Annotated in this window: 201 protein-coding genes, 7 tRNA genes, 5 pseudogenes and 1 riboswitch (1 of these 214 cut by a window edge); of the genes and pseudogenes, 60 read left to right on the forward strand and 153 right to left on the reverse strand. The window is 72.0% G+C overall.

The features are described 5' to 3' along the window. Positions 1-1164, forward strand: partial view of a TIM-barrel domain-containing protein gene (locus QA802_RS08225; protein ID WP_334519403.1) — the final stretch only. Its footprint begins 1194 nt before the window's first position; 1164 of the gene's 2358 nt are visible here — the last part of the coding sequence; its start codon lies off the left edge, out of view; its stop codon occupies positions 1162-1164. Positions 1165-1182: 18 nt separating this feature from the next. On the opposite strand, the gene QA802_RS08230 is transcribed toward QA802_RS08225, so the two are convergent. Continuing rightward, complete coding sequence (locus QA802_RS08230) at positions 1183-1719, reverse strand: NUDIX domain-containing protein (protein ID WP_334519406.1); 537 nt, start codon at positions 1717-1719, stop codon at positions 1183-1185. 206 nt (positions 1720-1925) lie between these two features. Between QA802_RS08230 and QA802_RS08235 the strand changes: the two genes are divergently transcribed. After that, positions 1926-2351 (forward strand): Zn-ribbon domain-containing OB-fold protein, encoded by a 426-nt coding sequence (locus tag QA802_RS08235; RefSeq protein ID WP_334534398.1) that lies wholly within the window; start codon positions 1926-1928, stop codon positions 2349-2351. After that, positions 2348-3538, forward strand: coding sequence for a lipid-transfer protein (locus QA802_RS08240; protein WP_334519407.1), 1191 nt, complete (start codon positions 2348-2350; stop codon positions 3536-3538). The genes QA802_RS08235 and QA802_RS08240 overlap by 4 nt, the downstream gene beginning before the upstream one ends. A 116-nt stretch (positions 3539-3654) precedes the next feature. Here the strand turns inward: QA802_RS08240 and QA802_RS08245 are convergent, their stop codons facing one another. The 4 genes from QA802_RS08245 to QA802_RS08260 all read right to left on the reverse strand — a co-directional run bounded on the left by QA802_RS08245 (position 3655) and on the right by QA802_RS08260 (position 8079). Next, complete coding sequence (locus QA802_RS08245; RefSeq protein WP_334519409.1) at positions 3655-4260, reverse strand: GTP-binding protein; 606 nt, start codon at positions 4258-4260, stop codon at positions 3655-3657. Positions 4261-4366: 106 nt separating this feature from the next. Then, positions 4367-4762 carry a DUF742 domain-containing protein gene (locus QA802_RS08250; RefSeq protein WP_334519411.1) on the reverse strand — a complete coding sequence of 132 codons (396 nt, stop codon included), beginning with the start codon at positions 4760-4762 and terminating at the stop codon, positions 4367-4369. Between the two features lie 9 nt (positions 4763-4771). Next, positions 4772-5203: a roadblock/LC7 domain-containing protein gene (locus QA802_RS08255; protein ID WP_334519413.1), complete on the reverse strand. Its 432-nt coding sequence runs from the start codon at positions 5201-5203 to the stop codon at positions 4772-4774. Continuing rightward, positions 5200-8079, reverse strand: coding sequence for a nitrate- and nitrite sensing domain-containing protein (locus QA802_RS08260; protein WP_334534400.1), 2880 nt, complete (start codon positions 8077-8079; stop codon positions 5200-5202). The genes QA802_RS08255 and QA802_RS08260 overlap by 4 nt, the downstream gene beginning before the upstream one ends. A gap of 420 nt (positions 8080-8499) precedes the next feature. On the opposite strand from QA802_RS08260, the gene QA802_RS08265 reads away from it, so the two are divergent. Further along, positions 8500-9102, forward strand: a complete 603-nt coding sequence (locus QA802_RS08265; RefSeq protein ID WP_334519416.1) for a hypothetical protein — start codon at positions 8500-8502, stop codon at positions 9100-9102. 94 nt (positions 9103-9196) lie between these two features. Here QA802_RS08265 and QA802_RS08270 read toward each other — a convergent pair whose 3' ends face one another. From QA802_RS08270 to QA802_RS08285, 4 genes and pseudogenes are all read right to left on the reverse strand, one after another. Beyond that, entirely contained in the window at positions 9197-13837 is a 4641-nt protein-coding gene (locus tag QA802_RS08270) for a hypothetical protein (RefSeq protein WP_334519419.1), read from the reverse strand. 86 nt (positions 13838-13923) lie between these two features. Further along, positions 13924-14802: a hypothetical protein gene (locus QA802_RS08275; RefSeq protein WP_334519422.1), complete on the reverse strand. Its 879-nt coding sequence runs from the start codon at positions 14800-14802 to the stop codon at positions 13924-13926. 82 nt (positions 14803-14884) lie between these two features. Further along, positions 14885-16410, reverse strand: a pseudogene (locus QA802_RS08280) (hypothetical protein). A gap of 58 nt (positions 16411-16468) precedes the next feature. Next, complete coding sequence (locus QA802_RS08285) at positions 16469-17197, reverse strand: GntR family transcriptional regulator (protein ID WP_334519425.1); 729 nt, start codon at positions 17195-17197, stop codon at positions 16469-16471. A gap of 170 nt (positions 17198-17367) precedes the next feature. On the opposite strand from QA802_RS08285, the gene QA802_RS08290 reads away from it, so the two are divergent. The 5 genes from QA802_RS08290 to QA802_RS08310 are packed head-to-tail and all read left to right on the forward strand — an operon-like array spanning position 17368 to position 21794. Continuing rightward, on the forward strand, positions 17368-18669 hold the full coding sequence (locus QA802_RS08290; protein ID WP_334534402.1) for an MFS transporter: 1302 nt from the start codon (positions 17368-17370) through the stop codon (positions 18667-18669). Then, positions 18666-19520 (forward strand): putative hydro-lyase, encoded by an 855-nt coding sequence (locus QA802_RS08295; protein ID WP_334519428.1) that lies wholly within the window; start codon positions 18666-18668, stop codon positions 19518-19520. Before QA802_RS08290 ends, QA802_RS08295 begins: the two co-directional genes overlap by 4 nt. 29 nt (positions 19521-19549) lie before the next feature. Further along, the gene (locus QA802_RS08300) at positions 19550-20308 is read left to right on the forward strand and encodes a LamB/YcsF family protein (RefSeq protein WP_334534404.1); all 759 of its coding nucleotides are present in this window, start codon (positions 19550-19552) and stop codon (positions 20306-20308) included. A gap of 2 nt (positions 20309-20310) precedes the next feature. Beyond that, positions 20311-20928 carry a 5-oxoprolinase subunit B family protein gene (locus tag QA802_RS08305; protein ID WP_334534407.1) on the forward strand — a complete coding sequence of 206 codons (618 nt, stop codon included), beginning with the start codon at positions 20311-20313 and terminating at the stop codon, positions 20926-20928. Next, the gene (locus tag QA802_RS08310; RefSeq protein WP_334519431.1) at positions 20925-21794 is read left to right on the forward strand and encodes a 5-oxoprolinase subunit C family protein; all 870 of its coding nucleotides are present in this window, start codon (positions 20925-20927) and stop codon (positions 21792-21794) included. Before QA802_RS08305 ends, QA802_RS08310 begins: the two co-directional genes overlap by 4 nt. Before the next feature lie 394 nt (positions 21795-22188). Here the strand turns inward: QA802_RS08310 and QA802_RS08315 are convergent, their stop codons facing one another. Together QA802_RS08315 and QA802_RS08320 are read right to left on the reverse strand one after the other, a co-directional pair. Beyond that, positions 22189-23610: a HEAT repeat domain-containing protein gene (locus tag QA802_RS08315; protein WP_334519434.1), complete on the reverse strand. Its 1422-nt coding sequence runs from the start codon at positions 23608-23610 to the stop codon at positions 22189-22191. A gap of 323 nt (positions 23611-23933) precedes the next feature. Beyond that, positions 23934-24326, reverse strand: coding sequence for an ankyrin repeat domain-containing protein (locus QA802_RS08320; RefSeq protein WP_319170564.1), 393 nt, complete (start codon positions 24324-24326; stop codon positions 23934-23936). Positions 24327-24601: 275 nt separating this feature from the next. Between QA802_RS08320 and QA802_RS08325 the strand changes: the two genes are divergently transcribed. Then, on the forward strand, positions 24602-24796 hold the full coding sequence (locus tag QA802_RS08325; protein WP_107445054.1) for a hypothetical protein: 195 nt from the start codon (positions 24602-24604) through the stop codon (positions 24794-24796). 40 nt (positions 24797-24836) lie between these two features. Next, positions 24837-26561: a P-loop NTPase family protein gene (locus QA802_RS08330; RefSeq protein WP_334519441.1), complete on the forward strand. Its 1725-nt coding sequence runs from the start codon at positions 24837-24839 to the stop codon at positions 26559-26561. Positions 26562-26746: 185 nt separating this feature from the next. On the opposite strand, the gene QA802_RS08335 is transcribed toward QA802_RS08330, so the two are convergent. Continuing rightward, entirely contained in the window at positions 26747-28246 is a 1500-nt protein-coding gene (locus QA802_RS08335) for an SCO1417 family PLP biosynthesis transcription factor (protein ID WP_334519444.1), read from the reverse strand. A 129-nt stretch (positions 28247-28375) separates the two neighbouring features. On the opposite strand from QA802_RS08335, the gene yczE reads away from it, so the two are divergent. The 4 genes from yczE (at position 28376) to QA802_RS08355 (ending at position 31854) form a co-directional block, all read left to right on the forward strand. After that, on the forward strand, positions 28376-29038 hold the full coding sequence (gene yczE / locus QA802_RS08340; RefSeq protein ID WP_334519447.1) for a membrane protein YczE: 663 nt from the start codon (positions 28376-28378) through the stop codon (positions 29036-29038). Then, positions 29035-29802: a glycerophosphodiester phosphodiesterase family protein gene (locus tag QA802_RS08345; protein ID WP_334519450.1), complete on the forward strand. Its 768-nt coding sequence runs from the start codon at positions 29035-29037 to the stop codon at positions 29800-29802. Before yczE ends, QA802_RS08345 begins: the two co-directional genes overlap by 4 nt. 52 nt (positions 29803-29854) lie before the next feature. After that, positions 29855-31201, forward strand: coding sequence for an MFS transporter (locus QA802_RS08350; RefSeq protein WP_334519452.1), 1347 nt, complete (start codon positions 29855-29857; stop codon positions 31199-31201). Between the two features lie 278 nt (positions 31202-31479). After that, complete coding sequence (locus QA802_RS08355) at positions 31480-31854, forward strand: RNA polymerase-binding protein RbpA (RefSeq protein WP_020128921.1); 375 nt, start codon at positions 31480-31482, stop codon at positions 31852-31854. A gap of 336 nt (positions 31855-32190) precedes the next feature. Here the strand turns inward: QA802_RS08355 and fxsA are convergent, their stop codons facing one another. The 4 genes from fxsA to QA802_RS08375 all read right to left on the reverse strand — a co-directional run bounded on the left by fxsA (position 32191) and on the right by QA802_RS08375 (position 36327). Continuing rightward, positions 32191-32730 carry an FxsA family membrane protein gene (gene fxsA / locus QA802_RS08360; protein WP_334519455.1) on the reverse strand — a complete coding sequence of 180 codons (540 nt, stop codon included), beginning with the start codon at positions 32728-32730 and terminating at the stop codon, positions 32191-32193. Between the two features lie 46 nt (positions 32731-32776). Next, positions 32777-33613 (reverse strand): polyprenol monophosphomannose synthase, encoded by an 837-nt coding sequence (locus QA802_RS08365; RefSeq protein ID WP_334519458.1) that lies wholly within the window; start codon positions 33611-33613, stop codon positions 32777-32779. Between the two features lie 587 nt (positions 33614-34200). Continuing rightward, positions 34201-35817 (reverse strand): amidohydrolase, encoded by a 1617-nt coding sequence (locus QA802_RS08370; RefSeq protein WP_334519461.1) that lies wholly within the window; start codon positions 35815-35817, stop codon positions 34201-34203. A 69-nt stretch (positions 35818-35886) separates the two neighbouring features. Beyond that, complete coding sequence (locus QA802_RS08375; RefSeq protein ID WP_319170572.1) at positions 35887-36327, reverse strand: Lrp/AsnC family transcriptional regulator; 441 nt, start codon at positions 36325-36327, stop codon at positions 35887-35889. Positions 36328-36603: 276 nt separating this feature from the next. Between QA802_RS08375 and QA802_RS08380 the strand changes: the two genes are divergently transcribed. Further along, positions 36604-37080, forward strand: coding sequence for a hypothetical protein (locus tag QA802_RS08380; protein ID WP_334519465.1), 477 nt, complete (start codon positions 36604-36606; stop codon positions 37078-37080). A gap of 804 nt (positions 37081-37884) precedes the next feature. On the opposite strand, the gene QA802_RS08390 is transcribed toward QA802_RS08380, so the two are convergent. The 3 genes from QA802_RS08390 to QA802_RS08400 form a co-directional block, all read right to left on the reverse strand. After that, on the reverse strand, positions 37885-38544 hold the full coding sequence (locus QA802_RS08390; RefSeq protein ID WP_334519468.1) for a TetR/AcrR family transcriptional regulator: 660 nt from the start codon (positions 38542-38544) through the stop codon (positions 37885-37887). 74 nt (positions 38545-38618) lie between these two features. Beyond that, positions 38619-38759 (reverse strand): SCO1431 family membrane protein, encoded by a 141-nt coding sequence (locus tag QA802_RS08395; RefSeq protein ID WP_319170575.1) that lies wholly within the window; start codon positions 38757-38759, stop codon positions 38619-38621. Positions 38760-38849: 90 nt separating this feature from the next. Next, positions 38850-40226, reverse strand: coding sequence for a C39 family peptidase (locus tag QA802_RS08400; protein ID WP_334534411.1), 1377 nt, complete (start codon positions 40224-40226; stop codon positions 38850-38852). 307 nt (positions 40227-40533) lie between these two features. Between QA802_RS08400 and QA802_RS08405 the strand changes: the two genes are divergently transcribed. Then, positions 40534-41154 (forward strand): uridine kinase family protein, encoded by a 621-nt coding sequence (locus QA802_RS08405; RefSeq protein ID WP_334534414.1) that lies wholly within the window; start codon positions 40534-40536, stop codon positions 41152-41154. Positions 41155-41595: 441 nt separating this feature from the next. Continuing rightward, positions 41596-43464: an AAA family ATPase gene (locus tag QA802_RS08410; protein WP_334534417.1), complete on the forward strand. Its 1869-nt coding sequence runs from the start codon at positions 41596-41598 to the stop codon at positions 43462-43464. A 756-nt stretch (positions 43465-44220) separates the two neighbouring features. Here QA802_RS08410 and QA802_RS08415 read toward each other — a convergent pair. The 9 genes from QA802_RS08415 to QA802_RS08455 all read right to left on the reverse strand — a co-directional run bounded on the left by QA802_RS08415 (position 44221) and on the right by QA802_RS08455 (position 51622). Beyond that, complete coding sequence (locus QA802_RS08415) at positions 44221-45306, reverse strand: hemolysin family protein (RefSeq protein ID WP_334519471.1); 1086 nt, start codon at positions 45304-45306, stop codon at positions 44221-44223. Continuing rightward, the gene (locus tag QA802_RS08420; RefSeq protein WP_334519474.1) at positions 45303-46628 is read right to left on the reverse strand and encodes a hemolysin family protein; all 1326 of its coding nucleotides are present in this window, start codon (positions 46626-46628) and stop codon (positions 45303-45305) included. The genes QA802_RS08415 and QA802_RS08420 overlap by 4 nt, the downstream gene beginning before the upstream one ends. A gap of 204 nt (positions 46629-46832) precedes the next feature. Beyond that, on the reverse strand, positions 46833-47300 hold the full coding sequence (locus QA802_RS08425; RefSeq protein ID WP_334519477.1) for a PH domain-containing protein: 468 nt from the start codon (positions 47298-47300) through the stop codon (positions 46833-46835). A 14-nt stretch (positions 47301-47314) separates the two neighbouring features. Continuing rightward, the gene (gene hisG / locus QA802_RS08430) at positions 47315-48163 is read right to left on the reverse strand and encodes an ATP phosphoribosyltransferase (RefSeq protein ID WP_334519481.1); all 849 of its coding nucleotides are present in this window, start codon (positions 48161-48163) and stop codon (positions 47315-47317) included. A 66-nt stretch (positions 48164-48229) separates the two neighbouring features. After that, positions 48230-48502, reverse strand: a complete 273-nt coding sequence (locus QA802_RS08435) for a phosphoribosyl-ATP diphosphatase (protein WP_057583788.1) — start codon at positions 48500-48502, stop codon at positions 48230-48232. 34 nt (positions 48503-48536) lie between these two features. After that, positions 48537-49022, reverse strand: coding sequence for a 6,7-dimethyl-8-ribityllumazine synthase (gene ribH / locus QA802_RS08440; RefSeq protein WP_334519484.1), 486 nt, complete (start codon positions 49020-49022; stop codon positions 48537-48539). Positions 49023-49089: 67 nt separating this feature from the next. Next, the gene (locus QA802_RS08445) at positions 49090-50379 is read right to left on the reverse strand and encodes a bifunctional 3,4-dihydroxy-2-butanone-4-phosphate synthase/GTP cyclohydrolase II (RefSeq protein WP_334519487.1); all 1290 of its coding nucleotides are present in this window, start codon (positions 50377-50379) and stop codon (positions 49090-49092) included. Beyond that, positions 50376-51017, reverse strand: coding sequence for a nicotinamide riboside transporter PnuC (gene pnuC / locus QA802_RS08450; RefSeq protein WP_334519490.1), 642 nt, complete (start codon positions 51015-51017; stop codon positions 50376-50378). Before pnuC ends, QA802_RS08445 begins: the two co-directional genes overlap by 4 nt. Next, on the reverse strand, positions 51014-51622 hold the full coding sequence (locus tag QA802_RS08455) for a riboflavin synthase (protein WP_334519493.1): 609 nt from the start codon (positions 51620-51622) through the stop codon (positions 51014-51016). Before QA802_RS08455 ends, pnuC begins: the two co-directional genes overlap by 4 nt. 145 nt (positions 51623-51767) lie before the next feature. After that, positions 51768-51898, reverse strand: a riboswitch (FMN riboswitch). A 251-nt stretch (positions 51899-52149) separates the two neighbouring features. Between QA802_RS08455 and QA802_RS08460 the strand changes: the two genes are divergently transcribed. Both QA802_RS08460 and QA802_RS08465 read left to right on the forward strand, forming a co-directional pair. Then, on the forward strand, positions 52150-53085 hold the full coding sequence (locus QA802_RS08460; protein ID WP_334519496.1) for an RNA polymerase sigma-70 factor: 936 nt from the start codon (positions 52150-52152) through the stop codon (positions 53083-53085). Positions 53086-53200: 115 nt separating this feature from the next. Continuing rightward, on the forward strand, positions 53201-53944 hold the full coding sequence (locus tag QA802_RS08465; protein ID WP_334519499.1) for an SDR family oxidoreductase: 744 nt from the start codon (positions 53201-53203) through the stop codon (positions 53942-53944). A gap of 156 nt (positions 53945-54100) precedes the next feature. Here the strand turns inward: QA802_RS08465 and QA802_RS08470 are convergent, their stop codons facing one another. Continuing rightward, positions 54101-55522 (reverse strand): ROK family transcriptional regulator, encoded by a 1422-nt coding sequence (locus tag QA802_RS08470; RefSeq protein WP_334519506.1) that lies wholly within the window; start codon positions 55520-55522, stop codon positions 54101-54103. A gap of 142 nt (positions 55523-55664) precedes the next feature. On the opposite strand from QA802_RS08470, the gene QA802_RS08475 reads away from it, so the two are divergent. After that, positions 55665-56876: an MFS transporter gene (locus QA802_RS08475; RefSeq protein ID WP_443042265.1), complete on the forward strand. Its 1212-nt coding sequence runs from the start codon at positions 55665-55667 to the stop codon at positions 56874-56876. A 282-nt stretch (positions 56877-57158) separates the two neighbouring features. Here QA802_RS08475 and QA802_RS41495 read toward each other — a convergent pair. Both QA802_RS41495 and QA802_RS08485 read right to left on the reverse strand, forming a co-directional pair. Continuing rightward, positions 57159-57371 (reverse strand): annotated as a pseudogene (locus QA802_RS41495) (zinc ribbon domain-containing protein); the annotation flags it as partial. 32 nt (positions 57372-57403) lie between these two features. After that, a complete protein-coding gene (locus QA802_RS08485; RefSeq protein ID WP_334534419.1) occupies positions 57404-58534 on the reverse strand; it encodes a glycoside hydrolase family 6 protein in 1131 nt (376 codons plus the stop codon). 143 nt (positions 58535-58677) lie between these two features. On the opposite strand from QA802_RS08485, the gene QA802_RS08490 reads away from it, so the two are divergent. Next, on the forward strand, positions 58678-59391 hold the full coding sequence (locus QA802_RS08490) for a DUF5995 family protein (RefSeq protein WP_334519512.1): 714 nt from the start codon (positions 58678-58680) through the stop codon (positions 59389-59391). Between the two features lie 60 nt (positions 59392-59451). On the opposite strand, the gene QA802_RS08495 is transcribed toward QA802_RS08490, so the two are convergent. The 8 genes from QA802_RS08495 to QA802_RS08530 all read right to left on the reverse strand — a co-directional run bounded on the left by QA802_RS08495 (position 59452) and on the right by QA802_RS08530 (position 69081). Continuing rightward, positions 59452-61152, reverse strand: a complete 1701-nt coding sequence (locus QA802_RS08495; RefSeq protein ID WP_334519515.1) for a flavin monoamine oxidase family protein — start codon at positions 61150-61152, stop codon at positions 59452-59454. Between the two features lie 70 nt (positions 61153-61222). After that, positions 61223-62011 carry a carbon-nitrogen hydrolase family protein gene (locus tag QA802_RS08500; RefSeq protein ID WP_334519518.1) on the reverse strand — a complete coding sequence of 263 codons (789 nt, stop codon included), beginning with the start codon at positions 62009-62011 and terminating at the stop codon, positions 61223-61225. A 227-nt stretch (positions 62012-62238) separates the two neighbouring features. Then, entirely contained in the window at positions 62239-63477 is a 1239-nt protein-coding gene (locus QA802_RS08505; RefSeq protein WP_443042081.1) for an MFS transporter, read from the reverse strand. A 106-nt stretch (positions 63478-63583) separates the two neighbouring features. Next, positions 63584-65125, reverse strand: coding sequence for an HAD-IA family hydrolase (locus QA802_RS08510; RefSeq protein ID WP_334519521.1), 1542 nt, complete (start codon positions 65123-65125; stop codon positions 63584-63586). Positions 65126-65147: 22 nt separating this feature from the next. After that, the gene (locus tag QA802_RS08515; protein WP_334519524.1) at positions 65148-66227 is read right to left on the reverse strand and encodes an ABC transporter ATP-binding protein; all 1080 of its coding nucleotides are present in this window, start codon (positions 66225-66227) and stop codon (positions 65148-65150) included. 3 nt (positions 66228-66230) lie between these two features. Next, the gene (locus QA802_RS08520) at positions 66231-67043 is read right to left on the reverse strand and encodes an ABC transporter permease (RefSeq protein WP_334519527.1); all 813 of its coding nucleotides are present in this window, start codon (positions 67041-67043) and stop codon (positions 66231-66233) included. Beyond that, on the reverse strand, positions 67031-67927 hold the full coding sequence (locus QA802_RS08525) for an ABC transporter permease (RefSeq protein ID WP_334519530.1): 897 nt from the start codon (positions 67925-67927) through the stop codon (positions 67031-67033). Before QA802_RS08525 ends, QA802_RS08520 begins: the two co-directional genes overlap by 13 nt. Further along, entirely contained in the window at positions 67924-69081 is a 1158-nt protein-coding gene (locus QA802_RS08530; protein WP_334519533.1) for an ABC transporter substrate-binding protein, read from the reverse strand. Before QA802_RS08530 ends, QA802_RS08525 begins: the two co-directional genes overlap by 4 nt. A 218-nt stretch (positions 69082-69299) precedes the next feature. Between QA802_RS08530 and QA802_RS08535 the strand changes: the two genes are divergently transcribed. Then, the gene (locus tag QA802_RS08535) at positions 69300-70040 is read left to right on the forward strand and encodes a GntR family transcriptional regulator (protein ID WP_334519536.1); all 741 of its coding nucleotides are present in this window, start codon (positions 69300-69302) and stop codon (positions 70038-70040) included. Between the two features lie 240 nt (positions 70041-70280). On the opposite strand, the gene QA802_RS08540 is transcribed toward QA802_RS08535, so the two are convergent. From QA802_RS08540 to rpe, 5 genes are all read right to left on the reverse strand, one after another. Continuing rightward, positions 70281-70733, reverse strand: coding sequence for an Lrp/AsnC family transcriptional regulator (locus QA802_RS08540; protein WP_020128883.1), 453 nt, complete (start codon positions 70731-70733; stop codon positions 70281-70283). Between the two features lie 190 nt (positions 70734-70923). After that, positions 70924-72363 (reverse strand): GuaB1 family IMP dehydrogenase-related protein, encoded by a 1440-nt coding sequence (locus QA802_RS08545; RefSeq protein WP_334534425.1) that lies wholly within the window; start codon positions 72361-72363, stop codon positions 70924-70926. Between the two features lie 131 nt (positions 72364-72494). Continuing rightward, on the reverse strand, positions 72495-72800 hold the full coding sequence (locus QA802_RS08550) for a barstar family protein (RefSeq protein ID WP_334519539.1): 306 nt from the start codon (positions 72798-72800) through the stop codon (positions 72495-72497). Positions 72801-72946: 146 nt separating this feature from the next. Next, positions 72947-73990, reverse strand: coding sequence for a sugar-binding transcriptional regulator (locus QA802_RS08555; RefSeq protein WP_334519541.1), 1044 nt, complete (start codon positions 73988-73990; stop codon positions 72947-72949). A 90-nt stretch (positions 73991-74080) separates the two neighbouring features. Continuing rightward, the gene (gene rpe / locus QA802_RS08560) at positions 74081-74767 is read right to left on the reverse strand and encodes a ribulose-phosphate 3-epimerase (protein WP_334519543.1); all 687 of its coding nucleotides are present in this window, start codon (positions 74765-74767) and stop codon (positions 74081-74083) included. Positions 74768-74937: 170 nt separating this feature from the next. Here rpe and QA802_RS08565 point away from each other — a divergent pair, with 170 nt between their 5' ends. Continuing rightward, positions 74938-77133: an MMPL family transporter gene (locus QA802_RS08565; protein ID WP_334519546.1), complete on the forward strand. Its 2196-nt coding sequence runs from the start codon at positions 74938-74940 to the stop codon at positions 77131-77133. A gap of 56 nt (positions 77134-77189) precedes the next feature. Then, positions 77190-78644, forward strand: a complete 1455-nt coding sequence (argG, locus tag QA802_RS08570) for an argininosuccinate synthase (RefSeq protein ID WP_334519549.1) — start codon at positions 77190-77192, stop codon at positions 78642-78644. A gap of 92 nt (positions 78645-78736) precedes the next feature. On the opposite strand, the gene QA802_RS08575 is transcribed toward argG, so the two are convergent. Then, positions 78737-80164, reverse strand: a complete 1428-nt coding sequence (locus tag QA802_RS08575; protein WP_334519552.1) for an RsmB/NOP family class I SAM-dependent RNA methyltransferase — start codon at positions 80162-80164, stop codon at positions 78737-78739. 122 nt (positions 80165-80286) lie between these two features. Further along, positions 80287-81219, reverse strand: coding sequence for a methionyl-tRNA formyltransferase (fmt, locus tag QA802_RS08580; RefSeq protein WP_334519555.1), 933 nt, complete (start codon positions 81217-81219; stop codon positions 80287-80289). Between the two features lie 222 nt (positions 81220-81441). Here fmt and QA802_RS08585 point away from each other — a divergent pair, with 222 nt between their 5' ends. Continuing rightward, positions 81442-81990 (forward strand): hypothetical protein, encoded by a 549-nt coding sequence (locus tag QA802_RS08585; RefSeq protein WP_319166022.1) that lies wholly within the window; start codon positions 81442-81444, stop codon positions 81988-81990. A gap of 349 nt (positions 81991-82339) precedes the next feature. On the opposite strand, the gene QA802_RS08590 is transcribed toward QA802_RS08585, so the two are convergent. The 14 genes from QA802_RS08590 to pyrR all read right to left on the reverse strand — a co-directional run bounded on the left by QA802_RS08590 (position 82340) and on the right by pyrR (position 99268). Then, positions 82340-84532: a primosomal protein N' gene (locus QA802_RS08590; RefSeq protein ID WP_334519564.1), complete on the reverse strand. Its 2193-nt coding sequence runs from the start codon at positions 84530-84532 to the stop codon at positions 82340-82342. 281 nt (positions 84533-84813) lie between these two features. Continuing rightward, positions 84814-86022 (reverse strand): methionine adenosyltransferase, encoded by a 1209-nt coding sequence (gene metK / locus QA802_RS08595; RefSeq protein WP_319166024.1) that lies wholly within the window; start codon positions 86020-86022, stop codon positions 84814-84816. 238 nt (positions 86023-86260) lie between these two features. Further along, positions 86261-87463, reverse strand: coding sequence for a bifunctional phosphopantothenoylcysteine decarboxylase/phosphopantothenate--cysteine ligase CoaBC (gene coaBC / locus QA802_RS08600; RefSeq protein WP_334519567.1), 1203 nt, complete (start codon positions 87461-87463; stop codon positions 86261-86263). A gap of 122 nt (positions 87464-87585) precedes the next feature. Next, complete coding sequence (gene rpoZ, locus QA802_RS08605; protein WP_003988945.1) at positions 87586-87858, reverse strand: DNA-directed RNA polymerase subunit omega; 273 nt, start codon at positions 87856-87858, stop codon at positions 87586-87588. Between the two features lie 51 nt (positions 87859-87909). Continuing rightward, positions 87910-88503: a guanylate kinase gene (gene gmk, locus QA802_RS08610; RefSeq protein WP_334519570.1), complete on the reverse strand. Its 594-nt coding sequence runs from the start codon at positions 88501-88503 to the stop codon at positions 87910-87912. Positions 88504-88563: 60 nt separating this feature from the next. Further along, on the reverse strand, positions 88564-88887 hold the full coding sequence (locus QA802_RS08615) for an integration host factor (protein WP_003977346.1): 324 nt from the start codon (positions 88885-88887) through the stop codon (positions 88564-88566). A gap of 323 nt (positions 88888-89210) precedes the next feature. Next, entirely contained in the window at positions 89211-90053 is an 843-nt protein-coding gene (gene pyrF / locus QA802_RS08620; protein ID WP_334519572.1) for an orotidine-5'-phosphate decarboxylase, read from the reverse strand. Further along, positions 90050-91156: a quinone-dependent dihydroorotate dehydrogenase gene (locus QA802_RS08625; protein WP_334519575.1), complete on the reverse strand. Its 1107-nt coding sequence runs from the start codon at positions 91154-91156 to the stop codon at positions 90050-90052. Before QA802_RS08625 ends, pyrF begins: the two co-directional genes overlap by 4 nt. Before the next feature lie 100 nt (positions 91157-91256). After that, the gene (carB, locus tag QA802_RS08630) at positions 91257-94574 is read right to left on the reverse strand and encodes a carbamoyl-phosphate synthase large subunit (RefSeq protein WP_334519578.1); all 3318 of its coding nucleotides are present in this window, start codon (positions 94572-94574) and stop codon (positions 91257-91259) included. Beyond that, complete coding sequence (gene carA / locus QA802_RS08635; RefSeq protein WP_334519581.1) at positions 94567-95709, reverse strand: glutamine-hydrolyzing carbamoyl-phosphate synthase small subunit; 1143 nt, start codon at positions 95707-95709, stop codon at positions 94567-94569. The genes carB and carA overlap by 8 nt, the downstream gene beginning before the upstream one ends. Beyond that, positions 95706-96326, reverse strand: a complete 621-nt coding sequence (locus QA802_RS08640; protein WP_334519584.1) for a PH-like domain-containing protein — start codon at positions 96324-96326, stop codon at positions 95706-95708. Before QA802_RS08640 ends, carA begins: the two co-directional genes overlap by 4 nt. Next, complete coding sequence (locus QA802_RS08645; RefSeq protein ID WP_334519587.1) at positions 96323-97609, reverse strand: dihydroorotase; 1287 nt, start codon at positions 97607-97609, stop codon at positions 96323-96325. Before QA802_RS08645 ends, QA802_RS08640 begins: the two co-directional genes overlap by 4 nt. Positions 97610-97613: 4 nt before the next feature. After that, positions 97614-98594 (reverse strand): aspartate carbamoyltransferase catalytic subunit, encoded by a 981-nt coding sequence (locus tag QA802_RS08650; protein ID WP_107445001.1) that lies wholly within the window; start codon positions 98592-98594, stop codon positions 97614-97616. An 89-nt stretch (positions 98595-98683) separates the two neighbouring features. Then, entirely contained in the window at positions 98684-99268 is a 585-nt protein-coding gene (gene pyrR / locus QA802_RS08655; RefSeq protein ID WP_319166035.1) for a bifunctional pyr operon transcriptional regulator/uracil phosphoribosyltransferase PyrR, read from the reverse strand. 240 nt (positions 99269-99508) lie between these two features. Between pyrR and bldD the strand changes: the two genes are divergently transcribed. Beyond that, positions 99509-100009: a transcriptional regulator BldD gene (gene bldD, locus QA802_RS08660; RefSeq protein ID WP_057580339.1), complete on the forward strand. Its 501-nt coding sequence runs from the start codon at positions 99509-99511 to the stop codon at positions 100007-100009. A gap of 238 nt (positions 100010-100247) precedes the next feature. On the opposite strand, the gene nusB is transcribed toward bldD, so the two are convergent. From nusB to QA802_RS08750, 18 genes are all read right to left on the reverse strand, one after another. Beyond that, positions 100248-100682 carry a transcription antitermination factor NusB gene (gene nusB, locus QA802_RS08665; RefSeq protein ID WP_334519594.1) on the reverse strand — a complete coding sequence of 145 codons (435 nt, stop codon included), beginning with the start codon at positions 100680-100682 and terminating at the stop codon, positions 100248-100250. 2 nt (positions 100683-100684) lie between these two features. Continuing rightward, positions 100685-101251 carry an elongation factor P gene (gene efp / locus QA802_RS08670; RefSeq protein ID WP_020117452.1) on the reverse strand — a complete coding sequence of 189 codons (567 nt, stop codon included), beginning with the start codon at positions 101249-101251 and terminating at the stop codon, positions 100685-100687. Positions 101252-101297: 46 nt separating this feature from the next. After that, positions 101298-102404, reverse strand: a complete 1107-nt coding sequence (locus QA802_RS08675; RefSeq protein WP_334519597.1) for an aminopeptidase P family protein — start codon at positions 102402-102404, stop codon at positions 101298-101300. A 90-nt stretch (positions 102405-102494) separates the two neighbouring features. Continuing rightward, positions 102495-103376 (reverse strand): Pro-rich N-terminal domain-containing protein, encoded by an 882-nt coding sequence (locus QA802_RS08680; protein ID WP_334519600.1) that lies wholly within the window; start codon positions 103374-103376, stop codon positions 102495-102497. A 195-nt stretch (positions 103377-103571) separates the two neighbouring features. After that, positions 103572-104666, reverse strand: a complete 1095-nt coding sequence (aroB, locus tag QA802_RS08685) for a 3-dehydroquinate synthase (RefSeq protein ID WP_334519603.1) — start codon at positions 104664-104666, stop codon at positions 103572-103574. Beyond that, positions 104663-105178, reverse strand: coding sequence for a shikimate kinase (locus QA802_RS08690; protein ID WP_334519606.1), 516 nt, complete (start codon positions 105176-105178; stop codon positions 104663-104665). Before QA802_RS08690 ends, aroB begins: the two co-directional genes overlap by 4 nt. After that, the gene (gene aroC, locus QA802_RS08695; RefSeq protein WP_319166043.1) at positions 105175-106359 is read right to left on the reverse strand and encodes a chorismate synthase; all 1185 of its coding nucleotides are present in this window, start codon (positions 106357-106359) and stop codon (positions 105175-105177) included. The genes QA802_RS08690 and aroC overlap by 4 nt, the downstream gene beginning before the upstream one ends. A gap of 274 nt (positions 106360-106633) precedes the next feature. Then, the gene (locus QA802_RS08700; protein ID WP_334519610.1) at positions 106634-107485 is read right to left on the reverse strand and encodes a shikimate dehydrogenase; all 852 of its coding nucleotides are present in this window, start codon (positions 107483-107485) and stop codon (positions 106634-106636) included. Continuing rightward, positions 107466-109277, reverse strand: a complete 1812-nt coding sequence (mltG, locus tag QA802_RS08705; protein WP_334519613.1) for an endolytic transglycosylase MltG — start codon at positions 109275-109277, stop codon at positions 107466-107468. Before mltG ends, QA802_RS08700 begins: the two co-directional genes overlap by 20 nt. A 123-nt stretch (positions 109278-109400) precedes the next feature. Further along, positions 109401-109865 carry a Holliday junction resolvase RuvX gene (gene ruvX / locus QA802_RS08710; protein ID WP_307049977.1) on the reverse strand — a complete coding sequence of 155 codons (465 nt, stop codon included), beginning with the start codon at positions 109863-109865 and terminating at the stop codon, positions 109401-109403. An 8-nt stretch (positions 109866-109873) separates the two neighbouring features. Beyond that, positions 109874-112546 (reverse strand): alanine--tRNA ligase, encoded by a 2673-nt coding sequence (alaS, locus tag QA802_RS08715; RefSeq protein ID WP_334519618.1) that lies wholly within the window; start codon positions 112544-112546, stop codon positions 109874-109876. Next, entirely contained in the window at positions 112546-112941 is a 396-nt protein-coding gene (locus QA802_RS08720) for a hypothetical protein (protein ID WP_334519620.1), read from the reverse strand. Before QA802_RS08720 ends, alaS begins: the two co-directional genes overlap by 1 nt. A gap of 8 nt (positions 112942-112949) precedes the next feature. After that, positions 112950-113390 carry a DUF948 domain-containing protein gene (locus tag QA802_RS08725; RefSeq protein ID WP_334519621.1) on the reverse strand — a complete coding sequence of 147 codons (441 nt, stop codon included), beginning with the start codon at positions 113388-113390 and terminating at the stop codon, positions 112950-112952. Between the two features lie 186 nt (positions 113391-113576). Then, positions 113577-114191: a 30S ribosomal protein S4 gene (gene rpsD, locus QA802_RS08730; protein ID WP_334519622.1), complete on the reverse strand. Its 615-nt coding sequence runs from the start codon at positions 114189-114191 to the stop codon at positions 113577-113579. Positions 114192-114488: 297 nt separating this feature from the next. Further along, a complete protein-coding gene (locus QA802_RS08735; protein WP_334519624.1) occupies positions 114489-115844 on the reverse strand; it encodes a replication-associated recombination protein A in 1356 nt (451 codons plus the stop codon). 60 nt (positions 115845-115904) lie between these two features. Beyond that, the gene (locus QA802_RS08740; RefSeq protein WP_334519627.1) at positions 115905-116564 is read right to left on the reverse strand and encodes a vitamin K epoxide reductase family protein; all 660 of its coding nucleotides are present in this window, start codon (positions 116562-116564) and stop codon (positions 115905-115907) included. 300 nt (positions 116565-116864) lie between these two features. After that, entirely contained in the window at positions 116865-118127 is a 1263-nt protein-coding gene (gene hisS / locus QA802_RS08745; RefSeq protein WP_334519630.1) for a histidine--tRNA ligase, read from the reverse strand. Between the two features lie 12 nt (positions 118128-118139). Next, positions 118140-118853 carry an MBL fold metallo-hydrolase gene (locus QA802_RS08750; RefSeq protein WP_334519633.1) on the reverse strand — a complete coding sequence of 238 codons (714 nt, stop codon included), beginning with the start codon at positions 118851-118853 and terminating at the stop codon, positions 118140-118142. A gap of 180 nt (positions 118854-119033) precedes the next feature. On the opposite strand from QA802_RS08750, the gene QA802_RS08755 reads away from it, so the two are divergent. Together QA802_RS08755 and QA802_RS08760 are read left to right on the forward strand one after the other, a co-directional pair. Next, positions 119034-119855, forward strand: coding sequence for a peptidylprolyl isomerase (locus QA802_RS08755; RefSeq protein ID WP_334519636.1), 822 nt, complete (start codon positions 119034-119036; stop codon positions 119853-119855). Positions 119856-120010: 155 nt separating this feature from the next. After that, entirely contained in the window at positions 120011-121240 is a 1230-nt protein-coding gene (locus QA802_RS08760) for a DUF349 domain-containing protein (RefSeq protein WP_334519639.1), read from the forward strand. A gap of 87 nt (positions 121241-121327) precedes the next feature. Here QA802_RS08760 and QA802_RS08765 read toward each other — a convergent pair whose 3' ends face one another. The 15 genes from QA802_RS08765 to pgsA form a co-directional block, all read right to left on the reverse strand. Further along, positions 121328-123853, reverse strand: coding sequence for a RelA/SpoT family protein (locus QA802_RS08765; RefSeq protein WP_319166060.1), 2526 nt, complete (start codon positions 123851-123853; stop codon positions 121328-121330). A 193-nt stretch (positions 123854-124046) separates the two neighbouring features. After that, a complete protein-coding gene (locus tag QA802_RS08770; protein ID WP_319166061.1) occupies positions 124047-124586 on the reverse strand; it encodes an adenine phosphoribosyltransferase in 540 nt (179 codons plus the stop codon). Beyond that, on the reverse strand, positions 124583-125698 hold the full coding sequence (secF, locus tag QA802_RS08775; protein WP_334519645.1) for a protein translocase subunit SecF: 1116 nt from the start codon (positions 125696-125698) through the stop codon (positions 124583-124585). The genes QA802_RS08770 and secF overlap by 4 nt, the downstream gene beginning before the upstream one ends. 3 nt (positions 125699-125701) lie before the next feature. Beyond that, a complete protein-coding gene (secD, locus tag QA802_RS08780) occupies positions 125702-127477 on the reverse strand; it encodes a protein translocase subunit SecD (RefSeq protein ID WP_334519648.1) in 1776 nt (591 codons plus the stop codon). A gap of 132 nt (positions 127478-127609) precedes the next feature. After that, on the reverse strand, positions 127610-128134 hold the full coding sequence (gene yajC, locus QA802_RS08785) for a preprotein translocase subunit YajC (RefSeq protein WP_319166064.1): 525 nt from the start codon (positions 128132-128134) through the stop codon (positions 127610-127612). Positions 128135-128311: 177 nt separating this feature from the next. Next, on the reverse strand, positions 128312-129385 hold the full coding sequence (gene ruvB, locus QA802_RS08790) for a Holliday junction branch migration DNA helicase RuvB (RefSeq protein WP_334519651.1): 1074 nt from the start codon (positions 129383-129385) through the stop codon (positions 128312-128314). A gap of 10 nt (positions 129386-129395) precedes the next feature. Next, positions 129396-130001: a Holliday junction branch migration protein RuvA gene (gene ruvA / locus QA802_RS08795; RefSeq protein ID WP_319166066.1), complete on the reverse strand. Its 606-nt coding sequence runs from the start codon at positions 129999-130001 to the stop codon at positions 129396-129398. After that, on the reverse strand, positions 129998-130567 hold the full coding sequence (ruvC, locus tag QA802_RS08800) for a crossover junction endodeoxyribonuclease RuvC (RefSeq protein WP_334519655.1): 570 nt from the start codon (positions 130565-130567) through the stop codon (positions 129998-130000). The genes ruvA and ruvC overlap by 4 nt, the downstream gene beginning before the upstream one ends. A 171-nt stretch (positions 130568-130738) precedes the next feature. Beyond that, positions 130739-131491: a YebC/PmpR family DNA-binding transcriptional regulator gene (locus QA802_RS08805; RefSeq protein ID WP_028806682.1), complete on the reverse strand. Its 753-nt coding sequence runs from the start codon at positions 131489-131491 to the stop codon at positions 130739-130741. Between the two features lie 74 nt (positions 131492-131565). Continuing rightward, the gene (gene pdxT / locus QA802_RS08810; protein WP_334519658.1) at positions 131566-132177 is read right to left on the reverse strand and encodes a pyridoxal 5'-phosphate synthase glutaminase subunit PdxT; all 612 of its coding nucleotides are present in this window, start codon (positions 132175-132177) and stop codon (positions 131566-131568) included. A 6-nt stretch (positions 132178-132183) separates the two neighbouring features. Continuing rightward, the gene (gene pdxS / locus QA802_RS08815; protein ID WP_057580365.1) at positions 132184-133095 is read right to left on the reverse strand and encodes a pyridoxal 5'-phosphate synthase lyase subunit PdxS; all 912 of its coding nucleotides are present in this window, start codon (positions 133093-133095) and stop codon (positions 132184-132186) included. Between the two features lie 170 nt (positions 133096-133265). Further along, positions 133266-133817 carry a LemA family protein gene (locus tag QA802_RS08820; protein ID WP_334519661.1) on the reverse strand — a complete coding sequence of 184 codons (552 nt, stop codon included), beginning with the start codon at positions 133815-133817 and terminating at the stop codon, positions 133266-133268. Between the two features lie 42 nt (positions 133818-133859). Then, complete coding sequence (locus QA802_RS08825; RefSeq protein WP_334519664.1) at positions 133860-135029, reverse strand: glycosyltransferase family 4 protein; 1170 nt, start codon at positions 135027-135029, stop codon at positions 133860-133862. Then, entirely contained in the window at positions 135026-136003 is a 978-nt protein-coding gene (locus QA802_RS08830) for a phosphatidylinositol mannoside acyltransferase (protein WP_334519669.1), read from the reverse strand. The genes QA802_RS08825 and QA802_RS08830 overlap by 4 nt, the downstream gene beginning before the upstream one ends. Further along, complete coding sequence (pgsA, locus tag QA802_RS08835) at positions 136000-136773, reverse strand: phosphatidylinositol phosphate synthase (RefSeq protein ID WP_334534428.1); 774 nt, start codon at positions 136771-136773, stop codon at positions 136000-136002. The genes QA802_RS08830 and pgsA overlap by 4 nt, the downstream gene beginning before the upstream one ends. A 233-nt stretch (positions 136774-137006) precedes the next feature. On the opposite strand from pgsA, the gene QA802_RS08840 reads away from it, so the two are divergent. Beyond that, a complete protein-coding gene (locus QA802_RS08840; protein ID WP_334519672.1) occupies positions 137007-139202 on the forward strand; it encodes an elongation factor G-like protein EF-G2 in 2196 nt (731 codons plus the stop codon). 197 nt (positions 139203-139399) lie between these two features. Then, complete coding sequence (locus QA802_RS08845; RefSeq protein WP_334519675.1) at positions 139400-141061, forward strand: AbeC-like domain-containing protein; 1662 nt, start codon at positions 139400-139402, stop codon at positions 141059-141061. 138 nt (positions 141062-141199) lie between these two features. On the opposite strand, the gene QA802_RS08850 is transcribed toward QA802_RS08845, so the two are convergent. Then, entirely contained in the window at positions 141200-141760 is a 561-nt protein-coding gene (locus QA802_RS08850) for an HIT family protein (protein ID WP_334519678.1), read from the reverse strand. Between the two features lie 67 nt (positions 141761-141827). Between QA802_RS08850 and QA802_RS08855 the strand changes: the two genes are divergently transcribed. After that, positions 141828-142517 carry a potassium channel family protein gene (locus QA802_RS08855; protein ID WP_319166075.1) on the forward strand — a complete coding sequence of 230 codons (690 nt, stop codon included), beginning with the start codon at positions 141828-141830 and terminating at the stop codon, positions 142515-142517. 45 nt (positions 142518-142562) lie between these two features. Here the strand turns inward: QA802_RS08855 and thrS are convergent, their stop codons facing one another. The 3 genes from thrS to QA802_RS08870 form a co-directional block, all read right to left on the reverse strand. Next, complete coding sequence (thrS, locus tag QA802_RS08860) at positions 142563-144539, reverse strand: threonine--tRNA ligase (protein ID WP_334519682.1); 1977 nt, start codon at positions 144537-144539, stop codon at positions 142563-142565. A 116-nt stretch (positions 144540-144655) separates the two neighbouring features. After that, on the reverse strand, positions 144656-145870 hold the full coding sequence (locus tag QA802_RS08865) for a hypothetical protein (protein WP_334519685.1): 1215 nt from the start codon (positions 145868-145870) through the stop codon (positions 144656-144658). Next, entirely contained in the window at positions 145867-146433 is a 567-nt protein-coding gene (locus tag QA802_RS08870; protein WP_319166077.1) for a DUF4365 domain-containing protein, read from the reverse strand. The genes QA802_RS08865 and QA802_RS08870 overlap by 4 nt, the downstream gene beginning before the upstream one ends. A 168-nt stretch (positions 146434-146601) precedes the next feature. On the opposite strand from QA802_RS08870, the gene QA802_RS08875 reads away from it, so the two are divergent. Further along, positions 146602-147327: a 3'-5' exonuclease gene (locus QA802_RS08875; protein WP_319166078.1), complete on the forward strand. Its 726-nt coding sequence runs from the start codon at positions 146602-146604 to the stop codon at positions 147325-147327. Between the two features lie 96 nt (positions 147328-147423). On the opposite strand, the gene QA802_RS08880 is transcribed toward QA802_RS08875, so the two are convergent. Together QA802_RS08880 and QA802_RS08885 are read right to left on the reverse strand one after the other, a co-directional pair. Then, positions 147424-147495, reverse strand: a tRNA-Val gene (locus tag QA802_RS08880). 39 nt (positions 147496-147534) lie between these two features. Further along, complete coding sequence (locus tag QA802_RS08885; protein WP_334519690.1) at positions 147535-147981, reverse strand: SRPBCC family protein; 447 nt, start codon at positions 147979-147981, stop codon at positions 147535-147537. 67 nt (positions 147982-148048) lie between these two features. On the opposite strand from QA802_RS08885, the gene QA802_RS08890 reads away from it, so the two are divergent. Continuing rightward, entirely contained in the window at positions 148049-150466 is a 2418-nt protein-coding gene (locus QA802_RS08890; RefSeq protein WP_443042082.1) for an SCO7613 C-terminal domain-containing membrane protein, read from the forward strand. 71 nt (positions 150467-150537) lie between these two features. On the opposite strand, the gene QA802_RS08895 is transcribed toward QA802_RS08890, so the two are convergent. The 7 genes from QA802_RS08895 to QA802_RS08925 form a co-directional block, all read right to left on the reverse strand. Continuing rightward, positions 150538-153279, reverse strand: a complete 2742-nt coding sequence (locus tag QA802_RS08895; protein ID WP_334519695.1) for an exo-rhamnogalacturonan lyase family protein — start codon at positions 153277-153279, stop codon at positions 150538-150540. A gap of 161 nt (positions 153280-153440) precedes the next feature. Beyond that, positions 153441-154040, reverse strand: a complete 600-nt coding sequence (locus tag QA802_RS08900; RefSeq protein WP_334519697.1) for a hypothetical protein — start codon at positions 154038-154040, stop codon at positions 153441-153443. Between the two features lie 10 nt (positions 154041-154050). Then, positions 154051-154926, reverse strand: a complete 876-nt coding sequence (locus QA802_RS08905; protein ID WP_334519700.1) for a carbohydrate ABC transporter permease — start codon at positions 154924-154926, stop codon at positions 154051-154053. Further along, the gene (locus tag QA802_RS08910; protein WP_334519703.1) at positions 154923-155879 is read right to left on the reverse strand and encodes a carbohydrate ABC transporter permease; all 957 of its coding nucleotides are present in this window, start codon (positions 155877-155879) and stop codon (positions 154923-154925) included. Before QA802_RS08910 ends, QA802_RS08905 begins: the two co-directional genes overlap by 4 nt. A 14-nt stretch (positions 155880-155893) precedes the next feature. After that, positions 155894-157186, reverse strand: a complete 1293-nt coding sequence (locus QA802_RS08915) for an ABC transporter substrate-binding protein (protein WP_319166085.1) — start codon at positions 157184-157186, stop codon at positions 155894-155896. Positions 157187-158121: 935 nt separating this feature from the next. Further along, positions 158122-158193, reverse strand: a tRNA-Val gene (locus QA802_RS08920). A 132-nt stretch (positions 158194-158325) separates the two neighbouring features. Further along, positions 158326-158787 (reverse strand): TIGR02611 family protein, encoded by a 462-nt coding sequence (locus tag QA802_RS08925; RefSeq protein WP_334519706.1) that lies wholly within the window; start codon positions 158785-158787, stop codon positions 158326-158328. Positions 158788-158978: 191 nt separating this feature from the next. Between QA802_RS08925 and QA802_RS08930 the strand changes: the two genes are divergently transcribed. After that, the gene (locus tag QA802_RS08930) at positions 158979-159392 is read left to right on the forward strand and encodes an SsgA family sporulation/cell division regulator (protein ID WP_004002642.1); all 414 of its coding nucleotides are present in this window, start codon (positions 158979-158981) and stop codon (positions 159390-159392) included. 355 nt (positions 159393-159747) lie between these two features. After that, complete coding sequence (locus QA802_RS08935) at positions 159748-160308, forward strand: CGNR zinc finger domain-containing protein (protein WP_334519709.1); 561 nt, start codon at positions 159748-159750, stop codon at positions 160306-160308. 82 nt (positions 160309-160390) lie between these two features. Here QA802_RS08935 and QA802_RS08940 read toward each other — a convergent pair whose 3' ends face one another. Then, entirely contained in the window at positions 160391-160543 is a 153-nt protein-coding gene (locus tag QA802_RS08940; RefSeq protein ID WP_173877776.1) for a hypothetical protein, read from the reverse strand. 378 nt (positions 160544-160921) lie between these two features. On the opposite strand from QA802_RS08940, the gene QA802_RS08945 reads away from it, so the two are divergent. Continuing rightward, positions 160922-162118: an RNA-guided endonuclease InsQ/TnpB family protein gene (locus tag QA802_RS08945; protein WP_334519712.1), complete on the forward strand. Its 1197-nt coding sequence runs from the start codon at positions 160922-160924 to the stop codon at positions 162116-162118. A gap of 28 nt (positions 162119-162146) precedes the next feature. On the opposite strand, the gene QA802_RS08950 is transcribed toward QA802_RS08945, so the two are convergent. Further along, a complete protein-coding gene (locus tag QA802_RS08950; RefSeq protein WP_334519715.1) occupies positions 162147-162593 on the reverse strand; it encodes a hypothetical protein in 447 nt (148 codons plus the stop codon). A 294-nt stretch (positions 162594-162887) separates the two neighbouring features. Here QA802_RS08950 and QA802_RS08955 point away from each other — a divergent pair, with 294 nt between their 5' ends. Then, positions 162888-163457: a DsbA family protein gene (locus QA802_RS08955; protein ID WP_334519718.1), complete on the forward strand. Its 570-nt coding sequence runs from the start codon at positions 162888-162890 to the stop codon at positions 163455-163457. Positions 163458-163688: 231 nt separating this feature from the next. Here QA802_RS08955 and QA802_RS08960 read toward each other — a convergent pair whose 3' ends face one another. From QA802_RS08960 to QA802_RS08970, 3 genes are all read right to left on the reverse strand, one after another. Beyond that, a complete protein-coding gene (locus QA802_RS08960; RefSeq protein ID WP_334519721.1) occupies positions 163689-164513 on the reverse strand; it encodes a GNAT family N-acetyltransferase in 825 nt (274 codons plus the stop codon). A gap of 88 nt (positions 164514-164601) precedes the next feature. Continuing rightward, positions 164602-165423 (reverse strand): aminotransferase class IV, encoded by an 822-nt coding sequence (locus QA802_RS08965; RefSeq protein WP_334519724.1) that lies wholly within the window; start codon positions 165421-165423, stop codon positions 164602-164604. Further along, on the reverse strand, positions 165420-166508 hold the full coding sequence (locus QA802_RS08970) for a chorismate-binding protein (RefSeq protein WP_334519727.1): 1089 nt from the start codon (positions 166506-166508) through the stop codon (positions 165420-165422). The genes QA802_RS08965 and QA802_RS08970 overlap by 4 nt, the downstream gene beginning before the upstream one ends. A gap of 191 nt (positions 166509-166699) precedes the next feature. On the opposite strand from QA802_RS08970, the gene QA802_RS08975 reads away from it, so the two are divergent. From QA802_RS08975 to QA802_RS08995, 5 genes are all read left to right on the forward strand, one after another. After that, positions 166700-166772: transfer RNA gene (locus QA802_RS08975), tRNA-Gly, on the forward strand. Positions 166773-166810: 38 nt separating this feature from the next. Beyond that, positions 166811-166884 (forward strand) — tRNA-Cys (locus QA802_RS08980). 1 nt (position 166885) lies between these two features. Beyond that, positions 166886-166957 (forward strand) — tRNA-Val (locus QA802_RS08985). Between the two features lie 26 nt (positions 166958-166983). Further along, positions 166984-167055 (forward strand) — tRNA-Val (locus QA802_RS08990). A 33-nt stretch (positions 167056-167088) separates the two neighbouring features. Then, positions 167089-167160 (forward strand) — tRNA-Val (locus tag QA802_RS08995). Between the two features lie 54 nt (positions 167161-167214). Here the strand turns inward: QA802_RS08995 and QA802_RS09000 are convergent. The 3 genes from QA802_RS09000 to QA802_RS09010 all read right to left on the reverse strand — a co-directional run bounded on the left by QA802_RS09000 (position 167215) and on the right by QA802_RS09010 (position 169047). Continuing rightward, positions 167215-167508, reverse strand: coding sequence for a TFIIB-type zinc ribbon-containing protein (locus QA802_RS09000; protein WP_319166093.1), 294 nt, complete (start codon positions 167506-167508; stop codon positions 167215-167217). A gap of 80 nt (positions 167509-167588) precedes the next feature. Then, positions 167589-168524 (reverse strand): phosphotransferase family protein, encoded by a 936-nt coding sequence (locus QA802_RS09005; protein ID WP_334519732.1) that lies wholly within the window; start codon positions 168522-168524, stop codon positions 167589-167591. Between the two features lie 328 nt (positions 168525-168852). Beyond that, positions 168853-169047 carry a hypothetical protein gene (locus tag QA802_RS09010; protein WP_057580393.1) on the reverse strand — a complete coding sequence of 65 codons (195 nt, stop codon included), beginning with the start codon at positions 169045-169047 and terminating at the stop codon, positions 168853-168855. A gap of 589 nt (positions 169048-169636) precedes the next feature. Between QA802_RS09010 and QA802_RS09015 the strand changes: the two genes are divergently transcribed. Continuing rightward, positions 169637-171007: a serine/threonine-protein kinase gene (locus QA802_RS09015; protein ID WP_443042266.1), complete on the forward strand. Its 1371-nt coding sequence runs from the start codon at positions 169637-169639 to the stop codon at positions 171005-171007. A gap of 194 nt (positions 171008-171201) precedes the next feature. On the opposite strand, the gene QA802_RS09020 is transcribed toward QA802_RS09015, so the two are convergent. The 8 genes from QA802_RS09020 to QA802_RS09055 all read right to left on the reverse strand — a co-directional run bounded on the left by QA802_RS09020 (position 171202) and on the right by QA802_RS09055 (position 182913). Continuing rightward, the gene (locus QA802_RS09020; protein ID WP_334519736.1) at positions 171202-172020 is read right to left on the reverse strand and encodes a TrmH family RNA methyltransferase; all 819 of its coding nucleotides are present in this window, start codon (positions 172018-172020) and stop codon (positions 171202-171204) included. 64 nt (positions 172021-172084) lie between these two features. Continuing rightward, positions 172085-173317: a uroporphyrinogen-III C-methyltransferase gene (gene cobA, locus QA802_RS09025; protein WP_334519738.1), complete on the reverse strand. Its 1233-nt coding sequence runs from the start codon at positions 173315-173317 to the stop codon at positions 172085-172087. 169 nt (positions 173318-173486) lie between these two features. Beyond that, on the reverse strand, positions 173487-177692 hold the full coding sequence (gene cobT, locus QA802_RS09030) for a nicotinate-nucleotide--dimethylbenzimidazole phosphoribosyltransferase (protein ID WP_334519740.1): 4206 nt from the start codon (positions 177690-177692) through the stop codon (positions 173487-173489). 364 nt (positions 177693-178056) lie between these two features. Further along, positions 178057-179271 carry a precorrin-6y C5,15-methyltransferase (decarboxylating) subunit CbiE gene (gene cbiE / locus QA802_RS09035; RefSeq protein ID WP_334519743.1) on the reverse strand — a complete coding sequence of 405 codons (1215 nt, stop codon included), beginning with the start codon at positions 179269-179271 and terminating at the stop codon, positions 178057-178059. Between the two features lie 95 nt (positions 179272-179366). Then, positions 179367-180005: a GNAT family N-acetyltransferase gene (locus QA802_RS09040; RefSeq protein ID WP_319166099.1), complete on the reverse strand. Its 639-nt coding sequence runs from the start codon at positions 180003-180005 to the stop codon at positions 179367-179369. A gap of 158 nt (positions 180006-180163) precedes the next feature. Then, the gene (locus QA802_RS09045) at positions 180164-180997 is read right to left on the reverse strand and encodes a MetQ/NlpA family ABC transporter substrate-binding protein (protein WP_334519746.1); all 834 of its coding nucleotides are present in this window, start codon (positions 180995-180997) and stop codon (positions 180164-180166) included. Between the two features lie 111 nt (positions 180998-181108). Next, positions 181109-181843 (reverse strand): methionine ABC transporter permease, encoded by a 735-nt coding sequence (locus QA802_RS09050; RefSeq protein WP_334519749.1) that lies wholly within the window; start codon positions 181841-181843, stop codon positions 181109-181111. Continuing rightward, the gene (locus QA802_RS09055) at positions 181840-182913 is read right to left on the reverse strand and encodes a methionine ABC transporter ATP-binding protein (RefSeq protein WP_334519752.1); all 1074 of its coding nucleotides are present in this window, start codon (positions 182911-182913) and stop codon (positions 181840-181842) included. The genes QA802_RS09050 and QA802_RS09055 overlap by 4 nt, the downstream gene beginning before the upstream one ends. Positions 182914-183498: 585 nt before the next feature. Between QA802_RS09055 and QA802_RS09060 the strand changes: the two genes are divergently transcribed. Both QA802_RS09060 and QA802_RS09065 read left to right on the forward strand, forming a co-directional pair. Continuing rightward, positions 183499-183858: a hypothetical protein gene (locus QA802_RS09060; RefSeq protein WP_334519755.1), complete on the forward strand. Its 360-nt coding sequence runs from the start codon at positions 183499-183501 to the stop codon at positions 183856-183858. Between the two features lies 1 nt (position 183859). Beyond that, entirely contained in the window at positions 183860-184294 is a 435-nt protein-coding gene (locus QA802_RS09065; protein ID WP_334519758.1) for a hypothetical protein, read from the forward strand. A gap of 12 nt (positions 184295-184306) precedes the next feature. On the opposite strand, the gene QA802_RS09070 is transcribed toward QA802_RS09065, so the two are convergent. The 3 genes and pseudogenes from QA802_RS09070 to QA802_RS09080 all read right to left on the reverse strand — a co-directional run bounded on the left by QA802_RS09070 (position 184307) and on the right by QA802_RS09080 (position 186613). Then, positions 184307-184804 carry a GNAT family N-acetyltransferase gene (locus QA802_RS09070; RefSeq protein WP_334519760.1) on the reverse strand — a complete coding sequence of 166 codons (498 nt, stop codon included), beginning with the start codon at positions 184802-184804 and terminating at the stop codon, positions 184307-184309. A 45-nt stretch (positions 184805-184849) separates the two neighbouring features. Further along, the gene (locus QA802_RS09075) at positions 184850-185365 is read right to left on the reverse strand and encodes an RNA polymerase sigma factor (RefSeq protein WP_319166106.1); all 516 of its coding nucleotides are present in this window, start codon (positions 185363-185365) and stop codon (positions 184850-184852) included. Positions 185366-185432: 67 nt separating this feature from the next. After that, a pseudogene (locus tag QA802_RS09080) lies at positions 185433-186613 on the reverse strand (glycerophosphodiester phosphodiesterase). Positions 186614-187135: 522 nt separating this feature from the next. Here QA802_RS09080 and QA802_RS09085 point away from each other — a divergent pair. Beyond that, positions 187136-187807 (forward strand): lysophospholipid acyltransferase family protein, encoded by a 672-nt coding sequence (locus tag QA802_RS09085; RefSeq protein ID WP_334534431.1) that lies wholly within the window; start codon positions 187136-187138, stop codon positions 187805-187807. Between the two features lie 120 nt (positions 187808-187927). Here QA802_RS09085 and QA802_RS09090 read toward each other — a convergent pair whose 3' ends face one another. The 4 genes and pseudogenes from QA802_RS09090 to QA802_RS09105 all read right to left on the reverse strand — a co-directional run. After that, positions 187928-189451 (reverse strand): MFS transporter, encoded by a 1524-nt coding sequence (locus QA802_RS09090; RefSeq protein WP_334519763.1) that lies wholly within the window; start codon positions 189449-189451, stop codon positions 187928-187930. A 137-nt stretch (positions 189452-189588) separates the two neighbouring features. Continuing rightward, positions 189589-190131: a TetR/AcrR family transcriptional regulator gene (locus QA802_RS09095; RefSeq protein WP_334519765.1), complete on the reverse strand. Its 543-nt coding sequence runs from the start codon at positions 190129-190131 to the stop codon at positions 189589-189591. Between the two features lie 129 nt (positions 190132-190260). After that, positions 190261-191229 (reverse strand): aldo/keto reductase, encoded by a 969-nt coding sequence (locus QA802_RS09100; protein ID WP_334519768.1) that lies wholly within the window; start codon positions 191227-191229, stop codon positions 190261-190263. 63 nt (positions 191230-191292) lie between these two features. Next, positions 191293-191818 (reverse strand): annotated as a pseudogene (locus QA802_RS09105) (RNA-guided endonuclease InsQ/TnpB family protein); the annotation flags it as partial. On the opposite strand from QA802_RS09105, the pseudogene QA802_RS09110 reads away from it, so the two are divergent. Continuing rightward, positions 191819-191908, forward strand: a pseudogene (locus QA802_RS09110) (transposase); the annotation flags it as partial. 207 nt (positions 191909-192115) lie between these two features. Here QA802_RS09110 and argH read toward each other — a convergent pair. Then, entirely contained in the window at positions 192116-193543 is a 1428-nt protein-coding gene (gene argH / locus QA802_RS09115) for an argininosuccinate lyase (RefSeq protein WP_334519771.1), read from the reverse strand. A gap of 218 nt (positions 193544-193761) precedes the next feature. Here argH and QA802_RS09120 point away from each other — a divergent pair, with 218 nt between their 5' ends. The 6 genes from QA802_RS09120 (at position 193762) to QA802_RS09145 (ending at position 199763) form a co-directional block, all read left to right on the forward strand. Beyond that, positions 193762-194670, forward strand: coding sequence for a hypothetical protein (locus QA802_RS09120; protein ID WP_334519773.1), 909 nt, complete (start codon positions 193762-193764; stop codon positions 194668-194670). Positions 194671-194794: 124 nt separating this feature from the next. After that, a complete protein-coding gene (locus QA802_RS09125) occupies positions 194795-195430 on the forward strand; it encodes a pyridoxamine 5'-phosphate oxidase family protein (RefSeq protein WP_334519776.1) in 636 nt (211 codons plus the stop codon). A gap of 57 nt (positions 195431-195487) precedes the next feature. Next, positions 195488-196246: a L,D-transpeptidase family protein gene (locus tag QA802_RS09130; RefSeq protein WP_334519778.1), complete on the forward strand. Its 759-nt coding sequence runs from the start codon at positions 195488-195490 to the stop codon at positions 196244-196246. A 144-nt stretch (positions 196247-196390) separates the two neighbouring features. Beyond that, positions 196391-197773, forward strand: coding sequence for a ferredoxin reductase family protein (locus tag QA802_RS09135; protein ID WP_334519781.1), 1383 nt, complete (start codon positions 196391-196393; stop codon positions 197771-197773). 57 nt (positions 197774-197830) lie between these two features. Further along, positions 197831-198970: an FMN-binding protein gene (locus QA802_RS09140; RefSeq protein WP_334519784.1), complete on the forward strand. Its 1140-nt coding sequence runs from the start codon at positions 197831-197833 to the stop codon at positions 198968-198970. After that, positions 198963-199763, forward strand: a complete 801-nt coding sequence (locus QA802_RS09145) for an FAD:protein FMN transferase (RefSeq protein WP_334519787.1) — start codon at positions 198963-198965, stop codon at positions 199761-199763. Before QA802_RS09140 ends, QA802_RS09145 begins: the two co-directional genes overlap by 8 nt. Positions 199764-200052: 289 nt before the next feature. Here the strand turns inward: QA802_RS09145 and QA802_RS09150 are convergent, their stop codons facing one another. Continuing rightward, on the reverse strand, positions 200053-200262 hold the full coding sequence (locus tag QA802_RS09150) for a hypothetical protein (RefSeq protein ID WP_334519789.1): 210 nt from the start codon (positions 200260-200262) through the stop codon (positions 200053-200055). A 61-nt stretch (positions 200263-200323) separates the two neighbouring features. Between QA802_RS09150 and QA802_RS09155 the strand changes: the two genes are divergently transcribed. Next, entirely contained in the window at positions 200324-200587 is a 264-nt protein-coding gene (locus QA802_RS09155; RefSeq protein ID WP_334519792.1) for a hypothetical protein, read from the forward strand. Positions 200588-200694: 107 nt separating this feature from the next. Here the strand turns inward: QA802_RS09155 and QA802_RS09160 are convergent, their stop codons facing one another. The 9 genes from QA802_RS09160 to QA802_RS09200 form a co-directional block, all read right to left on the reverse strand. After that, entirely contained in the window at positions 200695-201240 is a 546-nt protein-coding gene (locus QA802_RS09160; RefSeq protein ID WP_306953846.1) for an arginine repressor, read from the reverse strand. A 7-nt stretch (positions 201241-201247) separates the two neighbouring features. Then, complete coding sequence (locus tag QA802_RS09165; protein ID WP_334519800.1) at positions 201248-202447, reverse strand: acetylornithine transaminase; 1200 nt, start codon at positions 202445-202447, stop codon at positions 201248-201250. Further along, positions 202444-203373, reverse strand: coding sequence for an acetylglutamate kinase (argB, locus tag QA802_RS09170; RefSeq protein ID WP_334519802.1), 930 nt, complete (start codon positions 203371-203373; stop codon positions 202444-202446). Before argB ends, QA802_RS09165 begins: the two co-directional genes overlap by 4 nt. A 163-nt stretch (positions 203374-203536) precedes the next feature. Continuing rightward, positions 203537-204688 (reverse strand): bifunctional glutamate N-acetyltransferase/amino-acid acetyltransferase ArgJ, encoded by a 1152-nt coding sequence (argJ, locus tag QA802_RS09175; protein WP_334519804.1) that lies wholly within the window; start codon positions 204686-204688, stop codon positions 203537-203539. 85 nt (positions 204689-204773) lie between these two features. Further along, positions 204774-205802, reverse strand: coding sequence for an N-acetyl-gamma-glutamyl-phosphate reductase (gene argC, locus QA802_RS09180; protein ID WP_334519806.1), 1029 nt, complete (start codon positions 205800-205802; stop codon positions 204774-204776). Between the two features lie 231 nt (positions 205803-206033). Then, a complete protein-coding gene (locus tag QA802_RS09185; protein ID WP_334519808.1) occupies positions 206034-208541 on the reverse strand; it encodes an alpha-L-arabinofuranosidase family protein in 2508 nt (835 codons plus the stop codon). 207 nt (positions 208542-208748) lie between these two features. Then, positions 208749-209342, reverse strand: a complete 594-nt coding sequence (locus tag QA802_RS09190) for a histidine phosphatase family protein (RefSeq protein ID WP_319166124.1) — start codon at positions 209340-209342, stop codon at positions 208749-208751. A gap of 116 nt (positions 209343-209458) precedes the next feature. Continuing rightward, positions 209459-209947: a GNAT family N-acetyltransferase gene (locus QA802_RS09195; RefSeq protein ID WP_334534434.1), complete on the reverse strand. Its 489-nt coding sequence runs from the start codon at positions 209945-209947 to the stop codon at positions 209459-209461. A 42-nt stretch (positions 209948-209989) separates the two neighbouring features. After that, positions 209990-211483 (reverse strand): aminotransferase-like domain-containing protein, encoded by a 1494-nt coding sequence (locus QA802_RS09200; protein ID WP_334519812.1) that lies wholly within the window; start codon positions 211481-211483, stop codon positions 209990-209992. Here QA802_RS09200 and QA802_RS09205 point away from each other — a divergent pair. Further along, positions 211482-212420: a DMT family transporter gene (locus QA802_RS09205; protein ID WP_334519815.1), complete on the forward strand. Its 939-nt coding sequence runs from the start codon at positions 211482-211484 to the stop codon at positions 212418-212420. The two genes, QA802_RS09200 and QA802_RS09205, sit on opposite strands and share 2 nt — an antisense overlap. Positions 212421-212467: 47 nt before the next feature. Then, entirely contained in the window at positions 212468-212671 is a 204-nt protein-coding gene (locus QA802_RS09210; RefSeq protein WP_057580426.1) for a DUF1918 domain-containing protein, read from the forward strand. 28 nt (positions 212672-212699) lie between these two features. On the opposite strand, the gene QA802_RS09215 is transcribed toward QA802_RS09210, so the two are convergent. Further along, complete coding sequence (locus QA802_RS09215) at positions 212700-213923, reverse strand: glycoside hydrolase family 10-like protein (RefSeq protein ID WP_334519818.1); 1224 nt, start codon at positions 213921-213923, stop codon at positions 212700-212702. A 182-nt stretch (positions 213924-214105) separates the two neighbouring features. On the opposite strand from QA802_RS09215, the gene QA802_RS09220 reads away from it, so the two are divergent. Further along, on the forward strand, positions 214106-214963 hold the full coding sequence (locus QA802_RS09220) for a 3-hydroxybutyryl-CoA dehydrogenase (RefSeq protein ID WP_334519821.1): 858 nt from the start codon (positions 214106-214108) through the stop codon (positions 214961-214963). A 134-nt stretch (positions 214964-215097) separates the two neighbouring features. On the opposite strand, the gene QA802_RS09225 is transcribed toward QA802_RS09220, so the two are convergent. The 9 genes from QA802_RS09225 to infC form a co-directional block, all read right to left on the reverse strand. Continuing rightward, on the reverse strand, positions 215098-215628 hold the full coding sequence (locus tag QA802_RS09225; RefSeq protein WP_334519824.1) for an NUDIX hydrolase: 531 nt from the start codon (positions 215626-215628) through the stop codon (positions 215098-215100). A gap of 101 nt (positions 215629-215729) precedes the next feature. After that, complete coding sequence (locus tag QA802_RS09230) at positions 215730-217070, reverse strand: NsdA family TPR-like regulatory protein (protein WP_334519827.1); 1341 nt, start codon at positions 217068-217070, stop codon at positions 215730-215732. Between the two features lie 271 nt (positions 217071-217341). Further along, complete coding sequence (gene pheT / locus QA802_RS09235; protein ID WP_334519829.1) at positions 217342-219864, reverse strand: phenylalanine--tRNA ligase subunit beta; 2523 nt, start codon at positions 219862-219864, stop codon at positions 217342-217344. Beyond that, positions 219864-220985 carry a phenylalanine--tRNA ligase subunit alpha gene (gene pheS, locus QA802_RS09240; protein ID WP_334519832.1) on the reverse strand — a complete coding sequence of 374 codons (1122 nt, stop codon included), beginning with the start codon at positions 220983-220985 and terminating at the stop codon, positions 219864-219866. Before pheS ends, pheT begins: the two co-directional genes overlap by 1 nt. 177 nt (positions 220986-221162) lie before the next feature. Further along, positions 221163-222278: a sensor histidine kinase gene (locus tag QA802_RS09245; protein WP_334519835.1), complete on the reverse strand. Its 1116-nt coding sequence runs from the start codon at positions 222276-222278 to the stop codon at positions 221163-221165. Positions 222279-222325: 47 nt separating this feature from the next. Then, a complete protein-coding gene (locus QA802_RS09250; protein WP_334519838.1) occupies positions 222326-223186 on the reverse strand; it encodes a TrmH family RNA methyltransferase in 861 nt (286 codons plus the stop codon). 189 nt (positions 223187-223375) lie between these two features. Next, on the reverse strand, positions 223376-223759 hold the full coding sequence (gene rplT, locus QA802_RS09255) for a 50S ribosomal protein L20 (protein ID WP_057580434.1): 384 nt from the start codon (positions 223757-223759) through the stop codon (positions 223376-223378). A gap of 96 nt (positions 223760-223855) precedes the next feature. Further along, on the reverse strand, positions 223856-224050 hold the full coding sequence (gene rpmI / locus QA802_RS09260) for a 50S ribosomal protein L35 (protein WP_003977225.1): 195 nt from the start codon (positions 224048-224050) through the stop codon (positions 223856-223858). A gap of 106 nt (positions 224051-224156) precedes the next feature. Further along, positions 224157-224858 carry a translation initiation factor IF-3 gene (gene infC, locus QA802_RS09265; protein ID WP_079041356.1) on the reverse strand — a complete coding sequence of 234 codons (702 nt, stop codon included), beginning with the start codon at positions 224856-224858 and terminating at the stop codon, positions 224157-224159. Between the two features lie 382 nt (positions 224859-225240). Between infC and QA802_RS09270 the strand changes: the two genes are divergently transcribed. Then, the gene (locus QA802_RS09270) at positions 225241-225609 is read left to right on the forward strand and encodes a DUF1844 domain-containing protein (RefSeq protein ID WP_334519841.1); all 369 of its coding nucleotides are present in this window, start codon (positions 225241-225243) and stop codon (positions 225607-225609) included. 57 nt (positions 225610-225666) lie between these two features. On the opposite strand, the gene QA802_RS09275 is transcribed toward QA802_RS09270, so the two are convergent. Next, the gene (locus tag QA802_RS09275; RefSeq protein WP_334534437.1) at positions 225667-226398 is read right to left on the reverse strand and encodes an SseB family protein; all 732 of its coding nucleotides are present in this window, start codon (positions 226396-226398) and stop codon (positions 225667-225669) included. Between the two features lie 150 nt (positions 226399-226548). Between QA802_RS09275 and QA802_RS09280 the strand changes: the two genes are divergently transcribed. Further along, entirely contained in the window at positions 226549-227547 is a 999-nt protein-coding gene (locus QA802_RS09280) for a serine hydrolase (RefSeq protein WP_334519844.1), read from the forward strand. 30 nt (positions 227548-227577) lie between these two features. Here the strand turns inward: QA802_RS09280 and mycP are convergent, their stop codons facing one another. Together mycP and QA802_RS09290 are read right to left on the reverse strand one after the other, a co-directional pair. Further along, positions 227578-228774 (reverse strand): type VII secretion-associated serine protease mycosin, encoded by a 1197-nt coding sequence (gene mycP / locus QA802_RS09285; protein ID WP_334519847.1) that lies wholly within the window; start codon positions 228772-228774, stop codon positions 227578-227580. Next, a complete protein-coding gene (locus QA802_RS09290; RefSeq protein WP_334519850.1) occupies positions 228771-229637 on the reverse strand; it encodes a hypothetical protein in 867 nt (288 codons plus the stop codon). The genes mycP and QA802_RS09290 overlap by 4 nt, the downstream gene beginning before the upstream one ends. Between the last annotated feature and the right edge of the window lie 1049 nt (positions 229638-230686).

Raw genomic sequence — 230686 nt, forward strand, 5'->3', positions numbered from 1 at the left:
GGGCGGCTCGTGACAGGTGTCGTGGGGCCCGGGGAGTCGGTTTTCCCGGATTTCACGCACGCGCGGGTGCGTGCGTGGTGGGGAGGTCTCTACGCCGAGCGCGTGGGGCAGGGCTTCGCCGGTTTCTGTCATGCCATGGACGAGCCGTCGTCGCTCGCCGCCTTCGGGGAGTCGACGCTGCCTCGGTCGGCCCGGCACTCACTGGAGGGGCGCGGTGGCGATCACCGAGAGGCTCACAACGTGTACGCACTGTGCATGGCCCGGGCGGCCTACGAGGGGCTGCTGGAGCTGGTGCCGGACGAGCGGCCGTTCGTCCTGTCACGGTCCGGCTGGGCGGGCCTGCAGCGTTACGGCGGCACCTGGTCCGCAGAGGTCGCCCCGGGCTGGCCGGGTCTGCGGGCCTCTCTCTCCCTGGTGCTGGGGCTCGGACTGTGCGGGGTGCCGTACTCGGGGACGGACGTGGGCGGCGGTGACGGCGGTTCGACGCCCGAGCTGTACCTGCGCCGGCTGCAGCTGGGCGCGTATCTGCCGCTGTTCCGCACGCACGCGCATCCGCGGGTGGGACGGGAGCCGTGGGAGCTCGGTCCAGAGGTGCTGGAGCACGTGCGCGTGGCGCTCGTCGGGCGCCGACGGCTGCTGCCGTACTTCGTGACGTCGGCCCATCAGGCCCGGCGTACCGGTGCTCCCTATGTGCGCCCGGTGTGGTGGGGGTCGCCCGGGAACCGGGCGCTGCGGGACTGCGAGGACGCCTTCCTGCTGGGCGACAGTCTCCTGGTCGCGCCCGTGCTCGCACCGGGGGTCGACCGGCGGCCGGTGCAGCTGCCGAGGGGGCGCTGGTACGACACGGCGACGGGCCGGGCCTACCAGGGGCCGGGGCGGGTGCTGGTGGACGCTCCGCTGTCGCGTATCCCGGTGCTCGCGCGCGCGGGAGCCGTCGTGCCGGTGCGCGGGGACGGCGGTGAACCGGAGCTGGAGGTGTGGGCGCCGGCCCGTGGGCGGACGGGCGGCGGCCTGGTGGTGCAGGATCCGGGCGACGGCCGGCGGGAGCCGGAGCTCGAGCGGTATGTCGCCCGCTGGGAGGGTTCTCGGGTGGTCGTCGAGCGGGAGGGCGAGGACGGCGTGCACGCACCGTCCTGCCCGGTGCGAGTACGCGGGCTCGACTGACGACGGACGTAACGGGCCTCAGATGTAGCGGCCCTCGAAGAACGCCCGTACGGCGAGCGTGTGCAGGGGGAAGGCCACCTCCTCGGCTCGGCGAAGGAGGTGCCAGCCTTCGGTCTCGTCCGTGGCGGCGGAGGCGGGCAGCCGGTCGGCGGGCCGCTCGGGGAGGAGCCCGAACAGCAGCAGATGGCCGTCGGGGGAGCTCATGGCGTCGGCCAGCCGCACGTCACGGGGCGCGGCGTCGATGCCGGTCTCCTCTTTGAGCTCGCGCGCGACGGCCTGCCGCCAGTCCTCACGGTCGTCGATGTAACCGCCGGGCAGTGCGATGCCCCCGCGCGCGGGAGCGATGGTTCGGGTGACGACGACCAGGGCGGTGCCCTTCGCGTCGTACACGGGCTGGAGCGCGACGGCCACCGGCAGCGGGTTGCGGTAGGCCACGGCGGTGCAGGCCCGGCAGGTGCGGGGCCAGCCGGTGACGCCCTCCCCGTAGGGCGCTCCGCAGCTCGAACAGTGGGAGTCGCGCGCGGAGTTCGAAGTGGAGTGCAGATTTTCGGACACGCGGCGGAGCGTATCCGATCTTGCGGAGAGTGGTGCACGGGGCGGTTCGGCGCTTGAGCGCCAAGAGGACCGGGGCGCGGGGAGTCGAGGCCCTCGGAGTCCGCGTGCTGCCTTGTCCCTGCCCAATCACGGGTAGACGTGACACAATCTGACGCTCCGTCAGCACACGTGCCCGGGAGGCATCCTTGTCGCGTACACGCACGCCCGTGGTCGCCGGGTGGTTCACCGGGGAAGGAGAGGGGTTCAGGCTGCTCGGGACGCGCTGTGCGGCGTGCCGGTCGGTCTTCTTCCCCCGCGAGGACACGTACTGCCGTAACCCGGCCTGTCCGGGCGGCCGGCTCGAGGAGGTCCCGCTGTCGCGGCGTGGACGTGTCTGGTCGTACACCGACAGCCGGTACCGGCCTCCGTCACCGTATGTGAGTGATCCCGAACTTCCGTGGGAACCGTACGCGTTGATCGCTGTGGAGCTGGAGTCCGAGCGGATCGTGGTGCTGGGACAGTCGGTTCCCGGGATCACCGTCGCCGATCTGACGGTGGGCATGGAGGTGGAGGTCGTCCCGGGTGTGCTCGACGAGGACACGGACACGACCTGGACGACCTGGTGGTGGCGGCCTACGGGGGTGGCGGGATGACGGCGGACGTGGCGGTGCTGGGCGTGGGGATGCATCCGTGGGGGAAGTGGGGGCGAAGCTTCGTCGAGTACGGCGTGAGGGCGGCGCGCGCGGCCCTCACGGACGCGGAGGTGGACTGGTCCGAGGTCGGCTCGATCGTGGGCGCGGACACGGTGCGTGGCGGGTATCCGGGGTATGTGGCCGGAGCCACGTTCGCCAAGGCGCTGGGGTGGCAGGGGGCCAAGGTCACCAGTGTGTACGCCGCGTGCGCGTCGGGGGCCCAGGCGATCGACACCGCGCGGGCGCAGATCCTCGCGGGTATGGCGGACGTGGTGCTCGTGGTGGGGGCCGACGCCGCGCCCAAGGGGTTCTTCCGGCCTGCGGGAGGCGACCGTCAGGACGACCCGGACTGGCTGCGGTTTCGCGTGCTCGGCGCGACCAACCCGGCGTACTTCGGGCTGTACGCGCGCCGGCGGATGGCGGTACACGGGGACACACTGGAGGACTTCGCGCAGGTCAAGGTGAAGAACGCGGCCATGGGCGCGTTGAATCCGAACGCGCGCTACCGGAAGCGGGTCACGGCACAGGAGGTGGCCGCCTCCGCCGTGGTCTGCGATCCGCTGCGGTTGCTGGACATCTGCGCGACCTCGGACGGTGGCGCCGCGCTGGTGCTGTCCAGCATGGAGTTCGCCCGGCGACGGGGTGTTGCCGATCCGGTGCGGATCAGAGCCGTGTCCACCGTGACGCCCCGGTACCCCCACACGGTGCTGGACCTGCCGGACATCGCGACCGACTCGGCGGCGGGGGTCGAGCCGGCCGGTGAGCCGTTCCGGGCGTCGATCGCCCGAGCCGCCTACGAGGAGGCGGGCATCGGCCCTGAGGACCTGTCGCTCGCCGAGGTCTACGACCTCTCCACGGCACTGGAGTTGCAGTGGTACGAGGATCTGGGGCTGTGCGGCGGCGGTGAGGCGGCCAAGCTGCTGCGGGAGGGCGCGACCGCGGCGGGCGGCCTCATACCGGTGAACATGAGCGGTGGACTGGCCTCCTTCGGGGAGGCGGTGCCTGCGCAGGCGATCGCCCAGGTGTGCGAAGTGACCCGGCAGTTGCGGGGGGAGGCGGGCGATCGCCAGGTCGCGGGCGCCCGTGTCGCCCTCACCGCGAACCAGGGGCTGTTCGGTCACGGTTCGGCGGTGGTCGCGGTGCGGTGACGGGTGGCTGTGCGGTGAGGGCGCCGGTCGTCGTGCCAGGCCTGTCGCCCGGATCCGCCGGCAGCCGAAGGGCCGTCACGCGGTGTCGCAGGCCGGAAACGGGCCTGCGGGCTCTCTCAGGTGGTGACGGTCTGGCGGCGTTCGGCGCCGAAGTCCATGGCGTGCTCGACGACGCCGACCAGGACGTCCCTGACCGACCTGCGGTCGCGGGCGTCGCACTGGACCACCGGCACTCCGTCGTCGAGGTCGAGGGCCCCGCGCACGTCCTGCTCCGGGTAACGGGCGGCGCCCTCGAAGCAGTTGACGGCGACGAGAAAGGGAATGGAGCGCCGTTCGAAGTAGTCCACGGCGGCGAAACAGTCCCCCAGCCGACGGGTGTCGGCGAGCACGACGGCGCCGAGCGCCCCCTCGGAGAGCTCGTCCCACATGAACCAGAAGCGCTCCTGGCCGGGTGTCCCGAACAGGTAGAGCACCAGGTCCTCGCGCAGCGTGATACGCCCGAAGTCCATGGCCACGGTGGTGGTGTGCTTGCCCTCGACTCCGGTGGTGTCGTCGACCGGGCGGCCCGCTTCGGTGAGGTACTCCTCCGTGCGCAGCGGTTTGATCTCGCTGACGGCGCCGACCAGGGTGGTCTTGCCCACGCCGAAACCGCCCGCCACCAGGATCTTGAGCGTGACGGGCTCGACCGGGGGCTTGCCGCGCTCAGAACGCCCGAAGATCATCGGTTGCTTCTCCTGCTCGATGGCTTGACTGGGGGTGTTCCGGGGCGGCCCCGTCCCACGGCCGCCGGCCGGTCACGTCGTCGTCCGTGTTCCGCTTCGGTGCTGCTCACAGCGCTCGGAGGCCATTGATCACGTCGCGCAGAATACTCTCGTCCGGCAGTTCGGCCGGCGGCACCGGCCGGTTCACGTGGACGAACTCGGCGTCCACGAGGTCGCCCACCAGGACCCGCACCACGCCGATGGGCAGATTGAGTTCGGCGGCCAGTTCGGCGACCGACTGCGGCGCCTCCCTGCACAGATCCACGATGTCCACGTGCTCGGGGGACAGCGAGGAGTCCGCGTCCGGGTCGTCGGCATGGGGCTCGACGACGACGAGCGCGATCAGGTCGAGGCGGTGCTGGACCGCACTGGTGGTACGGCCGCGCGTCATGGCGTACGGGCGGACGACCGGTCCGGCCTCGTCGTCGAACCAGTGACTTCTTCCCTGACCGTCTGAGCTCATGCCGTCTCACTACCCGCCGGAGGGCAGATCGGTGCGCGGGGTGGTGGCCAGATGTACGCCGACCCGCTTGACGAGCAACGTCATCTCGTACGCCACGAGGCCCACGTCCGAGTCGGCGTCCGAGAGGACGGCGAGGCAGCTGCCGTCGCCGGCCGCCGTGACGAACAGGAAGGCCTCGTCGAGTTCGACGACGGTCTGGCGGACGTTGCCGGCCTCGAAGTGGCGGCCGACGCCCTTGGCGAGGCTGTGGAATCCGGAGGCCACGGCTGCCAGGTGCTCGCCGTCCTCCCGCGTGAGGTCCTTGGACACCCCTGTCGCCAGGCCGTCGCCGGAGAGGACGACTGCCTTGCGGATGCCGGCGACGCGGTCGACGAGCTCGTCGAGAAGCCAGTTCAGCTCGCCGTTGTGGGTGGTGTGGTCGGTCGCCTTCGGTGCGGTCATCGACCGTCCCCCTTTGTCGTTCCTCGTGGTGCTGGGCCGCTGTGGGCGTCGTCGCCCGCGGCATTCTCTACGCGGCCGCGCTGCCAGCCGCGCTGGAGCGAGGCCATACGGCTGCGGACCTCGTCGGCGTCGCGATCGGCGGGATCGGCCGGTTTCGGCGCCCGCGGAGCCTGGCCCTGCCTCAGCTGCGGCGCCAGATTCGCCTGGCGCACGCGCCGGGGCAGCGTTCCTGTCCCCGAGGCGCCGGTGTCGCTGGTCGGGGCGCCGGTGTCGCTCGTCGGGGCGGTGGCCGGGTGGGTGCTTCCGGCGACGCCGTCGGGGCGGCCCTCCGTAGCCGACGGCTGACGGACTCGGCGCGGAAGCAGGGGCGGCTGGGAAGGCTGCGCCGGATCCTGACCCGGATACTCGGGCGGGGCGGGGCGTTCGGGTGCGCCGCCACGGGGGATCTGGGCGGTCGTGCCGCGGCGGCGGGACGGCAGGGGCGCCGGGCCCTCGTCCGCCGGGCGGCGGGGGCCGGGCCGAACCGGGGGCTCCGCATCGGTGTCGGCGCGCAGCGGCCGCGGTTCCGGCACCGGACGGCCGTGTGAGCTGACCAGCTTGGGAGTGCGGCGACCAGGCAGCAGCGGGACCGGGGCGGCCGGGTCGTCGGCGAGCGTCGCCGGGTCGCCGAGACCGGCGGCCGGCGCACGGAAGTGGTCGACGGCGTGCGCAGCGGGGTCGCCGTCGCGGGTGAGTGAGCGGCGGGGGCGGAACAGTCCGCCGTGGTCGTCGTCCTCGTCGTCCAGCGCGGCCGGGAAGCCGCCGAGGGCGTTCAGGTCGACGGGCGCCTCCAGTTCGACGGGGCCGTCCAGCATGGAGACCGGCATGCCGGGGAGCTGCGCCGCGGCCGGGGACAGAGCGGCCCTGCGGGGTTCGACCGGCTCTGCCTCCTTCGGGGGCCGCGGACGGTCGAGCCGGAAGCCGATGCCGTTGGTGTCGGGGACGTCGTCGGTCAGCAGGGCGTCGGGGATGAAGACGACGGCGGTCGTGCCGCCGTACGGCGAAGGCTGCAGGGAGACGCGGACGTTCTGCCGTTGGGCGAGCCGGCTGACCACGAACAGTCCGAGGCGGTCGGTGTCGGACAGTTCGAACTCCGGCGTCTCGGCGAGCCGAAGGTTGGCCTCCAGGAGGGCTTCGGGCGCCATGCCGAGACCACGGTCGTGGATCTCGAGGGTGAAGCCGTTGGCGACCCGGTCGCCGTACACCTGGACGGCGGTGTGCGGCGGGGAGAACACCGTGGCGTTCTCCAGGAGTTCGGCCACCAGGTGGGTGAGGTCGGCGACGGCCGGTCCGGTCGCGGCGAGGCGGGGCAGGCGGCGGACCTCGATGCGTTCGTAGTCCTCGACCTCGGCCACCGCGGCGCGCACGATGTCCATGAGCTGGACGGGCTTGCGCCACTGCCGGGAGGGGGCCGCGCCGGAGAGGATGACCAGGCCCTCGGCGTGTCGGCGCATGCGGGTGGTGAGGTGGTCGAGGCGGAAGAGGTCGGCGAGCTCTTCCGTGTCCTCGGTGCGGCGCTCCATGGTGTCGAGCAGGGTGAGCTGCTTGTGCAGCAGCACCTGGCTGCGGCGGGCGAGGTTGACGAACACCTCGGAGACCCCGGAGCGCAGTTCGGCCTGTTTGACAGCGGCCTCTACGGCGGCGCGCTGCAGGGTGTTGAGGGCCTGGCCGACCTCGCCCATCTCGTTCTTGTCGTACTCCAGCCGCGGCACCTCGGTCTCGACGTCGACCTGCTCGCCCGCCGACAGTCGGCGCATCACGCTGGGCAGCCGCACACCGGACGCCTCGTGTGCGTCGAGTCTCAGCTGGCGCAGGTCGCGGATGAGGCCGCGGCCGATGCGCACGGACAGGACGAGGGAGACGAGCAGGGCGATCAGCCCGAAGACGCCCGCGACGACCGCCTTGACGATGACCTCGATCGCCACCGGCCGGACGCGGTCCTGGTAGCGGTCGTTGGCCTGTTCGTCGAGGGCGCCGAGTTCGGCGAGGACGTTTCCGGCCGCGGTGTCCCAGTTCCGGGCGCTGACGCCGCGGGGCAGGTCGCCGGACGTGCCGCCGATGACGGCCTGTTCGGCCGTGCGCAGCGTGGCGGTGGTGGCGTTCTTCCAGAAGCTCTCGTAGCGCTGGCGCTCCGCGGTGGGGAGTTGGGCGAGGCTGACCTCGTAGATCACTTCGCGCTGGGCCACGAGGTCGGACACCTCACGGGTCTCCTCGCGGCGGAGCCGGCCCACGACCAGGGCGGATCCGAGCAGCGCGTCCTCCCGGGAGAGCAGCTCACGCGCGCGGGCGACGCTGACGAGGGCACGGTACTGCTTGTCCATCTCCACGCTGTCGACCACGTCCAGCGTGGACAACAGGGTGTAACAGGGGTCGATCAGCTGGGTGTAGAGGTTCAGCGCCTGGGCTCGTGTGACCGTGCGCTCCTCGACGCTGCGGCGCAGCGAGTCGATGCCGTCGAACCCGTCCAGCACCACGGTGAGACCCTCGCCGTCGTCCTGGTCCAGGACGTCGCGTACGTCGGGGTCCTGCGCGTTGCTGCGGATCTCGGCGAGCGCCTCATCGGTGGAGGTCCGGGTGCGGCGCAGCGTGGTCAGCGCGTCGGACGCGCGGGGGTCGGCGAGGTAGACGAGGGTCTGACGGCGTTCCTGCTGGACGACGCGGACGGTGTCCTCGAGGGGGTAGCCGACCTTCTCGACGACGGCCGACACGGTGAACAGCCGACTCGCCTCGCGGCCTGTGAGTACCGTGGCGAAGCCCCAGACGGCGGTCAGGGACACCAGCGGCACGAGAAGCAGCGCCACGATCTTCCGGCGGATCGACTTCCCGCGAAAGCGCATGGCCTCCCCCAGCTCGAACCCCCACCGGTCGGGGGTACGCATGTGCGTCAACAAACGGCGAGAGCCTACTACCGACGCAGAGGTAACTCGAAGACGCGTCCGGAACCTGAACTTCCGTAGCCAGGGTGAGACATGGCGGGTTGTCCGATAATTACGGGAGATGACCGCCCTGAAACATGCGCGCCGGACCACAACGGATCCGGTCGACTCCCCACACGAGTTGGCCAGAATTTTTCGCAACGAGGGAACAATCAGGGCACGTCGATCGTCTTTCTCCATGGGAATTGGGGGCGGAATCGGCCACACGAGCCGTATGCCGCACCTGGGCGGCGTAAATCAGCGCAAGCCGGGCAGCCACTGGGGAGCCGGGTCTTCGGCTCGGAGGCGAGCGGTCTGCTGGCGGTGGGGAGTGACACGGTGATGGGCACGGCGGAGCGGCGTGAGGCGTCCGAGGACGGTGCGGCGGCGGGCGGTACGGCGCTGCGGGAGCCTGTGGCATCGGATGACGGCAGCCCGAACGGGCGCGTGACGACGGAGCGACGGGCGTACGCGGCGGGCGAGGGCGGGTCTGCAGACCGGGGCGTCCCAGCTGCCACCGGCGGCGGCTCCTCCGTGCGACAGAGGCGGGTCGCCTACCGGCCGTTGTGGGTCGAGGAGCCGGCGAAGCGACGTCGCATGCCCGACCCGGTGCGTACGGCGGCTGTGCGCGCGGTGCTTGTCATCGCCGTGACGCTGGTTCAGGCGATGGTCGCCTTCCTGTGCACGCTGGCCGGGTCCTGGCTGGCCTTCCCCATGGTGATCAGCAGTGTGGTCAGCACGGTGCTGGCCACCTGGGGCGCTCTCGACGTCTGGGTGACCCGCCAGGTGTGGAACCAGCGCAACGGCGTGGTGTCGACGCCGAGCAGCACCGCGCGTGCCCTGCGACGCGAGCGGCGCAGGGCACGCCGGGTGGAACGGACGGCCCAGCGGGTGCAGGAGCGGATACGCAGGCAGGGCGGCGCCGGACAGCTGTCCCACCCCTGAGACAACAGAGCCGAGACCTGCGGTCTGAAGGCTGAAGGCCGGGGACGGGCCCTCGGGGGGCGTGGCTGCGGATCTCCTTGAGACCTACGGCTGGTCAACCGGTGTGCGGTGCGGGCCGCTTGTACATCCGCGTCGCTGTGATCTCACTGTGCGCCTGCACCGTGTCGCCGTCCGACGCCGGGGTCTGCTGCGGCAGACCCGGCCGCAGATGCTCCTCGACGCTGATGTACTTCAGGCCGGCCCGCAGGTCGGCGTCGTTACGCAGACGGATGACCAGGGGGAACTCCGCGAGGGCCGTGGTGTCGAACAGGCCGGTGGTGTAGAGGAGCTGCACGCCGAGCGCGTCCGAGACGGCCCTCTGGAGTTCCAGCAGATAGGTCGCGTTGGCCCGCCCGATGGGGTTGTCGAGGAACAGCGTGCCGGCGTGCCGGTGCTTGTCCCTGCCTCGGTCGTTGCTCCTCAAGGCGGCCATCGTGCAGTACAGGGCGATGGCGGCGGTGAGCAGCTGGCCGCCGGAGAACACGTCGCCCATCTGTCCTACGGGGACGCGCTCCGCCCGCAGGACGGCGTCCGGCTTGAGGATCTCGACGGCGACGCCTCGGGGCTGCAGCGCGGCGCCCACCCCGCGCAGCAGCAACGACATGCCGTCGCGCCGCAGGTCGGAATTCTTCTTCACGGCCGCGCGGGTCGCTTCGTCGATGACCTCGCCGAGCCGCTCGACCAGGGTGGCCTGGTCCGGCTCCTCGAAGCGGATGCGCAGGAACTCCTGCCCGGACCACTCGCCGAGCCCCTCGGGCAGCCGGGAGAGCCGCTGGGCCGAGCGCAGCGTGGCGAGCGCGGACTCGACGAGCCCCCGCAGGCGGTCCACGATCGAGTCCCGGTTGCGCTCCAACTGCGCCAGTTCGTCGGTCAGGACACGCAGTCGGGGAGCGAAGGCGTCCGCCCACTTCTGCGCGTGCTCCGGCAGCGCGGAGGCGGGAAGTTCGCGGATCTGCTGGCGCGCGGGGGTGCGCACCTGCTCGTAGCGGGTGGAGTTGGCGTGCCGGACGAGCACATCGCTCGCCTCGCGTACGGACGACTCCGCGGCGGAGAGTTCGGCTGCGCAGCCGCGCAGCGAGCGGCGGGCCTCGGCAGCCGTCCTGCGCGCCTCCTCCAAGGCGCCGGGGTAGGGCTCCGTCTCCTCCTGCTCTTCCTCAGGGGTGTGTTCGCGCAGCAGGTCGCGGAGCATCGCGGCGATCTCGTCGAAGCCGCCGGCCCCGTCCTCGGCGGCGCGGTGGGCGGCCAGGAGTTCGGCGTGGGCCTCGCGTGACTGCTCCAAGGCCTCGGCGCGGGCGGCGAGTTCGGCGCTCGCGGTGCGCAGCAGCGCCTGGGCGTGCTCGGCGTCGCGGGGTCGCAGTTCCTCGGCCAGTTCGGTGTGCGCCTCGCCGTCCTCGGGAGCGAGCCGTTCGTGCTCGCCGCGCAGCCGCCCGAGTTGCTCGCTGGCGGTGGACATACGGCTCTCCAGGAGCTGCACCAGCTCCTCCGCGCGGGCGGCCGCGGCCTGCCGGGAGGGTCCGTCGGAGCCGTCGGGCGACTGGAGCATCTGTTCGGCACGGGTGCGGACCTTGTTGCTGAGCCGGTCCAGCTCGGTGCGGGCGGCGCTCTCGTCGCTCTCCGCCCGGGCCTGTTCGGCGCGCAGGTCGGCGCCGACGCCGACCTTCTCGTACAGCAGGGAGGCGGCCCGGTAGGCCTCGCGCAGGGCAGGCAGGGACGCCGTGGGCGCATCCGTCCCGTCCTGCGGGACGTCGTCGGGGGCGCCGGCGATCTCGGCGCGCTCGGCGCGCAGTGCACGCGCGGTGCGGCGGGCGTCGTCCGCGGCGCGCTGGGCGCCGCGCCGGTCTTCGTCGGCGGCCCGGGCGCGCTCCAGGCAGGACTGGGCGCGGGCCTCCGACTCGGCCGCCTCGTCGGCGAGTTCGCGGACCTTGACCTGCCAGCCGGCGCGTTCACGCAGCCGGAAGGCGAGTCCGGCGAGGGCGTCGGCGGCCCGCCTGGCCCGCTGCGCGGTCTCCTGGTGTTCGTCGCGGGCCCGGGCGGCTTCGGCGGCGCTCTCCTCGGCTTCGGCACGCACGCTGCGCGCCTCGGCCAGTTCGGCCTCGGCCTCCTCGGCGAAGGCACGCGCCTCGGTGGCGGCCCGGGCCAGCTCGGCGAGTCGGCCGGCCGGACAGCCGGTCCGCCAGGACGCGAGGCGGGCGGACAGCTCCCGGTCCTTGGCGAGCCGCCCCGCGAGACGGCGGATGTCCTCGTCGCGTTCGGTCGCCCGCGCGCGCAGCGCCTGCCGCTCCTCGTCGGCGGCGTGCTCGTCGTGCATGGCCGGGTTCGGCGGGACCAGGAAGACCTCGCTGCGGGGACCGCCCTCGGAGTCGGCCGGCGGGGTCGGGGCGAGCAGGGCGGCGGCGGTGCCGACGGCCACGGCGGAACGGGGCAGCAGTGCGGCGTCGCCGAGCGCCTCTCGCGCGCGTGCGTGGGAGCCGGGGTCGGTGATGATCACACCGTCGACCAGTTCGGGCCGGGCGGCGAGCACACGGGCGTGGTCGGCGGGGTCGACGGCCTGGGCGAGGTAGCGCCAGCCGGGCAGGGCGGGGATGCCGTGCTCGCCGAGGAACTCGACGGTGGCCAGGACGTCCGGGCCGGGCGGCAGCAGTCCGCCGTCGCCGAGGGCGCCTAGGATGCGGGAGTCGTCGGCGGCGGCGGTCCGCAGTTCGAAGAGCTGCCGTTCCGCGGAGGAGACGGCGTCGTCGAGGAGTTCTCGCAGTTCGTCGGCGCAGCGGTCCAGGTCCTCGGGGGTCAGCGCGGAGCCGTCGTCCTGCTCGCCGTCGTGCCGGGGCTGGGGGATCCGGGGGCGTGTTCCGCGGCCGGTCAGCCCGAGCAGTTCCGTGAGGCGTTCCTCGCCGGCCAGGGATTCGGCGAGTCGCCGCTCGGCCTCGGAGGAGCGCCCCGCGCCCGTGGCCGCGTCGGCGGCCCGGGCGGCGGTGAGCTCGGCGCGGGACTCGGCCGAGGCTGCCTCGCGCACGTGCTCGGCGGTCCGGGCTGAGGCCTCGCGGGCGGTGTCCCAGGCGGCGACGGCCGTCTTCTCGGCGTCGCTGGCGGCGAGGGCCGCGCGGGCCGGGTCGGCGTCGGGGGCGCTGTCGTCGAGCCAGCCCGCGCGTACGGCTTCGGCGGTCTCCTGTTCGACCTCGGAGAGCCGCTGACGCAGGTGCCCCACCTCGCTGCGGGCGCGCTGGGCGTCGGTCGCGGCGGACGTCGCGTCGCGGTGTGCGGATTCGCCGACCTCCTGGAGTGCGGCCGACCGCTCCTCCTCCTCGTTGGCGAGGGACTCGGCGCCGTCGGCGGCGGCGTGCAGGGCACGGACGAGATCGACGGCGGCCCTGGCCCGGGCGGCGAGCGCGGGGGCGGCGTCGCGTTCGGCTTCCTGGATCGCGGCGGACACGCGCGCGACACGGTCGGCGGCGGCCCGGTGGCGCAGCACGGCCTCGGCGGCCTGCCAGGCGGAGTGCAGGGTGCGGGCGTCGGCGAGTTCGCGCTTCTGCGCGGCGGCGGACTTCTCCGCGGCGGCGAGGGCCAGCGACGCGTGCCGGAAGGCGAGTTCGGCGGCGACCAGCGCACTGCGCTCGCGTGCGCCCTCGGCGTGCGTGACGGCGTACGCGGCGGCTGTGACCCGCTGGGCCAGGTCGCCGGCCCGCGTCTTCTCCCGCACCCCTCGCGCGGACAGCCGACGGGCCAGCGCGCGGGTGCGCCGCTCGGCCACGGCGTGCACCTCACGCGCGCGTGAACGCGACCCTGCGGCCTCGACGATCCGCCCGAGCAGATCCGCCGACCCGGCGGTGAAGTCCCGTTCGGCGATCAGCTCGGCGCGTCGGCCGAGCTTGTTGCCGAAGCCGCTGACCAGGTCGGCGAGCCCGTCGGTGTCGCGTGTGTCGGTGACCGCGCGCAGCAGCAGGTCGGTGAAGTCGGAGTCCTTCTTGACCGCGAAGAGGCCGGCGGCCTCGCCCTCGTCGGCGTTCATCTCCCGCTGGTAGCGGAAGAGTTCCGGGTCCAGGCCCAGTTCGCCGAGGTGCTCGATCCAGCGGTCGTGGATCTCCTCCCAGTGCACCTCCAGGTGCGGGTACGCCTTTCCGGCCTCGGTGATGGCGTCCCGGAAGCCCTTCATGGTTCGTCGGCGGCCCTGGGCCCCGGAGGCGCCCTCGACGGGCGGGCGGACGGCGGTGGCTTCGGCGACGGGCAGGTTGTCCAGGCTCAGGCCCGGCCCGGGCCGGAAGGAGTACCAGGCCTCCGCGAACTTGCGCGGGTCGTTGGACACCTGCCGTCCGCGCCATTCGCTCGCCTTGCCGACGACCACGCACTCGCCGGTGAGCACGTGCTGCCACTCGAGCGTCACATGTCCGCAGTCGTCGGCGAGCAGGAACTTGCGCAGCACTCCGGAGCTGGCGCCGCCGAGGGTGTTGCGATGGCCCGGCAGCATCACGGAGAAGATCAGCTTGAGCAGAACGGACTTGCCGCCGCCGTTCTCCAGGAAGAGGACGCCCGCAGGGGCGGGCCGGCGCGGCGGGCCGACCGGCTCCTCCTCGAAGAACTCCGCCTGCGTGGGGGCGGGGTCGGGCACGACGTCGCCGACGCCCCGCAGGTCAAGCACGGTGTCGGCGTAGCGCGCACCGGCGGGGCCGATGGAGTAGAGGCGGACCCGGGACAGCTCGTACATGGCGGACTCTCGTAAGTCTTCGGCAGAACAGGGGGGTGGGCGGGACCCTCAGGAGAGGCCGGGCGGCCTCGGGTGAGGGCTGGGCCTCAGGAGTGGAACGGCAGTCCGGCGTCGGCCACCAGTTCCAGGTCGTCGCTCTCCTCGGCGGGCAGCAGCGTCGGGGTGCCGTCGGTGACCGGGACGACGCCCAGCTCCAGCAGCTCGGCCATGGCGGCGGCGCCCGCCATGTCGCGTACCTGCAGCTGGTAGCGGGCGGTGGTCCGATAGGTGCCGCCGTTGTCGTCGCCGGTCCGTTGCAGGAAGCCGGAGTCGGTGAGGAAGACGACGGCCTTGCCGACGATGCCGGTGGTGGACCCGGCGAGTCTGCGCGCGTCCTTGGTGGCGCCGGCGGCGCTGCGTCTGGCCCAGATCCGCCAGGCGGCCTCCAGACCGGGCGCGTCGCTCGCGGGGTCGGTGTTCTCGCCCTGTTGCTCCGCCCGTTCCTCCAGCCGTCGGCAGGCCTGACGTACGAAGGCGTCGACGCCGTTGACGCTGACCCGCCCGATGTAGCCGTCGTCGGCCAGGTCCTCGGGGCGCGGATAGGCCATGGCGGCGACGGCGAGGTGCGCGAGGCCGTGCAGAAAGCGGTCGCCGCCGTCGGCGGACGTACGACGCGCGTAGTCGCCCATGCGGACGGCGAAGACCGAGTCCTCGGCGGCGGTGACCGCCATCCCCGCGCGCGGGGACACCTCCAGCACGATCAGCCCCAGCCCGGCGGCGACGGCGTCGGCGAGTCGCGCGAACGCCGGGTCCTCCCGGTGGCGCCGCAGCAGCTCGGCGTACTCCTGGTCGCGCGCGGGCTGCAGTTTGGGCTGCAGCCCGAAGGCGACGAGCCGCGCCGCGTCGGCGGCGTCGGCGGGGGTGACGGCGGTGTGCGCCGCCGGAGCGGGGGCCTCCGTGTCACTCCACTCGACGTGCTCGGTCACGGCTTCGGCTCCTCGGTGTTCGTGTACGTGTACGTGTTCGCATACGTGAGCGTGGGCTCGTGCCTGCGCGGGCCGGTCCGGCTCATGCCGCCTCCGTACGGTCCGCCGCCATCCCCGCGGCGTCGAGCAGAGCGGTGCCGACGATCAGGTCGGCCCCGCCGAACTCGGGGTCGTCCAGCTCGGTCCCGTCGTCGACGGCGAAGAGCAGTCGCTCCTCGCCCTGCCGGTAGGCGGTTCCGACCGCGGGGCTGGCCGCGTGCACGGCCAGCAGGGCCACCAGATAGGGCAGTTCGGGGTCGGATCGACGCGCTTCGGCCAGCAGCCCGGACAACCGGCGCGGGGCGTCCGCGGGCAGGTCGAGCAGGTTCATGGCGGCGGCCAGCTGTTCCTCGCTGAACCGGCTGTCGTCCGGGGTGGCGATGAGATCCGGTTCCGGCATCTCCGCTCCGAGGTGCTCGCGCTCCACCGGCGGCGTCAGCAGCAGGTCGACGAGGTCGCCCATCCGCACGGCTCCCGGCGTGCGCAGACCGGTCCCCCGGGCGAAGAACGCGTCGGTGACCCGGACCGCCTGCTCCAGCGGCAACGGCAGCACGGGGGTGACGAGGTGCCCGTAGAGGTCTATCCCCGACGAGGTCATGGGGGTGGCGAAGGCCTGCCGGTCCTGCTCGGCACGGAACAGCGGGCCGGCCTCCAGCAGCCGGGACTGCAACTGGGTGTGTCGGCGGATGCAGTCCTTGACGATGTCGACGAGCTCGGCGGCCCGCCGCTTGTTCTCGGCGTCCTCGATCTCGTCGCGGGCCTTGCGGATGTTGGTGAGGATCGCGTTCTCGTGGCGGTAGCGGTCGGCCACGTGGTCGAGGGCCTCGGCGATCATGTCGGGCACGGCGTTGAGCCAGTCCACCGCGCGCACGTTGCGCCGGGTCGCCTCCAGGGCGCGGCGCAGCGTCTCGGAGTACTGCACGGTGCGGTAGCGGGCCTGTTCGGCGGCGAGCTGGGCGTCGGCGAGACGGCCGCGGCGGATGAGCACCTCGAGCTTGACCTCGGCGGCGATCTGCGCGCTGGTGACATCGGTGTCGAGGGCCCCGACGAGGACGTTGACCGCCTCGTCGGTCGTCCGAAGGTAGACCGCGCCGCCGTAGCCGGGGACCTCCTCGATCAGCTTGAAGTCGTAGTCGCGGCGCACGTAGGTGCCGTCGGGCGCGAACGTGCCGTAGGCGGCGCGGAAGCCGCGGTCGACGCTGCCCACGTTGATCAGGTTCTCCAGGACCCAGCGGGCCACCCGTTCGTGCTCGGCGACGGGCCGCCGGGGGCCTGGGCGGCGATGCGCGGCAGCAGACGGGCCACTATCTGGTCGTGGTCGGCGCCGGTGTCGAAGTCCATGTTCAGCGTGACGAGGTCGATGGCGGCGAGGGCGATCTCCGCCATGCCGTAGACCGAGTACTCACCCGCGAGGTTGGCCTTGCGTGCGTCGAGGTCGTGGATCGGCGCGGTGCAGGCGAGCGCACGCAGCCGCCGCGCCAGCCCCTCGTCGGCGGCCGGGCCCAGTGCGGGCCGCAGCGCCGCGCTGAGCTGGGGCGGAACACGGTCCGTCGAAGCAGGCGAAGTCACGCTGCACAGACTAGGTCCTCGCTCTGACAACGACCCAAACGACGCAGAGCGACCGGCGTCACGGAGCCGCGAGAGGATCTCGGTCGTCGTGCGGGAGCTCCTCGCTCACCCGCCGCCGGTAGACCTCGACCACCCGTTGGAGCGAGTCGGCGAGGTACACCTCGAGCAGCCTCTCCGCCTCGGCGCGGTCGCCGGCCTCGAGGGCCTGCAGGATCTGGCGGTTGCGCTGGAGGTACGGCTCGTGCAGCCGGCGCGGGTCCTCGACGAGGTGGAAGGCCAGGCGCAGCTCGGCGAAGACGCTGCGCATCAGTTCGTCGGTGCGTGCGCTGTGGGCCAGTGCCACGAGTTCCCGGTGGAAGTGGAAGTTGGCGGTGCCCAGTCCCTTCCAGTCGTTCTCGAGGGTCGCCATCTGTCCTTCGGTGACCGCCGCCCGCAGGGCGTCCAGCGTGTACGGCGGCTCGCCCAGCCCCCGGACGACGGCGCACTCGACGAGGCCGCGGGTGCGGTAGATGTCCTCGACGTCCCGCACCGTCAGGACCCGGACGAACACCCCCCGGTTCAGCTCGTGGACGAGCAGGCGCTCATGGGTGAGCAGTCGGAAAGCCTCGCGCAGCGTGTTGCGGGAGACCCCCAGCGCTCCGCCGATGCTGTCCTCCGAGAGTCGTGTCCCCGGCGGGAAATATCCCTCGGCGATACGGCTCCTGAGGATGTCCGACACCCGCTCGGCCGTGCTCGTACGGCCCAGGAGGGCGCGGTCGTCGGCCAGTCCGGCCAGCTGCTCTGCCATGCCAGGAATTCAATCGCAGACAGAAGAACGAGACAACAGGGGTATTGAAGGATCGTTCAACGATCCTCTACCTTCCTTTCATGGCCTCGCCCGTCCCCACCGCGGCGACCGGCCTCCGCACGGCACTGCTCACCTCACAGCACCGTCCGTCATCCCTCAGCGAGGTGCCCATGAGCACGACTCCTCCCTCACCGGTCCCGACCGCCGACGCCCTCGACACCACCGCCGCGCACACGTCTGACGACGGGGCGTTCGCCTGGCTGCGGGCGCTCGGACCGCGCGGCCGGCGCGCCTTCGCCGGCGCGTTCGGCGGCTACGCCCTCGACTCCTACGACTACTTCACGCTGCCGCTGAGCATGGTGGCGCTGGCGGCGTACTTCGGTCTGGACAGCGCCCAGACCGGCCTGTTCACCACCGTCACGCTGGTCGCCTCCGCCGTCGGCGGCGCCGTCGCGGGCGTCCTGGCCGACCGGATCGGCCGGGTCAGGGCCCTGATGATCACGGTGATCACGTACGCCGTCTTCACCGTCGCCTGCGGCTTCGCGCCCAGCTACGAGACGCTGCTGGTCTTCCGCTCGCTGCAGGGCCTCGGCTTCGGCGGCGAGTGGGCGGTCGGCGCGATCCTGGTCGCCGAGTACGCGAGCGCCGCGCACCGGGGCCGCACGCTCGGCGCGATCCAGAGCTCCTGGGCCGTCGGCTGGGGTCTCGCGGCGCTGGCGTACACGCTCGTCTTCTCATTCGTCGGCGACGACCTGGCCTGGCGCGTCATGTTCTGGACCGGTGCGCTGCCCGCCCTGCTCGTGGTGTGGATGCGGCGCCGGGTCAAGGACGCGCCCCAGGCCGAGGCCGCACGCGCGCGGAGCGCCGTCAGGGGCTCGTTCCCGGCGATCTTCCGGGGGCCGCTGCTGCGGACGACGCTCTTCGCGGGGCTCCTGTCGACCGGCGTGCAGGGCGGCTACTACACCCTGGCGACCTGGGTGCCGACCTACCTGAAGTCGGAGCGCGGCCTGTCGGTGGTCGGCACCGGCGGCTATCTCACGTTCCTGATCTCCGGCGCCTTCCTCGGCTACCTGACCGGCGGATACCTCACCGACCGGCTGGGCCGGCGCCGCAACATCTGGCTGTTCGCCCTGCTGTCGGCGGTGTGCATCCTGGCGTACGCGAACATCCCGAGCGGCGCGGACACCCTGCTGCTCGTGCTCGGCTTCCCGCTCGGGTTCTGCATGTCGGCGATCTTCAGCGGCTTCGGGTCGTATCTGAGCGAGCTGTATCCGACCGCCCTGCGCGGGACGGGGCAGGGCTTCACGTACAACACCGGCCGCGCCGTGGGCGCCGTCTTCCCCACGACGGTCGGGTTCCTGGCCGACGGCTGGGGCGTGGGCGGCGCGCTGGTCTTCGGCGCGATCGGGTACGCCATCGCCGCTTTGGCACTGCTGGGGCTGCCGGAGACGCGTGGGAAGGAACTGCAGTGAAACGGCCGACCCTCACGCGGGAGCAGCGTCCGCCGAGCACCGCGGACCGTCCCGTCGCTCTCACCGAGGAGCACGCGCACGCGTGGCGCCCCGCCGCGGCCCGGGCACGCTTCCGTGCGGGCCTGGCGGGCCCCACGGCCGGGGTCGCGGCCGGGCACACCCAGGCCAACCTGATCTCGGTGCCGGCGGACTGGGCGTACGACATGCTCCTGTTCTGCCAGCGCAACCCGAAGCCCTGTCCGGTCCTCGACGTCACGGACGCCGGCTCCTTCTCGACCGTCCTCGCCGAGGGCGCGGACCTGCGCACCGATCTGCCGCGCTACCGGGTGTGGGAGGACGGGGAGCTCGTCGACGAGCCGACTGACGTGCGCGCGTACTGGCGCGACGACCTGGTGTCGTTCCTGATCGGCTGCAGCTTCACCTTCGAGTGGGCCCTGTCCGGGGCGGGCGTCCCGATCCGGCACGTCGAGCAGGGCCGGAACGTTCCGATGTATGTGACGAGTCGTGAGTGCCGCCCGGCGGGCCGGCTGCACGGGCCCCTGGTGGTGTCCATGCGGCCGGTGCCGCCACGGCACCTGGCGACGGCGATCCGGGAGAGCAGTCTGCTCCCGGCGGTGCACGGCGGCCCCGTGCACTGCGGTGAACCGTCGGGACTGGGCGTCGTCGACCTAGGCCGTCCTGACTTCGGCGACCCGGTGGACGCCGAGCCGGACGACATCCCGGTGTTCTGGGCCTGCGGCGTCACCCCGCAGGCCGCGGTCATGGCGTCGCGCCCGCCCTTCGCGCTCACCCACGCCCCGGGACAGATGTTCCTCACCAACGCCCGCGACGAGCAGTACCGCGTGGCCTGAGAAAGAGGTACGAAGGAAACATGACCGCGATGACCGCGATCGACTTGAACGCCGACCTCGGCGAGGGCTTCGGCCGCTGGCAGCTGACCGACGACGAGCGGCTTCTGTCCGTCGTCACCAGCGCCAACGTGGCCTGCGGCTTCCACGCCGGGGACGCGGTCACCATGCGGCGGGTGTGTTCACTGGCCGTCGAGCGGGGAGTCACGATCGGCGCCCAGGTCTCCTACCGGGACCTGGCCGGGTTCGGGCGGCGCGCGATGGATGTGCCGTCCGCCGAACTGGCCGCCGAGGTGGCGTACCAGATCGGCGCCCTTGAGGTGTTCGCCCGGGCGGCGGGCGCGCGCGTGGGGTACGTGAAACCGCACGGCGCGCTCTACAACCGGGTCGTGCACGACGAGGAACAGGCCGGCGCGGTGGTCGAGGGGGTTCTCCTCGCCGACGCCGCGCTGCCCGTCCTCGGGCTGCCCGGCTCCAGGCTGCTGGAGCTGGCCCGCGCGGCGGGGCTGCCGGCCGTCCCGGAGGCCTTCGCCGACCGCGCGTACACCGAGCAGGGCACTCTCGTGCCGCGCGGGCGTACCGGGGCCGTGATCACCGACCCGGACGCCGTCGTCGCGCGGTCGGTGAGCCTGGCGCGCCGCGGCCAGGTCGCCTCCGGGACGGGGACCGAGATCGACGTCCGCGCGCGTTCGCTGTGCCTGCACGGGGACACGCCCGGTGCGGTGGACCTGGCCCGGCGGGTACGGCGCGAGCTCGAGGAGTCGGGCGTGCGGGTGGAGGCCTTCGCATGAGCATGCGCATCCTGCCCGTCGGCGACGACGCCCTGCTGGTCGAGGTGGCGTCGGGAGCGGACGCCGAGGCCCTGCACGCCGAGCTGGTGCGCCGACGCGCGGCGGGCCTGCTCGGCGCCCGCGAGATCGTCCCGGCGGCCCGCACCGTCCTCCTGGACGGCCTGGCCGACCCCGGGCAGGTGGCGTCCGAGCTCGCCGCCGCGGACGTGCCGCCCGCTCCCCCGCGCGAGCCGGACGTCGTGGAGATCCCGACCCGCTACGACGGCCCGGACCTGGCCGAGGTCGCCGCCCTGTGGGGCGTCCCGGAGCGGGATGTGGCGCGTATCCACGCGGCCGCCGAATTCCGGGTGGCGTTCTGCGGCTTCGCACCCGGCTTCGGGTATCTGACGGGCCTGGCCGCGCGCTACGACGTCCCCCGCAGGGCGACCCCGCGGACCGCCGTGCCGGCCGGTTCCGTGGCGCTGGCGGGGCCGTACACGGGCGTGTACCCCCGGGCGTCACCGGGCGGCTGGCAGCTCATCGGCACCACCGAGGCGGTGCTGTGGGACCACGCGCGCGTGCCGGCCGCACTGCTGTCGCCGGGCACACGGGTGCGCTTCGTACCGGAGGACGCGGCATGAGCGACCGTGCGCTGTCCGTCGTCCGCGCCGGGGCGCTGACCACCGTTCAGGACCGGGGCAGGCCCGGGCACGCGCATCTCGGCGTGCCGCGTTCCGGTGCGCTCGACGCTCCCTCGGCGGCCCTGGTCAACCGGCTGGTCGGCAATCCGCCCGACGCGGCCGTCCTGGAGACCACGCTGACCGGCTGCGCCCTGGTACCGCGGTCCGACGTGACGGTCGCGGTCGGCGGCGCTCCCTGCCGGGTCACCGTGGGGGGTCGTCCGGCCGCCTGGGGCGCCCCCGTGCGGGTGCCCGCCGGTGCGGTGCTGGACGTCGGGGCGGCGATCCGCGGAGTGCGCGGCTATGTGGCGGTGGCCGGCGGCATCGTCGTCGAGGCGGTCCTCGGCAGCCGGTCGACGGACCTGCTCTCGGGCCTCGGCCCCACGCCGCTCACGGACGGCATGGTGCTGCCCCTGGGTCGCGAGCGAGCCCCGCACGCGCGCGTGGACGTCGCCCCACAGCCGGCGCCCCCGGCCGAGCTCGTCCTGCGGGTGACGTTCGGCCCGCGCGACGACTGGTTCACCCCGGCCGCGCTGCGCGCCTTCACGGCCCGCACCTTCCACGTGTCCTCGGCGAGCAACCGCATCGGTCTGCGCACCGAGGGGCCCGTTCTGGAGCGGGCCCGGGGCGGGGAGCTGGCCAGCGAGGGCATGGTCCTCGGCGCCGTTCAGGTCCCGCCGGCCGGTCGGCCGGTGGTCTTCCTGGCCGACCATCCGACGACCGGCGGCTACCCGGTGATCGGGGTCGTCCGGACGGCCGACCTGTCGGCCGCTGCCCAGGCCGTGCCGGGAACGCCCGTCCGCTTCGTGGCCGTGCGGCGACGGTGACGCGGCGGAGCGCCAAGCCGTCGAAGAGGTGACGAAGCCCCGTTCGAGGCAACCCTCCGGCTTCAGGCGACCTTCCGGTTTCAGGCGACCCTCCTGCTCAGGCGGCTGTGCGACGTCGGAACGACGCCTCGGCGCGGCGATGCGGCGACGGCGCGTCGCCGATCGTCCGTGTCGCTCGGCCGCTCATCGCCCCACGACTGCCTGCCTGCCCGGTCTGCCGGCCTGCCTGTGCACATCTGCCGCACTGCCGCGCGCCTCGTGCCCGCCGCAGCGGCGTCCTGGCGGCCGGGAGGCCGAACGACGGGCGGCTGCCTCCTCGGGCCGCGGAGGTGCTCTCGTCCCTTTTCCGGCGACCGCCGCCGGCCGCGCGTCGGGCGGCGGCCTGCCCCGGCGTTCACATGGCGGACGTCGCGTCCGGGCCGATCCGACTGCGTACGGCCGTCTGGACCTCGGCCTCCTCGGCCGGGTCGGCGGCGAGCCGGCGCAGGCGCTCCACGACCCGGGTGTCCCCGGTCTCGGCGTGCCGGGCGGCGATCTCGCGGGTGCCCTCCTCGCAGTCCCACAGGCATTCGACGGCGAAGCCGGTGGCGTAGGAGGGGTCGGTGGCGGCGAGTGCCCGGGCGCAGCGCCCCCGCAGGTGGGACGAGGCCGTCTCGCGGTAGATGTGGCGCAGCACCGGCGCCGCGCAGGCGATGCCGAGCCGTCCGGCGCCGTCGACGAGAGTCCACAGGCTCGGGGCGTCGCAACCCTCGCCGCGGACGGCCTCGCGCAGGGCGCCGAGGACCAGGTCCCGGTCCTGGACGCCGCCCCGGCAGGCGAGCATGCGGCCGGCGGCGGCGCCGAGGGCGTCGGGCCGGTGGACCCAGCCGCGGGCCCGGTCGACGGCGGCGACGCTGCGCATCCGTTCGAAGGCGTCGACGGCAGCCTCCACCACGGTGGCGGGTCCGGTGGCGACGGCCTGTTCGATGAGGACCAGGGCGTCGGGATCATTGCAGTCGGCGAGGTAGCGCAGGGCTGTGCATCGCGCCCCCTCGTCGCCGTCCTTGGCCGCCTGGACGATCTCGGGGCGGTCCTCGGGGCCCGCCACGGCGGAGAGGCAGCGGGCGGCGGGGACATGGAGCGCGGCTCCACGTTCGACGCCCTGCTGGGCCCACTCGAACACAGCGTGGACACTCCAACCAGGACGAGGTCCGCTGGGACTCATCTGCCGCTGCCAGCGGTCGAAACAGCCGGCCTCGTGGGCGGCGCGCACCCGTGTGGAGACGTAGTCCCGGGCGTCCTCGGCCCACAACCGCCAGGGCCGTGGCTCGAAGGCGTCCCGTACGACCGCGGCGAGTTCGGCCTCGCCCTCGGTGTCGGTGGCGAACCGTGCCAGCACGGGCACGGCCAGGGCGCGCAGGCCCGCGTCGTCGTCCCGCAGGGCGAGTTCGTCCAGGGCCCAGGCCCAGTTGGTCCCCGTGGCGGCGTACCGGCGCAGCAGGTCGAGGGCGTCGCGCCGGCCGTACGAGGCGAGGTGGCCGAGGACGGCCAGGGCCAGGCCCGTGCGTGACTCCTCGCCGTCGAAGACGTCCTCGACGTCGAAGAGGTGGGCCTCGATCTCGTCGAGCTCGCCGTGCAGGTCGAGGTGGAGACGGGCGTAGTAGAGGGAGCGGTTCTCCACCTGCCAGTCGTGGCGGGGATCCCGCAGGACACAGTGGTTCAGCGCCGCGAGCGCCTCGGCTCGCGGGGCGGTGAGCGCGTGCAGCGTGCCGTCGCCGCGGCCTCTCTGGAGCAGGCCGAGCAGCGTACCGCTGGGCGCTATGACCGGATCGAACATGGGAAACAGCCTCACATCAAGCGTCGACGCAACCGGGGACGTGCATTACCTGGCCGCGTGACAACACGTCGGGGCGCCCGCCGTTTCCTGCTTGCTGTAGACCATTTTCCTCTGCCTCTCGTCGGTGGCCCATGCGGGCCGCGTCACGGCCCGCGCGGTGCGGCAACACCTGCCCAGCCATCGCGTCCGTGAATCACGACGTCATGATGACCCGGCTGTTCTACCTGCCGCGACCGAAATTTCCGGCGGCCTTGTACCGCCTCCCCCGTGGTCGTCGATTTACCTGGTCGGGAAATTCCCTTGACCTGCTCGGGACCGTCGGCTCACTGCGCGCCGAACAGGTCCAGCAGCTCTGTTCTGCCGAACATGCGGGCCGTGTCGACGGCCGACGGCGTGCCCTGGGAAGGGTCGGCGCCGGCCTCCAACAGGGCCTTGATCACGTCCGTCTCACCCTTGAAGGCAGCCCCCGCGAGCGGGGTCTGGCCTCGGTCGTTGATCCGGTCCGCCTCGGCGCCGCGGGCCAGCAGGGCCCGGACCGCGTCGGCGTGTCCGTGGTACGCGGCGAGCATCACGAGGGAGTCGCCCCGGTCGTTGGTGAGGTTGGCCGGAACGCCCGCGTCGACGTAGGCCACCAGCTCCTCGGTGTGACCCTGGCGGGCCAGATCGAAGATCTTGGTCGCCAGCTCCACGACCTCGGGGTCGGGGGCTTCACTCATCGGCCGGTCCGCCTCTCGCTACAACCGTTCACTACAACCGTTCAGGTGAATCGTCAGCGTACTGGCTCGTCGCAAACATGGCCGGACGCATCGGCTGCGAAGCTCACGAACAGCCCCGTTCGACGCGATTCCCCTGCTCAAGCAGTCCTGCGAATGTGCCGCCAGGCGAGGGAAATCACCCGATTTTCACTCAGTTGCACCTTTTGTCGTATGGATACATCCTGTGAGCCTGGAAGTACTCATGGTGACTGTCCCCGCGAACCAGGAGAACCCAAATGATCCTGTCCATGTCAGGCGTGGTCCTGCTCGGCATCATCGTCTTCCTCTTCTTCCGGAAGGACGGGCTCAAGGCGTCGCACGCCGTGGTCTCGGCCCTCTTCGGCTTCTACATGTCCAGCACGGCCATCGCCCCGAGCATCATGGCCGGCGGCGAGAGCCTGGCAAGCCTCCTCGGCGGCATCAAGTTCTGACGCCGCACGTCCCGTCCGTACGCACCACCAGGAGACAGAAGTGGCCCGGCGCCCCCTCCCCCGCATCCTGAGCACAGGCAGCGCACAGATCGCCCGGAGCAGGGAGCTGGCCCGGACGGCAGCCGACAGCGCCACCGACGTCCTCCATCCGCTGATCACGATCACCCGCGGACTGCGCCGGCTGGCCTCGGCCGGGCGGCGCAGGTGGGCCGAGACGCCCAAGGACAAACGCGGGCCGCTGCTGTTCCTGGCGGCCTCGGTGATCCTGGTCGTCGTACTCGTGCCGTACGGCCCGCTGCTCGCCGTCATCACCCTGGCGGCAGCGGCGGCCTGGCAGGGCAGGGACCGCACCCCTACGGCTCCCGAAGGCCCCGACGAGTCGCAGATCCAGCGGCTCCAAGTGCTGTACGAGGCCCTGGTCCCGTACTTCTCGACGGCCGACGACCCCGCTCCCCTGTACGCCCACGGCGGCGACTGGGAGCAGGCCTTCCCCACACAGGAGTTCGACGACTCGGGCCGCCTCGCCCACCTCGTGATCCGCTACCCGGCGTACTTCACGGACGGCGAGGCCGCCCCCCGCGCGCGGATCGAGCAGCTGCTCGCCGCGAAGTCCGGCCGCGGCCGCGAGTACCTCTTCGTCTGGGACGAGGAGGGCAACGAACTGACGCTCAGCGTGCTCGCCCCCCTTCCCATCGACATCGCCGCCCAGCGCTTCGTCACCGCCCCCGGTGAGACGGTCCTGGGCTTCACCGACCCCGCCGGAGTCCAGCGCACGCTGCCTCTCTCGTTCGGCGAGGACCGGCGCGACGTCCCGCCGGTGGTCTGGCGCACCGGCATCCGGTCGACCGAGCCTCACCTGCTGACGGTCGGCCGGCCCGGCAGCGGCACGTCCACACTGCTGCGCTCCATCGCGCTGCAGGCCCTCCAACACGGTGACGTGCTCATCGTCGAGGGCGGCGGCACCGGCGAATACGCCTGCCTGACGGGCCGGGACGGCGTCCTGGGCGTCGAGGTCGGCCTCTCCGGGGCGCTGGCCGGCCTCGAGTGGGCAGCGGGCGAGACGGAGCGCCGGCTCATCGCCGCCAACATCGCCCGACAGGCCGGGGAACCGGCGCCGGAGGACACCAAACGCCCGCTCTGGATCGTCCTGGACCGGCCCACCGTCTTCACCCACCTGGCCGAGGCGGAGGGTCGCCGGGATCCGCAGTCCCTGCTGCAGGTTCCCCTCCGGCACGGCCGCGCGGCCGCCGTCACGGTCGTCGTGGCGGAGCAGTTCGACGCCCTGGAGGCCCTGAGCGAGGCGGTACGACAGCACACGCGCGCGCGTGTCGTGCTCGGCCCGGCCTCGAGGGAGCAGCTGGAGACGGTCCTCGGCACACCCCCGCACACCACCCCCGTCGACGACGTGCCGTCCGGACGGGGCTACGCCCGGCTGGGCTCGGGGCCGGTGCACCGCCTCCAGGTCCCGGCCACTCCGGACCCGTACGACGACGCGACGAGTGACGCGCACCGGCAGGCCGTGTTCGATCTGCTGCCACCGCGCTCCGCGCCCGCCGACACCGCATCGCTGCCGGCGCCGGTCGAGGCGACGGCCGCGAAGGTCGTGATCACCAAGACCGCGATCGCGCAGACCGCGGACCGGGAGACCGCAGGCCGACAGACCGACGGCCCGGAGGCCGACGGCCGGGACACCGCGTCGTCACAGGACTCGTCTCCGGACGCGGCACCGGCAGCCCCCGTCGCCGAGGCGGCGGTCGCGGAGTAAAGGCCGCACGCCCGAGGGCCATGTGGCGCCGGGGACGGCGGCTGTGGGAGCGGCCGCGGCGCGACCCGACCGCCGCGGCTCACCACCGCACCTTCGGCCGCACCACGCCCGCGCCTCGCCCCCGCCCGGCCGCAGCCAGCCGCAGGCCCTACGCCCCACGCGCGCCACGCCCCACGCCCTACGCCCTACGCCACGAACGTGCGTGGCCCCTCGCCGCCCGCCGTCCCCCCGCTGCGCACGATCCGCGCGGCGGCGGCCAGGCGGGCGGCCGCTTCATCCGCCACCGCGCCCCCCACGGTGAACGGCAGCCGCACATACCCCTCGAAGGCGCCGTCCACCCCGAAGCGAGGCCCCGACGGAACCCTGAGGCCCACCCGTTCCCCCGCCTCGGCGAGCCGCGAGCCGGAGAGGCCCCCGGCCCGCACCCAGAGCGTCAGCCCACCCCTGGGCACGGTGTACTCCCAGTCCGGCAGCTCGCGCCGCAGCGCGGCCACCAGGTCGTCCCGGTTCCCCCGGGCCTGGCCGCGCCGCAGCTCCACCGCCTGCTCCCAGCCTCCGGTGCTGAACAGCCAGTTCACCGCCAGCTGCTCCAGCACCGGCGTGCCCAGGTCGGCGTAGGCGCGGGCCGCGACGAGACTGCGGACGACGTCGGGCGCGGCCCGCACCCAGCCGATGCGCATCCCCGCCCAGAACGCCTTGCTCGCGGACCCGACCGTGATCACGGTCGATCCCGCGGGGTCGAAGCCGCACACCGGCCGCGGCATGTCGACGTCGTCGTCGAGCCACAGCTCGTTCATGGTCTCGTCGGCCACCAGGACCGTACCGGCGGATCGGGCGGCCTCCACGAGCCGGCGCCGCTGGTCCTCGTCGGCCAGCGCACCGGTGGGATTGTGGAAGTCGGCGACGACGTACGCGATGCGCGGCGCGGCGTCCCGCAGGACCTGGCGCCAGCGGTCCATGTCCCACCCGGCCAGGCCGTCGGCCATGGCCACCGGCACCAGACGGGCGCCCGCCTCACGCATCAGCTGAAGGATGTTGGCGTAGGAGGGCGACTCGACGGCGATGCGCTCCCCGCGCCCGCCGAACAGGTGACAGATGGCGTCGATGGCGCCCATCGCACCCGTCGTCACCATGATCTGCTCGGGCATGGTCGGAATCCCGCGCGCGGTGTACCGCTCGGCGATCATCGCGCGAAGCGCGGGCAGGCCCGCCGGATAGTCGCCGTGGGTGTGGGCGTACGGAGGCAGTTCCTCCAGTGCGCCCTGCACGGCGCGGGTGAGCCACGGCTCGGGCGCGGGCAGGGCCGCGCAGCCCAGGTCGATCATCGAGCCCAGGGCCTCGGGAGGCAGCGGTTCCAGGCCGCGGGCCGGGAGCGGGTTGCCCGCCGGCACGGCGGTCCAGCTGCCGGCGCCGCGCCGGGACTCCAGGAACCCCTCCGCGCGGAGCGCCTCGTATGCGGCGGCGACGGTCGTACGGCTCACGGACAGGGCGAGGGCCAGTTCCCGTTCGGCGGGCAGGCGTGCGGCGACGGGCACGCGGCCCTCCAGCACCAGCAGCCGGATGCCGTCCGCGAGCGCCCGGTAGGCGGGTGGCCGCCGCGAACCCGGGCCAGCCGGGCGGTCCTGCTGGGACGTGAGGAGCCGCGCGAGCTGGGCGGCCCCCACAGCCGAGGTCCACTGCGCCATGGATACCAGTCCACCTTCCTAGAATTGGCCATGGTTGGCTTTCACTTCCAAGCCACAGAGTGTCACGAGTCAGGCCACTACCACCACAGGGGGCACTTCTTGGAGACCAAGGGACTTCTCCGGCGTCCGATGCGGGGACGCCCGGCCCGAGGAGCACTGCCGCGACGCCTGTTGCAGCTGTACGCCGGCCTCGCGCTCTACGGCGCCAGTTCGGCGCTGCTCGTCAGGGCGGGCCTCGGGCTGGAGCCCTGGAACGTGCTGCACCAGGGCCTGTCCGAACTGACCGGGATGACGATCGGGGTCGTGACGACCCTCCTCGGCGCGCTGGTGCTGCTGCTGTGGATCCCGTTGCGCCAGCGCCCGGGGCTCGGCACGATCTCCAACGTCCTGGCCATCGGCGTCGCGATGGACGGCACGCTCGCCCTGGTTCCCGAGGCGCGCACACTGGCCGTGCGCGTCCCCCTCATGGCGGCGGCGATCGTGCTCAACGGGGCCGCCACCGGCCTGTACATCGCCGCCGACTTCGGCCCCGGGCCGCGCGACGGGCTGATGACGGGACTGCACCGGCGCACCGGGCGCTCGATCCGTGTGATGCGGACGACGGTCGAGGCCGTGGTCGTGGCGACCGGGTTCGCGCTCGGCGGCACCATCGGCGTGGGCACCGTGCTCTACGCGGTCGTGATCGGCCCGCTCGCCCAGTTCTTCCTGCGGGTGTTCGCCGTCCCCGCCCCTGCAGCCGGCAGCACGGTCGTTGCCGCGGGGACACCCCGGGGAGCGATACTGCGTCCGTGACCAGCGCCGTACGCCACCCGTACCTCGACCACCCGCGGCCCATCCCGATCGCCCACCGCGGCGGGGCCGCGGACGGTCTGGAGAACACCGTGGCGCAGTTCCGGCGGGCGGTCGAGGCGGGTTACCGCTACATGGAGACCGATGTGCACGCCACCTTGGACGGCCGACTGGTCGCCCTCCACGACGCGACGCTGGACCGGGTGACCGACGCCTCGGGCCCCGTCGCCGACCTCCCGTGGTCGGACGTGGCCCACGCGCGCGTGGGCGGCGAGGAGCCGGTGCCGCTCTTCGAGGAACTGCTGGAGACGTTCCCCGGGGTGCGGTGGAACATCGATCTCAAGGCGGAGCCCGCCCTGCGCCCCCTGCTCGACCTGATCGACCGCACGGGCGCGTGGGACCGCGTCTGCGTCGGCTCGTTCTCCGAGGCCCGCGTCGTCCGCGCCCAGCGGCTGGCGGGCCCGCGCCTGGCGACGTCGTACGGCACCCGGGGCGTGCTCGGCCTGCGGCTGCGGTCGTGGGGCGTGCCCGCGCCGCTGCGCCGCTCGGCGGTCGCCGCGCAGGTGCCCGAGGTGCGGTCGGGGGTTCAGGTGGTGGACCGGCGTTTCGTCCGCGCCGCGCACGCGCGCGGGCTGCAGGTGCACGTATGGACGGTCAACGAACCGGATCGGATGCGCCGGCTCCTCGACCTGGGGGTCGATGGCATCATGACCGATCACATCGACACGTTGCGCATGGTCATGCAGGACCGGGGCGTCTGGGTCTGACCTCGGCCCGCCGCCCGCGCGCGGGTTCCGGGAGCGGGAAGCGAGGGCACGGGTGGACATCGACACCGTGCGGACGGCGGCGTCCGACGAGGCCGCCGGGCGGCGGCGCGAGCAGCGCGGCTGGTACTTCTACGACTGGGCGTGCTCCGTCTACTCGACGAGCGTGCTCACCGTGTTCCTGGGCCCGTACCTGACCTCGGTCGCCAAGGAGGCCGCGGACGCCGACGGTTACGTGCATCCGCTCGGCATCCCGGTCAGCGCCGGCTCGTTCTTCGCGTACTCGGTCTCCCTGTCCGTGATCGTAGCCGTCCTCGTGATGCCGCTCGTGGGCGCCGCGGCCGACCGGTCCGGCCGCAAGAAGCCCCTGCTGGGCGCCGCCGCCTATGTGGGCGCGGCGGCCACCGCCTGCATGTTCTTCCTGGGCGGCGACCGCTATCTGCTGGGCGGCGCGCTGCTCGTCGTGGCGAACGCGGCCCAGTCCGTGGCGATGATGCTCTACAACTCCTATCTGCCGCAGATCGCCCCGCCCGAGGAACGCGACGCGGTCTCCTCCCGAGGGTGGGCCTTCGGTTACGCGGCGGGCTCGCTGGTACTGATCGCGAACCTGGTGCTCTACCTCGCCCACGACTCCTTCGGCGTCTCCGAGTCCGCCGCCGTCCGCATCTGTCTCGCCTCGGCCGGTCTGTGGTGGGGCGGCTTCACGGTGATCCCGCTGCTGCGACTGCGCGACCGGCCGGCCGTCGTGCGGGAGGCGACGGCTCCGGGACTGCGCCAGCTCGCGGCGACGGTCCGCGACATGCGCCGCCACCCGCTGACGCTCGCCTTCCTCCTCGCCTACCTGGTCTACAACGACGGCATCCAGACGGTGATCTCTCAGGCCTCGGTCTACGGCTCCGAGGAGCTCGGCCTCAGCCAGGGCACGCTGATCGGGGCGGTCCTGCTGGTGCAGGTGCTCGCCGTGGCGGGGGCGCTCGGCATGGGACGCCTGGCCCGGACGTACGGCGCCAAGCGGACGATCCTCGGATCCCTGGTGGCGTGGACGCTCACGCTGGGCGCCGGGTACTTCCTGCCCGCCGGAGCGCCGGTGGCGTTCTTCCTGCTGGCCGGCGCCATCGGGCTGGTCCTCGGCGGCAGCCAGGCCCTCTCCCGCTCCCTCTTCTCCCATCTCGTCCCGCCGGGGAAGGAGGCCGAGTACTTCTCGGCGTACGAGATGAGCGACCGCGGCATGAGCTGGCTCGGGCCGCTGATCTTCGGCCTCACCTACCAGCTGACCGGCAGTTACCGGGACGCGATCGTCTCCCTGGTGGCCTTCTTCGTCATCGGCTTCCTGCTGCTGGCGAGGGTGCCCGTGCGGCAGGCGATCGGCGACGCGGGGAACCCGGCGCCCGAGAAGATTTAGCACTCAGGACGAAAGGGCGGTAGTGTACGCGTTTGGCCTGCCAGGCGTACCGTTACTGCGCGTCAAAGATGCCGAAACGCTGGGTGACATCTCCTTACAGAGGTGACAAACCGGGCGCCGGTGGGTACTGCACTGGTTGACAAGGCTGCGGCTACGACGGCGACCCACGACCCGGAACGGGACTCGGTACGGGAATCTTTACCGCCGACCGGACGTTGACCGGATGACGACGACAGCGACACCTGTCCTGTGGGCGACAAGCCCGGGAGGCACGATTCATGAGTGAGCGAGCTCTTCGCGGCACGCGCCTCGTGGTGACCAGCTACGAGACGGACCGCGGCATCGACCTGGCCCCGCGCCAGGCCGTGGAGTACGCATGTGAGAAGGGGCACCGGTTTGAAATGCCCTTCTCGGTCGAGGCGGAGATTCCGCCGGAGTGGGAGTGCAAGGTCTGCGGAGCCCCTGCACTCCTCGTGGACGGCGACGGCCCTGAGGAGAAGAAGGCCAAGCCCGCGCGTACACATTGGGACATGCTGATGGAGCGGCGGACCCGCGAGGAACTCGAAGAGGTCCTCGAGGAGCGGCTGGCCGTTCTGCGGTCCGGGGCGATGAACCTTGCGGTGCATCCCCGGGACAGCCGCAAGTCGGCATAGCCCCGCACGGCTGAGGCCGGCTGCACCACACGCACGCAATGACCGCGGGCGCCGTACGTGAATATGCGTACGGCGCCCGCGGTCTTCGTGCTGCCGTTTCTGCGCCGCCGTCCGCATGCCGCCGTCCGCATGCTGCCGGGACGGCCGAGCGCGAGAGGGGGAGCCGGGAAAGGGCGCGCCCTACGGCCCGCGCCAGGTGGCGGAGCCGGAGAAACGCGCCCGGCGGCAATGCCGGAGAGGCTGCGCACGATGTGGGCCTGCCCCGAACGGCCTCGGCCCGTCCCGGGGGCCCGTGGGATCCGCGGGACGGGCCGGAAGTCGCCGTCTGCCGCGGATCTACCGGTCGTCCCGGACGACCTCGCCCTGGACCACCTTGCCGTCGGGGCGGTGGATGCGCGCCTGCTGGAAGGCGTCCCCCAGGGTGCCCGGGGCGGCCGCCGCGACCCGCAGCCGGCGCTCGGCGTAGGCGCCGACCGCCTTCTGGACCGGCGGGAGGAGCAGGAGCAGGCCGACCGCGTCGGAGATCAGTCCCGGGATCATCAGGAGCAGCCCACCGAGCATCATCAGGCCGTTGCCCCCACGGCTCGGGGCGGCGCCCCGCTGAAGAGCCTCGTTGAGGTTGCGGAAGGCGCGGCGGCCCGCTCGCTTGATGACCACCGCACCGAGCACGAATCCGGCGACGAGGAGCAGGAGCACCACGAGGCCGGAGGACGCGCCGGCGACCATCGTCAACAGCCAGATCTCCAGCACCAGCCAGGCGGCGAGGCCCAGCGGCACGAACGTGCGCAGTCGCGAGCGGCGGGGCTGGGTCTGGGGCTGAGGAGGGCCGGGTCGGTCGGGGGTCGGGTATACGGGGGTCGGAGCTCCAGTCGGCATGCTTCCAGTGTGCCCGGACCCGGCTCAGAGCGGCGTAAGGGGACGATCAGCCGTCGCTGTGCGACTTGGCGGGCGTCCGCGGCCGCTCGGGCCGGCCGGCGGTCCGCCCGGTGATCCTGCCGACCCGCTCCCCCACGCCCCACGCCGTTACCCGCCACAGGGCCTCGACGAGGATGTCGCGGCTCATCTTGGAGTCGCCGTGCTCGCGCTCGACGAAGGTGATGGGGACCTCGACCACGTGGAAGCCGCCCTTGACCGCACGGCGGGCCAGGTCGACCTGGAAGCAGTAGCCCTGGGAGGCGACCTCGTCCAGGCCCAGCCCCTCGAGGGTCTCGCGGCGGAAGGCCCGGTAGCCGCCGGTGATGTCCCGCAGGGGCAGGTCGAGGGCGAGGCGGGAGTAGAGGCTGCCGCCGCGCGAGATGACCTCGCGGGACCTGGGCCAGTTCACCACCCGGCCGCCCGGCACCCAGCGAGAGCCGAGAACGAGGTCCGCGCCCTTGAGTGCGGTGAGCAGCCGCGGCAGTTCCTCGGGCTGGTGGGAGCCGTCGGCGTCCATCTCGATCAGCACGCCGTAGTCGTGGTCCAGGCCCCAGCGGAAGCCCGCGAGGTAGGCGGCGCCGAGGCCTTCCTTGCCCTTGCGGTGCAGCACCCGGACCTGGTCGTCCGCGGCGGCCAGCTCGTCGGCGAGCCGTCCGGTGCCGTCGGGGCTGTTGTCGTCGGCGACGAGGACGTGGGCCTCGGGAACAGCCTCCCGCACCCGGCCGACGATGCTCTTGATGTTCTCCGCCTCGTTGTAGGTCGGGATGATCACCAAGGCCGTGCCGAGCGGACCGAACGTCCTCCCCCGGTCCTGTGCCGCGAGGGTCCCGTCGCCGTCGTTCACTGCTGCCCCTTCTTGTCCGTACGCCGGAGACCACCTTAGTGGCCCCAGCCTGCGATGACGTGACAGGACGTTCGAACTGCGGTGTCGAATCCGCGGAAGCGGGGTAGCCATGTGCTTTTGGGCCCGTATGTACGCGTCGGCCCTGCCACGGGCGCGTGCCCTGGCCCGCACACGTGCGGGGCTGCTGCGGATGGGGGCCCGGCGCCCTTCGGGCCGGCCCGGGATCCGCTGGCTGCGGAGCGACCGAAAGCCGTTGTCTACTGAGCACCCGGGCCCCACCCGGGTCACACCTCCCCGACCGGCCGGAACGTTCCCTCGCTGCGGCACGGGCGCTGAGCCTGGCTGCCAGTGGAGGTGCGCCGGTGCGGCACACCGTCCCTGACCCAGCGGCGCCGCGGCGAGTGCGCGGATGTTCCCCGGCGGGGCGTCCGGTGGTGGACTCCGCCGAACCTACCGGCCTTCCGCCGTCAGCTGTCAACAGCGGTTCGACCTGCGGGTCTTCTGTCAACGCGCAGGTCAGCCGGGAGGCTGGCCGGATCGCACGACGACGGGCGGACGGGTGATCTTTTCAGGGTCGCCCCGGGAGATCACCCGCCCGGCCGCAGGAACACCGTCCGGCCGCCCACCACGGTGCGCAGACACACCGGGAGGTCGTTCCCGGGCGTCAGATCGGGCAGTCCCGGGGTCCCGGAACGGGGGTCGGTGGACCAGCGGGCGACGCGGTCGTCGGGGGCCTGCACCACCAGTTCGTCCGTGCGCCAGACCGCGTAGTCGGCGGGCGCGCCCGGCACCAGCACCCCCGCGTCGTCGCGGCCGACCGCCCGCCAGCCGCCGCGCGTGTGCGCGGTGAACGCGGCGCGGGCGGAGACACGGTGGTCCGGGGTGCGGTGGAAGGCGGCGGCGCGCACGGTCCCCCACGGGTCGAGCGGGGTGACCGGGCTGTCGGAGCCGAAGGCGAGCGGTACGCCGGCCCGCAGTAGGGCGGCGAACGGATTCAGCGTCCTCGCCCGGTCCGTGCCCAGCCGCTGCGCGTACATGCCCTGCTCGCCTCCCCACAGGGCGTCGAAGGCGGGCTGGACGGAGGCGGTGAGGCCCAGTTCGGCGAAGGCGGCGACGGTCTCGGGCGTGAGCATCTCCGCGTGCTCCACTCGGTGGCGGGCGGCGCGGATCCGGGCGAGGCCGGTCTTCTCGGCGGCGGCGCGGACGCCCTCGACGACGGCCGTGACGGCGGCGTCGCCGATGGCGTGGAAGCCGGCCTGGAGTCCTGCTTCGGTGCAGGCCGCCACGTGGGCGGCGACCTCGTCGGCGTCCAGGTAAGCGGCCCCGGTGTGGCCGGCGTCGGCGTACGGGGTGTGCAGACAGGCGGTGTGGGAGCCGAGGGCTCCGTCGACGAACAGGTCTCCCGCGGCTCCGAGGGCGCCCAGTTCGCGGGCCTTGTCGACGTCTCGCTCCGCCCAGTAGCCGACGACGCGCGGGCCGGGGGTCTCGGCGGCGAGCCGCAGCAGGTCGGTGAAGTCGTCCTCGGAGGAGATCTCCGGGCCGGCGCACTCGTGGACGGAGCCGATACCGAGGGAGGCGGCGTGGGCGAGGGCGGTCCGCTGGGCCTCGGTGCGCTGGGCGGGCGTCACGGCTGCGAACGCGGCGGCGCGGACGGTGTGGTGGGCGCCGCGGGTGAGCGGCTCGCCGTCGGCGAAGCCGGCCGCGTCCCGGGCCCGGGGGGCGAGTGCCAACAGTGCGGTGGTGACCGCGGCCGAGTGGACGTCGATTCGGCTGAGGTAGAGCGGTCGGCCGCCGGCCGCCTCGTCCAGTTCCTCCCGCCGGGGCGGACGGCCCTCCGGCCAGCGGGAGGCGTCCCAACCATGGCCCAGCAGCACCTTGTCCTGCGGACGGGACGCCGCGAACGCGCGCACCAGGGCGAGAGCGGCCGCCAGGGAGGGGGCCGCGGACAGGTCGAGGCCGGTGAGTGTGAGGCCGGTTGACGTGGTGTGCACATGGGCGTCGGTGAACGCCGGGGTGACGAGGGCGCCGTCCAGGTCGACCACCTCGTCGACGCCGCCTGCGAAGGCGTCGGCGGCGCCCTCGGAGCCGACCCAGGCGACCTGGCCGCGTTCGACGACCATCGCGGTCGCGAACGGATCGGCGGGGCTGTGGACCTCTCCTCGGCGGAGCAGGACGGTCTTCGGCTCGGGGGCGTGCTCACTCATGGGGAACAGTCTCGCGCCTCCCCGGGGGCGCCCGTGCCCCAGGGGGCTCGCCCGCCCCTCAGCGGCCTTTCAGATCCGCGGCGGCCGGGCCTCGTAGGGGGTGGACAGGACGACCGTCGTGCGCGTCGACACTCCGGCGAGCGCCCTGAGCCGCCCCAGCAGCTCCTCCAGTTCGTGCGGGGTGGCCACGCGCACCTTGAGGATGTAGTTCTCGTCACCGGCCACGCTGTGGCAGGCCTCGATCTCGGGCACGTCCCCCAGCCGCTCGGCGATGTCGTCGGGGGCGCTGGGGTCGAACGGCTTCACCGAGATGAAGGCGGTCAGGGGCAGCCCGACGGCCTCCGAGTCGACGACGGCCGCGTACCCGCGGATGACGCCGCGCTGTTCCAGCCTGCGCACCCGCTGGTGCACGGCAGATGTGGACAGGCCCGTGGCCTTGCCCAGATCGGTGTAGCTCATCCGCCCGTCCTTGACGAGCAGCTGCACGATTTGTCGGTCCAGCTCCTCCATGACGCAAGAACTTACAGGCAGCGCGATCTCCGCGTATACCTATGCAGCGCAGGTCATACCCTGTTTGTGATGTGCGGCGAGCGCCCGCCGGGGCCACCGGGCATCGCCCGGTGCGCCGCTCGCGCGCGGGGCACCTGCAAGCGGCATGTGACGAATGCCACAGCACTCGTGAACTCTTGGTGATGCACCGGTGGTTACCGCCGGGACGGGCTGGGAAGTGCTTGCTGTGGTCGAGGCCGCACTGCCGTCACGACCCAGCCCGAGGGGGAGAATCACATGCAGAGTCCCAAGCGCCCTGGTCGCACCACGCCCAAGCGGCTCCAGTCCGTCGGCGAGCCCGAGCCGGAGGGCGTCGAACCCTTCGACGCCGACAGCCTCGACGGTGACGACGCCGAGCACGCCGACGCGTACGACACCTTCGAGATGTACCGGGTGATCTGCCCGGACTGCGCCCAGCCGATCGCGCTGCTGGCGGACGAGGAGAGCCTGCCCGAGCACGCGTTGTGCGCCTCTCCGTGGAACCCGTTCGGGCTCACCGTCTGCGCCGGCACGGGGCGCAGGGCGGCCGAGGCCCGCCCCGCGGACGAGTCCGCGGAACTCCAGGAGCAGGACACCGCACTGCTGCTGACGCTCCCTCAGGGACTGGACTGGCGTACCCAGCCCTTCTCGCACGTCGGCGGGCCGGGTTCGCGCCCGATGCGTGTCCCGGCGATGCGCCGCGCGCAGCCGGCCAGCCGCCGCGCGGCCGCCTGAGCGGCGTTCCCGCGCCCGTCGGCTCGACTCGGCTCGACTCCCGTGACAGGACTGCACCATGGCCGGAAGGCCGGCGTGGTGCAGGATCGGCGCGCCCTGATCGTACGGACGGCGCCCCTTCCGCAGTACGTCCGCACGAACGTCGGAGCAGCCCGGGGCACATCCCGAACGCACGCGCACCCCTGCCCGCCGGTGACTCCGTCGTGCGGGCCCGCGTTGCCCTGGTATGACCCCCACCTACTCGGCTGCTCCCGGGCGTCACCGCCAGCACCTCGCGCCGATGGATCCGGAGCCGGTGCACGCAGAATCGGTTCCGCTGGCTCCGGCGCCCCCTCAGGATCCGCCCATCTACCGTGACCTGCTGCGGACTTGGGCCGACCGGGGCCGCACCCTGCCGGGCCGTCATGACCCGGAGTGGGTGCGGCTGGCCGCGCCGCAGGTGCGGCGGGGGCAGTTCAGTGGGTTCGCGGATCCGGTGGGCGACGGCCGATGACCCACCGGGCGGTGAGCTGCTTCAGGGCGATCAGGCAGCCCACCGGGTGAGGCGGCACGGGCGGCCGGAGCGGAGCCGTCCAGCAGCCGCCATGGACGGTCGGAGCGGAGCGCCATGAACGGCCGGAGCGGAGCGCCGTGGGCGCTCGCGGCGGTGCGGCCGCCTCGACAGGGCCGCTCCGTCGGCGGGTGTCCCGCTGTGCGCTTTAACCGCCGTCGATCCCCGCTTGTCGGATGCGCTGTCCGGATAGCCCGTCGGCGGGGCGCGCTGCGGCCCCGCCGACGGTGCGCCGGCGGCGCTTGCTCTGCCTGTCAGCCCTCTCGGCGGGTCGGCTTGGGCGCGGGAAAGGCGGGGTCGAGGTCTTCTATGGCATGCAGGGCCCCGCCCAAGGTCTTCACCAGCAGCTCGACCATGACCTCCCGGGTGAGATCGGGACGGTCGATCCACTCCAGTGTGGCCCCCTCGACGCTGCACACCCAGGCGAGCAGAGCCATGCGCGGCAGCGGCGGCACCTCGCCGAGGCCGTACGCGCCCTCGGCTATGGTCGCCACGATCGCCGCGCGCACCCCGTCCCGGATGCCGTGGACCTCGGTGTCGAAGCCGACGCCGCCGCTGACGATCGTGCGGTAGGCGGACTGGTTGTGCTCGGCGTAGCGCAGATAACCGTCGATGGTGCGCTGCACCCGGTCCACCTGGGGCAGTTCGAGGCCGCTCGCCGCGAAGGTGACCAGATCGGCGACCGAATCCTGGATGATGGCCAGGTAATAGCCGCGCTTGGACTGGAAGTAGTAGTAGATCAGCCCCTTGGCGACATGCGCCTGCCGGGCGATGTCATCCATCGAGAGCGCGTCGTAGGACGTGTCGGCGAACAACTTCCGGCCGATGGAGATGAGTTCGGCGCGACGCGCCAGTGAGCGCTCGGTGCCGCGCGCCCGGGGGCGTACGACTTCGCGCTGTTCACTGATATTCAATTTCGACCCTGGTCTCGGGCAGTCGGCGGGACACCGCAGTATGTCAGGTCAACCCGTGCGCCAGGTCACACCCGTCAGAGCAGTCCGAGCTGGGTGACCAGCATCGCGAGAACCGCGACGAGGACCCAGCCCAGGGCCTGCTCCAGGATCTTCGGGCCGTCGGTTTCGGGGCCGCCGGTACGGGTGTGGGTGGCAGTGGCTGTCTGAGCGGTCATGGTGTCTCGCTGAAGTCGGACGTACTGGTGGATCCCCCCACCGATCGTCCACCCTGCCACCCGTCAGGCCTTTTGGGGCAGAGATCTTGCTCACATCCGGATTCCCACCGCCGTCAGAGCCTGGCACTGGCGGGCGCTCGGACGCGCCGGGAAGTAGAGGTAGCAGACGCCGCCCGTGCCGGAGACGACGTTTCCCGTCGCGTTGTGCCGTTTCGTCCTGAGCCAGACGTTCTCGAACTCCCGCCGCGGGTACACCCGCCGCACCGCCGCGTCGTCCGCCGAGAACGGGTCGTTGGCGATCACGTCGCCCTCGGCGGTGAAGCCGACCACGGCCATCAGGTGCCCGGATGTCCCGTAGCCCGCTCCGGTGAGCTCCTCCTTGAGGAAGGACTGTGACGTCATGGCCGGGATCCCCGCGCCGATCAACGTCTCGAGGTCGGTGAGGGAGCCGAGCCGGGTGACCACGCCCTGAAGGTCCTGGAAGGTGGCCGCGTAGGCGGCGTTGAACGGCCAGTTGCCGCAGCCGGCGTACTGGTGGTCGTACGTGTGCCGGGCCGCGTGGCACACCTGCGGGTCGGCGTAGGACGGGTCGACCCACGCGAGCTGCTCGTCGGTGAGCCGGCCGCCCCAGTACTCGACGATCATCTGCGAGGAGGTGGGGCTGCACCAGGCCTCGCCGCCGCTGTCGTACTCGGGGTACTGGCCCTGGTGGATCTCCTGCGAGTAGCGGGGGACGCGCAGTTCCCGCTCGAGGCCGGGCACGGAGGCCGGCACGGTGAAGCGGTCCGGCACGTCGGATCCCATCGCCCCGAGCCGCCATACGGTCGGTGTGGCGTCGGTGCCGGGACGGCGGTACAGGGTGAGCCGGAGGCGGTACGCGTCGAGACGCAGGCCGCCCGCGGCATCGTCGATCGTGAGCGTGTCGGTCCACACGGTGCTTCTGCCGTCGGTCTGGCCGTCGACCGAGGATCGCTTGATGTCCTGGTCACCGGAGGCCCAGCGGCCCATCACGTACCAGGGGGTGTCCGTACCGTCCGAGTACGTGCCGATGACCTCGATCTGGAGCCAGCTGCCGGCCGGGGTGCTCGCGTTCCAGGAGGCGATCACCTCCGTGGCGGGGACGGCGAGCCGGTGCAGGGGCGATGTCCAGGTCGCGTACTCCCAGGAGGCGGTCGTCCTGTTGTGCGGGTCGGTGTGGTCGACGACGCCGAGCGGAGCCGCGATGACGACGCCGGGGCGGAGCCCCGCTTGGGCACGGACGCCGTCGGCGACGCCGGAGCGCCAGTCTGCGTACGTGGTCCACCCGCGGTAGTCCACGGTTCGGGCCGGCGTCCCTTCGGCGTCGCCGTCGTCGCTCGCCCCGGTGGCGGACGCGGCCGACGCGGCGGGGGGCGATCCCCCTGCCACCGCGGCGGCGACCGCGGCGGCGAGGACCGTACGGCGGGAAGGCTGTCCGGCTCTGCTCATGGGTGTGCTCATGGGGGAGGCTCCCGAGGGTCTGCGCGGTCCATATGACTCTGTACAGCTGGGTGTCGCTCTTTGCGGCTGTTCGGCCACTATGGGGGGAGGGGAACGCGGCTTCCAGCAGGTGGGCCCGTGCCGCGCCCAGCACCATCGGTCTGGCCCACCGGGGGCCGCGGAGTCCCCGTAGAATCACCCGCCGTACCGAAGCACCGTCGCACCGCGTCTCCGCCGTACCGAAGCACCGCCTTACCGCCCGATCACCGCCGTATCGCCCGCCGCTCCCCGCCCCCGCGCACCCCAGGATCCCGTCATCCGCCAGCTTGCCTCCCGGCTCCGCCGTCTGCCGCCGTCCTGCGGACCGGTGCGTCTGATCGGCGTCGACGGGCATGCCGGCTCGGGGAAGTCCACCTTCGCCGGAGCGCTGGCGGAGGCACTGGACGGCGCCCCGGTGCTGCACCTCGACGACGTCGCGTGCCACGACGAGCTGTTCTCGTGGACCGGCCGACTGCTCTCCCAGGTGATCGAGCCCTTGGGCCGCGGCGAGAGCGCGCACTACACGCCCTACGACTGGCTCGCCCACCGCTTCGGCCCGCCCCGTACCCTGCCCGCCGCCCCCGTCGTCCTGGTCGAGGGAGTCGGCGCTGGCCGCCGCGCCCTGCGGCCGTTCCTGGCGTGGCTGCTGTGGATGGAGATACCGCCCGAGGAGTCCTGGGCGCGCGGCCGGGCACGTGACGGAGAGGAGCAGCGCGCGTTCTGGGACGGGTGGGTTCCGGCCGAAGTCCGCCACTTCGCCGAAGACCCGTCGCGACCGCACGCCGCCCTGCTGGTACGGCAGTTGAAGCAGGGCTACGAGGTGCTGCCGGGGCCCGCGAAGGCCCCTGGCCCGCACCGGGACGTCACCCACCGTGAAGGACCACCCGCGATGTGGTGAAGGTGTGAAGAGCCTTGCGTCCGAACTTGGCCAAGTGCCTCAACTCCGCTTGACCGGCGGCCCGTACAGGACTTACGTTCTCAATGCGCGGCGATCGAAGCCGCCCCTCAGACGCGAAGCCCCCGGTTGTTCCCCCGTGATCGGGGGCTTCGTTCTGCCCGAACCCTGGTCGCGGTCCCTTCTGCGGACCTGACGCGACGCGATCCGCTCACCCAGGGTCACCACACGGTATTGCGCCCCGTCTGCTCCCACCTCGTCGAACGGCCTGTGCGGCGCCCTACGGCGGGCCCCGCTCCCGCGGGTACGATGCCAACGGTGCGACCTGGACGGCTGCTGCGCGCACCTGGCAACTCCGGTCCGCGGCACAGCGGTTCGACCAAGGCAGCCGACGGGCGACAGCCCGGCGGCATACCGACGGGGGCACGGTCTGTGGGGGACGCGATGGACTTCGGCACGCAGGGCCCCGAGGCCCCCGCCGACCTCGCCTGGCTTCGAGGCGTGGACGCCTACACCATGGGCGCCTATCCGCAGGCGGAGGAGGAGTTCCGCACTGCGGTGCGGATCGATCCCGGGATGGCCGACGGCTGGCTCGGACTGCACGCGCTGCGCGTCGACACGACGACCGCGCTGCTGCGCATGTTCCGCCACCGCGAACGGTTCGGGGAACAGCGCTCACGGCACCGCCGCACCCTCAACTCCTGGTACTGGCTCGGCTGGTGGGTGCAGCCGGTGCTGGAGAGCCCCCGCGACCTGCTGCTCGCACACGCCTCGCACTGGCTCGACGGCCGCCATGTGCCCGAACTGGACCGGGCGCTGGCCGGACTCCCGCCCGTCGACGCCGACCACCAGGTCCGCTTCCTGCACGCCTGTCGCGCGTACCTGGTGAAGGACTGGGAACAGCTGGTCCGGTACACCGACTCGCTGCTCGACGACCCGCTGCTGTGCATCGAGGCCGGCCTGTTCGGCGGGATGGCCCGGGTGCGCCTGGAGATGTACGGCCAGGCCGAGCCGCTGCTCTCGGCGGCTCTGATGCGCTGCCGCAGCGAGCAGCCGCAACGCAAGGAGCTGCGGTACTGGCTGGCCCGCGCGCACGAGGGCACCGGCCGTTCAGCGGCCGCCCTCCCGCTGTACCGGGCGGTGCACCGCGTCGACGCCGCCTTCATGGACACCTCGGCGCGGCTCGCCGCGATCGCGGAGGGCGACGGATACGACGACACGGCGGACCTGGCGGCGATCACCCTCACCGGGCTGGGGCAGGACACGGCTGACGGGCCGGACGGCTTCGACCCGCTGTTCGGCACGGAGGGACGCGATCTGCGGCTCGAGCCCTCCGAGCTGCCGCCCGTCGTACCCCTGCCGTCGGTGACCGACCCGGCGGTGCGCGAGAAGAACGTCGTCCGCTCTCCGTCACCGCTGCCGACCGGTCCCACCGATCCCGCTTTACTCGAGGAGGCCCTCGCCGAGCTGGAGCGCATGGTAGGGCTGGAGCCGGTGAAACGCCAGGTCAAGGCGCTCTCGGCGCAGCTCAACATGGCGCGGCTGCGGACCGGGCAGGGCCTTCCGGTCCAGCCGCCGAAGCGGCACTTCGTGTTCTCCGGCCCCTCCGGCACCGGCAAGACGACGGTGGCCCGCATCCTCGGCCGCGTCTTCTACGCCCTCGGTCTGCTGGGCGGCGACCACCTGGTGGAGGCGCAGCGGGCCGACCTGGTCGGCGAGTACCTCGGCCAGACGGCCGTCAAGGCCAACGAGCTGATCGACTCGGCCCTCGGCGGCGTGCTCTTCGTCGACGAGGCGTACTCGCTCTCGAACTCCGGCTACGGCAAGGGCGACGCGTACGGCGACGAGGCGTTGCAGGTGCTGCTGAAACGGGCCGAGGATAACCGGGACCACCTGGTGGTGATCCTGGCCGGCTACCCGGAGGGCATGGACCGTCTCCTGGCGGCCAATCCCGGGCTGTCCTCCCGTTTCACGAGCCGCGTCGACTTCCCCTCCTACCGGCCCCTCGAACTCACCTCCATCGGGGAGGTGCTGGCCGCGGAGAACGGCGACGCGTGGGACGCGGAGGCGTTGGACGAGCTGCGCTCGATCGCCGGGCATGTGGTCGACCAGGGCTGGATCGACGAGCTCGGCAACGGACGCTTTCTGCGCACCCTGTACGAGAAGAGCTGCGCCTACCGGGACCTGCGGCTGTCGGTCTGTCCGGGAGAGCTGACCCGGGACGACCTGGCGACGCTGCGGCTGCCCGACCTGATGCAGGCCTACGGCGAGGTGCTGTCGGGGCGGGGCCCGCAGGACCCTTCGGCGATCTGACGCATCCCGCCCGCGCACCCGCTCCGGCCTCCGGGCCCGCACCGGTACGGAGATCGCCGCGCCGAGGCCGACCGCCGGGGACACGCGCACTCTCCCGGCCCGGTACAGCTCGCCGGGCCGAGGCCGGTCGCCGAGAGGGCGTTCCCTCCCCGTTCGGCAGGATCGCCGGCCGCGCGGGCCCACCGGGCGGGGCGAGGGCTGCACGGCGCGTGGCCCACGCCGGTCCATCACGAAGTGGGCCCGCCCGGCCGGACGGCCACCGGCTGCCCGGACGACTGCCGGCACGGCTCGCTGCCGCCCGCCGGGCCGCTCCGGTCGTCGCCCAGGAGAATCACCGGGCCGGAACGACCCGCCGGCCGGGACTGCCACCCATCGGCTCGCTCCGCCCGCGCCGACCGGCAGAAGCGACACCGCAGATCAGCGGTTCGATGACGCCCAGCAGCCCGGCGGGTAACGCCGACCCGACCTGTCGCCAGGCCACACGCGTAGACCGCCGCCGTGGCGGTCGTCCGCGGCACCACGTCTTCGCGCAGCCGGACGATGGCCGCCGATGTGCGGCCGACGATCGCGTCGAGCGCCACGCGGTCCGGCCCTGGTCGTCGGCCCGGACGATCCGCCGGGCCGGGACGGTTCGCCGGGCCGGGACGGTTCGCCGGGCCGGGAGGACCCGCCGGTCGGGTCGGCTCGCCGGTCGGGTCGGCTCGCCCGGTGGGCGCCGTGTGCCGGACCGTGCCCGGCCGGGGCGCCGGGTGCCGGTCAGCTCGCCAGCGCCTCCTCCGGTTCGTCGCTCGCCCTCGGCTCCGTCAGCCGAACCTCGGGGACCTCGCGGTGCGCGGGGTCGGTGACCTCGCCCACCAGCAGTTCCAGTACGTCCTCCAGGGCGACCAGGCCGAGGACCTTGCCGGAGGCGTCGGCGACCTGCGCCAGATGGGTCGCCGCCCGGCGCATCACCGTCAGCGCGTCGTCCAGCGGCAGTTCGGAGCGGAGCGTCGTCATGGGACGCCACAGCTGTTGCGGCACCGCCCGCTCGGAGTCCTCCTGGTCGAGCACGTCCTTCACATGCAGGTAGCCCATGAAGGCGCCCGTCTCCGCGGCCACGGGGAAGCGGGAGTAGCCGGTGCGGGCGGTCAGCTCGACGATCTGGCCCGGGGTGACCGCCGGACTGACCGTGACCAGGGACTCGCGCCGGAGCAGAACGTCGGTGACGGGACGGGAGCCGAGCTCGAGGGCGTCCTCCAGGCGCTCCTGCTCCTCCGGGCCGAGCAGACCGGCCTGGCCGGAGTCCTCCAGCAGCCGGTTCAGCTGCTCGCTGGTGACCACGGCCTCGACCTCGTCCCTGGGCTCGACGTGGAAGAGCCGCAGGATGCCCCGGGCGCAGGCGCCGAGCGCGACGGTGATCGGCCGACACAGCCGGGCGAAGGCGACCAGGCCGGGGCTGAGCCACAGCGCGGTCTTCTCCGGCGCCGCCATGGCGAGGTTCTTCGGGACCATCTCGCCGATGACGAGGTGGAAGAAGACCACGGCCGCGAGGGCTATGACATAGCCCAGCGGATGGATCATCCCGTGCGGGAGGTGGATCCACTCGAACAGCGGCTCGAGCAGCTCGGCGACGGTCGGCTCGGCGACCGCGCCCAGGGTGAGGGAGCAGACGGTGATGCCGAACTGAGCCGCCGCCATCATCTGCGGCAGGCGCTCCAGCCCGTAGAGGACCTGGCGGGCCCGCGCGGTGCCGAGCGGCTCGATCTGGCTGCGGCGGACGGAGACGAGCGCGAACTCGGCGCCCACGAAGAAGCCGTTGGCGAGCACGAGCAGCGCGGCGAAGACGAGTTGCAGGGCGCTCATCGGGCGACCTCCACGACCTGGCCGGTACGCACCAGCCGGACCCGTTCGGCCCGGTAGTGGCCGACCCGCCGCACCGAGAGCCGCCAGCCGGGCAGCTCCGTCCGGTCGCCGACGGCGGGGATGCGGCCGAGCAGGTCGGCGACGAGGCCCGCGACCGTCTCGTACGGCCCCTCGGGGACGTCGAGGCCTATCCGCTGGAGGGTGTCGACGCGGCAGCTGCCGTCCACGTCCCAGGCGGGCCTGCCCTCCTCGGGCGGGGCCGCGGCGAGTTCGGGGGAATCCTGGCCGTCGTGCTCGTCGCGGACCTCGCCGACGATCTCCTCGACGATGTCCTCCAGCGTGACCACGCCGGCCGTGCCGCCGTACTCGTCGACGACGACGGCGATGGGCTGCTCGCTGCGCAGCCGGGCCAGCAGGGGCTGGACCGGCAGCGTCTCCGGGACCAGGAGGGCCGGGCGGGCGATGCGGACGACCGGGGTGCGCAGCCGGTCGTGGACGGGGACCGCCAGGGCGTCCTTCAGATGGACCATGCCGACGATTTCGTCGATCTTCTCGCGGTAGACCGGGAACCGGGACAGACCGGTGGCCCGGGTCAGGTTCACCACGTCCTCCGCGGTGGCCGTGGACTGCAGGGCGCTGACCTTCACGCGCGGGGTCATGACGTGTTGCGCGGTCAGTTCGGCCAGCGACAGGGTCCGCACGAAGAGGTCGGCCGTGTCCTGTTCGAGGGCACCGGCCTGGGCCGAGTGGCGGGCCAGGGAGACGAGCTCGCCGGGGGTCCGAGCGGAGGCCAGCTCGTCGGCGGGCTCGACGCCCAGGGCCCGGACCAGCCGGTTGGCGACGGTGTTGAGGGCGGCGATCACCGGCCGGAAGAGGCGGGCGAAAACGTGCTGCGGGCCCGCGACGAAACGCGCGACCTGCAACGGCTTGGACACCGCCCAGTTCTTGGGCACCAGCTCGCCGATCACCATCTGCACGGCGGACGCCAGCAGCATGCCGACGACGACGGCGACCCCGGAGACGGCGCCCTCGGGGACGCCGGCCGCCGTGAACGGGCCGCTGAGCAGCTCCGCGAGCGCCGGTTCGGCGAGCATGCCGACGACGAGGGAGGTGATGGTGATGCCGAGTTGGGTGCCGGAGAGCTGGAAGGACAGTTCCTTCAGCGACTCGACGACCGTGTGGGCTCGCCTGTCGCCCTCGGCGGCGGCCCGCTCCGCGTCCGGACGCTCGACCGTGACAAGGCCGAACTCGGCGGCGACGAAGAAGCCGTTGGCGAGGATGAGCAGGAACGCGGCTGCCAGGAGCAGCAGGGGGGTGGTCATGATGCCGCCGCCTCCGAACCAGGTCGGGTGGGGGCGGCGCAGGTACTACAGGACGAACCGTCCATCGCCGGAGGGAGTCACTCCTCGGGTAGCAGGAACCCCTGTGAGCCCGGCAGGGCACAGCAGGGGCGGGGCGCGAGGGTGCGCCTCCGTCACCAGATTAATCAAGCCAGGGGGTTTTGCGGCAGGGCAGCAGGCCCCGAGTCAGCCCTGATCTTGCTCGGGGGGCGTCTCGGGGTCGCGGATCGCGTGGGCCTCGGCGAGCGCCCGGAGCGCCCGCGCGTCGCGGATGGCCTGCTGCTTGTCGATGCCGGGCTGGATGCCGAGTGCGGGCAGGCTGGTGCCGTCGCTGAGGTCCAGGAACACCCACGGATCGCCCGGACGGAGGTTCACCTGGAGGATCTCCGCCCAGGCCAGACGCCTGGTGCTGGCGATGTTCACGACGGTGACGCCGGAGTCGTCGGCGATCAGCCGCACCCGGGCGAGCTGGGCCAGCACCCAGAACACGAGGGCGCCGGTGAGGATGAAACTGAGCCGCTCCCCCGGCCCGAGCTGCTCCAGCAGCATCGCGACGGCGGAGATGACGACGAAGATCGCCACTCCGGCCGTGAGCAGCACCACACGGGTGCGGCCCGGCCGGAAGACGACGGGGAGGGCAGGCAGGTCGGACATGTTCCCGGCGGAGGTCAGAGGCGGCAGGCGTGGATGGCCGTGGTCAGGATGGCGCGGGCGCCGATGTCGTACAGGTCGTCCATGATCCGCTGCGCCTCCTTGGCGGGGACCATGGCTCGGACGGCGACCCAGCCCTCGTTGTGCAGCGGGGAGACGGTCGGCGACTCCAGGCCCGGGGTCAGCGCGACGGCCTTCTCGAGCTGCTCGACGCGGCAGTCGTAGTCCATCATCACGTACGTCCGGGCCACCAGGACGCCCTGGAGGCGGCGCAGGAACTGCTGCACCTTGGGCTCCTCGGCGTCCGCGCCGGTGCGGCGGATCACGATGGCCTCGGACTTCATGATGGGCTCGCCGAAGACCTCCAGGCCCGCGTTGCGCAGCGAGGTGCCGGTCTCGACGACGTCGGCGATGACCTCGGCGACGCCCAGTTCGATGGCCGTCTCGACAGCGCCGTCGAGGTGCACGACGGCGGCCTCGACGCCGTGGTCGGCGAGGTGGCCGGCCACGATGCCCTCGTAGGAGGTGGCGACCGTCTTGCCCTTGAGGTCCTCGACGCCGGTCGCCGTGCCTGGCTTGCCGGCGAAGCGGAAGGTGGAGCGGGCGAAGCCGAGCGGCAGGATCTCCTCGGCGTCGGCGCCGGAGTCGATCAGCAGGTCACGGCCGGTGATGCCGATGTCGAGGCGGCCGGAGGAGACGTAGATCGCGATGTCGCGGGGGCGGAGGTAGAAGAACTCCACCTCGTTGACCGGGTCGACGATCCGCAGCTCCTTACTCTCCCGGCGCTGCTGGTAGCCGGCCTCATGCAGCATGTCCCCCGCAGGTCCGGACAGGGAACCCTTGTTGGGGACGGCGATGCGCAGCATGAGGTCGGCTTCCTTCGCGTGGAACGGGAAAAAGGGGGGCGTGCGGGGCGGGCCCGGGATGCGGTTCTACAGGTGGGCGTACACGTCGTCCAGCGAGATTCCGCGGGCGACCATCATCACCTGGACGTGGTAGAGCAGCTGCGAGATCTCCTCCGCAGCGGCCTCCTTGCCCTCGTACTCGGCGGCCATCCACACTTCGGCGGCCTCTTCGACGACCTTCTTGCCGATGGCATGGACGCCCTTCCCGACGAGTTCAGCGGTACGGGAAGTGGCGGGGTCGCCGCTGGCGGCCTTCTGCTGGAGCTCGGAGAAGAGCTCCTCGAACGTCTTCTTGGACATGGTGCTGCCCACCCTAGCCGTTCTCCCGGTCCGCCTACCGCCAGGGTTCGGATACTGAACGGAGGGTGGCCGCGGTCGCCACCGCCGCCGTCACCGCCTCGTGCCCCTTGTCCTCGTTGGAGCCTTCGAGGCCGGCCCGGTCCAGGGCCTGCTCCTCGGTGTCGCAGGTGAGGACGCCCATGCCGACGGGCACGCCGGTCTCCACGGAGACCTGGGTGAGACCCTGGGCGACTCCTTGGCACACGTACTCGAAGTGCGGTGTGCCGCCGCGGATGACGACGCCGAGGGCGACGATCGCGTCGTAGCCACGCCCGGCCAGCACCTTGGCCACCACCGGCAGCTCCCAGCTGCCGGGGACCCGCAGCAGGGTCGGCTCGTCGATGCCGAGGTCGTGCAGGGCGCGCAGCGCGCCGTCGACCAGACCGTCCATCACCTTCTCGTGCCACTGGGCCGCGATGACGGCGACCCTGAGGTCACCCACATTGCGTACGGACAGTTCCGGTGCGCCCTTGCCGCTCACGTTCTCGTCTCTCCTCGTGCCGTTCGGTGCCGTCTGGCGCCGTCTGGCGCCGTGCGGTTGTCGGTGCTTACTGGTTGCCGCAGGGGGACACGGGGGCCGCGTCCAGCCAGGGCAGGTCGTGTCCCATCCGGTCGCGCTTGGTGCGCAGGTAGCGGATGTTGTGCTCGCCCGCCTGGACGGGCATCGGCTCGCGCTCGGTGACCTCGATGCCGTGCCGGACGAGCGCCTCGCTCTTCTCGGGGTTGTTCGTCATCAGGCGGACGCTGCGTACGCCGAGGTCCTCGAGGATCTGCGCCCCGGCCCCGTAGTCGCGGGCGTCCGCGGGCAGGCCCAGTTCGAGGTTGGCGTCGAGGGTGTCGTGGCCCTGTTCCTGGAGTTCGTAGGCCCTCAGCTTGGACAGCAGACCGATGCCCCGGCCTTCGTGTCCGCGCAGATAGACCACCACGCCCCGCCCCTCGCTCTGGATGCGTTCCAGGGACGCGTCGAGCTGGGGGCCGCAGTCGCAGCGCAAGGAGGCGAAGACGTCGCCGGTGAGGCATTCGGAGTGGACGCGGACCAGGACGTCCTCGCCGTCGCCGATCTCACCGTGCACCAGGGCGACGTGCTCGACGCCGTCGACGGTGGAGCGGTAGCCGTACGCGGTGAACGTGCCGTGCACGGTGGGCAGTCGGGTCTCGGCCTCGCGGCGGACCGTCGGCTCGGCGCCGCGCCGGTAGGCGATCAGGTCCTCGATGGAGATGATCGTCAGGCCGTGCTTGCGGGCGAACGGGATCAGCTCGGGCAGGCGCAGCATCCGGCCGTCCTCGCCGGCGATCTCGACGATCGCGCCGGCCGGGCGCAGCCCCGCGAGACGGGCGAGGTCCACGGCGGCCTCGGTGTGGCCGTCGCGGGTCAGCACGCCGCCGGGCTTGGCGCGCAGCGGGAAGATGTGGCCGGGGCGCACGAAGTCGGCCGGTCCGGCCTCGCCGCTCGCCAGCAGGCGGAGCGTGGCGGCGCGGTCGGCGGCGGAGATGCCGGTGGTGACGCCGTGGGCGGCCGAGGCGTCCACGGAGACCGTGAACGCGGTCTTCATCGACTCGGTGTTGTCGTCGACCATCTGCGGGAGCTTCAGACGCTCCAACTCGTCGCTCTCCATGGGTGCGCAGATCAGGCCGCGGCACTCGCTCATCATGAAGGCGACGATCTCGGGCGTCACCTTCTCGGCGGCGACGACGAGATCGCCCTCGTTCTCGCGGTCCTCGTCGTCGACGACCACGATGGGCCGGCCGGCCGCGATGTCGGCGATGGCCTGCTCGACGGGGTCGAGGCTGAGGTCTTCCAGGCCTTCGGTGCTGTACAGGATCGGTGCCGTGCTCATGCCGGCGCTCCTTCCAGAGCGGGTTGCGAGGCCTTGCGGGACCGCAGCCACCAGTCGCGCATGCCCCACAGGACGAGCGCGCCGTAAATGACGTAGACGAAGCCGGAGAAGGCGTAGCCGTTGGCGAAGTTGAGGGGGACGCCGACGACGTCGACGAGGAGCCAGGCGATCCAGAACTCGACCATGCCGCGCGCCTGGGCGTACATGGCGACGACGGTGCCGACGAAGATGTAGGCGTCCGGCCAGGGGTCCCAGGACAGGGACGGGTAGGCCTTGAAGAGGAGGGCGACGGCGACCGTGCCGAGCGCGGCGGCGCCGATCATGGCCGCGCGCTCGGGCCAGGTGGCGAAGCGGGGGGTGATCTGGCCGTCCGCGGACCGCCCCTTGCTGCGGTTCCACTGCCACCAGCCGTACAGGGCGACGACCATGACGACGACCTGCTTGCCGGCGCTGCCGGCGAGGTGGCCGTAGAAGGCGACGAAGAGGACGAGCCCGGAGAGGAACTGCACCGGCCAGGTGAGCAGCGAGCGACGCCAGCCGAGGGCGAGGGTGATCAGACCGAGGATGTTCCCGATCATGTCCGACCAGATGATGTGCTGGTCGAACGCGACGAACGCTTCGGAGTTCAGCCAGTTCACTTGCCCCCTCCCTGCTGCGTGGTGGCCAGCAGGCGCTCGACGTACTTGGCGACGATGTCCACCTCGAGGTTGACCGGGTCGCCGGGCTGCTTGAGGCCGAGCGTGGTCAGCGCGAGGGTGGTGGGGATGAGGCTGACGGTGAAGTAGTCCGGGCCGGCCTCGACGACCGTGAGGCTGATGCCGTCGACGGTGACGGAGCCCTTCTCCACGACGTACCGGGCGAGTTCGGCGGGGAGGGAGACCTTGACGATCTCCCAGTTCTCGGACGGCCTGCGCTCCAGCACCGTGCCGGTGCCGTCGACGTGCCCCTGCACGATGTGTCCGCCGAGGCGCGCGCCGACGGCGGTGGGGCGTTCGAGGTTGACGCGGGAGCCGACGGCGAGTGCGCCGAGGCTGGACCGGTTCAGGGTCTCCGCCATGACGTCGGCGGTGAACTCGTCGCCCTCGTGCTCGACGACGGTGAGACAGACCCCGTTCACGGCGATGGAGTCGCCGTGCTTCGCGCCGTCGGTGACGACGGGGCCGCGCAGCCGGAAGCGGGAGGCGTCGCCGAGATTCTCGACGGCGGTGACCTCACCCAGCTCTTCGACGATTCCGGTGAACACTTCCCGGGTCCTCCTGCCTCATAGGGCACGGACTCCGGGGCCTGTCGATGACGACAGCAGGTACGGGCAGCGGCACCGGGACGACGCCGGACAGACTCGTCGACCGACGAGTACATATTCGGCGGCGCGCACGAATGCCCGCCCGCCGCGCACTGCCTCCCATCCGGACTTTAACCGTCGGTCCAGGAATTTCACCTGGTCAACCGGCCGCTGGAAGCGGACGGGTCGCGGACTGTAACCGCCGGTTCGGACTTTCACCGACCCCGGAGTGCGCTGCTTTTGGTACAGGGTCAGTCTGCCACGGCGGGTAGGCGTCCATACAGGTGAAGGGTGTGGGTTGCCTCACAGGGCGTCACCCCTCCCCTCAACACCCCTTTGGTCCATACCTATTGACGGACTGGTCTAGTCCTTTTTAGGCTCGAGCTGTACGGCCCGGCGGCGGTGACGACGGCCCTTGCCCGCCGCCGGGCCCCCTCACTGCGACCGACGGCCGCTCTGGCAGGGTGACCCCATGGACCGGTGACCGCATGGAGCAGGGTGACCGCATGGAGCAGGGTGATCCCGGGACGACCGGGACGACCGCGGGCGCCGACGAGTTCGAGGCCCACCGGTCCCGGCTGTTCGGGCTGGCCTACCGGATGCTGGGCTCGACCCACGAGGCCGAGGACGCGATGCAGGACGCCTACCTGCGGTTCAGCGGGGCCGACCGTGCGGACGTCGCGCATCCAGCGGCCTGGCTCGCGAAGACCGTCACCCGCCTGTGCCTGAACCGGCTCACCTCGGCCCGGGCCCGGCGCGAGACGTACGTCGGTCCATGGCTGCCTGAGCCGGTCCTCACCTCGGACGGCACGCTCGGCCCCCTGGAGTCCGCGGAGCAGCGCGAGGCGGTGTCGCTGGCGATGCTGGTGCTGCTGGAGCGGCTCACCCCGCAGGAGCGGGCGGTGTACCTGCTGCGGGAGGCGTTCGCCTACCCGCACCGGGAGACGGCCGAGGTCCTCGACCTGAGCGAGGCACACTGCCGCCAGCTGCACCGGCGCGCGGTGCAGCGGGTGACGGCGGCGCGTCCGCGCTTCGAGGCCGCGCCCGCGCGCCGGGCGGAGCTGGTCGCCTCGTTCGTGAGGGCGGCGCGGGACGGCGACCTGGGAGCGCTCGAGAAGGCGCTCGCCGCCGACGTCGAGTGGTGGAGCGACGGCGGGGGCCGGGTGAGGACGGCCCTGCGGCCGATCCTGGGCCGCGAGAAGGTGCTGCGCCTCCTGGACGCCGGGTTCCGGACGTTCGCGGCCGGGTTCTCCTGCACGGTCGTCGAGCTCAACGCCGCACCGGGCGCATTCGTCCACGGCACGGACGGCGAGCTGGTCGCCACGCTCGGCTTCGAGAGCTTCAGCGAGGAGATCACAGCCGTGCGGATCGTGACGAATCCGGAGAAACTGAACTTCGTGGGCCGTCAGCTCGGCCGGATGTAGCGCGCCGCGCGCAGGATTTTCGCCGGCGTCGTCACATTCCGCGGCGGCTGCCCGGTCTGTGCTGCGGGAGGACGTTCCGGTCGGGAGCGTCCGCTGTCCGAAAGGGCTGAACAGCATGAGCACGATCCTGGTGACCGGTGGGACCGGAACCCTCGGCAGGCTCGTCGTGGAGCGGCTGCGAGCGGGCGGGCACGATGTACGGGTGCTCAGCCGGCACGCCGAACCGTACGCCGTCGACCTGCGCGAGGGCGGCCCCGGCCTGGACGCGGCCGTGACGGGCGTGGACACCGTCGTGCACTGCGCGAGCTCGCCGCGCGGCGGCGACGAGCAGGCGGCCGCACATCTGATCGCCGCGGCGCGCCGGGCCGGGGTGGAACACCTGGTGTACATCTCGATCGTCGGCGTGGACCGGGTGCCGTTCGGCTACTACCGGGCCAAGCTCGCCGTGGAGAAGCTCGTGGCGGAGTCGGGGCTCGGCTGGACGGTGCTGCGCGCGACGCAGTTCCACGACCTGCTGGTCCAGGTGTTCCAGGCGCTCGCCAAGGTTCCGGTGATGCTGCTGCCCGCCCGGGTGAGCGACCAGCCGGTGGCGGTGGCGGAGGTCGCCGACCGGCTCGCCGAACTGGCCGCCGGCGCGCCCGCCGGGCGGGTCGACGACATGGGCGGCCCCGAGGTGCGCACGGCCGAGTCGCTGGCCCGCGCGTTCCTGAAGGCGAGCGGCAGGCGGTGCGCGGTGCTGAACGTGCCGCTGTGGGGCGCGGCCTACCGGGGTTTCCGCTCCGGGGGCCATCTGGCTCCGGAGCAGGCGGTGGGCAAGGGCACGTTCGAGGACTGCCTGGCCACCCGCGTCCGGCGCTAGTGCGTACCCCCACGCCGCGTTGTCGCATCACCCGAGTACATCCAGTACACGGGCGATGCCCCGCCTTGCGATGCTCACCCACAGCCTGAACGGCGTGGGAGGCGCCCCCACCACCGGACGCCGCGAGCTTCTCGGCAAACCTCTCCGGTCACGGCACTAGCCGGCGGCCCCGGTGCGGCTCGATCCAGCCGGTGCGGTGGCCGGGGAGTTCCGGACGCTGCCGGTCGCCGCTGTGCCGAACAGGTCCTCCTGGGCGGCCTCGCGGGCCGTGAGCAGCGCCCCGCGCAGCACCGCGCCGCCGCCCAGCGCGCCGGGGCGCACCTCGGTGGGCAGCGGGGCCATGCGCCGCAACCGCCGAGCCACCCGGTCGGCCAGCACGTCCCCGCCGGCGTGGCCGACCTCGCCGCCGAGCACCACGCACCCCGGGTCGAGGACGGCGACGACGGAGGCCGCGCCGAGAGCCAGCCGGTCGGCGAGGGCGTCGAGGAATCGCGCGGCGGCGACGCTCCGCGCGGATCCTTCGCCCGCCGCCCCGGCCGCCGCGAACACCCTCGCCCGGGCCGCCGTCTCCCCCGCCGCGAACCCCGTCGCCGAAGCCGCCGTCGAAGCCGCCGTCGAAGTCGCCGTCTCCCCCGCCGCGGATGCCGCTTCCCCGGTGTCCTCGGCTTCCGTCCCGCGTGCCGCGGCCACCGCCTCCCGCACCAGGGCCGCGGCCACCGGTTCCTCGGTGTGCGGTCCGGGCGTCAGGCCGAACGTCTCCGCGAGGGCGGCGATCGCCGCCGAGCCGGCCAGGGAATGGAAGCCGCCCTCGCAGTCGGTCGCCGAGGGCAGGCCGGCCGTGCCGGGGACCGGCAGGAAGCCGATCTCGCCGGCGCCGCCGGAGGCGCCCCGGCGCAGGGCGCCGTCCAGGACGACGGCCGCGCCCGTGCCGTGCCCCAGCCACAGCAGGACGAAGGTGTCGCGGTCCCGGGCGGCGCCCTCGCGCTGTTCGGCCAGCGCGGCCAGGTTGGTCTCGTTCTCGATGTGCGCGCGGGCCTGCGGGAACCGTTCCTCGAGCGCGGCCACCAGTCGGCGGTGCCACTCGGGCAGGCCGCTGGAGTCGCGCAGTTCACCGCTCGCCGGGTCGATCAGACCGGGTGCGCCGATGCCCAGGGTGTGCAGCCGGTCGGCCCCGGCCTCCTTGGCCGCCCGTTCGACCAGCGTGACCGCCTGCTCCACGGCCGTCCCGGTGCCCGTGTCGTCGCGGATCGGCACGGAGGCCTCGGCGAGCACCCGGCCGACCAGGTCGGACACCAGGACGGCGACGCCGTCCGTGCGTACGTCCAGGGCCGCCAGGTGGGCGCGGTCGGCGACGATGCCGTAGAGCTTCGCGTTCGGCCCGCGGCGCTGCTCGCCCGCCTCTCCCACGACCTCGATCAGGCCGCCGGCGGTGAGGCGTTCGACGAGGTCGGCCACCGTGGGCCGGGACAGGCCGGTGAGTTGTTTCAACCGCCCCGCCGTCAACGGGCCTTCGTGCTGCAGCAGCCGCAGGGCGAGCCGGTCGTTGATGGCCCGGGCGGTGCTCGGGGATGCGGGCATGGCGGGAATCCTCCCACGGCGGAGGGGACCCGGTGGGCAGCCGACCAGAGCCCCACTATTTATCAGGCAGGGTTCCTGATAGTTTACGACGGCGGCGCGTCCGGAGCCGCAACGGGGCCGGGAGGGCGGGAGAATGAGCGGAGTGGACGACGTGGTCTACGCGCCGGCAGAGGTGCGGCGCTCCCGGTACGCCGTGGCGGCGGTGTTCACCGTGCACGGCGCCGTCACCGGGTCCTTCGCCACCCGCGTGCCCTGGATCCAGGACCACGCCGGGGTGTCCACCGGCCAGTTGGGCCTGGCCCTGGCCTTCACCGCGTTCGGCGCGGCCTGCGCGATGCCGCTGGCCGGTTCGCTCGCCCATCGTTTCGGCAGCCGTACGGCCCTGCGCGGGCTGCTCGCGCTGTGGACGCTTTCCCTCGTCCTGCCCGCTCTCGCCCCGAACCTGCTGACGCTGTGCCTGGCGATGTTCGCCTACGGCGCGGCCGCCGGCATGGCCGACGTCGCGATGAACGCCCTCGGGGTGGAGGTGGAGCGGCTGCTCGGAAAGTCGATCATGTCCGGGCTGCACGGCATGTGGAGCGCGGGCGCCCTGATCGGCTCGGCCGGCGGAACCCTCGCCGCGCATCTCGGGGCGGACGCCCGCGTGCACCACGCCCTTGCCGCGGCCGTCCTCACCGTGCTCGGACTGCTGGCCTGCCGGTGGGTGCTGGACATCCGGCCGGCCGCGGACGAGGAGCCACCCCCGCGGTTCGCGCTGCCGCCCCGTTCGGCGCTGCTGATCGGCACGGTCGGATTCTGCGCGGTGTTCGCCGAAGGGGCGAGCCTGGACTGGTCGGCCGTGTATCTGCGGGACCGTCTCGGGTCGTCGGCCGGGGTCGCGGCGGCCTGCACCACCGGCTTCATGCTCACGATGGCCGTGGCGCGGATCGTGGGAGACGCGGTGGTCGACCGGTTCGGCGCGGTGCGCACCGTACGAGCGGGCGGCGTGCTGGCCGTACTCGGCGGGCTGCTGATCGTCGTCGCGGGTCATCCGGCGGTGGCGATCGGCGGTTTCGGGCTGATGGGGCTCGGCATCGCGGTCGTCGTGCCGCTGTGCTTCGCTGCGGCCGGCCGCAGCGGACCGAACCCCAGTCAGGCCATCGCCGGCGTCGCGACCATCACGTACACCTCCGGCCTGATCGCCCCGAGCCTCATCGGCGGGGTGGCGCAGGCGACCAGCCTGGTCGTGTCGTTCGGCGTCGTGACCGTGCTGGCGTGCGGGCTCGTGGCGTTCGCGGGCGTGCTGCGCAGCGACGGGCGCACGGGTTCGAAGGTCAGTCCGCAGGCCGCAGCAGCGCCCGGCCCCCGGCCCTGAGGGTCTCGTTCCAGGGGGTGGGGCGCATGGTCGTCGCGTCCGCGCTGGACCATCAGCGGTTGACATGCTCCTCGCCCTGAAGGACTCCGTTGGAGGGACGAGGCTTCTGGCCTTCTCTACCGGTTGCCGCGGCCGCTGCGCGGACCGGTTTCCGGTAGGGAATCCGTGGCTTCCTGTTTCTTCGCGCTGTGCCGGGATCGCTCCCGGTCCTACCGGCGCTCCGCAGGCCGATACCGCCAGTCCGGCGGCCGTCTCGATGTTGATCCCGGCGTTGATCGCGGCGTTGTGGTCCCGGTCGTGGACCGTGCCGCAGGCGCTGCAGGCCCATTCCCGCACGTTCAGGGGTTTGGGCCCGTCCACAACGACGCCGCAGGCGTGGCAGGTCCGGGAGGCCGGCGATCCCCTGGTCGCAGGAAGCGCGGGGAGTCGATCTTCGATCGTCGTCGTCGTCGTCGGCCACCACGCGCTGCGCGCGTTCGCGCGCGCCCACCACATCCGCGGCCGCTGCTGGACGCGGGCACCAGCAGCTACGACGACGCCAGTTCGTAGGCGTACGCGGGACTGAACTGGCCCGCCGCCCCCTTGCAGCCGTCCGACTCCCCGGGCAGCTTCACCCACAGATGGGCATCGATCCGGGCCTGCCCGGTGTCCAACGTGGGCGCGCTGCCGACCCTGCGGCCGTCCGGGTCGCACCACTGGCCGTCGGCCGGCGCGCCGTTGCCGTTGCGGCTCGTGTCGATGACCGCGCCCAAACCCGCCGGACCGCCCAGCGCGTCCAGCACCCGGCGCGCGTAGGCGGCCTCGTCGGCGGTGCCGCGGAAGTTGGACACGTTGGTGAAGATCCCGTCGGAGGACGCTGCGGAGGCGGTGCCGGCCTGCCTCAGCAGCGCGGCCTGCTCCGCCGGCGGGTTCCAGTGGGAGTGACCGGCGTCGTAGTAGACACGGGCCGCCGGGTTCGCCGCCTTCAGCACGCGCCCCGCGCGGGCCAGCGCGGCGAAGCGGTCGGCCCGCGCGCCCGCGTCGAGGCAGTCGGCCTGGGCGATCGAGTCCGGCTCGAGAATGACGACCACCTCGCCGGAGCCGAGCCCGGCGGCGAACCGGTCGATCCAGCCGGCGTAGGCGTCGGAGTCGGGCGCTCCGCCCCCGGAGGCGCCGCCGCAGTCGCGGTCCCAGATCGCGTACGCCACGAGGACGGGCACCCGGCCCTGGGCGGCGGCGCCCGAGGTGACCGCGCGCACCCGTGCGGTGATCGTGCCGGGCGCGTAGTCGGCGAACCAGACGGCGGCCGGCCGGTTCGCGATCCGGGACTCGATGACGGCGGCGCGCGGGTCGGCCGGATGGGCCCGGAGCCAGTCGCGGACCTGCGACTCGGCGTGGCGGTACAGGCTCGAGGAGGCGGCCGCCGCCTGCGGCTTCCTCGCGGCGCGGCGGTCGGCCCGGGTCGTCGGCGTCCCTGCGGGCGACGCGGCGGGCGAGGACGAAGGGGGCGTGGAGGGGCGCGGGGACGGTGGAGGGGAAGGGGACAGCAGCGTCGCTCCGGCGCGCGGCCGGACGCCGTCGGTGTCGCGGCCGTGACGTCGCTCGTCGCCGTCGCCGAGCGCGGTCATCGTCCCGGCCGCGACGCCGAGGGCGACCACGACCGAGGCGACGGCGACCATGGCTCCACGCCGCAGGGCCCGTCGCTCACGTACTCCTGGCACCGTGCTGTTCCCCCTCCCGCGCGACGGGCCCGTTCCCCCGTTCCGGGGAAGCGTCGGGCTCGCCGGCACGCGGGCCAGCCTAGGACTGCCACCCTGCCCCCATGCCGCAATTGGAACAGTTCACCGCTCCCGCCGACGCGGGGGCCGGCCCGGCCGGCCCGAACCTCGACGACGTCCTCGCCCGGATGCGGGCCCTCGAACGGGCACTGCCCGCGCACGACGGGGTCGCGGTCTTCAACCGCGTCTACCTCGCCGTGACCGAGGAGGTCGGCCGGCGCATCGACCGGGGCCGCTTCCCCGACCCGCACGCCGCGATCACGCTGGACGTACGGTTCGCCGAGCGCTACCTGGACGCGGTGGATCCGGCGACCGGCGACCGGCGGCCGCCCGCCTGCTGGCGCCCGCTGCTGCAGTTCCGCCGTCACCCGGGCGTACGCCCGCTGCAGTTCGCGCTCGCGGGCATCAACGCGCACATCGGTCACGATCTCGCGCTCGCCGTCGTGGACGCCTGTCGTAGCCTCGGCTGCGAACCGGCCGAACTGGAAGACGAGTTCGACCGCGTGGGCGATCTCCTCGTATCGCTGGAGGAGCGCGTCCGCGAAGAGCTGATGCCGGGCCCCGATCTGCTGCAGATCGCCGATCCGCTCACCCATCTGCTCGGGGCCTGGAGCCTGGAGCGCGCCCGGGACGCCACCTGGACGGCGGCCCGGGCGCTGTGGGCGCTGCGCCGGCTCCCCGACGTGGCCGTGGAGTTCACCGAGCGGCTCGACACGGCCGTCGGCTTCGCGGGACGGATGATGCTCACCCCGCTGTGAGGCACGCCGGCCCGCGGCGCACCCGGGAGGCTGCGGGCGGAGGCGCGCCGGTGGTGGGACTCAGTCCTCCGGGAGCTCCACGGGCGCGATCTCGTCGTACACGTCGCCCGGGCCCGGGTTGGTGGCGTCGGTCGCCCCGCCGAAGTGGTGCATGACGCCCCAGACCGCGTTGAGCGCGGTCTGCACGGCGCCCTCGGCCCAGCCGGCCGTCCAGGAGATGTCGTCTCCGGCGAGGAAGACGCCCCGCTTGTCCGCGGGCAGCCGGTCCTGCATGAAGTGGGTGAACAGCCGCCGCTGGTAGCGGTAGTGGCCGGGCAGGTTGGCCTTGAACGCGCCCATGAAGTAGGGCTCGTTCTCCCAGGACACGGTCACCGGATTGCCGATGACGTGCTTCCTGATGTCGACCTTCGGATAGATTTCGCCGAGCGACTTCAGCATGACCTCCATCCGCTCGTTCGCGGACAGCGGCAGCCACTTCAGGCTGTCGTCGCACCAGGTGTAGGAGAGGCAGATGACGGCGGGCCGGTCGGGGCCGTCGTCGAGCAGGTACGTCCCGCGCGTCATACGGTCGGTGAGCGTCATCGACATGACGTCCCGGCCGGTCGTCTCGTCCTTGTCGAGCCAGAACGGCCGGTCGACGGGCACGAACAGCTTGCTGGACTCCATGTAGTGCGTGCGCTCGATCGCGGTCCAGTGGTCGATCGGGAAGAGCGAGTCGTCGCAGGCGATCTTCGACAGCAGCATCCAGGACTGGGCGGTGAAGACCGCTGCCCGGTAGGTGCGGATGTCGCCGTTGGCGTCGGTCACGGTGATCCGGTCGCCCGCGGTGCGGTGCAGCCGGGTCACGGCCGGCCGCGGCTCGCCGCCGTCGTGCAGGGAGCTGAGCGAGGTGCCGTACGGCCAGTGGACGATCTTCCGCGGTTCGCGCTCCCACAGGCGCAGCGGCAGCTGCTGGGAGCCGCCGACAATGCCGCGGTGGTGGTCGTCGGCCTCGGTGTAGACGACGCGCAGGATCTCCAGGATGGAGTTGGGGAAGTCGGTGTCCCAGCCGCCGGTGCCGAAGCCGACCTGGCCGAAGATCTCCCGGTGACGGAAGGACCTGAAGGCCTCGGAGTCGCAGAGGAAACCGTAGAAGGTCTGGTTGTCGAGCTTCTCGACGAGCTTCGCCCAGATCTCGCGGATGCGCGGCACGTCCCGCTCGCGCATGGCCCGGTTCATGTCGGGGAAGTCGGCGCCCTCTTCGAGGCACGTGTTCCAGGCGGCGGCGACGTCGCGGTAGACCTGCGGCAGGTCGTCGATCGTCTCGGCGTAGTGCGACTCGCCCTTGAGGTCGACGACCGTCGAAGGGGTGGTCTCCGCGAGGGGGTTGGGGAACGGCCGGGTCTCCAGCCCCACCAGGTCGATGTAGTGCTGGAGCGCCGTGGAGGACGGCGGGAAGCGCATCGCGCCCATCTCGGCGGTGAGGGAGGGGTCGCAGCCCTCGAAGCCGACGGTGCGCAGCCGTCCGCCGATCCGGTCGGCTTCGTAGACGACCGGCTTGAGCCCCATCTTCATCAGCTCGTACGCGGCCACGATGCCGGAAAGCCCGCCGCCGATGACGGCGACCTCGGCGCCGTGCTCGGTCGCCGGGATCTGACCGAGGCCCGCCGGATGGGCGAGGAAGTCGTCGTAGGCGTACGGGAAGTCCGGACCGAACATGGTGACCGGCGGCTGCTGCTGCTCGTCTGCGTGCTCGACGGCGTTGGGCACGGTGGACGTCATGGGGTGCGGACTCCTTGCGGCAAAGACGATCGGAGGGGGTGCGGCGTACGGCGGGCCGACGGACCGGCGGTCAGACCAGGGATCCGTAGAGACCGGGAAGACGGTCCCGCAGGTAGGGGTTGGCGGCGCGGGAGGCGGTGAGGGCGACCGGGTCGGCGTCGGCGAACACCAGCTCCTCGGCGCGGCCCGCGCGCGCCCGGGCGATCCCGTCGGGACCGGCCAGCGTGGAGAGTCCGACGAACTCGAACTCCCCTTCCCTGCCGACCCGGTTGACGTAGGCGATGTACATCTGGTTCTCGAAGGCGCGCACCGGGATCATCGACTCGGCGACGAACTGGAAGGGGTGCATCTGCGCGGTCGGCACCACGAGCAGGTCGGTGCCGGCGAGCGCGTGCGCCCTCACGTTCTCCGGGAACTCGACGTCGTAGCAGATCAGGAGGCCGACGGTGAGGCCGTCCAGCTCGGCCTGGACGACGGACTGCCCGCCCGGGGTGAAGTGGTCGCGCTCGAAGCAGCCGAACAGGTGGGTCTTGCGGTAGTTCGCGAGGCGGCCGCCGTCGGCGGAGATCAGCTGGACCGCGTTGTACACGGTCGCGCCGGCGCGCTCCGGGTAGCCGTAGGCGATCGCGATCCCGTGCCGCCCGGCGGTCTCGGCGACGGCGTCCGCCGAGTCGCCGTCGGAGGGCTCGGCGAGGCGGGCGACGTCGTCGCCGACGGCGTACCCGGTGAGGAACAACTCCGGCGCGACGAGCAGCCCGGCGCCCACGGCGGCGGCCCGCTCCGCGGCCTCGTCGAGGACTTTGAGGTTCTCGACGACGGAGCCGGGGCGGCCGGAGCTCTGGAGCAGGGCGGTGCGCATGCGTCATCCTCACCGGACGAAAGGGTGGTTGCGGGGGCCACCTAGACGGTACGGGCGGCCGCGCGGGCCGGACAAGAAGGAGCCGTTGCGCGACGGTGGGCGGTTCGTTGCGTGCACGGCGGGCGGGACGGCGATTCGTTGCGCGCCTTCCCCTCCGGTCCCCCGCTCCCCCGCGTGGGCCCACGGCTCGTTCGTCCGCGGCTCCCCCGGGTCCGCCCACAGCGCGCTCATCCGCTGCTCCGCCGGCCCCGCGCCGAAGCGCTCGCCCGTCTTCTTCGCCGACCCACCGCCAGGGCCGTGATCAGGTACGGCAGCGCGCACAGGGCGAACACGGTGCCGTGCGGGAACCGCGCGCCCAGGACGCCGTACGCGCCGTACACCGCGACGGTCACCAGCTCGGTGCCCAGGCCGGCGATCGAGGTCAGGGTGGCCCGTGCGGTGCCCTCGATGCGCCGCTGGAGCCGGACGTCGGCCAGCACGGTCGCCGCCTGGAAGCCGCCGAAGGCGAGACCGACGAGGATGACGCCGGCCTGCGCCCCCGTCAGCGCGCCGGCCGCCAGGGCGAGCGCGGCGCCGGCGAGGACCGCCGCCAGGCCGGTGCGGCCGAGGCGCTCGACCGCACCGGACAGCAGGCTGCCCGCCGTCACGCCTGCCCAGATCGTCATGAGCAGGTACGGGACGGCCGCGTCCGCCGCCCCGGTATCCCTGACCAGCAGCGGGGTGTACTCGTCGAGCCCGCCCCACACCGCCGTGACGGCGGGGACGAGCAGCAGCGCGCCGAGAAGGGGGCGGTCCCGGCGGAGTCCGGCGAGTCCGGCGAGACCGGTGCGCAGCCGCCGGGTCCAGCCCCTGTCGCGCTCGCCCCCGCCGACGTCCGCGCCCTGGTCACCGCCCTCACCGTCGCCGCGGGCCGTACTCTCGCCGGGGGCCGTACCGTCGTCGGCGTCGCTCCCTGCGGGGGCCGGGGCGCGGTGCTCCGGGAAGCAGGTCGCCGTCAAGGCGCAGAGCAGGCACGCCAGCACGCTGGCCGCGCCGACGGCCGGGTATCCGCCCGCCGCGAAGACCGGGCCGGCCAGACCCGTCGCCGCCATCACGGCCACCTGGCCCACCGCGTGCGCGCGCCCCATGACCACCGCGTACCGGTCGGCGGCGCCGGCCCGGTCCAGCTCCTCGTAGACCAGGGCCTCCAGCGCACCGGAGCCCAGCGCGCCACGGGCGCCCCACAGGACGAAGCCGGCCGCGAAGGCCCCGTACGACGGGAACAGCACCCACAGCGCGAAGCCGGCCGCGCCCAGCAGCGGGCCGGTCCACAGCAGCAGCCGCCGGGAGACGGCGTCCGCCCAGGCACCCGAGGGCACCTCGAGCAGGACGCCGGTCAGCGACCACAGGACGAAGAGGGAGGAGATCTCCCCGACGGACAGCCCGGCGTCCGCGAACAGCAGCGCGTACACCGGGTAGAGGAGCACGAACTCGTCGAGGAACGCGTACGCGTGGAGCGTCGCGGTCAGTCGACGGACGTCGGAGCCGGTCGTGGATCAATGTCGCCAGGTCATGTCATCGATGGTAGGCGGTTCACGCCCCCTCGCCCACCGATTTACCGGTGACCGCCGAGGGAGTGACCGTCGCGGGGGCGAGCGCGAAGGTGGTGATGACCGCGGCGTGGTCGGAGGGCCAGTCGTTGTCCTCGACGTCCGGCCACGGCCGGATGCCGCCGGTCACCAGGGTCCGCGAGTCGAGCACCCGCAGGCCCCGGTGGAGCACGAAGTCGATCCGGTCCTGCGGTTCCGGCCGGCCGCTGCCGTCCTCGTGCTCGGCGTGCACCGGGGACCAGGTGTGACCGGGCTGCCGTACGGGGTCGGGGTGCGCCTGCCGGTAGGAGTCCGCGAAGCCCGCCTCCTCGGCGGCCCTGGTCACCGGCCAATCGACGTCCGGCCGGTCCAGGTGGGAGGGGCAGTTGAAGTCGCCGACGAGGACGACGGGGACGTCCGGGCTCTCCCCGATCCGGCGCAGGGCGTCCCCCAGCCGCGCGAGCCGGCCCTCCTCGTGCGCGGTCAGGGTGTCCGCGCTGAGCCCGTCGAAGGCGGCCTCGTACGGCCCGTAGGGCGCGCAGTCCAGGTGGACCGTCCACACGTCCACGTCCACGTCCACGTCGACCTCGACCTCGACGCCCACGCCCGCGTCCACATCGCTGCCGCAGACGCGGACCCGGACGCCCGCCGCCCCGTAGAAGCCCACGTCCGGATCGCCGAGGCCGGCCGTGATCGGGTGGCGGCTGATGATCCCCAGGTTCTCCCCCGCCCGGTGGTGATGCCAGCCGAGGGCTTCGGCGAGCTCCTCGGCGGCCGTGCCGTACGTCTCCTGGAGGCCGACCACGTCCACGTCGGCCTCGGTGAGGACCTTGAGCTGCTTGGCCCGGTGGTCGCGGACCTTGGTCCCCCCGTACCAGAGGTTCCACGTCATGACGCGCAGCCGTTGCGGCAGCAGGGAGCGGAGCCGGTCGGCGGTGACGCCTTGCAGGCCGGCCACGACGGTCCGGCCGGGGGCCGGCGCGATCGGAGCGAGGGAAGGCACCGCCAGCACCGCGCACCCGGCCGCCTCGGCGGAGGCCACCCCGGTCTCGGTGTCCTCGACGGCCACGCAGGCCGCGGCGTCGACGCCGAGGGCACGGCAGGCCGCGAGGTAGGGGTCGGGGGCGGGCTTGGTGTGCTCGGTGTCGTCGGCCGTGACGGTGACGGCGAACCGGCTCGCGCCGAGCGCGTCCAGCACGAGGTCGGCGACCGCCCGGGGCGACGCGGTCACCAGCGCGGTCGGCACGCTCTCCCGGGCCAGGGCGTCGAGCAGGGCGAGCGCGCCGGGGCGGGGCACGATCCCGACGCGCACGCGGTCCGCGAACTCGCGGTGCAGCGCCTCGGCGAGTTCGGCTTCCGGCCGGCCGGTGCCGGCGGCCAGCCAGCGGGCGGTGTGCTCGACGGGGCGGCCGAGCACCTGCGGCCGGTCCGCCTCGGTCAGCGGCCGTCCGGCGACCCGTTCCACCGCCTCCCACCACAGCCGCTCGGTGTCGACGAGCGTGCCGTCCATGTCGAACAGGACGGCCTGGAGCGGGAGTCGGGTCACGGTCTCCTCTTTCGGAACGGGGTCAGGAAGCACGTTCGGCCACGAGCACCGGGCGGTCCGGCAGGGACACGGTCACCGCGGTCCCCGCCGCCAGGCCGGCGGCCTCGTGGGCGGGCAGGTCGGCCTTGACCTCGGTACCGTCGGCGAGCCGGACGGTGAGCCGGACCGCCGCGCCCAGGAAGGAGGTGGCGACCACGCGCGCGTCCCCGGCGTCCCCGGCCCGCACCCGCACCGCCTCCGGCCGCAGCAGGGCGTCCACCTCGGTCACGGCCGGCACCCGGCCGTCGACGGGCAGCCGCCGCCCGAGCACCTCGACGGTGTCGCCGTGAAGGCGTCCGGGGATCCGGCTCGTCGTGCCCACGAACTCGGCGACGAAGGCCGTGGCGGGCCGCCCGTACAACTCGGCCGGGGCGGCGCACTGTTCGAGCCGTCCGGCGTGCATCACGGCGACCCGGTCCGCCATGGACAGGGCCTCCTCCTGGTCGTGGGTGACGAACAGGGTGGTGATGCCGAGCTCCTGCTGGAGCCGCCGGATCTCCTCGCGCAGCGTCAGCCGCACCTTGGCGTCGAGGGCGGAGAGCGGCTCGTCCAGGAGCAGGACCCGCGGACGCAGGGCGAGGGCGCGGGCCAGCGCGATGCGCTGCTGCTGCCCGCCGGAGAGCTGGTGCGGGAACCGCGCGCCCTTGTCGGCGAGCCCCACCAGCTCCAGCAACTCCGCTGCCCGTGACCGCCGTTCGGCCGTGCGCACCTTGCGCATCCGCAGCCCGAAAGCCACGTTGTCGAGCGCGTCGAGGTGCGGGAAGAGGCTGTACGACTGGAAGACCATCCCGGCGTCCCGGCGGTGGGCCGGGATCCGGGTGACGTCCTCTCCGTCGACGAGCACCGCACCGGAGTCGGGGTGATCGAATCCGGCGAGCACCCTCAGCGCGGTGGTCTTGCCGCAGCCGGAGGGGCCGAGCAGGGCGAGGAGTTCACCCGGCCGGACGGTGAGGTCGAGGCCGTCGAGGGCGACGGTCGGACCGAACTCCCGGCGCAGCCCCCGGAATTCGACGGTCGCCGCCTGCTTCGCGGCCTTGGTCGCTGTCGTGTCGAGCACGGTCATGGTTCATCCCCGGGAAGTAGGACGGGTGCGCCCGCCGAAACCGGCGAGGACGAGGAGGAGTGCCCAGGTCACGAGCAGGCTGAGCACGGACACGGCGACGGACAGCTGGGCCTGCGAGCCGCTGACGTTCACGATCCAGACGGCGAAGGGCCGGAAGCCGAGCAGCTGCGCCACGGTGAACTCACCGAGCACGAGAGCCAGGGTGAGGAAGGAGGCGTTGAGCAGCGCGCCGCGCAGGTTGGGCAGCACGGCCCGGACCAGGGCCTGCGGCCAGTCGGCGCCGCAGCTGCGGGCGGCCTCGACGAGGGTGCGCACGTCGACGGAGCGCAGCCCCGCGTCCAGGGCGCGGTAGACGAAGGGCAGCGCCATCACCACGTACGCCAGCACGAGGACGACGGGAAAGCCGGGGTCCTGGATCGCCACGAACGTCTGGAACAGCGGGGTGCGCGAGAAATGCTCGGGTCCCCACTTCAGCACGGTCCCGATGCCGGCCACGAAGGCGATGGGCGGCACCACCAGCGGCAGTGAGCACACCACCTCGACGACCGGCCGCAGCCGGGGCGAGCCCAGCCGCAGCGCCACCATGGCGGGCACCATCAGCAGCAGGACGACGGCGATGGTGGCGGCGGCCAGCTCGAGCGAGAGCAGCAGACTGGACCCGAAGCCCGCGGTGGAGAAGATCTGCGTGTAGGCGTCGAAGGTGACCCCCTGCCCGGGCACGTCGACGGTGAAGACGACCGACGCGGCCAGCGGCACCAGGAAGTACAGTCCGGCGAGGCCGAGGACGCCCCACCGCCACAGGTTCAGGCGAGCCATCGCGCGCTCCGTCGTTGCAGGGGCAGGTACACGGCCATGACCAGTCCGGCGACGAGGACCATGTCGAGGCTGAGGGCGAGCGCCACGTTCTCCTGCCCGACGAGCACGTTGCCGGAGATGGCGTCCGCTATCTGGAGGGTGACCAGCGGGATGGAACTGCCCACCATGGCCGCGGCGGTGGCGTACGCGGCGAAGGCGCTGCCGAAGAGCAGCACGAGGCCGCCGAGGAGCGAGGGCAGCAGCACGGGCAGGGCGACGTGCCGCCAGTACTGCGCGGACGTCGCGCCGTTGTTCTGCGCCGCCTCACGCCACTGGGAGCGCAGTCCCTCCAGGGCTGGGGTGATGGTCAGCACCATCAGCGGGATCAGGAAGTACAGGTAGACGATCACCAGTCCCCAGAAGCTGTACAGGTCCCAGCCCCGGTCTGTGAGACCGAACCGCCGGGTCAGCACACCGGCGTTGCCGAGGGTGGCGACGAAGGCGAACGCCAGCGGGATCCCGCCGAAGTTGGCCAGCACTCCGGACGCGGTGAGCACGGCCTCGCGCAGCCCGCGGAAGCGGGAGGTCACGACGGCCTGGGCGAGCGGCAGCCCGAGCAGGACCCCCAGCGCGGCCGACACGGCGGAGAGTTTCACGCTGCCGAGCAGGGCCGTCAGATACGCGCCCCGCAGGGAGGCCGTCAGGTTGTCGGCCGTGTAGGACGTGGCGCCCGTGGCCGGGTCCTTGACGGTGAACGCGCCGTCGAGCATGGCCGCGGCGGGCAGCCCGAAGGCGAGCGCGGTGAAGGCGAGCAGCGGGACGACGGCGAGCCAGCCGAGGGCACGGCGCCGCCGCGCGACCGGAGCGGCGGCCGCCGTGTCGGCCCGTACGGCGGCGGCGGTCATCCGGAGACGGCCTTGGCCCAGCCCTGCCCGAGGACCGTCTTGGCCTTGCTCTGCTGGGCCTCGGTCGGGAAGGCGGGCGTCCCGGACACCTCGGGCAGCTTGGCGGCCGCCGCCTTGTCGAGGGTGCCGGCCTTCTCCATGGCGGTCATCAGGGCCGGCCGGGCGTACCCCTTGAGCCACAGGTTCTGGCCCTCGGCGCTGTAGAGGTACTCCTGCCACAGGCGGGCCGTCGCCGGGTGCGGGGCGTCCTTGTTGATCGCCTGGGAGTAGTACTGGGAGAACTGGCCGTCGCTCGGCACGGACACCTTCCAGTCGACGCCCTTGGACGTGAACTCGTCGGCGTATCCGGCGTTGAGGTAGTCCCAGTCGATGCTGATGGGCGTCTCGCCCTTCTCGACGGTGGCCGGGGTCGACTCGACGGGCGTGTAGTTGCCGTTCTTCTTCAGCTTGGCGAAGAAGTCGAGGCCGGGCTGGATGTCGTCGAAGGAGCCGCCGCTCGCGAGGGCCGCCGCGTAGACGCCGCCGAACGCGGAGCCGGACTTGGTGGGGTTGCCGTTGAGGGCGACCTGGCCCTTGTACTGCGGCTTGAGGAGGTCCGCGAAGGTGGTGGGGCAGGCCTTGACGCGCTTGGCGTCGCAGCCGATGGAGATGTAGCCGCCGTAGTCGTTGTACCAGCGGGCCTGCGCGTCCTTCTGGCCCTCGGGGATGTCCGCGAAGGAGGCCACCCGGTAGGGGGCGAGCAGCCCCTGCTGGGCCGCGCTCAGCGCGAAGGAGCTCCCGAGGTCGAGGACGTCCGGCGCGCGGTCCTGGCCCTTGCGGGAGGTGACGGCGTTGATCTCGTCCTGGCTCGCGCCGTCCGGGTTCTCGACCGCGACCTTGATGCCGTACTTCTTCTGGAAGCCGTCTATGAGGGCGCCGTAGTTGGCCCAGTCGCGGGGCAGCGCGATGGCGTTGAGCGTCCCCTCCTTCCTCGCCGCCTTCACCAGCGCCTCGAGTCCGCCGAAGTCGGCGGCGGAGGCAGCGGTGGCGGCGTTCTTGCCGTCGGCGGTGGTGGAGGTGGTGTCGGGGGCGGCGCCACAGGCGCTCAGGGCGAGTGCGGCGACGGCGGCAAGGGCACCGCCACGGACGGCGGTTCTCGGCAGGGGCACGGTCACGGCTTCTCCAGGGGACGCGCGAGAATGCAGGAGACAGGGCGGGATGGGACGAACTTGTCTGAACAAGTTGGCCCCAGTACGCACGCCGCTGATGTCCCCTCGGTAAACACCGGCGAAACCCTGAGCCCCGATTTCACAGACAGTTGCGGCTGCCGCGGAGCAGTCGGGCAGGTCGACTAGGCTGGTCAGGCTGTATACAGCCGACGCAGAGGGGAAGCATGGCCGCGCGACACGAGGAGATCGCCGACGAGCTGCGCCGGGCGATCGGCCGCGCGCAGTACGCGGTCGGCGCCCGACTGCCCGCCGAAACCGACCTCGCGGCCCAGTACGGCGTCTCCCGCGGCACGGTCCGCCAGGCCGTGGCCGCACTGACCGCCGAGGGGCTCATCGGCTCCCGCCAGGGGGCCCGCCGCGTGGTCCTGGCCAGCCGCCGCAGCCAGAGCTTCGCCGAGCTGCGCAGCTTCGCCCAGTGGGCGCGCGCGATGGGCCGCGAGGCGAGTGGCCGGGTGATCGACCAGGAGTACCGCCCGGCCACCGCCGAGGACGCCGTACGTCTGCACCTGCGCGACGGCACGCCCGTGCTGCACGTCCTGCGGCTGCGCGGCCTGGACGGCGAGCCGGTGCTTCTGGAGCGGACCGTGTACGCGGACTGGATCTCCCCGGCCGTCGAGTCGATCGATCCGGACTGCCCGTCCGTGACCCAGCGTCTCCTCGACGACACCGGCCTGGTCTTCGCCTACGGCGAGCACGTCATCGACGCGGTGGCGGCGGGAGCGCGGGACGCCGGACTCCTCGGCGTCCGCCGCACGAGCCCCCTGCTGCGGGTACGCCGGGTCACGACGACCCGCGAGGGCAAGCCGGTGGAGTGGTCGGACGACCGCTACCGCTCGGACGCGGTCAGCTTCAGCGTGCGCAACTCGACAGGCAGCAACCCGCTGGCCCGCAAGCCCGCCGAGTAGCCCCGGACCGGCTCACGCCGACAGGTCGCCAGGCTGACAGGGACCAGGGGGCGCAGGCTGACGGGGACCACGCGCAGCCCGACGGGGACCGTCCCGGACCGGCGGCGACCACGCGCAGACCGACCCGGACCAGCACAGGCCGACCGCGACCACGCGCAAGCCGGCGCAGGTCGGCGCAGGTCACACGGCGACCGGGCTCAGGCCGGAGCAGGCCGACGAGGACCGGGCTCGGGCGCCGGCTCAGGTCGGTGAGCCCGCGGAGAAGCGGCGCAGCAGCGGGGAGAGCACCAGCACGGACTTCGTCCGCTCCACGAACGGCTCGCCCGCGATGCGTTCCAGCACGCGCTCGAAGTGGCGCATGTCGGCGGCGAAGACCTGAGCCACCGCGTCCGCCTCACCGGTGACGGTGGAGGCGGCGACGACCTCCTGGTAGCGCTCGAGCCCGCGCTGGATGGTCTCCGGGGAGGTGTTGCGCCGGCAGTAGATCTCGACGAAGCCCTCGGTCTCCCAGCCGAGGGCCGCGGGGTCGACCCGCACGGTGAAGCCGGTGATGGCGCCGGTGGCCCGCAGCCGGTCCACGCGCCGCTTCACGGCGGGCGCGGACAGGCCGACCAGCTGCCCGATGTCCGCGAAGGAGCGGCGGGCGTCCTCGGCGAGGGCGTGCACGATGCGTTCGTCGAGATCGTTCAGCACAGTGGGTCGTTCACTTCTCGGATGGCGCGGGGTCGCGGGTCGGGAGCGGCGGTGGCCGCACAGGAAGTAGAACACGAGCCCGGCCGCCGTCCGGACACCCAAGACCTTCCGGCCCAGGGCCGGAAGGTCCGGGGAAGGCCGGGGAGGCGGGGACACCGAAGGCCCGCGGCTTCTCGGGACGGGGCCGGCGCTACCAGCTGGCGTGCAGCGGCTTGCCCTCCGCGTAACCTGCCGCGCTCTGGATACCGACGACGGCCTTCTTTGCGAACTCCTCGAGGGAGGCGGCGCCCGCGTAGGTGCAGGAGGAGCGGACGCCCGCGATGATCGAGTCGACCAGGTCCTCGACGCCCGGGCGGACCGGGTCGAGGAACATCCGGGAGGTGGAGATGCCCTCCTCGAACAGCGCCTTGCGGGCCCGGTCGTAAGCCGACTCCTCCGAGGTGCGGTTGCGGACGGCCCGCGCGGAGGCCATGCCGAAGGACTCCTTGTAGGGGCGGCCGTTGGCGTCGTGCTGGAGGTCGCCCGGGGACTCGTAGGTGCCCGCGAACCAGGACCCGACCATCACGTTGGACGCGCCGGCGGCGAGCGCCATGGCCACGTCGCGCGGGTGACGGACCCCGCCGTCGGCCCACACGTGCTTGCCGTACTTGCGCGCCTCGGCCGCGCATTCCAGGACGGCCGAGAACTGCGGCCTGCCCACGCCCGTCATCATGCGGGTGGTGCACATGGCGCCGGGGCCGACGCCGACCTTGATGATGTCGGCGCCCGCCTCGATCAGGTCCTTGACGCCCTCGGCGGAGACGATGTTGCCGGCGACGACCGGCACCTGCGGGTCGAGCGCGCGCACGGTGCGGACGGCGCTGATCATCGACTCCTGGTGACCGTGCGCGGTGTCGATGACGAGCGTGTCCACGCCCGCGTCGAGCAGCTGCTTGGCCTTGCCCGCGACGTCGCCGTTGATGCCGACGGCCGCCGCGATGCGCAGCTTGCCCCGTGCGTCGACGGCCGGTGTGTACAGGGTGGCGCGCAGGGCGCCCTTGCGGGTCAGGATGCCGGCGAGCTTGCCCTCCCGGTCGACGGCGGGGGCGTAGCGCCGGTTGGCCGCGTCGAGGGTGTTGAAGGCCTCGCGCGGGTCGATGCCGGCGTCCAGGAGCAGCAGGTCGCGCGACATGACGACCTCGAGCTGCGTGAAGCGGTCGACGCCGGTGAGGTCCGCGTCGGTGACGACGCCGACGGGGCGGAAGTCCTCGTCGACGACGACGCCCGCGTTGTGCGCGCGCTTGGGCAGCAGGGCGAGGGCGTCGGCCACCGTCTGGTGCGGGGAGAGCACGATGGGGGTGTCGAGCACCAGGTGCCGGCTCTTGACCCAGCCGACGACGTCGGCGACGACGTCGATGGGGATGTCCTGAGGGATCACCACCAGTCCGCCGCGCCGGGCCATGGTCTCGGCCATCCGGCGGCCCGCGACGGCGGTCATGTTGGCGACGACCAGCGGGATCGTGGTGCCCGTGCCGTCCGGAGCGCCCAGGTCCACGCTCTGCCGCGACCCGACGGCGCTGCGGCTCGGCACCATGAAGACGTCGTCGTAGGTGAGGTCGTGGGCGGGCTGGATGTCGTTGAGGAAACGCACGTGCTGCACATCCCGGTAGATCAGAGGTGACCCCCGGACAGGTCAGCCAGGGGGAGAAGCACGTACTTCATTCTCCCACGAAGGCGGCGATGTGATGCCCGGACGGAACGTCCAAGCAGCTCACGGGGGTGTTAGGAGGATCCTCCGAGGGCGAGCACGACTGACAGCGCGGGAGCCCGGTCCGCCGCCGCGGCGAGCACCTCCTGCGCGATCTCCCACTCCTCGGGCCGCTCCTTGGCGTACGACCGCCAGTTCCGCACGATCACCAGCACCGGCCCTTCCTCGGGTCCGTCCGGCAGGCCGGTGAGACTGTCGGCGAGGGCGTCCCAGTTGCGCGCGAACCGGTCCGGCAGCTCCAGGTGCCGGGCGCAGCGGTCCATCAGGTCCGCTTTGTCGGTGACGCCGTCGAGGTCCAGCGTGAGCACGTGCTCCGTCATGCAGGCACCGTCCTGAGCCAGTCGTGGGGGGGTGGGGGAACGACGAGAAGGGGGCGGGGAACGAGAAGGGCGGGGGGGACGGCGGAGGGGGCGCGGGGGAACGGCAGAGGGGGCCGGCCCCGCGACCGGCCCCCTCTGATCGTTCGTCAACTCCCGTCCGGATCCGTCCGGTTGAGGGCCGGCTTGGGTGTCGGCCCCGCCGTCATCAGATAGTCGGCCGCGGAGGTGTCCGTCACCAGGCTGGTCACGAGCCCGGACCGCAGCACCGCGTCGATCGCGGCGGCCTTGCGCTGGCCGCCCGCGATCGCGACGACCTCGGGAATCCTGCGCAGCTGGTCCGTCTTGACCGTGATGCACCGCTCCCCGAGGTCGCGTCCGACCCTGCGGCCGTCGGCGTCGAAGAGGTGCGCGGACATCTCCGCGGCGACGCCGAGCGAGGCGTAGTGCGCCCGCTCCTCGTCGCTGAGCATGTCGTGCACCGTGGAAATGCCCGGCTCCCAGGAGCCGATGGAGACACAGGCGACCGTGACCTTGTCGAAGTACTCGAAGGCCCGGGCGATCCCGGTCTGGTGGCGCAGCGCGGTCGCGGTGGCCACGTCCGGCAGCAGCATCGGCGCGTAGATGGGGTGCGCGTCGCCGCCGGACACCTGGGCGGCGCGGCGGACGGCCTCGACCGAGCCGCGCTCGGCGGTGCCGGCGTCGTACACCCCCGTCAGCTGCACGACCGTGCAGGGCGGCAGCCGGTCCAGCGCCGCCGCCATGTGGATGGTGGACCGGCCCCAGGCCAGCCCCAGCACGTCCCCCTCGTCGACCAGTTCGCCGAGCAGGTCGGCGGCCACCTCTCCCAGGTTCTCCGGATCCGTGGCCTCCTCGGCCTCGGCCGGGGACTCGACCACGACGGCGTGCCTGAGGCCGTAGCGGGCGCGGAGCGCGTCGGAGCGCTCGGCGTCCAGTTCGGCCGGCACGCGGATCTCGATCCGTACGAGATCCCGTTCCAGCGCGGTCTCCAGCACTCGGGCCACCTTGAAGCGGCTGACGCCGAACTCCTCCGCGATCTGGATCTTGGACTTTCCCTCCAGGTAGAAGCGGCGGGCCATGGCCGCCGCCTGCACCAGCTCAGCGGGTCCCATCCGCATGGCTGACCGGCCCGCCGACATACCCGACACGGCGATCTCCTCACTGCTGTTCACACTCTGGATACGCCGTTCATCCTCGCAGATCCGGCGCAGTTGATCAGCTCTGATGAGAGCCGTTCACATTCCTGTCGGTAACTGGTGGGTTCAGTGGCGGCACGCCCAGGAGGCTCCCTCGGTCGCCTTCTCCGCCTGAGCCCGCAGGCCACGGACCGCCTCGGCCGGGTCGTCGGCCGCGTAGACGGCGGATCCGGCCACGAAGACGTCGGCGCCCGCCTCGGCACACCGCTCGATCGTGGCGGCCGACACCCCGCCGTCGATCTGCAGCCAGAGGTCGAGTCCGTGCTTGCTGATCAACTCGCGGGTGCGGCGGATCTTCGGCAGCATGATGTCGAGAAACGCCTGACCCCCGAAGCCCGGTTCGACGGTCATGATCAGCAGCATGTCGAGTTCGGGCAGCAGGTCCTCGTACGGCTCGATCGGCGTCGCGGGCCTGAGCGCCATGGAAGCGCGGGCGCCCTTGGCGCGGATCTCGCGTGCGAGCCGCACCGGGGCGGCGGCCGCCTCGACGTGGAAGGTGACGGACGAGGCACCCGCCTCGACGTAACTCGGGGCCCACCGATCGGGGGCCTCGATCATCAGATGGCAGTCCAGCGGGGTGTCCGTCGCACGGGCCAGTGACTCTACGACCGGCACACCGAGCGTGAGGTTCGGTACGAAATGGTTGTCCATCACGTCGACATGGAGCCAGTCGGCTCCTTCGACCGCCTTCGCCTCGTCCGCGAGGCGGGCGAAGTCGGCGGACAGGATGCTGGGGTTGATCTGCACGGCCATGACCCAAGCCTGCCATGCCCCCCAGGGGTTGCGGGCACCGGTTCCGCGGCGGGAACGTGGTGCGTCGTCCACGGGCCGGCCATGACCGGTCGCGCGGGCCCCCACTCCTGTCGCAGAACGCGGTCCCGCACGGCGGCGAGAGCGGCGACAGACCGGCTCGGGGAGTAGCCATGGCCGAGAACCGCGGTATCGCCCACCTGGTCTGCGGGCGGCGCGCGAAGTGGCTGGTGCTGGCGCTGTGGGTGGTGGTGCTGTTTCTGACGGCGCCCTTCGCGCAGAAGCTCACCGACGCGCAGGACAACGACGCGGCGTCCTGGCTGCCGGGCTCGGCCGAGTCCACGCAGGTCCTGGAGATCTCGAAGGACTTCCGGCCCGAACAGATCCCCGCCGTCGTCGTCTACGCCCGTGACGGGGGCCTGACGGCGCAGGACCGTGCCGCAATCGACCGGGACGCCGCCGAGCTCAGGCAGCTCGCCGACCACGGCATCCGCGGCGCCGAGACCCGCGGCCCGGTCTACGACCGTGCGGCCGGTCCACGCGCCGCGCAGATCTTCGTGCCCATCACCATGGACGAGCAGGGATGGCAGCGCATCGCCCCGGCCGTGGACTCCGTCCGGGACGTCGTCGGCGACGGCGGCGCCGGACTGGCCGTGCACATCACCGGGCCCGGCGGCGCGTCGGCGGACTTCTCGGAGGCCTTCGAGGGCATCGACTCCACGTTGCTGATGTCGGCGATGGCGGTCGTCGTGGTCATGCTCCTGATCACGTATCGCAGCCCCAGCCTGCTGCTCGTCCCGGTGATCGGCGTGGTCGCCGCCCTGTTCACCGCGCAGGCGCTCATCTACTTCCTCGCCCAGCACGCGGGCCTCACGGTGAACGGGCAGAGCGCGGGCATCCTGACCGTGCTCGTGTTCGGCGCGGGCACCGACTACGCCCTGCTGCTGGTGGCCCGCTACCGGGAGGAGCTGCGCCGTCACGAGGACCGGCACGAGGCGATGGCCCTGGCCCTGCACCGCGCCGGTCCCGCGGTCCTGGCGTCGGGCGCCACGGTCGTCCTGAGCATGCTGGTGCTGCTGGCCGCCGAGATGAACTCCACCCGCGGCCTCGGCCCGGTCGCGGCCATCGGGGTGGCGGTGGCCCTGATCGCGATGGTGACCCTCTTCCCCGCCCTGCTGGTCATCTGCGGTCGCTGGATCTTCTGGCCGGTGATCCCGCACTTCGGGTCGGACGAACCGACCGAGCGCGGCGTCTGGGCCCGCACGGGCCGCAGTTTCGCCCGCCGTCCGCGCATGATCTGGGCCGTGACGGTTTTGGTGCTGGCGGTCTGCTCGCTCGGCCTGATCCAGCTGCGCGCCGAGGGCATCAGCAACGCCGACGCCTTCACCGGCACCCCGGACTCGATCACCGGCCAGAAGGTGTCGGGCCGGTACTTCCCCGCCGGCAGCGGGGATCCGCTGGTGATCGTCTCCGACCAGGACCGGGCCGGACAGGTGCGCCGGGCGGTCGCCGCGACCGAAGGCGTCGTGCCGGCCTCCCTCGGCGTGCCGCCGGGCGCGAAACCCGTCCACGACGGCCAGGTGCTCATCGAGGCGACCATGACCGCGCGGGCGGACAGCGAGGCCGCGAAGCAGACCGTGGAACGGGTCCGGGACGCGGTGCACGAGGTGCCCGACGCCGACGCCCAGGTGGGGGGCGGCACGGCGGCCCTGCTGGACATGGACAAGGCGACCACGCACGACAACCTGCTGATCATTCCGCTGGTCCTGGTCGTGGTCCTGCTGATCCTCTGCGGCCTGCTGCGCGCCCTGATCGCCCCGCTGGTGCTGGTGGGGACGGTGATCCTGTCCTTCGCCGCGGCCCTCGGCATCAGCGCGCTGGCGTTCCGCCATGTCTTCGACTACGCGGGCGAGTCCACCGACTTCCCGCTGTTCGTCTTCGTGTTCCTGGTGGCCCTGGGCATCGACTACAACATCTTCCTGACCACCCGCATCCGCGAGGAGGCCGCCCGGCAGGGCACCCGCGCGGGCGTGGTGACGGGCCTGGCGGCGACCGGCGCCGTGATCACCTCGGCGGGCCTGGTGCTGGCCGGCACCTTCGCCGCCCTCGGCACGCTGCCGATGGTCGCCTTCGCGGAGATCGGCTTCGCGGTGGCCCTGGGCGTGCTGCTGGACACCTTCATCGTGCGGTCCGTGCTGGTCACCTCGCTGTTCCTGGACATCGGACCGAAGGTGTGGTGGCCGCACCGGCTGTCCCGGGAGCCGGCCGAGAATCCGGAGACGGCCCGGACGTCCCGGAGGAACCCGCAGACCGAGACGGCAGGAGACGCAGAGCCCCCCGAGACCGTACGGGACGAAGAGGCCCCGTAGACGCCCGGGACGACGAGCCCTTTGCATGACCATGCGAGTTCATGCATAATCTTCCTATGTCCAAGGTCCTCACCTCCCTTCCCGCCGGCGAGCGCGTCGGCATCGCCTTCTCCGGCGGGCTCGACACCTCCGTCGCGGTCGCGTGGATGCGCGACAAGGGCGCCGTCCCGTGCACCTACACCGCCGACATCGGTCAGTACGACGAGCCCGACATCGCCTCGGTGCCCGGCCGTGCGAAGACCTACGGCGCCGAGATCGCGCGCCTGGTCGACTGCCGCGCCGCGCTGGTCGAGGAGGGCCTTGCCGCGCTCACCTGCGGGGCGTTCCACATCCGCTCGGGCGGGCGCTCCTACTTCAACACCACCCCGCTCGGCCGTGCCGTCACCGGCACCCTCCTGGTCCGGGCGATGCTCGAGGACGACGTCCAGATCTGGGGCGACGGCTCGACCTTCAAGGGCAACGACATCGAGCGGTTCTACCGCTACGGCCTGCTCGCCAACCCGCACCTGCGGATCTACAAGCCCTGGCTCGACGCGGACTTCGTGACCGAGCTCGGCGGCCGCAAGGAAATGTCTGAGTGGCTCGTCGCCCACGACCTGCCCTACCGGGACAGCACGGAGAAGGCGTACTCCACCGACGCCAACATCTGGGGCGCCACCCACGAGGCCAAGACCCTGGAGCACCTGGACACCGGCGTCGAGACCGTCGAGCCGATCATGGGCGTCCGGTTCTGGGACCCGTCGGTGCACATCGCCGCCGAGGACGTGACCATCGGCTTCGACCAGGGCCGCCCGGTGACGGTCAACGGCAAGGAGTTCGCCTCCCCCGTCGACCTGGTGATGGAGGCCAACGCCATCGGCGGCCGGCACGGCCTCGGCATGTCCGACCAGATCGAGAACCGCATCATCGAGGCCAAGAGCCGCGGCATCTACGAGGCGCCCGGCATGGCCCTGCTGCACGCGGCCTACGAGCGCCTGGTCAACGCGATCCACAACGAGGACACCGTCGCCCAGTACCACAACGAGGGCCGGCGCCTGGGCCGTCTCATGTACGAGGGCCGCTGGCTGGACCCGCAGGCGCTGATGATCCGCGAGTCGCTCCAGCGCTGGGTCGGCGCGGCCGTCACCGGCGAGGTGACCCTGCGGCTGCGGCGCGGTGAGGACTACTCGCTCCTCGACACCACCGGTCCGGCGTTCAGCTACCACCCGGACAAGCTGTCGATGGAGCGCACCGAGGACTCCGCGTTCGGCCCGGTGGACCGGATCGGCCAGCTCACCATGCGCAACCTGGACATCGCCGACTCCCGCGCCAAGCTGGAGCAGTACGCCGGCCTCGGTCTGATCGGCACCGGCAGCCCCGCCATCGGCGCGGCCCAGGCGGCGGCGACCGGCCTCATCGGCACCATGCCGGAGATGCCGGAGGGCGGTGCCGAGGCGATCGCGTCGCGCGGCGAGGTCTCCGAGGACGACGCGCTGCTGGACCGCGCCGCGATGGAGTTCGGCACGGACTGACCCCGCCGGGGCACCCGTCAACGCAAGAGGCCGGTCGCACACCGAGGGTGTGCGGCCGGCCTCTTGCGTTGTGCCTCTACGGACGGACCTGATCAGCCGGTCTTCCTGATCAGGGCCAGGTACATGGCGTCGGTGCCGTGCAGATGCGGCCACAGCTGGACGTCCGGTCCCTCGCCCAGCGCCGGCACGCCCGGCAGCAGCGGCCGCGCGTCGATCAGCTCGGCCTGCGGGTACTGCTTGAGGACGTCGGAGACCACGGCCCGGGTCTCGGCCAGATGCGGCGAGCAGGTGGCGTACCCGACGACGCCCCCGACCCGGACGGACTCCAGCGCGGTCCGCAGCAGCCCGCGCTGCAGCGGGGCGAACCCGTCGAGGTCCTCCGGCCGGCGCCGCCACCGCGCCTCCGGCCGCCTGCGCAGCGCGCCCAGACCCGTGCACGGCACGTCCATCAGCACCCGGTCGAAGGACCCGGGCCGCCACGGCGGACGCGTGCCGTCGGCGGCGATGACCTGACTGGGCCCGGGATTGCCGGCCAGCGCCTTGGCGACCAGCCCCGCCCGGTGCGGCTGCTTCTCGGCGGCGAGCAGGACGGCCCCCCGCTCGGCGGCGAGAGCGGCGAGCAGCGCGGCCTTGCCGCCGGGGCCGGCACAGCCGTCCAGCCACTTCGTGTCGGGACCGTCGAGCGGCGCGGCGGCCAGGGCGAGAGCCACGAGCTGGCTGCCCTCGTCCTGCACCCCCGCCCGCCCGTCCCGTACGGCGTCGATGGCGCCGGGCTCGCCGCCCTCGGTGAGCCGCACGGCGTACGGCGACCAGCGCCCGGCGACCGCCGCGTCCTGCCGGAGCAGCTCCTCGGTCGTGGCGCGCCCGGGGCGGGCGACGAGCGTCACCTCGGGCCGCTCGTTGTCGGCCTCCAGCAGGTCCTCGATGCCGGCCCGCCCGCCGCCCAGGGAGTCCCACAGCGCGGAGACCACCCAGCGCGGGTGCGAGTGCACGACGGCGAGGTGGTCCTCGGGGTCGTCGTCGTAGGGCGGTGCGACCTTCTCGATCCACTCGTCCAGATCGTGCTGGGCGACCTTGCGCAGCACGGCATTGACGAACTTGGCGCGCCCGTCGCCGAGCACGACCCGGGCGAGGTCCACGGAGGCGGACACGGCCGCGTGGGTCGGGATGCGCGTCCCCAGCAGCTGGTGCACACCGAGGCTCAGGACGTCGAGGACCGGCGGATCGACCTCACGCAACGGCCGGTCGACGCACGCGGAGATGACGGCGTCGTACGTGCCCTGGCGGCGCAGCGTGCCGTAGACCAGCTCGGTGGCGAGCGCCGCGTCACGCCCGTCGAACTTCTCGGGCCCCTCCTTCTCGCGTGCCTTGCGCAGCAGCGGCGGCAGCACGAGGTTGGCGTACGCGTCCCGTTCGTCCACGGCACGCAGGGCCTCGAAGGCCAGCAGACGGACGGGGTCCTTCTGGGGCCGGCGGTAGGGCTTTCCCGGCTTACGGGGACGGTGGGGCTGCTCGCTCACGAGAAAGGTGCTCCGGATTGCGGGAGGGAAAGGTGCGTCGACAAGGGTGCGTCGGAGGAGCTGCGTCGAGGGCACAGCGGCCGGCGGAAAAAGGTGCGTCCAGCGTACGTCGGAGGCCGGCGCTACGCCCCGACGGCCTCGTCGTCCCCGATCCGGACGCCCCGCGCCCAGTCGGCGGCCCGCATCGGCTTCTTCCCCTGCGCCTGCACCCACAGCAGCTCGACGGCGTACGAACCGGTGCCGACGTGCACGCTGTTCTTGCCGACGGCGAGCGCCCCAGGAGCGAGGTCGGTCCGCTCGGGAACGGGCCGGACCTGGATGAGCTTGAGCCGCTCGCCGCGGAACGTGGTCCACGCGCCGGGGGCCGGGGTGCAGCCCCGCACCACACGGTCGACGCGCAGGGCCGGCGTGGCCCAGTCGACCTGGGCGTCCTCCACGGTGATCTTCGGCGCGAGGGTGATGCCGTCACCGGGCTGCGGCACGGCCTTCAGGGTGCCGTCCTCGATGCCGTCCATGGTCGCCGCGAGCAGTCCGCTCCCGGCGAAGGCGAGCCGGGTGAGCAGGTCGCCACTGGTGTCGGTGGGTCGGATCTCCTCCGTGATCGTCCCGTACAGCGGCCCGGAGTCGAGCCCCTCCTCGATGAGGAAGGTGGAGGCGCCGGTGATCTCGTCCCCGGCCATGACGGCGTGCTGCACCGGAGCGGCGCCACGCCAGGCGGGCAGCAGCGAGAAGTGCAGGTTGACCCATCCCCGCGCCGGGATGTCCAGCGCCACCCGGGGCAGCAACGCCCCGTAGGCCACGACCGGGCAGCAGTCGGGCGCGATCTGCCGCAACCGGTCCAGGAACTCCGGATCCCGCGGCTTGACGGGCTTCAGCACCTCGATGCCTGCCTCCTCGGCCCGCTGGGCCACGGGCGAGGCGACCAGCCTGCGTCCCCGCCCGGACGGCGCGTCGGGCCGCGTGACGACAGCGGCCACCTCGTGCCGCCCGGAGGCGATGAGAGCGTCCAGGGCGGGAACGGCGACCTCGGGGGTACCGGCGAAGACGAGCTTCATGAGTGGGCGGTGCCTCTCGAGAGGACGAACGACGGGCAACGCACAAGTTTATGCCGCCCACGAAACCCCAGGACCCGCCCGGCCGACCACCCCGCCCACTCCCCAGCGGGGGGGCGTACGCATATGCCCATACGCCCCCACACCGTGACCAGCGGAGCGAACCCGCGTTGGTCAAGAAAGAGTTGACACACCTTCTTCAACGCCGGTTCGAGAGGCTTGTTCATGGCCGACCATGCAACCCACGACGCCCAGGCCCGGGCCAGCCTGCACTTGCTGGTGCGGGACATCGAGCGCGTCCGCCGGCAGGTGGACGCACTGCGCACCCTCACCGCGCAGCTGGGCAACGTCTACCGCCCCCGCCGCTCGGGCCCCTCCACGGGCTTCGTCGTCTACGGACGCGCCCCCGCGCCGACGGTCCGCCTCGCCCAGGAGCTGCGGGACAGCGTCGAGACCCTGGTGACCGCGGCGGTCGACTTCGACCGTTCACTGGGCTTCTCGTGGGACGCGGTGGGCTCCGCGCTCGGGGTCACCAAGCAGGCGGTGCACCGTCGTTACGGCGCCCGCCGCGCGGCCGCCGCCCAGACGGCCACCGCCGAGGCGGAGCGGCCGACGGAGCCGGCCGGCGCGCGCACGGTCAGCGTGACCACGAGCCTCCCCACCGTTCCCACGGTCCCCGCCGCCCGCTCGATGCCGACCCAGCCGACGGCCGGCAGCCCGTCCCTGCGCGACGAGGCGAGGCCGACCGCCTTCCCCGGCCCCCGCAACGGCTGACGCCCGCACCTCCCCCACCCCACCCACCTGCCCTCTCGGCCCCTCCGAGAGGGCAGTCGCACACCACCGCCACCGACCCCGCTTGCCGCTCCACCACCGCTTCGACGCCGCCACCACACCCACGCCGCCGCACCCCATCACTCCCCCGGCACCCTCACCGGATCGGCCCCGCACCCCGCACCAGCGCCACATCGACGCCGTCACCGGCCCCTCTCCCCGCTCTCGGGACACCGCGCCCCATCGCGCTGCCCCCGACGCCGCAGGCCACGCGGCCTCGGCTCGCGCCACTCCGGCGGGACGCATCGCCGTCGCGTCTCCCTCCCGTCTCTCCCCCTCCCCTCGCTCCCCCTCACCCGATGTCCGGCGGATCGATCCGTACCCGCACGGCCTCTTCCGCGCCCCGCCCGGAACGCCCCGCTCCGCCCGTCCGGGCCATCCTTGCCGCCTGCGCCGCCTTCAACGCGGCCGCCAGAGCGGCTCCACTGCCCGGCGGCACCCGGATCAGCGCCCGCTCCCACTGCTCCCCGGGCGGCGGCGCCCCCGGACGGCGGGGCCGCCCCGCGGGTGCGGCCGGAACCGGGACCGGCCCCAGCACCTCCGCCTGGCCGGGCAGGTCGACCGCGGCGAGGAACGCGGTCACCGCCTCCGACGTCCCCGACACCGCCGCCATCCGCGACACCGGCGGGAAACCCAGCTCGGCCCGCTCGGCGAGCTCCCGCACCGCGTGTCCCACGGGATCCCAGCGCACCAGCGCCTGCACCGGCCGCAACGTCGGCTCTGCCACGACGACCACCGTCCCCCCTCCGCCCTGCGGCCGCACCAGGGCGGCGGCGGCGATCCAGCGGCGCAGCGCGTCCTCCCCGGCCCGCAGGTCGGGCCGACCCAGCATGGCCCAGCCGTCCAGCAGCAGGGCCGCCGTGTACCCGCCCTCGGCGACCGGCTCGGCACCGGGGGTGGACACCACGAGCGCAGGCGCCCCCGGCACGGTGTCCAGCACATGCTCACGCCCCGATGTGCGCACCGGAACGGCGGGGAACGCCCTCCCCAGCTCCTCCGCCGTCCGCCGCGCGCCCACGACCTGGGCCCGCAGCCGGAACGAGCCGCACTCGGGACAGTGCCAGGCGCCCTCCTCGCGCCCGCACCAGCCGCACCACAGCGCGCCGCCCACGCCGCCGCCGTCCCGCGCCTCGAGCGGTCCAGAACAGTGCCGGCACCTGGCGGCGGCCCGGCACTGCGCACAGGCCATCCGCGGCACGTACCCGCGTCGGGGCACCTGGACGAGTACCGGCCCGTCCTTCAGACCCTCCCGAACCGCCTGCCAGGCAAGGGTGGGCAGCCGGGCGGCCCGGGCCGCCTCGTCCCGGGCGAGATCCTGGTCGCCCACGGTCCGCACCAGCGGGGCGGTGCGGCGCACCTGCTCCCTGGTGGCGACCAGCGGCCGGGCCCACCCGCTCTCTACGAGTTGAGCGCCCTCCACGGTGCAGCTCCAGCCCCCCATCAGGAAGCCGCACCGGTCCTGAGCCGCCCTCAGCAACAGCACCTCCCGCGCATGGGGCTGCGGCGCGTGCAGCTCGCTGTGGCTGTCGTCCCCGTCGTCCCACAGGGCGAGCAGGCCGAGGTCCTGGACCGGCGCGAACATCGCGGCGCGGGTCCCGACGACCGCCCGCACGGACCCGCGCCGCACGGCGAGCCACTCCCGGTACCGCTTCTCGGGACCGGCGTCCGCGGTGAGCAGCGCGTGCCGCCCCTCCCCGAGCGAGGCCGTCAGCGCCGCGTCGACCCGGGCGGCCGCCCGCCCGTCGGGGACGACGACCAGCGCGCCGCGCCCCGAGGCGAGCGTCGCGGCGACCGCCCGCGCCAGCTCATCGCTCCACTCGGGCCCGGGCAGCGCGTTCCACACTGCGCGCGGAGATCCGCCGGAAGCCAGGGACTCGAGAAACGCGCCCCCTCGCTCGTACCGCTCCCAGGAGCCGGGGGCCGGGGGTGCGGGCGGCGGCAACGGCGCGGGGGACGGCCGCTGCTCGGCCCGGGCGTTGCGCGGCGGGACGGCGAGCTGCAGCACGTCGGCCAGGCTCCCGGCGTACCGGTCGGCGACGGCCCGCGCCAGCCCCAGCAGCTCCTGGCTCAGCACCCGCTCCGGCGACACCACCTGGGCGAGCGCCGCGAGCGGCCCGGAGTAGTCGGACGCGGCACGCCGCTCGATGAGGAACCCGTCGATGAGGCCCCCGCCCTCGCGGCGGCCCTCCCGCACCCGCCCGCGCCCCGCGCCGAAGCGGACCCGCACCCGCACCCCCGGCTGTGCGTCGGCGTCGAGTTCGGCCGGCACCGCATAGTCGAAGTACCGGTCCAGATGCAGCACGCCCTTGTCGACGAGCACCCGAGCGACCGGCAACTCCTCGGCGAGCGCGGCACCCCGCCAGGTCCGGGGCTTGGCCCGCGGCGCCTTGGCCTGCCGGACGCTCTCCCGGATCAGCGCGAGCTGCTCCGGCGGCGCGCCCTCCCCGGCCGCACCACCGCCCCCCTGCCCGTTCTCGCTGCTCACACCTGCATTCTTACCAAACCCCACTGACAACCGAGGGCGCCCGAAGGCGCCCCGAAGTCGCCCTCCCGAGGTCAAGCCGGCCGCAGCACAGGTCCTGCCCGGTTTCACCGCACGCCCAAAGCCGGTAGCCGTGGCCTTCGCACCGGAAGATCACCAGCCTGGGGAGACCCCGGCCCCGGCCGCGAGCCGTTTTCCGCCTCTGACGCCGTCTCCCGGGACGCGTCGAGGCCCGGCGCTCCACAGGAGAGCCGGGCCTCGCGGGTCGCTGGTGCGACCGAGTGCTACAGACCGGCGGCCTCACGCAGCGCGTCGACGCGGTCCGTGCGCTCCCAGGTGAAGTCGGGCAGCTCACGGCCGAAGTGGCCGTACGCGGCGGTCTGGGCGTAGATCGGGCGCAGCAGGTCGAGATCGCGGATGATCGCGGCCGGACGGAGGTCGAAGACGTCGTCGATGGCCTTCTCGATCTTCTCGACGTCGATCTTCGCCGTGCCGAAGGTCTCGACGAACAGGCCGACCGGCTCGGCCTTGCCGATCGCGTAGGCGACCTGGACCTCGCAGCGGGCCGCGAGACCCGCCGCGACCACGTTCTTCGCGACCCAGCGCATCGCGTACGCGGCCGAGCGGTCGACCTTGGACGGGTCCTTGCCGGAGAAGGCGCCGCCGCCGTGGCGGGCGAAGCCGCCGTAGGTGTCGATGATGATCTTGCGGCCGGTGAGGCCGGCGTCGCCCATCGGGCCGCCGATCTCGAAGCGTCCGGTGGGGTTCACCAGCAGGCGGTAGTTCTCGGTGTCGAGCTTGATGCCCTCGTCGAGGAGCGCCTTCAGCTCCGGCTCCACGACGAACTCGCGGATGTCGGGGGCCAGCAGCGAGTCCAGGTCGATGTCGGACGCGTGCTGCGAGGAGACGACGACGGTGTCCAGACGGACCGCCTTGTCACCGTCGTACTCGATGGTGACCTGGGTCTTGCCGTCGGGGCGCAGGTAGGGGATGGTCCCGTTCTTGCGTACGTCCGACAGGCGCTTCGACAGGCGGTGGGCGAGGAAGATCGGCAGCGGCATCAGGGTCGGCGTCTCGTCGGAGGCGTAGCCGAACATCAGGCCCTGGTCGCCGGCGCCCTGGCGGTCCAGCTCGTCCTCGTCGCCTTCGACGCGGGTCTCGTACGCCGTGTCGACGCCCTGGGCGATGTCCGCGGACTGCGCGCCGATGGACACCGAGACGCCGCAGGAGGCGCCGTCGAAGCCCTTCTTGGAGGAGTCGTATCCGATCTCGAGGATCTTGTCGCGCACGAGCTGGGGGATCGGCGCGTAGGCCTTGGTGGTGACCTCGCCGGCCACGTGCACCAGACCGGTCGTGATCAGGGTCTCGACGGCGACCCGGGAGGCCGGGTCCTCACGCAGCAGGGCGTCGAGGATGGTGTCGCTGATCTGGTCAGCGATCTTGTCGGGGTGACCCTCGGTCACAGACTCCGAAGTGAACAGGCGACGGGACACAACGCTCCCTGGGGTTGCAGCGGCTGCTGGCTGATCATTGGCGGACGCGACAGGAGCTGCGCCCGGCGTCGTCCGAGAACAGTTTATCGGTCCTGCCCCGCCACGGGTCCATCCGTCTCGCCTCTCGGGAGCGCTGTGACCTGCGACACGGCATTCTGCCGAATGCCCGCCGCCCTTGGCCAGGGGACGCGTAGCCGAATCCGGCCGGGCCGGACGTGACCGCGAACGCGCCGGACGGTCAGCTCAGGCGCTGTGCCACCAGGTCCCACACGATGTCGGCCAGGGCCTCCTTCGGCCCGTGGGCCACGGGGGTTTCACTGCCGTCGGCCCCCAGCACGACGGCCTCGTTCTCCTCGGAGCCGAACGTCCTGCGCTCCCCCACCTCGTTCACCACGAGCAGGTCGCAGCCTTTGCGCCGCAGCTTCGTCCGGCCGTTCGCCAGGACGTCGTCGGTCTCGGCGGCGAAGCCGACAACCACCTGGTTGGGGCGCGCCCGGTCGGCGGACAGCTCCGCGAGGATGTCCGGATTTCGCACCAGGACGACGGGGTCGGGCTCCTGACCGTCCTTCTTCTTGATCTTGCCGGCCGCGTAGTTCTGCGGCCGGAAGTCGGCCACCGCGGCGGCCATGACGACCGCGTCGGCGTCGGCCGCGGCCTTCAGGACCGCCTCCCGCAGCTGCACGGCCGTGCCGACCGGGACCACGTCGACCCCCGCGGGATCGGCCAGATGGGCGTTGGCCGCTATGAGCGTGACGCGGGCGCCGCGAGCGGCGGCGGTGCGGGCCAGGGCGTATCCCTGCTTGCCGGAGGAGCGGTTGCCGAGGAAGCGGACCGGGTCGAGGGGCTCGCGGGTGCCGCCGGCGCTGATCACGACGTGCCGGCCGGCCAGATCGGGCTCCTGCACCCCTCGGGCCAGCACCCGGCGGCAGACCTCGAAGATCTCTGCCGGGTCGGGCAGCCGGCCCTTGCCGGTGTCGACGCCGGTGAGGCGTCCGACTGCCGGCTCGATCACGAGGGCGCCCCGGCGGCGCAGGGTCGCCACGTTCTCCTGGGTGGCCGGGTGCTCCCACATCTCGGTGTGCATCGCGGGCGCGAAGACGACCGGGCAGCGGGCGGTGAGGAGGGTGTTGGTGAGGAGGTCGTCGGCGAGGCCGTGCGCGGCCTTGGCGAGCACGTCCGCCGTGGCGGGGGCGACGACCACCAGGTCGGCGTGCTGGCCGATGCGGACGTGCGGCACCTCGTGGACGTCGTCCCAGACCTCCGTGGAGACGGGGTGGCCGGAGAGGGCGGACCAGGTGGCGGCGCCGACGAAGTGCAGCGCGGAGGCGGTGGGCACGACCCGCACGTCATGGCCCGACTCCGTCAGTCTGCGCAGCAGCTCGCAGGTCTTGTACGCGGCGATGCCGCCGCTGACCCCCAGAACGACCTTCGGCTTGTCCACCGTTTCTCCCCGGACCTCGGCGTGCGTACGCCGCGGCTCCCGGCGTACGGGTCCATCACACACCACAGGCCCGGCAGTCGCGCTGCCGGGCCTGGGGAAAAACCCACGGTGAGCCGAAAATACTACTGCGCAGGGCCCTCGACGGCCTCGGACGTCAGCAGACCGGCGTTGATCTCGCGGAGGGCGATCGACAGCGGCTTCTCGTGGACGTGGGTGTCGACGAGCGGACCGACGTACTCGAGGAGGCCCTCGCCGAGCTGCGAGTAGTACGCGTTGATCTGGCGCGCCCGCTTGGCCGCGTAGATCACGAGGCTGTACTTCGAGTCGGTGGCCTCGAGGAGCTCGTCGATCGGCGGGTTGATGATGCCCTCGGGCGCGGAGATGGAAGAGGACACGCTCTACCTTCCGATGGATGGGAAAAATAGGTCATGATCACAGATTCGTGATCACACAACATCCATCAAGGCTAGCAGCTCGCGCGCCACGTCCTCGACGGAGGTGTTGACCAGGGTCACGTCGAACTCCGGCTCGGCCGCGAGTTCGATCTTCGCCGCATCCAGGCGGCGCTCGATCACCTCGGGCGGTTCGGTGCCCCGCCCGGTGAGCCTGCGCACCAGCTCGTCCCAGGAGGGAGGGGCCAGGAACACCAGCCGGGCCTCGGCCATGGACTCGCGGACCTGCCGCGCGCCCTGGAGGTCGATCTCCAGGAGCACCGGCTCGCCCGACTCCAGGCGCTCCAGCACGGCGGCGCGCGGAGTTCCATAGCGGTTGCCGGCGAACTCGGCCCACTCCAGCAGCTCGCCGTTGGCGATCAGCTTGTCCATCTCGTCGTCGGTGACGAAGAAGTAGTGGACGCCGTGCCGTTCGCCGGGCCGGGGCTTGCGGGTCGTCGCCGACACCGAGAGCCAGACCTCGGGGTGTTCCTTGCGCATATGCGCGACGACCGTGCTCTTGCCGACCCCTGAGGGGCCGGAGAGCACGGTCAGCCGCGGACGTGCGTCCGGGGGTTCGGGGGTCGTCCCCCGGAGGTTTACTGCCATGCAGCGATTATTCCAGCAATCCCGGAGTGCCCGGGACTCCCTTCCGGCAGGACCCTGGGATCAGGAGCCGGTGCTGCCGAACTCACGCTCCAGGGAAGCGATCTGGTTGGAGCCGAGGCCGCGCACGCGGCGACTCTCGGAGATGCCGAGCCGCTCCATGATCTGCTTGGCGCGGACTTTGCCCACGCCCGGGAGCGACTCCAGGAGGGCGGAGACCTTCATCTTGCCGATGACGTCGTTTTCCTGACCCTGCTTGATGACCTCATGAAGGGAGGCGCCGGAGTGCTTCAGTCGATTCTTGACCTCGGCCCGCTCCCGGCGAGCCGCGGCGGCCTTTTCGAGCGCGGCTGCGCGCTGTTCGGGGGTAAGGGGCGGAAGAGCCACGCCTACGTCACCTCGGATGTCGAACTGTCGGATACGGACCGGTGAGGAACCTAGTGGCCCCACACCTGGTGAGATACGAGCAACACGCGCTGCCCGTTCACTCTCCGTCGGAGACTAGCGGCCAACTCCGCCAGAGTCAGCGAGAACAGAGGAAAAGTCCTGGTCAGCCTCCACAGGGCCGGACATTTGAGACAAACTGCCCCGGATTTGAGGATGTATCCAGACTCAAGTCGCCCCCGAGCCGCCCCACCGAACCCCCGGTCGGGCGGCCGACACCCCTCGAACGGCGACCGGAAGGGGAGCCGGCAGCGGTCGGGCGGAGGTCAGGCGGCGGCCACGGCGGTCCGGACCTCGAACGCGAACCGCTCCACCGCGTCACGCAGAGCGACGATGCCGGGACCACGACGCAACACGCCCCGGCTCACGTTCGGGACGACGTTGCGCACCGCGGACCCGAAGACCCGGGGAAGATCGGCCGGCGTCGCCCCCTGGGCGCCGACGCCGGGCGCGAGCAGCGGACCGTTGACGTCCAGGTCGTACGTGGAGAGGTCGCCCAGCGTGGCCCCGACGACCGCGCCGAAGGAGCCCAGGGGTTCCTCCCCGACGTTCTCGGCGGCCAGGTGCGCCAGCATCGTCGCGCCCACGTCGCGCCCGTCGGCCCGCACCGCGTGCTGGACCTCGCCGCCCTCCGGGTTGGAGGTCAGCGCCAGCACGAACAGTCCGGCGCCGCTCTCCCGGGCCAGCGCCACCGCCGGCGACAGCGATCCGTAGCCGAGATACGGGGAGACGGTGAGGGCGTCGGAGAACAGCGGAGCGTCCTTGTGCAGGAACGCCTCGGCGTACGCGGCCATGGTCGAGCCGATGTCGCCGCGCTTGGCGTCCATCACGACCAGGGCGCCCGCCGCCCGCGCCTCCTGCACCGTCTTCTCCAGGACGGCCACCCCGCGCGAGCCGAACCGCTCGAAGAAGGCGCTCTGCGGCTTCAGCAGGGCGACCCGGTCGGCCGTCGCCTCGACGACCGTGCGGCTGAACCGCTCCAGACCGGCGACGTCGTCGTTCAGGCCCCACTCGGCGAGCAGGGAGGCGTGCGGGTCGATGCCGACGCACAGCGGACCGCGTTCGTCCATGGCCTGCCGCAGGCGCGCGCCGAAGGGTTCCATGGTCATGCCGTCTTCCTCACGTCGGCGCCGACCGCGTCGGCGAGAGTGGCGTAGGGGCTCGTCCGCAGGCGGGCGGCGAGACCCTTGTGGATGGCGCGGCCCCAGAAGGGCCCCTCGTAGACGAAGGCGCTGTATCCCTGCACCAGGGTCGCGCCGGCCAGGATGCGCTGCCAGGCGTCCTCGGCGTTCTCGACGCCGCCGACGCCGACCAGGGTCACGCGGTCGCCCACGCGCGCGTAGAGACGCCGCAGCACCTCCAGGGAGCGGGCCTTGACGGGCGCTCCGGACAGTCCGCCGGTCTCCTCGACCAGGGAGGGCTCCGACGTCAGGCCGAGGCCCTCGCGGGCGATGGTGGTGTTCGTGGCGATGATCCCGTCCAGGCCGAGTTCCACTGCCAGGTCGGCGACCGCGTCGACGTCCTCGTCGGCGAGGTCCGGGGCGATCTTCACCAGCAGCGGGACACGGCGCGTGGCGACCGCACGGTCGGCGGCCTCGCGGACGGCGGTCAGCAGCGGCCGCAGCGCCTCGGTGGCCTGGAGGTTCCGCAGCCCCGGCGTGTTGGGCGAGGACACGTTGACGACCAGGTAGTCGGCGTACGGAGCGAGGCGCTCGGCCGACTTCACGTAGTCCGCGACGGCCTTCTCCTCCGGTACGGCCTTGGTCTTGCCGATGTTGACGCCGACGACGGGCTTGAAGACGGGCGTACGGGAGGCCAGGCGCGCGGCTACGGCCAGCGAGCCGTCGTTGTTGAAGCCCATCCGGTTGATGAGCCCCCGGTCCCGCACGAGCCGGAACAGCCGCTTCCTGGGGTTGCCGGGCTGCGCCTCGCCGGTGACCGTGCCGATCTCGACGTGGTCGAAGCCCAGCATCGACATCCCGTCGATCGCGACGGCGTTCTTGTCGAAGCCGGCCGCGAGCCCGAACGGGCCGTGCATGCGCAGCCCGAAGGCCTCCGTGCGCAGCTCCCGGAAGCGGGGCGCCAGCGCCGCGGCGAGGAACGTGCGCAGCACCGGCACGCGCGCGGCGAGACGGATCCAGCGGAAGGCCAGGTGGTGGGCGTTCTCGGGGTCCATCCGGGTGAAGACCAGACGGAAGAAGAGCTTGTACATGTCTCAGGTGTCCTTCGGAGAGCCTCGTGGAGCGTGGGCCTCGTACCGGGGGGCCTCATGAAGAGGGGGACACCGTTTCCGGTGTCCCCCTCTTCAGCTGCTAGTCGCGGGCCGCGGTCAGATGTTCCGCGTGTTCCTGGAGCGAGCGGACGCCCACGTCCCCGCGGTTGAGGGCGTCGATGCCCTGGACTGCGGCGGCGAGCGCCTGCACCGTCGTCAGGCACGGCACGGACCTCGCCACCGCCGCCGTCCGGATCTCGTAGCCGTCGAGACGGCCGCCGGTGCCGTACGGGGTGTTCACGATGAGGTCGACGTCGCCGTCGTGGATGTGCTGGACGATCGTCTTCTCGCCGCCCGGGCCGGTGCCCTCGGACTGCTTGCGCACCACCGTGGCGTTGATGCCGTTGCGCTTGAGGACCTCGGCCGTGCCGGAGGTGGCGAGCAGTTCGAAGCCGTGAGCGACCAGTTCGCGCGCGGGGAAGATCATCGAGCGCTTGTCCCGGTTGGCGACCGAGATGAACGCGCGACCCTTGGTGGGCAGCGGGCCGTACGCGGCCGCCTGCGACTTGGCGTACGCCGTGCCGAAGACGGAGTCGATGCCCATGACCTCGCCGGTGGAGCGCATCTCCGGACCGAGGACGGTGTCGACGCCGCGGCCGGAGGTGTCCCGGAACCGGGTCCACGGCATCACGGCCTCCTTGACGGAGATCGGCGCGTCGAGCGGGAGCTCGCCGCCGTCGCCGGTCGCCGGGAGCAGGCCCTCGGCGCGCAGCTCGGCGATGGTCGCGCCGAGCGAGATGCGGGCGGCGGCCTTCGCCAGCGGCACCGCCGTCGCCTTCGAGGTGAAGGGGACCGTGCGCGATGCGCGCGGGTTGGCCTCGAGGACGTAGAGGATGTCGCCGGCCATCGCGAACTGGATGTTGATCAGTCCGCGCACGCCGACGCCCTTGGCGATCGCCTCGGTGGAGGCCCGCAGGCGCTTGATGTCGAAGCCGCCCAGGGTGATGGGGGGCAGGGCGCACGCCGAGTCGCCGGAGTGGATGCCGGCCTCCTCGATGTGCTCCATCACACCGCCGAGATACAGCTCCTCGCCGTCGTAGAGCGCGTCGACGTCGATCTCGATGGCGTCGTCGAGGAAACGGTCGACGAGGACCGGCCGGGTGGGGCTGATCTCGGTCGACTCGGCGATGTAGGAGGACAGCCGGGTCTCGTCGTAGACGATCTCCATGCCGCGGCCGCCGAGGACGTACGAGGGCCGCACGAGGACCGGGTAGCCGATCTCGTCGGCGATGGCCTTGGCCTCGGTGAAGGTGGTGGCGGTGCCGTGCTTGGGAGCCGGCAGACCGGCCTCGGCGAGCACGCGCCCGAAGGCGCCCCGGTCCTCGGCCGCGTGGATGGCCTCCGGAGGGGTGCCGACGATCGGCACGCCGTTGTCCTTGAGGGCCTGTGCGAGCCCCAGCGGGGTCTGGCCGCCGAGCTGCACGACGACGCCGGCGATCGGACCGGCCTGTGCCTCCGCGTGGACGATCTCCAGCACGTCCTCGAGCGTCAGGGGCTCGAAGTACAGGCGGTCGGAGGTGTCGTAGTCGGTGGAGACGGTCTCCGGGTTGCAGTTGACCATCACGGTCTCGTACCCGGCGTCGGAGAGCGCGAAGGAGGCGTGGACGCAGGAGTAGTCGAACTCGATGCCCTGGCCGATACGGTTCGGGCCGGAGCCCAGGATGATCACCGCGGGCTTCTCGCGGGGCGCGACCTCGTTCTCCTCGTCGTAGGAGGAGTAGAAGTACGGGGTCTTCGCGGCGAACTCGGCGGCGCAGGTGTCGACCGTCTTGTAGACGGGGCGGACGCCCAGGGCGTGCCGGACCTCGCGCACGACGTCCTCGCGCAGCCCGCGGATCTCGGCGATCTGCTGGTCGGAGAAGCCGTGCCGCTTGGCCTCGGAAAGCAGGTCGGCGTCCAGGCGGTCGGCCGCGGCCAGCTCGTCGGCCGTCTCCTTGATGAGGAAGAGCTGGTCGACGAACCAGGGGTCGATCTTCGTGAACTCGAAGACCTCTTCAGCGGTCGCGCCCGCGCGGATCGCCTGCATGACGGTGTTGATCCGGCCGTCGGTGGGCCGGACGGCCTCCCGCAGCAGCTCCTCCTTGTCCCCGGCGGAGCCGGGCTCGCCGACGAAGGTGAACTGGCTGCCCTTCTTCTCCAGTGAGCGCAGCGCCTTCTGCAAGGCCTCGGTGAAGTTGCGGCCGATGGCCATGGCCTCGCCGACCGACTTCATGGTGGTGGTGAGCGTGGAGTCGGCGGACGGGAACTTCTCGAAGGCGAAGCGCGGGGCCTTGACGACCACGTAGTCGAGCGTCGGCTCGAAGGAGGCCGGGGTCTCCTGCGTGATGTCGTTGGGGATCTCGTCGAGGGTGTAGCCGACGGCGAGCTTGGCCGCGATCTTCGCGATCGGGAATCCGGTCGCCTTCGAAGCCAGGGCGGACGAGCGCGACACGCGCGGGTTCATCTCGATGACGATGACACGGCCGTCCTCGGGGTTCACCGCGAACTGGATGTTGCAGCCGCCGGTGTCCACGCCGACCTCGCGGATGATCGCGATGCCGACGTCGCGCAGCACCTGGTACTCGCGGTCGGTCAGCGTCATCGCGGGGGCCACGGTGATCGAGTCGCCGGTGTGCACGCCCATGGGGTCGAAGTTCTCGATGGAGCAGACGACCACGACGTTGTCGTGCTTGTCGCGCATCAGCTCCAGCTCGTACTCCTTCCAGCCGAGGATGGACTCCTCCAGGAGCACCTCGGTGGTCGGCGAGAGAGTGAGGCCCTGACCGGCGATGCGGCGCAGCTCCTCCTCGTCGTGGGCGAAACCGGAGCCGGCGCCGCCCATGGTGAAGGAGGGGCGGACGACGACGGGGTAGCCGCCGAGGGTCTCGACGCCCGCGATGACGTCGTCCATGGAGTGGCAGATCACGGACCGGGCGGACTCGCCGTGGCCGATCTTCGCGCGGACGGCTTCGACGACGCCCTTGAAGAGGTCGCGGTCCTCGCCCTTGTTGATCGCCTCGACGTTGGCGCCGATCAGCTCGACCCCGTACTTCTCCAGCACACCCTGTTCGTGCATGGAGATCGCGGTGTTCAGGGCGGTCTGGCCGCCGAGCGTCGGCAGCAGGGCGTCGGGGCGCTCCTTGGCGATGATCTTCTCGACGAACTCCGGGGTGATCGGCTCGACGTAGGTGGCGTCGGCGATCTCCGGGTCGGTCATGATCGTCGCCGGGTTGGAGTTGACCAGGATCACCCTGAGGCCCTCGGCGCGCAGGATGCGGCACGCCTGGGTGCCGGAGTAGTCGAACTCGGCGGCCTGGCCGATGACGATCGGGCCGGAGCCGATGACCAGGACGGACTGGATATCGGTGCGCTTAGGCACGCTGGCCCTCCATCAGGGATACGAAGCGGTCGAACAGGTAGGCGGCGTCGTGCGGGCCCGCTGCCGCTTCGGGGTGGTACTGGACGGAGAAGGCCGGCTGGTCGAGCAGTTGCAGCCCCTCCACGACGTCGTCGTTGAGGCAGACGTGCGAGACCTCGGCGCGGCCGAACTTCGTCTCGCTGACCTTGTCGAGCGGCGCGTCCACGGCGAAGCCGTGATTGTGCGCGGTGACCTCGACCTTGCCGGTCGTACGGTCCTGGACCGGCTGGTTGATGCCGCGGTGGCCGTACTTCAGCTTGTAGGTGCCGAAGCCGAGGGCGCGGCCGAGGATCTGGTTGCCGAAGCAGATGCCGAACAGCGGCGTCCTGCGCTGAAGCACCTCGGTCATCAGCGAGACGGGGCCGTCGGCGGTGGCCGGGTCGCCCGGGCCGTTGGAGAAGAACACGCCGTCGGGGTCGACGGCGTACACGTCGTCCACCGAGGCCGTCGCGGGCAGCACGTGCACCTCGATGCCGCGCTCGGCCATGCGGTGCGGGGTCATGCCCTTGATGCCGAGGTCGATGGCGGCCACGGTGAACCGCTTCTCGCCGACCGCGGGCACCACGTAGGCCTCCTTGGTGGCGACCTCCTCGTACAGGCTCGCGCCCTTCATGTGCGGCTGGGCCTGCACGCGCGCGAGGAGCTCGGCGTCCGGGGCGATGGCCTCGCCCGAGAAGACTCCGGCCCGCATCGAGCCGCCCTCGCGCAGGTGGCGGGTGAGGGCCCGGGTGTCGATGCCGCAGATCCCGACGATCCCCTGGGCGACGAGCTCGTCGTCCAGGGAGCGCCTGGCGCGCCAGTTGGAGGGCACGCGCGCGGGGTCGCGCACGACGTAGCCGGAGACCCAGATGCGGCCGGACTCGTCGTCCTCGTCGTTCCAGCCGGTGTTGCCGATCTGCGGCGCGGTCGCGACGACGATCTGGCGGTCGTACGAAGGGTCGGTCAGGGTCTCCTGGTAGCCGGTCATGCCGGTGGAGAACACCGCTTCGCCGAAGGTCTCCCCCACGGCCCCGTAGGCGCGGCCGCGGAAGATGCGGCCGTCCTCCAGGACGAGTACGGCGGGAGCCTTGGCGGCTCCCCTGGTGGAGGTCGTCATCGTGCGCCTTCCGTCGTGTCGTTCTTGATCATGGAGTTGACGGCGTCGACCCATGCGGTGTGCTCGGCCGCGTGATCCGAGCGGAAGCCTGAGTCGATCAGCCGGTCGCCGTGCGCCCAGGTCACCACCAGCAGTCCGCCCTCGGTGAGGACCTTGCCGGCGATGCCCTTGCCGAGCAGGGCCTCGCGCAGCGCGTCGGCCGGGATGAAGAAGTCGGTCGCGCCGGGGCGCACGACGTCGAGTCCCGCGTCCGTCAGGGTGAGCTCGACCCGGCTGCGGGTGCCGAGGCCGTGCGCCACGATGCGGTCGAGCCACTGTCCGGCGGTGGTGGAGCCGTGGTAGCGGCCGCTCATGCTCAGTCTCACCGGACCGGGCCCGTCCGGCATTGCGGGCAGCAGCGGCTCGCCGCCTCCGTCGAGGGTGGTGGTGGAAGACGGGCGGACGGGCAGCTCGGGCAGGTCGCCCTGGAGCGTGCCGCGCCACTTCCAGCCCTCGCGCATCAGCCAGTACACGAGCGCGACGAACAGTCCGAGGCCGACCACCCAGCCGGCCCGGGCGGCCCAGTCGGTCACTTGGGCCGATTCCTTCTCGGCCGCGAGCAGTAGTGCAGATGTCACGTGAGCTTCCCGTCGACGAGCGTGGCCTTGCCCCGGAGCCACGTGTGCGTGACACGGCCCGGCAGCTCACGACCCTCGTACGGGGTGTTCCGGCTGCGCGAGGCGAAGCCCGCGGGGTCCACGGACCCACGGTATTCCGTGTCGACGAGCGTGAGGTTGGCGGGCTCACCTGCCGAGACGGGGCGCCCGTGCCCCGTGGCCCGCCCGATCAGGGCGGGCTTGAACGACATCCGGCTCGCGACCCCGGCCCAGTCCAGCAGGCCCGTCTCCACCATCGTCTCCTGGACCACCGACAGCGCGGTCTCCAGGCCGACCATGCCCATGGCGGCGGCGGCCCACTCGCAGTCCTTGTCCTCGTGCGGGTGCGGGGCGTGATCGGTGGCGACGATGTCGATGGTGCCGTCGGCGAGCGCCTCGCGCAGGGCGTGCACGTCCCGCTCGGTGCGCAGCGGCGGGTTGACCTTGTAGACCGGGTTGTAGCTGCGCACCAGCTCGTCGGTGAGCAGCAGGTGGTGCGGGGTGACCTCGGCGGTGACGTCGATGCCGCGGGACTTGGCCCAGCGGACGATCTCGACCGACCCGGCGGTGGAGAGGTGGCAGATGTGGACCCGGGAGCCGACGTGCTCGGCGAGCAGGACGTCCCGGGCGATGATCGACTCCTCGGCCACCGCGGGCCAGCCCCCGAGCCCCAGCTCGGCGGAGACGACGCCCTCGTTCATCTGGGCGCCCTCGGTCAGCCGCGGCTCCTGCGCGTGCTGGGCGACGACCCCGCCGAAGGCCTTCACGTACTCCAGGGCCCGGCGCATGATCACCGCGTCGTCGACGCACTTGCCGTCGTCGGAGAAGACGGTGACGCCGGCGGCGGACTCGTGCATGGCGCCGAGCTCGGCGAGCTTCCTGCCCTCCAGGCCTACGGTGACGGCGCCGATGGGCTGCACGTCGCAGTAGCCGTGCTCCTGCCCGAGCCGGTAGACCTGCTCGACGACGCCGGCGGTGTCGGCGACCGGGAAGGTGTTGGCCATGGCGAAGACGGCCGTGTAGCCGCCGGAAGCGGCCGCGCGGGTACCCGTCAGCACCGTCTCGGAGTCCTCACGGCCCGGCTCGCGCAGATGGGTGTGCAGGTCGACCAGGCCCGGCAGCAGCACCTTGCCCGCGGCCTCCACGACCTCGGCGCCCTCGGCGGACAGCCCCGCGCCCATGGCCTCGATGACCGCGCCGTCGATCAGGACGTCCTGCGGCTCGCCGCCGAGCACCTTCGCACCACGGATCAGGATCTTGCTCATGTGCTTACTTCTCCTCGGTGGTACGGGCGTGGCTGACGGCGGGTTCGTTGCCGCCCAGGAGCAGGTAGAGGACGGCCATCCGGATGGACACGCCGTTGGCGACCTGTTCGACGACGGTGCAGCGCTCGGAGTCGGCGACCTCGGCGGTGATCTCCATGCCGCGGACCATCGGGCCGGGGTGCATCACGATGGCGTGCTCGGGCATCCGCGCCATCCGGTCGCCGTCGAGGCCGTAGCGCCGCGAGTACTCGCGCTCCGTCGGGAAGAACGCGGCGTTCATCCGCTCGCGCTGCACGCGCAGCATCATCACCGCGTCGGACTTGGGAAGGGTGCTGTCGAGGTCGTACGACACCTCGCAGGGCCAGGTCTCGATGCCGACCGGCACCAGGGTGGGCGGGGCGACGAGGGTGACCTCGGCGCCGAGCGTGTGCAGCAGGTCGACGTTGGAGCGGGCGACCCGGCTGTGCAGCACGTCGCCCACGATCGTGATGCGCCTGCCGGAGAGGTCCTGGCCGATCCCGGCGTCCCGGCCGACCAGCCGGCGGCGCATGGTGAAGGCGTCCAGCAGGGCCTGGGTCGGGTGCTGGTGGGTGCCGTCGCCGGCGTTGACGACGACCGCGTCGATCCAGCCGGACGTGGCCAGACGGTAGGGCGCCCCCGAGGCGCCGTGCCGGATGACGACCGCGTCGACGCCCATGGCCTCCAGAGTCTGCGCGGTGTCCTTCAGGGACTCGCCCTTGGAGACGCTCGACCCCTTGGCGGAGAAGTTGATGACGTCCGCGGAGAGGCGCTTCTCGGCTGCCTCGAAGGAGATACGCGTGCGCGTGGAGTCCTCGAAGAAGAGGTTGACGATGGTGCGGCCGCGCAGGGTCGGCAGTTTCTTGATGGGCCGGTCGGCGACCCGGGCCATCTCCTCGGCGGTGTCGAGGATCAGGACGGCGTCGTCGCGGGTGAGGTCGGCGGCCGAGATGAGATGACGCTGCATCTGTCAGGCTCCGTAAGGCAGTTCAGACATGGGAGGTCACGGGCGTACAGGGGCACGGCTGCGCGGCGACGGGGCCGCACGCGCGCGTGCTACTGCTGGGCGGTCTGCTTCACACCGAGCAGCACGGTGTCGCGACCGTCCTCCTCGGCGAGCTGGACCTTGACCGTCTCCCGCAACGACGTGGGGAGGTTCTTGCCGACGTAGTCGGCGCGGATGGGCAGTTCCCGGTGGCCGCGGTCGACGAGGACCGCGAGCTGCACCGCGCGCGGGCGCCCGAGGTCGTTCAGGGCGTCGAGGGCGGCGCGGATGGTGCGGCCGGAGAAGAGCACGTCGTCGACGAGGACGACCAGCCTGCCGTCCAGGCCGTCACCGGGGATCTCGGTGCGGGCCAGCGCACGCGGCGGATGCATGCGCAGGTCGTCGCGGTACATCGTGATGTCGAGGGAGCCGACCGGAACCTTGCGGTCGGTGATCTGCTCGAGCTTTGCGGCGAGCCGCTGGGCGAGGAAGACGCCGCGGGTCGGAATGCCGAGCAGTACCACGTCGTCGGCGCCCTTGGCGCGTTCGACGATCTCGTGGGCGATGCGGGTCAGCACGCGCGCGATGTCGGGGCCCTCGAGTACGGGCCGGGCATCGGCTTGCCGGGGATCCTGCTGGGTGTCCTGCTTGTCCATATGAAACGGACCTCCTTCTCCGCCTCACGGGACGGACCTTAAAGGACGTCGGATTTGCGCCATCCACGGTACCAGGCCCGCAGGGCGCCCCTGATCACCCCCTTGGCCCAATCGGCCATCGATACCACGGAAGCGTCGGTGTGGACCATTCGGCTTGACGCAGAAGAATCACGCTGCGTAACCTCACAGTGAGTTACCAGCACGCGGTTCGCGCCGCGTCGACCCATTGCCGGGAGCTATATGTCCAGCGAATACGCCAAGCAGCTCGGGGCCAAGCTCCGGGCCATCCGCACCCAGCAGGGCCTTTCCCTCCACGGTGTCGAGGAGAAGTCCCAGGGACGCTGGAAGGCGGTCGTGGTCGGTTCGTACGAGCGCGGCGACCGTGCCGTGACCGTGCAGCGTCTCGCCGAGCTGGCGGATTTCTACGGCGTTCCCGTGCAGGAACTGCTGCCGGGCACCACGCCGGGCGGGGCGGCCGAGCCCCCGCCGAAGCTGGTCCTGGACCTGGAGCGGCTGGCCCACGTGCCGGTCGAGAAGGCCGGCCCGCTGCAGCGGTACGCCGCCACGATCCAGTCCCAGCGCGGCGACTACAACGGCAAGGTGCTGTCGATCCGCCAGGACGACCTGCGCACCCTCGCCGTCATCTACGACCAGTCGCCCTCGGTCCTGACCGAGCAGCTGATCAACTGGGGTGTGCTGGACGCGGACGCGAGGCGCGCGGTCGCCCACGAGGAGGCCTGAGGCCCCCGCGGCCCCGCCGAGCTCTGCAGAAACGTGCCGCCGGGGGTGGCCGGAACCCGTTGGTTCCGGCCACCCCCGGCTTTCGGTACAACGCCGGAAGGCCCACAGCCTGCGCTGTGGGCCTTCCGGCGTGTCCGCGCCCCGGAGGGGGGCGCGGAAGGCTGCGCGACGAGCCACAGGCGAACCACAGGCCCGTGGGGCCCGCGGGGCCCGCGGTTCGCCGGCTCTCCCCGCGGACCTACTCGCCGGTCCGGCGCAGCGACGGCTTGAGCTCCTTCAGTCTGCCGAGCAGACCGTTGACGAACGAGGGCGACTCGTCCGTGGAGAACTCCTTCGCCAGCTGCACCATCTCGTCGAGGACGACCGCGTCCGGGGTCTCGTCGGCCCAGATGAGCTCGTACGCGCCGAGCCGCAGGAGATTGCGGTCGACGACCGGCATCCGGTCGAGCGTCCACCCGACCGCGTACTGGGCGATCAGCTCGTCGATGCGCCGCGCGTGCTGCGCATAGCCCTCGACCAGCTGCATGGTGTACTCGCTGACCGGCGGCTGCCGGGTGTCGGCCCGGGAGAGCCGGATCCAGTCCGCGAGGACCGTCAGGACGTCGACTCCGCGCTGGTCGCCCTCGAAGAGGATCTGGAAGGCACGCTTGCGGGCCGTGTTGCGGGCAGCCACGGTTAGCTGTTCACCCGGCCGAGGTAGTCGCTGGTGCGGGTGTCGACCTTGATCTTCTCACCGGTGGTGATGAAGAGCGGGACCTGGATCTGGTGACCGGTCTCCAGGGTGGCGGGCTTGGTGCCGCCGGTGGAGCGGTCGCCCTGCAGGCCCGGCTCGGTCTCCTGCACCACGAGCTCGACGGCGGCCGGCAGCTCCACGAAGAGCACCTCGCCCTCGTGCTGCGCGACGGTGGCCGTGAAGCCCTCGATCAGGAAGTTGGCCGCGTCACCGACGGCCTTGCGGTCGACCATGAGCTGGTCGTAGGTCTCCATGTCCATGAAGACGAAGTACTCGCCGTCCATGTACGAGAACTGCATGTCGCGCTTGTCGACAGTGGCGGTCTCGACCTTGACGCCGGCGTTGAACGTCTTGTCGACGACCTTGCCGGAAAGCACGTTCTTGAGCTTGGTGCGCACGAAAGCGGGGCCCTTGCCGGGCTTGACGTGCTGGAACTCGACGACGGACCAGAGCTGCCCGCCTTCCAGCTTGAGCACCAGGCCGTTCTTGAGGTCGTTCGTGGAAGCCACGGTTGCGGAATCTCCTGGACTGACGACGACCCCGGGGCACGCACTCCTACAGCGCGAGCAGCTCCTTGGTCGTGATGGTGAGTAGCTCGGGTCCGCCGTCCGCCTCGGGGCGCACGACGAGCGTGTCATCGATCCGGACGCCGCCCCGGCCCGGGAGGTGTACCCCGGGTTCGACGGTGACCGGCACGCAAGCGTCCAGTTTACCCATGGCCGCGGGGCTCAACTGCGGGTCCTCTTCGATTTCCAGTCCGACCCCGTGCCCGGTGAGCGCCGGAAGGCCTTCGGCGTACCCCGCGGAGTCCAGGATCTGGCGGGCCGCCCGGTCCACGTCCCGGCAGGCCACACCCGGTGCCAGGGACTCGCGTCCGGCCCGTTGAGCGGCGAAGACGAGGTCGTACAGCGCGATCTGCCAGTCGGCGGGAGATGTGCCGATCACGAAGGTGCGGCCGATCTCGCAACGGTAGCCGCGGTAGGCCGCGCCCAGGCAGACGGAGAGGAAGTCGCCCTCCTCGACGCGCCGGTCGGTGGGCCGGTGGCCGCGGCGCCCGGAGTTCGGGCCGGTGGCGACGGAGGTGGTGAAGGCCGGGCCGTCGGCGCCGTGGTCGACGAGGCGCCGTTCCAGTTCGAGGGCGAGGTGTCGCTCGGTGCGTCCGACCAGGATCGACTCCAGCAGCTCCCCCAGCGCTTGGTCGGCGATCTCGGCGCCGATCCGCAGACAGGAGATCTCCTCCTCGTCCTTCACCACTCTGAGCTGTTCGACCGCGCAGCCCAGGTCGGCCAGGCGCAGCCGGGGTGCCACGGACCGCAGTTCGCGGTGGCGGACCATCGTCAGGTGATGTTCCTCGATCGCCAGCGAGTCGCCGCCCTGGGCGGTGAGCAGGTCGGCGGCGGCGACCGCCGGATCGCCGCCGGCGTGGGGCAGGCAGTGGACGCGCAGTGCGTCGTCCGGCCGGCCCTCGCCCGGGCGGTCCTCGGGCGGTCCGGGGCAGACGAGGAGGTCCTCGAGGCGGCCCAGCAGCAGGACGGCGCCCTGCGGGGCGGCGCCCGCGAGATACCTCACGTTGGCCGGGCGGGAGACGAGCGCAGCCGCGCTTCCGGCCGCGTTGCAGCGCTCGCGCAGGCGGGTTCGGCGGGACGCGTAGACCTCTGACATGAGTCGAGCCTAGGAGCGTCGGCCGGATCGCGCCGGTTGGAGAGGCGTTCGGGGGACGGGACGCCCCTCAGCGGTGTTCGGCCCGGTCCGCTACCAGGTCGGGGGGCTGGCGATCGCCCGCGCCAGGACGTCGTCCAGGACCCGCGCCGTGGTGGGGACGTCCAGCTGGGAGTTGTCGATGATCGGGAGGCCGGAGCCGTACCAGCCGGCCATGCGGCCGTGGATGCGGGCCACCTCCTCGTCGCTGAGGCGGCGGTTGCCGGAACGCTCGGCGTTGCGCTCCAGAACGACTTCCAGTCCGGGCAGCAGGACGACGGGCAGCAGGCCCGGGCCCACATGCCGTTTCCAGCCGCCGAGGCCGACGGCCGGCCGGTCGGGGAAGATCGCGTCGTCCAGGATGCACGAGATGCCGTTGGCCAGGAAGTTGCGGGCGGCGAAGCCGCAGGTGCGGCGGGCCAGGCGGTACTGGGCCTCGGAGTGGTCGTTCCACCCGGACTGCGGGTCGGCGAAACCCGAGCGGACCCATTCCCGCACGTCGTCGAGGCTGACGTGGGCGGTCGGCACCCGGCGGTGACCGGCCCAGAACTTGGCGACGCTGGTCTTGCCGGCGCCGGCCGGGCCGATCAGCAGCACCGCGAGGGTGGTCGCCGCCGGGTCGGGGACGATCGGGGCGGGCGGCGCGCTGGGCACGGGGAACGGGCCGCCCGGGGGGAGCGGCACATGCCCGGTGACGTCGGGGCCCGGCGGGGCCGGTGCGTGTTGCGGGGCGGGCGGGTGCGGCACGGGCGGCACCGGCGGCTGTGGGGCCGGCGGGACCGGGCCCGAGGGGGCTCCGAGGTGACCCGGCTGCGGCAGGGGGGTGCTGCCGGGCTGGTGCGGGCCCGGGTGATGTGCGGCCGGCGACCAGCCGACGGCCGGACCGTGCCCCGGCTGGTGGGGCGGCGGCAGCGGAGAACCCACTGCGTGCTGCATCCGGTGCCACTCCGTCTCGTACAGGCAATGGGCGCTGGCTGTGGGGGCTCGTCGGCCCCCTCTTCGCTACTGAACGGTACCGCCCTCGACCGTCGATCGGTGAACGGCCGGGGGCGGTCCGAAGTGCCCGGTGCGGAAAGCGAATCGGGCGGGAGAGACCGGTACGGGGAACGCGCCGTCGCGTCGTCCGTGGTCCTACTCGCCGACCTCGCCGTACGCGGCGAGCAGGACGGCCGGGTCGGGACCCTCGAGGACGGTCGGCTTGGCCAGGCCGTCCAGGACGATGAAGCGCAGCAGGTCGCCGCGGGACTTCTTGTCGACCTTCATGTTCTCCAGCAGCTTGGCCCACTGGTCGTGGCGGTAGTGCAGCGGGAGACCCACCGACTTGAGGACGGTGCGGTGCCGGTCGGCCGTGGCGTCGTCCAGCCGGCCCGCGAGCCGGCCCAGTTCGGCGGCGAAGTGCATGCCCACCGAGACGGCCGCGCCGTGGCGCCACTTGTAGCGCTCGTTCTTCTCGATGGCGTGCGCGAGGGTGTGTCCGTAGTTGAGGATCTCCCGCAGTCCGGACTCCTTCAGGTCGGAGGAGACGACGTCCGCCTTGACCCTGATGGACCGCTCGATGAGCTCGGCGGTGTGCGGGCCCTGCGGGGTGCGGGCGGCCTCGGGGTCGGACTCGATCAGGTCCAGGATCACCGGGTCGGCGATGAAGCCTGCCTTGATGATCTCGGCCAGTCCCGAGACGTAGTCGTTGACCGGGAGGGAGTCCAGCGCGGCCAGGTCGCACAGCACGCCGGCCGGCGGGTGGAAGGAGCCGACGAGGTTCTTGCCCTCGGTGGTGTTGATGCCGGTCTTGCCGCCGACGGCCGCGTCGACCATGGCGAGCACGGTCGTCGGGACGGCGATCCAGCGCACCCCGCGCAGCCAGGTCGCGGCGACGAACCCGGCGAGGTCGGTGGTCGCGCCGCCGCCGACGCCCACGACGACGTCGGTGCGGGTGAACCCGGACTGGCCGAGCGCCTTCCAGCAGTAGGCGGCGACCTCGGCGGTCTTGGCCTCCTCCGCGTTGGGCACCTGGATGGCGACGGCCTCGAAGCCCTGCTCGGCCAGGTCGGCGCGGAGCGCGTCCCCGGTCTCGGCGAGCGCCTCGGGGTGGATGACGGCGACCCGCTTGACGCGGTCGCCGATCAACCCGCCGAGCTCGCCCAGCAGCTGACGGCCGACCAGCACTTCGTAGGGATCCGACCCGGCGCTGCCGCCGATCCGGATCCGCGTCACGGACTCGCTGCTCATGCTTCCTTCAACTCCAAAGCGTCCAGGGCTGCTTGGGCGACCTCTTCGGGTGTACGGCCGTCCGTCGGGACCACCGCCGTGGCGACGCCCTCGTAGAGGGGACGGCGGGCGTCCATCAGCTCGCGCCACTGCTTGCGCGGGTTCACGGCGAGCAGAGGACGGGCCACGCCCAGCCCGGTGCGCTTGACGGCTTCCTCGACGTCCATGGCCAGGTAGACCACGCGCCGCCCGGCCAGCAGGCCGCGGGTGTCGGCGTCCAGGATCGCGCCGCCGCCGAGCGCGAGGACGCCGTCGTGCTCGCCGAGCGCGCGCCGCACGGCCCGCTTCTCGACCGCGCGAAACGCCTCCTCGCCCTCGTCGACGAAGATCTCCGCGATGCTGCGGTCCTGCTCGGCGACGATGTCGTCGTCGGTGTCCCGGTAGCCGACGCCGAGCCGATCGGCGAGCAGCTGCCCGACGGTGGACTTGCCGACGCCCATCGGACCGACCAGGACGACCAGCGGCCCGCTCATCGGATGTGCAGGTTGTCGAGGTACGACCGCACGTTGCGGCGGGTCTCGGGGACGCTGTCGCCGCCGAACTTCTCCGCCACCGCGTCCGCCAGTACCAGCGCGACCATCGCCTCGGCGACGATGCCGGCGGCCGGGACCGCGCACACGTCGGAGCGCTGGTGATGCGCCTGGGTGGCCTCGCCCGTGGCGACGTCCACCGTCTGCAGGGCGCGCGGCACGGTTGCGATCGGCTTCATGGCCGCGCGCACGCGCAGCAGCTCGCCGGTGGTCAGCCCGCCCTCGGTGCCGCCGGAGCGGCCGGAGGCGCGCCTGATCCCCTCGCCGGTGGCGAGGATCTCGTCGTGCGCCTTGGAGCCGGGCACGCGCGCGAGGTCGAAGCCGTCGCCGACCTCGACGCCCTTGATCGCCTGGATGCCCATCAGCGCGGCGGCGAGCCGGGCGTCCAGCCGGCGGTCCCAGTGCACGTGCGAACCGAGGCCGACCGGGACGTCGTACGCCAGCACCTCGACGACGCCGCCGAGGGTGTCGCCGTCCTTGTGGGCCTGGTCGATCTCCGCGACCATCGCCTTCGAGGCGTCGGCGTCCAGGCAGCGCACGGGGTCCGCGTCCAGCTTCTCGACGTCGGCGGGGGTCGGGTACACGCCGTAGGGCGCCTTCGCGGCGGCCAGCTCGACGACGTGGCTGACGATCTCGATGCCGGCCGTCTCCTTGAGGTAGGAGCGGGCGACCGCGCCGAGCGCGACCCGGGCGGCCGTCTCCCGCGCGGAGGCGCGCTCCAGGATCGGCCGGGCCTCGTCGAAGCCGTACTTCTGCATGCCGGCGAGGTCGGCGTGGCCGGGGCGCGGCCGGGTGAGCGGGGCGTTGCGGGCGAGGCCGGCCAGCACCTGCGGGTCGACCGGGTCGGCCGCCATGACCTGCTCCCACTTCGGCCACTCCGTGTTGCCCACCATGACGGCGACCGGGGAGCCCATGGTCAGGCCGTGCCGGACACCGCCGAGGAAGGTGACCTCGTCGCGCTCGAACTTCATGCGCGCACCGCGCCCATAGCCGAGCCGCCGCCGCGCGAGGTGGTCGGCGACCATCTCCGTGGTGATCGGCACGCCGGCGGGAAGGCCCTCCAGCGTCGCGACAAGTGCGGGACCGTGGGACTCTCCCGCGGTCAGCCAACGCAGCCTGCTCAACGATGCTCCTCAGTGCTCGCGCCCGGTACTGCTCTGCGCACGCGCGTACGTCGCGTACGTCGTCGGCGTGACCGGGTGCGCGGCCCTGGCCCGCCGTCTTCGATCCTCCCACGTCCGGGAGCCGGACCCGGCCGTCGGTCCACCAACCGGACGGGACGGTGTCGCGGCGGCCCCAAGTGTTCGGAGCGCTCCGATCGCTCCGAGCCGGACACGGGACGGCATGGACACCCGGCTCGCCGGGTCCCTGCGGTCCGGGCCCGTGACGCTCCCGCTGTCAGGGGGACGGCGGCCGGGCGCTCAGCGCGTGCTCGCCGGCCGTGCGCATGGCCTCCACGGGTGCCGGGGCCCGGCCGGTCATCTGCTCCACCTGGAGCACCGCCTGGTGCACGAGCAGGTCGAGGCCGCTGACGACGGCGCCGCCGAACATGGACCAGCGGGCGGCAAGCTCGGTCGGCCAGGGGTCGTAGAGCACGTCGAACAGGGTGGCCGGGCGTTCGGGCACCGAGGCCGCCAGGGCGTCGGTGGCCCCGGCCGGGGTGGTCGCGACGACCAGCGGGAAGCGCAGGGCGTCGGCGGCGTCCGTCCAGTCGGCGATCCGGACGTCGACGTCGAGCCGTGCGCCCCACTGCCGCATCTCGGCGGCACGGGCCTCGCTGCGGACGTAGGCGACGATCTCGCCGGTGCAGACCCTGGACAGGGCGGCCAGCGCGGAGGACGCGGTGGCGCCCGCCCCGAGGATCGCGGCCGAGTCGGCCTGCTCTACCCCGCGCTCGCGCAGCGCGGCGACCATGCCGGGGATGTCGGTGTTGTCGCCGACCCGGCGGCCGTCCTCGGTGAGGACGAGCGTGTTGACCGCCTCGACGGAGGCCGCCGTCTCGGTGATCTCGTCGAGCAGCGGGATGACCGCGCGTTTCAGCGGCATGGTCAGCGAGAGTCCGGCCCATTCGCCGCCGAGTGCGTCGACGAAGGCGGGCAGGGCCTCCTCGTCGACCTCGAAGCGGTCGTACGTCCAGCCGGTCAGCTCCAGGGCCTCGTACGCGGCGCGGTGCAGCGCCGGGGAGAGGGAGTGGGCGATGGGGCTGCCGAGTACCGCGGCCCGGCGGGCGTCAGTTGCCCTTTCTCGCATTGAACTTGTCCTTGAGTTTCTGGAATTCTTGGTGCGTCTTGGCGAATTCGGTCTTGCTCACGCCGTCGGTCGCCACGAAGTAGTACCAGCCGTCGGCGGTCGGATTCAGCGTCGCCTTGATCGCGACCTCGCCGGGATTCCCGATCGGGCCGGGCGGCAGACCCTTGTTGGTGTACGTGTTGTACGGATCCTTGTTCTTGGTGATCTCCGACTCGCTGATATCGATCTTGCTCTCGCTCTTCAGATAGTTGAAGGTCGAGTCGAACTGCAGGAAACCGTAGGTCTGGGGATTCGCAAGGTCGAGACGGTTATAGACGACCTCCGCCATCTTGCGGTAGTCGTCGACGGTTTTACCCTCGGCCTGGACGAGGCTCGCGACCGTGATGACCTGGAGCGGATTGTCCAGCTTGAGCGCCTCGGCCTTCGCCTCCAGGCCGTACGTCTTGTACGCCTCGTCGGCGCGGGCGACCATCGACTTCAACACCACCTGCGGCTTCATGCCTTCGGCGGCGGGATAGGTGCCCGGGAAGAGGAAGCCCTCCAGCGGATCCTTGATGTCGCTGTCCGAGTTCGCCCAAGCGGGCAGTCCGAGGGTCTTGTACTCCTTCTCGGCGACCTTCCTGGTACTCCCGGAGGAAAGGCCGAGTTTCTTGTCGATGACTTTGTAGACTTCGATATTTCGCTGCCCGGGTTTGACCAGCACGTTGGCCTGGCTGTCCCCGTCGAGCATCATCGCGACGGCGCTCTTCGCCGACATCTCCTTCTTCAGGATGTACACGCCGGCCTGGATTTTCGCACCGTCGGGATTGTTGGTCACCGCCGAGACGAAGGCATCGACGCTCTTGACCACGCCGGCGTCCTTCAGCAGACGGCCGATGGCCGCACCGCCGGAGCCCTTGGGCACCTCGATGCTCACGCTCTGACCCGTGCCCGCCCCCGCGAAGTCCGGGGCCGCGCTGTAACGATTCTGGTAGAAGTGGTAACCGAGGTAGGTCACGCCGGCGAGACCACCGGTGAACACCAGGGCGACGACCAGACAGGCGACGCCGTTACGGCTCTTCTTGCCCTTGGCCCCTTTGGCCCCCTTGCCGCCCTTGGCGCCCTTCCCTCCGCGTCCCCGTCGGTCGCCGCGCCCCTCCGGCTCGTCACCGTCCGGTCCGTCGTCCCCGTCGTCGGAGCCCGCGCCGCCCGCGAAGAACGCGTGCTCGCCCTGGTCGGGACCGGGATCCCAGTCGGTGTTCTCGGGCTCCGGTTCCGGCGCCGACTCCTGCCGCGGCTGTGACTGCGACTGCGACGCGGTCTGCCGCCGGGCGGGCGGCTCCGGCGGCGGGTACGCGTCGGGGGTGCCGTAGAAGTCGGGCTGCTGGGCGCCGTAGGCCGCGGCCTGCTGGCCGTAGGGATCGCCGGGGTCGGCCGCGTACGGGACGTGGGCGTGGGTTCCCGTGCCGTCCCAGCCGCCCTCCTGGTACCCCTCGTGGTAGGGCTGCTGGTTCTGCTGGACGTACTGCTGCTGCTCCTGGCCCGGGTACTGCTGCTGCTCCTGGCCCGGGTACTGCTGCTGGTGGTAGCCCTGGTACTGCGGGTCGTACTGCTGCGCCTGTCCCTGGTCCCAGTCGCCGTACCCCTGCTGCTGCGCCTGCTGATCCTGCGGGTAGTGGGGGTGCTGCTGCTGGCCGCCGTAGGCAGGCTGATGGCCCGGGTGGGACTGCTGCCCTTCCCATCCGCCGTCCCCGTACAACGGGTCCTCCGGATGCCACGGTTCGGAGCCGGGGCCCCGGCCATACTCAGTCATCGATCCCCTAGAGCCGCGAGGCGGTGGCCACGAAGCCTTCGCGGGTCCGTCACCGTTTCGCCTCTCTCTGTGCGGCGAGTGTTCGAACAGCACCGCATCGCGCGGAACGTTACCGTACCGCGATCAGATGACCACTTCGACGCCCTCGCCCGGAGCTTTGCCTGACACCCGTTCGGATTCCAGCGCCTGCTGAAGGATGATCACAGCAGCTGCCTGGTCGATGACCGATCTGCCCTTCTTCGACTTCACCCCCGAAGCGCGCAGTCCCTGACTGGCCGTCACGGTCGTCATCCGCTCGTCCACCAGACGTACGGATACGGGCGCGATTTTGTTCGCCAGTTCCTGTGCGAATCCGCGCACCTTCACCGCGGCCGGCCCCTCGCCCCCCTTGAGGGAGCGAGGAAGACCCACGACGACCTCGATCGGCTCGTACTCCTCGACCAGTTGTCCGAGCCTGCGGTAGGCCGCGGGCAGGTCCCGGCCGGGGACCGTCTCCACCGGAGTGGCGAGGATCCCGTCGGGGTCGCACGAGGCGACCCCGATCCGGGCGTCCCCGACGTCGATCGCGAGTCGACGGCCCTTGCGCATGGCACCGCTCACTTGGCCGTTTCCGCCACGAGCCGCTCGACGGCGTCGACGGCGTCGCCGACGGCGGCCGGGTTCTGACCGCCGCCCTGGGCCACGTCCGGCTTGCCGCCACCGCCGCCGCCCAGCGTCTTGGCGGCCGTGCGAACCAGCTCGCCGGCCTTGAGCCCCCGCTCGCGGGCGGCCTCGTTGGTGGCGATGACCGTCAGCGGCTTGCCGTTGTTGACGGTGAACAGGGCGACCACGGCGGCCCGTCCGCCCTGGATGCGGCCGCGCACGTCGAGGACCAGCCTGCGCAGGTCGTCCGGCGTGGTGCCGTCCGGGACCTGACCGGTGACCACGGCGATCCCGCGGACGTCCCTGGCGGACTCCACGAGACCGGCGGCGGCCTGCAGCACCTTCTCGGCGCGGAACTTCTCGATCTCCTTCTCGGCGTCCTTCAGCTTGCCGAGCATGACGGAGACCTTCTCCGGGAGCTCCTCCGGACGGCCCTTGATCAGCTCCTGGAGCTGGGCGACGACCGTGTGCTCACGAGCCAGGAAGTTGTAGGCGTCAACGCCGACGAGGGCCTCGATACGGCGCACGCCCGAGCCGATCGACGACTCGCCGAGCAGCTTCACCAGACCCAGCTGGGCGGTGTTGTGGACATGCGTGCCGCCGCACAGCTCCTTGGAGAAGTCACCGATGGTCACGACCCGGACGCGCTCGCCGTACTTCTCGCCGAACTCGGCGATGGCACCCTGCTTCTTGGCCTCGTCGATGCCCATGACCTCGGCCTGGACGTCCAGATCGCGGGCGAGCACCTCGTTGATCTTCTGCTCGACGTCGGTCATCACGGCCGTCGGAACGGCGGACGGAGAGCCGAAGTCGAAGCGGAAGCGGCCGGGCTGGTTCTCGGAACCGGCCTGGGCGGCCGTCGGGCCGAGGGCGTCGCGCAGCGCCTGGTGGGTGAGGTGGGTGGCCGAGTGGGCGCGGGCGATGGCCGTACGGCGGCGGCCGTCGATCGAGGCGTGGGCCTTGGCTCCGACCGTCACCTCGCCGAACTGGACGACGCCCTTGTGCACGTACACGCCCGGGACCGGCTTCTGGGTGTCGCGGACCTCGACGACGGCGCCGGTGTCGACCTTGATCCGGCCGGTGTCGCCGATCTGGCCGCCGCCCTCGGCGTAGAACGGGGTGCGGTCGAGGACGATCTCGACCTCGTCGCCCTCGGTGGCGGCCGGAGAGGAGACGCCGTCGACGAGGATGCCGACGATCGTGGACTCGCCCTCGGTGTCGGAGTAACCGATGAAGTCGGTCTCGCCGGCCTGGTCGGCGATCTCGCGGTAGGCGCCCGTGCCGGCGTGGCCGGTCTTCTTGGCCTGGGCGTCGGCCTTGGCCTTGTCCCGCTGTTCCTTCATCAGACGGCGGAAGCCGTCCTCGTCCACGGACAGCCCCTGCTCGGCGGCCATCTCCAGGGTGAGGTCGATCGGGAAGCCCCAGGTGTCGTGGAGCAGGAAGGCCTTGTCGCCGGCGAGGACCTGACCGCCGGCGGCCTTGGCCTCGGTGATGGCCGTGTCGAGGATGTTGGTGCCGGCCTTGAGCGTCTTGACGAAGGCGTTCTCCTCGGCGAGGGCGACCTTCTCGATGCGCTCGCGGTCGGTGACCAGCTCCGGGTACTGCTGCCCCATCATCTCGATGACCGTGTCGATGAGGTCCTTGACGACGAGGCCGGTGGCGCCGAGGAGGCGCATGTTGCGGATGGCGCGGCGCATGATGCGGCGCAGCACATAGCCGCGGCCCTCGTTGCCCGGGGTGACGCCGTCACCGATGAGCATCACGGAGGTGCGCATGTGATCGGTGACCACGCGCAGCGAGACGTCCGAGTCGTGGGCCTCGCCGTACGCGACGCCGGTCAGCTCGGTGGCCTTCTTGATGACGGCCATGGAGGTGTCGATCTCGTACATGTTCTGCACGCCCTGCAGAATCATGGCGAGGCGCTCCAGGCCGAGGCCCGTGTCGATGTTCTTGCTGGGCAGCTCGCCGAGGATCTCGAAGTTGTCCTTGCCGATGCCCTCGCCCCGCTCGTACTGCATGAAGACGAGGTTCCAGATCTCCACGTACCGCTCGTCGTTGACGGCGGGACCGCCCTCGACGCCGAAGTCGGGGCCGCGGTCGTAGTTGATCTCGGAGCAGGGGCCACAGGGACCGGGGACGCCCATGGACCAGTAGTTGTCCTTCATGCCGAGGCGCTGGATGCGCTCCTTGGGCACGCCGACGACCTCGTGCCAGATGCGCTCGGCCTCGTCGTCGTCCTTGTAGACGGTGATCCAGAGCTTCTCCGGCTCCAGGCCGTAACCGCCCTTGTCCTGGGGGCTGGTGAGCAGCTCCCAGGCGTACTTGATGGCGCCTTCCTTGAAGTAGTCGCCGAAGGAGAAGTTGCCGCACATCTGGAAGAACGTGCCGTGCCGGGTGGTCTTGCCGACCTCTTCGATGTCGGGCGTGCGCACGCACTTCTGCACGCTGGTGGCGCGCGCCCACGGCGGCTTCACCTCGCCGAGGAAGTACGGCTTGAACGGGACCATGCCGGCGGGGACCAGGAGCAGAGTCGGGTCGTCCGCGATGAGCGACGCCGAAGGGACGACGGTGTGCCCGCGCTCCTCGTAGAAGCTCAGCCAGCGGCGGCGGATCTCGGCCGACTCCATCAGTGGTCCTCATTCCGGTCGTTCGAGTACGTCGTGTTCTCGATGTACTTCGGGTTCTCGATGTACTTCGCGTTGTCGCGGTGCTGCGGGTCGCGGTGTTGCGGGGCGGAGCGGTTTTCGATGGCGGGCAACCGCCTGGGTGCGGGCAGTGCGGGGTCCTCGTGGATCCCCAGCGCCTCCCCCAGCTCGGCCTCCCGCCGGGCCATGTTGTCGCGGACGTCGAGCGCGAAACCCACCGCGCGGTCCTTGAGGCGCGCTCCCGTCTCGAGGGCCTTGTCGGCCGCGGTCACGGCGAGACTCTCGGGAGTCAGCTGCCTCAGCTTGCGGTTGACCTTGGTGGTGGCCCAGACACCGGCGGCGACGCCCGTGCTGAACCAGAAGGTACGGCGGAACATCGCTGGTCTCAGTCCCTCTTTCCACGGGGCTTGCGCTTCTCCCGCCGGGAGACCGTGCGGCCCACGATGACGGTCCGCCGGGGCTCCCTCGCGGGCGCGTCGTCCTTGCGGCCGCCGAGGGCCCGGCGGACGCCGTAGCCGAACGCGGCGACCTTCACCAGGGGCCCGCCGAAGGTGGAGGCGACCGTGGTGGACAGCGCCGACGCGTTCGACGTGACCTCCTGGACATCGCTGGCGATGGCGTCGACCCGGTCGATCTGGGTCTGCGCGGAGCGCACGGCGGCGGAGGCGTCGGCCAGCAGGGGTACGGCCTGTTCGGTCACGTCCGCGACCAGCCGGGTGGTCGCCCGGAGCGTCTGGGCCAGCCTCGCCAGCGCGACGGCGAGGAAGGAGACCAGGATCGCCCAGAACACGGCCACCAGAATGCCGGCCACCTCTCCACCGGACACTGCGCACCCGCTCTCTCGGCCGACGAACACCTATCTCTGGAGGCGAGCCTATCGCGCCGCCATCGGCGTTCCGTACCGGATTAGGGACGCGCGAAAGCCCGTCGCCCCGCCCGCCCCGAAGGGCTGGGGGACGACGGGCCGGGGTGCGGAGGTCCTACGACCGCCGCGTGCCGATCCGGGCGGGGATCAGCGGGCGTAGTACTCGACGACGAGCTGCTCGTCGCAGATCACCGGGATCTCCTTGCGGTTCGGCTCACGGTCCAGGCGGAACGCCAGGGACTTGAGGTTCACCTGGAGGTAGCGCGGGGTCTCGCCGTCGGGGGCGAAGCCGCCCTCGCGGGCGATGGAGAAGAGGGTCTTCTCCCGGCTGCGCTCGCGGACCATCACGACGTCGTCGGGACGGACACGGAAGGAGGGCTTGTCGGTCTTCTGACCGTTGACCTCGATGTGGCCGTGCACGACCATCTGACGGGCCTGGTAGATCGTGCGGGCGATGCCCGAACGCAGGACCAGCGCGTCGAGACGGCGCTCGAGCTCGATGATCAGGGCCTCACCGGTCTTGCCCTGGACCTTGGAGGCACGCTCGTAGGCGCGGACGAGCTGACGCTCGGACACGTCGTACTGCGCGCGCAGACGCTGCTTCTCGAGCAGACGGACCTTGTAGTCCGAGTTCTGCTTGCGGCCGCGGCCGTGCTCACCCGGCGGGTAGGGGCGGGCCTCGAAGTACTTGACGGCCTTCGGGGTCAGCGCGATGCCGAGGGCACGCGACTTCTTCACCTTGGGGCGGGACTGGTTCGCCACTGTCTCTCGTTTCCTGGTTTCGGCTTGTCAGGGTTGAGGGAGGTCGCAATCCGCAGCCGGGGAAACCCGCCTGGTCCGGGTGGGACCTGCGGGCAGCCGCTCCCCTGGTCTGGGCACATACGTGCAGCACGCGAGTTGCCCACCGACCGTTCCCGGATTCCGGGTGGTGATGGGCTGCCCGCGACACCTTCGACGGTGCGCGACGCTCCTGGAGCCGGTCCGAGGGACCGGTGCTCCGGCTGACTCTCCCGTTCTGACTGCACGGGACGCAGCACTCCGAGGGATTCTACAGGGTGCTCAGGACCCGTTCCGACCGAGGTGCGATCTGGTCCACTCGACCGCGTCCGCGTAGCGGGCCTCGGCGCCGTGCCGGGTGGGGGTGTAGTACTCCCGGCCGTGGATCGCGTCCGGCGCGTACTGCTGGGCGGCGATGCCCTCGGGCAGGTCGTGCGGGTACACGTACCCCTGGGCGTGCCCCAGCTTGGCGGCGCCCTTGTAGTGGCCGTCCCGCAGATGCGGCGGGACGGGCCCGGCCAGCCCCTTGCGGACGTCGTCCAGGGCGGCGCCGATCGCCGTGGTGGCGGCGTTGGACTTGGGTGCCAGGGCGAGGGCGATGGTGACGTGACCGAGGGTGAGGGCGGCCTCGGGGAAGCCGATCATCGCGACGGCCTGGGCTGCGGCGACCGCGATCGGCAGAGCGTTCGGATCGGCGAGGCCGATGTCCTCGCTGGCGGAGATCATCAGGCGGCGGGCGATGAAGCGCGGGTCCTCGCCGGCCTCGATCATGCGGGCCAGGTAATGCAGGGCCGCGTCGACGTCCGAGCCGCGGATGGACTTGATGAGGGCGCTGGCGACGTCGTAGTGCTGGTCGCCGTCCCGGTCGTACTTCACGGCCGCGCGGTCGACCGTCTGCTCCAGTGTCCGGAGGCTGATCTCGGTCTCGTCCTGGTCGAGGGCGGCGCCTGCGGCGGCCTCCAGGGCCGTCAGCGCGCGCCGGGCGTCTCCGCCGGCGATGCGTAGGAGATGGGCCTCGGCGTCCGCGGGGAGCGTGACGGTGTCCTTGAGGCCGCGTTCGTCGGTCACGGCGCGGCTGACCAGGTCGCGGAGGTCGTCGTCGGTGAGAGGCTCGAGGGTCAGCAGGAGGGAGCGGGAGAGCAGCGGCGAGATGACCGAGAAGTAGGGGTTCTCGGTGGTCGCCGCGATCAGCGTCACCCAGCGGTTCTCGACGGCCGGCAGGAGGGAGTCCTGCTGGGCCTTGCTGAAGCGGTGGATCTCGTCGAGGAAGAGGACGGTCTCCTTGCCGAAGCCGCCGATGGCGCGGCGGGCGCCGTCGATGACGGCGCGGACCTCCTTGACGCCGGCGGTGATGGCGGAGAGCTCGACGAACCGCTTGTTGGTGGCCTTGGAGACGACGTACGCGAGGGTCGTCTTCCCGGTGCCGGGCGGTCCCCAGAGGATCACCGAGGAGGGGCCGGCCGGGCCCTTGGCGCCCTCGCCGACCAGGCGGCGCAGGGGCGAGCCCGGCTTCAGCAGATGCTGCTGGCCCACCACCTCGTCGAGGGTGCGCGGGCGCATCCGGACCGCCAGGGGGCTCCCTGCGGGGTCCTTCTCCTGGCGGTCTTCCGCTGCGGCGGTGAACAGGTCGGGCTCCACACCTGGGAGCCTACGTCAGGGGTACGACAGTCCCCCGCGGCCGCCCGTCCGGGGCCGGGCTCAGGCCCAGAGGTCGGTGCCCCAGCGGGTCAGGACCAGCATCGCGATGACGCCGGCGTGCGTGACCGGCAGGACCCAGGTGAACTCGCCGAGGAACCGCTTCAGCCCGGCGGGGGCGGGCAGGAAGCCGTTGCGCACGTTGAACGAGGTGCCGTACCAGAACATGGTGAGCGTGGCGACCCAGGCCAGCGAGCACCACAGGCACAGGGCGTTGATCTTGTACAGCGACTGGTACTGCAGCCAGGTGCAGAAGACGACGCCGAAGAGCGTGCCGAAGTTGAAGGTCAGCCAGTACCAGCGCGGGAAGCGGGCCCGGGTGAGCAGGCTCATGCCGACGCAGATCACGATGCCGTAGGCGACGAGGCCCAGCATCGGGTTGGGGAACCCGAAGACGGACGCCTGCTTGCTCTGCATGATGCTGCCGCAGGAGACGACCGGGTTGATGCTGCAGCCGGGCGTGTAGGACGTGCCCGCGACCTTGGCCTCGAGGATCTTGAACTTGTCGATCGTGATGACCCACGCGGCGAGCAGACCGGCCGCGCCGGTGATCAGCAGCAGGATCGCGAACGCTCGGCTGGCGCCCACGGTTGCCGGGCCGCTCGCGCCGGTGCGCTCGCGCTCGGACTCCGTGGAGACGTCTTGGACTGTCGTCTTGCTCATCACGCCGATTCCGTCACTTGAGAGTGGGACCTTCTTCGGGCACGGGCCATTGTGCCGCACAAGCACGACTGTCCACCGTTCGGTGGACATAAGGAAGTACGTGTGGTTGCCCCCGGACGTTCGGTTCCGGCCGGAGTGCCGCGGGCGGAGCTGGAGGCGAGCACGCGCGCGTGGCGCCGTCACCCGGAGGAGGAACCGGCGCGCGTCGGGTTGACGCCGGATGCGTCCGTACGGCGTCGGACGCGGCCCCGCTCATGCCGAGGGACGCCGGGTGCCTGCCCCGGCGTCCCTGATGAGGCGCTATCCGAGCTTCGACTCCAGTTCGGCGACGATCTCGTTGACGCCGATCGCCGTCTGCTCGCCGGACTCCATGTCCTTGAGCTGGACGACACCCTCGGCGAGGTCACGTTCGCCGGCGACGATGGTGTAGCGGGCCCCGCTGCGGTTGGCACTCTTCATCGCGCCCTTGAGGCCCTTGCCGCCGTAGGCGAAGTCGGCCGCGACGCCGAGCTTGCGCAGCTCGGTGACCTTGGCGAAGAGCACCCGGCGGGCCTCCTCGCCGAGCGGCACCGCGTACACGGAGGTCGAGGCGGGCAGCCTGAGCTGCACGCCCTCGGCCTCCAGCGCCAGCACCGTGCGGTCGACGCCCAGGGCCCAGCCCACCGAGGGGAGCGCGGGGCCGCCGATCATCTCGGAGAGGCCGTCGTAGCGGCCGCCGCCGCCGACCGCGGACTGCGAGCCCAGCCCGTCGTGGACGAACTCGAAGGTGGTCCGCGTGTAGTAGTCCAGGCCGCGGACCAGCTTCGGGTCGTCCTCGAAGCCGACGCCCGCCGCGGTGATCAGCTCGCGCACCTCCTCGTGGTACGCCTTGCAGGCGTCGCAGAGGTAGTCCCGCAGCAGCGGGGCGTCCCCGAGCTGCTTCTGGACCGACTCGCGCTTGTCGTCGAGCACCCGCAGCGGGTTGATCTCCGCGCGGCGCAGCGTGTCCTCGTCCAGGTCGAGGCCGCGCAGGAAGCCCTGCAGCGCCTCCCGGTAGACGGGGCGGCACTCCTTGTCGCCGAGGCTGTTGAGGAGGATGCGGAAGTTGCGCAGTCCCAGGGAGCGGTACGCCTGGTCCGCCAGGATGATCAGCTCGGCGTCCAGCGCCGGGTCCTCCGCGCCGATCGCCTCGGCGCCGACCTGGGAGAAGTGGCGGTAGCGGCCCTTCTGAGGTCGCTCGTAGCGGTAGTACGAACCGGAGTACCAGAGCTTGACCGGCAGGTTGCCCACCTTGTGCAGGTTGGCCTCCAGCGCGGCGCGCAGCACGGACGCGGTGCCCTCGGGACGCAGGGCCAGCTTGTCGCCGCCCTTGGTCTCGAAGGCGTACATCTCCTTGGTGACGATGTCGGTGGACTCGCCGACACCGCGCGCGAAGAGTTCGACGTTCTCGAAGCCGGGCGTCTCGACATAGCCGTAGCCGGAGTTGCGCAGCGGGGCGGCGATGGCCTCACGGACGGCGAGGTACTGGGCGCTGTCCGGCGGGATCAGGTCGTACGTGCCCTTGGGGGCCTGAAAGGTGCTCACGGAGGTCTCTCGTCACATTCCTCGTCGGGGAGGGGTGGGCGAACCCGCTCCCTGGCCGGCCGCCACCTGCCGCAGATACGGGTTGGCGGCGCGCTCCCGGCCGATGGTCGTCTGGGGGCCGTGGCCGGACAGCACCACGGTCGAGTCGTCGAGCGGCAGGCACACGCGGGCCAGCGAGTCGAGCATCTCGGCCATGTCACCGCCGGGCAGGTCGGTGCGTCCGATGGAGCCGGCGAACAGCAGATCCCCTGAGAAGAAGACCGACGGGACATCGGTCGTCTCGGGCATCCGGAAGGTCACCGACCCCCTGGTATGGCCCGGCGCGTGCGCGACGGAGAACTCCAGCCCGGCCAGGTCCAGCCCGGCGCCGTCGGTGAGCTCGCGGACGTCGTCCGGCTCACCCACGGTGAGCTCGCCCATCAGCGGCATCCCGATGGACCGGCCCAGCGCCTTCTCGGGGTCGCTCATCATGTAGCGGTCCTCGGGGTGGATCCAGGCCGGCACGTCGTGCGCGCCGCACACCGGGACGACCGAGGCCACATGGTCGATGTGTCCGTGGGTGAGGACGACGGCCACGGGCTTGAGCCGATGCTTTCTGATCGCTTCCTCGACGCCGGGGGCCGCCTGGTGGCCCGGGTCGATGATCACGCACTCCTCGCCGGCGGCCGGGGCGACGAGATAACAGTTCGTCCCCCAGGCTCCGGCGGGGAACCCGGCAATGAGCACGATCGTCCTTCGTTTGTGTCGATACGCGTGGGCTTCTGGGCGGCTGCGCCAGTGGTCAGAGCCTACCGGCGCTGCCGTTTCCTCAGCGAACCCATATACGGTACGGGACACACGCAGGCGGTCGGCTCACAAGACGCACGCGTCCCAGTCGACGTACGAGACGCACGAGGAGAGAACCCGGTGGTCACCCAGGAACAGCGGAAGCGTCAGCTCGCCAGGGAGAAGTTCTTGCGGCAGCAGCAGCGGCGCACGAGCGCGCGACGCAAGGCGCGTATGCGCAACTCGGCGATCGCGTCGGTGCTCGGCGTGGTCGTCATCGGCAGCCTGGCGCTGTACACGACGGGTGTCCTGAAGGACGACGACAAGGACAAGACGAACGCGAGTTCGGAGACGACGCCGTCCGCCGCCCCCAGCGCCGTCAAGGACCCGTGCGAGAAGCCGGCCGCCGGCGCGGTCAAGACGCAGACCTGGAAGAAGGAGCCGGCGGTCACGATCGACCCGTCGGCGAAGTACACGATGACGCTGGCGACGACCTGCGGCGACATCGGCATAGAGCTCAAGGCGAAGGCCGCACCGCACACGGTGAACTCGTTCAGCTTCCTCGCCGGCAAGGGCTACTTCGACCACACCAAGTGCCACCGCCTCACCACCAACGGGATCTACGTGCTGCAGTGCGGCGACCCGACGGGCAGCGGCAGCGGCGGCCCCGGTTACACGATCCCGGACGAGAACCTGAAGGACGCCTCCCTCAAGGCCAACGTCTACCCGGCGGGCACGGTCGCGATGGCCAACACCAGTCAGCCGCACACCGGCGGCAGCCAGTTCTTCCTCGTCTACCAGGACAGTCAGCTGCCGCCCAGCTACACACCGTTCGGCACCGTGTCGCCCGAAGGCATGAAGGTTCTGCAGAAGATCGCCGCCGCGGGCGAGAACACCGGCGCGGGCGACGGCGCCCCGAACGCGACGGTCGTGATCGACAAGGCGACGGTCACGAAGTCCTGACGACGAACCGGTGGCCAGGGCGGTCGGCTGCCCAATTTCGGTCGTGCGGGATGCGGACAGGCGGCCTGCCGGTCGCCTATGTTGGCCGTGACGAAACTGTGGACGATGCCCAGGGGCCCTGAGGCCCCTCGGAGGCATCATGTGGAGGAGGCGCTGTGAGCAGCGACCCGTGGGGCCGCGTCGACGAGACGGGGACCGTGTACGTGCGTACCGCCGACGGCGAGCAGGTGGTCGGTTCCTGGCAGGCAGGCTCCCCCGAGGAGGCGCTGGCCTACTTCGAGCGCAAGTACGAGGGCCTGGTTGTCGAGATCGGCCTCCTCGAGAAGCGAGTGCAGACCACCGACCTTTCGGCGAAGGACGCTCAGGTCGCGATCGACCACATCCGCGAGCAGGTGGACGCGCACCACGCCGTCGGTGATCTGCAGGCGCTGCGGGAGCGGCTGGACAAGCTGGTGTCGACCGTCGAGTCGCGGCGCGAGGAGCGCAGGCAGCAGCGGGCGAAGCAGTCCGACCAGGCCCGGCACGCCAAGGAGGACCTGGTCACCGAGGCGGAGCAGCTCGCCCAGTCCGACCAGTGGCGGGCGGCCGGTGAGCGGCTGCGCGCCCTGGTGGACACCTGGAAGGGGCTGCCCCGGCTGGACCGCAAGTCGGACGACGAACTGTGGCACCGGTTCTCGCACGCGCGCTCGGCGTTCTCCAAGCGCCGCAAGGCGCACTTCGCGCAGCTGGACGCGCAGCGTGAGGAGGCCCGCCGGATCAAGGAGCGGCTGGTATCCGAGGCCGAGGGCCTGTCCGGTTCGACGGACTGGGGTCCGACCGCCGCGCGCTACCGCGAGCTGATGGCGGACTGGAAGGCCGCCGGCCGTGCCCAGCGCGAGCACGAGGACGACCTGTGGAACCGCTTCCGCGGCGCCCAGGACGTCTTCTTCGCCGCTCGCAGCTCGGTCTTCGCCGAGCGGGACGCGGAGCAGACGGAGAACCTCAAGCTCAAGGAGGAGCTGGCCGAGGAGGCCGAGAAGCTGCTCCCGATCGGCGACCTGAAGGCGGCGCGGGCCGCGTTCCGTTCGATCAACGAGCGCTGGGAGGCCATCGGTCACGTCCCGCGGGACGCCCGGCCGAAGGTCGAGGGCCGGATGCACGCCGTGGAGCGGGCGATCCAGGAGTCCGAGGAGACGGAGTGGCGCCGGACGAACCCGGAGGCGCGCGCGCGTGCCGCGGGTCTCACCGGTCAGCTCCAGGGCGCCGTGGACAAGCTGAAGACGCAGATCGAGCAGGCTCGCACCCAGGGCAACTCGGCGAAGGCCGACAAGCTGGAGCGGGAGCTGGAGGGCCGCCAGGCGCTGCTGGACCAGGCTCTGAAGGGTCTGCACGAGTTCGGCGGCTGAGGCACACAGGCGCTGTCCGAGGGCCGCAGACGGCGAGACGGCCCCCGTACCTGGTGTACGGGGGCCGTCTCGCCGTCTCGCGCCGTTCTACGGCCTGCGCGCCGAGGTCACCCGGTACACGTCGTACACGCCCTCGACGCCGCGCACGGCCTTCAGGACGTGCCCCAGATGCTTGGGGTCGCCCATCTCGAAGGTGAAGCGGGACGTGGCCACCCGGTCACGGGACGTCTGAACCGCCGCGGACAGGATGTTGACGTGCTGGTCGGACAGGACGCGCGTGACGTCCGAAAGGAGCCGGGAGCGGTCCAGCGCCTCGACCTGGATCGCGACCAGGAAGACCGAGGACTGCGTGGGCGCCCACTCGACCTCGAGGATCCGCTCCGGCTCCCGTGACAGTGACTCCACGTTGACGCAGTCGCTGCGGTGAACCGATACACCGCTGCCCCGGGTGACGAAGCCGATGATGGGATCGCCGGGAACCGGCGTACAGCAGCGGGCCAGCTTGACCCACACGTCGTCGACGCCCTTGACGACGACACCGGGGTCCTGGTTGCTGCGCCGCTTGCGGCCGCGGCTGTGGGACGGCGGGACCGTCTCGTCGATCTCCTCGGAAGCGGCCTCCTCGCCGCCGAGCGCCTGGACCAGCTTCTGCACGATGTTCTGCGCGGAGACATGGCCCTCGCCGATCGCCGCGTACAGCGCGGAGATGTCCGAGTACCGCATCTCGTGCGCGAGCGTCACCAGTGAGTCGCCGGTCAGGATGCGCTGGATCGGCAGGTTCTGCTTGCGCATGGCGCGGACGATGGCGTCCTTGCCCTGCTCGATCGCCTCGTCTCGGCGCTCCTTGGAGAACCAGGCGCGGATCTTGTTGCGGGCGCGCGGCGACTTGACGAAGTTCAGCCAGTCCCGGGACGGGCCGGCCCCGGCGGCCTTGGAGGTGAAGACCTCCACCAGGTCGCCGTTGTCCAGGGTCGACTCCAGCGGCACGAGACGCCCGTTGACGCGGGCTCCTATGGTGCGGTGCCCCACCTCGGTGTGCACGGCGTAGGAGAAGTCCACCGGCGTGGCCCCCGCCGGCAGCGCTATCACGTCGCCCTTCGGGGTGAAGACGAAGACCTCGTTGCGCGACAGGTCGAAGCGCAGGGACTCCAGGAACTCGCCGGGGTCCTCGGTCTCCTTCTGCCAGTCGAGGAGCTGGCGCAGCCAGGCCATGTCGTTGAGGTGGTCGTCCTTTCCGGTGGTCCGCGGCTGGTCCGAGCGGACCTTCGAGGCGCCGGCGACGGCCTCCTGCTTGTACTTCCAGTGCGCGGCGATGCCGTACTCGGCCCGGCGGTGCATGTCGAACGTGCGGATCTGGAGTTCGACCGGCTTGCCGTTCGGGCCGATGACCGTCGTGTGCAGCGACTGGTACATGTTGAACTTGGGCATCGCGATGTAGTCCTTGAACCGGCCGGGGACCGGGTTCCATCGCGCGTGCACGGTGCCGAGCGCCGCGTAGCAGTCGCGGACGGTGTCCACGAGGACGCGGATGCCCACCAGGTCGTAGATCTCCGCGAAGTCACGGCCGCGGACGATCATCTTCTGGTAGACGCTGTAGTAGTGCTTCGGGCGGCCGGTGACGGTCGCCTTGATGCGGGCGGCCCTCAGGTCGGCCTGCACCTCGTCGGTCACTATGGCCAGGTACTCGTCCCGCTTGGGCGCCCGCTCGGCGACCAGCCGGACGATCTCGTCGTACATCTTGGGGTAGAGGATCGCGAAGGCGAGGTCCTCCAGTTCCCACTTGATGGTGTTCATGCCCAGGCGGTGAGCGAGGGGCGCGTAGATCTCGAGAGTCTCGCGCGCCTTCTTCTCCTGCTTCTCCCGCTTGAGGTAGCGCATGGTCCGCATGTTGTGCAGCCGGTCCGCGAGCTTGATGACCAGCACGCGCGGGTCCTTGGCCATGGCGACGACCATCTTGCGGACGGTCTCGGCCTGGGCGGCCTCGCCGAACTTCACCTTGTCCAGCTTGGTGACGCCGTCGACGAGCAGGGCGACCTGATCGCCGAAGTCGCGCCGCAGGTCCTCCAGGCCGTACTCGGTGTCCTCGACGGTGTCGTGCAGCAGGCCCGCCATGAGGGTGGCCGGATCCATGCCCAGTTCGGCGAGGATCGTGGTCACCGCGAGGGGGTGGGTGATGTACGGGTCGCCGCTCTTGCGCTTCTGGCCGCGGTGCCAGCGCTCGGCGACCTGGTAGGACTTCTCGATCTGGCGCAGGGTGGCCGTCTCGATCTTCGGGTCGTTGCTGCGCACTATCCGCAGCAACGGCTCCAGGACCGGGTTGTACGGGTTCTGACGCTGGACGCCGAGCCGGGCGAGACGGGCGCGGACGCGGTTGGAGGAGCCGGAGCGGGCGGCCTGCTGCGGGGCGGCTGCCTGACGGCCGGCGGGCGCCGCCGTGGCGCCTTTGGGCGTAGCCGGCTCGGGACGGGGCTGCTCGGCCGGCCCGTCGGAGGGCGCGGAGCGGTCGTGTCCGGCCGGGCCGCTGTCCTCCCGGGCCTGCGACGCGGGGGCGGCCGCGGGCGCCGAGGCGGGCTCGGGCTTGGCGGCTGTCAGGTGCTGGGCCTCGTCTGGCAAGAGGACTCCTCGTGCGCGATCCGGGTCCCCGGTCAGGCTCCGGAGCACCCATCGTAGCGATCCTGCGCTCCAGGATCGCCTCCAGGCCGATGTGAGGGCCGTCTACCGGTGAAACGCGAGGGGCGGTCACCGGATTCCTCCGGTGACCGCCCGTTCGTGTGAGGCGGTGTGCAGACCGCGTTCAGGATCGCGTTCAGATGGTGAGCAGCGCCTCCACGGGCGCCCCGTGCAGGGCCGCCTCCAGGCGGCGGCGCCCGGCCAGGAAGCCCAGCTCCATCAGGACCGCGACCCCGGCCACCTCGGCGCCGGCGCGGTGGATCAGCTGGATCGACGCCTCGGCGGTACCGCCGGTGGCGAGGACGTCGTCGACGATCAGCACGCGGTCGCCGGCGGTCAGGTCCTCCGCGTGCACCTCGATCTCGGCCGAGCCGTACTCCAGGTCGTAGGCCTGGCTGAGGGTCGCCCCGGGGAGCTTGCCCGCCTTGCGCACGGGGATGAAGCCGAGGCCGGCGCGGACGGCGACCGGGGCGCCCAGGATGAATCCCCGGGCTTCCAGGCCGACGACCTTGGTGGCGCCGGTGCGCTCGGCGATCTCCGCGAACGCGTCCGTGAGGGCGGTGAACGCCGCCGGGTCCGCCAGGAGCGGGGTGATGTCCTTGAACATCACGCCCGGCTCCGGGTAGTCGGCCACGTCCCGGATGCGGCTGAGGAGGAGCTCCTCGACGCCGGTCACCGGCGCTTCCCCGAAGGACGGCCCCGGCCCCGACCGCGGGACGCGGGCTGGGCGCGCGGGCCGACGACCGCCGGCGCCTCGTCCTCCGCGTCGTCGTAGCCGTCGGTGGCGCGCGTCTCGCCGCGCTCCCCCTCCTCCTCCGAGGACTGCGCGCGCTTGGCGAGGACGCGCTTCTTGAGTGCCTTGTTCTGCGGCTCGAGCTCCTTGAGGTCGGCGACGAGCGGTGTCGCGATGAAGATCGAGGAGTAGGCGCCCGCCGCGAGACCGACGAACAGCGACAGCGAGATGTCGTTGAGCGTGCCCGCGCCGAGGAAGCCGCCGCCGATGAACAGCAGGCCCGCCACCGGCAGCAGTGCGACGACGGTGGTGTTGATGGAGCGGACCAGAGTGCCGTTGATCGAGCGGTTGGCGACCTCGCTGTAGGTGAAGCGGGTCTGCTTGGTGAGGTCCTTCGTCTGCTCCTTGAGGGAGTCGAAGACGACGACCGTGTCGTACAGCGAGTAACCGAGGATCGTCAGCAGACCGATCACCGTGCCGGGCGTGACCTCGAAACCGACGAGAGCGTAGATGCCCACGGTGATGGTGATGTCGTGGATCAGGGCGACGAGGGCGGCGATGGCCATTCGCCACTCGAAGGCGATCGCCAGGTAGATCACGACCAGCACCATGAAGATCGCGAGGCCTTGCCACGCCTTGTTCGCGATCTGGTCGCCCCAGCTGGGACCGACCAGGTCGGCGGCGATGGAATCCGGGGCGACCTTGAAGTCCTCGGCGAGCTTGTTCTTGATCTGGTCGGACTGGTTGATGTCCATGCCGGAGATCTGAATGCGCACCGAGCCGTCGCCGAGCTTCTGCACGACCGCGTCGTGACCCGAGGCCGCCGTCGCCGCGTCCTCGGCCTGGGAGACGGAGATGCCGCTCTTCTTCTCCGTGGTGAAGACGGCGCCGCCCTGGAAGTCGATGCCCATGTTCAGGCCGCGCACCGCCAGGCCGAGGACGGCCGTGATGGTGATCAGGATCGAGATGCCGTACCAGAGCTTGCGGTGCCCGATGAAGTCGTAGCTGATCTCGCCACGGTGCAGCCGGGCGCCGAGGTTACCGAGTTTGGACATCGCTCACGCCTCCTTCGTCTCGACGGGACCGGCGACGGGACCGCCGGGACGGCGGGTGCGGCGCAGCGGCGGCTGCGCACCCAGGCTCTTCGGGTCGAGGCCGGACCACTTGTGGCCGTTCGCGAAGAACTTCCGCCGAGCGATGAGCGTCATCAGCGGCTTGGTGAAGAAGAAGACCACGACCACGTCGAGGACGGTGGTCAGGCCCAGCGTGAACGCGAAGCCCTGGACCTTGCCGACCGTGACGACGAACAGCACGGCGGCGGCGAGGAACGACACGAAGTCGGAGACCAGGATGGTACGCCGGGCCCGCGGCCAGGCCCGTTCGACGGCGGGTCGCAGGGTGCGGCCCTCGCGGATCTCGTCCCGGACCCGTTCGAAGTACACGATGAACGAGTCCGCTGTGATGCCGATGGCGACGATGGCTCCGCAGACGGCCGGCAGGTTCAGCGCGAAGCCGATGGCCGGGCCGAGCAGGGCCATGAGCACGTAGGTGAGGGCCGCCGAGATCAGCAGCGAGGCGAGCGCGACGAGCGCCAGACCGCGGTAGTACGCCACCAGGTAGATGACGACCATGGCGAGCCCGATGGCGCCCGCGAGCAGACCCGCGTGCAGCTGGTCGCTGCCGAGGGCCGCCGTCACGGTGGTCGTGCTCTGCTCCTGGAAGGTGAGCGGGAGCGCACCGTAGGACAGCATGTTGGCGAGGCCCTGGGCCTCCTCCTGCTTGAAGCTGCCGGAGATCTGGGCCTCGCCGCCGGTGATCGCGCCGTTCACGAACGGGCTGGAGACGACGTTGCCGTCGAGCACGATGCCGAACTCGTTCTGCGGCTGCTGGTTCTGCGCGAGCTTGCCCGTGATCTCGGCGAACTTCTTGCCGCCCGACTTGGTGAAGGTCATGTTGACCTGCCAGCCGGCGGCGCCCTGCGTGTCGATGACGGCAGCGGCCTTCTTGACGTCAGTGCCGTCGACCGCGGCCGGGCCGAGCAGGTATTTGTACCAGACCTTGTCGATCTCACCGCAGGCGACGGTCGTGTCCTCGGGCTTGACCCCTTCGGCGACCTTGCGGCGCACCTCGGGGTCGGTGCAGTCCAGGGCCGCGTACTTGGCCTGGAGCGCGGCGGCGTCCGCGGGGGCGGCGCCCCCGCTGGCGGAGGCCGAGGGGCTGGGGGACGTCTTCGCCTTCGTGCTCGCGGACGCCGACGGGGTGGCGTCGGCCTTCAGCGCGTCGGTGACGGCGCGGCCCTGCGAGGTGGCGGAGGCCGAGGGGGACGAGGACGAGGTCGCCTTCTCACCCTTGGCGGAGGCGCTCGCCGAGGGGCTGGGAGACGCACTCGACGAGCCGCTCGGGGACGCGCTCGGCGAGGGGGCGGCGGAGCCGGTGGCCTCCTGGGCCAGGACCGGACGGAAGTACAGCTTGGCGGTGGTGCCGACCTGCTTGCGCGCTTCCGCGGAGTCGGTGCCCTTGGGGATGTTCACGATGATGTTGCGGTCGCCCTGGGTCTGCACCTCCGCCTCGGAGACGCCCAGCCCGTTGACACGGCGGTTCATGATCTCGACCGCGGTGTCCATGTTGGCCTTGTTGATCGCGGATCCCTGGTCGGCCTTGGCCTCCAGCGTGATGCTGGTACCGCCGGCAAGGTCGATGCCGAGACGCGGGGTGGTGTGACCGGAGGCGAACATGCCTCCGGTGAGCCCCACGATGGCGATCAGGATCAGGGCCAGCGAGCGCCCTGGCTTGCTCTGGGCACTCGCACTCCGGCCCTTCTTGGGTGCTGCCACCTTCTCGTACTCCCTCTCGGGCCGCCTCGCGCCGGGTCAGCGCGGCGGCGGCCATGACATGGTGTGGGATCCCCTGGCGAGATGCGCGCGCCCCGGCGCCTCGGGTGTGCACCCTGGACGCCGGGGTCGTGGCTACTTCTTCGCGTCGGAGTCGCCCTCGGTCTTCTTCGGCTCCTCGTCGGCGTCGGCCTGTTCGGCCTCGGCGGCCTTCTCCCGAACCTCGTCGGTCTCGTCGGTCTCGTCCTTCTTGCCGAGGTCGACGGCCTTGTCGTCGGAGGCGGCAGCTTCGTCGACGGAGTCGTCGGTCTCGGCGGACTCGGCGAGGGAGGAGGCGTCGTCCGGGACGACGTCGGAGTCGGACTTCAGGTCGTGCTCGATGCCGTGCACGATGCGGTTGTACTCGTCGTCGGTCAGGACGGCGCCGATCGCGTTCTTCGCGAAGAGGAGTTCCACGCCCGGTCCCGCATCGAGGAGAATCGTGTCGTCGTTGACCTCCTTGACCGTCGCGTACATGCCCCCGATGGTGCGGACACCACTGCCGGGCTGCAGTTCGTTACGCATGGCGGCCGCTTGCTGCTGCTTCTTCTTGGCCGACCGGGTCATCAGGAACATGGCCCCGATGAGCACGATGAACGGGAGGAGGGTCAAAGGACTCACGGGTCGGAACTTCCTTCAAACGACCGCGGCGGTTGAGCGGCCTCATGGATGGGGGTTGTGTGCAGCCGACTAGGGGCGGCATCGGCGGAGTCTAAGCGAGTCCGCGTGCAGGGAACAACGTTCAGCATGGCACCTGGGTTCCGGACCCGGCCAATGTCCTCGCCGAAGCCCCCGGCGTCACGTCCCGAACAGGTCCTGCTGGCCGCTTCCCTGTCCCGGGGCCCGGGGCGGGGTGAGGCCGAGATGCGTCCAGGCGGCCGGGGTCGCCACCCGGCCGCGCGGGGTGCGGGCGAGCAGGCCCTCCCGGACGAGGAAGGGTTCGGCCACTTCCTCCACGGTCTCACGCTCCTCCCCCACGGCGACGGCGAGCGTGGACAGGCCGACCGGGCCGCCACCGAACAGTTTCAGCAGGGCTTCCAGGACCCCCCGGTCCAGGCGGTCCAGCCCCCGTTCGTCCACCTCGTAGACCTTCAGCGCCGCCGCGGCGATCTCGCGGGTGACCCTTCCGTCGGCCTTGACCTGCGCGTAGTCGCGGACGCGACGCAGCAGACGGTTGGCGATGCGGGGCGTGCCGCGGGAGCGGCCGGCGATCTCCGCCGCTCCCTCGACGTCGATCTCGACGTCGAGGAGGTCGGCCGAACGGTGGATGACGCGGCGCAGCTCGCCGGGCTCGTAGAACTCCATGTGCGCGGTGAATCCGAAGCGGTCGCGCAGCGGGGGCGGCAGCAGACCCGCGCGCGTGGTGGCGCCGACGAGGGTGAAGGGAGGCAGTTCGAGGGGGATGGCGGTGGCGCCGGGGCCCTTGCCGACGATGACGTCGACGCGGAAGTCCTCCATCGCCATGTACAGCATCTCCTCGGCGGGCCGGGACATCCGGTGGATCTCGTCGAGGAAGAGGACCTCGCCCTCCTGGAGCGAGGAGAGGACCGCGGCGAGGTCGCCGGCGTGCTGGATGGCGGGGCCGGAGGTGATGCGGATCGGGGCGCCCATCTCCGCGGCGATGATCATCGACAGGGTGGTCTTGCCGAGGCCGGGGGCTCCGGAGAGCAGCACGTGGTCGGCGGTCGCGCCCCGCGCGCGGGCGGCCCGCAGGACGAGGTCGAGCTGCTCGCGGACCTTCTCCTGACCGATGAACTCGCCGAGGTCCTTGGGGCGCAGGGCGGCCTCGACGGCCTGGTCCTCCCGGTCGGCGACCGAGCCCACCAGCCGCTCCTCGGCGGCGGTCTCCTCGGTCATGTCGTCCCAGTTCACTGACGTTCTCCTAGCGGGCGCGGTTCAGGGTCTGCAGGGCGGCCTTCAGCAGCCGGCCCACCTGGGGCGCACCGCCGGCGGCCTCGGCCTGCGGGGTGACGGCGGCGACCGCCTCGTCGGCCTCGCGGGTGGCATAGCCGAGGCCGATCAGGGCGGCGTGCAGCTGGTCGCGCCAGCCGCTGGTGACCGGCGCGCCGACGGCGGGGGCGCCGATCGGCTCGCCGAGCCGGTCCTTGAGCTCCAGCAGCAGTTTCTGCGCGCCCCTCTTGCCGATGCCGGGGACGGCGATCAGCGCCTTCTCGTCTCCGGTGGCCACCGCGCGACGCAGGGCGTCCGGGGCGTGGACCGCCAGCATGGCCTGGGCGAGCCGGGGGCCGACGCCACTGGCGGTCTGCAGCAGTTCGAAGACCTGGCGCTCGTCGTCGTCCACGAAGCCGTAGAGGGTGAGCGAGTCCTCCCGTACGACGAGGGAGGTGGCGAGCTTGGCCGGTTTTCCGAGCCGGAGCGTGGACAGCGTGTTCGGCGAGCACTGGACGGCCATGCCGACGCCGCCCACCTCGACCACCGCTGTGTCCGGGGCGAGTGCGGCGACGGTGCCGCTGACGAAGGCGATCATGCCGTACGGCCTTTCGGTGTCATCGGTGCGGTGGCGGAGCGGGCGGGCGTCTCGGCGGTGTGCCGGGCGATCGCCTGCTGGAGTCGGTTCTGCGCGGGGGCGCGCCAGATGTGGCAGATCGCGAGCGCGAGGGCGTCGGCGGCGTCGGCCGGTTTCGGGGGCGCGTCGAGTCGCAGCAGGCGGGTGACCATGGCGCCGACCTGGGCCTTGTCCGCCCGACCGCTGCCGGTGACGGCGGCCTTGACCTCGCTGGGGGTGTGCAGGGCGACGGGGATGCCCCGGCGGGCGGCGCACAGCATGGCGACGGCGCTGGCCTGCGCGGTGCCCATCACCGTGCGCACGTTGTGCTGGCTGAACACCCGTTCCACGGCGACGTATTCGGGCCGGTGTTCGTCCAGCCAGGCTTCGATGCCCTGCTCGACGGCGACGAGGCGCTGCCCCAACTCGGCGTCGGCGGACGTCCGTACGACTCCCACACCGAGCATGGTGAGGGGCCGGCCCGCGACTCCCTCGACGACGCCGACACCGCACCGCGTCAGTCCGGGGTCCACCCCGAGTACGCGCACGCCCGCTCTCCTTCACTCTTCCCGGCCCGACCCGGGACGCCCCCAGTTCGTGCAGGCTATCGGGTGCCACCGACAACGGCTGCCGGCACACGCCCCGGTGCCCGCCGCGCAACGCGACGGGCCGACGGGGGTGTCCCGTCGGCCCGTTCGAAGACGCAGGCGAGCGCAGGCTCAGGCGTCGACCTTCTCCATGACCTCGTCGCTGACGTCGAAGTTGGCGAAGACGTTCTGTACGTCGTCGCTGTCCTCGAGCGCGTCGATCAGCTTGAAGATCTTCCGCGCGCCGTCCTCGTCGAGCTCGACCTGCATGGTCGGGACGAAGTTGGCCTCGGCGGAGTCGTAGTCGATGCCGGCCTCCTGGAGCGCGGTGCGGACCGCGACCAGGTCGGTGGCCTCGGAGAGGACCTCGAAGGTCTCACCGAGGTCGTTGACCTCTTCGGCGCCCGCGTCGAGCACGGCACCGAGGACGTCGTCCTCGGCCAGCTCGCCCTTGGGGACGATGACGACGCCCTTGCGGTTGAAGAGGTACGACACCGAGCCCGGGTCGGCCATGGAGCCGCCGTTGCGGGTCATGGCGACGCGGACGTCGGAGGCGGCGCGGTTGCGGTTGTCGGTGAGGCACTCGATGAGGACCGCGACGCCGTTCGGGCCGTAGCCCTCGTACATGATCGTCTCGTAGTCGGCGCCGCCGGCCTCGAGACCGGCGCCGCGCTTCACCGCGGAGTCGATGTTCTTGTTCGGGACCGAGCTCTTCTTGGCCTTCTGGATGGCGTCGAACAGCGTCGGGTTGCCGGACACGTCCGCGCCACCGGTACGGGCCGCGACCTCGATGTTCTTGATCATCTTCGCGAAGAGCTTGCCGCGCTTGGCGTCGATCACGGCCTTCTTGTGCTTCGTCGTAGCCCATTTAGAGTGGCCGGACATCTGCCTGTCTCCTTCGCGTAACCCAACCTGGACGAACTCCCCGGGCCTGCGGAGCCTGAGGGGACCCCCAGATCCTACAAGGACGCCGCCCCCCGGTTCGCGCGCACCATGTCGACGAACAGGGCGTGCACCCGGTGGTCGCCGGTCAGCTCCGGGTGGAACGAGGTGGCGAGCGCGTTGCCCTGGCGGACCGCGACGATGTGACCGTCGTGCTCGGCGAGCACCTCGGCGCGGGCGCCCACGGACTCGACCCAGGGAGCACGGATGAACACGCCCTCCACGGGAGGGCCCGCCACGCCATCGACGTCCACCGTGGCCTCGAAGGACTCGTTCTGACGGCCGAAGGCGTTGCGGCGCACGATCATGTCGATGCCGCCGACGGTCTCCTGGCCCGAACGCGGGTCGAGGATCTTGTCGGCGAGCATGATCATGCCCGCGCAGGTGCCGTACACGGGCATTCCGTCCCGCACGCGCGCGCGGAGGGGCTCCATCACGCCGAAGAGGACGGCGAGCTTGGAGATGGTCGTGGACTCCCCGCCGGGTATGACGAGGCCGTCGACCTCGGCGAGTTCCTCGGGGCGCCGCACCGCCCTGGCCACGGCGTCGGCCGCGGCCAGGGCGACGAGGTGCTCCCGTACGTCGCCCTGGAGGGCCAGGACGCCGATGACAGGGGCTTTGTCGCTCATGAGGTGCTACCAGCCGCGGTTGGCGTAGCGCTCGGCCTCGGGGAGGGTGTCGCAGTTGATGCCGACCATGGCCTCGCCCAGGTTGCGGGACGCGTCCGCGATGATCTTCGGGTCGTCGTAGAAGGTGGTGGCCTTCACGATGGCGGCGGCACGCTTGGCCGGGTCGCCGGACTTGAAGATGCCGGAGCCGACGAAGACGCCCTCGGCGCCGAGCTGGCGCATCAGCGCTGCGTCCGCCGGGGTGGCGACGCCGCCGGCGGAGAACAGCACGACCGGGAGCTTGCCGAGCTCGGCGACCTCCTTGACCAGCTCGTAGGGGGCACGCAGGTCCTTGGCGGCGGCGTACAGCTCGTTGTTGTCGTAGCCGCGCAGCCGGGCGATCTCGTTCTTGATCTGCCGCAGGTGGCGCACGGCCTCGACGACGTTGCCGGTGCCGGCCTCGCCCTTGGAGCGGATCATCGCGGCGCCCTCGGCGATGCGGCGCAGGGCCTCGCCCAGGTTGGTGGCGCCGCAGACGAACGGGGTCGTGAACGCGAACTTGTCGCTGTGGTTGACCTCGTCGGCCGGGGTGAGGACCTCGGACTCGTCGATGTAGTCGACGCCGAGCGACTGCAGGACCTGGGCCTCGACGAAGTGGCCGATCCGGGACTTGGCCATGACCGGGATGGACACGGCCTCGATGATGCCCTCGATCATGTCGGGGTCGGACATCCGGGCGACGCCGCCGTCCTTGCGGATGTCGGCCGGGACCCGCTCCAGCGCCATGACGGCGACGGCGCCCGCATCCTCGGCGATCTTCGCCTGCTCCGGCGTGACGACGTCCATGATCACGCCGCCCTTGAGCTGCTCGGCCATGCCGCGCTTCACGCGCGCGGTGCCGGTCTCGGGGGTCTGGTTTTCGGAGATCGTGCTGGACACGGGTGACCTCACTAGTCGAAAAGAGGATTCTTCGGCACTGAGGAAACGCGAATGGACCAGTCCACAGCAAGGGCCAATGGACAGCCGGTGGATCCTTTTCCCGGGCGGTGCCGCAGGAGCCGCACGCACGCGTGCCGTCGCGCCGCCCGAGAGGCGCGGTGGGTCCCCGGTCAGGCGGCCCGGTCGGCCAGGGCGGCCAGGGCGGACGGGGGTTCGTCGTCCATCTCGAAGGCCATCGGGAACGGGGCGTGGCCGGCCAGGCGGAACCAGCGCACCTTGCGGTGCTCGCGCAGTCTGCGGACGGCGCCCACCGCGTCGTTGTGGAAGCGCCGGGCCATGGGGACGCGGCGGACGGCCGCCGTGAGCTCGCGGGCCGCCTCCTCCCCGCCGGGAGCCTCGCGCACGACCTCGAGCTGCTGGACGTCCGCGAAGACGGCCCGCAGGGCCTGGCTGAGCTCGCTCTCGGCGACCTCGCGCTGCTCCTCCTCGGCCTGCCGGGCGGCGTGCGCGGCCTCGTACAGGACGATGGAGGCGGCCGGGTCGAGGACGTGGGACGTGGCCAGTTCCTGGGCCACCGACGCGCGGCGCAGCAGCTGCGCGTCGAGCGCGGCGCGGGCGGCGTCGATGCGGGCGTGCAGCCGGTCGAGCCGTCCCGCCGTCCAGCTCAGGTAGAGGCCGATCGCGACGAGGACGACCAGGATCCAGATCAGGGTTGCGGTCACGGGCGGCAAGGCTACCCGTGAGCCCCGCGGCGGCGGGGCGGGTCAGTCCCGGGCCAGTCCGAGCCGGGCCCGCAGGCCCGTCGGGCCCCGTTCGTCATCGGCCGCGACCGCCGCCGCTCCCGCCGTCACCGTCTCGTAGACCGACAGGATGTCCGCGCCGACGGTCGACCAGTCGAAGCGCCGCACATGCGCGCTGCCCCGCTCGCTCAGCTCCTCCCGGCGTTCCGGGTCGCCCAGGAGCCGTACCGCCGCGGCGGCCAGCGCGTCCGCGTCCTCGTTGGCGAACAGCTCGCCCGCCGCTCCCTGGTCGAGGACCTGGGCGAAGGCGTCGAGGTCGGAGGCGAGCACGGGGGCCCCGGCCGACATGGCCTCGACAAGGATGATGCCGAAGCTCTCGCCGCCGGTGTTGGGCGCGATGTAGAGGTCGACGCTGCGCAGGAAGCGCGCCTTGTCCTCGTCGCTGACCATGCCGAGGAACTCCACGCGCGTGTGCAGTTCCTTCGGCAGGCTCTCCACGGCCTCCTTCTCGTCGCCGCGGCCGGCGACCAGCAGCCGTGCGTCCGGGCGTTCGGCGAAGATCTTCGGCAGGGCGCGCATCAGCACCGGCAGGCCCTTGCGGGGCTCGTCGATGCGTCCGACGAAGCCGATGGTGCCGCCCTGCCACTCGGGGTTGGGCTCGGCCTTGGCGAAGAAGTCGACGTCGACGCCGTTGGGGATGACCACCGCGTCGCCGCCGAGGTGCTCCACCAGCGTCCGCCGGGCGTACTCGCTGACGGCGATCCGCGCGCTGATCTTCTCCAGGGCGGCCTGGAGGATGGAGTACGCGGCGATCATGGCCCGCGAGCGCGGGTTGGACGTGTGGAAGGTCGCCACGATCGGGCCGGAGGCCGCCCAGCAGGTCAGCAGGCCGAGCGAGGGCGAGGTCGGCTCGTGGATGTGGACGACGTCGAACGCGCCGTCGTGGAGCCAGCGCCGTACGCGCGCGGCGGACAGGAAGCCGAAGTTGAGCCGGGCCACGGAGCCGTTGTACGGCACGGGAACCGCACGGCCGGCCGAGACGACGTAGGGCGGCAGCGGGGTGTCGTCGTCGGCCGGGGCGAGGACGGACACCTCGTGGCCGAGCCGGATGAAGTACTCGGCGAGGTCGCGGACGTGGAACTGCACGCCGCCGGGAACGTCCCAGGAGTACGGGCAGACGATGCCGATTCTCACGCGGGCGCCCCGTCCGACGGGCGGGGTTCCGTCGCGCGGAGTTCCGTCGGGCCGGGTTCCGTCGGGTGAGGTCGAGTCGGGCGTGGTTCCAGGTCCGCGACCCACAGTCTCTGCAGCATGTGCCAGTCCTCAGGGTGGTCGGCGATGCCGGTGGCGAAGGCGTCGGCCAGCGCCTGTGTCATGACAGACGTCTTCTCGGCCCGGGTGCCTGTGCCGGGTACCTCGATCGGCGGATGGACCCGGCCCTGCATGACGGGCGAGTCGTCGTACCAGAGCGTGACGGGCAGCAGCAGCGCGCCGGTCTGCTGGGCGAGCAGGGCGGGGCCGGCGGGCATCCGGGCGGTGTCCCCGAAGAACGTCACCTCGACGCCGGAGGCGGACAGATCGCGCTCGGCGACCAGGCAGACGAGGCCGCCGTCGCGCAGCCGCCGGGCCAGGGTGCCGAACGCGGAGCCGCCGGTGTGCGGCAGCACCTCCATGCCGAGCCCCTCCCGGTAGGCGACGAACCGGTCGTACAGCGTCTCGGGCTTGAGTCGTTCGGCGACGGTGGTGAACGGTGTGCGCAGTCTCGTGGTGACCCAGGCGCCGGCCAGATCCCAGTTGCCCATGTGCGGCAGCGCGAGGATGACGCCCCGGTCCGAGGCGATACCGTCCCTCAGATGGTGCAGGCCCTCGGGGTCGAAGCCGTCGGCGACGCGCTCGGCGCTCCAGGCCGGCAGGCGGAAGGACTCCATCCAGTACCGCAGATAGGAGCGCATCCCCGCGCGTGAGAGTTCGGCCAGGCGCTCCGGGCTCGCGTCCGGCACCACGCGCGCGTAGTTGCTCTCCAGCCGCAGCACGCCCTTCCCGCGCCGTTTCCACGCGAGGTCGGCGACGGTGCGGCCGAGGCGCACGGCGACGGGCTCGGGGAGTCTCTTCACGGCGCTCCAGCCGAGACCGAACAGCGCGTCCGTGAGACGCTCCTGGGCGCTCACTTCGCGGCCTCGCTCCCCCGGGCCCCGCTGCCGCGCGCCTCGTCCGCCCGCTCCGCGACGTCCGCGGCGTCGGTCGCGGCCGCCTGCTCCGCCTCGGCGGATTCCCGGCGGACCGTGACGACGCGCTGGATCAGCGTGACGAGGCTGCCGACGGCGACGATCCACAGCGCGATCGGCAGCAGCACCTGGATGCCGGGCACGCCGAACGTGTGCAGACCCGCGAGACCCGCCGCGACCAGCGAGATCACCAGGCGCTCAGCGCGCTCCACCAGCCCGTTGACGGCGACCGGCAGGCCGATCGACTCGCCGCGGGCCTTCGTGTACGACACCACCTGGCCGCTGGCCAGACAGAAGATCGAGACGGCGCACAGCGCGTTGTCGTCGCCGTGTCCCGCGTACCAGAGCGCGAAGCCGCCGAAGATCGCGCCGTCGGCGACCCGGTCGAGCGTGGAGTCCAGGAAGGCGCCCCAGCGGCTGGTACGGCCGAGCTGGCGGGCCATGTTGCCGTCGACGAGGTCGGAGAACACGAAGAGCGTGATCACGATCGTGCCCCAGAAGAACTCGCCCCTGGGGTAGAAGACCAGCGCGCCCGAGATCACGCCGGCGGTGCCGAGGAGCGTGACCGTGTCGGGGCTCACGCCCCGGCGGATGAGAAACGCGGCGAACGGTGTGAGGACACGCGTGAAGAATGCACGCGCGTACTTGTTCAGCATGGCCTTCCCGAGGGTCGGTGTCGCCGTGCGGCCCCTGCTGGTCGCCGGCTGGCCCATCGTAGCCACGCGCGTGTGCGGGCGACGGCCGGGCACCCGGCCCCGCCTCCGTGTCACGGCCGCACAGTGTCCAGGACTCGGCCGGGACGCAGGCGGGTCGTGTCCGTCGTATGGACGCGCCGTGACGGGAGTGGAAAGCTCGAAGGACCGCGGGCGTCGCCGGAGCCGCCATCGCACGCGGGGCCGTGGTGCCCGCGCCCCCAGTGACCTCACCGTGCACGGGAGGCAAGGAAATGGGCGACAAGGCGAACGCACACCCCGGAGCCGCCGGCAGGGCTACGGCGGCCGACCGACCCGCGTCCGTACGGAATGTGGTGCTGGTCGGCCACTGCGGATCGGGCAAGACGACATTGGTGGAAGCTCTCGCGCTGACCGCGGGAGCAGTGAACCGGGCGGGCCGCGTGGAGGACGGCGGCACCGTCTCCGACTACGACGAGATCGAGCACCGGCAGCAGCGCTCGGTGCAGCTCTCGCTGGTGCCCGTCACCTTCGACGGCATCAAGGTCAATCTCCTCGACACCCCCGGATACGCCGACTTCGTGGGGGAGCTCAGGGCCGGTCTGCGCGCCGCGGACGCGGCCCTCTTCGTCGTCTCGGCGGCGGACGGCGTGGACGGGTCGACGCGCATGGTCTGGGAGGAGTGCGCGGCGGTCGGCATGCCCCGCGCGATCGTCGTCACGCACCTGGAGGCCGCCCGCGCGGACTTCGAGGAGATGACGCGGATCTGCGCGGACGCCTTCGGCGCGGACGACCCGGACGCGGTCCTGCCGCTGTACCTGCCCATACGCGGGCCCGAGGGGCCCGACGGGCACGCGCCGGTGACCGGGCTGACCGGACTGCTGTCCCGGACGCTGTTCGACTACTCCTTCGGCGAACGCAAGGAGTCCGAGCCGGACGAGGGCCGGCTGGCGGCCATGGAGGAGGCCCGCAACCGGCTGATCGAGGGGATCATCGCCGAGAGCGAGGACGAGACCCTCATGGACCGGTATCTCGGCGGCGAGCAGATCGACGTCAAGACGCTGATCGACGACCTGGAGCGGGCCGTCGCGCGCGGCGCGTTCTTCCCCGTCCTCGCGGCCGCCCCCGCCGCCGAGGGCGCCCGGCAGGGCCTCGGCACGGTCGAACTCCTGGAACTGGTCACCAGGGGCTTCCCGACGCCGCTGGAACGCGAGGCGCCGCTCGTGACCACGGTCGACGGCCGGCCACGGGAGCTGAAGCCGTGCGATCCGGAAGGTCCGCTGGTCGCGGAGGTCGTGAAGACCTCCTCCGACCCCTACGTCGGCCGGGTCTCGCTGGTCCGCGTGTTCTCCGGGACCCTGCACCCCGACGAGACCGTCCACGTCTCCGGGCACGGCCTCGCCGACCGCGGTCACGAGGACCACGACGTCGACGAGCGCGTCGGCGCCCTGTCCGCGCCGTTCGGAAAACAACAGCGGCCCCTGACCCACTGCATCGCGGGCGACCTCGCGTGCGTGGCGAAACTCGGCCGCGCGGAGACCGGCGACACCCTCTCCGCCAAGGACGATCCGCTCCTGATGGAGCCCTGGCAGATGCCGGACCCGCTGCTCCCGCTGGCCATCCGGGCCCACAGCAAGGCCGACGAGGACAAGCTCTCGCAGGGCCTGGGCCGACTGGTCGCCGAGGACCCCACGATGCGCCTGGAGCACAACCAGCACACCCACCAGGTGGTGCTGTGGTGCCTGGGCGAGGCGCACGCGGACGTCGCGCTCGAACGGCTGCGCTCCCGTTACGGCGTCCAGGTCGACGTCGTCCCGCACCAGGTGTCCCTGCGGGAGACGTTCGCGGCGAAGTCCGCCGGGCGCGGGCGGCATGTGAAGCAGTCCGGCGGGCACGGCCAGTACGCCGTCTGCGAGATCGAGGTGGAGCCACTGCCGGGCGGCTCGGGCATCGAGTTCGTGGACCGGGTCGTCGGCGGTTCGGTGCCGCGGCAGTTCATCCCGTCCGTCGAGAAGGGCGTCCGGGCGCAGGCGGCCAAGGGAGTGGCCGCGGGGCATCCGTTGGTGGACGTGCGGATCACGCTGCTGGACGGCAAGGCGCACTCGGTGGACTCCTCCGACGCGGCTTTCCAGACAGCCGGCGCGCTGGCCCTCAGGGAGGCGGCGGCCGACGCGAGGATCCATCTGCTGGAACCGGTGGCCGAGGTGTCCGTGCTGGTGGGCGACGAGTACGTGGGCCCCGTGATGAGCGACCTGTCGGGCCGCCGCGGACGCGTGCTGGGCACCGAGCAGACCAGCGGGAGCCGCACGCTCGTGCGGGCCGAGGTGCCGGAGATCGAGATCGGCCGGTACGCGGTCGATCTGCGCTCCCTCTCGCACGGCACGGCCCGCTTCCACCGCGCGTACGCCCGGCACGAGCCGATGCCGCCGCAGGTCGCCGAGAAGGTACGCCAACGGGCGGAGGCAGGCTGACGGTTGGTGCCGTACCGGTCCCAAGTGGCCGGTGCGGCACCGCACGGAGGGAATTCTTCCGCTTCGGTGGGCGGCTTCGGCCGTCCGCCGACGGATGTCGGCCCCTGCCGATACGCTGATGACCTGATCAACAGGTGTGCGGAGCACGGAAGTCGGGAAAGCCGCAGAAGCGAGAGCAGCGGCGATCGGGGGCGGGAATGACCGTTGGCAGCGGTTACGCGGACATCTTCGGACCGCAGGTGCCGCAACAGGGCGACGGGGGGCAGACGCCGACGTTCGGCCTGGCGTCGGCGGCCTACCGGGACGACCCGGTCGAGGACATCAAGAAGGCCGACAACGAGTGGCATCAGACGGCGGTCAACGGCGGCCGCAGCTGGGCCCGGATCTTCCGGCCCAACCTCGGCGAGGCGTTCTCGCAGGCGGTGATCGACCGCATGCTGGGCGTCGGCCGCAAGCCGCTCATCCAGTCGTTCGGCAGCGAGCCGCAGGTGGTCGTCGAGCACTGCCTCGCCGCCAACCGCATCCGCCGGGAACGCGACCAGAAGCTGACCGGCGTCATGCTGCTGTGCGGTGTGCTGTTCCTGCCCGGCCTGCTGGTGTGGCTGCTGGTCTTCCAACTGCGGGCGAGCATGGGGAAGCTGGACGACAAGCGGGTCTCCGGCCTCGGCACCGGTCTGCTCGTCGCCATGGGCGCGCTCGCCGTGCTGTTCCTGGTGAAGATGCCGTTCACCGGCGTCGTGGGGTGGTATGCGCGCGGGTGCGTCGTGGCGCCCGTGGTCGGCTGGTTCCTGGCCAAGCGGATCTGCGAGGGCACCGCGATCGACCTTCGGGAGCGCTGGGACAGTCTGCTGTCCGGCGGGAGCGTCGGCGCCAAGGTCCCCGAGGCCGTGCCGACCAGCCCGAACCAGACGGCGGCGGAGCAGCTGCGGCAGTCCCTGGCCAGGCTCAGCGCGGAGCAGCAGTCCAACTCGGTCTTCTACGCCGGCCCCAAGGGCATACTCGGCATGGGCACGCGGTGGGGGGCCTGGCACCTGGCCGAGGAGCTGGTGCCGAGCGACCCGAACAAGGGCGTCCACGAGTTCCGCAGCTGGACCGTCGTGCGCGCCATCCACGACCAGTTGTCGGTGCTCAACCGGCAGAGCCTGAAGACCGGCGGTTTCCCTGCGCCCACGGTCCGGCACTGGATCGTCACCCCGGTCGGCGAGAACGCCAAGGCGGTCGCGCGGCCGGAGGGCACCGACGTCGAGGCGTACCAGGTCAAGCCGCGGGCGATAGAGGACATCTGCAACAACCAGCAGTTCGGCGGCGGTGACCGGCACTACCTGGGCGTTCAGTGGCCGCTGTGGGACGGCCAGTTGATCATCACGATGCTGATCACGGTGACGGTGCTGCACGAGACGCTGCGCATCGAGGTCACCGGGCACGCCCTGGGCCCGGTGAACGGCCTCTTCACCACCAAGCCCGAGGCCCCGACCAAGGAAGTCGCCAAGAGCGTCCGGTTCTGGGAGACCCGGACGGTCAAGCTGCCGCTGGTCACCGCCGACGAGGTGGTCCGGGTGGCAGCGCGCGCCACGATCAGCTGGTACCCGCCGCTGCTGAAGTGGCTCGGCGGCTCGATCGGCCTGCCCGAGCCCTTCGGCCTGCGGCACGCCTGGGCGGACCAGCCCTGGCGTCACCGCTTCATGGCCGACGACGCCCTGCGGGCGGCCACCCCGGTGCTGCGCGTGGTGCACTCGGCGGCGCTCAAGGTGCTCAAGGAGCACGACGTGAACATCGAGAAGTTCACCTCGCGGTCGTCGATCCTGAGCGGTGCGGTCCAGGACGTGGCGCCGAGGAAGGCGGACAGCTACGACGCGTAGGCCTCCGGCGGTCGGCCGGATTCGTGCGGGCGGTGGGGTGGGGTGGGCGTCCCCAGGGGCTGCACCCCCAGACCCCCGCTGTCGGCCCTGAAGGGGCCTCGTCCTCAAACGCCGAACGGGCTGACACAGTCACCTGTGTCAGGCCGTCGGCCAGGCCTCTGCCAGCATTTTCCTCGTGTCCGCCAGCAGTTGCGGCAGTACGCGCGTGTGCCCGACCACCGGCATGAAGTTCGTGTCGCCGCCCCAGCGGGGCACGATGTGCTGGTGCAGGTGCGCGGCGATCCCGGCGCCCGCGACGGCGCCCTGGTTCATGCCGATGTTGAAGCCCTGCGCGCCGGACGCGAGACGCAGGGCCGTCATCGCCTGCTTGGTCAGCTCGCCGAGCTCGGCGGTCTCCGGCCCGGTCAGGTCGGTGTAGTCGGCCACATGACGGTAGGGCACGGTCATCAGATGGCCGCCGTTGTACGGGTACAGGTTCAGCACCGCGTACACGTGCTCCCCGCGCCGGACGACCAGGCCGTCCTCGTCGGACTTCGCCGGGATCGAGCAGAACGGACAGCCGTCTCCGGCGCCGGGGCCGGTCGGCTTGTTCTCGCCCTGGATGTAGGCCATCCGGTGGGGCGTCCACAGGCGCTGGAACGCGTCCTGCGTCCCCACTCCGATCTGCTGCTCCGGCTCACTCGTCATGCAAGGCAGCATATGGCTTCGCCCGTTCGCGGCGTGTCGGCGGGGTTCGCGCACGAACGGTGCGAGCCAAGCTGGGCCGATGGACGAAGACAGCCGCCTGGCCCGCTGGGAACAGCGCACCGAGGTGCCCCTCGCACTGGTTTCCCTGGCCTTCCTCGTCGGCTACGCGATCCACGTCCTCGCCCGGGACATCACGGACGGCTGGCGGGACCTCTGCTTCACCGTGATGCTGGCCGCGTGGGCGATGTTCGCCGCGGACTACGGGGTGCGCTGGAGGCTCAGCGGTCAACGGCTGCGCTTCGTGCGCACCCACTGGCTGGACGGACTGGTGGTCGTGCTCCCCCTGCTGCGCCCGCTGCGGATCGTCAAGCTCTACGAGGCCGTGCAGCGCCGGCACGGGCAGCCCCGGTTGTCGCTGCACGCGCGCGTGATCACCTATGCCGGGCTGTCCACGGGACTGCTCGGCTTCGCCGGCGCGCTCGCCGTGTACAGCCAGGAACGCGGAGCGCCGGGCGCGAACATGAAGACCTTCGGCGACGCCCTCTGGTGGACCTGCGAGACGCTCACCACCGTCGGCTACGGCGACATCACCCCCGTCACCGTGCGCGGACGGCTGATCGCGGTCGGGATGATGGCGTGCGGGCTGGCCCTGCTGGGCGCGGTCACCGGGTCGTTCTCGTCCTGGCTGATCCAGGTGTTCTCGCAGGACGACCGCGGGAGCGACCGCGGTCCCGCGGGCCCCGGGGACGGCGAAGGGCCCCCGAGGTGAACTCCCCGGGGGCCCCGCGCGGCACGACGTCAGAGCGGCACGACGTCAGACCTGCGTACGCTCCTCGACGACCTTCGCGATCTTCGCGATGGCCTCGTCGAACGGGATGCCGTTCTCCTGGGAGCCGTCGCGGTAGCGGAAGGACACCGAACCGCCAGCCATGTCCTCGTCGCCCGCGATGACCATGAAGGGCACCTTCTGCTTCTGGGCGTTGCGGATCTTCTTCTGCATCCGGTCGGAGGAGGAGTCGACGTCGACCCGCAGCCCCTGCTTCCTGGCGGCCGCGGCGAACTTCTCCAGGTAGTCGACGTGCGTGTCGCCGATCGGGATGCCGATCGCCTGCACCGGGGCCAGCCACGCGGGGAAGGCGCCCGCGTAGTGCTCCAGGAGCACCGCGAAGAACCGTTCGATCGACCCGAACAGGGCCCGGTGGATCATGACCGGCCGCTGCTTGGAGCCGTCGGGCGAGGTGTACTCGAGCTCGAAGCGCTCCGGCAGGTTGAAGTCGAGCTGGATGGTCGACATCTGCCAGGTGCGGCCGATGGCGTCCTTCGTCTGGACGGAGATCTTGGGGCCGTAGAAGGCGGCGCCGCCCGGGTCCGGGACCAGGGGCAGGCCCTGCTTCTCGGCGACCTGGCGCAGCGTCTCGGTCGCCTCCTCCCAGACGTCGTCCGAGCCGACGAACTTCTCCGGGTCCTTGGTGGACAGCTCCAGGTAGAAGTCGGTCAGGCCGTAGTCGCGCAGCAGGCCGAGGACGAAGGTGAGCGTCTTGTCGAGCTCCTCCGCCATCTGCTCGCGGGTGCAGTAGATGTGCGCGTCGTCCTGGGTGAAGCCGCGCGCGCGGGTCAGGCCGTGCACGACGCCCGACTTCTCGTACCGGTACACGGTCCCGAACTCGAAGAGGCGCAGCGGCAGTTCGCGGTAGGAGCGGCCGCGCGCGTCGAAGATCAGGTTGTGCATCGGGCAGTTCATGGGCTTGAGGTAGTAGTCCACGCCCTCGTCGAGCTGCATGGGCGGGTACATGCCGTCGGCGTACCAGTCCAGGTGCCCGGACTGCTCGAAGAGCTTCCCCTTCGTCGCGTGCGGGGTGTAGACGAACTCGTAGCCCTCCTCCTCGTGGCGGCGGCGCGAGTAGTCCTCCATGACCCGGCGCACGACGCCGCCCTTGGGGTGGAAGACCGCGAGGCCGGAGCCGATCTGCTCCGGGATGGAGAACAGGTCGAGTTCGGAGCCCAGCTTGCGGTGGTCGCGCTTCTCGGCCTCGGCGAGGAAGTCGAGGTGTGCCTTCAGCTCGTCCTTGGTCGGCCACGCGGTGCCGTAGATCCGCTGGAGCATCGGGTTCTTCTCGCTGCCGCGCCAGTAGGCGGCCGCGTTGCGCATCAGCTTGAACGCCGGGATGTTGCGGGTGGTGGGCAGGTGGGGACCGCGGCAGAGGTCCTTCCAGCACAGGTCGCCGGTCTTCGCGTCGAGGTTGTCGTAGATCGTCAGCTCGCCGGCGCCGACCTCGACATCCGCGCCGTCGTCGGAGGAGGCCGAGCCCTTGAGGCCGATCAGCTCCAGCTTGTACGGCTCGTCGGCGAGCTCCTCACGGGCCGCTTCGTCGGTGACCACACGGCGGGAGAAGCGCTGGCCCCGCTTCTGGATCTCCTGCATCTTCTTCTCGACGGCCTTGAGATCCTCGGGCGTGAACGGCTTCTCGACGTCGAAGTCGTAGTAGAAGCCGTCCTTGACCGGCGGGCCGATGCCCAGCTTGGCTTCCGGGAAGAGCTCCTGCACGGCCTGGGCCATCACGTGCGCGGTGGAGTGGCGCAGGATGTTCAGACCGTCCTCGGAGGAGATCTCGACGCCTTCGACCTCTTCGCCGTCCCGCAGCACGTACGCCAGGTCCCTGAGCTCGCCGGCCACGCGCGCGGCGACGATCGAGCGCTCGCCGGCGAAGAGGTCGGCGGCCGTGGTGCCCGTCGTCACCGTGCGCTCTTCCCGCTCGGAATCGCGTTGGATGATCACACGGACGTCTGACACCGGTCTCTCCTGACTGAAGGCGGATGCGGGCGCCGTACCGTGGGCGCGCGCAATAGGGGATCGTACCGACCCGCACCCGCCGACCGCGAAATCAGCCCTCGCCGCCCGGCCGGGCGCTACTCCCCGCCGCAGGCCTCCTCGAAGAAGTCGACGTTCTCCTGGAGGGACTTCAGCAGACGGTCCCGCTCCTCCTCGTCCACCTGCACGGGGACGACCCCGCACGCGCCGGTGACCCTGCGGAACCCGCCCCGGCTCTCCAGCCGGCCGCGCACCCGCACCGGCAGCCCCACCAGATGGGCCTGCCCGGCGATGCGGTAGTCCTCCTCGTCGAGGGTCAGCCGGACGTGCGGGATCTCGGCGCCGGCCAGTACCCGCAGTCGTACGCTGCCCTCGCCGCGCGGCCCCGACCTGCGCATCCGGACCACCGTGCCGGTGATCCGCACCGGCACGGAGGGCTCCTCGCGCAGATAGCGGGCGCCCGCCTCGCGCAGCACGGGCAGGTCGCCGGGCGAGAACTCGACCGGTTCGCCGCCGGGGGCGCAGTCCTCGGGGACGCCGGCCGCGGGCGCCCACTCGACGGCGATCCGGGCGCCCTGGGTCCCCCGCACGAGGGTGATCAGCGCCTCGGTCAGCTCGCGGCTGGCGCCCGCCTCCACCGCGCCGTCGAAGGCGTCCATGGCGCCGGCCGCCCGCTGGTAGTCGATGGCCTCCCGCACGGCGTACAGGGCCTGGTGCAGCCGGACGGCGAGCGGGCGGGCGCCGGCGACCGGCGCGAAGGCCGTCAGGCGACGCCCACCGGCCGCGGAGCCCACGAGGACGCCGTCCAGCGTCGCGAGGGCGGCGCGCCGGTGCCGGGCCCCGTAGTAGCCGGCACGCGCGCGCGTGGCGAGGGCGCCGGCCAGCAGCATCTGGCGGACCGCGCCTCGCAGCTGTTCCTCGACGGCCCAGGAGGCGGCCCCGGCGGGCCCGGCCGGCGCGTCCCGCCACCAGCGGATCTCGTCGCTGGGCACGGCGAGCCCGAGGAGCACCTCGCGGGCGGAGGGCGTGCCGCTGCGGGCCAGCGCCAGGAGCGCCTCGCCCAGCAGGTCGTCGCTGTCGGGAAAGGCCCGGCTCTCCGGCACGAGCAGGCTGGTCGCCGCGCCGCCGGGGCCGGGCGGGGTCCAGCGGCCGTAACGTCCGGTCGCGCCGCCGCGCCGCTGCCAGCCGTGCCGGCGCAGCAGGGCACCGAGGACGGCCGGGTCGACCTCGGCGGTCTCGGGGTGCCGGTTCCAGTGGGCCTCGGGGTGCGGCCGCACCGGCCGCAGGCGCTCGTCCAGGGGGCGGTGGGTCACGGTCTGCCTCCCGTCCCGGCTCGCGTCATGATCTCGCACAGCGCCCGGTCGTCGAAGATGCGTGCGGTCGGTATCCGCACGGTGGTGCGGGTCCGGCCGGTGATCGGGTGGCCGGCGAGATTGACCCAGTAGCAGCAGTGCCGCAGGTCGAGGCGGTCGTGGCCGGCCCGCAACCACTGTTCCCGCGCCCGGGGAACGATCATGACGACCAGGATCTTGTGCACCGTGACGGGGGTGCGGGCGAGCTTGCGCAGGTGGTCGTTGTCGAGGGTGAAGGAGAAGGAGTGGCCTGGCGGGTCGGGCCGCACCTGGTAGGTGGCCTTCAGCTGCACCTTGATGGTGACCTCGTCGTCGACGGTGTGGCCGGGGGCGCTGTGGCTGACGTGCCAGTCGATGCCGTTGTCGGGGAAGGGCTGGGACAGCGAGCATCCCGCGGCGGCCGCGACGGCGTGCAGATAGCCCACCTGCAGTGTCTCCATGCAGGCGGTGGTGGCGAGCGTGCCGCGTTCGACGCCCGCGCGCTCGGGCAGCAGCCCGCTCCGCTCGGGCTGCGCTATCGCCATGACCAACAGCCTTCCCCGCAGACCCGTTCCCCGTGACGGGCCGCTGAACTGCAAAGACCCGTACTCGTGTTGTGTCCTTCCGGCGTACGGCGCAAACAGCCCGGGTATCACCAAACTGGCAGAAGACGGTGCGTCAGCTGCCGTGGCTGAACGAGGGGTTGGATTGGTATGACGTACTGGTACGAGGGCCCTCTGGCCTCCTTTGACACGGAGACGACGGGTGTCGACGTGGAGACCGACCGGATCGTGTCGGCCGCCCTCGTCGTCCAGGATGCGCCGGGGGCGCGGCCGCGGGTCAGCCGGTGGCTGGTGAACCCGGGCGTGCCGGTGCCCGCGGGGGCGACGGAGGTGCACGGACTGACGGACGAGCATCTGCAGCGCAACGGCCGCTGGCCGGCGCCGGTGATGTTCGAGATAGCCCAGCTGCTCACCGAACAGGCCGCCGCGGGCCGCCCGTTGGTGGTGATGAACGCGCCGTTCGACCTGACGCTGCTCGACCGCGAGCTGCGCAGGCACCGGGCCTCGTCGCTGGGCCACTGGCTGGACGCGACGCCGCTGCGGGTGCTGGACCCGCGGGTCCTGGACAAGCAGCTGGACCGCTACCGCAAGGGGCGTCGCACGCTCACCGACCTGTGCGCGCACTACGACGTGACGTTGGCGGAGGCGCACGACGCGGCGGCCGACGCCCTCGCCGCGCTGGAGGTCGTCCGCGCGGTAGGGCGCCGGTTCGCCGCCCGGCTGGAGCGCCTGTCCCCGGCCGAGCTGCACGCCCTGCAGACGTCCTGGCACGCCGCTCAGGCGCGGGGGCTCCAGGCGTGGTTCGCGCGCAGCGGCTCGCCGGAGACGGTGGACACGTCGTGGCCGCTGCGGCCCGAGATGCCGGCAGCGGCGTAGGCGCCCGCCCCGGGGCCGGTGCGGCGAGGCGCGTCGTCCGGCCTGCCTCCGGGCACGAAAAAGCCGGTCCGCTCGATGCGGACCGGCCTCTCCCGGTGGGCGATACTGGGTTCGAACCAGTGACCTCTTCGGTGTGAACGAAGCGCTCTCCCACTGAGCTAATCGCCCGGGAACGCACCGAACAATACAGGGCTCCGCGGGCTTCCTTCAAACCGCTTCCAGGTACGCGGTCAGGCCGCGGCGCCCGGCCCGCATCATCAGTCGGTGGTTCAGCCGGAACACCGGCCGCCCCGGCACGGCGAACCGTCTCAGCAGTGGCTTGTTCACCTCGACGGCCTGGTCGTAGCGGGCGAGGCTGCCGGCGCCGTCGGCGGTGACGGTCCAGCGCGCCCACCCGTCGATGTCGCCCGACAGCGCGGTCTGAAGGATCCCGGCCGCGGGGTCGCGCCGCACCTCACGCGCGGTGAATGTCATGTCGTACGGGAGGAGGGAGCGGATGCGGATGACGCCGGTCGTGTCGTCGATCCGGTTCACCTCGCGCACCTGGGGCCACCAGCGCGGGTAGTCCTCGGCTCGCTCCAGCACGTCGTACACGCGCGTGGGCGGCGCGTCCAGCGGCCACAGGCTGCGAAAGCGGTAGCGGGTCCAGTCCATGGGCCGAGTGTGCCCGTCCAGGGGGGCGGCCGGCTGTATCTGAGTAGGTCCCTGAGTACGTGCGCTCATGCCCGTTCACGTGACGCGAGCCACACTCCCAGGCATGACGCATATTCCGCCCCCGGCCGACGAGCTGCGGTTGCTCGACGCGGAGCTGTGGCGACTGGACGCCCGACGGGCTCAGTTGCTGACCCGCCGGGCCTGGCTGGTCGCCGCCCTGCAGCAGACGGCGGCGGGCTCGGTCCAGCCGACCGCCCCGGTCCTGCCGGGCCCGTCGGAGCCCCGGGTTCCGGTCGCCCCGCCTGAGGCCACCGCCCCCGGCGTACAGAACGTTCTCCTGCTGCTCGGCGGCATCCTGCTCACCGTCGCGGCGATGGTGTTCACCCTGGTCAGCTGGGGTCATCTCGGGATCGTGGGCCGCTCCGCGGTGCTGGGCGCGGTCACCCTGGCGGTGCTGGGCGCACCCGTGGCGCTGCTGCGGCGGCGGCTGCGTTCGACCGCCGAGGCGGTCGCGGGCCTGGGTCTGGCGCTGACCTTGCTGGACGCGTACGCGCTGCACGAGGCCGCGTTCCCGGCGGCGGACGGGACGACGTACGCGGCGGTCACCTTCACCGTGCTCGCGGCACTGTGGGCGGGGTACGGCACGGCCCTCGCCGCGCTGCCGGGCTCGGCCACGCCGCGACTCCCCCGCCCCGCCGCCCTGACGGCTGCTCAACTCGTGCTGCCGCTGTGGTCGGTGTCGGCCGACGGGGGTCCGCGTACGATCACGGTCGCGGTGCTGCTGACGGCCGCCTTCGACGCGGCGGTCGCGCTGCGGGCGTCCGAGCGAGCGGTGCGTCTCGCCGCCGTGGTGTGCGCGGCCGCGACGGGTGGCTGGGGCGTGCTGACGGCGGGCCTGCTCTCGGTGGACGCGACCGCTCCGGGCGATGCGGCACGGGCCGCGGCGCTCCTCGCCCTCGCGGCGGCGATCGCCCTGGCGGTGACCCGGTTCGCCCCGGGGGCCGGCCTCGCGACGGGCACGGCGGCGGTCGGCGCGCTGTGCGCGGTCGTCGGCCTGGGCGGGGTCCTGCGGGCGTCGCTGCCCGGCGACTGGGCGGTGCCCGCCTATCTGGCCTGCGGCATCGCACTGTTGGCCGGGCCCCGGGGTTCGAATGCGGTGCGCCGGGGCTTCTTCTGGGCCTCCGGCGCCGTGCAGGCGGGCGCGGTGCTGTGGTCGGTGCCGGCCGTCGGCGTCGCGCTGCTCGGGCCGGTCCCGTGGCTCGGGCGGGTGTGGTCCGGCGCTCCCGCCGACGCCCGGGCCGCGGCGGCGACCGACGCGTTCTGGCCGCCGTACGCCGTCGCGGTCCCCCTCGTCCTCCTCGCGGTCGCCGCGGTCACGGCGGCGGCGGTCCGCGACGAGGAGTGGCGGGCCCAGGCACGGACCGCCGCGCTGACACTGACGTGGGCCGCGGTGCTCGTCACCCCGGCGGCCCTCCAACTCCCGTACGTCGTCGGCCTGTCGGTGCAGGGTCTGCTGACGTTGGCCCTGCTGGCGCCGGCGTCGCGGACGGCCACCGCGCTCGCCCTGGGCTCGTCCCTCGGTCTCGCGTTCCTCTCGCTGGCCGCCGAGCCCGCCACGCTCACCGTGCTCGGCTCGCTCACCGTGGTGTGCGCGGCAGCCGCACGGCGCGGGCGCTCGGTGCCGGTGACCGCGGCCGCCTCCCTGGGCTACGCCACGGCCCTGGCCTGCGCGGCGGGCGCCGCCGCCGGCTGGCGGCCGGAGCACATCGCGCTGCTGGTGCTGCTGGTCCCGGCCGTCGCGGCGCTGGTCGCGCCCCGGACCGGCGACGCGGCCACCACGCTCGCGGTGGAGGCGACGGGCGCCGTCGCGGGCCTCGTCGCCATCGGGCTCGCGGTGTTCGACCTGCCCCTGCTCGCCCTGGTGCTGTCGCTGTGCGCGGTGATCGCCGCGGGCACAGCCGTCCGTCCGGACCGTCGCGTGGCCGCTCACGTGGCGGCGGTGCTCTTCGTCCTGGCCTCGTGGGTGCGGCTGGCCGACTGGCGGGTGGACACGCCTGAGGCGTACACCCTGCCGGTGACGGTCCTGGCGCTCTTCGTGGGCGTTCTGCGCCGGCGCGCGGACCCGCAGGCCTCGTCCTGGACGGCGTACGGCCCCGGGCTCGCCGCCACCCTTGTGCCCAGCCTCGCCGTCGCCTGGTACGACCCGGAGTGGGTCCGCCCCCTGCTGCTGGGCGCGGCCGCCCTGACGCTCACCCTGCTGGGCGTCCGGCACCGGCTCCAGGCACCGCTCGTGCTGGGCGGCGCGGTGCTCACGCTGGACGCGCTGCACCAACTCGCGCCGTATCTCGCCCAGGTGGGCGACGCGCTGCCCCGCTGGGTGCCTCCCGCCCTCGCCGGACTGCTGCTGCTCGCCCTCGGTGCGACGTACGAGCAGCGACTGCGGGACGTCCGGCGGGTGCGGGAGGTGCTGGACCGTATGCACTAGGCCGGTGTCCCGGCCTGGGCCCTGGTGGCGCGGCCCGTCCCGGGACGGCTCCCGGGACGGGCCGGCGTCCGTCACGGCATCTTGTCGCCGAGCAGTGCCAGGTTCTCGATGGCCGCGAGGCCGTAGAGCGCGGTGTCGTTCGTGGCGACCCAGGTGGCCTCGCTGCCCGCGACCAGGGTGGCGGGGCCGCTGAGCGGCTCCGTCTTCCACGGCGAGGACTCGGTGTAGCCGTCGGAGCTGTAGAACTTCGTCCACGCCCGCTTGGCGAGCGCCGCGTCACCGGTCTGGACGGCGGCGTAGGCGTCGAGACGCGAGTGGCCCTGGAAGAGCAGCAGGGTGCCGAAGTTGGAGCCGTAGCGGGCCGCCTGTTCGGTCTTGCTGGCGTTGAAGTAGCGGCAGTAGTCGAAGTAGGCCTCGTTGAACTTCGGCATGTCGACCAGGTGGATCAGCTCGGCGCACAACTCGTTGAGGCCGAAGACGGCCGACAGGTGCGAGACCTCGACCTTGGGCTTGTCGGCGACGGCGAACCTGCCCGTGTCCAGGTCGTACAGGCCGCTGCCCTGGACGAACCCGTTGGGCTGGGCGGCGATCGTCTCCATGGTCGACAGCACACGCGCCTTGGCCTTCTCCCACTTGGGGCCCTTGCGCTCCCACTCGGTCAGCCACGCCGACACCAGACCGCTCCAGTCGGTGCCGAAGCCGATGGACAGGGCGTGCCGGTCGGGCGTGTACGGCTCGGTGCGGATCTTGCGCAGCGGGTCCAGGGCGAGGAACGTCTCGTCGGAGTCGACGTTGGCGTGCATCAGGTCGCCGACGCGTTCGTCCGCCGTCAGGAAGTAGTAGTAGCGGCGGTAGGTGGTGTTGGCGATGCGCTGCTGCTTGGCGCTGTCGGCGTAGTGCTGGACACCGTGCCGGGTGCCCAGGCCCGCCCACTTGCCGAGGTGGTAGACGTCGACCTCGCCGGTGTGCCGGGTCATCGACTCGGCGAAGCGGAAGATGTCCGCGCGGCCGCTGCGCAGGTATGCGAACCACAGCCAGAGGTCCGGCGACAGCTCCGAGTTGTCCCAGGCGTAGCCGCCGATGTCGTACCGCCACTGGTGCCGGACGGTGTCGTAGGTGTGCATGATGTCGCCGTAGTCCCAGAAGCCGTACCAGCGGCGCTGCTCCACCTGGCCCTTGTAGTAGGTGAAGAGGAAGTCGAGGTGGTCCTCGATCTTCGCCTTGGCGGGGGTGGAGCGGTCCGGCTCGGAGTACAGGCCGGGCCCGAAGACCTTGGCCTTGATGAGCTGCTTGGGCGGGGCCGCGAGCTGCGGCAGCACCCGCACGGCCTCGACCTGTTCGGCGAGCTTCTCGGGGGTCGGCGTCGACTCGTTGGCCCAGAAGAGGAGTTCGGAGGTGCGGGCGATGCCGTAGGGGGTGCCGAAGCCGGGCTCGTAGTCCTCGTAGGTGATGTTGAGGCCCTCGAGCTGTTCGGGGAAGGTGTCCTGGCCCATGCCGTCGTGGTAGAAGCGCAGGTCCATGGGCTGCGCCTCGGGCGACCAGAGCCAGAGGGTGACCTCGGCGGCGTCGGTCTGGGCGTCGCGGATGTCGAGCTGGGCGGGGTGCTTCTCCCAGAAGTCCCGCAGGCCGAAGGAGAATCCGCCGCTCACGCCGCCGACGTACCCGAATCCGGAGGCCCGCCTGCCGCCGCCGGCGCCGATCCAGCCGTGGCCCTTCTTGGTGCGCTTGCGCAGGGTGAAGCCGTCGGCGGACAGCTGGGAGAGGGTGTAGTCGCCCCACTCGGGGATGTACTGGAGGCGGGTGGTGACCCGCTGGTCCCAGGTGGCGGGGTCCGGGAGCTTCTGGCCCGCGTACTGGGCGGCCTGCACCGCCGCGCCGGGGTCGCGCCGCAGTCCGGTGATGCCCTTGACCGCCTCGCGCAGCAGACCGGTGCCCTCGCCGCCGATGCGGACGTGCCGGTCGTAGGACTCGTCGCGCATCGGGACGGTGAAGCGGACGCCGAGGCCCCTGATGAAGTCGCCGCTCGCCTTGCCGGGCTCCTGCTTCCCGTCGTAGGTGATGGTGTGCACCATGCGGAAGGAGTCGGCGCCCGCGTAGAAGTAGAGGCGGATGGAGAACGGCAGCCAACTGCGGCCGCCCTTGCGGTGCTTGCCGTCGATGCGGACGACCGCGCGGACCGGGCCCGACTGCTCGACGCTCACCCCGTCGATGGCGCCCTCGAAGCGCTCGGTCTTGACGGCGCCCTGGTCCTCGTCCTCGATCTCGGGCTGCCGGATCAGCACCAGGCGGCCGTTCCTGGCGATCTCGGTGGAGCCGCGGGTGACGGACTTGATGAGGGTGGCGCCCGAGGTGCCGATCTTCGCCGTGATGACACCCGTCGACACGTCGATGGTGCCGCCGCGCTTGGCGACGCTGACCTTCTTGGCGGGAGCGGCCGGTGCGCCGGCGGCCAGGGTGAGCTTGCCCGACCCCGAACTCACGGCGTGCGCGGTCCACTTGAGGGAGCCGTCCGGCCAGTAGGCGATCGGCCAGGACTGTACGGGGACGTCCTTGCCGGCCGCGTCGGTCAGCGCGAAGGTCTGGTCCTCCTGGTACGCACCCATGGGCCAGGGCACGCCGAGCGTGGAGCCGGGGGCGGCGCCGAGACCGCCGTCCTCCAGCCAGTCCAGGGTCACCGGATCCGTGTCCGCGGCCGCGGCCGCGGTTCTCGGCGCGGCGTCGGCGTCCTTGGTTCCGAGGGCCCAGCTGAACTGCGCGGCGGCGCCGGCGACGGCGGCCGCTTTGAGGAGGGACCTGCGGGGGATGGGGGACATGGCCTTTCCTTTCCGTGCGCGTGCAAGGTGGTCAGGGTCATGGGGTGGCAGGGGTACGGCGTGGTCAGGGGCAGGAGGCGTCGGGGCATGACGCGGTCAGGGCATGACCGAGGGAGGTACGGCGCCCGCGGCGCCGACCAGGCGGTGCGGGGGCACCGCCGTCAGCGGCGCCGGTACCGCTGCTCGACGGCGACGGCCGCTGCAGCGACGGCCCCGAGGACGGGGACCGCCAGCGGCAGGACGAACAGGGCGGACAGGGTGACGACGGCGAGCCCGCAGACGACCAGGAAGGACCCGGCGGGGTCCAGCACGGTCCGCCGCCCGGCGTCCGCGACCAGCGCCCGCCAGGCGGAACCCGGCGTCCAGACCGCTGCGGCCCGCAGCAGGGCCACGGCGAGCCCGATCAGCGCGAGGATGCCGACGGCCCCGACGAACGGCCCGCCGGGAAGACCGGCCCGCACGGCCTGGACGTCCGTCCAGACCGCGGCGGCCGCCGCCCAGCCGGCCAGCCCGACGGCCCACCCGCCGCGCACGGCCGCCCGGAAGTCCGCGGCGAACTCCCGCAGGCCGCCGTTCTCGTGGCTCGTACGGCGACGCAGGTGCCGCGCGCCGGCCGCGAAGGCCGCGGGGTAGGTGACGACCCCGAGACAGGCCACGGCGATCCACACCCCGGTGAGCAGGCACTCGGCGAAGACCGCGAAGCGCTCGCCGAACACCGACTCCTTGCGCGTGGAGCGCGCCTTCACCCGTGTCTGCGCCATGGTGACCGCCTCAGCCCTTCAGTCCGGAGGTCGCCATTCCGTCGATGAGATAGCGCTGGAAGGCCACGAAGAAGGCGATGACCGGCACCAGCGCCACCAGCGACATCGCGATCATGCTGCCGTAGTTGGAGATGCCCTCCTGGTCGCGGAACATCATCAGGCCCAGCGACACGGTGTACTTGGAGGGGGTGTTGAGGTAGATCAACGGCCCCATGAAGTCGTTCCACGCGTTGATGAAGGTGAAGATGGCGCTGGTGATGAGGGCGGGGCGGCTCAGCGGCAGCACGATGGACCAGTACGTCCTCAGGTGCCCGCAGCCGTCGAGCTTGGCGGCCTCGTCCAGCTCCCGCGGCAGCCCGCGCATGAACTGCACCATCAGGAAGACGAAGAACGCCTCCGTGGCCAGGAACTTGCCGGCGACGAGCGGCACGAGCGTGTCGATGTAGCCGAGGTTGCGGAACAGCACGTACTGCGGGATGAGCAGCACATGGTACGGCAGCAGCAGGGTGCCGATCATCAGCGTGAACAGCACGTTCCGGCCGACGAACCTGATCTTGGCGAGGGCGTACGCCGTCAGCGAGCTGGACAGCACCACGCCGACCACGGCCAGGACGGCGTACAGCAGCGAGTTGGTGAAGAAGCTGGTGATGGAGATGCCGGAGATGCCGTCGGCGAGCCCGGAGAAGTTGGCCCAGACCGGCTCGGTCGGCAGCAGGTCGAGGCTGGCGATGATGTCCTTGCTCGGTTTGAACGAGGCGCCGAGCACCCAGATCACCGGGTAGAGGACGACCGCCAGCACGAGCAGGGCGCCCACGTGCCAGGCAAGGGATCCGGCGCGCCGCCGCTCGCTCGCGGTGCGTACGACGGGACTGGTGGCACTGGTCACTTGGCGGCCTCCTCGTAGTGCACCCACTTCTTCTGCGACCAGAACAGGACGGCCGTGACGAGCGCCACCGCCACCACCAGCGTCCAGGCCATCGCCGAGGCGAAGCCCATCTGGGCCTCCTTGAAGCCCTTCTGGTACAGGTAACAGGTGTAGACGAGGGTCGCGTCGGCCGGTCCGCACCGGGTGTCGGAGACCACGTACGCCGAGCCGAACACCTGGAACGCGTGGATGGACTCCAGCAGCACGTTGAAGAACAGCACCGGGGAAATCATCGGCAGCGTGATGTTCCAGAACCGCCGCAGGGGGCCGGCCCCGTCCATCTCGGCGGCCTCGTACAGTTCCTGCGGCACCTGCTTGAGCCCGGCCAGGAAGATGACCATCGGCGCGCCGAACTGCCAGATGCTCAGCGCCACCAGGGAGTACAGGACGTAGTCCGGGTTGCCGATCCAGCCGCCGACGTCGACCCCGAAGATCTTCTGGGTACGGTCCACCACGGCGTCGTCGGAGAACAGCGCCCGCCACACGAAGCCCACGGAGACGCTCGCGCCGATGAGCGACGGCATGTAGAAAGCGGCCCGGTACAGGGCCTGTCCCCGCCGCCTCTGGGCGAGCAGCAGCGCCACCCCGAGTGCGAGGAGCAGCTTCAGCGGTGTCGCCACGACGACGTACTTGAGCGTGACCTCGACCGACTTCTGCCAGCGTGGGTCCTGGAACATCGTCGTGAAGTTGTCCAGGCCCACCCACTTCGGCGGCGTGAACAGGTTGTAGCTGGTGAACGCGTAGTAGAGCGACGCGATCATGGGCCCTGCCGTGAGCAGCAGGAACCCCGCGATCCACGGCGACATGAAGAGATAGCCGGCGAGGTTCTCGCGGCGCCGCCCACGCCGCCCGGCGGCAGGAGCGGCGGACCGCTTCTTCGCCGGGCGCACGGGCGCTTCCTTGACGAGCGTCATGGTGGTACGTCCCCTCAGCCCGCGAACGCGGCCTTGGCCTCGCTGAACAGCGCCTTCGCGGCGTCGGCCGGCTTGGCCTTGCCCTGGGAGACCTCAGCGCCGATCCGCAGGAAGGCCGCCTCGATGACGTCCGCGCCGGACGGGTGCGGGGTGATCTTGCCGAGAACGCCGGCCTTGGCGACCTCGTCCTCGTACGCCGAGACGCCCTTGTTGTTGGGGTCGGTCGGCTTGAAGGCGTCGTACTGCTCGGTGGTGGCGAGGATGCCGCGGTCGTAGCCCATGATCTTGCCGACCTCGGGGTCGTGGACCATGAAGTCGATGAACTGGGCCACTTCCTTGGGGTGCTTGGTCCCGGAGAAGGCGCTCAGCATCAGCGAACCGAGGTACTGGCCGGTGTTCTTGCCGTCCGTGGTGGGGATCGGCGCGAGCCCGTAGTCGGAATCGCCCTCGCCCTGGTAGCGGATGGAGAAGTTGTCCCAGGTGAACTCGGAGGCGGCCAGGCCCGCCGAGAGACCGGACTTCGGCTTGACCTGCTCGATCTTCTTGGGATCGGCGACGAGACCGGACTTCACGCGCTTGTAGCCGTCCTCCCACCACTGGGTCAGATCGGCCTCGGTGAACCCGAGATCGCTGTCGGTGAAGAAGGCCTTGCCGTTCTGCCGCAGGTACAGGTCGTAGAGGTACATGATGTTGAAGTAGCCGGTGTCACCGGCGATCTTCAGCTTGTCCTGGATCGTCTGCAGCGCGGCGAAGTACTCGTTCCAGGTCCAGCCGAACTTCGCCTCGACGCCTGCCTTCTTGAAGGCCTTGAGGTCGATCACGAGCGCCATGGTGTTGGCTCCGACGGGTATGCCGATCTGCTTGCCGTCGACCTGACCGTTCGCCAGAACGCCGTTGCGGAAGTTCTCCAGGTTCAGGTTCCCCGCGTCCGCCTGCGCCTTGAGGTCCATCAGAACGCCGCGCTTGTCGTACTTGCGCAGAAAGCCGACCGCGTTCTGGAAAACGTCCGGCGGATTTCCGCCGGAGGCCTGGGTCTGGAACTTCTCCCAGAACGCCTCGTAGTCGGTGAATTCGGGCTTGATCTTGATCTTCGGGTACTTCTTCTCGAAGAGCGCGATCGTCTTCTTGATGGCGATGGTGCGCGGCTCGCCACCCCACCATGCGTAACGGATCGTCACCGTGCCGTCCGCGGAGGTCCCGCTGTCTCCCCCACACGCCGTAGTCGTCGCGGCCAGCCCGAGCGTGGCCGCCGTGGCTCCGGCCGCCTTCAGGATCGTTCGCCTCTCAACATTCCTGCTGGTTCCCACAGTCGGGCCCCTCCCCGCAGCGTCGTTGCCGCTTGCATGAATCGTTTCAAGAAAGCGCTTGCTGGCACAAGGTACGAGGGGCGTGCGGGAGCGTCAATGATTCGGACAGGAATTTCTTGTGAGCGGGTCAAGCGGCCGGGTGCGGGCAGGGCCATCGACCCCCGCGACAGAATCGGCGAACTCGCTGGTCAGAGGGGTCGGTTCAGGGGGCCGAACGGCAGCGGCGAGCCGCGTACGGCTGCACGGGCCGCCGAAATCCGGCTGCGCGAGCGGGACATGAGAGACGTGGGGGGCGGAAGACGTTGCCCGGGAGGAGAGTTGACTGCGGGCATGCGCGGGCGGGCACGGGTTCAAAGCGATGGGACGGGACGGGACCGGGGGGAGGCAGAGGCGCGGCGCACGCTGGGTGAGCGGAGGCCGAGGGCCTTGCCGCAGGACGCAAGGTCGAACGCCAGGCACCGGAGGCGAGCGGACTGCGTCAGGCGCGCCGAGAGCACGCGAGCGCGGGACCGCCCCCTGGGACCCAGGGCGGGCGGCCCTGGGACGGAGGTTTTCGGGCAGCCGACGCCCGGCAGGAGGCGCCCGGCAGAAAACACTCCCTACGTTGTTCTGCGGGAGGCACCCGGCGGGAGGCTGACGGCACTGGGGCGTCCGGCAGCGACTGCCCTCAGGCAGGCGCAGGCAGCCTTCGGAGCCGGTGGGGCGAGAGTCGAGCAGGCAGGCCCGGGCGCGAGGCGTAGGAGATGCGTCGGCGAAGGGGCACGCTCAAGCGGCACGACGGGGAAGGCTCGCGGAAAGGCGGCCGGCTCGCCACGTGACCTGCGGCTTTCACGATCGGGAGAGCGCACCCGTCGAGACCGCGCGGACGGTGCGCCGATCGCCTCGAAAACGACCTCGGCCCGTCTGCGGGATTCGCAGACGGGCCGACGTTCCGGTGGGCGATACTGGGTTCGAACCAGTGACCTCTTCGGTGTGAACGAAGCGCTCTCCCACTGAGCTAATCGCCCGGACGCAGGAAGAACATTACCCCATGTCAGGGGGTGGCCGTGACCAGGGACTACCGGTGGTTCAGCGGTGCCGCGGCGGGCCGCCGACCGGTGCCGACCGCACGGCCTTCGCCGCCCGGGACCGGCCGCCGATCACTGATCCTTGATCTTCCAGGGCATCGTCACACCGAACTTCCACAGGTAGAAGCTGACCAGCGCGCCGATGATCACCAGGCCGATCGACGTCAGGATGATGTTGCGGCGCCGGACCCTGGGATCGAGTGCGCGCTGCGCCGCCTCGGTGACCTTGCGCTTGGTCCAGCGGAGAACCAGTTGGGCCCAGACGAACTCGGTCGCCCAGATCGCCATGCCGCCGAAGATCACGACCCAGCCCGGTCCGGGCAGCGGAAGCATGACGATGCCCAGGCCGACCACGGCGAGGCCGAGCATGAAGACGCCGACCTGCCAGCTCAGGTGCAGCATGCGGCGCGCCTTGACGAATTCCGGCGCCCGGGAGCCGAGCCCCTGCCCGTGCTGGTCGCCCACCGTGCCCTCCGGAACCGAGTCGTTCGCGGCCATGACCGCCTCACCCGGCTCGTTACTCCCCGTGTTCATACAGCCAAACCCTACCCGAGAGATTCCAGTCACCGGAATGGCGGTACTTCGCGAACGCGCTCTCGGCCGGATGAGTTACGTAAAGGCACGCAAAACACGCAGAGGGGTTTACAACGGCACCGTAGGTGGCATGTCGATTTCGCCGACGTGCGAACCCCCGAGCGCACACTGAGCGAAAGGCCCTGGCGCTTATGAACACCACGGTCAGCTGCGAGCTGCACCTGCGCCTCGTTGTGTCGAGCGAGTCCTCCCTGCCTGTCCCCGCAGGCCTGCGGTACGACACGGCCGACCCCTACGCCGTGCACGCCACCTTCCACACCGGAGCCGAGGAGACCGTCGAGTGGGTGTTCGCCCGCGACCTCCTCGCCGAGGGCCTGCACCGGCCCACGGGTACCGGCGACGTCCGCGTCTGGCCGTCGCGCAGTCACGGTCAGGGCGTCGTCTGCATCGCTCTGAGCTCTCCTGAGGGCGAGGCCCTGCTCGAGGCCCCGGCGCGGGCCCTGGAGTCCTTCCTGAAGCGAACGGACGCAGCCGTGCCTCCCGGCACGGAACACCGGCATTTCGATCTCGACCAAGAGCTCTCGCACATCCTGGCGGAGAGCTAGGGCGAGGGCTCACACCGAGCCGCCCGGCGCCGTCCACTCGGGGAGACGGCTCGGGCCAGACCATCGCACAGAGCATGCGCCGACGCCGCTCCACGGGCACCCGTGGAGCGGCGTCGGCGTGTACGCGTCCTCGATGCGGGCGGAGCGGGGGCTTCGCCGGCACGGCCCCGGCGGCCCGCCGTACGGATAGCGGAGGCCGCTCCCCCGGGCTTCCGCGGAACCCGCCGTCCCACCCCTCTCTGAGCCCGCCCCGGAGGATATGGCTCACGACCGCCCCTTGCCTGAGGCCCCGGTGCGGCTACCATCGGCCAGCATCGGCGGGCGCCCGCCCGACCGTCAGGCCAGGGAGCGAAACGTGCTGATCACCCACGACACCCGGTGTGCGCTCGACGCCGTGGTCGATCTGGTGAACTCCGCGCCGGAGGACGACACGACCCCGGACGGGCTGCCGGATGTCGCCGTGCTCGGAGACTTCGTACGAAAGCACGACTTCAGCGATGTCGGCACGCTCTCCGAGTTCGATCTGTCCGCCGTGCGCAAGGTTCGTGGACGGTTCGCCGGGATTTTCGCGGCACAGGACCCCCGCATGGCCGCGCAGCTGATCAACGAGCTGGTCGCCGCCGCGGGCACCACCCCCCGCCTCACCGATCACGACGGCTACGACTGGCATGTCCACTACTTCGCCCCCGGCGCCTCGGTCGCCGACCACCTGGCCGCCGACGGCGGGATGGCGCTGGCGTACTTCGTGGTGGCCGGTGAGCAGGATCGGCTGCGACGCTGCGAGGCCCCGGACTGCCGACGCGCCTTCGTCGATCTCTCCCGCAACCGGTCACGCCGGTACTGCGACAGCCGCACCTGCGGCAACCGGCTGCACGTGGCCGCCTACCGGGCGCGCCGCAAGGAGGCGGCGGGCTGACCGCGCCCCCGCGCCGGGCACCGTAGGGATTCCTGCCGCCGACGCGGCCCCGGCGGGTGACGCCGGGGACCGCGGGTACGGCTCAGAGCAGCAGCAGATCATGCAGCGAAGCCATGAGCAGCAGACACCCGATCACCGCAAGGAAGATCATCAGCGGTGGCTGGGAAAGGGCGAAGAGGCACCCGCGCGGCTCGTCCTTCGGCGGCGCGGCGTCGCTCTGTGTCGTGTCCAGCATCTCGCGGCGATCATGACGCAGAGGGGATCTTCCGCGCGATCAACACGCACGGAATGAGCGGGACTTCGCTGGATTCCGTGATGTCGGTTTCAGGCCGTGTCCAGGGTGTGATCACTTCCGCGCGCGGGCGGCCCGAGTGTGTCGTTTCACCGTGCGGCCACCGCACCGACGGGACCGCCCCTCACCTGCCGTGCCGCACGCCCCGCGGGTCACGGGCCGGCTTCATCGGGATCCTCCGTGGATACTCCGTCCTTCAGGGCGGAGAGGAAACGGACTCCTGCGGATCAGGGCAAGATGCGGGGTTTCGCCTCCTGGGCGAAAGACCGCGCTCTGACCAGCGGGTTTGAGCTTCACCTGGCATAACGCTAGTTTGTGAGAGTGACCACGACGCAGGTGAAGCGGGCGTTCAAGTACCGCTTCTATCCCACGGACGAGCAGGCGGCAGAGCTGTCGCGCACGTTCGGCTGTGTCCGCAAGGTCTACAACATGGCCCTCGCCGCCCGCACACAGGCATGGACGCGGCAGGAGCGGGTGAACTACAACCAGACGTCGGCCATGCTGACGGCGTGGAAGAAGACCGAGGAACTGGCGTTCCTCAACGAGGTCTCTTCCGTGCCGCTCCAGCAATGCCTGCGCCATCTGCAAGCCGCGTTCACCCACTTCTTCGGCAAGCGGGCGAAGTACCCGCGCTTCAAGTCGAAGAAGAAGTCCCGCAAGTCCGCCGAGTACACCACCAGCGGTTTCCGCTTCCGCGACGGCGAACTGACGCTCGCCAAGATGCGTGAGCCGCTCGACGTCGTGTGGTCCCGGCCGCTCCCGCAGGGCGCCGAGCCGTCCACGGTGACCGTCTCCCAGGACGCAGCCGGGCGCTGGCACGTCTCGATGCTGTGCGACGACCCGACGCTCAAGCCGCTGCCCGTGAGCGATGCCGCCGTCGGCGTGGACGTCGGCCTCGATCACCTCCTGACGCTCTCCACCGGCGAGAAGGTCGCCAACCCCAGGCACGAGCGCAAGGACCGTTCCCGCCTCGCCCTGGCCCAGCGTCGTCTGGCGAAGAAGGCCAAGGGGTCGGCGAATCGCGCCGAGGCGGCGCGCAAGGTCGCCAGGATCCATGCCCGTATCGCCGACCGTCGCCGTGACGGGCTGCACAAGCTGACCACTCGACTCGTTCGTGAGAACCAAACGATCGTGATCGAGGACCTGACCGTGCGCAACATGGTCAAGAACCGGACCCTGGCCCGCGCCGTCAGCGACGCGGCGTGGTCGCAGTTCCGGAGCATGCTGGAGTACAAGGCCGCCTGGCACGGGCGGGAAGTGATCGCGGTGGACCGCTTCTTCCCCTCGTCCAGGCTGTGCTCCGCTTGCGGCGCCCTCCAGGAGAAGATGCCGCTGCACGTCCGCATGTGGACGTGCGACAGCTGTGGCACGACCCACGACCGGGACGTGAACGCGGCGAAGAACCTGCTGGCCGCCGGACGGGCGGTGTCGGCCTGTGGAGCCGGTGTAAGACCTCAACGGAGTACTCCGGGCGGGCAGTCGGCGATGAAACAGGAAGTCTCACGGCGCGAGCCGTAAGAATCTCCTCCCTTCAGGGAGGGGAGCGTCAAATGCCGTGCTTCTTCAGGATGGCTTCGACGTCGCTGAAGTCGTCCGAGCCGCTGTTCGCTCGCGGCGCGGCCGCCGGACGGGAGGCCGGCCGGGAGGACTGCCCCAGGGAGAGTGCCGAGGCAGCGGGCGCCACCGCCTCGGATCGCGCGGCGCGGGCCGCAGCTCTGCGCTCCTTGCGGGTGCCGCCCCGGCGGCGTTCCACGGCGCGCGTCGTGGCGAAGAGGGCCCAGGCCCCGCCCAGCACGGCGAAACCGGCCCAGGCCGTGGGGCTGAAGGCGGTGTCGGCCACCCAGTCGACGATGCCGGTCATCACAAGGCCGAGGGGCACGAGGGCGTAGGCGGCGATACGGGCCGCCATGAGATAGCGCTTGCGGTAGGCCGTGACCACCGCGATGCCCAAGCCGGCCGCGGCGACGGCGGAACAGACGGTCTCGGCAATCATCCGGTCCTCCAGGCAGGGCGTGCGGGCAGGGTCGGGCGACTCGGCGGCACAACCGGCAGGCCTGCGCCTCGTCCCCTCCATCCTGCACCTGCGCACCGCTCACAGGCCATGCCATCAGGGACATCTCCGGGTCGACTCCTCCGCAGGTGCCGCATACGCCTGCCGCCGGCTGCCGCTGTGGGTGCTGCAGTGGCAGCGGCGCACCAGGGCCGCGAGCCGCAGCGGCGAACTGCGGCAGCCAACGGGAAGCCCTCCGGATTGGGGCGGTCGGGCGGGGGCTGGGAGACTGGCGGCATGAGCGACTCGTCACCGGCATACTCGTCCCCGGCCTCCGCCTCCTCGTCCGTCTCCTCCCTGGCCGACGCCCGGCCGACCGTCGTCCTCGACGTCTGGTGCGAGCTGCAGTGCCCCGACTGCCGTGGCGCGCTCGACGACCTGCACGCCCTGCGCGAGCGCTACGGCGACCGCCTGGAGCTGCGGCTGCGGCACTTCCCTCTGGAGAAGCACCGGCACGCCTTCGCCGCCGCGCAGGCCGCCGAGGAGGCTCTGGAGCAGGGGCAGGGCTGGCCGTACGTCGAGGCCGTGCTGGCCCGGGTCGCGGAGCTGGACCGTAGGGGCGAACCCCTCCTGGTCGAGATCGCGGGCGAACTGGGGCTGGACGCGGAGGAGTTCGACACCGCCCTGATCGACGGCCGGCACATCCTGATCGTGGACGCCGACCAGGCCGAGGGCAAGGCGATCGGCATCACCGGAACCCCGACATACGTCATCGGCGGCGAGCGCCTCGACGGCGGCAAGAGCCAGGACGGGCTGCGCGCACGCATCGAGGAGATCGCCGACCGGTTGCTGGCCGAGCAGGTGTGAGGCCCGGTCCCCGCCCTCGCCCGGCAGTCCCCACGCCTGACGCGCCCGGGGGCTGATCAGCCGGTCGCCCCACCGTCCGGACGCCTGACGCCCGATACGCGACACGCGACGCCCGACGCCCGACGGGACCCGCTCAGCCGGGCCCATCGCCGATCGGCCGGCCGGACGGCCTGAACCAGCCGGTCGTCCGCGGGCCGGCCCAGACGAGGGCCGGTCCAGACGAGGGCCGGTTCACATCAGAGCCTTGTACATCGAGTAGCCCACCGGCACGTATCCGAGCGATTCGTACAGCCGCTCCGCCGGAGTGTTGCCGGCGAAGACGTTGAGGCCGAGGACGTGCTTGCCCGCCTCGGCCGCCTGCGTCTCGGCCAGCAGCATCAGGGAGCGGCCGTGGCCCCGGCCGCGGAAGGCCTGCTCGGTCTCGACGTCGAAGACGTACGCCTTGTCGCCGACCGACGCCAGCCAGAGCCTGCCCACCGGGACGCCGTCGTGCTCCAGCACGCTGAACCGCATGTTCGGCGTCGCGCGTCCCTGCGGCAGTTCCCGTTCGTGGTCGTTTCGCGCCTTGGCCAGGGCCTCTTCCTCGGGCACCCCGCGCTCCTGCCAGTCCTGGGCGTAGTCCGCCACGGCGTGCCGTTGCCAGGCGTCGTACTCGGCCTCCGTCATCGACCGGCCGCGGCTGCCTTCGGGCAGCCGGGGAAGCGCGGGGCCGAGCGGTTTCTCCATGCCGCGGTTGCGGTGGACGTAGCCGAGAGCCGTCGCCAGCCGCAGCGCGGCCGACGCCTCCGCCGGCACGCGGATGTCGATCCGCCCACAGCCCCAGCCGCGGGCCACCTCCTCGGCGGCCAGCGCGGCCACCGTGCCCCGGCCGCGCCCGCGGTCCGGTTCCTCGATGCGCAGACCGGCGATCACGGCGACGCGGGGCCCGAAGGGAAGCGACGTCGAGAGGTGGACCGCTCCGACGGGACGGCTGTTCACGCACACCTGGTAGTGGCGCGACAGCGCCCCGTCGGCAGCGCGCTGGAGCGGCTCGGTCGGCCGCAGGGTCGTGGTCATCAGAGGCTTTCTACCCAAACGAACGGAGCGTGACGTCAGCTCGATTTCCGCCTCTGCCGGACGCGGCCCCGGGTGTCCGGCCCGGGCCTCACGGATCGAGGTCGTCCGCCGCGCGCTCGGCGAAGATCCGCATGGCCTTGGCGGTCACCGGCCCGGGCGCGCCCGGCAGTTCACGGTGGTCGACCCGGTGGACGGCCTGGACGTCGCGCAGCGTGGACGTGAGGAAGACCTCGTCGGCCCGCTCCAGCACGTCCAGCGGCAGGTCGGTCTCCTTCGCGCCGGTCCACTCGACGGTCAGCTCTCGCGTGATGCCGGCGAGGCAGCCGGAGGCCACCGGCGGGGTGTGGATCTCGCCGTCCAGGACGACGAACACGTTGGAGCCGGTGCCTTCGCAGAGCTGCCCGACCGTGTTGCCGAACAGCGCCTCGGTGGCGTCCCGCTCGTGGGCCCGGGCCAGCGCGACCACGTTCTCGGCGTACGAGGTCGTCTTGAGGCCGCTGAGCGCCCCGCGTTCGTTACGGGTCCAGGGAACGGTGACGACGGCCGTGGAGTCGGCGCGCCGGGTCGTCCCGCCGAGCGCGACGACGAGAGTGGGGCCCTGGTCTCCGCGGTCGGAGCCCAGGGGGCCGTGGCCGCCGGTGTAGGTGATGCGCAGCCTGCCGAGCGGCATCGGACCGGCTGCGAGGACGGCGGCGCAGGCGCGGCGGATCTCGTCCTGGTCGGGGTCGGGCAGGCCGAGGCCGCGTGCGGAGCGGGTCAGCCGATCGAGGTGCCGGGTGAGCGCGAAGGTCTCCCCGTGCACCGCCTTCACCGTCTCGAAGACGCCGTCGCCCACGGTCAGTCCGTGGTCGAAGACGGAGACGCGGGCGGTCTCGGCGTCCTGCAGCCCGCCGTCGAGCCAGATCTTCACGTGGGTCCCTCTCTCTCGGCTCTCTCGGCTCTCTCGGCCTCGATCGCTCCCGTGACCTCGTACGCTCCCGACGCTACCGCGAGCAGCCGGGACGCCTTCAGTTCGGTTTCCTCCCACTCGGCGTCCGGGTCGGAGCCCCAGGTGATGCCCGCGCCGGTGCCGAAGCACAGTACGGCCGGGCCGTCGGCGGTCCGGTCGATCCAGAAGGTGCGGATGCCGACGGCCAGCTCGCCCGTGCCCCGGTCGGCGTCGACCCAGCCGATGCCGCCGCAGTACGGGCCGCGCGGCGACGTCTCCAGCGCGTCGATGATCCCCAGCGCGCTGGACTTGGGGGCGCCGGTGACCGAGCCCGGCGGGAAGGCTCCGTCCAGCAGCTCGGGCCAGCCGGCCCCCGCGCACAGCTCGCCGCGGACCGTGGAGACGAGATGGGCCAGACCGGGATGCTTCTCGACGGCGCACAGGTCCGGGACCGTCACGGTGCCGGTGGCGCAGACCCGTCCCAGGTCGTTGCGGACGAGGTCCACGATCATCACGTTCTCGGCGTAGTCCTTGGGGAGGAGGTCCGCCTCGGTGCGGCCGGTGCCCTTGATGGGGCCGGACTCGACGATCCGGCCGGCGCGGCGCAGGAAGAGTTCGGGTGACGCGGTGGCCGTCTCGACGCCGTGCGCGGGCAGACGAATCGTTCCTGCGTAGGGTGCGGGGTTGCCCCGGGCCAGCAGGGCGGTCAGCGCGTCCACGTCGGCGTCGGGGGCGACGGGCGCGGTCAGCACACGGCAGAGGTTGGCCTGGTACACCTCGCCGGCCGCGATGTGCTCCCGGATCCGGCGCACTCCCGCCGTGTACGCGGCGCGGTCGAGGGAGGACGTCCAGTCACCGGGCGCGGGCCCTCGCCAGGCCCCCGGCACGGGGGCGGGCACCGGCTCCTCGCGCACCTCGGCGAAGCGCGCGCAGACCAGACGGCCCTCGAAGTCCGCGCAGACGGCCCAGAACCCGGTGCCGTCGAGGGCGGCGGGATCGCTGGTCACATCGAGGAGACCGGTGGCGAGGCGGCTGCCGAAACGGGCGAGCGGAGGGAGGTCGAGCACATGGTCGAGTGTAGGCGGGCGCCCCCGGGGACCGTCCTCGCGTGTTCCGCAGGTCACGACCTCCGGGGGCACTGACCTGGTGCGCGCGTGAGCGCAGCGCAGCACGCTGCACAAACGCGTTTTTGTACTGGCCCGGGAATCCGCTAGAGTTCAACTCGTCGCCGGGCCGCGAGAGCGGAACGAAACGACAAGCGGACGTAGCTCAGTTGGTAGAGCGCAACCTTGCCAAGGTTGAGGTCGCGAGTTCGAGCCTCGTCGTCCGCTCGAAGGAAGAAGGGGTCTTCCCGGCCCCCTACACTCCTGGTGGAGTGGCCGAGAGGCGAGGCAACGGCCTGCAAAGCCGTCTACACGGGTTCAAATCCCGTCTCCACCTCCAAGGACGATTAGCTCAGCGGGAGAGCGCTTCCCTGACACGGAAGAGGTCACTGGTTCAATCCCAGTATCGTCCACTGGATCTGCACGACGATCCGTACCCGCGCGATTAGCTCAGCGGGAGAGCGCTTCCCTGACACGGAAGAGGTCACTGGTTCAATCCCAGTATCGCGCACGCAGTGTCACGATCCCCGGGTCGTGTTCCTGAGGACGATTAGCTCAGCGGGAGAGCGCTTCCCTGACACGGAAGAGGTCACTGGTTCAATCCCAGTATCGTCCACACGCCGAGAGCCCCCGGCCGCCTTCGCGGTCGGGGGCTCTTCCGTGCGCCGGTTCAGCTGGAGAACAGCATGTGGCCGAAGCTCTTGTGGCGGCGGTGGCCTCCGTAGTGACCGCCGTGGCCGCCGCCGTGCGGGGCGCCCCACGCGGGAGCGGCCGGCGCGGCCGGGTACGCCTGCGGGGCGCCCGGGGGCGGCGGCGCAGGCTGGGACCACTGGGACTCCACCCGGGTCAGCGCCTCCAGCTCGCCGTAGTCGAGGAAGATCCCGCGGCAGTTGCTGCACTGTTCGATCTGGACGCCGTTGCGGTTGTACGTGTGCATCTGAGCGTGACACTTCGGGCACTGCATGTTCGGCTCAACTCCTCGCCGGTCGGTGCTGTTTCGCCTACCGCCAGGACAGACACTGTCCGGCTGCGGTCGGTTGCACCCTACTTCGCGAAGTCCGCCGCGACCTGCGAGGGGAGGGATCCCATGCGCGCGCAGGCGTCGACCAGGCACTGCTCGACCTCGTCGAGCGGCCGGCCGGCCGCGACCGCCTTGGTGACGGCCCGTGCGGCGCTCTGTACGGTGAGTGCGCGGGCCGGCACGTCGAGCACCGGCCAGGGATCGCCGTCGTCCGGCACGGCGGGGCCGGACGACGCTCGGTAGGCGGTGAGGAAGCGGGTCCACTCGTCGGGTGGGAGCAGTCCGCAGGCGAACCAAACGGCGGGCCGGGCGAGGTCCCAGGCCGGGACGCCGACGCCGAGATCGTCGACGTCGATGAGCCGCCACGGGCCGTCCGGGGCGGGACTGCGCACGAGCTGGCCGAGGTGGAGGTCGCCGTGGCAGAGAGCGCCGGCACCGGGCATGGGAGCCTCGGCGCGGGCCCAGGCCGGGAGCGCGCGCCAGGCGCGGAGCACGGGGGCGAGGGCGGGGTGCCCGCCGGCGGCACGCAGCAGCGCCACTGCCCGGGCGGCCTTGACGGGGCCGCGCATCGCGGGCAGGCCGGCCGGCACCGGAGTGCGGTGCAGCTCGGCGAGCAGGGCTCCCGCCGCCTCCCAGGGCGCCGCGTCGGGATCGTCCGGGTCCACCGGGGCGCCGTACGGCCAGAACGTCACCAGGCGTCCGTGGAGCAGCATCGGGGCGAGGGCGAGCGGTGGCAGGAGGACGTCGGGCAGGGCGGCTGCCGCGGCGAGGCGGGGCGCCAGCCCGGTCGGGTCGGTGTCCGGCGCGTGCGCCTTGGCGACGGTGGCGGCGTGCCGGACGACGGTGGCGTCGGGGCGGTCGGCGAGGGTGGCCGCGCCGCACGGGCAGGTCACGGCCGCCGCGTGCGCCCGGGCCGCGGTCCGGCGGGTGAGCTCGGCAAGCAGGGGATGCGGGGTCACGTGGCTCCTGGACGGCGACGAGCGGGTCGGTCTCCTCGCGAGGGTACGCAGAGGTGCCGTCGGACGTCGGGGCCTCGAGGCTTCGGGGCTTTATGGCCCCAGGGCTTCCGGGGCCCATGGCCCCATGGCTTCGGGGCTTCGGGGCTTCGGGGCTTCGGGGCTTCGGGGCTTCGGGGTGGGGAGAGCGATGTACGCGGGGGTAAAACAATGCAGGCGCAGCTCCCCAGCTGCGCCTGCATCTTTTGCCGTCCGCCGCACCCCCGTCCCCACGGGGTTTCATGGGTGGATGTCCCCGCCCGGACCGCTCTTCCGGGCCTGGGGTCGCCGCTCAGCGCCCCAGCATCACTCCCACGGACGACGCCTGTGTGGCCACCGTCTCCCAGCCGTCGAAGACGACGAGGAGCAGGACCGCCAGGGGAAGGGCCATCAGCGTCGCCACCAAGGGGTGACGGCGGCCCGTGCGGCGGGGGCGCGTACCGCGTCCCGGTGTGCGGATCGTCGTCCGCGGTGCCGTAAGGGCCATGGTCCCTCTCCTGACCTGATCAGTTGTCGTTGGCAGCGGCGGGTGTCTGACCTCGGGGGACGAGTGCTGCACCCGCCGCTTGACCTCAAACTTAGGCGGGCGGCGGGCTGCGGTCGTCATGCCCTCGTACCGATTGGCGGGCCTCCCGGAGGATGAGCCGTCGCCTGCCGAGTACTCCCCTGGGTGGAGAGAAGGTCCTACGTCTCGGGGTCTTCCCCGAGGGGGCGCCCGGTCCGGGCCGCTTTCCCCGAGCGCTGTCGTGACTTCGCTCACTTCCGGAGCCTCGCCCGGTACCGCGGCCAGGACCGAGCGGCCCGCTCCGCCCGCCCTCACGCCATCGTTGCGGGCAGCGTCGCCGGCGGCCGGGACCGTGTGCGGCCAGTCACCCTTCATGGGTTCAATCCCCCTTCCGGGAGCGGTGGTTGGGTAGGCGGGGTCGGATAAGTGCGGCTTCTCCCGGGCTCCCTGACAACGCTTCAATTCTTCCACCCGGCACTGACAATCCATCGGAACGAGAGGGCGCGGCCTCTGCGCGTCAGCCGCCGCGTAAACGTAAGCTGTGCCACGTCAGACGGACCGGGCAGCGGGGATGAACATGGCGATGATGCGCCTGAGGCGCGAGGACCCGCGCGTCGTCGGCTCGTTCCGGCTCCACCGGCGGCTCGGCGCAGGCGGGATGGGCGTCGTCTACCTGGGCTCCGACAAGAAGGGGCAGCGGGTCGCGCTGAAGGTGATCCGGCCCGATCTGGCGGAGGACCAGGAGTTCCGCTCACGGTTCGCACGCGAGGTGTCGGCCGCCCGGCGGATCCGCGGCGGCTGTACGGCGCGGCTGGTCGCGGCGGATCTGGACGCCGACCGACCGTGGTTCGCCACCCAGTACGTGCCCGGCCCCTCCCTGCACGACAAGGTGAACGACGAGGGGCCGCTCGGCGCCGCCGAGCTCGCCTCCATCGGGGCCGCGCTGTCGGAGGGGCTCGTCGCCGTCCACGAGGCAGGGGTCGTGCACCGGGACCTGAAGCCCTCCAACATCCTGCTCTCCCCCAAGGGCCCGCGGATCATCGACTTCGGCATCGCGTGGGCAACGGGCGCGTCCACGCTCACGCACGTCGGCACGGCGGTCGGCTCCCCCGGGTTCCTCGCACCGGAGCAGGTGCGCGGGGCGCTGGTCACGCCGGCCACCGACGTGTTCTCGCTCGGCGCCACGCTCGCCTACGCCTCGACGTCCGACTCGCCCTTCGGGCAGGGCAGTTCGGAAGTGATGCTGTACCGCGTGGTGCACGAGGAGCCGCACCTGCACGGCGTGCCGGACGCGCTGGCCCCGTTGGTGCGGGCCTGCCTGGCGAAGGACCCCGAGGAGCGGCCCAGCACGCTCGAACTCTCCCTGAGGCTGAAGGAGATCGCCGCCCGGGAGGCCCATGGACTGGCGGACGCTCGGCCTCCGGCGCCGCGGGCGGCCGAGGCGGACCGGCCCACGGGACGGCTGGCGGACCCCGGCCGTCCGGAGCGCACGCTGCGTTATCCGGGCGGGCCCGGCACTCCCCCGCCGCGCGGCGGGGCGCCGTCCTCGCGCGGTCCGGCCCCCGCGCGGGGCGGTGCGCCGGCACGGAGCACGAACCCGTCCCGCGGGGGCGGCGGCGCTTCGTCGCGGTCTGGGGCCCGGCCTGCTCCCGGCACCCGCAACACCCGGCGCGGCAGCGGCAGTCGGCCGGGGCCCCGCAGCGGCGCCGGGCGTCCCGGACCGAGGACGACGGGCGGCAGACTGCGGCCCGCCAATCCGCGGCTGCTGCGTCAGCGGTTGTTCGTGTTCGTGGTGGTGACGCTGTTCGTGGCGCTGGGCATCGCCCTCGTCCAGGGTTGTGAGGGACCGGCAAGCGGGCTCGGCGTGGGCGACGGCGCCGTCCGGCACGGGCAGCCGCACCTGCCGTCGGCGCCGGGCGCGGGCGGCACGACGGCCGGTTGACCGGGCGGGGCCGCCCGGGCGGCGGCCGGTCGACGGGCCGCGCCCCGCGGGTGCGCGGCCGACCGCCGGTACGGCAGGCAGGTCACGGCGAAGGTCACCTCACCGTGGGCACCGAACGGTCCCGGTGCTCGGCACCACCCTGCCGTGCGCGCCGATCCAGCTGCGGTCGACGGACGGCGGGGCGGGCCCGAAGGTCACGTCCGCGGGCGGCCCGTCGCCACCGCGTAGAAGGCGACCGCCGCCGCCGCGCCCACGTTGAGCGAGTCGACGCCATGGGACATCGGGATCCGGACCCATTCGTCGGCGGCGACGAGTGCCTGGGTGGAGAGGCCGTCGCCCTCCGCGCCGAGCATGAGGGCCACGCGGTCCATCCGGTGCGGGGCGGCCTCGTCGAGGCTGCGGGCCTTCTCGTCCGGGGTGAGGGCGAGCAGGGTGAAACCGGCTTCGCGGACCGAGTCCAGGCCCTTGGGCCAGGTGTCCAGACGGGCGTACGGGACGGAGAAGACCGCCCCCATCGAGACCTTCACGCTGCGGCGGTAGAGGGGGTCCGCGCAGTCCGGTGAGAGCAGCACGGCGTCCATCCCGAGGGCGGCGGCCGAGCGGAAGATCGCGCCGATGTTGGTGTGGTCGTTGACCGACTCCATGACGACCACCCGCCGGGCGGTGTGGAGCAGGTCGGCCGCCGTGGGCAGCGGCCGGCGCTGCATCGAGGCCAGTGCCCCCCGGTGGACGTGGTAGCCGGTGACCTGCTCGGCGAGGTCGGGGCTGACGGCGTAGACCGGTGCCGGGAGCTCGTCGATGACGTCGCGCATGACGTCTATCCACTTGGCCGAGAGCAGCATCGAGCGCATCTCGTAGCCGGCGACCTTGGCACGTCGGATGACCTTCTCGCCCTCGGCGATGAACAGGCCCTCGGCGGGCTCGCGTCTGCGGCGCAGCTCGACGTCGGTCAGGCCCGTGTAGTCGCGCAGGCGCGGGTCGTCGGGATCTTCCACGGTGATGAGATCGGCCACAGGGGTGATACTGCCTTGTCCTGGGTGTGCTGCCAACGGCTTGGAACGGTTGCGTTACCCGCGGTTACTCCAAGGTCCGCGGCCCGACGCCGACGACCGGGCCGACGACGACGACCGCCGGGGGCCTGACCTCCTTGACGCGGACCGTCTCGGCGACCGTGGCGAGCGTGGCGTCGACCCGGCGCTGGGCGGACGTCGTGCCCTCCTGGACGAGGGCGACCGGGGTGTCCGGCGACTTGCCGTGCGCGACGAGCGCCTCGGCGATCTTCCCGATCTTGTCGACGCCCATCAGGATCACCAGGGTTCCGGTGAGCTTCGCGAGCGACTCCCAGTCGACCAGCGAGCGCTCGTCTTCGGGTGCCACATGGCCGCTGACCACGGTGAACTCATGGGCGACGCCCCGGTGGGTGACCGGGATGCCGGCCGCACCCGGAACCGAGATCGAGCTGGAGATTCCGGGGACGACCGTGCAGGTGATGCCGGCCTCGGCGAGGGCCTGCAGCTCCTCCATGCCGCGGCCGAACACGTACGGGTCGCCGCCCTTGAGGCGGACCACGGACTTGCCCTGCTTGGCGTGCTCGATCAGCGCGTTGTTGATGGCCTCCTGGGCCATGTACCGGCCGTAGGGGATCTTCGCCGCGTCGATCACCTCGACGTGCGGCGGGAGCTCGGCGAGAAGGTCGCGCGGGCCGAGCCGGTCGGCGATCACGACGTCCGCCTCGGCGAGCAGACGACGGCCGCGGACGGTGATCAGGTCGGGGTCGCCGGGACCGCCGCCGACCAGCGCCACGCCCGGGGTGCGGGTGCGGTGGTGGGGGGCGACGAGGGTGCCGTCGCGCAGCCCCTCGACGACCGCGTCACGGATGGCGGCGGTGTGCCGGGGATCGCGGCCGCGGCCGTCGGTGGTGAGGACGGCGACCGTCACGCCCTCGCTGTGGCCGGTCGCGGGGGTCCACGCGGTCGCGGCCTCGGCGTCGTCGGAGCGCACGCACCAGATGCGGTGCGCTTCCGCCTCCGCGGACGCCGAGGCGTTCGCCGCGGGGTCGCTGGTGGCGATCAGGGCGTACCAGGCGCCGGCGAGGTCGCCTTCCGCGTACCGGCGCCGGGACCAGGTGATCTCGCCCGCGTCGGCCATCGCCTCGACGGACGGGGTGGCGCTCGGCGAGACGAGCTCGACGACCGCGCCCGCGGCGATCAGGGCGGGCAGGCGGCGCTGGGCGACCTGGCCGCCGCCGAGGACGACGACCCTGCGGCCGGCGAGGCGGAGACCTACGGGGTAGGCGGGGTGTTCGGCCATGAGGGTGCGGCTCCTCGTACGTGCAGAGGGGTGCAATGAGCGGGCGCTGCGACTCTGGAGCGGCCCTGACGTGCGCATTTTAGAGGTGTGTTCCGGGGTGTTCAGGTGTGTTCAGCATGCGGCGGGGCCAGGGGCGCGCACAAGCGCGCCCGCCGGCCCCGAAGGGGTCCTACTTCTCGGTCACGCCCGCCGAGTCGAACGTCGCCACCTCGTGCATCGCCCGGGCCGTGCTCTGGACCAGGGGCAGGGCCAGCAGCGCGCCCGTGCCCTCGCCGAGACGGAGGTCGAGGTCGACGAGAGGACGCAGACCCAGTTTGTTCAGGGCGGCCACGTGCCCGGGTTCGGCGCTGCGGTGGCCCGCGATGCACGCCGCGAGGACCTCGGGGGCGATCGCACGGGCCACCAGAGCGGCGGCGCCGGCGCTGACGCCGTCCAGGATCACCGGCGTGCGCAGGGACGCCCCGCCCAGGAGCAGCCCGACCATCGCCGCGTGCTCGAAGCCGCCGATCGCGGCGAGGACGCCGATCGGGTCGGCCGGGTCGGGCTGGTGGAAATCCAGGGCGCGGCGCACGACCTCGGTCTTGCGGGCGAGCGTCTCGTCGTTGATGCCGGTGCCGCGGCCGGTGACCTCGGCGGGGTCGGCGCCCGTGAAGACCGAGATGAGGGCCGCGGACGCGGTCGTGTTCGCGATGCCCATCTCGCCCGTGAGCAGCGCCTTGTTGCCGGCCGCCACCAGGTCGCGGGCCGTCTCGATGCCGACCTCGATGGCCTGCTTGGCCTCCTCGCGGGTCATCGCGGGACCGGTGGTCATGTCGGACGTGCCGGCCCGGACCTTGCGGGGAAGCAGCCCCGGGGTCGCGGGCAGTTCGGCGGCGACGCCCACGTCCACCACGCACACCTCGGCGCCCACCTGGTTCGCGAAGGCGTTGCACACCGCCCCGCCGCCCAGGAAGTTGGCGACCATCTGGGCCGTGACCTCCTGCGGCCAGGGGGTGACCCCCTGCGCGTGGACGCCGTGGTCGCCGGCGAAGATCGCGACGGCCGCGGGCTCCGGGATCGGCGGCGGGCACTGCCGGGACAGACCGGACAGCTGCGCGGAGATGATCTCCAGCATGCCGAGCGAGCCCGGCGGCTTCGTCATGCGCTTCTGTCGTTCCCAGGCCTCGCCGAGCGCCTTGGCGTCCAGCGGGCGGACGCTGGCGACGGTCTCGGCGAGCAGGTCGTGCGGGTCCTCGCCGGGCAGCGCGCGACGGCCGTACGTCTCCTCGTGGACGACCCACGACAGCGGTCGGCGCTTGGCCCAGCCCGCCTGCATCAGCTCGGGCTCCTCCGGGAACTCGTCGACGTAGCCGACGCAGAGGTAGGCGACCACCTCGAGGTGCTCAGGCAGGCCCAGCGCCCGGACCATCTCGCGCTCGTCGAAGAAACTGACCCAGCCGACGCCGAGGCCCTCGGCACGGGCGGCGAGCCAGAGGTTCTCCACCGCGAGCGCGGAGGAGTACGGCGCCATCTGCGGCTGGGTGTGCCGGCCGAGGGTGTGCCGGCCGCCCCGGGTCGGGTCGGCGGTGACGACGATGTTCACCGGGGTGTCGAGGATCGCCTCGATCTTCAGTTCCTTGAACTGCTTCGCCCGGCCCTTGGGCAGCGACTTCGCGTACGCGTCACGCTGGCGGACCGCCAACTCGTGCATCGCGCGCCGGGTGTCGGCGGAGCGGATGACGACGAAGTCCCAGGGCTGCGAGTGACCGACGGAGGGCGCGGTGTGGGCGGCCTCCAGGACGCGCAGCAGCACCTCGTGCGGGATCGGGTCGTCGCGGAAGCCGTTGCGGATGTCCCGGCGCTCGCGCATGACCTTCAGGACGGCCTCGCGCTCGGCGTCGTCGTATCCGGGCGCGGCCGGACCCGCCGACCCCCGCCGCACGCCTTCGGCGGCCGGGGCGTCGTCCTGTTCGGCGGCCCTGGTCTCCAGGTCCTCCGGGCTCTGTACGGCCTCGGGGTCCACGACTCCGGACGCGGCGACGACGCCGGTCTCCTGCGGGGCGGGACCGGGTCCGCCGGGGGCGACTTCGGCGGGCGCGGACTCGCCGGGGGCGGTCTCGCGGGGCGCGGGCACCGTGACGGCGGAAAGGCCGGAAACGGTGGCAGCGGCGGCGGACGGCATCCCGCCCGCCGCTTCCGTGGCTGCCTCGGGGGCCGGCTCGGAGACCGCGACCTCGGAGACCGCGACCTCGGAGACCGCGACCTCGGAGACCGCGACCTCGGAGACCGGGGCCTCGGGGGCCGGCTCCGCGACGGGCTGCACCTCGGTCGGGAGCGCGTGCGGCTGCGACGGGGTAGGGGCGAGGTGCGCGGGGGTGGGCACCTCGTCCTCGACCGGCACGAACTGCCCCAGGGGCTGCTGCGGCGGCGCGGACGCGTGCTCGGGATGCCCGGGCACGGCGTCCTGTGCCTGCGCCTGGTGCGCCGCGTGGTCCGTCTCCGGCTGTCCCAGTGCGGGCTGAGGGCCTTGAGGGGCGGCGGCCGCGCCGGTCGCGTCGCCCGCCTGGGGCACGGGCTGCGGGACGGGGACGGCCGGGGCGAGGAGTGCCACGGGCTCGGGGGCGTCGGCGTCGGTGACGGGCGCCTCGGCGGACGGCTGCGACACGGCCGTCGTCTCCGGGTGGGGCACCGGCTGGGGCTGCGCCACCGCTGCCGGTCCTGCCTCGGGCTCCGGTGCTGCCTCCGGCTGTGACTCCTGCTGCGGCTCCGTGACGGGTGCTTCGGGGGCGACCGCGGTCTCGGGGGCGGACTGCTGAGAGTCCGGGGTGTGGGACGCCGGGTCCGCGATGTGAGTCGCGGATGGAATCGGGGACTCGTGCGCGGGCCGGGTCTCGGGCTCCGCGTCCGCCGGGCGGGTTTCCGGCTGCGGCGCGAGCCCGGCGTCCGCGGCCACTCCGGCGGGCTGTTCCTCGGCGGATGCGGGCTCGGCCCGCGGGACGGTCGGCTCGGCGACGGCGTCGACGCTCTGCACGTGCCCGGATTCCACGGTCTCGGGGGCGGACGCCGCCGGCTCCGGCGCCTCGGCCGCGCTCTCGGTCACGGCGACCTCGACGGGCTGCGGAGCCTCGGCCTCCTCGTGCTCCTCACCAAGGGCGGGCTCGGGCTCCGGGGCCGGGTCGGGCTCGACAGCCGGCACGGCCTCCGGGACGGGAGGCTCGCCGGCGACCGGCACGGCTTGCGTCGGCGTCTGCGGGGCCGGGGCAGTCACGTCGGAGAGATGGGCGTCCGATACCTGGACCTGCGGCTGCGGCTCGAGCTCGGGCTCGGGCTCAGGCTCGGGCTCGGGCTTGAGCTCGGGCTCGGGCTCCTGGGCGGCTTCCGCCGCGGGGCCCGCTTCAAAAGCGTCCGGGGTGTCCGGGGTGTCCGTCTCCACCGGCTCGGCGGGCTGGACCGCCTCCGCGGCGACCTCTCCATCCGGCTCCGCGGCTTCCGGTGTCAGGGACGCCGCCGGGGCGTCCTCGTCCGCCGCCCCCGGCGCCGTCGGCTCGGCGGGGACGTCCGCCGGCTGGTCGCCGCCGGACACGGGCGCGTCTGCGGCCTCGGCCAGCTCCTGTCCGGCCTCCGCCATCATCGCGGCGCCCAGCAGTTCACCGGGGTCGACGACGCCGTACGTCCCGGTGGACGGCGGCTCCGGCGACGCGCCTTCGGGGTCGGCGTGCTCGCTCCCGGGTTCCTGCGGGGCGGTCGCGGCGACCGCCTCGGTTGCCACCCGGGCCACCAAGGCCTGGGCCGCGCCCGCCGGTTCGCCCTGCTGACGCGCCGCGACCGGGGCCGGAACGGCCGCCTCCACGGTCGTCACGCCGGAAGCGGCCGGCGCCTGCGCCGTGACCTGCGCGGCGCCCCAGGGGGACGCGCCCTGCAGCGGCATCTCGCGCAGCTGGGGCACGTCGAGGTACTCGGGTCCCGAGGGGGACGGGCCGGGCTGGCGGACCGGCGCGCCCGCGGGGCCGCGGTCGGCGAGGGAACGGACCGGGCTGGCGGAGGCGTCGGGGATCGGCGGCCCGAGGTGCAGGGGGCGACGCGGGGCCGCCTGCGGGGCCTGGCCGGCCGAAGCACCGGGCAGGCGGACGGCGCTGAGGTCGACCGCGCCGCTGTCGCGGCCGTCCGTCTCGTGCGGGCCGGGCTCGTGCACCGTCTCGACCACCGGCTCCGGGGCGGGCGGGGCCACCTCGTTGCCCCAGGCACTCTGGGCGCCCGGCAGCAGCAACAGGTCTTCGTCCTCGGCGGTGGTCTCGGAGAGGTAGGCGTACGCACCGTGCGCGGGGGCGCCCGGCTGCTCCACCACGCCTGCGTTCTCCGGCAGCGCCTCGCCCGGGACCTGGCCGGTGTCGGTCATGCGTACCCCTCGCCCATCGGTTAGTGCTCTTACGACCAGCTCGCCCGGAGCGGCGCACCGACCGCCCCGCAGTGAGAACGAGCGTCCGTGCCCAGCGGCACGAACGACCCGCTCGAAAAAGCGACAAAGCCATACAGTGGCATTGTCCCGTCCGTCGTGTCGTCGCGACAGCTTGATCCGCGACGCTCCGCTGTGGACTGCGCCACGTTGCGCGCCCTCCGGTTCTGCCGTACCACATCCAGCCCAAAAGGGAGGTGCTTTCCGGACATTGACCGACGAAGCGCCGGGCGACCGAAAGCGGTACGACGATCGGCCAGCCTACCGCGCGCGGTACGACAACAGGATCACCGGGCGGCGTCCCTGGTCAGGTCCTGCGGTCCGCGAGAACCCCCGTGAGCAGGAACGCGACGCTCCGCTCCGTCTCCCTCCAGACCCGGGTGTCGAGCTCGACGGCCTGGACGAGGGCGCACTCGACGCGGTAGTCGTGCTCGGTCAGGTCGCGGCCCACGCGTTCGGCGGCGTCCCGGGTGCCCGCGTGGGTGACGATGCGCTGCGGGCGGCGGTCGGCGACCGCGGCGACGACGGCCGTTCCCCCGCCGCCGACCCGGACGACGTCCGGTTCGGGCAGGTTCTCCAGTACGTGCGGGGCGTCGCCGCGGACGATCTGGAGCTGGACCCCGTGCCGGCGCGCGGCGGCGTCGGTGCGGGCGCAGGCCGACATGTCCCGGTCGACGGCGATGACGGCGGCGCCCGCCCGCGCGGCGTCGGTGGCGAAGGCGCCGCTGCCGCAGCCGATGTCCCAGACGAGGTCGCCCGTCCGCGGCCCCAGGTGGGCGAGTTGGGCCGCGCGCAGCAGCGGCGCCTCGCCCTCGCCCAGCTCGCCGCCGTAGGTGTCGGCGGGCAGGGTCCAGCCGCGCGGGCCGGCGCCCGGGTCACGGCCGGCGATCCAGCCGGCGTCCCCGGCGGCGACCGGACCGGCGGGGCCGATGACGATGACGACGTTGGGGTCGCGCCAGTCGTGGTCGGCCGCCTTGTCGGAGGTGACGACGCTGACCTGCTCGCGGTCGGTGCCGAGTTCCTCGCAGACCACGAAGGTGCGGTGCACGCCCTCCATGAGCAGGCCGAGTTCGGCGGGTCCGGCTCCCGGGGAGGTGAGGACGGCGACCTTGGTGTGGGCGCGGCACACGTTGACCGCCCGGCGCAGGGTGCGCCGGTGAGCGACGACGACCTGGGCGTCGTCCCAGGGCATCCCGGCCCGGGCGAAGGCCGCGGCGACGGCGGAGACGGCCGGGACGACCTCGACCTCCAGGCCGAACTCGGGTGCGCGCAGGGTCCGTACGACGCCGAAGAAGCCCGGGTCGCCGTCGGCGAGGACGACGGCGGTGCCCCGGTGGACGGTGATGCGGCGGGCGGCGAGGGCGACGCTGCCGAGCCGGATGCGTTCCGCGCCGGGCGGCACTTCGGGCAGCGCCAGGTGGTGGGCGGCGCCGGCCACCAGCGTGGCGGCGCCCAGAGCGGAGCGGGCCGCGTCGGTCAGCGGCGAGCCGTCCCAGCCGATCACCGTGACGCGGTCGGCCATCGTCGTCAGTCTCCCCCGGGTTCACGCAGGCAGCGGGCTCCGTGAGGGTACCTGCTCGGCGGGTGGGGGCGACGGCGGTGTCACCGTCGGCGGGGTCAGTTCCAGTCGGTGTACGACGTGAATCCGCCGCTCTCGGCGAAGTGCTCGCCCGCGCCGTCCAGGTCCTCCGGGAGGAGGCTGTAGACGATGTAGTCGGTGCGCACCTCGTTCCAGGTGCCGTCCTCGGCGCGGGCGCGGGCTATACAGGCGCTGCGCAGGACGCCCTCGCTGATGCAGCCGATCTTCTGCGCGACCTGCTGGGCGGCGGTGTTGTCGGCGGCCGTGCGCAGCTCGATGCGCTCGAACTTCTGGTCGGTGAACAGCCATTGGGCGGTGGCCAGTGCCGCCTCGGAGGCGTAGCCCTCGCCGCGCGCCCAGGGGGCGATGATGTACGACAGCTCGGTGGAGCGGACGTGCCAGTTGGTCTTGGCGAGCTGGACGACGCCGACCAGACGCTGGGTGAGGAACTCGGTGACGGCGAGGTCGAGGCCGCGTCCCGTGGTGCGGTGACCGGGCGCGTACTCGGCGATCCAGCGGCGGGCGGCCGCCTCGTCGAAGGGGTGGGGCACGGCGGTCCAGGCGGTGACCTGCTCGTCGTTCATCATGTCGGCCAGGGCGGGCACGTCGTCCTCGTCGAGGGGACGCAGGCCCAACCGCTCCGTGCTGATGGAGATGTCGGGGAAGGTGCTCGTCATGCGCCGCTCCGTAACCTTCGGGACCTCGGGTGAGACCTGCCGCCCCGTCAGGGGGCGGACTGAACTGCCCAGCATGCAGCATGTGAGCCCGGAACCCCACCACGGGGTCCGCGCCGGCTGAAGGCGCGGACCCCGTGCGTGTGTGTCGGGGGCGTGGGTCAGAAGGCGGCCACGACGGCTCCGTGGTACTTGTCCTCGATGAACTTCCTCACCTCGGGAGAGGTGAGCAGAGTGGCCAGCTTCTTCACGCGCGGGTCGTCCTCGTCGCCCTTCTTCACGGCGAGGAAGTTGGCGTACGGGTTGCCCTTCGCGGGCTCCGCCGCCAGGGCGTCCTTCGCCGGGCTGAGCTCGGCCTCCAGCGCGTAGTTGCCGTTGATCACGGCGGCGTCGACGTCGGAGAGGGAGCGCGGCAGCTGGGCGGCCTCGAGTTCCTTGAACTTCAGGCCCTTGGGGTTGGAGGTGACGTCCTTGGGGGTGGCGTCGTAACCGACGCCCGGCTTCAGCCCGATGAGGCCGTGTGCCTGAAGGAGCTTCAGCGCGCGGGCCTCGTTGGTGGTGTCGTTCGGCAGGGCGACGGTGGCGCCCTTCTCCAGCGCGTCGAGCTTCTTGACGCTGCGGGAGTACAGGCCGAGCGGCTCGAGGTGCACGGTGGCGGCGGGCACGGCGACGATGTCGGTGCCGTTCTTCTTGTTGAAGTCGTCGAGGTACGGCTGGTGCTGGAAGTAGTTGGCGTCGACCTCACCCTGCTGGACGGCCGTGTTGGGCGTGACGTAGTCCGTGAACTCCTTGACCTCGAGCGTGAGGCCGGCCTTCGCCGCGAGGTTGTCCTTGATGTAGTCGAGGATCTCGCCCTGCGGGGTGGGGGTGGCGGCGACGGTCAGCGTGGCGTTCGTGTCGGCGCCGGAGTCCTTGTCCGAGCCGCAGGCGGTGAGTCCGAGGGTGAGGGCTCCGGCGGCGAGGACAGCAGTGGCGATCTTGGCGGTGTTACGCACGAAAAGTGCCTTTCCTGAAGGTGATGCGGCCCCGCTGGGGTGTGCGGGGAGTCCGGGTGGCGCGGGGAGTCCGGGTGGCGCGGGGAGTCCGGTGGGCGGCCCTTGGAGGGCTCAGGCGACCTTGCCGACGTCGGCGGCCGCCGGCTCCTTCGCCTTCAGCAGGCGGAGCTTGGGGGCCGGGCCCGAGCCGCCGCGGCGGTGCAGGAAGCTGGCCGCGTAGTCGCCGGCGAACTGGATGAGCGAGATGACGACGGCGAGGACCGCCACCGTGATCCACATCAGGTCGGTCTGGAAGCGCTGGTAGCCGTAGCGGACGGCGATGTCGCCGAGCCCGCCGGCGCCGACGGTGCCGGCCATGGCGGAGTAGCCGATGAGGGTGACGACCGTGGTCGTGGTGCCCGCGACGAGGGAGGGCAGGGACTCCGGGACGAGGACCTTGCGCACGATCGTCCAGGTGCCGCCGCCCATCGACTGCACGGCCTCGACGAGCCCGCCGTCCACTTCGCGGACAGCCGTCTCGACCAGGCGCGCGAAGAACGGGATGGCCCCGATGGCGAGCGGCACGATCGCGGCCTCGCGGCCGATGGTGGTGCCGGTGAGGGTGCGGGTGAAGTTCATCAGCGCCACCATCAGGATGATGAAGGGCATCGAGCGGGCGATGTTCACGATCTGCCCGATGACCTTGTTGGCGAAGACGTTCTGGAGCAGGCCGCCGCGGTCGGTCAGAACCAGCAGCACGCCGAGCGGGAGGCCGCCGGCGACGGCGACGAGGGTGGACCAGCCGACCATGTAGAGGGTGTCCCAACAGGCCTGCGACAGCAGCGGCTGCATCTCCGACCAGCTCACTTGACGCCTCCCTCGATCAGCGCGGGCTCGTGGGGCGCTGGCCCCTGGGGCGCGGGTTCCCCGGGCGCGTGGTCCACGACGTCGATCCGCAGGCCCTGCTCGCGCAGGAAGCCGATGGGCACGACGTTGTCCTCGTAGCGGCCGGGCAGTTCGATGCGCATCCGGCCGATCTGGAGACCGCCGACGGTGTCGACCGCGGCACCGAGGATCGATATGTCGATGTTGTAGGTGCGCGAGAGCCGGGAGATGACGGGCTGGGTGGCGGCCTCACCGTGGAAGGTGACGTCGACGACGGTGCGGTCGGGGCCGCTCGCCTCACCGCCGACCGGGAAGAGCGCGGCGGCCAGTTCGGAGCCGGGCACGGCGAGCAGTTCGCTGACCGTGCCGGACTCGACGACCCTGCCGTGCTCCATGAGCGCGGCGGAGTCGCACACCGACTTCACCACGTCCATCTCGTGCGTGATGAGCAGGACGGTCAGGCCCAGCTGCCGGTTCAGGTCGCGCAGCAACTGCAGGATGGAGCGGGTGGTCTCGGGGTCCAGTGCGCTGGTCGCCTCGTCGGAGAGCAGCACCTTCGGGTCGCCGGCCAGTGCGCGGGCGATGCCGACGCGCTGCTTCTGCCCGCCGGAGAGCTGTGCCGGGTAGGCCTTCGCCCGGTCGGCCAGCCCGACCAGGTCGAGCAGCTCCAGCGCCTTGCGGGAACGTCCCTTCCCGGAGAGGCCGAGGATCTCCAGCGGCAGTTCGACGTTGTCCTGCACGGTCCGCGAGGACAGCAGGTTGAAGTGCTGGAAGACCATGCCGATCCGGCTGCGCGCCTGCCGCAGCTCCCTGCCGGCGCGGGGTCCGCGCCCGGCGAGCGCGGTGAGGTCCCGCCCGTCGACGGTGACCGTGCCGGCGGTGGGGCGTTCCAGGAGGTTGACGCAGCGGATGAGCGAGGACTTCCCGGCGCCGGACCGGCCGATGACGCCGTACACCTCGCCTTCGCGTACGTGCAGGTCGACGCCGTCGAGGGCGGTGACCTCACGGCCGCGCGAGCGGTAGACCTTGGTCAGGCCCGTGGTGGTGATCACGTGGGGGTTTCCGTCACTGTCGAGTGCGCGGGCGTGGGTGTGCCCGGGCGCACGGATGCAGGCTGTCAGGGCGCGACACGGTTCTCGCCGTGGCGGGAACAACGGGAGAGAAACATGTGCGCGGGGCGCGGCTCAGTTCACGTACGGCAGACATGCGGCGTACGGACCTGCCACGGCGTCTCGCTTCGGGGCGCGAGCTCGGGGGCGGTGCGGGGGCCCTCTAGAAGGCGCACATTCGACACATACAACGAGCACCGGGCGTCAGGGTCGCCTCGGTCGCACGGGTGCGGCAGCTCGTCGTGGTCATGAGCATCAGTAAACCAGACGTACGGTCCTGACCGAGACTCGGCTGTCCGGATGCCGGACAGCCATGGACAGTCCCGGGCCGCTCCTCCCCAGGTCCGGCGAACTCCCCTCTCCCGGCCGCGACCAGCGCCGACGGCGCGGACCACCCCCGCACCACGAGGCCGGCAGCCGGTCCGCGGGCCGGGCGCGTTGTGGCCGACGCCACGGTCGTCCTGCCGTCCGACGTGGCGGCGCGGGGCCGACCGCGGGGTGTCTGTTACGCCGTATTAAGGTCACTGCATGCTTGATGCCCTGACGGCGGCGACCGGCCTCGCCGCGTTGCTGCTCGCCGCCTGGTGCGGCTGGGCCGCCCACCGCGACCAGCCGACCAAGGACTGGCACTTCATCGGGATGGCCGTGGTCTCGCTGCTGGCGACGGTCCAGCTGGTGATCGGGATCGTGCAGCTGACGCGGGGCGAGAAGCCGGAACAGGGCACGACGCTCTTCGTGGCGTATCTGCTGGGCGCGTTCGCGTGCGTGCCGACGGCGGGTTTCATGTCGCTGGCCGAGCGGACCCGTTGGGGTTCGGTGACGGTCGCCGCGGGCGGCGTGGTGCTCGCCGTGCTCGAGGTGCGGCTCTTCGACATCTGGGGAGGCTGAGATGACGGCGGTGCAGGAGAAGCCGGACCGACTGATCAGCGGGCCGGGGATGCTGCTGGTGTGGTTCTACGGCGTGATGGTGGTCGGGGCGGTGTCGCGGTCGGCGTACGAGATCGCCGCGCACTTCGAGCGGGCGCCGCTGTCGTACACGCTGTCGGCGGCGGCCGGCGTGGTGTACGGCTTCATCACGTACTCGCTGGTACGGGGCGGCGAGACGGCCCGCACGGCGGCGCGGTTGTGCTGCGCCGCCGAACTCGCGGGCGTACTGATCGTCGGGACCTGGACCCTGGTCCAGCCGTCCGCCTTCCCCGAGCCGACCGTGTGGTCCGACTACGGGTTCGGGTACGTCTTCATCCCCGTCCTGCTGCCGGTGTCGGCCCTGTACTGGCTGCGCACCTCCCGTACGGCCACCCCGGCTGCGCCGTCCACGCCGTAGCCGCGTAGTCGGCTACGCCGTAGCGGCGTACTCCCCGGCCTGCTTCTCCAGGACGATCATCGGTACGCCGTCCGTGCCCTGGGAGGTGCCGACCGTCTCGTAGCCGACCCGGCGGTAGAGGCGCAGGTTGCCCTCGCTGCGGTGGCCGGCGAAGAGGCGGAACTTCTTGGCGCCGCGCTCGCCGCCCAGCGCCGTCTCGGCGGCGCGCAGCAGCCTCGCGCCGATGCCGTGCCCCTGGAGGCGGGGGTGCACGCAGAGCTTGCCGATGGCGGCGGCGCCGTCCTCGGTGAGGGTGCCGCGTACCGAGCCGACCACCTCGTCGCCCAGCCGGGCCACGAAGACGCAGTCGGCGGCGAGTTCCTGCCGGACCGAGTCGAGGCTCTGGACGAGCGGGGCGATGCGGTAGTTCCCGTACAGCGCGGCTTCGCTCTGGAAGCACAGGTACTGCAGTCTGAAGATCTGCTCGGCATCCTGCTCGGTCGCCACCGAGATGGTCACGCTCATGCCCATGTGCGCACGCCTCCCGCTCACCTGATCGCCTGTGGTCCCTCACTCCTATCCCCGCACTTCGGGAGCCGCAACCTCCGGTGCGAGCAAACGGCGAAGACATCCCAGACATCTGGAACGTTCCGGTCCGAGACTGCCCTGTGAGATACCCAACTTCCCTGCGATCTCCCGGTAGGTGAGGTCCTCGGGCGAGAGGAGGGCATGCAGCAGACGCGAGCAGCGGCCGGGCAGCCGGTGCACGGCCGCGCGCAGGGCGCGGTGGCGGGCGGCGGTCAGGGCCAGGTGCTCGGGACCTCGCTCGGCCGCGTCGGCGGGCTCGGTCTCGTAGGGCTCGTAGGGCTGTTCACGGCGGGCGGTACGGCGGGCGCGGCGGACCTCCGCGCGAACGGCCCGGCGCAGCCAGCCCTCGGGGTCGCGGGGCGGATCGTCGGCGGCGAGGCGTTCGAGCAGCCGGAGCCAGACCGCCTGCTCCAGGTCGCCGGGTTCGGCGCCGGCGGCAGGGGCCTCCGCGGAGGCCTCCGCGCTGAGCAGCGGGTGCAGGGAGGCGAGCAAGTCGGGGGTCATATGCCCCACGATGCGGCGGCCCGGGCGTTCGGTTGCCCGGGCCGCCGACTGTCACCCCAACGAGGACTCAGCCGTTGACGAAGTCCGCGCGGGCCAGCACCCCGGTGTCCGGGTTGTCCGTGAAGACCCCGTCGATGCCGGTCGCGAAGTAGGTGCGGAACGCGCCGAAGGAGTCGCCGTAGGCGTCCGCGTCCGAGCCCTTGCGGAAGTCTGCGGGCAGGAAGGGGTTCTCGTTGCGCATGGTGTACGGGTGCAGGACCAGGCCGACCGCGTGGGCGTCCTTGACCAGGGTGGTCGGCCTGGTCAGGTTGCCGGCCGCGTCCCTGGGAATGACGAGGTCGAGGGTGGGGCCGATGCCCTGCGCGTACCCGGCGATCTCCCGCAGGCCGGCCCGCGTGATCAGGTCGGCGACGGTGCGCGGGTCGCCCGTCTCCACGAAGTCCCAGGGGCGGGAGCCGGCGGTGGACAGCAGCACGACGAGCGGGTTGTCGACCAGCTTGTTCAAACGCTGGACGCCGGTCGGCTCGAAGGACTGCAGGACGACCGGCGAGTTCTTTCTGTCCTTGCCGTGCTTGTGCAGCAGTTTCGCGACCCGCTCCTCCAGGCCCAGGCCCAGCTTGCGGAAGTAGGTGGGGTGCTTGGTCTCGGGGTAGATCCAGACCTGCTTGCCGCGCTTACGCGTCTGCTCGTCCTGCCACTTCAGGACCTCCTCGAAGGTGGGGATCCCCAGCGGCCGTCGTAGAGCGTGTTGTGCGGGCGGTTGGCCGGGATGCGCTCGACCGCCCGCAGTCTCTTCAGCTCGGCGAGCGTGAAGTCCTCCGTGAACCAGCCGGTGGTGGGGACGCCGTCGAGCACCTTCATGGTCCGGCGGCCGGCGAACTCGGGGTGGGCGGCGACGTCCGTCGTACCGCCGATCTCCGGCTCGTGCCGGCAGACGAGATGGCCGTCCCGGGTGGGGACGAGGTCACCGGCCTCTACGATGTCGGCCCCCAGGTCGAGAGCGAGCTGGTAGGAGCCGAAGGTGTGCTCGGGGCGGTAGCCGCTGGCGCCGCGATGACCGATGACGGTCGGCACCGGAAGGCTCTTGAGCCCGTCTCCTCCATGCCGTGCCTCGGCGGCCGCCGCCGCGGTGCCGGACAGACCGAGCACGCCTCCGGCGCCGAGCACGGCCGCGCCGAGGAGCGCCCGCCGCCCGGTGCCGCCCGCGTGCGCCTGCTCGTTCGAGTCCTGCGTGTTCTGCGTTCCCATGAGGGGCCTCCAGCCGTCGGCTCGTCCTGCGGGCCGATGGTAGGGGCGTGGACATGACCGCCGGGAGACCTCGGCCCCAACACGCGGAGGACGGCGGACGGCACGTGGTGTACGGCGGACGGCACGTGGTGTACGCCGGGTGCGGGACGTCGTCTACGACGGATGCGGTCCGTGCGGTACGTCGAGGTGACGGTTCGTCGGACGTGGGCGGTTCGACGCGGTCCGCGCCGGGGAACCCGGTCGGCGCCGGTCCCGGGGGCTCCGCCCTGGGGGCTCGGCCCTGGGGCGCGCGGGCTCGGTGGCGCCGGGGCTCGGGGGCTTCCTCCGATTTCCGGGGCGGTCCTCTTCGTTCCGTCCGGATGACGGGCGGGCGACTGGCGGGCGGCGATGCGGCCGTACAGGTAAACAAACGTCAACAGTGCGTAAGACCTGGGTGACCCGATGTGCGTCGGCCCCCGGCCCGCGAGTATCGTCCTCACCTGCACAGACTCATACCGTTTTCCCTTGACATCGGAGGGCTCGTTGTCGCGCTTCGCGCTCATCAAGGCAGTGCTCGGACCGGTCATGCGCATGATGTTCCGCCCCCGGGTCGAGGGCGCGGAGCACATCCCGGGCGACGGCCCGGTGATCCTGGCCGGCAATCACCTCACGTTCATCGACTCGATGATCCTGCCGCTGGTGTGCGACCGACAGGTCCTCTTCATCGGCAAGGACGAGTACGTCACCGGCAAGAGTCTCAAGGGCCGGCTGATGGCCTGGTTCTTCACCGGGGTCGGCATGATCCCGGTGGACCGGGACGGGGGCCGGGGCGGCGTGGCAGCGCTGATGACCGGGCGCCGGATCCTGGAGGAGGGCAAGGTCTTCGGGATCTACCCCGAGGGAACGCGGTCCCCCGACGGCCGTCTCTACCGGGGCCGCACCGGTATCGCGCGGCTGACGCTGATGACGGGTGCGCCCGTCGTGCCGTTCGCGATGATCGGCACGGACAAGCTGCAGCCGGGCGGAGCGGGGATGCCCCGTCCGGGCCGGGTGACGGTCCGGTTCGGCGAGGCGATGGAGTTCTCCCGGTACGACGGGATGGACCGGGACCGCTATGTGCTGCGAGCCGTCACCGACTCCGTGATGACCGAGGTCATGCGGCTGTCGGGACAGGAGTACGTGGACATGTACGCCACCAAGGCCAAGGCGGCGTGACCCACGGGTCCCGCACCCCTCGCGGTACTCGTACCCGTCGCGGTACGTCGTACCCGTCGCGGTGCGGGACCTGCCCGGTGACGGGCGGACGCCGTTTCGCACGTCACCGGTTCGCATCCGTCAGCCGGCGGTCTCCAGTCGCTGCCCCCTGAGCAGGAACCACGCCGCGACCGCCGCCGCCAGCAGGACCGCCGCGCCCACTCCGGACGCCACCGCCAAGCCGTCGACGAAAGCCTCGCGGGCCGACGCCAGCATCTCCGCGCCCGCGGCCGGCGGCAGATGCCCCGCCGCCTCCACCGCGCCGCCCAGCGACTCGTGCGCCCGCCCCGGCGTGCCCGCCGGAGCCGCGAAGCCCCGGTAGACGCCGGTCACGATCGAGCCGAGCAGGGCGATGCCGAGCGCCGCGCCCAGTTCGTACGCCGTCTCGGAGACGGCCGAGGCCGCGCCCGCCTGGTTCTTCGGCACCGAGCCGAGGACGACGTCCGCGGTCACCGTGAAGGAGAACCCGGCGCCCACGCCCACCACCAACAGGGCCGCGCCCAGCAGGGGATAACCGGTGGTCCGGGTGACCGTCGTCAGCACCGCCAGCGCCAGGCCGATCGCGGCGAGACCGCCGCAGACCACGGCCCGCACCGAGAAGCGGCGCGCCACGCGGCCTGCCAGCAGACCGGCCGTCACCGCGCCCACCGCCGCCGGCAGTTCGGCCAGTCCCGCCTCCAGGGGCCGCCTGCCCTGTACCGACTGCAGGTACTGGGAGAGGAAGAACACCAGGCCGGACATGCCGAGCACGGTCAGCAGGTCGGCCAGCACCGCGCCGCTGAAACCGCGCCTGCGGAACAGCCGCATGTCCAGCAGCGGGACCGGGAGCGCGAACTGACGGCGCACGAAGCCGTACAGCGCGCCGGCGCCGAGCACGGCCGCGGCGAGGGTCTCCCAGGTCGGGCCGTGACCGGCGGTCTCCTTGACGGCGTACACGACGGCGATCACGCCGACCAGCGACAGCGTCACGCTGACCAGATCCCAGGGGCCGCGGTCGGGGTTCCGGGACTCGGGCAGCGTCTTCATGCCGACCAGCACGAGCACCAGCATGACGGGCAGGTTGATGAGGAAGACCGAGCCCCACCAGAAGTGCTCCAGGAGGAATCCGCCCAGGATCGGGCCGACCGCCGTGCCCGCCGAGGCCGTCGCACCCCAGATGCCGACCGCCAGACTGCGTTCGCGCGGGTCGTGGAAGAGGTTGCGGATCAGGGCGAGGGTCGCCGGCATGAGGGTCGCTCCGGCCACGCCCAGCAGGGCGCGGGCCGCGATCATCGTCTCCGGGGACGTCGCATAGGCGTTGAGGACCGAGATCAGGCCGAACGCGGTGGCGCCGATCAGCAGGATCCGCTTGCGCCCGATGCGGTCGCCGAGGCTGCCCATCGAGACGAGCAGGCCGGCGATGACGAACGAGTAAACGTCACCGATCCAGAGCAGCTGGGTGCCGGAGGGTTCGAGATCCTCGCTGATGTACGGGGTCGCGAGACCGAGGACGGTCGCGTCGACGGCCACCAGCAGCACGGCGAGCACGAGGACGGAGAGCGCCAGCCAACGGTCGGGGCGCCTCACCGCCTCGGTCGTGGTCGCCGGCTGCAGGGTGCTGGTCATGGTTCCTCTGTTCGTGAGCTGGGCGAGTCGAAGGGTCGGGGGACGGGGACGGGGACGGAGGACCGCTCCAACCGGTGCGGTGGGCGGTCGGCGGACGCTGCGCGGTGGCGCCGGCGGGACCTGGTTGCGCAGTGCGTCTAGTGGCGCAGTGCGCCGCCGAGAAGCAGCTCGGTGATCATGTGGGTGAAGTCCTTGCCGGCGACCCGGCCCTCGGAGACCGCCCAGGCGCCGGAGGCGAGCAGGCCGTAGAGCGCCTCGGTGAGCCAGGCGGGGGTGAGGTCGATGCGGAACTCGCCGTCGGCCTGGCCGCGCTGGAACAGGGCCGCGACGCGCTCGTCGATCCTGGTCCAGCCCGGGTTCTGCTGCTCGCCCTCGAACAGCTGGTTCTCGGTGTAGAGGAAGGCGAGCAGGGCGGCGGCCGGTTCGATCTCCCGGACGAGCCGGCGTACGGCGTCGGGGGCCGGGCCCTCGTCCGGCCTGGCCGCGTCCAGGGCGGACTCGCACTCCGCGATGCCGAGGGACTCCAGGGCGCGCACGAGCGCGTCACGCCCGGCGAAGTGGCGGTGCAGCGTGGCCCGGCTGATCCCGGCCGCCTTGGCGACCTCGTCCATCGTCGCGGTGGATCTGCGGGTCAGCAGGGCCGCGGCAGTGCGCAGCACATGGTCTCGGTCGACAGCCATGAGACAAGACTAAACCACATGAGACACACTTGTCTCATTCTGAGCGGGCGCGGCTCCTGGCGCGGTCAGGGGCGGGCTGAGGACGGTGGGGCGGTCGGGGCGGCGGCCCGCCGGACGTCGTGAGCTCGCTCAGTGCCAGGGCAGCCGGCTGCGCCGCTCCCAGTAGGCCTGCGGGTCCTCCGACAGGCCGGCCAGCCGGTCCAGCTGGTCGTCGTCGAGGTCGACGGCCGCCGCGTGCAGGTTGGAGGCGAGCTGGGCGACGGTCGCCGCGCCGGAGAGGACGACGCCGGCCCAGGGCCGGCGCAGGATCACCGCGAGGGCGACGGCGTCACAGCCGACGCCCGCCTCCTTGGCCACCGCCTTGAGGGCGTCCGGTGCGGGGTCGGCGAGGCGACCGTTGGCCATGCCCTCCTTCACGATCACCGTGAGTCCGGCTTCACGGGCTTCGGCGAGGGCCGGTCCGGCCGAGGTCTCCAGGACGTTGTAGGTCGACTGGACCGTGCGGAAGAGGGGTTCGCCGTCGACCGTCACGGCGAGCGCGGCGCGGATGGTTTCGGCCTGGGCGGGACCGCTGGTGGAGAAGCCGACGGTGCGGCCGCGGGTTGCGGCCTCCGCCAGTTTCGCGTGCAGCTGCTTGTCGGTGAGGGCGGGGCTGTCCGGGGTCACCGAGTGGATCTGGTAGAGGTCGAGCCGGTCGCCGAGCAGGCCGTCCGTCTCCCGGCGCTGACGTTCGTAGGTGGCGAGGCCGTGGTCCTTGACCTCGTGCGTCTCGGCGTCCGCCGACCAGTCGGCCGTGTACGTGTACCCCCACTTGCTGCCCACGACGACGTCGTCGGCGTCGGGGCGGGCCGCGAGCCAGCCGGCGAGGAACTCCTCGGAGCGGCCGTAGGAGCGGGCCGCGTCGACGTAACGGACGCCCTGGGCATAGGCGGCGTCCAGGAGTTCGTGCGTACGGGCGCGGAGGGCTTCGACGCTGCGGTCCTGCGGGAGGTCCCGGTCACGGCCCAGGTTGAGATAGCCGGGGCGGCCGACGGCGGCGAGTCCGAAGCCGATGTGGCAGGTGGGGGTGGTCGCTGCGGCGAGGCGGGCGAAGGGCATCGCGGGCTCCGTTCGGTCGGCTCCGGTGGTACGGCTGACGACCAACTTGACGTGCTCCCTGGCCTAAAGTCCAGGGATTCCGGCCTGGGTCGGCTGACCCTTCCGGGGGCTTCCCGCTTCACCGCGCTGTGCCAGGACTTTCGTCCCGGTCTTACCGGCGCTCCACGAGGCGTTTAGCGTCTCCGCCCGTCCGGCGGCGACGATTCGGCGTCCTTCGAAGAGGACGTTGCGGGCTGCGTTGTGGTCGCGGTCGTGCACGGTGCCACAGGCCCCGCACGTCCACTCCCGGACGTGCAGGGGCTTGGGGCCGTCCCGGAATCCGCAGGCCGAGCAGACCTGAGAGGACGGAAAAGCACGGTCCGCCTTGGTGAAGATGCGGCCGTGCAGAGCCGCTTTGTATTCCAGCATGGCGACGAACGCGGACCATCCCGCGTCGTGCACGGATTTGGCGAGCCGGGTACGGCCGAGGCCGGACACCGCGAGGTCTACCACGTACACCGCTTGGTTGTCGCGGATGATCTGTGTGGAAGCCTTGTGGTGGAACCCGGCGCTGGTCGGCCACCCTGGCGTGCTGGCGTGCGACCTTGATTGGCCGCCCTCATACTTCTCCGCATCGTGCGGCGGAGCACCATTGGCGATCGTCCGCCAGTACATCGAGCAGCAAAAACGTCCGCTCTGACGTGCACGTCAGAGCAGTCTTGAGATGCATTCATCCCCGGCGTGAACGCCGGGGCTTTCTGCAAGAGCCCCGGTAACCCGCGACGGCGTTCACTCCGGAGTGCGGGGCGTGCGGAACCTCCGCGTGCGCGGGGCGCTTCGCGGTCGCCCACCGCCGCGCGAGAGCGCCGCGATCGACGCAGCCCCCGCGCGGCGCACCCCGCCGGCGTCACTGCTTGGCGGTGGCCCAGTCGTGCTGTGCCCGCAGGTCGGCCTTCACCTCGGCAAGCTGGACGGCGACCGCGCTCGGGGCCGTGCCGCCCCGGCCGTTGCGGGAGGCCAGCGCGCCCGGAACGTTCAGGACCGAGCGGACCTCGGGGGTCAGATGGGCGCTGATCTTCGCGAACTGGTCGTCCGTCAGCTCGTCCAGCTCCTTGCCCTCGGCCTCCGCCGCCTTGACACACTCGCCGGCGACCTCGTGCGCGACGCGGAACGGCACACCCTGCTTGACGAGCCACTCGGCGATGTCGGTGGCGAGCGAGAAGCCTGCCGGGGCCAGTTCCTCCATGCGCTCACGGTGCACGGTGAGGGTGGCGATCATGCCGGTGAAGGCGGGCAGCAGCACCTCGAGCTGGTCGCAGGAGTCGAAGACCGGCTCCTTGTCCTCCTGGAGGTCGCGGTTGTAGGCGAGCGGAAGGGCCTTGAGGGTGGCCATGAGACCGGTCAGGTTGCCGATCAGACGGCCGGACTTGCCGCGCGCCAGCTCCGCGATGTCGGGGTTCTTCTTCTGCGGCATGATCGACGAACCCGTGGAGAAGGCGTCGTGCAGCGTCACGAAGGAGAACTCCTTCGTGTTCCAGATGATGATCTCCTCGGCGATCCGGGAGAGGTTCACGCCGATCATCGCGGTGATGAAGGCGAACTCCGCGACGAAGTCCCGCGAGGCGGTGCCGTCGATGGAGTTGCCGACGCTGCCGCGCTCGAAGCCGAGGTCCTCGGCCACAGCCTCCGGGTCCAGGCCGAGCGAGGAGCCGGCCAGGGCGCCCGAACCGTACGGCGAGACGGCCGTGCGCTCGTCCCACTGGCGCAGCCGCTCGGCGTCCCGGGACAGGGACTGCACATGGGCGAGGACGTGGTGGGCGAAGAGCACCGGCTGGGCGTGCTGGAGGTGGGTGCGGCCCGGCATCGCCACGTCCGGGTGGGCCTCCGCCAGGCCGACCAGGGCGTCCTGGAGGTCGGCGATCAGCCCGCCGACGATCCGGGCGTGGTCGCGCAGGTACATCCGGAAGAGCGTGGCGATCTGGTCGTTGCGGGAGCGGCCGGCGCGCAGCTTGCCGCCGAGGTCGGGGCCGACGCGCTCCAGGAGGCCGCGCTCCAGAGCGGTGTGGACGTCCTCGTCGGCGATCGTGCCCACGAACGAGCCGTCGGCGACGTCCGCCTCGAGCTGGCCGAGGCCCGCGATCATCCGGGCCAGCTCGTCCTCGGTGAGCAGACCGGCCTTGTGCAGCACGCGCGCGTGGGCGCGGGAACCGGCGATGTCGTAGGGCGCGAGCCGCCAGTCGAAGTGGACGGACGCGGACAGCTTCGCCAGGGCCTCGGCGGGACCGTCGGCGAAACGACCGCCCCAGAGCCGTACGTCACCGCTGTTGCTGCTCACTTTGCGTTGCTCCTCACCGCTGCATTCACCGACCTGCATGATTATGCAGAGCTCTGCATGATTCGTCAATCCGACGCACCCGACCGCTGCCGTTCCGGATGAGGTGCGAAGACTTTTTGAAGATGCCTTGAACAACGGCAACCGCTTACCCGTACTCACCGCTGAACGCCGGCCGCGTCTCAATCGAAACCCACTCCTGACCCAAGTGAGGCATCCGCATGTCCAGGGCTCTTCCCAAGTACAACAAGCGTCGTGTGGTCGTCATCGGCGCGGCCGCCGCTCTGGCCCTGACCGGCGCGGTGGTCGTGAACTCCGCTCTCGCCGGGGAGTCGTCCAAGGGCGGTTCGACCAACGCCCAGACGCTGGCCGCCGGTCCCGGCACGATCAGCTGCCCGGACGTGGCCTCGCAGCTGCCCGCGGTCCCCGCCTCCGCCAAGGCCGAGGTCGACCGCAACCTCGCCCTCCTCCAGACGCAGATCAACGAGGCCAACACCCGTCTGCAGAACACCGTCGGCCAGGGTGGCCCCAACTTCGTGCAGAACGCGATCCTCGGCCCGCTGGAGGGCAAGCGGGTCTCCACGATCGACCGCATCGCCATCTCGATCGGCCGCAAGGGCACCAAGCCGCAGGGCCTGAACGCCCTCGCCAAGTGCGCGCTGAACGCGGGCGGTGCGGCCGCCCCGGCGACGGGCAACACGGGTAACAACGGCAACGCGGGCAACAACGGGAACGCCGGCAACAACAACGGCAACGCGGGTAACAACGGCAATGCCGGAAACGCCGGCAACGCGGGTAACAACGGCAATGCGGGTAACGCCGGTAACGCCAACGGCGTCGGCACGATCAGCTGCCCGGACGTGGCCTCGCAGCTGCCCGCGGTCCCCGCCTCCGCCAAGGCCGAGGTCGACCGCAACCTCGCCCTCCTCCAGACGCAGATCAACGAGGCCAACACCCGTCTGCAGAACACCGTCGGCCAGGGTGGCCCCAACTTCGTGCAGAACGCGATCCTCGGCCCGCTGCAGGGCAAGCGCGAGTCCACGATCGACCGCATCGCCATCTCGATCGGCCGTCAGGGCACGAAGCCGCAGGGCCTGAACGCCCTCGCCGCCTGCACGCTGAACAAGTGACGTGACAGGTGCGGCGGCCGCCCCGGGACAGCATCGTCCGGGGGCGGCCGCCGCACCCTCCGCACACGATCGGCAGCCGTATTTCCTTAGACGTACGAAAGACTTTCCCGGATACTTCTGAAACATGGGAAAGACCTACGAGCGCATAGACGGCAGGCTCCGTTCGTTCATCGAGGAGCAGCCCCTCTTCTTCACCGCGACGGCGCCCTTGTCAGGCGACGGCACGGTCAACCTCTCCCCCAAGGGCCTCAAGGGCTCGTTCGCGGTGCTCGACGAACACACCGTGGCCTACCTCGACTTCGCCGGCTCCAACGCCGAGACCGTCGCACACCTGCGGGAGAACGGCCGGATCACCCTGATGTGGTGTGCCTTCCAAGGGCCGCCCGACATCGTGCGGGTGCACGGCCGGGGCGAGCCTGTGTTCCGCGACGACCCCCGCTTCGGCGAGCTCCTGGCCCGCTTCCCGGACATCGACCCGAGCACGCACGGACTGCGCGCGATCATCGTGGTGCACGCCGAACTCGTCCGGGACACCTGCGGATACGCGGTGCCCTTCATGACCTACGACGCGGACCGCGAGCTGCACGGCAAGCGCTTCGCCCGGGAGGACGACGCCTCGCTCGGCGCGTACTTCGCCAAGAAGGAGCACATCGCCGCGAGCATCGACGGTCTGCCCGGCCTGCCGCTGCCGCTCCCACCGCTGCAGCCGATCCAGCCGCGGGAGCCGCTGCCGCCACAGGAGCCGCTCCCGCGGCTCTGACGCACGGTCGGCCCCTTCCGGACTGCCGACGACGACGAGCGCCCTTAACGTCGTCGCATGCCTCCTCATGCCGTCGCCGCAGGCCTCGCCGTCGCGTCCCTGTTCGTGCTCGGCGCGGCCCCCGAAGCGGGCGCGGCCCCCGGGCCGCCCGGGGCTGTCCCGCGCGCCGGCGCGCCGGAACCGCGTGACGTGCCCCTGCCCGCGCGGATGGCGGACCCGGGCCCCGGCGCCCAGCTGATCACCGCCCTGGCGCCGAAGCGCGGCTCGACCACCGGCGTCGTCTCCTGGTGGGACCTGCGGGACGGGCGATGGCTGCGGGCCGGTTCCGCACCCGCCCGGTTCGGCGCGAAGGGCCTCGTCGAGGGCGCCGCGCGCCGGCAGGGCACGAACACGACGCCGACGGGCCTGTACGGCCTTCCCTTCGCCTTCGGCATCCAGGCGCCGCCGCGCGGGACGTCGTACCCGTACCGTCCGGTCCGCGAGGACTCCTGGTGGTGCCAGGACAACGCCTCCCGCGCCTACAACCGGTGGACCGAGCCGCGGCCGGCCGACTGCCGGGCCGCCGAGTCCGAGCGCCTTCTCGCCTACCGCGCGCAGTACGCGCACGCCCTCGTCGTCGGCTTCAACTACCGCAAGCCGGTGCGCAATCGGGGCGCGGGCATCTTTCTGCACGTCGACGGGCGCGGGGCGACGGCGGGGTGCGTGTCCGTGCCGGCCGGCGCGATGCGACGGCTGCTCGCGTGGGCCCGACCGGAAGAACGCCCGCACCTCGCGATCGGCACGGCGAGCGGACGGACTGCGATCACGCGGTACTGAGTCGCGGCCCGCTCCACTCCCCCAACTCCGGTTACCGACGGTCACGCCCGTCGGCGACACTCCGCGCGGACTCTCGCCGGCACTGAACACTCCAGGGCCGCGGCCCGTATCTGAGGGCCAAGGGTCCGCACCCACGGAGGAACAGTGACCACGACGATCGCCGGCGGCCGTGCCGCCCGCCGCCAGACGATGCGCCGCATCCGTCCGCGCCGCTCCCCGGCCGTGCCGCTGCTCATCGCCGTCTGGGCGGGAGCCGCGGGCGTGCTGTGGCTGTGGTGGGACAACACGCCGAACATCGCGGACGACAACAGCAGGATCCTCAACGCGGGCCGGATCACCGGCCTGCTCGCCGGGTATCTGATGGCGCTCGTCGTGCTGCAGATGGCCCGGGTGCCCGCGCTGGAGCGCCGGGTGGGCTCGGACCGGGTGGCCCGCTGGCACGCGATGAGCGGCCGGTACACGCTCTGCCTGACGTTCGCGCACGTGTTCCTCATCATGTGGGGGTACGCGCTGCAGGCGGGGAAGTCCCTCGGCGACATCGTCTCGCAGACCGTCGACTCGGTGAACCAGCTGCCCGACATGGGCAAGGCCGCGATCGGCACCGGTCTGCTGCTGCTCATCGGCGTGGTGTCCATCGGCCCGGTGCGGCGCAAGATGCCGTACGACACCTGGTACCACATCCACCTGATGACGTACGCGGCCGTGTTCCTGACGTTCTGGCACCAGATCACCACCGGCAACGACTTCGCCGTCGAGCCGACCGCGAAGACCGCCTGGTACGCGCTGTACGGCACGGTCACCGCGTTGGTCGTCTGGTACCGCGTCGTCACCCCGCTCCGGCTGAACCTGCGTCACCGCATGTACGTCGAGGCTGTCATCGAGGAGACGCCCGGCATCGTGTCGGTGCTCATCGGCGGACGCAAGCTGCACCGGATGGGCGCGGAGGCAGGTCAGTTCTTCCGCTGGCGGTTCATGGCGCCGGGGATGCGCATGAGCTCCCACCCGTACTCGCTGTCCGCGGCGCCCCGCCCGGAGCTGCTGCGGATCACCGTCAAGGCGATCGGCGACCACAGCGCGGCGCTGCGCGAGCTGACGCCCGGCACGAAGGTGTGGGCCGAGGGTCCCTACGGCGCGATGACGGCGTCCCGGCGCAGCCGCGGCAAGGTGCTGCTGGTGGCCGGCGGGGTCGGCATCACCCCGATGCGGGCGCTGTTCGAGACGCTGCCGGGCGCGGCCGGTGACATCACCCTGCTGTACCGGGCCAACAGCACGCAGGACCTGGCCCTGTGGGACGAGCTGGCGAAGATCGCCGACGAGCGCGGGGCGCGGCTGATGTACGCCGTGAACAGCCCCGACGGGGAACGCCCCGACATCTCGGCGGAGTCGCTGCAGCGGAAGATCCCCGACATCGACGGCCACGACGTTTTCATGTGCGGGCCGAACGGCTTCGCCCAGGGGGTGTACGAGGCACTGCGCGGCGCCGGGGTCCCCGCCCGCCGCATCCACCACGAGTCGTTCGAGATGTGAGCGACCCGTACGCACGGGAACCTCGCCACCACAAGGGAATCAGGAGCTCAGGAAGCGATGAGGAAGAGTCACCCGCTTCGGCGGGTCGTGCTGGCCACCGCCGCCACCGTGTCCGGGGTCGTGCTGCTGCTGTCGCTGAAGCCGTCGTCCGACCCGGGCGCCGCGCAGGCGGCCGCTCCGGGCGCCGGGGCGGCGCAGGAGGCGGCCCAGGGCGGCGCGGGCGCGGTCGTGTCGGGAACGATGACCGGTGACGCGGCCCAGACCCAGTACGGGGCCGTGCAGGTCCGGATCACCGTCGTCGAGAACAAGATCACCAAGGCGGAGGCCGTACAGGCCCCCAAGGGCGGCACCAGCACCCAGAAGACGGAGCTGGCCGTCCCCAAGCTGAACGCCGCGGTGGTCGCCCGGCAGAGCGCGAACATCGACATGGTGTCCGGCGCCACCTACACCAGCGAGGGCTACAAGAAGTCCCTGCAGTCGGCGATCGACAAGGCGAACGCGAGCGCCGGGGCCTCCCAGGGCCAGGGCCAGGGCTCCGGGAGCGCCCAGGCCGCCGGCACGTTCACCGGGGACGCCGCACAGACGCAGTACGGAGCCGTGCAGGTCCGCATCACGGTGGCCGGCGGCAAGATCACCAAGGCCGAGGCGGTACAGGCCCCCAAGGGCGGCACCAGCGACCAGAAGACCCAGCTGTCCGTCCCGAAGCTGAACCAGGAGGCGGTCGCCGCCGGCAGCGCCGACATCGACTCCGTCTCCGGCGCCACCTACACCAGCGAGGGCTACAAGAAGTCCCTGCAGTCCGCGCTGGACAAGGCGAAGGCGGGCAAGGGCGCGTCGTCGGGCTCCGGGAACGCGGGCGGTTCCGCGTCCGGCTCGTCGTCCGGCTCGAGCGCGGGCTCCTCCGGCTCCTCGGGCGCCGCGCAGGCCAAGACCGTCACCGGCAGTGTCGAGCAGACGCAGTACGGGCCGGTGCAGGTCCGCATCACCGTGGCCGGCGGCAAGATCACCAAGGCCGAGGCGGTACAGGCCCCCAAGGGCGGCACCAGCGACCAGAAGACCCAGCTGTCCGTCCCGAAGCTGAACCAGGAGGCGGTCGCCGCCGGCAGCGCCGACATCGACTCCGTCTCCGGCGCCACCTACACCAGCGAGGGCTACAAGAAGTCCCTGCAGTCCGCGCTGGACAAGGCCGGTGTCTGACACGGTGGCCGAGTCGGCGGCGGCCCCGGCCGTGGTGCGGCACGCGGAAGAGGTCATGGGGACCGTCTTCTCCTTCGACGTCCGCGGCGGCGACGCCGATGCGGTGCGGGCGGCGCTGGACGAGGCGGTCGCCTCGCTGCACCGGGTGAACGAGGTCTTCAGCACCTATCGCGAGGGCAGCCAGGTCTCCCGGCTGGCGCGCGGCGAGCTGACCCTCGAGGAGTGCGACCCCGAGGTGGCCGAGGTGCTGGAGCTGGGCGCCGAGGCGGAGCGGGCGAGCGACGGCTGGTTCAGCATGCGCTACCAGGGCCGGCTCGACCCGACGGGCATCGTGAAGGGCTGGGCCGCCGAGCGCGCGGCCCGGCTGATCGCGGCGGCGGGAGTGAGCGGGGTGAGCGTCAACGGCGGCGGGGACGTGCAGTTGCTGGGCGTCCCCGGGCCGGAGCGGCCGTGGCGGGTGGGCGTCTCCGACCCGCTGCGTCCGGGCGGGCTCGCGGCGGTGGTCTCGGCGGCGGGCGCGGACGAGCTCGCGGTGGCGACCTCCGGGACGTCGGAGCGCGGCGCCCACATCGTGGACCCGCGCACGGGCCGCTCCGCGGTGACCGACCTGGTCGCCGTGACGGTGGTGACGCCCCGGCTGACCTGGGCCGACTGCTGGGCCACCGCGGCCTTCGCCATGGGCTCGCGCGAGGCACTGGGCTGGCTGGAGTCCCTCCCGGACGTCGAGGCCCTGCTCATCACCGCAGGCGACGAGGTCCGCTGCACCGGCGGCCTGGCATCCCGGCTGGGCTGAGGACTTCGAGACACGGTGTGGGCAGCGGACCTGCGGTCTGCTGCCCACACGTCGTTCGGCCAGTGCCGTGACCGGAGAGGTTTGTCGAGAAGCTCGCGGCGTCCGGTGGTGGGGGCGCCTCGCACGCCGTTCAGGCAGTGGGGGAGCATCGCAAGGCGGAGCATCGCCCGCGTCCTGGATGTACTCGGGGGATGCGACAACGCGGCGTGGGGGTATCCCCGGCCGAAGGCTGGGGGAGTGCCGTGCCGGGCGTCGCGAGCCGGTGGACCTTTCCGGTCACGGCACTAGACTAGGTGATCCTGCGGTCGATCTCGCGCTGCGTGGTGTCGATCGCGGCCCGGATCTCCACAATCGCCGCCCCCTGCTGCCGGGACAGCTCCAGCAGATCCTCCAGGGCGATCCGCTTGATCGTGAGCTTCTTGCCGAAGCAGTCGGGCAGGACCGTCTTGTGGTAGGCGTCGATGTACGCCACCACACTGTCGAACGGCGGCCGGCGCAACGCCGTTCCGCCTGCTTCACGCGCGTGCGCAGCCCGTTGAGCCACCGAACAGCCTGGGACGGTGATTGCACGGGCACGCGAGGAAGCGGAGTACGCCGAACGCCGCGCCAACGCGGCGACCACGCTGGAGCGCCGCGCACAGCGGACACTCAAGCAGGTCCAGGAGCAGCACAAGCTCCTGGACGACCGCATACCCGAAGTCCAGCGACGGGCCGCCGCCATCATCGCCGACAGGGCGACCGCGGCCGGGCTCCTCGAGCTGAAGGGCAACGGCAGCGACAGGGCGAAGAGCGAGCTGATCGTCCAGCCCCCACGTCCCGGCTGAGCCGGATGGACCGTCCCGCAGCAACGGCAGTGAGGCTCCGCTCCCCCGTTCACGCGGGCACCGGCTTGACGCAGGCACCCGCGTCTCACAGGCGCCGGCGGCAGCCGTCAGTGGCCGTTCTGCGCCAATCGCAGGAGATGGTCGGCGAGCGCCTGCCCACCGGTCGCCTCCCGGCTGATCAGCAGCAGCGTGTCATCGCCGGCGATGGTCCCCAGGATGTCGTGCAGCTCGGCCTGGTCGATCGCCGAGGCGAGGAACTGCGCGGCCCCCGGAGGGGTCCGCAGGACCACGAGGTTGGCGGACGCCTCCGCGGAGATCAGCAGCTCCTGCGACAGCCGCCGCATCCGCTCCTCCTTCGCCGACTCCCCGAGTGGTGCCCGAGGGGTGCGGAAACCCCCCTCGCTGGGCACCGCGTAGATCAGGTCGCCGTCGGTGTTGCGGATCTTGACCGCGTTCAGCTCGTCGAGGTCCCGGGAGAGCGTCGCCTGGGTGACGCTCAGCCCGTCGTCCGACAGCAGCTTCGCCAGCTGGCTCTGCGAGCGCACCGCCTGCCGGTTGAGGATGTCCACGATCCGGCGGTGACGCGCGGTGCGGGTCTGCGGCACGGCGGGCCCGTTGACCCCCGGGTGCTCATGGTCCTGCGCCTGACTCATCGTCGTCTCATTCTCCGGATCGGTCCCCGTTCACTGCGTCGAGGATGCCGGGCAGCGCCCCCAGGAACGCCTCCACCTCGCCGTCGCCGAGGTTCAGCGGCGGCATCAGTCGGACGACGTCGGGGGCGGGCGCATTCACCAGGAACCCGGCCTCCTGAGCCGCCTGACGCACCTGGGGCGCGAGGGGCTCGGTGAGCACGATACCCAGGAGGAGGCCGGCGCCCCGGACATAATCGATCAACGGGTGGCCGACGGCCTCGATACCGTCCCGCAGCTTCTCGCTCTGCCGCTTGACGTTCTCCAGCAGCCCCTCGTTCTCGATCGTCTCGAGGACGGCGAGACCGGCGGCGCAGGCGACCGGGTTGCCGCCGAAGGTGGTCCCGTGCTGGCCCGGCTGCAGCAGGTCCGCGGCCCGCCCGAAGGCGACCGTCGCGCCCAGCGGCAGTCCGCCGCCGAGGCCCTTCGCCAGGGTGACGACGTCCGGCAGGACGCCCTCGTGGGACTGGTACTCGAACCACTGCCCGGTCCGGCCGACGCCGGTCTGCACCTCGTCGAGGACCAGCAGCGCGCCGGTCGCGGCGGTGATGGCGCGGGCGGCCTTCAGGTAGCCGGCGGGCGGCACGACGACGCCCAGCTCGCCCTGGATCGGTTCGAGGACGACGAGCGCCGTCTCCTCGGTGACGGCGGCGGCCAGCGCCTGGGCGTCTCCGAACGGCACGTGGGTGACGTCTCCGGGCAGCGGCAGGAACGGTTCCCGCTTGCCCTGCTGGCCGGTGAGCGCGAGCGCGCCCATGGTCCGGCCGTGGAACGCGCCCTCGGTGGCCACCACATGGGTCCGCCCCGTCAGCCGGCCCATCTTGAAGGCGGCCTCGTTGGCCTCGGCGCCCGAGTTGCAGAAGAAGACCCTGCCGTCCCGGCCGAAGTGGCGCAGCAGCCGTTCGGCGAGCGCGACGGTCGGCTCGGCCATGAAGAAGTTGGAGATGTGGCCGAGGGAGCCGATCTGCCGGCTCACGGCCTCGACGACGGCCGGGTGGGCGTGACCGAGGGCGTTGACCGCGATGCCGCCGACGAAGTCGAGGTACTCCTTGCCGTCGGCGTCCCAGACCCGGCTGCCCTCGCCGCGTGCCAGGGGCAGCAGCGGGGTGCCGTAGTTGTTCATGAACGCGCTCTGCCACCGCGCGGTGAGTTCCTGGTTGGCGTCGCTCACGGCTCCCCCTGTCCGTCCGGCACGACCATCGTGCCGATCCCTTCGTCGGTGAAGATCTCCAGCAGGATCGAGTGCTGGACCCGCCCGTCGATGACGCGGGCGGTGTTCACGCCGCCCCGCACGGCGTGCAGACAGCCCTCCATCTTGGGGACCATGCCGGAGCTCAACTCCGGCAGCAGTTTCTCCAGTTGGGAGGCGGTGAGGCGGCTGATCACCTCGTCGCTGTTGGGCCAGTCCTCGTAGAGACCTTCGACGTCGGTGAGGACCATGAGGGTTTCGGCGCCCAGAGCAGCAGCGAGTGCCGCAGCCGCCGTATCAGCATTGACGTTGTAGACATGTCCGTCGTCCTGGCTCCTGGCGATCGACGAGACGACGGGGATGCGGCCGTCGGCGAGCAGGGCCTCGATGGCGCCCGTGTCGATCGCGGTGATCTCGCCGACCCGTCCGATGTCGACCGACTCGCCGTCGATCTGCGGCTGGTGCTTGGTGGCGGTGATGGTGTGCGCGTCCTCGCCGGTCAGTCCGACGGCGAGCGGGCCGTGCTGGTTGAGCAGGCCGACAAGTTCGCGCTGGACCTGTCCGGCGAGCACCATCCGTACGACGTCCATGGCCTCTTCGGTGGTGACGCGCAGGCCGGCCTTGAACTCGCTGACGATGCCGTGCCGGTCGAGGGCGGCGCTGATCTGCGGGCCGCCGCCGTGCACGACGACCGGCCTGATGCCGGCGTGGTGCAGGAAGACGACGTCCTGGGCGAAGGCGGCCTTCAGGTCCTCGTCGATCATGGCGTTGCCGCCGAACTTGATGACGACGGTCTTGCCGTTGTGGCGGACCAGCCAGGGCAGCGCCTCGATGAGGATCTGGGCCTTGGGGAGCGCGGTGTGTTTGCGGGTGGAGGACTTTCGCTCTTCTGAGTGATTGACCGTCATAGCCGACTTTCGGAAGGATCTCGGATCAGCCGCCGGGCGGGCGGTGCTGACCTGCGGAGGCGACGTAAGACTCATCCCGGAACTGTTCCCGGGCGAGCGGTCGCCTGCGAAACAGGAACCCTCGTCGGCGACGACGAGGACCCGTGACAACCAAGCGGGCACGTCAAGACGAGTACGCGCTGTTCTCGTGGACGTAGTCGGCCGTCAGGTCGTTGGTCCAGATCGTCGCAGACTCATTGCCTGCCGCGAGGTCCGCCACGACGTGGACCTCGCGGTAGCGCATGTCCACCAACTCGCGGTCCTCGCCGACGCCGCCGTTCCTGCAGACCCAGACGCCGTTGATGGCGACGTTGAGCCGGTCCGGCTCGAAGGCGGCCTTCGTGGTGCCGATCGCGGAGAGCACCCGGCCCCAGTTGGGGTCCTCGCCGTGGACGGCGCACTTGAGGAGGTTGTTGCGGGCGATGGAGCGGCCCACCTCGACGGCGTCGTCCTCGCTCGCGGCGCCCACGACCTCGACCTTGATGTCCTTGCTGGCGCCCTCGGCGTCGCGGATGAGCTGCTGGCCGAGGTCGTCGCACACGGTGCGCACGGCCGCGGCGAACTCCTCGTACGGCGGGGTGACCTCGGAGGCGCCGGAGGCCAGCAGCAGCACGGTGTCGTTGGTGGACATGCAGCCGTCGGAGTCGACCCGGTCGAAGGTGACCCGGGTGGCGTCGCGCAGCGCCTTGTCCAGGGTCGCGCCGTCGACGTCGGCGTCGGTGGTGAGGACGACCAGCATGGTGGCGAGGCCGGGGGCGAGCATGCCCGCGCCCTTGGCCATGCCGCCGACGGTCCAGCCGTCGCCCCGGGCCACGGACGTCTTGTGGACGGTGTCCGTCGTCTTGATGGCGATGGCGGCGTTCTCGCCGCCGTCCTCGGAGAGCCGGCCCGCGGCGGTCTCGATCCCCGGCAGCAGCTTGTCCATGGGGAGCAGGACGCCGATGAGGCCGGTGGACGCGACGGCGACCTCGCCCGCGCCGATCTCCAGCACCTCGGCGACCTTCTCGGCCGTCGCATGCGTGTCCTGGAAGCCCCTGGGCCCGGTACACGCGTTGGCGCCGCCGGAGTTCAGCACGACGGCGGTCAGCTCGCCGCTCCCCAGGACCTGCTCGGACCACAGCACGGGCGCGGCCTTCACACGGTTGGAGGTGAAGACGCCGGCGGCGGTGCGGCGGGGCCCGTTGTTGACCACGAGGGCCAGGTCCGGGTTGCCGTTCTCCTTGATTCCGGCGGCGATGCCCGCCGCTGTGAATCCCTTGGCTGCCGTGACGCTCACTGCTTCTCCTCGTTCGCTTCTCCGCCCGCGCGGCGCAGCGGTGCGGCCATCGTCGTCCGCGGCCCGGTGGCCGCGCGTGCGTCGCTCACGGTGCGACTCCGATCGTGGAAAGCCCGGTGGTCTCGTCGAGTCCGAGGGCGATGTTCATGCTCTGCAGGGCGCCGCCGGCGGTGCCCTTGGTCAGGTTGTCGATCGCGCTGACGACGATGACGCGGTCCGCCGCCGGGTCGTGGGCGACCTGCACCTGCACGGCGTTGGAGCCGTGGACGGACGCCGTCGCGGGCCACTGCCCCTCGGGGAGGAGGTGGACGAACGGCTCGTCGGCGAAGGCCTTCTCGTAGGCGGCGCGCACGGACTCGGCGGTGACGCCGGGCTTCGCCTTGGCGCTGCACGTGGCGAGGATGCCGCGGGACATCGGCGCGAGGGTGGGCGTGAAGGAGACGGAGACCGGCTCCCCCGCGGCGCCGCTGAGGTTCTGGATCATCTCCGGGGTGTGCCGGTGGCTGCCGCCCACGCCGTACGGCGACATCGACCCCATGACCTCGGAGCCCAGCAGGTGCGTCTTGGGCGCCTTGCCCGCACCGGAGGTGCCGGAGGCGGCGACGATCACGGCCTCCGGCTCGGTCAGGCCCGCCGCGTACGCCGGGAAGAGCGCGAGCGAGACGGCCGTCGGATAGCAGCCGGGGACCGCGATGCGCTTGGACCCCTCCAGCGCGGCGCGGCCGCCCGGCAGTTCGGGGAGGCCGTAGGGCCAGGTCCCGGCGTGCGCGGAGCCGTAGAAACGTTCCCAGTCGGCCGGGTTCCTCAGCCGGAAGTCGGCGCCCATGTCGATGACGAGGACCTCCGGGCCGAGCTGCTCGGCGACCGCGGCGGACTGCCCGTGCGGGAGGGCGAGGAAGACGACGTCGTGTCCGGCGAGGACCTCGGGAGTGGTCTCCTGGAGCACGCGGCCGGCCAGCGGCAGCAGGTGCGGCTGGAGCGCGCCCAGCTTCTGCCCCGCGCTGGAATGGGCGGTCAGGGCGCCGATCTCGACCTCGGGGTGCGCGAGGAGCAGGCGCAGCAGCTCACCACCCGCGTACCCGCTCGCTCCGGCCACCGCCGCACGTACCACCATGACTCCTCCTCCTAGATGGCATGACTATACGTTTCCATGCACGTTTATGCAATCCAGGCGGGAGTCGACCTGTAGTGATCTTTGCCCGCTCCGCCGCCCCGCGTAACCTCGGCCGGCGATCGCCCTGACGCCGATGACCGGGGTGAAGGGCCGATGGTCGGCCTGGAGGCCTGAGGGGTCCTGGCGTCCGGCGGGCGTGAGCGGTGGTCCGCCCGCGCCCGCCGGGGTGCGTTACCGCTGCTTGATCCGCAGGAAGGTGACCGAGTTCGCCGGGAAGGTGTAGGTGAACTTCCCGGCGACCCCGGTGACGGTGGAGGTCACCGGGGCGACCGGCGTCGCGGTCTCCGTGTTGACCGCGTCCGGGGCCGCGACGAGGGTGGTGGCCTTCGCCTTCGAGGCGACCCCGGCGCCGCCGAGGTCGATCGCCGTGCGGGCGTCCGAGGCCTGGGCGTTGACGACCTTGACGATCAGGTCGCCGGTCTTCCGGTCCTTGGTGACGACCTGCCGGAACGGCTCGGCGGGCTTGTCGTCGGTGAAGCTGCCCCACTCCTGGCCGTCGAGGTAGAGGGTGACCTGCCGCCCGCGCACCTTGACGTCGACGTCGTAGGCGCGGCCCGTCTCGACGGACCCGGCCTTGGAGATCAGCGTCGACTTGCCGCCGTCCACGGCCTGCTCGACGGCGGACTGGGTGTTGTTCCAGCCGCCCAGGTTCCACCAGTAGAAGTTGCCGGTGTCCTTGACGCCGAACGCGACGAGGAAGCCTTCCTTGCCGGACTTCTTGGTGGCCTTCACATGCAGGTCGTAGTCGTGCCAGGCGGGGTCACCGGCCGAGACCATGGTGTTCTCTGCGGCGGTGTCGGTCTGCACGTACTGCCCGTCCTGGACGGACCAGCCGCCGCCGCCGGTGTGCGTCCACCGCGAGGCGTCGCCGGAGAAGTCGTCGCTCAGCAGCGACGCGCCGTCCGCGCCGGTCACCTTCACGTCGTCGTACGCGGCGCTCGTCGCCCAGGTCGACAGGCCGACGGCGCCCGTGATCGGGCCCTGGAGGGAGGGGGTGCCGGTGGCCGTCGAGGGCACCACCCGGTCGCCGACGTTGGTCATGAACAGCTTCTGGACCTCGTAGTTGGCGGAGTTCCAGGAGGCGTGGTCGTTGAACCACACCAGGTCCGGGCGCCACTGGACGTAGTCCTCGTTGGCGAACAGCGGCGCGTAGGAGGCGAGCTTGACGACGTCGGCGTTGCGTTCGAGGCCGGTCATGAACGCAGCCTCGGCCAGGCCGTTCTTGAAGGCGTTGCCCTGGGAGGCGTACTCGCCGAGGAAGACCTTCGGGCCGCTGCGGTCGTAGGAGTCGTAGCGGTCGTTGTTCTGCAGGAACCACTGCGGACTGTTGTAGTAGTGCTCGTCGACCATGTCGACCTCGGCGTCCCGGTTGAGCTGCCAGGCCGTGTCGAAGGTCGAACCGGAGTCGTCCGGGCCGGAGTTGGAGATGACGGTGACGTCCGGGTACTTGGCCGCGATGGCGGCGCGGAACTCCTTGAAGCGGGCGAAGAACTCGGTGGGGAGGTTCTCCTCGTTGCCGACCTCGAGGTGGGTGAGGTGGAAGGGCTTGGGGTGGCCCATCCGGGCGCGCTTCTTGCCCCAGGTGGAGGTGACCGGGCCGTTGGCGAACTCGATGAGGTCGAGCGTGTCCTGGATGTGCCGCTTCAGCAGCGCCTCGTCGACCACCGCCCTGTTCTGGCCGCAGCCGGTGACCAGGGCGGGGACCACGGGCAGCGGCATCGCGCCGATGTCCTCGGCGAAGCGGAAGTACTCGTAGTAGCCGAGGCCGTAACTCTGGTTGTAGCCCCAGAAGTTGGAGTTGACCGCGCGCTGCTCGACGGGCCCGACGGTGTCCTTCCACTGGTAGGACCGGGCGCGCTGCCAGCCGGACGCCTCACTGTAGTCCTGCATGGAACCGGTGTTCACCAGGCAGCCGCCGGGGAAGCGCACGAAGCCCGGGTGCAGGGCGGCGACCTTCTCGGCGAGGTCCTTGCGCAGCCCGTTGGGCTCGTTGCGGTAGGTGTCCCGGGGGAACAGCGACACCATGTCGAGGGCGGCCGCGGCCGAGGAGCCCACCGTCAGACGGCCGTTGCTGCTGGTGCGGGCGGCGGTGAAGGACGTCCGGTACTGGACCCAGCCGCCGGTGCGCACGGCGACCGTGCGGGCGGGGGCCAGCGCCCCGTCGGCGTCCTGGAGGCTCACGGTGAGGGTGCTGCCGTGCTCGGCGCGGGCCCACACCGAGAAGTCGTACTTCTTGCCCTGCTCGACCCGGACGCCGGTGTTGTACCCGGAGTTCGTCACGGACGAGCCGGCGGCCAGCGACAGGTAGTTGCGGTTGCGGTCGTGGAGACGCCCGGCGTCGTCGAGAACCTGCGCCGTGCCGTCGACCGCCCAGGACGTCAGCGGGGTGTACGACCTGTTGTCGACGGCGGCGTACTCGAAGGAGCGGTTCTGCACGAGTTCGGCGTACAGACCGCCGTCGGCCGCCCGGTTGATGTCCTCGAAGAAGACGCCGTACATCGTGTCGTCGATCTTCGCGCCCTTGGCGGACGGGTCGACGGTGATCGCGTAGTCGGTCACGGACTCGGCGTGCGCCGGGGCCGGGAGAAGGGCGGCGGCGGTCAGCAGGGCGGTGAGGGGAAGGCCGATTCTCCAGCGCGTGCGGGCGGTGGGGGCGGTGGGGGTGGCGCTGCGTGGCATGAATAACTCCGCGGCTCGTTGGTGCGAGTTGTTCTGCGAGTCGTCCTGTGAGTCGTTCGAAATATCAGACGATGATCAGCACTGCGAACGGCAAGATAGGGAGGTGAAGGAGGCACGTCAATGGGGCGTGCGGCGGCGGGCGGGACGGCGGGCGGCGCCCCATGGGTGAGATCCGGCCAGTGCCGGGGGCCTGCTGCTCGTCGTCGGCTACGCGCGCGTGGACTGAGCCGGCGCCCCTTCGAGGCGGAGGTTCCAGCGGCCGACGCGGCCGGTGACGGTCGTCGTGGACAGCGGGCGCACATCGATGTTCCAGTACGTCGAGGGCGGCGCCTTGAGCGCGTACACCAGGGCCGCGCGGATCACGCTCGGCTCGGCGACGGCGACGATGCGGCAGCCGTCCTCCACCGGCCGGGTGTCGAGCCAGCCGCCCACCCGGGAGATGAACCCGAGCAGGGACTCACCGCCGTGCGGAGTGGCGAGCGGGTCGGCCAGCCAGGCGTCCACGGCCTCCGGCTCCCTCGCCATCGCCTCGCCGAGCGTGAAGCCGCGCCAGCGGCCCATGTCGCAGTCCCGCAGCGCGAGCTGCACCAGCGGGGCGTAGCCGAGCGCGTCCCCGGTGGCCCGGCTGCGCGGGGTCGGCGAGCAATAGCGCAACTCGGCGGCGGCGAGCGGGATCAGCTCGCCGGCCGCGCGCTGCACCTCGCCCCAGTCCGCCTGGTCCAGCGGCCGGTCGTCCTCGAAGCGTTCCGCGAGCAGCGGGGAGCTGCGAGCGGCGGCGACGAAGGTGACCCGAAGTGGCATGCGGTGATGGTGAGCCGCGTAACTGCGCAGGTCAAGAGGTGTCGGCGGACGGCCGGCAGAAACTCGCCGACGGGTTCAGTGTTCTTCGGGCAAGTCGCCAGAAAACAGCGTCGCCGTCACGCCGGCCCGGGCACGTCGAAGATCAGCGCCATCCAGTTGTCCGGCTTCTCCAGCGCTTCGAAGCCGACCTGCCGGTACACCCCGTGTGCGTCGTGGGTGGCGAGGAGGATGCGGCGCAGGTCGTAGGGACGCAGGTGGTCGCGGACGGCGGCGACCAGCGCGGTGCCGATGCCCTTCCCGCGCGCCGCCCGGTCCACGTAGACGTCGCACAGCCACGCGAAGGTGGCGAAATCCGTCACCACCCGCGCGTAGGCGACCTGCTCCCCCGACGCCGTGTCGTACACGCCGAAGTTCAGCGAACCGTCGATCGCGCGGTCCTGCTTCTCCCGCTCGCGGCCGATCGCCCAGTACGCGTCCGCGGACATCCAGCGGTGCACACGCTCGGCGTCGACGCGGGCGGGGTCGGTGGAGATCTCGTATCCCTCGGCGAGGGGCGGGGTGGCGTTCTTGGCGTCCGTGGCGCTCTGGGCGTCCGTGGCGTTCATGGCGTCCGTGGCTGTCATGGCCGGATCCTCACAGGGCGGCGTTCACGCTGTCGAACGGTTTGCGGGCAGCGACTCGTCGTACGCCGCCCGCAGCCGCCGGACCCCCTCGGTGATCTCCTCCGCCCCGGCGACGGCCGCGAAGCTCAGCCGCACGTGGGCGGCCGGGGGTTCGGCGCTGAAGTAGGGGCGACCGGGGGCGAGGGCGACGCCGGCGCGCAGGGCGGCGGCCGTGAACGCCGCCTCCGTCTGGGAGCCGACGGCCCGCGCGGCGTCACCGGCTCCGCCGGCCTGCCGCAGCCGCAGCCACAGGTGGTAGCCGCCGGACGGGATGTGCGGCAGGTCGAGTTCGGGCAGCCGCAGCCGCAGGGCGGAGGTCATCGCGTCCCGCCGGGCCCGGAGCTCGGCGGCGACGGTCCGCAGATGGCGGGGCCAGGCGGGTGAGCCGACGAGTTCGAGCGCCGCCTCCTGCAGCGGGCGGGGCACGAAGAAGGTGTCGACGACCTGGATGGCGCGCAGCCGCTCCAGGACCGGCCCGCGGGCGGCCAGCGCGCTGACCCGGAAGCTCGGCGAGGTCGCCTTCGTCAAGGAGCCGACGTGGACGACGACGCCGTCGGGGTCGTCGGCGACCAGCGGCCTCGGCAGCTGCCCGGCGTCCTCGTGGGCCAGCCGGCGCACGAAGTCGTCCTCGACGACGAACGCGCCCGCCTCCCGGGCGATGCGGAGCACCTGCGGGCGCCGCTCGGCGGCGAGCACGGCGCCGGTCGGGTTCTGGAACAGCGGCTGACAGACGAACACCCGGGCGCCGGTGGCCCGGAACGCGTCGGCGAGCAGCTGCGGCCGAACCCCGTCCGGGTCGACCGGCACCGGCACCGGGCGCAGCCCCGCCGACCGGGCGATCGCCAGCATGCCGGGGTACGTCGGCGACTCGACGAGGACCGGTGCGCCGGGCGGGGCGAGGGCGCGCAGGGCGGTGGTGAGCGCGGCCTGGCCGCCCGCGCTCACCAGCACCTCGGCCGCGGTCAGCGAGCCGCCGATGGCCCGGGCGAACCAGTCGCGCAGCTCGGGCAGCCCTTCCATGGGCGGTCGCCCCCAGGCTCCGGGGCGTCGCCCGGCTCTCGCCAGGGCCGCCGCCATCGCGCGTTCCGGCTGCAACGAGGGGTGCAAGTAGCCGCCGTTGAACTCGATCACGCCGGGTGGCGGAGCGTCCAGCGACACCGTGACGCCCGAGGCGTCCACCGACCGCGGGACCAGGTCGGCGGCGCCGTCCGCGCTCAGTGCGACCTCCTGCCAGGAGGTGTCGGCCGCGGGCGTGGCCGTGGCGCGCGTCGGCCGGGTCCGGAAGGCGCCCGCACCGGGCCGGGTCACCACCAGGCCCTCGGCGGCCAACTGCGCCAGGGCCCGCGAGACGGTCACCGGGCTCACCCGGAATCTCTCGACCAGCGCCCGGCTCGACGGGAGCTTTCCACCAGGAGAGTAGCGGTCGAGCTCAGCGCGCAGCCGATCCGCCAGTTCACCCACACTGCTACGCTCTTGCATGACAACACAGAGTAGCGCTACTGCACAGTCGGCGATAGCAGTCAGCACCTCTCGCCCGAGCGGCCACAACGCCGGCCCCGGCACAGGCACAGGCACCTTGCTGGCCGCCCTCGGCGTCGTCGCCTTCTCCCTCACGTTCCCCGCCACCGCCTGGGGACTGGAGGGCTTCGGCGCTTGGTCGCTGGTCGCCGTGCGCAGCGTCCTGGCGGCTCTGATCGCGGGCGGGTGCCTGCTCGCACTGCGCGTCCCGCCGCCCGCCCGCCGGCACTGGGCGGGGCTCGCCGTCGTCGCCGGCGGGGTGGTCGTCGGCTTCCCGCTGCTCACCACGCTCGCCCTGCGGACGTCCACCACCGCGCACGCCGCCGTCGTGGTCGGTCTGCTGCCGCTGACGACGGCGCTGCTGTCCGCGCTGCGCACGGGCGTGCGGCCGTCCCGTACGTTCTGGGCGGCGGCCCTGGCCGGCGCGGGCGCGGTGGTTGCGTTCACCGTGCAGCAGAGCGGCGGAGCCCTGACCACGGCCGACCTGTATCTGTTCGGGGCGCTGCTGGTGTGCGCGGCCGGCTACACCGAGGGCGGCAGGCTGGCCCGGGTGATGCCGGGCTGGCAGGTCATCGGCTGGGCGCTGGTGCTCTGCCTGCCCGTCGGCGTGCCCGCTGCCTGGCTCGCGCTCGCCCACGAAGGCGCCCACCCGAACGTGCACAGCGTGGCCGGGCTGCTGTGGGTGGCGGCGGGCTCGCAGTTCCTCGGCCTCGTGGTCTGGTACCGGGGAATGGCGGCGATCGGCGTTCCCAAGGCCAGCCAGTTGCAGTTGGCCCAGCCGCTGCTCACACTGGTGTGGTCGGTGCTGCTGCTGGGCGAGCAGCTCACTGCCGCCGCTCCGCTGACTGCGGCAGCCGTGCTCGTCTGCATCGCCGTCACACAGCGGGCGCGCGGTTGAGTCCAGGCACGCGCCGCCGTTCCCGCACCCGGTGAGGAGGCCCACAGATGCGCGCAACCGAGGGCGACCAGTTCGTCCAGCACGGCAGAGTGGTCGGGCAACACGACAAGGTCGGCGAGATCCTCGAGGTGATGGGCCAGGCGGGCAACCCCCCGTACCGCGTCCGCTTCGAGGACGGGCACGTCGGCGTGTGCTCACCCGGTCCCGACACCGAGATCCGTCACAGGACGGCCGGGGAGCCCCGGCCGTGACGCCCGGCGGAGGCTCCGCCGCCACAGCTCAGCGCGGAGGCTCCGCCCGTCCCGGGTAGTGGTCGGCGACCACCCGCGCCATCGCCCCGATCCGGTCCGTCCGTAGGTCCTTCGCGGCGAAGAAGACGTGCCCGCGCACCTCGGGGTGCCGGGCGGCGAGGTCGAGGTGGTCGGACAGTTCGGCCGGGTCCTGCCAGGCCGCGGGCTGCGCGGGATCGCCCGCCCGGTAGAGGGCCTCGCCGATGTACAGACGGGTGCGGCTGCCCCTCGCGACCTCCGCCCACCAGGGCACGAGCTTGGCGTAGTCGGCGACCGACAGCCCGATGTTCCAGTACAGCTGCGGCACGACGTAGTCGATCCAGCCCTCGCGCACCCACTTGCGGGTGTCGGCGTGGATGTCGTCGTACGACTGCAGCGCCCGCGTGTCGGAGCCGCGCGTGTCGGTGGAGGCATTGCGCCACACCCCGAACGGGCTGATGCCGAACTGCGTCGTGGGCCGTACGGCCTTGATCCGGGCGGCCGTCTCCAGCACCAGCCGGTCGACGTTGTCGCGCCGCCAGGCGGCCCGGCTGGAGAAGGCGCCGCCGTGGGCGTCGTAGGCGGCCTCGTCGTCGAAGGTCTGGCCGGCCACCGGGTAGGGGTAGAAGTAGTCGTCGAAGTGCACGGCGTCCACGGGGTACTTGCGGACCGCGTCCAGGATGGCGTCCTGCACGAAGGCACGGACCTCGGGCAGACCCGGGTTGTAGTAGAGCCTCCCGCCGAACGGGACCGACCAGTCCGGATTCCGGCGTGCCGGGTGGGACGCGACGAGCCTCGTGGGGTCGTCGTGGGTGGCGACGCGGTACGGGTTGAACCAGGCGTGCAGCTGAAGCCCGCGCGCGTGGGCTTCGGTGACGGCCGTGCCCAGCGGGTCCCAGCCGGGCGAGCGGCCCTGGACGCCGGTGAGCACCTGGGACCACGGCTCGTACGGCGAGGGCCACAGCGCGTCGGCCGTGGGCCGCACCTGGAGGACCACCGTGTTCAGGCGTCTGTCGACCGCCAGGTCGAGCAGCGCGATCAGCTCGGCGCGCTGTGCCGCGGCGGACAGGCCCGAGCGGGACGGCCAGTCGCGGTTGGAGACGGTCGCCACCCACATCCCCCGCATCTCGGTCGTCGTCGCCCTTCGCTCCCCCGGGGGAGCGGCCGCCGCACCCGTCGTGGTGAACGCCGACAGCGCTGCCAGCGCGAACGCCCGCCGGGTCAGTCGACCCATCGCACACATCCCCACATACTCCGCGGATCCGCACGGTCACGGATCGTGTCGGGCCCCAGCATGCCCCCACCCCGGCGATCGATCATCGATACTTGCTAGTAACGTGCACGATCGGAGCAGGCCTGCCGGAATCCCGGCGGACGTGCCCCTGCCAACGAAGTCAGCGCGGCGAAAGGGACGATGTGACCGACATCGAACGGGTCGGAGTGGTGGGCTGCGGCCAGATGGGGGCGGGCATCGCCGAGGTCTGCGCCCGCGCCGGTCTCGACGTCAAGGTCGCCGAGACCACCGGCGAAGCCCTGGAGATCGGCCGTACCCGGCTGTACAACTCCCTGGCCAAGGCCGCCGAACGCGGCAAGATCTCCGAGGAGGAGCGCGACGCGACGCTGGCGCGCCTGAGCTTCACCACGGACCTCGGCGAGTTCGCCGACCGCGACCTGGTCGTCGAGGCGGTGGTGGAGAACGAGCAGGTCAAGTCGGAGATCTTCCAGGTCCTCGACCAGGTGGTGACCCGCCCGGACGCGATCCTGGCCTCCAACACCTCCTCCATCCCGCTGGTCAAGCTGGCGGTCGCCACCTCGCGGCCCGACCAGGTCGTCGGCATCCACTTCTTCAACCCGGCCCCGGTGCAGAAGCTGGTCGAGCTGATCCCGGCGCTGACCACCTCCGAGGGCACGCTCAGCCGCGCGCAGCTGTTCGCGGAGAAGGTGCTGGGCAAGCACGCGATCCGCGCCCAGGACCGCTCCGGCTTCGTGGTCAACGCCCTGCTGATCCCGTACCTGCTCTCCGCGATCCGGATGTTCGAGACGGGCATCGCCAGCCGCGAGGACATCGACAACGGCATGGAGATGGGGTGCGCCCACCCGATGGGCCCGCTGAAGCTGTCGGACCTGATCGGCCTGGACACCGTGGCCTCGGTGGCGCAGAGCATGTACGACGAGTACAAGGAGCCGCTGTACGCCGCTCCCCCGCTGCTCCAGCGGATGGTCGACGCGGGCCGGCTGGGCCGCAAGACCGGCTCGGGCTTCTACACGTACTGACCGCCGCGGGTGGGCGGGACGGGCCCGGCGCTCCGCGCGGCGCGGGGCCCGTCGGCGTGCGGCGTCACGGGGCCCAACCGATCCTGAGGTGATGCGGCGTCACGGGGATCCGCCGATCCTGAGGTGATGCGGCGTCACGGGGCACTGAGGTGGTGCAACAGCATCAGCGCCGCCGCCATGTTGGCGGCCGGGACCTCCCCCCGGGCGACCAGGTCGGGAACGACCTTCAGGGGGACCCACTCCCGGCGGTCCGACTCGAAGTCGTCCACCGGGTGGCCCACGTACTCCCCGCGGTCCGACCAGTAGATGTGGTGGACGGCGTCGGTGAGCCCGTTGGACGGCTCCACGCTCATCAGATGGCGCAGCGGGCCCGGCCGCCAGCCGGTCTCCTCCTCGAGTTCCCGGGCGGCGGCGCGGGCGACGTCCTCGCCGTACTCGACCACGCCCGCCGCGAGCTCCCAGCCCCAGCTGTCGGTGATGAAGCGGTGCCGCCACAGCAGGAGCACCTCGTTCGCCGGGTTCACGACCGTGGCGACGGCGACCGGCCTCAGCCGTATGAGGAAGTGGTCGAGGTGCCGACCGTCGGGCAGCTCCACATCTGCCAGATTGACGCTGAACCAGCGGTTTTCATACACAGTTTGCTCGTTCTGTTTTGTCCACTGCACGGTTCTGCCACCTTCCGTCGAGTAAGTGGCAATATCGCAGCAGGAACCATGCAGCGACGGTGGCCGCCGGTCCCGTCCCCGCCCGTCCCCGCCCGTCCCGTCTACAGCGGTACGCGCAGCGCCCCGTCGATGAGTTCGGCGGCCTCGGCCGTGCCTGCGCAACCGCTGCGCACCAGGTGTTCGCGCACCGCCCGGAGTCTGTCGCGCAGCCGCTGCGACTCCATCCCACGGGCCTGTTCGGCCATCTCCATCGCGGTGACCACCGCCTTGTCGGCGTTGCCCTGCCGCAGCTCGATCGTGCTGAGCATGGCCAGCCGGTGCACCCGGCCCCGGTCGTGTGCGGGGGTGCCTACGGCGGCCGCCGCGTGCTCGGCGGCCGCGGCCAGGTCGCCGAGGCTGAGCAGCGCCTCCGCCACCTGGACGTTGACCAGGCCCGGCTGGACATAGCCGGTCTCGTCCGGCTCACGCCCCCGCAGGATACGGTCGGCGGCCGTCTCGGCACGCCGGATGCAGGACAGGGCGCTCGTGCCGTCGCCGAGGTGGGCGTACGCCTTGGCCTGCATCGCGAACAGATCCGAGGCGAGAGCGGGCGTGATGTGCTTGCCCGCCGCCCGCAGCGCGGCCTCCGCGAAGGCGACCGCCTGCCGGAACTCCCGCATGAACAGCGACTGGTTGACCAGGAGAGCGATGACATAGGCGCCGAGTCCCCGGTCCCCGCTGGCCTTCGCCAGTCTGAGCGCCTGGTGGAAGTAGCGCTGGGCCAGCCCGTGCGCGTCCGAGTCGTATGCGCAGATCCCGGCGACCGCCACCAACCCGCCGGTCGCACGGTGCAGTTGACGGCCCGTCTCGTCGGTGTAGCTGCCGCGAAGCAGCGGGGCCGCCTCCGCGTTCAGGAAGCCGACGATGCGGCTGCGGGTCGCGATGCCGCCGGCCTTGCGGTACAGCTGCTCGTAGTGGGCGCGGGCGGCCCGCAGCATCTCCAGGTCGGCGGAGGTGACGCGATGCCGGCCGCCTCGCGAGACGTCCACGTCCTCCGGCGGGTTCTCCCACTCCCAGACCGGCATCACGGCAGGCGTGCCGGTGACGGCGGGCGCGCCCAGGAGGTGCGGGCGCTGCTGCTCGTCGGAGCGCCACAGCGCGGTGGCCCGCTCGACGAACCCGGAGAGCGAGGTGCCGTGCGAGGCGGACGACTCGCCGGGGACGCCGAGCCCGATGGCGTCGAGGGTGACCGGGCGGTGCAGCCGGCCCGCGAGCACCTCGCAGATCAGGTCCGGCACCTGGCCCCTCGGCCGCTGCCCCTTCAGCCACCGGGCCACCGCCGTGTGCTCGTAACGCAGCGCCAGACCGCGGGCCCGGCCGGCCTGGTTGACGTGGGCGGCGAGACCCGCGTGCGAGATGCCCGCCTCGTCCAGGATCGCGTCGAGCAGAGTGTTGGGCTGCATGGAATGGCCCCCCGGTACCTCGATGCCGTCAGCCTAGTGGCCCGGCCTTCGCACGGGGTGCGAACGGAATGCGCGCAGTCACCGGGTGTGCGCACTGTCGCCGAGCGTTTCCGGTCGGTTTGACTGGAATGCCTCGCAAGGGGTTCGCCGGGCTGTCGGCTCCCCCTCGAAAAGCGCGACGGCCCGGCGATTCGGGTCACACGGCCGACGGCGCGGTCCCCGCCCCCGCGAAGGGGAGGAGGGGCCGCGCCGTCGGTGTGGTCCGCCGTGGTCAGCCGCGCAGGACGGCTCCGGTGCGCTCGCCGGCCAGGGCCACCGCCGCGTCCCTCGCCGCCGAGGCCTCGTCGACCGTCAGCGTCCGGTCGCCGGCCCGGAAGCGGAGCGCGTAGGCGAGCGACTTGCGGCCCTCGCCCAGCTGCTCCGCGTTCTCGTACACGTCGAACAGCCGGATCCCCTCCAGCAGTTCGCCCGCGCCCTCGCGCAGCGCGGCCTCGACCTCGGCGTGCGGGACGAACCCGTCGACGACGAGGGCGACGTCCTGCGTGGCGACGGGGAAGGTGGAGATGCCCGGCGCCTGCGGGGTGTCGTCGCCGACCGCCTCGAGGACGTCGAGGTCCAGCTCCATCGCGCAGGTGCGGGCGGGCAGGCTCAGCGCCTTCAGCACCCGGGGGTGCAGCTCGCCCGCGTGACCGACGACCCGCTCCGCGCCGTCCACGACCGCCACGAACTCGGCGCACCGGCCGGGATGCCACGGCCCGTACTGGCTCCCCCGGACGATCAGTTCGGCGCCGGCTTCCCGGGCGACGGTGCGCGCAGCCTCGACGGCGTCGGCCCAGTCCGCCGGACGGCCCTTGCCCCACCAGCCGGCCTGTTCGCGGGCGCCCGTGAGGACGGCGGCGACATGGCGCGGCTGTTCGGGCAGCGCGGCGTCCAGCGAGGCGAGCTCCTCGTCGGTGGGGCGGCGGTCGACCGGCAGCAGACCGGCGACGGCCTGCTCCTCGCGCGGGAGGAAGACCAGACCCGTCTCGAAGAGGGCCAGGTCGTGCGAGCCCCGGCCGTCGTTGCGCCGCAGCGCGGCCAGCAGGCCCGGCAGCAGCGACGTGCGGAGCGCGGGCTCCTCGTCGTTGAGCGGGTTGGTGAGCCGCACGACCCTGCGCGCCGGGTCGTCGGCGTCGAGGCCGAGCTGGTCGAAGACCTGCTCGCTCACGAACGGGTAGTTCGGCGCCTCGACGTAGCCGGCGCCGGCCAGCGCGCGGCCGACGCGGCGGTGCAGCCGCTGCCGGTGGGTGAGACCGCGGCCGGACGGCGGCTTGGGCAGCGTGGACGGCAGGTTCTCGTAGCCCTCCAGCCGGATGACCTCCTCCGCCAGGTCGTTGGCCGCGACGAGGTCGGGCCGCCAGGACGGCACGGTGACGATCAGCTCGTCCTGCCCGTAGACGTCGCAGCCGATCTCCTGCAGCCGGCGGACGACGGTCTCACGGCCGTACACCATGCCCGCGACCTTGTCCGGGTGGTTCGCCGGGACGCTGATCGTGTGCGGGGCGGACGGGGCGATGACCTCGGTGACGCCCGCGTCGGCCGTACCGCCGGCGAGCAGCACCAGCAGGTCGACCGTGCGCTGTGCGGCCGCCGCTGCGGCCTGCGGGTCGACGCCGCGCTCGAAGCGGCGCGAGGCCTCCGAGGACAGCTTGTGCCGGCGGGCGGTGCGCGCGATCGACACCGCGTCGAAGTGGGCGGCCTCGATGACGACGTCACCGGTGGCGTTCCCGCCGTTCTCGAAGGCGTCGTGGTCGGCGATCTCGGTGTCGGCGCCGCCCATGACGCCGGCCAGGCCGATGGGACCGCGGTCGTCGGTGATGACCAGGTCCTCGGCGTGCAGCGTGCGGGTCACCCCGTCGAGGGTGACGATCCGCTCGCCCTCCGCGGCCCGGCGGACGCCGATCGTGCCCTGGACCAGGTTGCGGTCGTAGGCGTGCAGCGGCTGGCCGAGCTCCATCATCACGTAGTTGGTGACGTCGACGGCGAGCGAGATCGGGCGCATGCCGACCTTCTGCAGCCGGCGCTTCAGCCAGATCGGGGAGCGCGCCTCGGGGCTCAGACCGGTGACGGTGCGGGCCGTGAAGCGGTCGCAGCCCATCGGCTCGGAGACCTGCACGGGGTAGCCGAAGGCGTTCGGCGCCGGTACGTCGATCAGCGCCGGGTCGCGCAGCGGCAGACCGTAGGCGATGGCGGCCTCGCGGGCGACGCCGCGGATGGACAGGCAGTCGCCGCGGTTGGCGGTGACGGCGATGTCCAGCACCTCGTCGACCAGCTCGAGCAGCTCGATGGCGTCCCTGCCGACCTCGGTCTCCGGCGGCAGCACGATGATGCCGTGGCTGCCGTCGTCGCCCATGCCCAGCTCGTCGCCGGAGCAGATCATGCCGTGGGAGGTCTTGCCGTACGTCTTGCGCGCGGCGATCGCGAAGCCGCCGGGCAGGACCGCGCCGGGGAGGACCACGACGACCTTGTCGCCGACGGCGAAGTTACGGGCGCCGCAGACGATCTCCTGTGGCTCACCTGTGCCGTTGGCCGTCGAGACGTCGACGGTGCAGAAGCGGATCGGCTTCTTGAAGCCCTCCAGCTCCTCGATGGTGAGCACCTGACCCACGACGAGCGGGCCCTTCAGGTCGGCTCCGAGGTGCTCGACGGTCTCGACCTCGAGGCCGGCCGACACGAGCTTCGCCTGCACGTCACGGCCGGTCTCGGTGGCCGGCAGGTCGACGTACTCCCGCAGCCAGGAAAGCGGGACCCGCATCAGATCTCCATCCCGAACGGCCGGGTGAACCGGACGTCACCCTCGACCATGTCTCGCATGTCTTCGACGTTGTGGCGGAACATCAGCATCCGCTCGATGCCGAACCCGAAGGCGAACCCGCTGTACTTCTCCGGGTCGACGCCGCAGGCGGCCAGCACCTTGGGGTTGACCATGCCGCAGCCGCCGAGCTCGATCCAGCCCTCGCTGGAACAGGTGCGGCAGGGCCGGTCGGGGTTGCCGACGGACTCGCCGCGGCAGACGTAGCAGACCATGTCCATCTCGGCGGACGGCTCGGTGAACGGGAAGAAGTTCGGCCGCAGCCGGGTCTTCATGCCCTCGCCGAACAGCGACTGGACCATGTGGTCCAGGGTGCCCTTGAGGTCGGCCATGGTCAGGCCCTCGTCGACGGCCAGCAGCTCGACCTGGCGGAAGACCGGGGTGTGCGTGGCGTCCAGCTCGTCGGTGCGGTAGACGACGCCGGGGCAGATCACATACACCGGCAGCTCGCGCGAGAGCAGTGAGCGGATCTGCACGGGCGAGGTGTGGGTGCGCAGCACGACCCCGGACTCGGTGCCGCCCTGCGGTCCCTCGACGAAGAAGGTGTCGGCCTCGCCGCGGGCCGGGTGGTCCGGTCCGATGTTGAGGGCGTCGAAGTTGAACCACTCGGCCTCGACCTGCGGGCCCTCGGCGACCTCGTAGCCCATGGCCACGAAGACGTCCTCGATGCGCTCCGAGAGCGTGGTGAGCGGGTGGCGGGCGCCGGCCGGCACGAGGTCGTAGGGCAGTGTGACGTCCACCGCCTCCTCGACCAGGACGCGCTGGTCGCGTTCGGCCTCCAGCTCCTCCTGACGCGTGGCGAGGGCCTTGTTCACGGCGCCCCGGGCCTGGCCGACCAGCTTGCCCGCGGCGGCCTTGGCGTGCGGCGGCAGCGCGCCGATCTCGCGGTTGGCCAGTGCCAGCGGGGAGGTGCCGCCGGTGTGGGCGACCTTGGCCTCCTGGAGCGCGTCGAGGGAGTCCGCGGCGGCGAAGGCGGCGAGCGCCTCGTCCCGCATGCGCTCGATCTCTTCCGGTTTCAAGGCCTCGACCTCTACCGGGTCGTACGACTTATTCGGTGCCGACATCTCTTCCCGTGCTTCCGATTGTCCCCCAGCTACCGCTGGGAGGTGCCCCCAGGCTGAATGTCCCCGTCACCGACTCACGCAGAGGTCAGAGGGCCGTCCCTGGGCCACAAAGGTGCCAAAGGCCGAGTCTAACGGGGTGAAGGTGTTGCGAACGCGCCCGCGGGCCGTCCGGCCGTCTCAGGTGAGATATGCCGGGGTGCTCACGGGCAAGGTAAATCGGAACTCCGCGCCGCCGCCCGGGGCGCGGCCGACGGTGATGACGCCGCCGTGGGCTTCGACGATGCCCTTGACGATGTACAGCCCGAGGCCCGTGCCGCCGCGCTTGCTGCCCCGCCAGAAGCGGGTGAACACGCGGTTCATGGAGTCCTCCGGGATGCCTGCGCCCTCGTCGCTCACGGTGACCGACGTACCGGTTTCCTCCCCCTCACGGGGAGACGCGGCGGGCGTGACGTCAATGGTGACGGTTCCCTCCCCGTGACGCACTGCGTTTTCGATGAGGTTGCTGAGGACCTGGTCGACCTTGTCGGGGTCGGCCCACAGGGCGGGCAGCGGCTGTTCGATGCGCAGCAGGAACCGGTCGGCGGGCTGTCCGGCGGCCACGTACGCCTGGATGTGACGTCCCACGGCGGCGCCCATGTCGACCGGCTGGCGGCGCACCTCCAGCCGCCCCGAGTCGATGCGCGAGATGTCCAGCAGTTCGGCGATGAGACGGGTGACCCGGTCGGCGTCGGCGTCGACGGTCTCCAGCATCAGCCGTTTCTGGTCGTCGGTGAACCGCGACCACTTGGCGAGCAGGGTGGCGGTGAAGCCCTTGACGGAGGTGAGGGGCGAGCGCAGCTCGTGGGCGACGGTGGCGATCAGCTCGGCGTGGCTGCGTTCGGTGCGGCGGCGGGCCTCGGTGTCGCGGATCGAGACGACGACCCGGCGGACGGGTCCGGTGGGTCCGGTGCGGACGTAGCGCACCGAGACGAGCACCTCGCGTCCGCCCGGCAGCAGCAGGTTGCGTTCGGGCTGGCCGACGCGGATGGCGAGGCCGCCGTAGGGGTCGGTCAGCTGCCACCAGCGGCGGCCTTCGAGGTCCTCCAGCGGCAGGGCCTTGTCGAGGCGCTGTCCGAGGGCGTCCGCGGCGGTGACGGCGGTGATGCGCTGGGCGGCGGCGTTGAAGCAGACGACGTGCCCGTGCTCGTCGGCGACGACCAGGCCGTCAGGCAGGTCGTCGGGGTCTATGCCGAGTTCGGCCAGGTCACCGGCGGATCGAGCCGCTTCCGGTGCGCTGTTCGTGCCGACACTCATCCCCGTACCCCACCTCCCTGACGAGGAGCCCCGAGCACGTCACCCTACTAGCTGTCGGTGACGGAGCGGCACCCTCCGGAGGCGCGCTGTGCACGGGCCGACGCGTAGAGACATACGGCGGCGGCGGTCGCGAGGTTCAGGCTCTCGGCCTTTCCGTGGATCGGGACCCGCACGACGGCGTCCGTGAGGGCCCGTGTCTCCTCCGGCAGCCCCCACGCCTCGTTGCCGAAGACCCAGGCGGTGGGGCCGCCCATGGTCCGCCGGTCCAGCTCGTCGTCGAGGTCGTGGTCTCCCGCGCCGTCGGCTGCGAGGACCCGCACCCCGGCCGCCTTCAGCCCGGCCACGGCCTGCTCGACGGGGACGCCGACGGCGACGGGCAGGTGGAACAGGGAGCCGACGGAGGCCCGGACGGCCTTGGGGTTGTAGAGGTCCACACAGGCGTCGGTCAGCACGACGGCCTCGGCGCCGGCGGCGTCCGCGCAGCGCAGCACGGTTCCGGCGTTGCCGGGGTCGCGCACATGGGCCAGGACGGCGACGAGCTTCGGCCGGGCGGCGAGGACGTCCTCGAAGGGGGTGTCCACGAACCGGCAGATCCCGACCAGACCCTGCGGGGTGACGGTGGTGGAGACGTCCTCGATGACCTGTTCGGCGGCCAGGTGCACCCGGGCTCCGGCGGCGCGGGCCCCGGCGACGATGTCTGCGTAGCGCTCCGCGGCCTCGACCGTGGTGAACAGTTCCACCAGCGTCGCCTCGCCGGCGGCCCGGTGCGCGGCCGCCTCCCGCACGGCCTGCGGTCCCTCCGCGAGGAACAGCCGCTCCTTGCCCCGGAAGTTCCGCTTGGCGAGCCGCCGGGCGGCGGAGACGCGCGGGGAGCGGGGGGAGATCAGCTCGGGGCTGGCGGGGGGCATGTTCACCTTCGCAACTCAATTGGCTTTCGGCCGGCGCGAGCGATCCGACCTGGGGGCGCGGGGAACTGCGCGACCGGCCACCGGCGGCCCGCGCCCGAACGGACGGCCTCAGCGGGCGTCAGCAGCAAAGGACCCGCAGGATGGAACCTGCGGGTCCTTCACCGACGTCGGCTCAGAGCCAGCGCAGCGTCACGCGGCCTTGGGCGCGTTCACGTCCGCGGGGAGGGCCTTCTGCGCGACCTCGACCAGCGCGGCGAACGCGGTGGCGTCGTTCACGGCCAGCTCGGCCAGGATCTTGCGGTCGACCTCGATGTTCGCGGCCTTCAGACCCTGGATGAGGCGGTTGTACGTCATGCCGTTCTGGCGGGCCGCAGCGTTGATGCGCTGGATCCACAGCTGACGGAAGTCGCCCTTGCGCTTCTTGCGGTCGTTGTAGTTGTAGACCAGCGAGTGGGTGACCTGCTCCTTGGCCTTGCGGTACAGGCGCGAACGCTGACCGCGGTAGCCGGAGGCCGCCTCGAGGATCGCCCGGCGCTTCTTGTGGGCGTTGACTGCCCGCTTGACGCGTGCCACTTGTTAACTCCTTGTAGCGGGGCCGCGGTTGGACTCACACGACCCGGAAACGATTGGGTCCCGGTCAGGGATCAGGCGCGATGGTTGCGCCTGACGTCACTTGCCGAGAAGCTTCTTGATCTTCGCGGCGTCGCCCGGGGCCATCTCGGCGTTGCCGGTGAGGCGACGCGTCACGCGGGACGACTTGTGCTCGAGCAGGTGGCGCTTGCCGGCGCGCTCACGGAGCACCTTGCCGGAGCCGGTGATCTTGAAGCGCTTGCTGGCACCGCTGTGCGACTTGTTCTTCGGCATAGCGCCGTTCTCTCCTCGTCGGTGGCGTTCCGGTGCCCGGTCGTGAAACCGGGCACGGTGGAACGTCGCTTGTATCGGATAGCCCTCGGGGCTCGCGCCCCGTGGATCACGCCTCGGCGGAAGCCTCGGCAGGGGCCTCGACGTCTGCTTCGACGTCTGCCTCGGCGTTCACGGCGTCGGCGTCGGCGGCGTTCTGCGAACGACCCGGGTTGGCCTTCGCCTCGGCCTTGCGGGCCTCCTGCGCCTGACGGGCCTCGGCCATGGCCTCGGTCTTCTTCTTGTGCGGACCGAGGACCATGATCATGTTGCGGCCGTCCTGCTTCGGGTTCGACTCGATGAACCCGAGGTCCTGGACGTCCTCCGCGAGACGCTGCAGCAGTCGGTAGCCCAGTTCGGGGCGGGACTGCTCGCGGCCGCGGAACATGATCGTGATCTTGACCTTGTCGCCCTGCTTGAGGAACCGGACGACGTGACCCTTTTTGGTGTCGTAGTCGTGCGGGTCGATCTTCGGCCGGAGCTTCATTTCCTTGATGACCGTGTGCGCCTGGTTCTTGCGCGCCTCACGGGCCTTCATGGCCGACTCGTACTTGAACTTCCCGTAGTCCATGAGCTTGCAGACCGGCGGGCGTGCGCTCGCCGCCACCTCGACCAGGTCGAGGTCGTACTCCTGCGCAAGCTCCAGTGCCTTGGCAAGCGGCACGATGCCGACCTGCTCGCCACTGGGACCGACAAGTCGCACTTCGGGAACGCGAATCCGGTCGTTGATGCGGGGCTCGGTGCTGATGGATCCTCCTCGGTAGCACCACACGGCAGTCTGGCGGACGGCCGCGTAACGTCTGTGTTCGATATGTTTCCAACCACGTCGACGCACAAAAAATGCCCCGGACGATCACATGCGGGGCTCCAAGCACTACCGGAGCACCGCCGCGAGGATCGCGGGGCGCACTACCGGGCGATTCCATCGTCCGTACGGAACGATGGCGACCGCCTGACCGGGGTGACCCGCCGTCCGCAGGACGATCGGGTGGGAGTTCGGAGCCTCCACTTGTGGGCCGGGTCCGCCTGCTGGATGGCACGCGTGTCCGACCGGTCGTTACACGAGATTAGCAGCTCGGACAGGCGGGCGCTAATCCGTCGCCGTCCGCCTCCTGCTGTCAAGGGGGCGTGCGGCGGGTCCTATCGTGTGGGGCATGAGTGACACCTCCCCCGGCGATGCGGCCGGCTCCCCCGACTTCGACGAGATGACCCGCGACATCGCCGAGGTCCCCGCCGTCGAGGTGATCGTGACGGTCGCCGTGAACCTGATGAGCGCCGCGGCCGTGAAACTCGGGCTGACCGAGGAGGGCGACAAGTACAAGGACCTGGACGAGGCCCGCAAGCTGATCACCGCGCTCGCCGGACTGCTGGACGCGAGCGCGACCGAGATCAGCTCCTTCCACGCCGCGCCGCTGCGTGATGGCCTGAAGTCGCTGCAGCTGGCGTTCCGCGAGGCGTCGGTCGTGCCGGACGAGCCGGGGAAGGGGCCGGGCGAGAAGTACACCGGCCCGATCTACGGCTGAGCCTCGGACTGCGGGCCCTGGGACGGCCGGCCCTGGGACGGCTCATCCACGCGCGGTTCATCCGCGGACGTACAGGGGCTCGCCCGGAGGCGTCGCCCCGGCCGGCAGCAGTGCCAGGTCGAGGCCGCGTACCAGGCGGGCCCTCAGTGTCTCGTCGGCGGCCAGCCGGCGGGCCACCGCCCGGCCGGCCTCGGCGGGATCGGCCGACGGGTCGAGGACGAGGGCGAGGGTGCCGCCGGCGCCGCCCGGCCCGAGGTGGGCGCGGACGACTTCCGGTCCGGCGGCCACGGCGGCCCGCACCGCGGCGACGACGGCCGGGTCGTCGAGCGGGTCGGTGGAGGTGCGGCCCTCGGCGAGCGCGAGGAGAGCCGGCCCGGTCAGCTCGAAGGGCACCGGCCCGGCCAGGTCGAGGACGAGCGTGTCCGCCTTCTCGTGTGCGGCCGCCTGCAGCGCCTGGTGCAGGGGGACGGCCACCGGGCGGGCCTCGGGGTCCCAGCGGGCGAGGGTGTCGGTGGAGCTGAAAGCGGGCAGGGCGGTGCGGGCGCCGGCCTTCAGGGTCGGGACGGCCATGTCGCTGGTCTTCTCACGGCGCAGCCCGTTCTCGTCCTCCTCCACCTCGCCGAGGACGGCCACCACGGGCACCAGGAGCCGGGCGCCGCGGAGGGCTTCCAGCACCGGTCCCATGGCGGTGCGGTCCTCGGCCCAGGCGGCGAGCGCCGCGCTCAGCCCGGGGTCGGCGGAGCCGTCGTCGTCGGAGAAGCCAGGGTCGGGAATGTTCTTGTTCGCCACGGTCGTCGACCCTATCGGGGGTATGCCGCCGGTCTCGTGCCGGGCCGGAAACGCGGCGGTGACCGCTTTCACAGGATTTTCAGTCCTTGCTGAGGCAGCTCTTACGTCCGCCCCACGGTCCGCACAGTCACCGCCTCCACCATCGCGGGCATGGAGTCCACCGGAGCACGTCGCCGTCGCCGCGCTCGTCCCGCCCGACGCCGTTTGTTCCTCCCTGTCGCGCTCGCCGTGGCAGCGGTCCTGGGGGCGACGGCGGCCGGGACCGTCTACGTGAAGACGCAGGCGCACCCGCGCGCCGGAGCCGTATCGTCGTCGTCCGGATCGGGAGGCGGGGAGGTGGCGGCTGTGGCGGTGCCCGATGAGGACCACGACGCGCTGCTGGCGTCGGCGATGGAGTCGGTGACCGTGCCGGGCGAGGCCGCGGTGTCCGTGGCGGTGCTCGCCGTGGACTCCGGGGCCGCCGCCGTGTACGGCGGGAGCTCCTTCGACACGGCGAGCATCGTGAAGGTGAACATCCTGGCGGCTCTGCTGCTGCAGGCGCAGGACGCGGACCGCCGTCTCACGGCGGCCGAGAAAGCGTACGCCGCCGCGATGATCGAGAACAGCGACAACGACTCGGCGTCGGCGCTGTGGCGGACCATCGGGAAGGCCGTGGGGCTCGACGCGGCGAACGAGCGGTTCGGACTGACGGACACCGCGGGCGGCGAGGGCATGCTGTGGGGACTGACCCAGACCACGGCCGCCGACCAACTCACGCTGCTGCAGCAGGTGTTCGGCGACGCGTCGGACCTGAGCGAGGCGTCGCGGACGTACCTCCAGGCTCTGATGGGGCGGATCGCCGTGGGCCAGCGGTGGGGCGTCTCGGCCGCGGCCGAGGGCTCCTCGTGGGCGCTGAAGAACGGCTGGCTGCCCCGCAGCACGACCGGACTGTGGGACGTCGACAGCATCGGGCGGGTGACCGTCGGCGGCCACGACTACCTGGTGTCCGTGCTGTCGAACGGCAACGCCACGCAGGCCGCGGGGGTCTCCCTGGTGGAGACGGTGGCGAGGACGGCGGTGTCGGTCGTCGCGGGCGGCGACACCTCGGCATCGACCTCCGGGACGTCGGCGTCGGCGTCGGCTTCAGCGTCCGCCGTGTCCGACCGGTAGACGACGGCTTAGGGCGTCCGCCGTGTCCGGCTAGAGGGCCTCGTAGGGCTCGTGCGCGTCGCGTTCACGGCGGCCGCGCCACAGCAGCACCGCCGTCACCAGAAGTACGCCCCCGGTGCCGCCCGCGAGCAGCCCGGCCCAGCTCGACGTGGCATCTTCCGTCGTCGGCTCGTCCGGTCCGGAGCCGAAGTACCGCTCGCCGTAGGCCGCGGACTGCAGGCCCTCGGGCTTGAGGCGGTCGGCGGCCCTGATCGCGGCGGCCGGGTCGATGAAGCCGTAGCCGCGGGAGTCGTCGCGGCCGCCGTTCGGGGCGTTGCGGGCGGTGTCCTCCAGGAGCTTCTTGATCTGCGCCGGGGTCAGATCGGGGTGGGCGGCCTTGACGAGCGCCACCGCTCCCGAGACGAACGCGGAGGCCGCGCTGGTCCCCCAGCCCTGGTAGTACTTGTGGTCCGGATCGGCGATGACGACGTCGACGCCTGGCGCGCTGACCGTGGCGTACCAGCGGCGGGTGGAGAAGGACGCGCGGGTGCCGTAGCGGTCGACGGCGGTCGCGGCGATGACGCCCGGGTAGGCGGCCGGATACGAGATGTGGTCGCCCTTCTCGCCGCCGTTGCCGGCCGAGGCCACGACGACCGAGCCCTTCTTCAGCGCGTACTGGACGGCCTCGTCCTCGGCGGGTTCGGGATGCGCGGAGGCGGAGTCGTCGCCCAGGGAGAGGTTGATGACGTCGGCGCCCTGGTCGGCGGCCCAGCGGATGCCCTCGGCGAGGGCGTTGCCGCGGGTGTTGCGGGCCTTGGCGCGCTGCGGGTCGCCGTCCTCGAGGATCACCCGGACGGGGAGGATCTTCGCCTCCGGCGCGATGCCGAGCACGCCGTCGTCGTCGCCGTAGCCGTGTCCGTGGCCGGCGATGATGCTGGCCATGGCGGTGCCGTGGCGGGCCCAGGCGCGGTCGCCGGGCACGGCGCCGAAGCCGACCAGGTCCTTGCCCGTGAGGACGTTGCCGGCGAGGTCGGGATGGTCGGCCTCGACGCCGGTGTCCAGGACGGCGACCGTGACGCCCTTGCCCTTGGTGGTCTGCCAGGCCTGTTCGGTGTGCAGGGCGGTCAGGGCCCACTGCTGGGCGCGGATGCCGTCGGCGTGGGCCTGGGCGGCCGGCAGGAACGCGACGGAGCAGGCGAGCAGGCAGCTGAGGAGTCCCGCGCGGCGGGCGGTGGTGCGTCGGCTCATGAGGACTGCTCCGAGGACTGCTCCGAGGACTGCTCCGAGGGCGGCGTGACGACGGTCTTGCGCAGGCCGCGTTCGATGCGGTCGGCCAGGCCCTGCGCCTCGTTGCCGAGGCCCGCCTGGGCAGGGGCGGTCGTGGCGCCGGACGCGGTGGCCGCGGGCGCGGGCTGCGGGGTGTCCACGGCGCGGCCGTCGGCCCAGCCGGAGACGGCGTACACGACGACCGGCGCGTCGGTCAGGACGGAGATCGTCCACGCGGCGCGCTGCTTGTCGCCGAAAGCGGCTGCCACGGTGCCCTTCGCGGCGTACGGACGGGGCATCAGATCCGCCCGTTTCGCCAGGCCCTCCTTCGTGACGCGTGCGTCGAGGGAGCGCATGGCGGGCGCGTCGGCCCTGGTGAACAGCAGGCCGACGGTGGTCACGTAGCTCTGGGTGGCGTCGGTGTAGGTGGCCCGCAGCAGCCGCTCGCAGCCGACCGGGGCGAGGACCCTCAGCAGCAGCGGGTCGAAGGCGTCGGCGCAGCCGCCGTCCGGGGCGACGGCGATCCGTGTCCAGGCGCGGTCGGCGCCGCCGGGACCGGCGCCCTGGCCGTCCACCGTGGGCGGGAACAGCTGGTCGACGGGCACGTTGTGCCACAGGCCGCCGGCGGTGACGTAGGCGCTGCGATCGGCGTCGTCCCCCGAGCCGCCGACGAGCCAACTGCCGGTCAGGGCACCGCCGATGAGGCCGAGCCCAAGGACGGCGCAGACCGCGGCCGCGGCGGTGCGTCCCCGTCGGCCGAGGATCCAGGGCGTGTCGCGGTATCCCTCGGGGCGCGCGAACGTCACCACGGGCCGCAGGGCGCCGTGGCCGCCGCCCGGGGACATGGGAGCGCTCCAGGAAAGGGACGGGTCGGGGGCGGCCTCGGGGCGCCGCGGCGCCTCCGGAGCAGGGGGCGCGGAGGGCACGGGGGGCGCGGACGGGGGCGGCCCGGCGAAGTCGGGTTGCCGCAGAGCCGCGGCGGGACTCCACGCCGGTCCGTCGTCCGGCCGCGGGACCTTCGGGAGGTCACCGCGCGCGGCAGTGCCGGCCGCCTCCGGCGCGGGCACCCAGTCACGCGGCAACGGCGTCCAGGCGCGTTCGGACGTGTGAACGGTCTCGGCGCCGGTTGCGCGGGTGCTCTCAGGACCTGCGGGGCGCGGTTCGTCCCGGTCGGCGGGGGCGGGGCGCGGACCCTGCCGGTCCGGGGCACGGGGGTCGTCGCGGTCGGCGGAGCTCGGGGCAGTCGGCGCAGTGGGCCTGGAGGCGTCCGGCCGGGTGGGCCGAGGGGCCGGGTCGAACGGCCGGAACGAGCCCGTCCCGTCGGGGCTGCCGACGGGCGGACGGGACGACGACGCCCTGCCGGCGCCCGGCCGGTCGTCCGGGGCGCTACGCGGCACCTCACCGGCCGCAGGACGCGGAGCCCCACCGGCAGCAGGGCGCGGGGTCGCGCCGTCCGCAGGACGCCGAGCCTCACCGGCCGGGGGGCGCGGGGCCTCACCGGCCGCAGGACGCGAAGGCCCCCCGACCCCTGAACGCCACGCCTCACCGGCCGCAGGACGCACAGCGCCGCTCTCTGCGGGACGCCGATCATCACCGGCCGCAGGACGCGAAAGCCCGCCGACGGCGGGACGCGGTGCCGCCCCGCCCTCCGGGCGCGGAGGCTCACCGACCGCAGGACGCCACGCCTCACCGGCCGCGGGGCGCGGGGGTTCCCCGACCGCGGGACGCGGGGCGTCTCCGACCGCGGGACGCGGGGGCTCACTGGTCGTGGAGCGCGGGGGCTCACCGGCTGCGGGACGCGGGGGCTCACCGGCTACGGGGCGCGGGACGGCCGGGGTCGTGGGGCGGGAGGCCGAGGGCGACGGGCGGAAGAAACTCGTGGTGAAGGGGCGTG

The sequence above is a fragment of the Streptomyces sp. B21-105 genome (genome assembly GCF_036898465.1).
Taxonomy (GTDB): domain Bacteria; phylum Actinomycetota; class Actinomycetes; order Streptomycetales; family Streptomycetaceae; genus Streptomyces.

Excerpts from the sequence above, each read along its gene's own strand:
- QA802_RS08445 (WP_334519487.1), bottom strand. The coding sequence starts at position 50,379 with ATGAGCACGGCACCGATCCTGTACAGCACCGAAGGCCTGGAAGACCTC.
- QA802_RS08285 (WP_334519425.1), bottom strand. The coding sequence starts at position 17,197 with ATGGCAGAGCAGCTGGCCGGACTGGCCGACGACCGCGCCCTCCTGGGC.
- bldD (WP_057580339.1), top strand. The coding sequence starts at position 99,509 with ATGTCCAGCGAATACGCCAAGCAGCTCGGGGCCAAGCTCCGGGCCATC.
- carA (WP_334519581.1), bottom strand. The coding sequence starts at position 95,709 with ATGACGACCTCCACCAGGGGAGCCGCCAAGGCTCCCGCCGTACTCGTC.
- QA802_RS08870 (WP_319166077.1), bottom strand. The coding sequence starts at position 146,433 with ATGGCGATAGCGCAGCCCGAGCGGAGCGGGCTGCTGCCCGAGCGCGCG.
- QA802_RS09090 (WP_334519763.1), bottom strand. The coding sequence starts at position 189,451 with ATGACCAGCACCCTGCAGCCGGCGACCACGACCGAGGCGGTGAGGCGC.
- QA802_RS08900 (WP_334519697.1), bottom strand. The coding sequence starts at position 154,040 with ATGGCGCAGACACGGGTGAAGGCGCGCTCCACGCGCAAGGAGTCGGTG.
- QA802_RS08515 (WP_334519524.1), bottom strand. The coding sequence starts at position 66,227 with ATGACCGTGCTCGACACGACAGCGACCAAGGCCGCGAAGCAGGCGGCG.
- QA802_RS08890 (WP_443042082.1), top strand. The coding sequence starts at position 148,049 with ATGCCCGTTCACGTGACGCGAGCCACACTCCCAGGCATGACGCATATT.
- QA802_RS08520 (WP_334519527.1), bottom strand. The coding sequence starts at position 67,043 with ATGGCTCGCCTGAACCTGTGGCGGTGGGGCGTCCTCGGCCTCGCCGGA.
- mltG (WP_334519613.1), bottom strand. The coding sequence starts at position 109,277 with ATGACTGAGTATGGCCGGGGCCCCGGCTCCGAACCGTGGCATCCGGAG.
- QA802_RS08355 (WP_020128921.1), top strand. The coding sequence starts at position 31,480 with ATGAGTGAGCGAGCTCTTCGCGGCACGCGCCTCGTGGTGACCAGCTAC.
- QA802_RS08310 (WP_334519431.1), top strand. The coding sequence starts at position 20,925 with ATGAGCGACCGTGCGCTGTCCGTCGTCCGCGCCGGGGCGCTGACCACC.
- QA802_RS08435 (WP_057583788.1), bottom strand. The coding sequence starts at position 48,502 with ATGTCCAAGAAGACGTTCGAGGAGCTCTTCTCCGAGCTCCAGCAGAAG.
- QA802_RS08495 (WP_334519515.1), bottom strand. The coding sequence starts at position 61,152 with ATGACGTCCACCGTGCCCAACGCCGTCGAGCACGCAGACGAGCAGCAG.
- QA802_RS08315 (WP_334519434.1), bottom strand. The coding sequence starts at position 23,610 with ATGTTCGATCCGGTCATAGCGCCCAGCGGTACGCTGCTCGGCCTGCTC.
- cbiE (WP_334519743.1), bottom strand. The coding sequence starts at position 179,271 with ATGGCCGACCGCGTCACGGTGATCGGCTGGGACGGCTCGCCGCTGACC.
- QA802_RS08720 (WP_334519620.1), bottom strand. The coding sequence starts at position 112,941 with ATGTTCCGCCGTACCTTCTGGTTCAGCACGGGCGTCGCCGCCGGTGTC.
- QA802_RS08550 (WP_334519539.1), bottom strand. The coding sequence starts at position 72,800 with ATGACGGAGCACGTGCTCACGCTGGACCTCGACGGCGTCACCGACAAA.
- QA802_RS08420 (WP_334519474.1), bottom strand. The coding sequence starts at position 46,628 with ATGACCACCCCCCTGCTGCTCCTGGCAGCCGCGTTCCTGCTCATCCTC.
- QA802_RS08460 (WP_334519496.1), top strand. The coding sequence starts at position 52,150 with ATGGAGCAGGGTGACCGCATGGAGCAGGGTGATCCCGGGACGACCGGG.
- QA802_RS08950 (WP_334519715.1), bottom strand. The coding sequence starts at position 162,593 with ATGATTGCCGAGACCGTCTGTTCCGCCGTCGCCGCGGCCGGCTTGGGC.
- QA802_RS08805 (WP_028806682.1), bottom strand. The coding sequence starts at position 131,491 with ATGTCCGGCCACTCTAAATGGGCTACGACGAAGCACAAGAAGGCCGTG.
- QA802_RS09125 (WP_334519776.1), top strand. The coding sequence starts at position 194,795 with ATGGGAAAGACCTACGAGCGCATAGACGGCAGGCTCCGTTCGTTCATC.
- QA802_RS08245 (WP_334519409.1), bottom strand. The coding sequence starts at position 4,260 with ATGATCTTCGGGCGTTCTGAGCGCGGCAAGCCCCCGGTCGAGCCCGTC.
- QA802_RS08565 (WP_334519546.1), top strand. The coding sequence starts at position 74,938 with ATGGCCGAGAACCGCGGTATCGCCCACCTGGTCTGCGGGCGGCGCGCG.
- QA802_RS09195 (WP_334534434.1), bottom strand. The coding sequence starts at position 209,947 with ATGAACGCCACGGACGCCCAGAGCGCCACGGACGCCAAGAACGCCACC.
- argB (WP_334519802.1), bottom strand. The coding sequence starts at position 203,373 with ATGACGGTCAATCACTCAGAAGAGCGAAAGTCCTCCACCCGCAAACAC.
- QA802_RS09280 (WP_334519844.1), top strand. The coding sequence starts at position 226,549 with ATGGAGTCCACCGGAGCACGTCGCCGTCGCCGCGCTCGTCCCGCCCGA.
- QA802_RS08910 (WP_334519703.1), bottom strand. The coding sequence starts at position 155,879 with ATGACGCTCGTCAAGGAAGCGCCCGTGCGCCCGGCGAAGAAGCGGTCC.
- QA802_RS08375 (WP_319170572.1), bottom strand. The coding sequence starts at position 36,327 with ATGGAGGAGCTGGACCGACAAATCGTGCAGCTGCTCGTCAAGGACGGG.
- QA802_RS08255 (WP_334519413.1), bottom strand. The coding sequence starts at position 5,203 with ATGACCGCACCGAAGGCGACCGACCACACCACCCACAACGGCGAGCTG.
- ruvA (WP_319166066.1), bottom strand. The coding sequence starts at position 130,001 with ATGATCGCCTTCGTCAGCGGCACCGTCGCCGCACTCGCCCCGGACACA.
- QA802_RS09100 (WP_334519768.1), bottom strand. The coding sequence starts at position 191,229 with ATGCCCTTCGCCCGCCTCGCCGCAGCGACCACCCCCACCTGCCACATC.
- QA802_RS09230 (WP_334519827.1), bottom strand. The coding sequence starts at position 217,070 with ATGCAGCCCAACACTCTGCTCGACGCGATCCTGGACGAGGCGGGCATC.
- secF (WP_334519645.1), bottom strand. The coding sequence starts at position 125,698 with ATGTCCAAACTCGGTAACCTCGGCGCCCGGCTGCACCGTGGCGAGATC.
- QA802_RS08700 (WP_334519610.1), bottom strand. The coding sequence starts at position 107,485 with ATGCGAGAAAGGGCAACTGACGCCCGCCGGGCCGCGGTACTCGGCAGC.
- QA802_RS09205 (WP_334519815.1), top strand. The coding sequence starts at position 211,482 with ATGACAACACAGAGTAGCGCTACTGCACAGTCGGCGATAGCAGTCAGC.
- QA802_RS08585 (WP_319166022.1), top strand. The coding sequence starts at position 81,442 with ATGGCCGACCATGCAACCCACGACGCCCAGGCCCGGGCCAGCCTGCAC.
- QA802_RS08400 (WP_334534411.1), bottom strand. The coding sequence starts at position 40,226 with ATGAGCAGAGCCGGACAGCCTTCCCGCCGTACGGTCCTCGCCGCCGCG.
- argC (WP_334519806.1), bottom strand. The coding sequence starts at position 205,802 with ATGGTGGTACGTGCGGCGGTGGCCGGAGCGAGCGGGTACGCGGGTGGT.
- QA802_RS08320 (WP_319170564.1), bottom strand. The coding sequence starts at position 24,326 with ATGAGTGAAGCCCCCGACCCCGAGGTCGTGGAGCTGGCGACCAAGATC.
- QA802_RS08425 (WP_334519477.1), bottom strand. The coding sequence starts at position 47,300 with ATGTCCGACCTGCCTGCCCTCCCCGTCGTCTTCCGGCCGGGCCGCACC.
- QA802_RS09185 (WP_334519808.1), bottom strand. The coding sequence starts at position 208,541 with ATGCCACGCAGCGCCACCCCCACCGCCCCCACCGCCCGCACGCGCTGG.
- QA802_RS08895 (WP_334519695.1), bottom strand. The coding sequence starts at position 153,279 with ATGTCCCCCATCCCCCGCAGGTCCCTCCTCAAAGCGGCCGCCGTCGCC.
- pheT (WP_334519829.1), bottom strand. The coding sequence starts at position 219,864 with ATGCGGGTCCCGCTTTCCTGGCTGCGGGAGTACGTCGACCTGCCGGCC.
- mycP (WP_334519847.1), bottom strand. The coding sequence starts at position 228,774 with ATGAGCCGACGCACCACCGCCCGCCGCGCGGGACTCCTCAGCTGCCTG.
- QA802_RS09130 (WP_334519778.1), top strand. The coding sequence starts at position 195,488 with ATGCCTCCTCATGCCGTCGCCGCAGGCCTCGCCGTCGCGTCCCTGTTC.
- QA802_RS09120 (WP_334519773.1), top strand. The coding sequence starts at position 193,762 with ATGTCCAGGGCTCTTCCCAAGTACAACAAGCGTCGTGTGGTCGTCATC.
- aroB (WP_334519603.1), bottom strand. The coding sequence starts at position 104,666 with ATGAGCAGCGAGTCCGTGACGCGGATCCGGATCGGCGGCAGCGCCGGG.
- QA802_RS08675 (WP_334519597.1), bottom strand. The coding sequence starts at position 102,404 with ATGTCAGAGGTCTACGCGTCCCGCCGAACCCGCCTGCGCGAGCGCTGC.
- QA802_RS08395 (WP_319170575.1), bottom strand. The coding sequence starts at position 38,759 with ATGACCGCTCAGACAGCCACTGCCACCCACACCCGTACCGGCGGCCCC.
- QA802_RS08525 (WP_334519530.1), bottom strand. The coding sequence starts at position 67,927 with ATGACCGCCGCCGCCGTACGGGCCGACACGGCGGCCGCCGCTCCGGTC.
- cobA (WP_334519738.1), bottom strand. The coding sequence starts at position 173,317 with ATGGCCGAACACCCCGCCTACCCCGTAGGTCTCCGCCTCGCCGGCCGC.
- QA802_RS08960 (WP_334519721.1), bottom strand. The coding sequence starts at position 164,513 with ATGACCACGACCCTGCGGCCGACCGAGCCGCTCCAGCGCGCTGCCGAC.
- QA802_RS08380 (WP_334519465.1), top strand. The coding sequence starts at position 36,604 with ATGCAGAGTCCCAAGCGCCCTGGTCGCACCACGCCCAAGCGGCTCCAG.
- QA802_RS09060 (WP_334519755.1), top strand. The coding sequence starts at position 183,499 with ATGCTTGATGCCCTGACGGCGGCGACCGGCCTCGCCGCGTTGCTGCTC.
- QA802_RS09200 (WP_334519812.1), bottom strand. The coding sequence starts at position 211,483 with ATGCAAGAGCGTAGCAGTGTGGGTGAACTGGCGGATCGGCTGCGCGCT.
- QA802_RS08645 (WP_334519587.1), bottom strand. The coding sequence starts at position 97,609 with ATGAGCAAGATCCTGATCCGTGGTGCGAAGGTGCTCGGCGGCGAGCCG.
- pgsA (WP_334534428.1), bottom strand. The coding sequence starts at position 136,773 with ATGGGCCAGCCGGCGACCAGCAGGGGCCGCACGGCGACACCGACCCTC.
- QA802_RS08410 (WP_334534417.1), top strand. The coding sequence starts at position 41,596 with ATGGACTTCGGCACGCAGGGCCCCGAGGCCCCCGCCGACCTCGCCTGG.
- QA802_RS09250 (WP_334519838.1), bottom strand. The coding sequence starts at position 223,186 with ATGCCCCCCGCCAGCCCCGAGCTGATCTCCCCCCGCTCCCCGCGCGTC.
- argG (WP_334519549.1), top strand. The coding sequence starts at position 77,190 with ATGTCCAAGGTCCTCACCTCCCTTCCCGCCGGCGAGCGCGTCGGCATC.
- QA802_RS09065 (WP_334519758.1), top strand. The coding sequence starts at position 183,860 with ATGACGGCGGTGCAGGAGAAGCCGGACCGACTGATCAGCGGGCCGGGG.
- QA802_RS08885 (WP_334519690.1), bottom strand. The coding sequence starts at position 147,981 with ATGGACTGGACCCGCTACCGCTTTCGCAGCCTGTGGCCGCTGGACGCG.
- QA802_RS09290 (WP_334519850.1), bottom strand. The coding sequence starts at position 229,637 with ATGTCCCCGGGCGGCGGCCACGGCGCCCTGCGGCCCGTGGTGACGTTC.
- QA802_RS08535 (WP_334519536.1), top strand. The coding sequence starts at position 69,300 with ATGGCCGCGCGACACGAGGAGATCGCCGACGAGCTGCGCCGGGCGATC.
- QA802_RS08265 (WP_334519416.1), top strand. The coding sequence starts at position 8,500 with ATGGGCACGGCGGAGCGGCGTGAGGCGTCCGAGGACGGTGCGGCGGCG.
- QA802_RS08940 (WP_173877776.1), bottom strand. The coding sequence starts at position 160,543 with ATGCTGGACACGACACAGAGCGACGCCGCGCCGCCGAAGGACGAGCCG.
- QA802_RS08250 (WP_334519411.1), bottom strand. The coding sequence starts at position 4,762 with ATGAGCTCAGACGGTCAGGGAAGAAGTCACTGGTTCGACGACGAGGCC.
- QA802_RS08500 (WP_334519518.1), bottom strand. The coding sequence starts at position 62,011 with ATGCGCACCGCCCTGCTCCAGAGCTCCGGCCGCCCCGGCTCCGTCGTC.
- QA802_RS09210 (WP_057580426.1), top strand. The coding sequence starts at position 212,468 with ATGCGCGCAACCGAGGGCGACCAGTTCGTCCAGCACGGCAGAGTGGTC.
- QA802_RS08955 (WP_334519718.1), top strand. The coding sequence starts at position 162,888 with ATGAGCGACTCGTCACCGGCATACTCGTCCCCGGCCTCCGCCTCCTCG.
- cobT (WP_334519740.1), bottom strand. The coding sequence starts at position 177,692 with ATGACCGACACCGGCCAGGTCCCGGGCGAGGCGCTGCCGGAGAACGCA.
- pyrR (WP_319166035.1), bottom strand. The coding sequence starts at position 99,268 with ATGGACAAGCAGGACACCCAGCAGGATCCCCGGCAAGCCGATGCCCGG.
- QA802_RS09140 (WP_334519784.1), top strand. The coding sequence starts at position 197,831 with ATGAGGAAGAGTCACCCGCTTCGGCGGGTCGTGCTGGCCACCGCCGCC.
- QA802_RS08290 (WP_334534402.1), top strand. The coding sequence starts at position 17,368 with ATGAGCACGACTCCTCCCTCACCGGTCCCGACCGCCGACGCCCTCGAC.
- ruvX (WP_307049977.1), bottom strand. The coding sequence starts at position 109,865 with ATGCGCAAGGGCCGTCGACTCGCGATCGACGTCGGGGACGCCCGGATC.
- QA802_RS08370 (WP_334519461.1), bottom strand. The coding sequence starts at position 35,817 with ATGAGTGAGCACGCCCCCGAGCCGAAGACCGTCCTGCTCCGCCGAGGA.
- QA802_RS08850 (WP_334519678.1), bottom strand. The coding sequence starts at position 141,760 with ATGCTGCCTTGCATGACGAGTGAGCCGGAGCAGCAGATCGGAGTGGGG.
- QA802_RS08470 (WP_334519506.1), bottom strand. The coding sequence starts at position 55,522 with ATGCCCGCATCCCCGAGCACCGCCCGGGCCATCAACGACCGGCTCGCC.
- pyrF (WP_334519572.1), bottom strand. The coding sequence starts at position 90,053 with ATGACCATGGAACCCTTCGGCGCGCGCCTGCGGCAGGCCATGGACGAA.
- QA802_RS08650 (WP_107445001.1), bottom strand. The coding sequence starts at position 98,594 with ATGCAGCGTCATCTCATCTCGGCCGCCGACCTCACCCGCGACGACGCC.
- QA802_RS09040 (WP_319166099.1), bottom strand. The coding sequence starts at position 180,005 with ATGACGAGCACCTTCCCCGACATCTCCATCAGCACGGAGCGGTTGGGC.
- QA802_RS08690 (WP_334519606.1), bottom strand. The coding sequence starts at position 105,178 with ATGAGCGGGCCGCTGGTCGTCCTGGTCGGTCCGATGGGCGTCGGCAAG.
- QA802_RS08840 (WP_334519672.1), top strand. The coding sequence starts at position 137,007 with ATGGGCGACAAGGCGAACGCACACCCCGGAGCCGCCGGCAGGGCTACG.
- QA802_RS08875 (WP_319166078.1), top strand. The coding sequence starts at position 146,602 with ATGACGTACTGGTACGAGGGCCCTCTGGCCTCCTTTGACACGGAGACG.
- QA802_RS08625 (WP_334519575.1), bottom strand. The coding sequence starts at position 91,156 with ATGTACAAGCTCTTCTTCCGTCTGGTCTTCACCCGGATGGACCCCGAG.
- fxsA (WP_334519455.1), bottom strand. The coding sequence starts at position 32,730 with ATGCCGACTGGAGCTCCGACCCCCGTATACCCGACCCCCGACCGACCC.
- QA802_RS09215 (WP_334519818.1), bottom strand. The coding sequence starts at position 213,923 with ATGGGTCGACTGACCCGGCGGGCGTTCGCGCTGGCAGCGCTGTCGGCG.
- QA802_RS08240 (WP_334519407.1), top strand. The coding sequence starts at position 2,348 with ATGACGGCGGACGTGGCGGTGCTGGGCGTGGGGATGCATCCGTGGGGG.
- hisG (WP_334519481.1), bottom strand. The coding sequence starts at position 48,163 with ATGCTGCGCATCGCCGTCCCCAACAAGGGTTCCCTGTCCGGACCTGCG.
- QA802_RS08465 (WP_334519499.1), top strand. The coding sequence starts at position 53,201 with ATGAGCACGATCCTGGTGACCGGTGGGACCGGAACCCTCGGCAGGCTC.
- QA802_RS08490 (WP_334519512.1), top strand. The coding sequence starts at position 58,678 with ATGCCGCAATTGGAACAGTTCACCGCTCCCGCCGACGCGGGGGCCGGC.
- QA802_RS09190 (WP_319166124.1), bottom strand. The coding sequence starts at position 209,342 with ATGCCACTTCGGGTCACCTTCGTCGCCGCCGCTCGCAGCTCCCCGCTG.
- QA802_RS09000 (WP_319166093.1), bottom strand. The coding sequence starts at position 167,508 with ATGCAGTGCCCGAAGTGTCACGCTCAGATGCACACGTACAACCGCAAC.
- QA802_RS08845 (WP_334519675.1), top strand. The coding sequence starts at position 139,400 with ATGACCGTTGGCAGCGGTTACGCGGACATCTTCGGACCGCAGGTGCCG.
- QA802_RS08930 (WP_004002642.1), top strand. The coding sequence starts at position 158,979 with ATGAACACCACGGTCAGCTGCGAGCTGCACCTGCGCCTCGTTGTGTCG.
- QA802_RS08415 (WP_334519471.1), bottom strand. The coding sequence starts at position 45,306 with ATGAGCGCCCTGCAACTCGTCTTCGCCGCGCTGCTCGTGCTCGCCAAC.
- QA802_RS08270 (WP_334519419.1), bottom strand. The coding sequence starts at position 13,837 with ATGTACGAGCTGTCCCGGGTCCGCCTCTACTCCATCGGCCCCGCCGGT.
- QA802_RS09070 (WP_334519760.1), bottom strand. The coding sequence starts at position 184,804 with ATGGGCATGAGCGTGACCATCTCGGTGGCGACCGAGCAGGATGCCGAG.
- rpmI (WP_003977225.1), bottom strand. The coding sequence starts at position 224,050 with ATGCCGAAGAACAAGTCGCACAGCGGTGCCAGCAAGCGCTTCAAGATC.
- QA802_RS08305 (WP_334534407.1), top strand. The coding sequence starts at position 20,311 with ATGCGCATCCTGCCCGTCGGCGACGACGCCCTGCTGGTCGAGGTGGCG.
- QA802_RS09095 (WP_334519765.1), bottom strand. The coding sequence starts at position 190,131 with ATGGCTGTCGACCGAGACCATGTGCTGCGCACTGCCGCGGCCCTGCTG.
- QA802_RS08740 (WP_334519627.1), bottom strand. The coding sequence starts at position 116,564 with ATGAGCAAGACGACAGTCCAAGACGTCTCCACGGAGTCCGAGCGCGAG.
- QA802_RS08925 (WP_334519706.1), bottom strand. The coding sequence starts at position 158,787 with ATGAACACGGGGAGTAACGAGCCGGGTGAGGCGGTCATGGCCGCGAAC.
- gmk (WP_334519570.1), bottom strand. The coding sequence starts at position 88,503 with ATGGCAGTAAACCTCCGGGGGACGACCCCCGAACCCCCGGACGCACGT.
- QA802_RS09160 (WP_306953846.1), bottom strand. The coding sequence starts at position 201,240 with ATGAGTCAGGCGCAGGACCATGAGCACCCGGGGGTCAACGGGCCCGCC.
- QA802_RS08335 (WP_334519444.1), bottom strand. The coding sequence starts at position 28,246 with ATGGCGCAGTGGACCTCGGCTGTGGGGGCCGCCCAGCTCGCGCGGCTC.
- alaS (WP_334519618.1), bottom strand. The coding sequence starts at position 112,546 with ATGGAGTCGGCCGAGATCCGCCGCCGCTGGCTGAGCTTCTACGAGGAG.
- QA802_RS08485 (WP_334534419.1), bottom strand. The coding sequence starts at position 58,534 with ATGGTCGCCGTCGCCTCGGTCGTGGTCGCCCTCGGCGTCGCGGCCGGG.
- QA802_RS08325 (WP_107445054.1), top strand. The coding sequence starts at position 24,602 with ATGATCCTGTCCATGTCAGGCGTGGTCCTGCTCGGCATCATCGTCTTC.
- yczE (WP_334519447.1), top strand. The coding sequence starts at position 28,376 with ATGCGGGGACGCCCGGCCCGAGGAGCACTGCCGCGACGCCTGTTGCAG.
- QA802_RS09075 (WP_319166106.1), bottom strand. The coding sequence starts at position 185,365 with ATGACCCCCGACTTGCTCGCCTCCCTGCACCCGCTGCTCAGCGCGGAG.
- QA802_RS08260 (WP_334534400.1), bottom strand. The coding sequence starts at position 8,079 with ATGCGCTTTCGCGGGAAGTCGATCCGCCGGAAGATCGTGGCGCTGCTT.
- QA802_RS09270 (WP_334519841.1), top strand. The coding sequence starts at position 225,241 with ATGAGTGACACCTCCCCCGGCGATGCGGCCGGCTCCCCCGACTTCGAC.
- fmt (WP_334519555.1), bottom strand. The coding sequence starts at position 81,219 with ATGAAGCTCGTCTTCGCCGGTACCCCCGAGGTCGCCGTTCCCGCCCTG.
- pdxT (WP_334519658.1), bottom strand. The coding sequence starts at position 132,177 with ATGAGCGACAAAGCCCCTGTCATCGGCGTCCTGGCCCTCCAGGGCGAC.
- QA802_RS08680 (WP_334519600.1), bottom strand. The coding sequence starts at position 103,376 with ATGCAGCACGCAGTGGGTTCTCCGCTGCCGCCGCCCCACCAGCCGGGG.
- QA802_RS09015 (WP_443042266.1), top strand. The coding sequence starts at position 169,637 with ATGAACATGGCGATGATGCGCCTGAGGCGCGAGGACCCGCGCGTCGTC.
- rpe (WP_334519543.1), bottom strand. The coding sequence starts at position 74,767 with ATGGCCGTGCAGATCAACCCCAGCATCCTGTCCGCCGACTTCGCCCGC.
- QA802_RS08855 (WP_319166075.1), top strand. The coding sequence starts at position 141,828 with ATGGACGAAGACAGCCGCCTGGCCCGCTGGGAACAGCGCACCGAGGTG.
- pheS (WP_334519832.1), bottom strand. The coding sequence starts at position 220,985 with ATGTCGGCACCGAATAAGTCGTACGACCCGGTAGAGGTCGAGGCCTTG.
- QA802_RS09245 (WP_334519835.1), bottom strand. The coding sequence starts at position 222,278 with ATGAGTGTCGGCACGAACAGCGCACCGGAAGCGGCTCGATCCGCCGGT.
- QA802_RS09010 (WP_057580393.1), bottom strand. The coding sequence starts at position 169,047 with ATGGCCCTTACGGCACCGCGGACGACGATCCGCACACCGGGACGCGGT.
- QA802_RS08300 (WP_334534404.1), top strand. The coding sequence starts at position 19,550 with ATGACCGCGATCGACTTGAACGCCGACCTCGGCGAGGGCTTCGGCCGC.